Origin of the sequence: Chitinophaga sp. CC14 (genome assembly GCF_048957795.1) — a bacterium.
GTDB lineage: Bacteria > Bacteroidota > Bacteroidia > Chitinophagales > Chitinophagaceae > Chitinophaga > Chitinophaga ginsengisegetis.
The window spans coordinates 634,385-865,070 of sequence record NZ_JARBFY010000006.1; the positions used below are offsets into that span (position 1 = coordinate 634,385).

Below are 230,686 nucleotides of genomic sequence, written 5' to 3' on the forward strand. Positions count from 1 at the left end.
TCCTCCAGAGTTTCAAGGTTGTAAAAACAGCCTACATGCCCTGGAACCCCATGCCAGAGAAAAGTGATTTTCATCGAGTACTTCTCTCTAAGAGGGCATCACGAAGACGAGTTAACTATAATAATATGAATTATCCAATAATGCTTACCTTCGCCAGATTAATCTTTCACCTGTCTCCTACTTCAGAAGCAGAAGTATTGGCTGAAATCTGTCTGTTCAGTCTCCTGTTACCGGTACTGAGAATGTTAAAGCAAGGCGTTGAATTAAACATACAACCACTTAGCCATTTGCTAAGGCACGTCGGAGGCCGCTAAATCTGTGCCAAGGGCCAAAAATGCCGTATTGTCAGGAGACAGTTCTTCCTCTTATTCTTTTTTTGGCAGTATTTAATATATGCCTGTCAGTTAGTAATAAAAATAATTATCTCAGCTTGCACTTAGTATTAGAGCTGGAAATTAGAAGTGGCGCAAGAAGAATTCCTCTTGCGCCATTTCTTTTAAGCCGCAGACAACCACCTCCGACATTTTCAATGCGATAAAGCATATTTCAATAAAAAGTTCAACAAAATCTCACATAACATAACTAAGTCTACGCAATCACACAGCCTATAATCATCAACAATCCCAATATTCTTAATCATATCCTAGTGGATACCAAACACCACGATATATTTGGAGGCTTCATATTGGGGATCACGTGACCTTGATCTAATTGTAAAGATAGTTGACGTGGAAATCGAAAATAGCAATAGCTTTCAACAGCCTCAATTTCAAACTCTTCATATCAATCATTTTTTTTAAAACACTGCATTTAATAAATATACGTAAAATACGTATGAATGATCTAGTAAGGCAATCTATACTTCTCTAGTTAGATATATTTTAATTCGTTGTTATGTATGTATATAATTGCTAATTGAAATAAATATTCTATATTGTAATAGAAGCCCCAATGCACAAACCTATACTCGGTCCACACTTGTATAGCTTATTAATTTTACCCATATTTTAGTGATCAACCTCATTATTATTAAAAAAATATAATATGTCGTTGTTAGACTCACAAACATCCATGTACCTGCACTCTGAAATTAAAGTGCGCCTTCTTAAGCTATATTTGGAACGTTACCTAAATGTCTTAAATGGCTCTCAATTTGTAGGCGATATATATCTCTACGACTTGTTTTGTAGTGAAGGAATATACAGCAATGGCGGTAAGGGAAGTCCAATTATATTTTTGGAAACAGTAAGGGAAATACATTTTGGCAATGTAGCTAAGAATCGTAATAGTGGGCTTTTTCATTGTCATTTTAATGATTTGGATAGCCTGAAAGTCGATAAGCTAGAGAGTATTGTTGCAGAAAAGAAGTTGTATTATCCTCAAATGGGGAAACTGACCTTTTCCAAGAAGGATTATAGAAGTTTAATACCGGAAATAAGTCAGCAAATTCAAAAATTCCATAATCAAAAAGCATTTATTTTTATTGATCCTTATGGATACAAGGATATTAGAATCTCTGATATTAAAGTACTTTTACAATCAAAAAAATCAGAAGTATTACTTTTTCTCCCGACGCAGTTCATGTTTCGATTTGAATCCAAAGGTACTCCCGAGAGTTTAAAAGAGTTTATTTCCGAGTTGGTGCCAGAAAGCGAATGGCCTAAAAGTTCTACGGGAATTGATTTTATTGAGAATTTGAAAAGTAAATTTAGGGAGAAGGTTGGTGACGACTTTTTTGTTGATTCCTTCATTATTACGAGGGATAAAAATCAATTCTTCTGTCTTTTCTTTTTTACAAGCCATATTTATGGGTTTGACAGAATGTTAGATGCAAAATGGGAAATCGATGAAGAAGAAGGTCGGGGATGGAAGTTTCCAGTTGCGGGTGATTTGTTCAGTGAGGTGGAAAAATCGCCTAATACCCTACTATTGGAAAGGGCATTAACCACTTTCCTGCAGAATACCTTTAGAACCAATGGTGAAATTTATGAGTTTGTTTTGCATAATGGCTTTTTGCCACGTCATGCTACAAATATTTTGGAGAAGCTACAAAATGATGGGAAGTTAGAAGTTAAAACAAAGACTGGTGAGAAGCCAAGAAAGAATGCATATTACTTGAACTATAGGAAGTGGAAAGAAGAAAAAAGCAAGATTTTTCTAAAAATTAAGTGATGGCACAGTCAAATATTGAATGGACAGAAATGACATGGAATCCCGTAACCGGCTGTACAAAGGTTTCGGCTGGTTGTAAGTATTGCTATGCAGAAGTTATGGCAAAGCGACTCCAAGCTATGGGAGTAGAGAAGTATAAAGACGCTTTTAAAGTAAGGCTGCATAATGATGCTTTGCAAATCCCCTATACTTGGAAGAAGCAGAAAATTGTATTTGTTAATTCAATGAGTGATCTTTTTCATAAACAGGTTCCTGATCATTTTATAAAAGAGGTATTCAGAGTAATGAATGAAAACCCACAACATACCTTTCAGGTATTGACAAAGCGGGCTGATAGGTTACTGGAATTGCATACTCAATTAAGGTGGACGCATAATATATGGATGGGAGTATCAATCGAGGATGGAAGGGTCTTGGGCCGTCTTGATTTATTAAGACAAACAAATGCGCGTACTAAGTTTTTGTCTTGTGAACCATTGATAGGTCCACTTTCTAATATGGACTTGACCAACATAGATTGGGTAATTGTAGGGGGAGAAAGTGGCCCAAAAGCAAGGGCGATGGACTCATCTTGGGTGTTAGATATAATGGATCAATGTAAGCAAAAAGATGTTGCGTTCTTTTTTAAACAATGGGGTGGAGTGAATAAAAAGAGATCTGGCAGATTGTTAAATGGAAGAACATACGATGAAATGCCACACTTTAGACTTACAGAATTGTAAAATCTCGTTTGAATATTTGCGAATGAAACAAGACCTTATTGATGACATTTTAAATGAACCAACAAGCTATATTACATCCAAATGGATTATAGAAAGAATACCATTTGTATTTAATAATGATCTTTCTGCTTATATTGACTGGAAAGAACGTTTATCAACCCTCATTCAGGTAGACAGCAAAGCATTTGTTTTTACAGGTAGTTCATCTGTAGGCTTTAGCTTAAATCCATTTAAAGATCTGAGGCCCTTTGATGATCAATCCGATATTGATGTAGCAATTATTTCGGGGATTCATTTTGATATCGCATGGCATTTCTTGAGAAATATAGGACCCAAATACCACAGACTTAAGCCAAAGGAGAAAGGAGCTATCGATGATCATAAAGGTAGATTGATTTTTCACGGTACTATTGCGACAGATAAAATAGTTCAACTGCTGCCATTCGGTATTGATTGGGTTAATGCCATGAGTGTAATGTCTAAAATAGCCCCAACGATTGATAGAACAATAAATTTCAGAATTTATAAGGATTTTGAAGCATTAAAAGCCTATCAAAAAAATGGAGTAAATAAAATAAGAGATAAACTTTTAAATCCACAAGAATAGCAAATATGTCTAATGTAATTCAAACGAATAACCGTGATATTGCATGGTTTAAGCAAGCTGATCATCTTGGACAGCTTCAGATGAAACCGCCATTCCAAAGAAATTTAGTGTGGACGACTAAACAGAAGAGCTTTTTGATTGATACAATTTTACATGGCTATCCCGTTCCTGAGATCTATATGCAGGAACTAACAAATGAGGATGGTGGAAAGGAATACATTGTTGTAGATGGGCAACAGAGAATCACAGCTTGTTTGGAGTTTGTTAACAATGTATTCTCAATAGATGCTAATGATAGTCCAAGTTTTGCAGATTTGACTTTTGAAGATTTAAAGCCAGAGCAAAAAAAGAAAATTTACAGCTATTCATTTGTAATAAGGCTACTACCAGAAATGTCTGACCTGGAATTGAGAGAAATATTTACTAGATTAAATAGGAATAATGTCATTTTAAATGCTCAAGAATTAAGGCAAGCAACTTATTGGGGGCAATTTATTCAGACAATGAATGAAATATCTACTGATGATTCGTGGAGGGTTTTAGGCATATTTACAGCCAATGATGTAAAGCGTATGCTTGATGTGGAATTTATAAGCGAATTAACAATTGCTGCGATTCACGGTGTTCAGAATAAAAAACTGACCATCGATAAGTATTACGAGTTGTACGAAGATGAGTTTCCGGAACGGGATGAGACTAAGTCTACTTTTGGATTAGTTAATAGGGAGATACTAAGTATGATTCCAGATATTAGTAAAACTAGGTGGTCAAAAAAGACTGATTTTTATACGCTTTTTGTATTATTAGCTCGAAAAAAGCATTTACTCCCCCTAGGAGAAAATCAAAACAAACAGGCAAATGAAATTCTAATTGATTTTGCAAGTAAGGTTGATAGTTATGTTTCTACCGGTACTGATAACGCCGAAGATGTAATAGAACAAGATGTTAAAGATTATGCAACAAATTTAAGGGCATCATCAGATTTGGGGTCAAGAAAAAAGAGAGAGGAGGCACTTGAGAGAGTTTTGGCGCCTGTTCTGTCCCTATAGTTATGAGCGAGAATAATATAATATACTTATCATTCATTACGGAGACGAGTGACTCTTTGGCAGGACAAGCCTTTTTTAACGAAAGTGAGGAATGCATTGGGAACTTTGAGTTTTATTTAAAAGATGAATACTTAATAGCAGCGCTGAATATTTATCCTGAATATCAAGGGAAAGGATTTGGATACTATGTATTTTCCTACTGCTTTAAGAAATTGGATGAAGGATATAAAATTCGCTGTTTCTTGTCTTCATGGAGTACTGATCTCGAATATTCCCATCTACCTAGTGATCAATCAATCAATTTTAATGTCTTTTGGAGAAAAATGGAAGAAAGTGAAGATACAGACGTAGCTCTATGGTCGACACCTACAGGGAAATGGCTTAGAAGAATGAAGTTTAAAAGTGTTCAAGCCGTTAAGGTATCTTTAGACGAAGTAAAGGCAATCTATTACAGGTAGCGAAGTATTGGTTTTGAATTACTCTGAATAACATAACTGCATTAAATGTTAATAGGAATTACGAACGCAGAAGAGATAGCCAAGTGTATCTCCGATCTAAAGAGGATGATGGAACAACATGCTGATGTCCATATTCCAATTATGTATTCGTCTCGTGCTAATACTCGACCTAAACTAAATGCGAGTTATTCAAAGAAGCTTAATCTTTGGTGGAGCATAGCTTTAAGAGAAAATAGATATTGGAATGTATTTGGCAAAGGGAAGCCACAGGAGAATAAAATCAACAGGGGAAGGTGTCAGATTAATGTACCAATTGAAGGATTTAACGGAAGAATAAGTGGAGGATTTGCTAAGGACAGCAGTGGAAATATATATGTAATACATAATGGCGGTATTGGTGGCGGGATGACAGGAATCAGTAGGTCGAGTTTTACTAAGTGGTATATTGGCAATAGGGAAGAAGTAATTTATGATGAGCGAGTGGAGAAATATTTTGTAATTGGAGAATTTTCATCCACGAATTTTATTGAACAAGTGAATTTTTTTGTTAAGAAGGTTTATGAATTTAAAGAAGATGATCCAGTAAACCTGATAAATGAGTTAAGGATGTTAGAAAATGGAGAGTCTTTACTTCAGTCTCCTTATGTACTGCCAGAAAGGATTATCTATAGAGGCGTCAATCATGCCATCGTGGTTAATGAGCTACTTCACCTTATTAAAAGACATACAGCCCTCGCTTATCGAAATAGGTTTATGGATAGCTTTATTGTTGACAAAAAGGGAATTTGCACTCACATCTTTGAGGTGAAATGTCAACTCAGTACTCAATCCCTTTATACAGGGATTGGTCAATTACTAATTTATGGCCTTAATCATTCGAGAGCCAAACGATATTTAGTAATAGAGGAAAAACACGTTGAGCAAGTATGCGAAGATTTAAAAAGAATGAATATCCATTGTATTTCCTATACTTGGAAAAATAAGAGGCCAGTGATTCAATTTGGAAGTGTTTTGGACGACATTTCTTAAGAATTGAAAAACTTGCGACTTCATTGGTAGCTGTTTTGAATTTTCTGAGAGCTTAAAATCGTAACCTAGTAAACGAACGAACGTTAACCTGAGTAAAGTAATATAAACTGACCGATGAAAATTAAACTGAAATCGACTAACTAATCGACCATAAAAGAAGAACCCGCGACTGGCACGGGTTCCTTCGAACTTTCGCGGACCGGACGGGACTGCAACAATGCCCTATAGATTGCAGTTCTACAACAAATTTCTAGTTACTGTATCTGAATTTGTTACCTCTCGGTTTTGCACTTGCATTAAATGAGCGAAGGACTACTGTATTCACAATACAATTAAAACGTATGAAAATATGAATGATACATGGTTTGAGTTTGAAAAATACTATTCTGAAATGAATTTGGAAAAGTTGCAATCTTTTTTTTCGGAGCCCCAGAATGAGTCAGAACAACTTGAGTTTAAATCAGGAGACCTTCCTGTTGAAGGTCTTTATAAAGAAGTTTGTGCCTTCGCCAATACAGATGGCGGGGTAATAATCTACGGGGCTCCTAGAGAGAAAAAGCATGAAAAAAGTGATATTAAAGTTGCAGCCGGGGAACTAATACCGGCTAAGCAAGGAAAATCGGGAGATTCCTTGATTCAAAAATTTATGACAGGTATCACTCCAGCTCCAACCGGTATAAAGATAATTTCTATAAAAATGGAACCCGGTTACGTGTATGTCATTATAATACCAAAGAGTATAAAGCCACCTCACCAGACTGAAGGGCGTTATTACATGCGCGCAGGAACAATGTCCACACCAGCCCCACATGCCTTTATTGAAGCACTGTTTAATCAAAGAAGGCCTGTAGCACTTGATTTCAATGCCAAGCTAATTAACAACAACCAGAATGAAACTCTTTTTGACTTATGTGTAGAAGTTACTAATAAATCTAAATTTCCGGCACGAGAAGTGGATGGAATGGTAATAATTACGGGGAAAGTTAGAGATCGTAGTACAATTGAAGGGGAACCACAATTTGAAGCTACTCTCTTTGAGACTAACAATAGAGAACTTATTTCTACTCTAAGATTTCCCACTGCAATAGCCTCAGATCTTTGGATGTGGCGGAGGTTTAGCAACTTGAGACTCCTTTCTGACTACTTCTACATCAAGGTATATGTATGGGCTTTTGATACACCCGCTATCTGTAAAATTTTCAAAGCTACCAAACATGAAATTGTCCGTTTAGAAAATGTCGATGAAATTTTAGTAGCAGAAGAAGAAATAAGAGCGTGGAAGGAAATTTCTTAAGTAAATGATTGATTAAATCCTTAGAGCCATTACATTTTCTCGCAAAATATAATGCTATATTTGTTAAGACAAGTCAACCCAAATAAAACTAAACAGCAAATCCATACTTTGATAGACTGGGAGATAGCCCAAAATAACAAAGCCCACGCTACGCGCAGGCTTTGAAACTCTCCAGTGATCCCCTTGGGACTCGAACCCAAGACCCATACATTAAAAGTGTATTGCTCTACCAACTGAGCTAGGGAATCTTCCTTTTTTGTTTAACGGAGTGCAAAGATAGGAATTTCTAAATTACTTCCAAACTCATTTTGAATAATTTATCCACATCAATTGAAATGAAGCCCTTTCTACACAACGCAGAAAGGGCGCATAGCAAATCATTTCAAAGAAAAAGAAGCAGGATTAAACTTCGCATCCAGCATCTTCATAAAATACCCTCCTACTACACTCCTTGCCTGAAATCCCACCATCTTCCCATTGGTAGTTTCATGCCAGTCGCTCAGTGGTACCCGTGTAGTCGTGCCCGTTACATAAGTATATAAAGGTGCTACCAGCGCGTCAAAGTCGGAAGAGTTATCCGTAAGTACAGCCGTCCACATAATCCAGTCTGATTTGGTGTAGGTTTTACGGCTATCCAGCGGTAGTCCGAATTTATGTTGTTTGGTCAGGTAAAAGTCTGTTTCCTTCTTGTACACCGCCGCGGGGAATAAGTTAAAGTTGAGCACTTTGTCCCATACCATGTTGTACTTCTGGCTCCAGGTGTTTTTGCTTTCGAAAGCAAGACTGAAATGATCGCCATCATCAGCGAGCTTCACCCAGTTGGCGGCCATTTCTTTTGCGGCGTTTTCGTATTTGGTGGCTACATCGGTAAGACCTTGCAGCTTCGCCAGCATGGCGTATGAGCGGATACCGGCAATCGCTTTCAGGGAAAGATTGGTATTACGCGCGAGATGGCCTGCAAAGTCATCGGTACATAACTGGTTAGCGGGATCAAAGCCTTCTTTCAGCAGGTATTCCGCCCAGGTGGTGAGCGTTTTCCAGTGTTTTTTGGCGTAGTCGGCATTGCCTTCTGCGCGGGCAATAGCGCCCGCCAGCACCAGCATGTTACCGGATTCTTCTACCGGCATGCCTTCGCCGTACGCTTGTCCGTTGGCGAGTGGATAGGTGCCCAGATCGTGTGCGGCATAAGGCTCGGTGAATTTGCCGCTTTCAGAGAAATAGAAGATGCCGTTCATCATCCCTTTCAGCAGGTCCGGGTTGTAGAGCAGGAACAGCGGGGCAGATGGGTAGGTAACATCTACCGTATTAATACAGCCGTTGCTGAAGTTTTCTTTGGAAAGGAAAAGGATTTCTCCCTGCGGACTCTTAGCCAGTTTATGCGCGGAAATAGCCTGTCTGTAGGCCAGTTCGCAGAGTTTTGCGTACGTTTCGCCGCCGGCGCTTACGGCATCTTTATACAGCTGCGCATTGAATTTCGCGCATTTGCCGAGGATGGAAGCGTAATCGGTATAGGCAGCATTCAGTTGTTTATCGATGGTTTGGGTAGCATCATTCTTCCACCATGCTTTCAGGTTGGTATTGAAATACTGTAAAGCGTAGAGGTCATCATAGCCAAGCAGGAACAGCTGTTCTTTCGGCGTGGCGTTTACGGTGCCCAGGTCCACAGCGGTGCTAAGCACCAGTTGCTTATCCAGTTTAGTGCTGGCGGTGGTACCGTTGGCAAATGCGGCCATGGCATCACCGGCGTTGCTTACATATTGTACCGGGCGGGTGGCCGTTGGTGTGGCAATGTACATGTAACCCCAGTCTATCCGCAGGTCGTCGCCTTTCTTTTTCAGCATGGGCTGTTCTTTGGTGCCGGCTTTTAAAACCGAGAGCTGGCCGTTGGTATATTTAGAGGTGGTTACTGCCTGTGCGGGCACGTTTACGCTGATGTTGGTAGATGCGCCAAAGTACACCTGCACTTTGTGAGCGGCGTTGTCGTTGGAGCTTACTTTATAGGAAATATAAGAGATGGGCCTCGACAGCAGCATCAGGTCGTCCATCAGTAAGGGAGAGGTAAAGGTGAGGGTTACATCTGCTTTGCCGCAGGTGAACTGGTAGCTGGTTTGTGTAGCGTTAATGTTCACCGCTGTCTGTATCCCTTTCTCTATTCCTTTGTTGCCCGGAGGAGGCACCAAACGCGCAATGCCTGCATCCAGGAAGGCGCCGCCGGCGGTGTTCAGGATATGTACAGCCAGTACGTTGCCTTTCGCCTTTAACTTACTTTTTACGGCATCTGGTATCGGTTTGTAGATGTATTGATTCAGCCAGCCTTTATGCCCGTAAATTTCTTCTCCGTTAAGGTATACCGTAATATTATCATCGTGAGAGATTTTCAGGAATAACTCTGCGGCCGACAGGTCGCCGGCATCGAATGTTCTCCTGGTCCACAGCTCGCGGCTTTCCCAATGGGTACCGCCGGAGGCTACGTTATCGCCAAATGGCGCTTTCCCTGATTTCCAGGCTTTGTCGTCAAAGGAGTTTTGCATCCAGCCCTCTGCAGGGGCGGTTTCGGTGTACTTCACCTGGTAAGGCGCTTCATCGCTGGTAGCGGCTATGGCCTGGTAGCTCTGCTCGTTTTGCCCCAGCACCCGGTAGGTAACGCCGTCCACCTTTACAAACCCGGTCAGCGATTGAGCCGCGCCGGTCCAGTGTTTGGTGGTGCTGCCATTCAATTCATCGGTGGCCGACCAGATACTGAAGTAAGGATCATGCGTGATCAAAGGATAAGACGGAGCCTTTTGTTGTGCTACAGCGCCGCCGCCAATGCCCAGCAGGGCTAAAAATGCAAGTGTTCTCACCATAACGGGATTTGATAAATCGATTAAGCGTATTAAATACAATTATTAAATGTATTACATTTTCCGGGGGAATCATAACCGTTCATAAAAAAACGTCCCGGTCCCATAAACGTGATTAGTAGTAGCTGTCGAGTAAAATATCTCCGGAGGAAAGAAAATAAAAAAGCGCAAACCCTACTCCCGCCTTGGAGGCCCTGAGAAGCCTTGTCAGTACGTTTTCGGATCTGCGCGTATCTTAAATTAATTAAATGCCGTGCATGTAAGGAGCGCAAAAATACACTTTTGCATCAAATTCTTCACTAAATATTAGTGGAAGAACGCAAACCATTCCGGGCGGGAACGGATCAATGTGGCAATCCCCCATATCAGCACCGCCATACCCAGCGCACCCCACGCCTTCTTATTCTTCCAGCTCCAACCCAGCACCACCGGCAGTTCCCAGTACTTGATCAGCAAATACACCAGCAGTCCGCCCATGCCTGTCCAGGTAAGTAAAAGTATCCCCAGTTGCGATCCCATCACTACCACCGCAAAAAGAAAGCCCAGTGTAACCAGTTGCAACCAGATATAGTTTTTACCTCCGCTGTGGATCACGTCTGCTATGGAGATAAACAGCAACGCCCCTGTCAGGAAAACGGTCAGCATCAGCAATGCCTCTTTCAGCAATACCGGCGCCAATAACAACACCACCCACACCAGCAGGGAAATAAGCACATAAGAGGCGGCACGCTGATCTTTAGGCCGCAACCGCTCATAGGAAAAAGGAAACAGTAAACGGCTCAATGCCTTTTCCATGCTCCGTAAGGGCGGCAATGTAAATACGCCCACCATAGCAGGCACAATCACTTCATACGGGTACCACACATCCGCGCACACCTGCATCACCCACAACACCGCACCGGATGTAAGAAGCGCCGGCACAGATACATATAAAAAAGCCTGCAACGGCGTATTGTAATGATCAAAACTCTGCAGGATAATATGCGTGTACTGCTTCGCAAAATACCGGCGTGTAAGGATAGCCGTTAGTTGCGTCCACAACAGTACCAACCCCACGTGAATTACAACGGTACGGATAATCAGCTCCGGGATCAAAGGCCCCCAGTAAATACCCGCCAGCGCTACTATCAGCAACTCCCAGCTAAGCATCTGCGGCGAAAATAACCGCCGGAACAACGGGTAAAAATTCCTAACCAACCATTGCCAGGCGCCCGGTAAATACCGGCCAATCAGCTGCACTGCCGCAAAAGCAGCTACCAGCGCGGCCAGTCCCAGCAACAGCCGGGAAGCGGTAAACACGCCCCGGAGCGCCTGCAACCGCGAAGGCTTCTTAATAGTATAGGTAAGCTCTGTATTATTCAGCAACTCCGTTGCCAGCAGCTTACCCTGCTCAGGGGTAATAGCGCTCAACGCCGGCTGATGCACACGCCAGAAGCTGTCTGCCTCCGCAGCACTTGCCCAGGTGTTTAAGGTGCCATATTGATACAACAACGTTCTTTGCTCAGAACTAAGGGAGGCCAGGATCTTCGCCAGCGCAGCATCTGTTGCAAATGCCGGTTGACCGAGGATTAACAGGAACAGGAATATTTTTATAATACGCATAGATGGTATCAAAAATAACAAAAAAATCCACTTCCCAAAAAGTAAAGAAGCGGATAGCTTACCGCTACCCGCTTCCTTTATTTTTTAAACACCTCTTTTTTATAACCCTGCTCCCAGCCAGCTGTCCGGCACGGGTTGCAGCTTGCTGCCATTTACGCTGTATTCCAGCTTCAGCGTGTATCCGCCTCCGCCTTCTACAAACGCTGCTTTAATGGGATGCCAGCCTTTCTCCAGCGCTACCTGCCCGCTTTTCTGCAACGGCGCATGCCAGCCGTCGTTATTCACCACTTCCTGGTCGTCGATATATAATATGGCGCCATCATCTGCGGTGAGGTAAAAGCTGTAGATGCCGGTAGCCGGTACGTTGATATAACCATACACCCTTGCGCCAAACGGACCGCCGCCTTTACCCATGCCTTCCGGAATGATAACGTTGTTCACACGGATGGAGCTGTCGGCCTGCTCCTTGATTTTGGTAGCGCTTTTATAGGCGCCCTCAAAATAATCCAGCTTCAAACCCGGCCGCGCATCTTTCACCACGGTAGCTTTGCGGTAGGCTTCTTTGCGGTAACGAAGGGTGTAAATATCGCCCCGGTTGCCCGCCGGACTGAAAGCCGCCAGCTTTATGGTTTGCGGCTCACGGATAACATAGTTGTCCGGTAACACGGCTGCCTGCTCACCAGGAATAGTACCATCCGTTGTATAGCGGATAGCCATGTCCGTTAGTGGCTTCTTTACTTCCAGCGTCACCTGGTCCACAAATACATTATCTTCTGTAAAACCATCCAGGTCAGGTAAGCGATAGTGTACACCCAGCAAATCCAGGCGTTTGTATTGTTCGTTCAGGCGTTGCAGGTAGCTGTCGTAGTTGTTGCGGTTGGTCCACAACACTTCAGCCAGCGCGGTCATGCGCGGCATAAACATATAGTCGGCGCGCTTCTCCGAAGGAATGTATTCTGTCCAGATATTCGCCTGCGCACCCATAATGTGCTTCGCCTCATCGGGCGTTAAACCTTTGGGCACCGGCTGAAAATGATATACATTATAAATGGAGTTGCGATCGGGAACAGCATCAAAATACAGCGGATTGCCTGGCGTCATGATCACTGCGTTGCCGTGTCGCGCTGCTTTTACAGGAGCATCGGGCACCCAGGCGCGCCAGTACATCAGCACTGCCGTAGGACTGATACCTCCTTCCAATATCTCATCCCAGCCAATCAGCACCTTGCCTTTCGAGTGGAAAAATTTCTCCATCCGTTTTACAAAATAACTCTGCAGCTCTTCTACCGTTTTCAGGTTATTGGCCTTCATCACTTCGGCACACAGCGGAGAGGCAGCCCAGCTGGTTTTCTCTACTTCATCCGCACCGAGGTGAATATATTTGGAAGGAAACAATGCGGCAATTTCTGTAAACACATCTTCCGCAAAAGCAAAAGTAGATTCGTTACACGGACAAATCGGCGTGGAGAAAGTCTTGCCCCAGCCAATTTCACCGCTGCAGGCAAGAAAAGGATACGCCCTGATAGCTGCCATCATATGACCCGGCATGTCTATTTCAGGAATAATTTCCACCTGCCTGTCGGCCGCATAGCGGATAATACCCTTCATCTGTTCCTGCGTATAAAAGCCGCCATACAGCGTTTTACCATCTTTATGAATAATGTGCTGCGTATCAATGGCCATGTCAGGATTGTTAACAGCCATCTTCATACAAACAGAATCCTGGTTGTTAAACTCCCTCCAGGCGCCCTGTGAGGTGAGCAACGGGTACTTCTTTATTTCTATGCGCCAGCCCTGATCATCGGTCAGGTGCAGGTGCAGCTTATTCATTTTATATAGTGCCAGTAAGTCGATGAATTTTTTGAGATAATCAACCGAGAAGAAATGACGGGATACATCCAGGTGCATACCACGCCAGCCGTAGGCCGGATGATCTTTCAGGAGCATAGCCGGAATGGCGATACTTTTTAACGCAGGTGCTGTTTCTACAGCAGCCGGCATCAGCTGCCGTAATGTTTGAATAGCGCGGAAAAATCCTGCCAGTGTGCCGGCGGTGATCAGCAACTGCTGCGCGGTTACGTCCATCGTATAGTCTTCCGCTCCTGCCAGCGCCGTGTTCTGTTGCAGCACAATGGCGCCTTTCACGGCTTTCTTTGTCACGGGCAATGGTTTGCCCAATGCCTGGGTCAACAACGATTGCAGTTGCGCCGTTTCGGTAGTAAAGGCGGTCCGGTTAGCCGGCAACACCAGTTTGGTAGCAGGCGTAATTACAAATGAGCCGGTCCTGGCCTCCAGTTGCTGCGGATAAGGAATTAAGGGATAGCGCTCAGATTGCGCGAAGGTAGCCTGCATCAGTAAACACAAAGCCCCTGCAAGCAAGAAAATCTTCTTCATAAAAAATCTCGTTAAAGCATGATGTCCAAACGGCAAACCTAATAAGAAACGTTGCAGTAAACTAATGGGATCTTCGCTTATCATGCAGCTATATTAATCCGCTGCGGATGCTAATCGTTGTAATCTGTTATTTTCAACAGGTGAAAAAACTCTTCTTCGGGCAGTTCCCTTACTTCGCCGGGTTGCAGATCTCCCAGTAACAGGTTTTCGATAGACACGCGGATCAGCCGCTGGCAACGGTGACTCACCGCCCCCACCATTTTACGCACCTGGTGGAATTTCCCTTCAGTTAAGGTGATCAGCAGCCAGGTATGCGGCACTTTAAAAGGCAGCTCCCGCGGATGATCAAACAATCCATCCGGGCGCTCCACTATTTCCACCCGGCACGGCGTGGTAATATATTCCTCGCCTTCGCCCACGCAAATAGGCACGCCCTCTTTCAAACGCTGCAGGGTGGCTTCGCTCATCTCCCCTTTTACTTTTACGAGATACGTTCTCTCATGCGGCATCTTCCCCTGGAACAGCAACCGCGTCACCTTTTTATTGGTGGTTAATATCAGCAACCCTTCGGAATGATTGTCTAGCCGGCCAATAGCATGCGTCCCTTCCGGGAACTCAAACGGCAGTTCCCCCAGCAACCTCACATCGTGAGAGCTGACAAACTGCGACACCATATCAAAAGGCTTGTTAATAATGAAGTATCTATGCATAAAGAGGCTGCAAAGTAAGGAATAGCGCCGTTATATCAGCAGGATATCGATCCGGTGCGCCTGTACCAGCTGCTGGTGATTGGACCAGGAAAATATAGTAAAGTACCCATCCTGCGAAGCTACCAGCGCCTGCGAATCATGCTGGTCGTGTACAAACTGGGCGGCAGATAAATGCCGCGTTCCCCCGATGGCAGACGGATGGATCAGCGTAGGCACGCCGCCTTCTATCGGCTCGGCCAGCAATACTTTATCGATCGGCCACGCATCTTTGGCGCGGGTGATCTTCGCGCCAAAAGCCAGCAACTCCTGCTGATCGTTTACAATAGTAGCGCCATCTACAGCAGTAAGCCCGGTGATGTTCTCCACTTCGCGGCGGAGCGCATTCTGCCAGAAGATTTCGGTTACGCTTTTGCCATCATACCGCAACAGGTCCGCCACCCCGGAAAAGGCCGGGTTGATGGGATATTGAAGCGGGTGAATAATGGATTCGCGCCAGGCGTCGCTGTTGGAGGGCGTTACCAGTAAAATACCGCCCCGCTTGTGCGCCCGCATAGACACGGCTATTTGTATCAACACATTTACGCTGTTGTTCCACAAACAGGAAGGCGTTAACCCCAGTAAGGATTTCAGGATAGGCGGACTATCAGGCAATGTTCCACTGTCTTCATTCACCACCTTCACCTGGTCGCCGCGCAGCATGGCCACATTGGTAAATTTACCCAATCCGGCGGCGCGGCGGTGTTTTACCACCAGCAGCCCCGGCTCCGATACGTCCAGTACAAAGCAGAGGTTGGGTAGTTTTATAGTAGTGCCCCATACATACAGCTCGTCGCCCACAGGCCATACACCAATATGAATACCGGGGCGTTCCACGCCCGGCGCCAGTTTGGTGAGCAACTGCGGCGTAAGCAGCAGGGGTTTCTCAAAAAGCAGGGGCTTGCCCGCCTGTACAGGAGGCAAAAACGCCAGGGAAATCCGGATGGCATTCCCTTCTTCCTTGCGGAGGCTGGCCCAAAAGGCTACGTCAATAATCTTTTCCACCTGCCGGGCAGCCGGCACTGTGGCGAGATCATCCTCCCCGTTCTCTTTCGCGGCGCAGAGATGTTTCTTAAAATGTGCTTCTATTGTTCCGGCCACCTTGGCAGCGGCCTGGTATGTTGCTTCGTTTGCTATTTCCATAAATCCTGGTCACATTTAATCGTCCTTATATAATATTAAACCGCTAATTTAAATCATTTAGGAATAGCAGGCGGTGACCGGCGCCAACATCATCTTTCCGCGGGGAATCTTAAATCTTCTCTGCAAAATGAACCATATCGGCATTACCGGTGTTTCCAATTATATTATATCCCTCGTTCATTTTTCCTTCCTGGCATAAAACAGCAGTCTTCACCGGTTTCAATTTCAAACACCCAAAATAACCGTAGTATGAAGCGTACAATGTTAATGCTGTTATGTATGTTGCTGGCCGGCTGGCAGCAGTCCGCCACCGCACAAAAGAAACCAAACATTATTATCCTCATGTCCGACGATACCGGCTGGGGCGATCTTGGACCCTATGGCGGCGGTGAGGGTCGCGGAGCGCCTACGCCCGCATTCGACCAGATGGCCCGGGAAGGTATGCTGTTCTGGGACTTTTATGGTCAGCCCAGCTGTACTCCCGGCAGGGCGGCAGCTATCACAGGCCGTATTCCCAACAGGAGCGGCATGACTACCGTTGCCTTCCCCGGCGATGGCGGCGGGCTACCCAAAGAAGAATGGACGCTGGCGTCTGTACTGAAAACCGCCGGGTACGCCACTTTCTTTGCAGGCAAGTGGCATCTCGGGGAAGCAGATTATGCCATGCCTATTAATCACGGGTTTGATGTAATGAAAAATGTAACCCTCTATCACCTCAACGCCTATACTTATGCGGATCCCAAATGGAATGCGGACATGCCTCCTTCCTTACGGGAACGCTGGGCCAAAGGTACCAAAGGGGCAATGGAAGGCGAAGCCGGCAAAGGCTTCCGCGAAGTGAAGAAAATTGATGGCGCTGTAATTCCCTATCTCGATGAAACTACCGAAAATGAATCTATTAAATGGCTGGAACAGGCAGCCAAAGGCGACAAGCCATTTTTTATGGAGGTGTGCTTCGCTAAAAACCACCAGCCTAACCTGCCGCACCCGGACTTTGTAAATAAATCGACTGGGAAAAATAAATATGCCGACTGCGTGGTAGAACTGGACACCCGCGTAGGTCAGATCATGGATAAAATCCGCAGCCTGGGCATTGCTGAAAATACGCTCGTGATTTACACAGTAGATAACGGCACCTGGCAGGATGTGTACCCCGACTGCGGTTATACACCTTTCCGCGGCACCAAAGGTACAGTAAGGGAAGGCGGCAACCGCATCCCCACTATCATGTGGTGGCCCGGTACCATCAAGGCAGGCAGCCAGAATCACGACATCCTCGGCTCGCTCGATTTTATGGCCACCTTCGCTGCACTGGCTGGCGTTGAGCTTCCTCAAAACGACCGTGGCGGAAAACCTATCATCTTCGATAGCTACGATATGTCGATGGTATTAAAAGGTACCGGCAAATCAAAACGGCATACCTGGATGTACTTCACAGAAAACGAACTCTCTCCCGGCGCTGTACGCATCGATCAATTTAAAGCAGTGTTCAACTTAAGGGGAGATGGCGGCATGGCTACCGGCGGCCTCGCAGTAGATGCCAACCTCGGATGGAAAGGCGAAGAAAAATATGTGGCCACTGCCTCACAGATCTTTGACCTCTGGCAGGATCCGCAGGAAAGATATGATCTGTTCATGAACAACTTTACAGAAAAAACATGGTTCCTTCCAAACATTCAGGATGAAATCAGTGTGTTTATGAAAACTTATGTAAAATATCCGCCCCGTAAGCTGCAGAGTAATATTTATACTGGCCCGATCAATATTACGGATTACGAAAGATTGCAAAACATCAAAGAAAAACTCGAAAACTATAAAGTAGGCACCGGCGGAGGCATGTAACTTAATAAAATTTTTAGTAAATGCAGTGGACCAACTCCCCGCTGCATTTACTAAAAGCTAAAATACTATTAATCGCGGCGAATTTACCGTTAACAAGCTATCTGTAAATCAAGTAATTTGGGTGTACTTGTAACCACGTATGGAAATTAACACCTACAATGAAAGGGAGCTTTTGTTGAGCCTCGCTCAAGGCAACGATCATGCCTTTGCGGGGGTATTCCATCACTACCGTCACCGCATATACGCTATTGCTTTCCGCCTGCTCAACTCTGCCTCACAGGCCGAGGATATTGTACAGGATGTTTTTATGAAGATGTGGCTGAAGCGCTATGAACTCCATGAAATCAGTCACTTCAAAGCATACCTCTTTACTACTACCCGCAATCATATTTTCACCTCGCTGAAGCTGCTGGCCCGTGAACAACTCATGGAATCAGAACTGTCGGCCACTATGGTGCAGGAGGTAAGGGATGCCCACATCATCCACAAGGAATATGAACAGATCCTCCAGCATGCTATTGCCCAGCTGCCGCCCCAGCAGGAACTGATCTATAAACTCAGCAAGGAAGAAGGACTGAAAAGAAATGAAATCGCCGACCGCCTCCAGCTGAGCCCCGAAACCATTAAAGTACACCTGGCCAACGCCATGCGCTCTATCCGCGCCTTTTGCCTCACCCGCATGGACCTCAACACATTCCTGATCCTGTTATGGATGTGCAGTTAAAAAAAATTTCCCCGGGCACTAACCCATGTGCTTCTTTTTATAGTCTCCTTAATCAAATCGCTATTCATGACAGTATCCCGATTCAGATACCTGTTTGATCGTTACTACACCCGGCAATGCACCCCGGAAGAACAACAGGAGTTTATGCTCCTGATGGAACAGTCAACACATGACGAAGAACTGAAACACCTGCTCGACGAACTGCTGCTGCACGCAGATGACGACGCCGGCGCCATGCCGGACGACACCGCTGCCAACATGCTGCAACAGATCATGGAAACAAAAAACAGCGAACCACAGCCCGCGCCTATCCGCGTTATGCCGGTATGGAAACGCGCAGCCATAGCAGCCTGTGTACTCGGCGTACTCGCGCTGGCAGGCTATAAATTATATGTAAAAACCAGCGCCGTTAACAGGCCTGTGGCCAGCAACCACGCCCCCGCCCGTAAAGAAGAACACGCCCGCCTGGTACGCGGCGATGGCGCAGTGATCGACCTGGAACAACATAAAGATGCGGAAGTAGATGTACAAACCGGCGTATCCGTTGCCCGTAAAGGCAACACGCTTTCGTATAACAGCAACAATACCATCACCCCCACCATCAATACGCTTTATACCAATAAAGGTGGTACCTACCAGCTGGTATTACCCGATGGTACCAAAGCATGGCTCAATGCCGCTTCCTCCATCCGTTTCCCCACCGCATTCACCGACAGCACCCGCGAAGTAACCATCCAGGGAGAAGTATATTTTGAAATAGCGCAACAGGCCAGTCAGCCTTTTATTGTAAAAGCCAACACCATGAAAATAGCGGTACTCGGTACCCATTTTAATGTGATGGCATATGAAGAAGAACAAAATATCTGCACCTCCCTGCTGGAAGGAGCCGTAAACATCATCAGCGGAAACACGGTACGGCAAATGAAACCAGGCCAGCAGGCGCTTGTAAACCGCGAACATAATGGTATCAGCATCAGCAACGCCGATGTAGATGCAGCCATCGCCTGGAAAGAAGGCCGCTTTGAATTTAATGGCAATATCAAAAGTATTATGCGCGAACTGGCCCGCTGGTACGATGTACAGTTTGTTTATGAAGGCGAGCTGACAAATAAAGCTTTCGCCGGTACCTTTTCCCGGCACGACAGCCTGAAAGATATTTTGCAACAACTGGAATTAACAGGTAGTATTCATTTCAACATCAACGATAAAACAATAACAGTAAGTCCGTAAAAACCACGCGCATTTTTTTAGTTATGAAAAAAGAAATAAGTCAGCCAAAATCAGCAACAGCTTAACATTCAAAGCTTTTACCGACAGTGAATAAGCAGCAGCGGCCAGTACGCACCGGCGTAGCTATGCCCTTATGTTCCTGTTCCATCATCAACCTTAATAACATGCTAAATCGCAGTAAAAAATGATGCAAACTTCTCTGAAAGTCCGCCATAACCGGTGGCATGTTTCATCAAACCAAAAACTATTATGCTTTATGAAACTCACCTTTCTACTGCTGCTCGCCGCCGTTCTGCAGGCTCACGCCACCGGCTATGCGCAGCCCGTTACGCTCCACGTAAAAGCAGCCCCGCTCACGGAAGTGATTAAATCAATCAGGAAACAAACCGGGTATGTATTTGTGTTTGACCTCCAAATGGTGGAAAACGCCAGACCGGTTAACTGCTCGCTGGAAAACGTTCCGCTGGAACGCTTGCTGGACGATATCTTCCGGGACCAGCCACTTACCTGGACCATCGTTAAAAAAACAATTATCCTTAAAAAGAAAACGCTCATCGCCTCCACCGTTCCTACCGGCGTGGTGCGTATAAAAATAAAAGGACAGGTAACGGAAAGCAACGGCACCCCTATGGTAGGCGTGTCCGTTGTAAATAAAACATCCCGTACCAACGCCCTCACCGACGAACTCGGCATCTTCACCATAGAAGCCAATGTAGGCGACAGCCTCCTCTTCACCATGATCGGTATGCTGCCACAGGCCGTACAGGTGAAAAACGACAAACTTCTGAAGATAACGATGCAGCAAAAAGTATCGGATGTAGGAGAAGTGGTAGTGGTAGCCTATGGCACCCAGAAAAAAACCAGCATGGTGAGTGCGGTTACCAGCATCAATCCAAAAGAGCTGAAAGGCCCCACCAGCAACCTTACTACCATGCTCGCCGGCCGCCTGTCGGGTGTAATCTCCTACCAGCGCAGCGGGGAACCCGGCAGGGATAATGCCAGCTTCTTTATACGCGGTATCACCACTTTCGGAACCGGTAAAGTAGATCCACTCATCCTCATCGATGGTATGGAATCCAGCACCAACGACCTCGCCCGCCTGCAGCCGGATGATATCGCCGGTTTTTCTATCCTGAAAGATGCCACCGCATCATCCCTCTACGGCGCCAGGGGCGCCAACGGCGTGGTATTGGTAACAACCAAATCCGGCGTGGAAGCAAAAACATCTTTTAATGTACGCTTCGAAAACTCCATCTCCAGCAATACCCGCAACTTCAAATTTGCAGACAACATCACCTATATGAAGCTGGCCAATGAAGCCGTGCTTACCAGGTTCCCGCTGCAGGATGTACAATACTCCCAGTCGAAAATAGATCATACCGCCGCCGGCGATGATCCGCTGCTGTATCCGAATAATAACTGGATCGAACAACTGATCAAAGACTACACCGTAAACCAGCGCACCAACTTCAACCTGAAAGGCGGTGGAAAAGTAGCCCAGTTCTATATTGCAGGTACTTATAATGTAGACAACGGCGTACTGAACGTAGATCAGCGGAATAACTTCAACAGTAACATCAAACTAAAAAATTATTCGCTGCGCTCTAACGTAAACATCAACCTCACCCCCACTTCGCAGGCAATTGTACGTACCTACGGCCAGTTCGACGATTATAACGGACCAGTAGGCGGCGGCGCCGGCCTCTTTTCACAAACCGTGTGGGCCAATCCCGTGATGTTCCCCGCTGTTTATCCCGCCAGCTATGCACCGGAACTGAAACATCCATTGTTTGGTAACGCGGTGAAACCAGGCTTTAACAGCCTGCCCGGCAACGGAGGCAACCTCTATAACAACCCTTACGCCAACTCCGTTTCCGGCTATCAGCAATACAATACCTCTACCCTGCTGGTGCAGCTGGAACTGAAACAGGATTTCAAATTCCTGCTGCCCGGACTCACCGCCCGGCTCATGGGTTACACAGAACGCTACTCCTATTTCGATGTTACACGCAGGTACACGCCTTATTTTTATACCATGAAGTATGACCAGTTCACCAAAGAACCGGTACTCACTTCGCTCAATACCAATGGTACCGAATACCTGGGCTATGAACCCGGCAATAAAGTACTCAACACCACCGCATACATGGAAGCCGCGGTGAACTACAACCAGCAGTTCAATAAAGTACACAACGTGTCCGGTATGCTCATCGGCCTGGTACGCAACTACCTTACCGCAAACGCCGGCTCGCTGCAAACATCCCTGCCACACCGCAACCAGGGCGTATCCGGCAGGTTTACGTACGACTACGACAGCCGCTATCTCGCGGAATTTAATTTTGGATACAACGGCTCTGAAAGGTTTGCCAGCAACCACCGCTTCGGATTTTTCCCCTCCGCCGGTATCGCCTGGAACCTCCAGAACGAAGCCTTCTTTAAACCGTGCTCCAAAAAAATAGATAAACTGAAACTCCGCGCTACCTACGGACTGGTAGGTAACGACCAGATCGGAAATGAAAACGACCGCTTCTTCTACCTGTCGGAAGTAAATATGAACGACAATAGCAAAGGCGCCTTCTTCGGAGAAAGAAGAAGCTACTACCGCGATGGCGTATCCGTGAACCGTTACGAAAACCGCGACATCACCTGGGAAAAATCATACAAAACAAATCTCGGTATGGAACTCGGCCTCTTCAACGCCATGAACATCACGTTGGATGTGTACCAGGAACACCGGAAAAATATCCTCATGACACGCAGCACCATTCCCAGCACAATGGGGCTGAATGCCGCCACACAGGCCAACGTAGGCGAAGCCTCCGGTAAAGGCGTGGATCTCTCCGTCGACTATACGAAAAGCTTCAACAACAATTCCTTCGTACAGTTCCGCGGCAACTTCACCTACGCCACCAGTAAACTGCTGGTAAATGAAGAACCCATTTACCCCGAAGCATACCGCTCCCGCGTAGGACAACCACTTTCCCAAGCCTGGGGCTATATCGCAGAAAGATTATTTGTAGATGAACAGGAAGTAGCCAATTCCGCCTACCAGAACTGGGGACAGGCAGTAATGGGCGGAGATATCAAATACCATGATGTAAACGGCGACGGGCAAATCAACGCCTCCGATGCCGTACCCATCGGGTTACCCACCACACCGGAAATCACTTACGGCTTCGGGTTTTCTTTTGGCTACAAACAACTGGATCTTAGCTTTTTCTTCCAGGGCTCTGCGCGTTCTTCCTTCTTTATCAGCTCCTACGAAATTTCACCGTTCGTACTCAACGGAGGCGGGCAACATGGCCTGTTACAAGCCATTGCAGATGATCACTGGAGCGAAAGTAACCGCAACCTCTATGCGATGTGGCCACGCCTCAGCGATTACTTTGTGAACAACAACAATCAAACGTCCACCTGGTGGATGCGCAGCGGCGACTTCCTCCGGTTAAAGTCGCTCGAAATGGGATACACTTTTCCCAAAAGGCTGCTGGATCGTGTACGCATGACCAACGCACGCATCTACGCCAATGCCTCCAATCTTTTTGCGATCAGCAAATTTAAAACCTGGGATCCTGAAATGGGAGGCAACGGACTTGGCTACCCGGTACAAAGGGTTATCAATATGGGAATAACCCTGGGACTTTGATTCACCGTTTAACTGTGCAAATATGAAACATACCAATACGCTCAATATACGCCGCTACCTGCAATGGTGCGGGCTATGCATACTCCTGCTATCTGCCGCTTCCTGTAAAAAATTCCTCGATGTAGTGCCGGATAATGTGGCCACCATCGACAATGCTTTTACCATGCGCGCAGAAGCAGAAAAGTACCTGTTTACCTGTTACTCTTATCTTCCCAACAGCGCGGACCTTTCCACTAATCCCGCCCTCGTGGCCGGCGATGAGTTCTGGATGGTACGCCCGTACAGCACCAGCGAAACACCCTGGCAGGTAGCACAGGGTTTCCAGAGCGCCAACAACGTGTATATGTCTAACTGGGGCGGGTACTACAGGGCGCTGCGCGATTGTAACATCTTCCTGGAAAATATCCATAAAGTGGTAGACATGCGCCAGAGCGAAGTAAACCGCTGGAGTGCAGAAGTGATTTTTCTCAAAGCATATTATCACTGGCTGTTGCTTCGCCAGTACGGCCCCGTTCCCGTGATCCGGTACAACCTCCCCATTTCCAGCACCGCGGAAGAAACCAAAGTGCCACGCGAACATGTGGATACGGTATTCAGCTACATCTCTCACCTGCTGGACACTGCCGCAGCAGGATTACCGGAAATCATTGCAGACCGCTCTACAGAACTCGGACGCATCACCAAACCGATTGCACTCGCCATTAAAGCGCGTGTATTGGTAACCGCTGCCAGTCCGCTGTACAACGGCAACACCGATTACACCGCTTTCAAAAATCCGGACGGCGCTCCCCTTTTCAATACCGCCTACGATGCCAACAAATGGAAAGTTGCCGCTGATGCCTGCAAAGCAGCCATCGACGCATGCGAAAGCACCGACATGCTGCTCTACACCTTCAGCCAGCTTGGGGTAACGTTGTCGGATACACTCACCCGGCAGATGTCTATCCGCAACAGCACCTGCGAACAATGGAACCCGGAAATCATCTGGGCCAATCCCAGTGTAAGCACCTACGAAATACAACGGCAGGCCATGCCCCGCCTCGATCCTGCCCGCATAGGCAATGAATCGGTACTGGGCAGCCTGGCGCCTACAATGAAAATTGCAGAGCTGTTTTATACAGACAAAGGCGTGCCTATGAGCGAAGACAAAACCTTCGATTACGCCGGCCGCATGAAACTCAGAACTGCGGTGAAAGCAGAAGGAGAGCTCATACAGGAAGGATACACCACCGCAGCCATGCACTTCAACCGCGAGCCACGCTTCTACGCCGACCTCGCATTCGACGGCGCCATATGGATGATGCAGAAGAAAATGTTCCACATTGAATCCAAAGCAGGTCAGTGGCAAACCCGCAAAAATATCTACGATAATAACGTTACCGGCTACTTCGCAAAGAAACTGGTGAATTGGAAAAGTGAAATCCTCGAAGGACAAGGCCTCTTTGTAGAAACGCACCCCTGGCCGGAAATGCGGCTCGCCGACCTGTACCTGCTTTACGCAGAAGCATTGAATGAATCAGCAGGTCCGCAACCCGCCGCATTCACTTATATCGATAAAGTACGCGCCCGCGCAGGATTGCAAGGCGTACAAGCCGCATGGACCGCCTACTCCCGGCAGCCCGGAAAATACCAGACCAAAGAAGGATTTCGCCAGATCATTCAGCAGGAAAGATTAATAGAACTCGCAATGGAAGGCGCCCGCTTCTGGGATCTCCGCCGCTGGAAAAAAAGTATGGAAGAACTGAACAAACCTGTTACCGGTTGGGATGTGGACCAGTCGGACCCTATTTTCTACTACCGCGTCAGAACCCTCTACCGGCAAACATTCCAGACCCGCAACTACCTCTGGCCGCTGGAAAACTGGGACCTGCTCAACAATCCGAAACTGGTGCAGGGCTTTGGATGGTAACCTTTCATTTATTTAAAACGCACACAACATGAACCACTTTAAATATATCCTGCCGCTTGCCTGCTTACTGCTGACAGCCGCCTGCAAGAAAGAAACACATCAGCCGGTAAATACCTCCGGCGAAAAACCTGATGTAGTGACAAATCTCAGCGTTACAAATTTGCCGGGCGCCGCAAAAATTACCTACAGCCTGCCCGATAACAAGGATATCCTGTATGTAAAGGCCGTGTATGACATCAGGCCGGGAGAGAAAAGGGAAATAAGATCATCTTACTATAATAATTTCCTCGTGGTAGATGGCTTTGGCGATTCTGCCACACACGAAATTTCGCTGTACGTGGTAAGTCGTAATGAAACAGCTTCCGATGCCGTAAAGACCACCATCAAGCCGCTGTCGCCGCCCATGCTGATTGTACGCAAATCGCTGGAAGTAAAAGCAGACTTTGGCGGTATCAACCTCACCTTTAAAAACGATACCAAAGCAGATATTGCCATCGTTACCCTCACCACCGATTCCTTAGGTGCATTTACCTCGTCTGATGTTCATTATACCAAACTGGAAGGCGGCAACTATTCCATCAGGGGCTTTGCCGCAGAAAAAAGAAAGTTTGGATTTTTTGTAAGAGACAGGTGGGGTAATCAGTCAGATACCCTCATACAGGAACTGACGCCCATCTTTGAAAAACTGCTGGACAAAGCGAATTTCAGGGAAGTGAAATTACCGGGAGATGTGGACTACGGCTGGGGCCTGCCTATCCCCAACCTGTGGAACGGAACCTTGTGGCACTCCGCAGATAAACTCGATGGCATGCCCATGTCTATCACTTTCGACCTCGGCGTAACGGCGCAACTGAGCCGCATTACCCTGTGGCAACGTCCCAATGAATGGATCTACCTGCAGAACAATGTCCGCAAGTTTGAAATATGGGGCTCCACCAATCCCGCCTCCGATGGCAGCTGGGACAGCTGGACCCGCCTCGTGGAACATACTGTGATCAAGCCTTCCGGCCTTCCCGTAGGACAAAAAACACAGGACGACATAGATGCCAGCATCGCCGGCGAACAAATGACCGTACCACTGGACGCTCCACGTGTAAGGTATATCCGCGTAAAAATACTCCGCACCTGGACCGATGGCGGATACGCCGCCAATATCCAGGAAATGAAGTTCTGGGGTAACGACAAATGATGATCATCTTACCAAAAACAAAATTTATGCGCATCCTTCATTCTATCATATTATATAGTGTACTGCTGACAACCATCAGCGCCTGCACCAAACAAAGCGACTATAAAAAATACCTGGGCAACGGCGAAATATTATACACCGGTAAAGCAGATTCACTCCTGGTTCACGCCGGCCGTAACCGCGTACAGCTATCCTGGTTGCTGATCTCCGATCCAAAGATCAGTCGCGCCAAAATTTACTGGAACAACCACAAGGACTCCGCTATGCTCGATATTAAACGCACCAGCGGCGTGGATACCATCCGTTACTTTATCAGCAACCTCGAAGAGCGGGCCTATACTTTTGAAGTGTATAACTACGACCGCGATGGTAACACTTCCGTAAGATCAGAGGCAACCGGTTTTGTATATGGTAGTTTTTATGAAGAAGCCCTGCTGACCAGGGCTTTCAGCAACGCAGAAATGAAAGACGGTAATGCGGAAATAACCTGGACCAACATCGATACCACTGGTGGTATCATTGGTATGCAGCTGCAATACACCACCAGCGACAACGTGGCGCACGACACCATTATCGCCGCAGAAGCAGAAAGCCAGGTAACCGTGCTTAATAATTATCTTTCTATGAGCAGCTTCCGCTACCGTACCCTGTACATGCCGGATAAACTTGCAGTAGATACCTTTCATACCCCCTACGAAACAAAAGGCGTAAAGGAAGATATCACGCAAACGTATATACGTAACCCGGGAAGTCCTTTTGTGCTCGATGATACCAAACCTTTTAGTGGCCGCTTCGGACAGGTGAAAGACTGGCAATACAACACCGAAGCATCCAAAAACGGTACCTACGATAATATTGATGGCAACGGCCGGCTCACCATGTGGATCTGGGGCAACGGCCCTATCACCAACGGAAAGATCTACCAGACCTTTGCCCTGCCCGCAGGCGAATACCGCTTTGAAGCAGAAGCCTCCAATATTGATAACACCCTGGAAAATACCTGGCTGCTGGTGGCCGCAGGCAACGCCCTCCCCGATGTAGACCAGGTAAATACTGCATTGGGCGCCGCAAGGTTTGTAAACAATAATAATAAATACGCCTCCGCCGCATTTACGCTCGCAGCGCCGGCTACCGTTACCGTGGGATTCACCGGCACCTTTACCAATCCCTCGGAACAAACCATCCGTATAAGCAAAGTATTACTGATCAGAGATAAATAGCAATTGCATCATGAACAAACCACTTAGGAAATTAGGGATCATCCTGCTGTTATGCAGCCCGCTCATCGCGCTGCAGGCGCAGGAGAAAAAAATGATCGGACAGGAAACACCGGCCCAGAAAGAAAAACGCATGGCCTGGTGGACACACGACCGCTTCGGCATGTTCATCCACTGGGGCCTGTATGCACTGCCCGCACGCCACGAATGGGTGAAACATAACGAACGGCTCACCAATGAACAATACCAAACTTATTTCGACTTATTTAACCCCAACCAGTTTGATCCGAAGTCCTGGGCAAAACAGGCAAAGGCCGCGGGAATGAAGTACGCCGTACTCACAACCAAACATCATGAAGGCTTTTGCTTGTTTGACTCCAGGTACACCGATTACAAAGCCACCAACACCAAAGCCCACCGCGACCTGGTACGGGAATTTGTAAATGCCTTCCGCGCAGAAGGTATCAAAGTAGGGTTCTACTACTCGCTGATCGACTGGCACCATCCTGATTTCACCATCGATGGCGTACACCCGCAACGGGTAGAGAACGGCGCCGACAGCACCTACGCACGGCTCAACAAAGGCAGGGACATGAACAAATACCGGCAGTATCTCCGCAACCAGATCACGGAGCTGCTTACCCAATACGGTAAAATTGATATCCTCTGGCTCGACTTCTCCTACCCCGGCAAAAACGGAAAAGGTAAAGACGACTGGGATGCCGTGAACCTCCTGAAAATGATCCGCAAACTGCAGCCCGGCATCATCGTGGACAACCGCCTCAACCTCGAGGAATACGAAGATGGCGCCGACTTCCTCACCCCCGAACAGGTGAAAGTGGAAGAACTGGCGCAATACCGCGGCAAAACATGGGAAACCTGTCAGACCTTCTCCGGATCATGGGGCTACTACCGCGATGAAAACTCCTGGAAAAGCACGCACCAGCTGCTGGAACTTCTCATCGGCTCCGTAAGCAAAGGCGGTAACCTTATCCTGAACGTAGGCCCCACCGCCCGCGGCCTGTTCGACTACCGCGCACAAAGTGCCCTCGGCAATATCGGCGACTGGATGAAAGGCAACAGCGAATCCATTTACGGCTGCACCTATGCACCGGAGAGTTTCGAGGTACCTAAAAACACCATGCTCACCTACAATCCCACCACCAAAAGATTGTACGTACACCTGCTGGAATACAACAACCGCCTGCAACTGCCGCAATACAAAGGCAAAATAAAGTATGCCCAGCTGCTGCACGACAACTCAGAAGTGAAATTCACTACTGACGGCAACAACATCATATTAAACCTGCCGGAGAAACAACCTGATATGGAAATTCCCGTGGTGGAATTAGTGCTGAACTAAGCGGGTTTTGTCTTTTTCAGGATTAACCTGATTATACTGATTCAGGGATCTGATCACTTTTGATTTAAAATGATTTTGGGAGATATAAGCGGATATTGGCTTATATCTCCCAATTTTTTTAATCCTTATAAAATCAAAAAAGTAAAATCAAAGTAATCAGTATAATCAGGTTAATCCTGAAAAAGACAACATCCGCAGAATTTATTATATTTAGTTTATGAAGAAATATCTTTTCTCCGCCCTCACAGCCGCCGCTTTGCTGGGCGGCATTGCCAACGTACACGCACAAACGCGCAGCCTGTTTAACTTTAAGGATCTCAGCGGATGGCATATCGACGTTCCCGCGATGGACAAAGATCCCAACGTGAAAAGCCCTTTCATTGTAAGGAACGGCGTTTTTGTAAGCCTGGCCAATCCACAGGGCCACATCATTACCGACGCCAGTTACGAGAACTTCCGCCTGGAAGTACAATACCGTTTCCCGGCCAAACCAGGCAACTGCGGCGTACTGGTATTCGCTTCTACCCCACGGGTATTATATGATATGTTCCCTAAGTCCATTGAAGTGCAATTGCAACATAACGATGCGGGGGATTTCTGGTGCATAGGGGAAGATATCACTGTTCCGGATATGGAAAAACGCAGGGGACCGAAAAATGAATGGGGCGCCGTAGATGGCAAAAAACGCCGCATCATCAATCTCACTGATGGTTCCGAAAAACCGCTGAAAAAATGGAATACGATGATCGTGGAATGCGTAGGCAACGCCATAAAGGTATGGGTAAACGGCGACCTTGTTAATTACGGCACCAACGCCACAGCCAGCAAAGGGCAAATTGCGCTCCAGGCAGAAGGTTCGGAAGTGGAGTTCCGCAAGGTGGACCTCACGCCTATTACAGCATTCTCCGAAAAAGGACATTAGCAGAAACGCTTTGATATAAAACTGTTACTTCTGCGCCTGACGCTCCGCTTTTTCCTTTTCTTTTTGTGCTTTCCTTTCCCGCTTCGCCTGTTTCCGGAAGTAGCCGCGGAACAGGAAATTATTCCGCAACGCCAGCATATTAGTATCCAGTTTCTGGGTACCGCTTTCGAGGTTATAGATCGTTTCTTTAAATGCATCCGCCAGCAGGGTATCCTTTAAAAGCATGCCCACCGGCGCTTCCGGATCATCCAGGTTGGCCCGCAACCCTGCACTGGCCTGCCGCAACTCCTGCACGGTTTGGTTGGCGTTGAGCGCAGCGCTGTTCATTTCGGTAACGGCTGTACGAAGTTTTGCAAATACCAGCGTATCCGTTACCAGGTCGTTGGACAATACGCCTTTGGTTTGCAATTTGGCAGCATACAATGATAAAGCACCCGTGAGCCGGCGGGTATTCACCACCGCATCATTCAGGCCGGCCATCGTGGTATTGAGATCTTTGTAGATTGTATCCTCGGTAAGCAATCTTCCTAAAGTACCTTTTCCATCTACAATCCCTTTGGTGATCACTTTCAGGTTGTCGGTGATCTCCACCAGGCTTTTATTGTTTACCTGGAGAGTGCTCATAATTTCTTCGGTGCTTAACCCGCTGACTACATGCAGCTGATCGCCGTTTTCTATTACCGGCATATTGGGCGTACCGCCGGACAGCATCACTATTTTATTCCCCATCAAACCTTCGGAGCTGATACGGGCCTCTACATCTTTATGGATAAACTCCTGCGAGCTTTCATCAATATTCATTAATACCAGGATCTGGTTGGTTCTCACAAAACTGATCTTCTTCACCGTACCGATCTTTACACCGGAGTACAGGATATTGCGGCCTACGGATAAACCGTTTACATCTTTAAAATAAGCCTTCACCTGGATGGACTTACTGAATAGTTTCTGCTGCTTGCCCAGCATCATGATGGCCGTAACAAAGATGACCAGGCCCACGAATACAAAGATGCCTACGATGACTGCGCGTTTTTTTCCTCCTTCCATAACTTACTGTATAAAATTATAGTCGTAAAAACTTTTAATAAGTCCTTCCTTCTCGTTAAATACTTCTTCAAAACTTCCCTGTCGTATAAATTTTCCTTCATCCATTACTGCTACCCGGTCGCCCACTTCCTTGGCGCAGGTAAGATCATGGGTGATGATAATAGAACTCGTATTGAACCTTTCCTGTACTGCGATGATCAGTTTATTCAGTTCCATACTGGTGATAGGATCCAAACCGGCAGTGGGCTCATCATACAGCATAATTTCCGGCCGCAGGATGAGGGTACGGCCAATGCCTATTCTTTTCTTCTGGCCACCCGATAGCTCCGACGGCATCTGGTTGATGGTTTCCGGTAACCCGATGGCTTCCAGTACAATGTCGATCGTTTTCCGGATCTGGTCTTTGGTCATGTCCCGCTGGTTACGTTTCAATGGGAAGGCCAGGTTTTCCCCTACTGTCATACTATCGTACAGGGCGCTGCTTTGAAAAGAGAACCCTACCTTCAGCCGCAATGCGCGCAGGGCGGCATCTTTGAGCTGATCCACCTCTTCTCCCAATACATTTACCGTACCGGCATCCGGCTTCAACAGTCCGATGATAATTTTTATCAGCACCGATTTACCGGTACCGGACCGACCCAGCACTACCACATTTTCGCCTTTATGAAGATCGAGGTCTATTCCCTGTAATACATGCTTCTGCCCAAACGACTTATAAAGGTTCCGGATACTGATCACGGTTTCATTCATATCTATCTGGTGACCATTTGTTTTCATGACTAGCGGATGGAATTAAACACGTGAACAATAATTACTTCTTCTATAAATATCAGGAACATGGATACAATCACCGACACATTCGCCGCTTTACCCACGCCCGTAGTGCCCTGGCTTGCATTAAAGCCCTGGTAGCAACTCACAATGCCAATGGTAAACCCGTACAGGATAGCTTTGGTAAGCGCCGTGGTATAATCGAGGAACGTGATCTGTGCAAAGGCATTATCAAAAAATGACACCAGGCTGGTTTGTTCATGGGCATGTACATCAAAATAAGAACCCAGGCAACCAATGAGGGCATTATAAAACATGAGCAATGGCAAACAAACCGTCATGGCAATTACACGGGTCACCACCAGGTAACGGAAAGGGTTAATCGCGGATACCTCCATCGCATCAATCTGTTCTGTTACTTTCATGGAACCCAGCTCCGCACCGATGCTGGAGCCCACCTTACCCGCACAGATCAGCGCTGCGATCAGTGGCGCCAGCGCTCTCACCACCGCAATAGCCACCAGCGACGGCAGCCACGCCGTAACCCCAAATTCCGATAAAGTAGGACGGGATTGCTCCGTAAACACCACGCCGGTGATAAACCCCGTTACCGTAACAAGGGCCAGCGACTTATACCCCACCTGGTAACATTGCCGCACAAACTCGCCCCATTCAATAGGAGGCCGGAATGCCTCCCTGAAAAAGCGGGCTATAAAGACGGCGATATCATAAAACTGGAGAAAAAAGCCATCAATTTTTGCGGTTATGACCGGCTTATCCGATTTTCCGTTAGTAGAATTCATCTTCTTGTAAATGCTTACTCACTTATTACAATTCTATGCCGCTTTTGTTAAATACGCAGTTGTTAATGTCAGGCCCCGCTGTGACAGGAATTTTAACCCCGTGGCGCCGGAAGTCGCTGCATGTGCGCAATACCCCGTGAGGATGTCCCTTCACACTACGGTCATTATCTTCCCCAACTGCACAAAAAAAATGCAGCGGAATATTGTTCCGCTGCATGATCTGTGGTGGTGAATAGCTGATTATTATAACTGCATGCTGATGCCACCGAAATAATTTCTTCCCGGCGCAGGGTTGTAATACCGGCCTCCGAAAGCGTTAAGATCGTTACCCAGGCTGTAATTTACATTCAGCAGGTTATCGGCGCCGGCACGTACACTGATGCTGCAACGGGAACGCAGTGGTAATTTCCAGCTCACATTGGCCTGCAGCAGGTGGTAGCCGCCGGCAAAAACGCCGTTGGCATCGTTCAGTGGTATGCTGCTGGTAAAAGTATGCTGCGCATATAACGACACCGCCGCCGGGAACTGCCACAACAAACTGCTCACCAATACATGCTGTGGCACACCGGTGAGTGCATTCCGTGAATAATCTTTCCCATCGGCGCTTACATAGTGATTAAACTGGAAGTCGCTCAGCGTGTAGCCTTCCTGCCACCGGATGCCGCGCAATACGCCGCCGGTGCGTGGTTTCATCAGCCACCACATGCCCTGTACTTCTATCCCTTTCTGCTGAACGCCGCCGGCATTGGTAAAAAACTCCTCGCCGCTGTCGTGCTGCCGGAGCACAATAGCGTTTTGCATTTTGTAATAAAAGAAGGCCGCGTCGATAGTGGCCGTATGATGGCGGGAAGCCGCGCGTACGCCGGCTTCATAGTTCCAGCCGGTTTCCGGTTGCAGCGCCGTATTGATCACGTTGTCGGATGCACGAACTTCTGCCGTAGCCGGTGGGGAGTAGCCCCTGCTTACCGTAACGCGCCCCGTTAGCTGCGGGGTAAAGAGGTACGACAGCGAGAAACGCGGCATCAGCTGCGGCGTGAATTTGATTTTCGTGTGCCCGTTGCTGTTGTAGCTGTAGCCATAATAATTTAAACTGGCGGCCGCTTCAAAGGTAAACGCCTGCACATTGGCCTGGAAGCGGGTAAAGAAAAAGTATTGACTCGCTTTTAGTTTATCGGCAGCCATCACCGTATCGCGCTTTCCCTGCTTGTTACCATAATTGATGACGTCGGTGGTGGTTTGCTGCCACTCTGCGCCATTCAGCCATTTCCACTGGAACAGGGACGTGCGCCGCGGATCATTGGTCCATTGCAGGTAGGTGCGGAAGCCGGCGGTATTTTCATCGCGGGCTTCATAGTTGGTGATAAAAGGGTTTTCGAAATGGGTGTTGGCGCCGAACACCGACAGCACATGCTGCAACCGGGGCGTGAACTGCGCTTCGTGGACCAGTCCGCCCTGGAAAGTGCGGTTATAAATCCCCGCCTTTTGCGCCACCGCGCCCGGTGTGGCCGGCGTGCCCGGACGCGCCGCACGCGGGTTGGCCTCACTTTGTGCGAGGGTGAGCCCTCCCGGTGTGCGGTACGACAAATCAGAATAAAACGCCAGCAACTTCAGGGCGTAGCCGGGTTTGTATTCCCAGCGTTGAGCCGTTTGGGTATAAGACCGTTTCATGGCAGTATTCTGGCGGTAGCCATCTGCCCGCTGGTATCCCTGGAACACCTGCACCTGGTAGTTTTTCCATTGCTGCTGCCAGGCCGCGCTGCCATGAAACAGGCCATAGCTACCTCCCTGCAGGTTTACCTGCAAATGATGGGTGTCTGCCGGCGGCGGGAAAAGATCCAGTCGTACCACCCCGCCGGAGTTGGCGCCAAACAGGCTGCCATCCGGTCCTTTCAGTATTTCGGCGCGACTTACCGCGTCAGCGTCTATAAGATTGAGATAAGTGTTGCCTCCCGCATCGGTCAGCGGGATATCATCTGCATAAATTTTAATATTCCGGATACCAAAGGGCGAACGGAGTAAACTACCCCTGATGGATAAACGATAACTGCCCGGCGACCTTTCCTCCATTCGTATACCCGGCACCGTGTTCATGGCAGGCAACAGGGAAACGCCCTGCTGAAGCTGCATATCGGCCGGCGACAGGATACTCACGGCAGTGGGTACACGCTGCAGGGAAGCTTTTGAATAATAGGATTGTACTACTACCTCCGGCAGTTGCTGCAGGGTATCCTGCTGGGCCTTCAGCCCGGAAGAAAAGGATAGCATGGCTAATAAAATGCCCACAGGCAAAACGCTCATTCGCATGTCAGTAGTTCTTTATCCGCCGCGGAGGCGGTCATCTTTCGGCTTAAGATATAAATATTTCTGCGAATGCAACCGCTATTTGTGTGGAACAGTTATACGCCTGTTTTGGTGGTAATGCGCACCTGGTGGGTATTGAACACCTGCGAATACGGCGGAACGCTCTTCGTGATAAAAACGCTGCCGCCAATAATGCTGCCCTGCCCGATCACGGTATTGCCGCCCAGGATGGTGCTGCGCGCATAAATGATCACGTTGTCCTCCACCGTAGGATGTCTTTTTACGTCCGACAGGTCCTTTGTAACATGCAGCGCGCCCAGCGTTACGCCCTGGTATATCACCACGTTGGAACCAATGATGCTGGTGGCGCCAATCACGATACCGGTGCCATGGTCTATAATAAAAGGTACATTGATAGTGGCGTTGGGATGAATATCGATCCCCGTTTTGCCATGCGCAAACTCACTGATGATCCGCGGCAATACCGGTATATCCAGTCGCGTTAGCCGGTTGGCAATGCGGTATACCGTGATGGCATAAAACCCCGGATAGGACACAATTACCTCGTTCACACTGGTAGCCGCCGGGTCGTATTCATGTATTTTAGCGGCATCCTGGCGAAGGTGTTGATATATGGTTCCCAATGAGTTATAAAAGTCATTTACAATTTCTTCTATAGGTACCTCGCGCGGGTCCAGGTAACTGAGCAGGATGTTTTCCAGGTCTATCTGGTTCTTTTTTAAGATGCCCTCATAGGAGGTTTGTTTGGGGAGATGATTTCCGGGGAATAAAAAACCAACCAGGTCGTTCAGCCAGGTAATGGCATCCTGGGCAGACGGCGTGGCCTCCCACTCCGCATGATGCGTTTTCCGGAGTAAGCTGATTAATGTTTGTGTATGCCTGTTATCCATACGGGTGTGGGATTTACCGGTAAGATATGAATAATCTACTAATTTAGTAGGGTAATGTTTAAAAAGAAGAAAATAAGCTGCAGCCCGGTGATTAATATGTAGTTTTGCTGCTCATCCTGTTTTTTTATGAGATTAGTTTTTGCTTTTATCTGCGCCCTGCTGATATCAGGCGCCACATCTGCCCAGGACACCAGCAGGTTCCGGATTACCACCGCCCACCTCACTGGTAACCTTTACGTATATACGTCTTACGGTGAATTCAAAAATGTGGTGTACCCTACCAACGGCGTGTATGTGGTAACAAAGAATGGCGTAGTGGTAATGGACACTCCCTGGAGCGTGGATCAAACCCAACAACTGGTAAACACTATCATGAAGAAACACCACCGCAAAATCATTTACTGCATTGTTACTCATTTTCATGAAGACAGAACCGCCGGCCTCGACCTCTTCAAAAAGCTGGGCGTAAAAACCTATAGCAGCACTGCCACCCTGGAAATGTGCAAAGCCAAAGGAGAAAAACAGGCGCAGTACGTATTTACCAAAGACACCACTTTTAATATAGGCGGCGTAAAAATTCAAACTTACTATCCCGGTGAAGGACATACGAAAGATAACATCGTGGCCTGGTTCCCCGCAACCAAAGTCTTGTACGGCGGTTGCTTTATAAAAAGCAGCGAAGCAAAAAGTATTGGCTACACCGCAGATGGCAATGTAAAAGAATGGCCCGCCAGCGTAGAAAGAGTAAAACAACAATTTCCTAACCCGGCTTATGTAATTCCCGGTCATGATGCCTGGCGTGGCAGCGGAGCCGCCATGTTCTCCCGCACATTGGAGCTGCTATCTCAATAAGGTTACTGTGTATATTTTCCCTGTAAAAGTACCTGTTTATAACGTAAACAATACCCGGATATCTACTTAAAGTAAAACTTTAAGTCAACAGCTCAAAAAGGGCATAATTAATTATAATCTACATTAATTATCCTCTCTAAATAATATGAAAACCAGCGCAATATGAAATATACCTGGCTTAAAGTTTTAACGCCTCACCTGGGCGCTTTGCTCCTCTTTGTAGCCCTGGCATTTGTGTTTTGCAGCCCTGTACTGGAAGGCAAACAATTATTGCAATCGGACATGGTGCATTACAAAGGCATGCAAAAAGAAGCGGGCGATTACTACGAAGCTACCGGCGATATTCCCCTCTGGACCAACAGCATGTTTGGCGGTATGCCCACCTATGTTATTTACACTGGTCCCTCTACCAATAAAGTCGGCATCCTGAACCGCGTATTTGCTTTGTACCTCCCCAACCCGGTAGATATGTTCTTTGTGCTGATGATGGGCATGTATGTATTACTATGTGTGCTCGACTTTAAATACTGGATAAGAATAACCGGCGCCATCGCTTACGGTTTTGCTACATTCACCATTACCAGCATCGATGCCGGGCATATCACCAAAGTAATGAGCATGGCTTATATAGCGCCGGTACTGGGTGGTATCATCCTCGCTTATCGAAAGCAATACCTCGCTGGCGGAAGTCTCACTGCCCTGGCGGCAGCGGTGATGATCTACAACAACCACCCGCAAATCACCTACTACACCGGCATCATCGCTCTATGCCTTGCAATAGCTGCGGGCATACACGCTTTCCGGGAAAAGCAGTTACCCGCCTTTTTCAAAGCATCGGCGATATTAGTGGCTGCCGGTATCCTGGCGATCCTCCCTTCAATGGATAACCTGCTCATCATGAAAGAGTATACCAGTTATACTATCCGGGGCAGCCAGTCGGAGTTAACAACAGACCAGCCCGACAAAGCCCCGAAGAAATCCGGCGGCCTCGATATCGGCTACGCATTTCAATGGAGCTATGGCAAGGGGGAAACTTTTACCATGCTGCTGCCCCATCTCGTAGGCGGGTCTACTTCTGAAAAGCTGTCTACCGGTTCTCATGTTTACCAAACCCTCACTGATATTGGCGTACCACCTGCAAAGGCGGCGGAAGCCGTAGAACGGCCCTCATGGCAGTTATACTGGGGCGGCCAGCCCTTCACCGGTGGTCCTGTTTATATTGGCGCTATCATCTGCTTCCTGTTTGTACTCGGCCTGTTCATTGTTCACAGCTGGCATAAATGGTGGCTGATAGCCGCCACGCTTATCGGCATAGTGCTCAGCTGGGGCTACAACTTCCCGGAACTGAATAACTTTCTCTTTTATCATCTTCCCTTATATAGTAAATTCCGCGCACCCACAATGGCGCTGGTAATTCCGCAGGTTACGATGGTGATCCTCGCATGCTGGGCTTTACAGGAGTTATTATATGGTAAGCAGACAAAAGCCTGGCTGGAACAACACCTCAAAATGACGCTGTATGTAACCGGCGGGCTGGTATTACTGCTGGCCATTGGCGGCAGTATGGTATATGCATTCAATGGCCCCAATGATAGTAACATCCTTGCCCGGTATACACAAATGCTGGGTGGCGAAATACCCGCCGCCAGGTTATTGAATGCCCTCAAACAGGACCGCAGCGCCATGCTGCGGGCCGATGGCATCCGCGCACTGGTGTTTATACTCATCGCTTTTGCAGCACTCTGGTTCTCCCTGAAAGAAAAATTAAAACCGGTATACGCCGCAGGGATTATTGCCTTTGCAGTGCTGTTTGATCTTTTCCAGGTAGATAAAAGTTATCTCAATGAGGATAGCTTCATGGAAGCATCCAACCTGGAAAACTATATCGCCCCGTCGCCTGCGGATGAAATGATCCTGCGCGACAAGGACCCTTATTACCGCGTGCTCAACGCCACTACCAATCCTTTTCTCGATGCCAATACGAGCTACTTTCATAAATCCATCGGCGGGCAAAGCCCGGCGAAGCTATGGATCTACGAAGACCTCATCCAACACCAGCTCACCAAAAACAATATGGCGGTGTTCAACATGCTGAACACCCGCTACTTTATAGTACCCGACCGGCAGAGCGGTCAGCCGGTTGCGCAACGCAATCCCGGCGCACTCGGCAACGCCTGGTTTGTAAAAGCCATTCAGTGGGCCCCCAATGCCAATGCGGAAATGAAAGCACTCGATCATTTTAACCCGGCAGATACCGTGATCATCGACCAGCGCTTTCAGCAAACTACCGGCGTCTTCACTCCAGCCGCCGATAGCAACGCACGCATTGTACTCGATAAATATGGCCTCAACGAACTGAAATATACTGCCGTGAATAGCGGCGCAGGATTGGGGGTGTTCTCCGATATTTATTACCCCGCCGGCTGGAAAGCCTTTATCGACGGGAAAGAAACGCCTATTCTCCGGGTAAACTATGCCCTGCGCGGCCTCGTCGTGCCGGCAGGTAAACACGAAATCGTGTTCCGCTTTGAACCGGCCACTTTCTTCCTCGGAAGAAAGATCTCCACCATATCGTCTATATTATTATTGGTGGTGGTAGCTGCAGGATTTATCCTGACATGGAGGAAACAGGAACCGGCATAACGCAAAGCTGTTTTCATCACAGCAAATGCAACTTCTGTCACATTATAAATAAATGTTCCGTGCCCGCAGTTAATTTCAGGTAGTATAGAAGAACCCATTCTTCTCCCAAAACTATCCGCTATGTTAAAAAACTACTGCAGGCACGGCTGGAGAAATCTCCTTAAAAACAAACTTTCCACCCTTATCAATATTGGTGGCCTCTCCATTGGTTTGGCGACGGGCATCATTATCCTGTTATGGATCAACGGGGAGGTTAGTTATGATGCCTTCCATCAGCACAAAGCAAGTATTTACCAGCTGATGAGTAATTCGTACCACGATGGCAGATGGTTTACCGGTGACGCTACCCCGGCGCCACTGGCAGAGAAAATGAAACTTGGGTTCCCCGAAATAAAATATACCACACGTCAGGCATATGGCGGGCAGCAGCTGCTCAGCACCGGTAAGAAAAGTATTTACCAGCAAAGTATGTATGCCGACCCTGATTACTTTAACATCTTTACCTTCCCGGCTATTTCCGGGAATCCCGTTACCGCCCTTCAGGACCCGGGCGCCATCATACTTACGGAAAGTACCGCCCATAGGTTGTTTGGCGATAAAGACCCAATTGGCAGTATTATCAAACATAATAATCAGCATCACCTCCGGGTGGCAGCGGTGATCCGCGATGCTCCGGAAAACAGTTCCATTCAATTTGATGTAGTGCTCCCCTTCCGCCTTTATGAACTGGAGAACGCCGACTGGATCAACCGCTGGGATAATTACCGTGTTGGGAACATCGCCCTGTTACAGCCGGGAAGCAGCGTGGAGGGCTTTAACAAAAAGCTGAAGGACTCAAGGATAGCAAATGCTACAGATAGTATCAACTACCTGTTTGCCTATCCGTTCACCGCGCTGCACCTCCACAGCGGGTTCAAAAATGGTAAGCCCAGCGGCGGGCGTATAGAGATCATGCTGCTGCTGGGCACCATCGGCCTTTTTATTTTACTGATTGCGTGTATTAATTTCATGAACCTCTCTACTGCACGTGCGGAGCGCCGCGCAAGAGAGGTAGGCGTAAGAAAAGTGCTGGGCGCATCGCGGATTACTATCGTCCTTCAATTTCTCATAGAAGCGCTGATCATCACCTTTGGCGCATTGCTCCTGGGAATACTGCTGGCGAAACTGGCACTGCCGGGACTTAACAGGATATCCGGTAAAAGTATCAGCCTTGATTTTATGAACTGGCAGATATGGACCGGGTTATTGTTACTGCTCCTCTTCACCGGCCTGGTAGCCGGCAGCTATCCGGCGTTTTTCCTCAGCGGCTTCCGTCCCGTAAAGGTATTAAAGGGCGTCATATCCACCAATCGTGGTGGCGGACTATTCCGGAAAAGCCTTGTGACGTTCCAGTTTATCATCTCCATTTTTCTTATTATCACCACCATCGTTATATACAAACAGTTGCAGTATGGCGAAAACCGGCCTGTGGGTTACAACCAGGACAACCTGCTGGAAATACCCGCCCGCGGCGAAATGGCGAACAAGTACCTCCTGCTGCAGGAAGACCTGCTGCGTATTCCTGAAATAGAAAGCGTGTCAGCCGGCACGGACGACCTGTTACGATTTGGCGGCGCTACCGATGGCATTGCCTGGCCCGGGAAAACTGCGGATCAGAACTTCTCCATTAATATTACCTGGGTGAAATACGACTGGGTAAAAACCGCCGGGCTGCAACTCGCCGCAGGCCGCGATTTCAGCCCGGAGTATGGCCGCGATTCCGCCGCATGCCTGGTAAATGAAGCTGCCGTAAAGAAAATGGGATTGAAAGAACCGGTGATCGGTACCATGCTTGGTAACAATCCGATCATTGGGGTAGTGAAAGATTTTGTGGTCAATAACCCTTACCGGTCGTCGCCACCGCTGGTCATCTATTTTGGCTCCGGCCCCATGAGCCATATTTTTGTACGGCTTCGTAAAACGGAGCACCCGGAAACAGCCCTTGCAAAAATAGAAGTAGCTATCAAAAAAAGTAATCCTGAGTTCCCGTTTGAATTCAGCTTCACTAAAGAAGCTTACCGGAAAATGTTTACAGGCTTGCGTTCGTCCGGGTTCATGCTTAACTGGACCAGCAGCCTGGCTATCCTGATCTCCTGCCTGGGGTTATTTGGTTTATCTACCTACCTCGCGGAGCGGCGTAGCAAAGAAATCGGTATCCGTAAAATTATGGGCGCCAGCGTGGGCAGGATCTGGTACATGCTTGCCAAAGAATTCCTGAAACCGGTATTCATCGCCTTTGTGATTACGGTACCGCTGGCGGTGCTGGCCATGCAGGAAGCCCTGCGCAATGTCGATTACCGGGTATCGCTGCAATGGTGGATGTTTGCAGCAGCAGGCATCCTTACGGCGCTCATTGCATTACTCACCATCAGCTTCCAGGGTACGAAAGCTGCGATGGCCAATCCTGTGAAGGCATTGCAATCGGAATAAAATAAATCAGGAATGAGTGAGCAGATGTTCCGGCGCTTCCAGTAACGACTGGGTTTGCAGTAACATTTCCTTCATCTTCATCTTAAAGCGGGTGGCAGCAGACGCTTCGTCCGGCATCACATTTTCCTGCAGTTCGCTCTGGAAGAGTACTTTAAGATTCCCTTTGAGCTTATACAGGTCGCTCTGCTTGGCCAAGCCTGCGGCAAATCCGGCTTCCCGGATGGCCTGCTGCTGATCGGGTTCAAAGGAAGCTGCATACCAGATAACCGGTACCTGTTTCAGACGTTTGATCTTTCTCAGCTCGCGCAGAAACTGGGGCGTTTCATCTGAAGGTAACAGGCTGTCTAAAAAAATGTAGTCCGGGACAAGGTCGGGGTGCTTCTTAAAATAGTCCAGCGCTTTACTGGTGTTATCCTGCGAAATGCAGGCTTTACTTACATTCAGGAGGTCCAGCGCAAGATAGAACTGGTTACGCCGGTCACGGTCCGGATCAATTAGTAAACTGATTAATTTCTCTCTCATTGCAGGGCAGTTTAATGGCAGGATAAATTGGTAACAATTCGAACTATGAAAACAAACGAGGAAAAAGAAAAGTTGTAACTGTTGCAAAAGTACAGCAGGAAATGTTCCTGAAAAAATCGGCGGCCCGCGATAATCCACCTTTCTTCAAAAAACAAACACAATTAACAAAAACACAACAGATTTGGTATGTCCCTTACACTGGCAGGATCACTTTAAAAACAGCGCCCTTATCCGGTACGCCGGTCGCATAAATTCCTCCTTTATGGTTTAGTACGATTTTATTACACAGGGCCAGTCCTATTCCTGTTCCTTCATAAACAGTACGGTCGTTTAGCCGTTGAAAGATCTGGAAGATTTTATCGGCATATATCTGGTCAAACCCGATACCGTTATCTGCTACCGTGATGGTGCAGTATTCCCTGCCTTTATCCAGATCCGGCAATGCGGCTGCGTCAGCAACACTGAACGGCTCTGCGTGAATATTGATCTGTGGCTTTCTTCCGGGCGACAAAAACTTAATAGCATTACCAATGAGGTTATGAAACAGCTGGTTCATCTGCAGGGGGCTTACGGTAAGACGGGGCAGTTCTTTTGCAGAGATGGTTACATCATGCTGACCGATTATCACTTCAAAATCTGTCATTACATTTTTGAGGATTTCGTTGAGATCCGTTTCCACAAACGGATCTTTTACGTGTACCAGCCGGGAGTAATCCAGCAGTTCACTGATCAGGAGCGACATCCGTTTGGCGCTTTGCATTACTTTCTCAATGTACATCCGGGAGGTGTCGGAAAGAATGTCTTTGTTTACATTAAACAACATGCCGGCAAACGTATGGATCTTCCGCAGGGGTTCCTGTAAATCGTGGCTGGTTACATAGGCAAACTGTTCCAGTTCGCGGTTTGATTTTTCGAGATAGAAATTGGCTTCCACCAGTTCTTTGGTTCGCTGTTCTACTATTGCCTCCAGTTTGACAGCCAGCTGCATATACTTGGATTCGCTTTCCTGGAGCGCCTGGAATAATCTCTTTTGTTGCGTAATGTCCCGGGCTATTTTGGAAGCACCTATTATATTTCCATGGAGATCTTTTACCGGGGAGATGGTCAGGGAGATGTCCAGCAGCTGCCCGTCTTTGGTGACACGCTTTGTTTCAAAATGATCTACCCTGTTGCCGGCCCTGAGTTGCTCAATGATCCGGGATTCCTCATCCAGCCTGTCGGCCGGAATGATTCGGGTGATGGCTTCCCCTTTCATTTCTTCCGCAGTATACCCAAACAACCTTTCTGCGCCCGGGTTCCAGCTGGTAATTATACCATCCAGCGTTTTACTGACAATGGCGTCATCTGAAAATTCCACGATAGCCGCCAGTTTGGATACGTATTCTTCCGCGCTTTTCTGGTCGGTAATATCTACCAGCATATTCACCGCACCCTGGAGATTACCGGCACTATCGAATATCGGATCAGGGTATGGCTGGATGATACGCCTGGAGCCATCGGGTCTTTCTATCATGATAACTTTTCCTCTCACCGGTGTGCCACCTTTAATGGCCTCCGCCATCGGGCAGCTGTCCAGGTCAATGGGCGTAATGCCATCGGGTTCATATATTTTCCAGGAACCACACCACATATCTACCCCTGCCACGGGTGTTCTGCCCCATAAAGAAACGGCTGCTGTATTGTAAAGGAGTACATGGCCTTCCTTGTCGCAGGTGTATACGGCGGCCGGCAGCGCTTCCAGCAGTTGCTGATAATGTGACCCTGTATGTTGCTGCAGGAGTTTCCCGTGGCACATCCGGATAGCTGAAGTCATTTGCGGCAGATAACCATGATAAGCCTTATGTACCGGGACAGCATGGTGAACCACTTCCGCAGCAGGCAGATGTGCATGACCAACCGGAATGGATATGGTAAAGGTGCTTCCCTCGCCGGGAATGCTGCTGATCTGCAGCGCTCCGCCATGCAGGAGGATACCTTCATTTACTACAGTGAGGCCACCACGGCTCCGGGGCGGCCCCTGCAATGCTGCATTGATTTCAGACAACAGCCCTGGAGGAATGCCGATACCGGTATCCGCTATTGAAAGTACTACCTGGTTGTCTTCCTGGCCAAGCCTTACCGCTACGCCCCCCTGCAACGTATAGCTAAGGGCGTTAGTAAGCAATGATAACAGGATCTGTTCCCAGATGTCCCTGTCTATATACACATCTTCCGAAACAATCCCCAGGTTAATAACGAGGGTGAGACCCGCTTCCCGGATCACCGGGTCCAGCTGCTCCAGCAATGTCCTGGTGAAATTACTAAGGTCTGTTTTAACAAACGTAGGCGCTTTCCCGTTATGCAGGGATACGCCGATAAACAAGGCGCCGGTGTCGCCGGTATCATCCTTTACAGGCATGCCGTCAAACTGGTAGCAACTGCCATCCGGCTGCATCAGCCGCAGCTGTGGAGTTATTACAGCCGCTTCCGGGGTTGACCATAAGGCAGGCCATACCGTTGCTGCCGGTTGTCCCATCGACAAAGGGTGCTGATTGCCAAGTAATTCCCGGCAGGCATCATTATATATTAAGATATTTTCATTGCCCCAGCACAAGAGCATAGGTTGCGCAGAGGAGAGTAAAATCTGTATACAGGTCTTTAAACTTTGCGACCACTGGTCCGCTCTCCCTAAGGGAGTAGCGCTCCAGTTAAAAGAACGGATCAGTTCACCTGTTTCACCTCCACCGGGGGGAAACCTATCAGACGCCGTAGCCGGTTCACTTAAAGTTGCCTTTGTCGGGGCATTTATCATTGTACAAAATATATAATCCTAAAATATATACTGGTTGATCCTTGCTATGGGGATGCCATTAATTCCACAATCAACTATAAAACCGTGTAATAAAATGCACAATCACCATTTATTCCATGCTGTCCTTTTATCACGTGGTTGATCTTACTGCTTTTCAAAGAGATCCGGGCCAGGCTCCTGTTAATAGCTACCACTACAGCGGCGGCGGCTACAGTACCTCCAAACGGGGAGGCGCCCACCATCACCCAAACCGGCACCGTTGGGATGATAATTACAATAATCGTGTCGAAAGCAGATTTTCACCAAAAATGCACATGCCACCCGGTATGACGAGGGCTGGGGATAACAAAATATACCGGCACGCGCTGCAGATATCTGCAGCGCAGCTGACGGAGCGCCTTGACCCAAAAGTGTAGGCGCGACATTTATTTTTCAGGAAATTTTATCTGCTCATAAGCAGGAGCTGCTTCTATATATCCCAGTGGAGTAAACTGTTTTCCTTCCTGCTCATTATAGGTAATAAAGAAATGTTCTATTTCACGGATGGTTTGTGCCGACACGGCATCCACTCCTTTATATAACTTTGATAACACCGGCACTGCGATGTAGCGGTCGTTCCGGATTACTGTACCATCCCTTTCCTTTTGTTCTGCTTTGATGGCGCCCAGCAAACGGCATTTAATCAGGCAGCCTGGAAAGCTTTTAAATTCGGAGATCACCATCACATCCAGCGGATCTCCATCGGCTCCTTTGGTTCCAAGGATAAAACCAAAATCATAAGGGAACACCATTCCGGCGGGTAATATCTTATTGAGTACAAAAAACCGGGATGCAGGGTCGAAATCGTATTTTTCACCACTCCCTCTCGGAGTTTCAATAACAACAGGTAACTCTTTAATGATCATACGCACATTTTGTTGGTCTTGTTAAATAGGATAAAGAGGACTCAGCTGCGAAGAAACAAAAAAAGGACCAACCAGCCCACATAAGGCATAATGATTGTACCATAAAAGATAAACTTTGTAGCCATGAATACCTTCAGCATACAACTCGACAACCACGAAACAGGGGTTACGCGCCGCGACGAAGATGTGTTCATCGTCCGTCTTCCTGAGAAAACTATTTACCTGGAAAAAAAGCAGGACAACGAAGGAGCTAACCATTGGTTTGAGCAGGGCAAGGATAATGAAACCACCCTCACTGCTAATATTGGAGCCGCCATTGAGAACTGGCTGGCGAAGAATAATTCCTGACCCGCAGGAACATTTTTTTTCACAGTATACTGCCTGCTTATCTTGCAGGCAGTATTTTTATAAAGATCCCTTGTTATAAAAGATAAACAATCCATCCTTGCCGGCAACAATCACATCTTTTCTGCCAGACCCGGTGAGATCATGGGTCACAAAATATAACCCTGCTCCTTTTGATCCATAGCTGATCACCTGTTTGGTGAATGAAGCGCCGTTCCATTTAAAATAATAGATGCCGCAGGGATCACTGGAACCCGGATCATGGTCGTTGTGCGCGCGGTAACGCTTTCCGGTGATCAGCTCCGGCTCATTATCTCCATCTATATCTTCCCACAACATGGTATGGTATTGCGAATTAAAAGGGTCAATAGCATGTTTGATCCACAACCGCTTGTTTGTTTTGGTATCTTTCTTTTGCTCGTACCAGTCGAGCCCATAATCATGCCCCTGGCCTGCAATGAGGTCAGGCAAACCGTCTTTATTTACATCGGCCACTATTACAGGCACGCTGGCGGTGCCGAGATTAAACTCCGGGTGAAAAGTCCAGGCGGCGCTGTAGGGCGATGCCGGCGCTTCTACCCATCCTTCCGGCACTACGAGATCCGTACGGCCGTCGCCGTTAATATCCCCGCTGCCCAGGCCATGCCCCGATTTACGGTCCAGTACTGTATGCGCCGTAAACGCGCCTTTGGTATGATGATATACCACCAGCGGATCATTGGGCGTGTTGGGAATAATTTCCGGTATGCCGTCGCCATCAAGGTCCCACGAACGGGTGGTTTCAATATTGCCGGGAGTGGCAATTACGTGTTCCGCCCATTCCTTGTCGTTCCCCGGGTTCTCCTTCCATACCAGCGTTTTTCCAAACCAGCCGCCGGTCACATAATCCATGCGGCCATCACCGTTTACATCAAACGGAATCGTGGAGAAGTCGTCCCAGTACTCGCCAAACTGTTTTACCGGGCCAATATAATGACGCTTAAAATACGCCGGTCCTTCATACCAGAAAGCGCCGGATACCAGGTCGGGGACCTTATCATTGTTTACATCCATCACTGCCACGGATTCATAACTTTCTGCAGCGATCTGACGCTTTTCAAATTTCAGTGGCGCCGGGCCTTTGGCAGTTTGAGCGGAAGCTGTTGCAGTAAGTAAAAATAATCCCGCAACAGGAACAAGGAATTTTTTCATATTGAACAATTAAACGTGGAGCAGAACAAGATAATGAATACCTGTAATAAACTATCCTGTAGTGTCCTGATGTGTCAGGAAATATCCCAGATGCCCGCGGCCCTTTCCAGCTCTACCAGCGCGGCCGCGTAGCGGAACAACGCCTCCTGGTAATTCTGCTGCACCTCATTCCAGGTACGTTGTGCGTTCAATACTTCCAGCAGCGAGGTTTCCCCGCGTTGATAGCTGTACATCTTTCCCTGTAGTACCTGCTGCGCACTGGTGAGCAGCGTATGTTCAAATTGCTGCACCTGTTGCTGTGCTGCATGATAATTGTACCATGCCTGGGTTACTTCCACCTGGATTTGCAGCTGCACCTGGTTGTACGCCACGCCGGCCTGTTTGATGGCATACTGCGCACTATGCAGATCCCCCTTGTAATGATTGGACCATTTCAACGGCACAGAGATGCCCGCGCTGCTGGCAATGTAACGCGGTGTGGGAGCAATATCGCTGGTAGCTGCGGCATTGTAGCCAACGCCGGCATTGATGCCGAGGTCTATTTTCCGGTTAGCCTTTACCAGGGCGAGACTTTTCTCCGCTACGGTTTTTGTGGCGTTAGCCGCCAGGATATCCGCGCGACTTTCCTGCGCATCCGCAATCAGTATGGCTAAGTTGAAATCCCTTTCCAGGTGATCAAAGCCACCGGCGGGCAGCAGCAACGTATCACCGTGTGACCGGCCGGTATTGATGTTTAACTGCACCAGTGCTGTTTTGAAGTCTGCCTCCTGCTGGTATATGCTGTTGAGCAACTGGTTCGCTTCCAGTTCCGATTGTCGTGCATCCGTTGCCGTTATCACGCCTTTCTGAAACCGGATAGCGTCGGCAGCAGCCAGCTGCCGCATAATATCGCCGGCCTGTTGCTGCACCCGCAAAAGCCCTTGCTGCAGCAAGGCATTATACCAGGCAATGGTGGCGTCGGCACGCAGCTGGCGGAAATAGTCCTGCAATTGCGCCTGGCTCAGTTCAAGCCCGCTCTGCGCCAATGCTACCCTGGCTTTTCGTTTGCCGCCCAACTCCAGCGTGGTACTGATGCCGGCGTTATATCCATACGATAACTTCAGCAGCCGGTGCTGGTTGTCGAAGCCATCCAGCGAAAGCTGGGGATCAGGAAATACTTTGGCGCTTTCTATTCCTGCCGCGGCAATGCTCACATTATACTGCTGCGCGGCATAGCCCAGGTGTTGCGTGGCCACCAGGCGAAGGTAGCCGGCCAGTGGAACAGGCGTCTGCTGAAAGTTACTATCTGCCTGCGCGAGTACTGCGCTATGAATGGCCATCCATAAAAACATCTGCCCAAAAAATCTATATAAAAACTGCATAATTTATTTATTCTGCGGGTGAAGCACTCCATTTTCTTTCCATGAGATAATACAGGGCCGGCAATACAAATAAGGTAATCACGGTAGCTAACAGTAACCCATATACGATTACGGTAGCCAGCGGCCGCTGCACATCAGACCCTATGCCCGTGGCAAAAGAAGCCGGCAGTAACCCCAGCGCTGCAACGGAGGCCGTCATCAATACCGGCCGGAAACGGTTACGGGCGCCATCGATCACGGCATTCATCAACCCGTATCCCTGCTTACGCAGGTCGTTGATCTGCGATACCAGGATCACTCCATTCTGCACTGCTACCCCAAACAACGCGATGAAACCCACAGCAGAGGATACATTAAGCGTCATCCCGCGGACATTTAGCGCCAGCATGCCCCCAAACAATGCCAATGGCACTACGCCCAGGATCAGCCCCGCCTGCCGGAATTTTCCGAAAGCGCTGTAAAGCAGTAAAAACATGATGGCTAACGCCAACGGCACTACGACGAGCAGCTTACTATACGCGCGGCGCTGATTCTCAAACTGGCCCCCCCATTTAACAGTGTATTTCGCGTGGTCATATTGTACCTGTTTTTCTATCTGCTGCCGTGCGTCGGCGAGAAATGCGGTGAGGTCGTTTCCCCGTAGGTTCAGCTTCACGGTCAGGTGCCGCTTATTCCATTCGCGGGTGATGGTACTTTCGCCGGCAGCGGTTTTTACGGTGGCTACCTGCGCCAGTGGTATCTTAGCACCGGTGGCGGAAGTGAGCATCAGGCCGGCGATCTTCTCCGGTGTGTCCCGGCTGGTTTCCGCATACCGGCAGGTTACATCAAATACTTTGTTGCCTGCAAACACCTGCGACACCGCCTTGCCGCCAATAGCCACTTCTATCAGTTCTCCCACATCACTTACATTGAGGCCATACCTTGCAAGGGCGTCCCTGTCTACAGTGATCTGCAACTGCGGCAAAGGCGGCTCCTGGTCGATAGCTACGTCGGCAGCGCCTTTTACCTGTTTTAAAGTAGCAGCTATTTCATCTGCAATACGGCGTGTTTCTTTAAAATCATCGCCGTATACTTTTACGACCAGCTCACTGTGCGCACCGGAAATTTTATCCATCACCCCATCGATCATAGGCTGACTGAACCCAACGCTGTAGCCCGGCATGGTAGCGTATTCCAGCGCCAGATCGTTGATAAGGTCTGCTTTTGTTCTTCCCCGCTTCCACTCACGGTAAGGCTTCAGCCCAATGCTGCATTCAAAGTGAGAGGCCGTCCACGGGTCGGTGCCATCATCGTTACGGCCAGCCTGCACCATCACATACGTTACCTCTTCATATTTCATGGTATGTTGCCGCAGGCTGTCGCTCATTTCTTTTGAACGTTGCAGTGAAATACCCGGCGGCAGCTGTACCTGCAGCCAGATGGTGCCTTCATCCAGTGGCGGCAGAAAATCCTTGCCAACGGTAACAGACAACACGATGGCGCCTGTGAGCACCAGCGCCAGCGGAATGAATACCCGCTTTGGTCTGCTCATGAGCTGTTCCAGGCGATGCTTGTAAGTATTGGCCAACCGGTCCAGCCACCTGTTATGATACAGCTTACGGGGCTTGCGGTATACGGCAAATGCCAGTCCGGGTATGAGCAGCAACGCCACGGCCAGCGCGCCCAGCAGCGCATATCCAACAGTAAATGCCATCGGTGTAAACAGCTTGCGTTCTACTCTTTCAAAAGAAAACAATGGCAGGTAAGCCGTAATAATAATGATGGTGGAAAACAGTACCGGTCTTGCTACCAGCGTAGCCTTCTGTGCAATGGTTAACTCGGCCAGCTCCGCTTCCGGATCATCTTCGCGTTTTTTCAGGATGGCTTCCATCATTACAATGGCGCCGTCTACGATGATCCCAAAGTCAATAGCGCCCAATGATAACAGGTTAGCGGGAATATGCGTAAAGTACATCCCAATAAAAGCAATGAGCAATGCCAGCGGAATAGTAATGGCTACAATCAGCGCCCCGCGCCAGTTTCCCAGGAATATAATCAACACTGCTATCACCAGCCCGATGCCTTCCAATAGTGTATGCGACACCGTATGAAGCGTGTTGTCGATGAGTTGTGTACGGTCGAGATACGGACGGATGCTCACGCCTTCCGGCAGGATATGCCGGTTCAGGTCATCCACCGCGGCGTGAATACCTTCCAGCACCACGGAAGGGTTTTGTCCTTTCAGCAGCAATACAATTCCTTCGTCGCCTTCGGAGTAGTTCACGCGCCGGTCGGTATAGCCCAGGATGCCTTTGCGTTCCAGGTTGCCCAGTTTCAGTTGGCCCAGGTCCTTCAGGAATACGGGTACACCGTTCACCGATTTTACTACTACATCACCAAGACTTTCCAGTGTTTTCACCAGCCCGATACCGCGCACCACATAGCCGAGATCTCCCATGGTGAGCACACTGCCGCCGTTGTTGGCATTGTTGTTACTGATAGCGGTTTGCACGTCTGCGAGGGAAACATGGTACTGTTCCATCTTCTGCGGATCAATTTCCACCTGGTATTGCGCGGTGATCCCGCCAAAGTTAGTTACATCTGCTACACCCGCTACCTGTTTGATGCGTGGAATGATGGTATAATTTTGCAGGTCCGTGATCGTTTTCAGATCATGATTATTGCTTTCAATAATATACCGGTATATTTCCCCGATGGGTGAAGTAAGCGGGTCCAGTCCGGGTTTGGCGTTATACGGCAGTTCTACATCTCCCAGCCGTTCTGTGATCCGTTGCCGCGCCCAGTAGTCTTCCATCCCGTCTTCAAAAACAATGGTGATCACTGATAAGCCAAAGGTGCTTTTGCTTCTCATCACATGCATGCCGGGCATACCGTTGAGCGCACGTTCTACGGGCACCGTAATTTGTTGTTCTACCTCTTCGGCAGCGAGCCCCGGCACCTGTGTTACCACCTGCGAGGTAACGTCGGCAATATCCGGGTAAGCCTCGAGTGCCAGCTGTTTCCAGGAATAATAACCGAACAGCGCCAGCAGCACGAACAATGCAACAAACAGCCAGCGCTTCTGAATAGCGGCTGATATTAATTTCTTCATAAAATCCTGTTGAAATAAAAGCGTAGTTATTTGGTACCGGAGAGATAGAAGGCGCCTTCAGAAATAATCCGCTCGCCTTCGTGTAAGCCTGCCGTAACAATCACCTGCGGACCGTTGGCGCCATTAGTAGTAATGCTGCGTTTTATAAACTGTCCGTTGGCAGCGGCCACCCATACCGCGGGCATATCACCGTTTTGCAGCAGGGCTGTAAGCGGGATCTGTAAAGCGGTTTCCGGCTGCCCGGAGAAACTAACGGTTACGTACATACCGGGTTTCAGCACGCGGTTGTTATTTTGTACACTGATCAGCACTTCTATACTGCGGGTGTCTTCATCTACCAGTGCACTAATATGATACACTTTCCCGGTAAGGGTTACGCCGGGTAAAGCGGCTACCTCAATATGGCATTCATCGCCGGTATGAAGAAAGCGGATATCTTTCTCTTTTACCTGGCCGGCGATCCACAGGGCAGATACATCTGCGATGGTGGCTACACTGCCGGCGTCCTCCTTTATGTATTGCCCCAGTATTACTTTGTTGGCAATTACCTCGCCGGCTACCGGCGCTCTTACTACCAGGGGCTGTCCGAGTACCAGTGTACCGGGATTGGCTTTAAAGAGACGGATGCCCATCTGTGCATTATCATATTCCTTTTGCGCTACCGCCAGGGCGGTTTGTGCTTCTTCCAGGTCTTTCTGTGTACCTACGCCGTTATCCACCAGGTCCTGCTGGCGTTTGCAGGTTTTGCGGGCCTGCTCCAGCTGCGCCTTTTCCTGGAAAAATGTTTTCTGGGCTTCCATAAAACCGGGAGAACTGATTTCAAACAACGGCATATCCGGCGTGGTTTTCATGCCCAGCTGCAGAAAGGATTTTGTGACTCTTCCTTCAAAGGGCGGCGTTATTTCTGCATACTTTGTAGGAATCACTTTTATGGTGCCGGCGGTAGTAATCTGTTTTTGATAAGCCGTACTTCCCACCGTGGAAATTTTCACCTTGCCGGCCAGCGCCGGTGGCAGGGTGATGGTATCGGCGCTGGTGATTGCAGCGGCGGCGGCTGGCTCCCGGTTTACAGTATGACAGGCAGTTGCACCCAGTAAGCCCATGGCAAGGAATCTTTTTAATAAGTATAACACAGCGCTATAGTTTACCTGCTGACAACACAGCAGCGCTATGACATCAGGCAGGAGATGAAGAAATAAAGTAACGTTCCGGACCAGCGTCCATCATCATTGTTGTTTTAATGCGCTGCAAAGGTAGGCCGGCCTTATAGAAAGGCTCGTTAGAAAGGGAACAGAATTTTATTAGAAATTTATTAGAGCGCTACAGGTGCGGTATTTCCACCGTAAAGGTACTGCCTTCATCCATACGGGAAGTAACGCTGATAGTGCCCTGGTGCATGGCGAGGATCTTTTGGGTTAAAGAAAGACCGATACCATTTCCCGGGGTAAAATCCTGGTTGGCGCCGCGGTAAAATGCAGAGAAGATATTGGGAAGATCGGTGGCGGATATGCCGATGCCATTGTCGGTAAACCGGAGTATAACAACGCGTCCGTGGTAATTAATAGTCACTATACACTGGTGATTGGCAGAGAACTTACACGCATTTTCCATCAGGTTCACAAACGCTACTTTCAACAGGTATTCATTCCCGTTCACTGAAATAAAATCATCATCTTCAATTTCCTGTTCAAATTGTATATCTACCTGGTACCCTTCGTTTGACCGGATCACGGTATCACGGGCATCCATCAGTAATTCGTCTGTGCGTAATGCTTTGCGGCCTATTTCCGTTTGGTCGTAACTGGCCTTTGCCAGATCCAGCAGGCCGTTGGAGAGCTTTACCAGGCGTTGGGCATCAGTAAGCGCCAGCCGGATCACTTCTTTATATTCCGGTGCGGACCTGTCCTTGATCAATGCAATCTGCAATTCTCCCACAATAGTGGATAAAGGGGTACGTAGTTCATGAGAGATATTGCTGACAAAATACTTCTGGGCATCAAAGGAGTTTTCCAGCCGGTCCAGCATTTTATTAAACGTGGTAGCCAGTTCCCCTATTTCGTCTTTTTCATTTTGTACGGGTACCCGTAAATCGAGATTGGTAGCGGTGATCTCTTCTACTTTGTCCACCATTTTCTCTACCGGTTTCAATGCCCTCCCTACAAAAAAGTACCCGGCAATGATGGTTAAACCGATGATACCGATATAAGAAAAGATGAGGCTGTATTTCAATCCCTGCAGGCGTTGCAGCCCATACTTATCCGTAGCTGCAGCAGTAATTACATAGTGGCGTCCCTGGTGTGCATAGAGGAAACCAACCACCTGTAATGTACCCTGTTCAAACCTGATTTCCTGTTGTTGGATAATGCGGTTGATCATCTCCGGTGTTTCTTTTACTTTATCTATATCCACCGCATCATGATATTGCAGGTGGAAAGCAGTATCATAAATGGCTACTTCTTCTTCAAACAAATCGTTGTTGGCATTTTTATAGATAAGCTGTAAAACAGCCGGTGGTACCCGTGCGTCCAGGAGCATATTGGCTTTGGTGATCGCTTCCCTTTTCAGGTGATCATAGTATTCATCTTTCTGATTACCGGCAGAAAAAATATAAATAAACACCGCAAATGCGAGCAGCAATACCCCGAAGAGTACCATGAACAACAATATGAGCCGGGTTCTTATTTTCACTCTGCCTTAAATATAAAGCCCATTCCGGAGCGGGTGTGAATAAGCTTTGTGGGAAAATTTTTGTCTATCTTTTTCCTAAGATAATTAATATATACATCAATAAAATTGGTGCCGGAATCAAAGGTGTCCCATACTTTTTCTGCGATCTCTGTCCTGGATAATACGCGTTCCGGGTTTTTCATCATGTATTCCAGCAGCCGGAATTCCTTTGGGGTCAGGTCTATCACTACATCTTCCCTTTTCACAATTTTTGTTTGCAGGTTCATTTCCATATCCGCGAAGCGCAGCAGGAATCCCTGGTTGAAAGTATTACCGGCCCGGTTCCGCTTTATCAGTGCGCGGATACGGGCGTGCAGTTCCCTGAAGTCGAACGGCTTCACCAGGTAATCGTTGGCGCCGGCATCAAAGCCTTCCACTTTATCGTCTGTAGTGCCGAGGGCGGTGAGCATAATAATGGGGCAATCCGGCAACACGCTCCTGATCTGTTTGCACAGATCCAGTCCGTTGATCTTTGGCAGGATGATATCCATAATGATGAGATCGAAGGAGCTGTTCAGGGCCAGCTTCTTTCCCATCTCACCATCATAGGCCAGCGTGATCCGGAAGCCCTGTTCTTCCAATCCTTTTCTGATCATCTCCGCCACCCGTTGCTCATCTTCAATCACCAGGATATGCATAATGCCTTGTTTAGAAGGCAAATATAAAACAAAATCCAGCTCAGGCAGGATCGCGCATCACTTTGATCAGCGCCGCCACTTCTTCATCTTCATAACCCGCAGCTGCCGCTTTCTTAAACAGCGCCGAAGCAAAGGCCGGAAAAGCCGCATTGATACCGGCTTCACGGGCGGTTGCTTCCAGCCGCGCGGTAGCTTCAATAGAAATACGCATAGGGCTTTCCGTTACCTGGAAGCTGTTGGTATGGATCATATTGCCCTCATGTTGGAGGAAGTCGCCAAACGTGGGCGTAATACCTGCTACAATAGCGGCATACTGATCTACTCCCAGTCCCTCCGACTCACTGATCCTTACCCCATGCAGGAAGCCGATCACCGATCCGTAGATATACGACAGCGTGGCCAGGTCCATTGTAGGGGCTGCGCCGATAGCCGCGCCCAGGTAAGAGATGCCGCCGCCAAATACCTGTAGCACGGGCGTGAGCAGCGTGTAGGTGGCTTCTTCTCCTGAAACCAGGATCGGCGTATCCGGACGGCCCATTTGTGACGGAGCTGCCTGGATGGCGCCATTCATATAGGCGGCACCGTTATCCTTTGCCCAGGCGGCGGTAAAGCGGGCTTCCGCCGGACTGATAGTAGTAAGCTGTAATAAGGTACGGCCGGAGATCACGCTTCTTACTGCGGGCGTATCAAGTATTGCCAATGTAGCGGTGTGGTTGTATACGCAGATAACGGTAACCGGGCTTGCAGCAATGGCCGATGCTGCATCCGGCGCCAGCACTGCTCCTTCAGCAACAAGCGCTGCTGCTTTTTCCGGGCTGCGGTTCCATACGGTTACTTTGTATCCTGCTGCCAGTAAAAGCTGCGCCAGTGTAATACCCATAGCGCCTAAGCCGATAACGGTGACCGCGCTTCCTTTGTTAATCTTTTGTGTCATACATTCAAATTTTATGACACAAACTTCCACAGAATGGCGCAGAGAAAAAATAAGGGAAAAATTATTCCCTGCGGGAATCTTTATTCCCTGTCCGCCAATAATTCTTTAAAATTGTAGGATAATTACCTGTATATGTACGAGAGAAAAATACCTGAAGACCTGGAATGCGGTATTAATGTGAGCATGAAGGTACTAAGCGGCAAATGGAAAGCCTGTATACTGGACAGCATCAGCAAAGGTGTTCGCAGGCCCAGCGAGCTGCACACCGCTATCAGCAGCGCCGCGCCGAGAGTGATCAATATGCAGCTGCGCGAACTGGAAGAATACGGAATGGTATGTAAAAAGATTTTTCCCGGTACGCCGCTGAAAGTGGAATATTACCTCACGGCCACCGGGGAAAGTATACTGCCGCTAGTAGCCGCCATTGATCAATGGGGACTTACTAACCGGGAGCATATCATACGCATGCAGGAAGCCCTGCAATAATAGCTAATTGAAAGCGGCCTCGTCTTCCGGGGAAAAATCGCCTTTTACAAAAAGCAGGGTAAAGCTGGTGCCGCTTTCCCGCAAACTTGTTACTTTAATCACACCGCCATTCTGTTCCGCAAATTCCCTGCAAAGCAATAGCCCGAGTCCTGTGCCACGCTCACCATCTGTACCATATCCCGGATGCTGGTGGGAAGTGAACAGCGTACTGAGTTGCTGCGGCGACATGCCCATACCGTGATCCGTAATCGTAATCACCACTTCATCTGTTATCTGCGCTTTTACTTCAATCTGCCCGCCGGTATAACTAAACTTCAGCGCATTGCTGAAAAGGTTGCGAAGAATTACCGACACCTGGTCGCGGTCCGCATACAAAGCCGTGGATACGGGTATCTGCAATTCTACGGTGATCTGTTTTTGCTGTATGATCAGTTCAAAAAAATGAAGCACTTCCGTTACTACCGGCGCCAGTAAAAAATGCCGGGGCCGGGTTTGAATGCCTTTCATGCTACGGGTGCTCCAGCGCAATACATTATCGAGCGTAACGCCCAGCTGCGCCACTTTTTTGTGCAGTACATCCGCCGCCTCTTCCATATCATCACGGGGATATTGTCCTTTCCGGAACATGTCCAGCAGGCTTTCCAGCGTAGCCAGCGGGCTGCGGATATCATGCGCCACAATAGAGAAAAGTTTTTCTTTATCCTTGTTCATCGACACCAGCGTTTGTCGCTGCTGCTCAATTTCCCGCTGGTAATCCGACTGGATATACTTAAAAAAACTAAGTGCCACCACTACAAACGCCAACGCGACGGCCACATTAAACCACACCCTTTCCACCGGCACCGGCGGCGCCAGGTACCACGACCGCGGCATAAATACGATCAGCATAAAAGCCGCGATCACCAATACACTCAGGCTGCCCACTATCCACTTATTGTCGTAGATCAGGATCACGATAAAAAGAATGTTCAGTAAGAAGTATTCCGCTCCGTTATGAAAATAAACACCGGTAAAAGTATAGATCAGGATGCTGATGCAAATAAGTACGATCCTTGCGCTGAGGTACATCCGTTTTTTATGGAATATCAGTACCAGTACGGAAGTAGTGGTAGTAATAGCATTCAATGCCGCTAATATGTACCTGCCCTGGATGGTATTTAAAATACAGTAAAAAAACATAAAGGGAATACAGGGCAATGAGAGTAAATTCAATAACTTTGTGCGCCTGGATTCTATATAAGGCATAGCAGGATGCACACCAACATTCACAATGTTGTTCCAGTGATATTCGGCTGAACGGTATAGAAATTGCTTGACTCCCTGCAGCATAGATGCCGTAAAGATACTTTATAACGTTTGTCAGCGGAATATTTTTTTACGCCTTCCCACTCCCCTCTATCCAATTATTTATTTTTTTAATTTATTAAGATGAACAAAAAAGTAAGAGATCACTTTTTTATTGTCACGGGTGGGCCCGGCATGGGCAAAACCGCTATCATAGCGGCGCTGCGTGAAATGGGACATATCACCGTTCCGGAAACGGGCCGGGAAATTATCCGGCAGCAGGTAGCTGCCGGCGGACAGGCACTGCCCTGGGCCAACCGGCAGGCATTTGCCCGGCTGATGTTTGAGCAGTCGCTGCAGGATTACCTGGAGCAGCCGGCCACCAGCCGCCCCGTATTTTTCGACCGGGGTATTGCCGATACCATCGGTTATCTTGAGCTATGCAGGCTGCGCGTTCCGGAAGAGATGGAGCGCGCCGCCACCTTATACCGGTTTAACCCAACCGTGTTCCTCACCCCGCCGTGGATGGCCATTTATGAACACGATAAGGAACGTAAACAATCTTTTAAAGAAGCCGTGCAAACCTATGAAAGCATGATAAAAGTATACAGCCGGCTGGGATACAGGCTGGTAAAGCTACCTGAAGCCACCGTGGCGGAACGGGTGGCGTTTATACTGGATAAAGCCCTGTCTCTCCTTTTATAAACAAACAACAAAATATATTATCTTCCTGTATGCTCGCTAACTACATTAAAATAGCCGTTCGCCACCACCGGAAAAACAAGCTGTATGCAGGGATCAATATCATTGGCCTGGCCATTGGTATCAGCTGTGTTTTGCTGGCATTTTTATACCTGAAAGATGAAAACAGTTTCGACAGGTTTCATCAACAGAACCCGCATCTGTACCGCGTTACCACCGCAATCACCCAACCAGGTGGCAGTGCGCAGCGGACCGGCAGTACCGGGCAGTTACACGGCCCCGCTTTCAAAGCCCAGGTACCGGAAATAACGGCCTACAGCCGGGTGATGGGCGGAGATATTTACGGGGACATGATCGCCGGCAACAAAGTATTAAAACAACAGCTCCTGTTTGTGGATGCCGACTTCTTCCGGATCTTCTCTTTTCCACTCATCAAAGGCGACTCTGCTACAGCGCTCAGCGACATAGGATCGGCCGTGATTACGGAAAGTACCGCCCTGAAATATTTTAACCGCACCGATGTGGTGGGTGAACTGCTCCGGATGGATGCAGACCCTTCTGCCCGGCGCCTGGGAAAACCGCTGGTGATCAGCGGTGTAGTGAAAGACCCTCCCCTGCATTCTTCCATCCGGTTTGATGTATTACTCCCCTTCCGGTTTATGCAGCTGTCGTTTAACGACACCGACTGGAACAATGTATATCTCAGCACATTTGTGGTTACCCGGCCGGATGCCGCCACGAATACGGTTATACAACAACTAAACCGGGTAGCGGCAGCACATACAAATTCCACCCTCACGTTTGGCCTGCAACCGGTTACCGACATTCACCTTCATCCGCTGTATTCACCCGATGGCAACCGTGAAGGCGGTGTGATCAACGGCAGCAACCCGGTGTTTGCCTGGATCTTTATGGGCATCGCCCTATTTATCCTGGTGATGGCCGGTATTAACTTTATCAATATTACGCTCGCCGGCTCCCTGAAAAGAAGCAAAGAAGTTGGTGTGCGCAAAATTAATGGCAGCAGCAGCACACAAATTATCAGCCAATTCCTCACCGAGTCCGCGCTGCTTTGCGCCACAGCCCTTCTGCTGGCCTTCCTGCTGACGGCCTCCGCACTGCCGGTATTCAACGAACTGGCAGGAAAAGCCATTTCCATCGAGGCAATACCCCATCCGGTAATAGGATTGGCAGCAGCAGGATTGCTGCTGTTCATCATTGCATTAACCGGTGCATACCCGGCCTACGTGCTGGCCAGGTTCAGCGCCATAAAAGCCTTTTCCGGCTCTCAGCAACTAACTGGCAGGAATATCCCCGGACGGATATTGATCGTTACGCAATTTTCACTGGCAGTGTTCTTCCTCCTTGTCACCGCCCTGTTCTACCGGCAAATGGATTACGTGCAATCCAAAGACCTGGGCTATCACCCCGAACAGGTGGTGGTAACGCATATCAGCGGGGATCGCGACCTGAAGCAGGTACAGGACATCCTCAAAAATGAACTGGTTAATGAACCCGGTATCGCCGGCCTTTCCTTTGGTGGCGGCCGTGGCGGCGCCACGGCAGTACATCTCCATGATAAAGAGATCCCGGCCATTCACCGCGTGATCGACAAAAACTATTTACCTACGTTGGGTATCACGCTCCTGGAAGGACAAAACTTCACGGACAACTGGTCCAATGGCGTAATCGTAAACGAAGCATTTGTAAAAGCGGCAGGGCTCCAAAACCCCATTGGAACGCCCATCCGCACGGATGAATATTTCGATAAGGAAATGAGGACCATCACCGGCGTGGTAAAAGATTTTCATGCCGGCTCCCTGCGGGAACGCATCGCACCGATGGTGATGATCATGAGCCGCTGGTACGGCGGCGACGTGTGGATGAAAGTGGACCCGCGCAGGCAACAGGCTTCATTGGCCGCATTGTCCGCTGCATACAAAAAGGCATTGCCGGAAACTGCCTTCACCTACAGCTTCCTCAACGACCTGAACGCACGCGAATATGCACAGGAACAACGCTGGAAAGTGATCATCCGCTGGGCGGCATTGTTATCGGTGCTCATTTGTTGCTCCGGTTTATCCGGACTCGCACATATTGCTACTCATCAACGCATGAAGGAAATCGGAATCCGGAAAATACTGGGCGCCGGCATGACCAGCATCATCGCCCTCTTTTCAAAAGAGTTCCTGCAACTGGTGGCCATTGCTTTTATAACAGCCGCTCCCCTCGCCTGGATAGTGATCCACCGGTGGTTACAGGGCTTTGCCTATCATACCGGTATCAGCGCGTGGATCTTTATTGCTATGGGTAGTTTTACATTACTTATTGCGCTGGCTACTGTTGGTTTCCAGGTGATCCGCGCCGTTGGCGCTAACCCGTTGAAAAATTTGAATGCCGGTTGATGCGGCTGATCAAAAAAACCTGAAGCTCTTTCAATATCCTAATTAAAAGGGGCACTTCAAGTGATGGTCAGCCCCTTTTAATTAGATCCAGCTCCGGAATTATTTTAAGGAGACAACGTTTTTCTGCTGTTGTTCTATGGCGTCTACTCTTTTCAGCAACGCTTCCAGTTTATTAGTGAGGTCTTTGTTTTCTGCCTTTATGGCTTCATTTTCGTTTTTCAGCAACTGATACTGTTCGTTCATCTCCTGCAATGCCTTCATGGTAATGGCCAGCGAGCTGTTGGTATCAAATTTGTCATGGTGCCGTGTTGAAAAATGCCAGTCAGTGCTGTCGGCAATAATTCCTACCCTTATATTTTCCTGTTGATCATCTTTATAAGTAAACTGCTTTATCTGCACCTTCATGAGCAACGACAGGGCATCTTCATTGAAATCCCGGATGTCTTTTTTCAAGGCCGCCCGGGAGTTTTGCAGGAACCCGGTAGCATTGATGTTACCACTGGCATCCCGCTGAACAACAGTATTGGCAACTGTGGGAACGGATACTGTGAGACTTTTTACGAGATAGCCGTTGGCATCGGTACTAAGGATGGAAGCGTTAGGGAGATTAGTAAATTTGTACCCGGTACCATCTATCTCAAAATATAAAGGCGTATTCAATGTATTCCCTCCCATAAGCCTCAGCTTAATATAGGTATTGGCTGTTCTGTCGAATCCTATCATAGTTGCGGCGCTATTTGCATATCCTATCTCCGCAGCAGGCCCGGTTGATGGATCATTATTTCCTGCAAGCCAGCCTTTAAATCGCCCCTGACCATTCCATTCCTGGTGTCCAAGTGCGGTGAGTCTACTCACCATAGTAGTCCCTCCATAATATTTCCAGCTATAATTTAAGACAGATTGCGGTACAGAAAACCAGGTTGCACCGGAATCCACTCCAATCGCAAAATTGGTGCTGGTAGTGGTAGCACGGTTATTTAGAAGTAACTTAGTACCAATGCTTGAAACGTTCATTGCCGGAGCTGAAATACCCGCAGTATCAAAATTCACCACATTATAATTTGTATTCACCAGGCTGATGACACCGGATGTCAAACGCAGAAAAGTAGGCGCCAGCAAAAACTGTCCTCCTCCCACTGCGCCCAGCGAAATATTTCCTTTATCACTTAACAGGCTTACATCTCCATTTACGGAAGATACCTTGCCAACATAACCGGATCTTGTTGAACCATCTTTTTCTACAAACGAGAGATAGGAAGTATTGGCATTACCAGCGCCAATACCCCGGATCCGGGAAGAGCTGGCCGCGATAAAACCACCAACCGACATATCTACCACACCTGAATTCCTGGTAACCTTGAGGGGCGTATCAATCACGTTTCCAAGAGCATCATGCCGGTTCAGGAAAAAATCACTTCCTGATAAACCAGCGTCTTCAGTACCTTTCAGCGAAAAAGACCAGCGCCTGTTTTTAATATCACGGATATCACGGGTGCCGCCATACAGTTCATACTGACTTTCCCCCGGCACATTAAATGTTTTCAGTTTGGTAACCGATCCGGTACCCGCCACAAAAAAGTTGGCAGTTTGCGCAGAATCCTGCTGCGTCTGGATATACCACGCAGACCCTTTCAGCGGCGCAGCTGCAATGTCTGCAGGAGTAAGCGTACGGGTAGTCGCGGCAGTTACATGCCCGGATGCGTTGGTGGTTAACCCTGACAATACACTGGCGCCTGTGAGCACAGGTGTTAGCGCCACTCCGGGAACATGGTTGCCGGCGTGCCACACTGCATTACCATTGTAAAGAAACCTTAAACGCCCTATAGACAATACCTCCGGTAAAATGGTAGAAGGGTTTGTTCCCCCTCCTACATTTCTGAATATCCATCCTTCCGTATTATTATCTGCTGCCTGGAAAATCAGGTTTCCCGAAGGGTCGTCCTGCTGCGATTCCACAAAGATCTTCCAGGTATCTGAATTGTATCCCCACATCAGCCCATTGGATGGAAACGCATTGGCTTTATTGAAATGAATATCATTCGTAGTTACAAAACCACGGTCGGTAACGCTTTGCAACGTTTCTGCCGGCAAAGGTGCAGGAATGTTATATACCTGGCTATTCTTAACATAGGTGATATTGTTACCATTGCGGTACATGGTATCGATACCAACGCCAGACAATGTGCTTACATCCAGCGTATCCTGCCCGATGATAGCAATACGGCTCGGCCCCACCTGCTTTAAGCTGATCTTTTTAAACTCTGTACGGCCCTTTCCCTTATTGAACAGGTAGCCCATTGTGTTTTGTGTACGGTTCTCCAGGATCAGTTCCGCCGTATCACAAACATTGTAAATCCGCACACTGTCCGCGCGGATCTGGTAAATATTTTGCGCAAAGGAAACAACACTGAGGCATGTCAGCAAAAACAGGATAGATAAATATTTCATCAGGTATAGAATAACAGTAATGATTAATTAAGAATATACCATGCAAGGCCATTGCTCTGCACGTGTACACATTTATTCCAGGTAGTGATGGCCGTACTTGTACCGCTATCCAGCAAATCGCCGGACTGTGTTTGTATAGTCACTGCCAGCGTATTATTGGAAACTTTCTTGACGTAATACATCCGGCCTTTATTGGCTGCTGCTGCAGGTAATGTTACCGTAACTGCTGCCGTGTTATTGATGATCACCGTGCAATCATTTTCTCCCAACGTTACATTGGTGGTAACAGTATTTACCGGCATTACACCCGGTGTTAGTTTTTTCATCCGGAGATTACCGTTGGTGTCTGTCATCAATACGCTGTCAAGCAAAGCATTATTTTTCAGGCTGCCCATTCTTACCGTACCTGCCACATCCAGCATAGCGGCCGGGGTGCTGGTACCGATGCCTACAAATCCTGCGGTGGAAATCCGCATACGTTCTGCATAAGCATTGAGTGCTGTTCTTTGCCCGAAAACAAGATTGGCCGTATATCCGCTGCCGTCGGATGCAGCTACTGAACCTAAAAATACGGCCTGATATAAACCCGTTGGCCCGAGGTTCTGAAAACCTATCCCGGCATAACTGTTAAACATTCCCGTCATATTAAAAAAGGTGCCCAGCATTCCAACCGGACCGGGCAAGGTAGTAGAAAGCGGTGTATAGGGAACACTGCTCGTATCTGTTACAGTAAATTTCCAGGAAGAAGCAAAAGGTGTATTGATGGCCAGGTTATTTGTTTTTATGCCGGATGGCGCAGTAACAATACCGGAAGCCCTTTCAACCGCAAGGGCTGATCCCAGGAAAGCACCGGTATCGGAATAACGGAACAGGCGGTATTCTGAGCCTGCCTCCGCTCCTGATTCTGTACCGATCATTCCCTGCGACCATCTCAGGTTTTTTGGGATGCCTTCCCCGTTATACATAAAAAAATGAGATACGCCGGTTAAGCTGGTACCGGCGGTAGTTTTGAAGACACCTGCCTGTACAGCGCCCGACCTGATAGTTCCGTTGAGATAGATGTTTCCGGGCTGGGCAACGGCAATCTGATTCTGGACATAGCTTTTATCGCCGTAATCTTTAAACAACACTTCCCGCCAATTACTCCATTTTGACTGGGTGTCGTCCTTAATGCGGAAGAACACGCCATTGGGTCCAAACAACTCGCCATTCCAGTTTACCGTCATCTCAAAAGCCGATCTTGCATCGCGCACAACAATTCCCTTATAGAAATTCGGATAACTCGGTAAAAAAAAGGATTGGTTAGATAGTACAGGTCTGTCGGCCGTTGATCCAACATATTGCTCATATCCCACTACTTTATTAAGCGGCCACTGGCTAAATACCGGGAAAACCGTATCTGTTAAGGTCCAGAAATTGGTGCTCTTCAAATCATAACGTCCATCTCCCCAGATACTCATATCGATGGTATCCTGACCGGGAATCGCCAGGGAATTAGTTCCTACTGTTTTAAGATGCAGCCGCCTGAACTCTGTGCGTCCATTCCCTTTATTGAATAAAAACCCGGAGGTATCCTTTGTACGGTTCTCCAGGATCAGTTCCGCCGTATCACAAACATTGTAAATCCGCACACTGTCCGCACGGATCTGGTAAATATTTTGCGCAATAGAAACAACACTGAGGCATGTCAGCAAAAGGAAAACGGATAAAAACTTCACTGGAAATGATATAGGATAAGATAATCTGAAAACGGCTACAGATGCGCTGCAGGTGGGCTGAACCATAAATTATATTTCATAGGATAAACTAACAGTAACGCCTGATGATCAGCTGTAACCGTTATTAATAACGCATCGAAATTATATAATATTTTTTAATACCGCACAATTTATAGAACATGATCAGTTCTGTTACCCCATACTTTTAGCAGGAAAAAACTATATTTATCCGCATCTTTGCCGGTACCCCTCCGCTATCAGGGGCTAAAAAGTGAACAATTATCCTGATGACAAAAACGAATTTCATTCAAAAAATCAGTACCGGATTGTTATGCGGTCTACTCTCGCTAACAGTATCTGCGCAGCAAAAACCCAACATCGTTATTATTTATGCAGATGATCTCGGATATGGAGACCTGAGCTGTTACGGCATGAAGAAGATCCGGACACCGCATATCGACCGGCTGGCGCAACAGGGCGTCCGGTTCAGCAATGCATATGCTACTTCTGCCACGTGTACTCCTTCCCGTTTTGGGATCTTAACGGGCAAATATCCGTGGCGGCAACAAAATACCGGCATCGCCCCCGGCGATGCTTCGCTGATCCTTCCTACGGATCGCCGCACCCTTCCGGGCATGTTGAAAGATGCCGGTTACCAGACCGCCGTTATCGGCAAGTGGCACCTGGGTCTTGGCGACGGCACCGGGATCGATTGGAACAAATCCATCAGCCCCGGTCCGCTGGAAGCAGGATTTACCTATTCCTTTATTATGCCCGCCACACTCGACCGTGTGCCCTGTGTGTTTGTGGAAGATCACCACGTGGTGAATGCAGATCCCAATGATCCTATCGAAGTAAATTACAAACATAAAATAGGTAACGATCCTACCGGGCTGGAAAACCCCGAAAAGCTGCGCATGCAGCCCGATCCCCACCAGGGACATAACCAAACCATCGTGGACAGCATCAGCAGGATCGGCTGGATGAGCGGCGGCAACAGCGCCCGCTGGAAAGATGAGAACATTGCAGGCATCATCACCCGCAAAGCCATTGACTTCTTCAGCAAAAATAAACAGCAACCATTCTTTCTCTATTTCGCCAGCGGCGATATCCATGTACCCCGCTACCCCAATAGCCAGTTCCGGGGCAAAAGCGGCATGGGCCTGAGAGGAGACGCTATATTACAGCTCGACTGGACCGTAGGTGAAATTGTAAAAGCACTGGACAGCCTTGGACTGACCAAAAACACCCTCATCATTTTTTCCAGCGACAATGGTCCCGTGCTAAACGACGGATACCTGGACCAGGCAGCAGCGCTGGCAGGTAACCATCATCCCGCAGGACCTTTGAGAGGCGGCAAATACAGCGCCTTTGAAGCCGGCGCCAGGGTGCCTTTCATCGTTAAGTGGCCTGCCGGAATCAAAGCAAAACAAAAGTCCAGCACACTTATCAGTCAACTGGACCTTTTTGCTTCCTTTGCCCGGTTAACGGGTCAGTCTATACAGCCGGATGAAGCGCCGGACAGCTTTGACATGCTGCAACAGCTGCTGGGCAAATCCCGTCAAAACCGCCCCTACCTGGTTACACACGCCGGCACCCTCGCCATTATTTCAGGCGACTGGAAATATATATCGCCCTCAAAAGGCGCAAAAATCGACCGGGATGTAAATATTGAACTGGGCAACGATACAGCGCCACAACTCTACCACCTGACCAACGATGCCAACGAACAGCATAATGTGGCCACGCAATATCCTGACAAGGTAAAAGCGCTGGCAGCAGAGCTGGAAGCGATAAGGGCTAAGCCCCAAAGCAGGTAAGGGGCCACCAGGGATTTTGTCTTTCTCAGGATTAAACTGATTATACTGATTTGTTGATTTTTCTTTTAGGATTTTATAAATGATTTTGGGAGATATAAGCGGAATTTTCGCTCATATCTCCCAAAATCATTTATAATCAAAAGTGATCAGATCCCGAAAATCAATATAATCAGTTTAATCCTGAGAAAGACAACATCCGCTGCATTATTTCGTATGCGCCGCCCGGTAATGTTCCAGCAGCATATCTCCGCCAAAATCGTTTTTCAGGTCCCGTACAATGGTATGGATATGGTTGGCGTTATTTTGTGTGTTATCGTATTCAATGATGAGGCCCGGTCCCTGAATACGGTAGTAGCAAGGGTTTCCCAGCGCATGTACCGTACTTCCCGCCCATGTAAACCACAAATTATCCAAACCATCTTGCTGAATATCCTTTAACATTTTATCGGCAAACAGTTTGGTAAAACGGTGTACATACACATTAATAAGTTGCAGTAACAGCTGCTGATGCGCGGCGCTCAACTCCTTAAAACGGATGCCTTCCGGGTGTGCAATCATGGCGTTGCGGCTGTTGCCCGTAATGATTTCCGCCGGCGCTTTGGTGGTTACCAGCGCCTTCTGTAACTCCGCCGGGGATAAGGCATGCAGGAGGTCAAAGGCCAGCGTGGTTTCTTCTCTCAATACCTCTTTATCTTTTTGCGGTCCTTCCAGCACAATAGCAGGATTAGCCCCCAGGAAAGCCGGCGTGCCGGCTACCAGTTCTTTTTTATCTGCCGAAAAATTAAATGCCACATGATGCCCTTCAAACCGCCAGCCCCAGATAGTATTAGCGGCAGGCACGCCAAAAATGGTAAGGAAGTATTTACCCGGATCGCGGTAATGATCGTTTTCTTCCCGGTGCTCCAGCTGTTTCAGTACCAGGTCCAGTTGCATAATATCATTCACCTTTTTTACCGTGGCTTCGCTTAACGCGGTGTTCAACAAAGCCATGAGCGCTTTACGCTGCGCAGGGTTCAGCTCATTTACAGAAATCCCCTTCCGGTCGTCGCGGGGCACATAAGCAAAATGATAGCGCTCCCCGGTGTCAAAAGGAAACAGTGTTTGCGCCTGTTGCGCTTTACTCAGCAACCGGGTAAACCGGTTGGCCCTTTCATACATTTCCTGTGCCCGTAGAGGCCCCATGAATGTGCAACAACCAATAATGAATAACAGGAACGACCGGTACATATGCAGCAATTTGAATAACGTGGAAAATAATAACAGCTAAATATAATCGATCAGTAACGATTCTGCAACCTTCTCCCGGGATGAAAAAAATCAAAAAAATGATTAATTTAGAAGGATACCCCTTATACATAACATTATGCCGGCGAAAAACCCTGTTAAATTAACCGTATCCGACTTTATTCACAACCGCGTAGTGATAGAGGAGCTGGAGAGTTTAAAGAAAACCTTTGATCCTGCCGCCAGTGGTGGCAAACCGCTGATTGTATCTGACGTGCTGGATGCCGAAGGGCATCAATATGTAAACCTGGTACAGAAAGGTGGTGGCGTATTTGGTATTGCCCTCGTGGGATATACTTATATCCTGGAAGAAATGGGTATCCGGTTCCTCCGGCTGGCCGGCACCAGCGCGGGCGCCATTAATACCGCCCTGATGACGGTGATTAAAAATAAATCCGATAAAAAATCAGCGGAAGTATTACAGGCCATCTGCGACCTGGATTTTTTTTCGCTGGTAGATGGACATCCTGCAGCACGCACGCTGATCAAAAATTTTATTACCCGGAAAAACTATATTGATAAAGCCAAAAATAAGCTACTGGTAGTACTGGCAGCATTTGCATTGCTGATAGCCGGAGATGTGGTGCTGGTGGGACTCAGCAGCAAATACCCGGCGCTGTATGTATGGACCGGCATCTGTTTTATCCTCAGCGGATTTTTATCGCTGGTACTTGGCATCGGCATTTCCTACGTGATCGATCTCTTTAAACGGCTGAAGAATTCAGGATATGGAATAAATCCGGGAGATGTTTTTTATGACTGGATCAAACGGCTGCTGCTGGAAAACCAGGTGGCCACAGTGAGCGATCTGAATAGAAAAGCTGCCATCTGCCCGGCGCTGCAATTGCGTGTGCCCAATCAAAGCGGACTGGAAGAACTGAAGGGAGATGTAACCTTTATTGCCTCCGAACTGGTTACCCAGAATAAGATCCAGTTCCCGGCCATGTGTTCCCTGTTCCGCACGGATGTTGATACCCTCTCTCCCGCAGGATTCATCCGCGCGTCGATGTCTATCCCCCTCTTCTTTGAATCTTATATGATCAATGATATTCCGGCAGACGATATCCGGATCAAAGACGCATGGAAGAAATTTTTCGGCATCACACAACCACCTTCCACCGCCCGTTTCGTTGATGGCGGCATCCTGTCCAATTTCCCAATCAGTATTTTTTTCAATGCTAACGTAACCGTGCCGAGGCTGCCATCATTTGGGATCGACCTGGACGACAGCAAGCCGGCGGACAAACAGGAGAATGCCTTCAGCTGGTCGCTCACAGGGTATTTCGGACGCATGTTTAATACCATCCGTAACTATTACGATAAAGATTTCCTGCTTAAAAATGAAGTGTATCAGCGCGGAGTGGGAAAAGTGGATTTGTCGTCCGATCAGTATAACTGGCTGAACTTCTTCCTGTCTGATAAAGATAAAATAGACATGTTCGTACTCGGCGCCAAAGCTGCCTGTGAATTTTTAAGGACATTCGACTGGGATACCTATAAAAACGACCGCACAGATCTTCAAATCCAACTCAAAAAATAAATATGGAACCTGTTATTGCAAATGCCTGGTGTTGGTTATGTTTTTCTGCAGCCCTGTTGCTGCTCACCGCTTTTATTATGCTCCGGCAGGCACGGCACTTTTATCTCCTGGATGTAGTGGTGCGCAAATTCAGCATCATCGATCTGCAGTTTCCTGCTTCTTCCAAAGAAATTCCGGAACTGATCAAAGGCATCTACGCGTTGCCGGCGCCGCAACGATCACGCACGCTTTCAGCCCTCCGCGGACAGCTGTGGGTCGATTTCCTTTTCATGCCCGCCCTCTATGGAAGTATCTTCCTGTTGTGCATACAGGTAGCCGATAAGATGACGCCCGCCGGCGAAATATTCTTTGAATGCCTCGCATGGCTCCAGCTCATCGCCTGGTTATTTGATGCAATGGAAAACGGCTACCTGCTGAATAAAATAAAACCGGATGTAACGCCCTCCACGCCTGAAGTACACAAGGCATATCAACAAATGGTGTTTGCCAAATGGATCCTTTTATTAACCGGTATCGTATGCGCCCTCTCCGCATTGTTGTTTTTCTGGGTGTCGGGGAAATATGAAACGCGGTCGCTGCATTACCTGTTGATCCTTGTGGGAGAAGTAGTTGTATTTGGTGTTGTACTGGTGGTAACCGGGAATAGCAAAAAGGAAGAAACAGTAGTATGATCAACCGTTTACTGCAATAATTGTTTTCCGAAATCGGCCATTTCTTTCCATACTTCCGAGAAGTCTGCCAGCTGCTTTTTGTTGGCCTGACCGGTAGATTCAATTTCTGAATTACTGATCAGGATCAGTCCAAGTTGCATCTCCGGTTTAAAAAACATAAATGCACTCACGCCTCCGTCGGAGCCGGTATGACCAATTATCCCATTTACCCGGTGTATCCACATAACACCAATATTGGGTTCTTTTGGTTCCATGTTACGAGGCGTTGTACCTGGGGTAAACATCGGTTTATACAACAACTCATAGGAAGCCTTCTGTAATATTCCATCTTTCCCCTTATATCCTTTAATCATTTCCTGCAAATAAATTGTCAGCTCCCGGCAGGAAGTTACCAGTCCACCGTCGGGATAAGATGCTGACCTGTAGCGTGGATACGCCATCATATTGGTGTTATATAAATGAGCCATACCGGCCGATGAATCACAATTACTTAACCAGGAAGTATGATCCATTTGAAGAGGCGTAAAAATATATTTACTGGTAAAAGCGGGGAAGCTTATGCCCGACTTCACCTCAATCAACCATGCTGCCAGTGCAGTGGCAATATTGCTGTATTCATATACTTCTCCCGGTTTTGCTTTCAAAAAATTCCTGCTATTGTATAATTTTCCGGTAGGTTGAAAATAATCAGTGAGATAAGATGACAGTGTTGCCTGCTCATCTCCGTTACCATAACCGGCTTTCAGCAAGGCAGCAGCTAAACCGGTTTCATCCCCACGTTTACTACAAAAAATATATCCACTTTTAACAGCTGCCGGCCGGTCTGTAATTCCCGACGTATGACTTACCAGGTGCTTTACCCTGATAATTTCCCCCGGGTAGTTTGGATTGATCACGTTAAATGGAAGGATATCATTTACAGGGGTTTCCAGCGTAAACAAACCCAGTTCTATTGCCTTTGTGATAGCTACCCCCACTACTGTTTTACTAACAGAAGCAATAGGTTGCAACGTGTTAATCGTGTAAGGCTGATGTGCCGCGATATCTGCAAAACCAAATGCACGCTGATAAAGAATACTATCCGGCGTTACTATTGCTACTGCAAACCCGGCAAGGGCACCTCTCCTGCTGATATTTTCCAGCTTTCCGGTAAATGTTGCGGTTGTATTTTCCTGGGCAGCGGTCCGGGGCAACAATGCAAATAACAAACAGGTAAAAAAACAAATATGCTTCATAGAGAAATATATCGGGATACAGATTACAAAGTAATTATTTTAGATTTATCCTGTAAGAAGAATTTTTATTTTGATGGAACTCCTTACCGGAAACATATTATATTTATCCTGTAAGATGAAAATCTGTTTAAATCCATTCCACGTTTCACTTTAATTCCCATGAACACGATGCAATCCAGGAGACATTTTATTAAAAACACGGGGCTGGGTATCGGGCTTCTTCCGGTGCTGGGCCCTATCAGTCAACTATGGCGTCCTTCCGTACTGCTGCCTCATGCCCTTCCCGAATCGCAGGGAGTATCATCCGGCGGAATCCTTTCTTTTATTGAAGCCGCCAATGCCTCCGGCATCAGCTGGCATAGCTTTGTTTTATTGCGGCACGGTCATATTGTGGCTGAGGGCTGGTGGAATCCTTATGCGGCGGAATTTACACACTCGCTGTATTCTCTCTCCAAAAGCTTTACCAGCACAGCAATCGGCATGCTGGTAAAAGAAGGCAAACTAGATATCCAAAGCCCCATCGTTTCTTTTTTCCCTAAAGACGTACCTGCTAACCCGTCACCTAATCTTCAGAAAATGACGGTAAAGCACCTGCTTACCATGAACACCGGCAACGGCGCAGACACCATGCCGCCAATGCTTAAATCAAATAAAACCTGGGTACAAACGTTCCTGGAACAGCCCGTAGACTTTGAACCCGGCACCCATTTCCTGTATAATACCGGCGCTACGTATATGCTCGGAGCCATCCTCCATGCCGTTACAGGGCAAACGCTGGAACAATACCTCGCTCCCCGGCTGTTTGAGCCGCTGGATATTACCGGGTACGACTGGGAAACCTCTCCGCAAGGATTAAATACCGCCGGATATGGCCTCCGCGTTAAAACAACAGACATCGCAAAACTGGGGCAGCTATATCTGCAAAAAGGAAAATGGAATGGCAAAACATTACTCACCGAAAGCTGGGTAAAAGATGCCACCGGTTACCAAACATCCTCACAGCAAGGCAACGGCGACTGGGCCCAGGGATATGGCTACCAGTTCTGGCAGTGCAGGCATGGCGCCTACCGCGGCGACGGCGCCTTTGGTCAGTATTGCATTGTAATGCCCGATAAAGATGCAGTGCTGGCAGTGACCAGTCAAACCGCCGACATGCAGCAATCTCTTAACATCATCTGGGAACACCTGCTGCCCGCTCTTCACGACGGTGTGCTGCCGGATAATCCTTCAGAACAGGCCACGCTAAAAACAGCACTGGGACGTTTAGCCCTGCCCGTAGTAACAGGCAACACTGCCAACGACATGGCTTCCCGGTACAACCACAAAACATGGACACTCGATAAAAACGATTTTAATGCCACCTCCATGCAGTTCGACTTCTCACCAGCCGGTTGCACCTGGACCACGCAAACAACCGAAGGCGTTGCCAATATCCGCCTCGGCTGGGAAAAATGGACACTGAATAAGGAACGGCAGCTTTATAAATTCCCTGAAGTGGGATTGAACCATCAGCCCACCAAAGTAGCAGGCACCGCTACCTGGATCAACAACAACACGCTGCAACTGAACCTTCGCTTCGTGGAAACGCTGCATGGCGACAGGATTCAATGTGTATTTGAAGGAGATAAATTAACCGTTACGTTCCTCGATAGCCTGACTGCCATGTCCGCAGGCAAGGTTGATAACCGGAAACCATTGAGTGGCGTTATGAAGGGTTGAGCCGGAGATGTAGTCGCGCCGCATATTTCAGCAACCGTTGCTCGTAAGCTGTAAAAGATGGGTCCCGCTTTGTGAGCGGGACTTTTTTCTTATTGATCCATTTGATCATATTACCTTTCCGGAAATAGACCCGGTCTTCTTCCACACTGATATTTGCATTGCTAAAGGTGTTGTCGTACATAGGAACGCTGTAATGATAATCCCGCCTGTAAATAAATACCGGCGTCCCATGATCGTAGTAAATTTCGGTCCGCTTTTTTCCCATCTCCCCGTAAACGTCCTCTGTGATCAGCATAATACTGTCTCCCGAAAAATAACCTGTCACCTCTCCGCCCTCTGTACTTCGTTCTTCTGTATCAACTACTACCTGCCGGTACGTTCCGATACGGGCATTGATTTCCTGGTACCGCTCCGTGATATGCCGGGTATCGGTACCAGATTGATACAAAACAAAGAAAAGGCAACAGATCTTCAGATATGACATTATGCGATATTTGACCAGCAACAAATTAAGCATTGATTCCCCAATCTCACAATTGTCGCAAATCGCCCCTAAGAATGTCGTTTTAACCAACCCTCACATTGCGGCAACGGCGCTACCTTTATCTTACAAAATCATATTCATATGGCAACTGTAAAAGAAACACCCGCAAAAGGCAAGCTGAACAAGCAGTTTAGCGCAACACTGCAAAAAAGCCCCAACGCCGGCGGCTGGACCTACGTGATATGGCCCGATTCCGTGGCATTTTTTGGCACCCGTGGCCTGGTAAAGGTAAAAGGCACCATCGACAACCACCCTTTTCAGAGCTCGTTTATGGCCCTGGGAGATGGCACCCACAAGCTCCCTGTAAAAGTGGAACTAAGAAAGCTACTGGGGAAAGAAGCTGGAGATGCCGTAACGGTGAAGCTCACGGAAAGGCTCTGACGTACCCTCAGCCCGGAATTTTTAGCGACCTCATGTGGACATAGTGCATGGATAGTGCATCAATAGTGCATGAGGAGTGCATGCGAACAGTATAGATAGTGCATGGATGGTCCATGAGATACCCATGTCCTAAGTATTGGAGAGGCATCCGGGAAGTAACCATTACATCTGTCTTTCAAAGGGAATCGAATTTTCAAGTAGTAGCCGCTGCCGCAGCTTATCCGCGTATTGATGCGCAAATTTCTCTTTCTCATCTTTAGGCAGATGCAGATACAGCTCTTCCCGCTTTTCCTGGTCGTCCTGAAATGGTTTTACCACCTGCAAATAATGCACATAATGACCGAATTCATGAGGCAATGTTCTGTATAATTGGGTGCTTCTTACATTGTCAGCTTCCAGCAATGCAGTATAATTCCTTTTGCTTTCTGTAAAGAAATGTCCGTCGCGGCGAAGCCTGGCTAATTCCTGCTGACCATCAGGATCAAGCTTACGTGACCATTTCAGTTTGCTCTTATAGTCAGCCGCTTCCAGTATAACTGCAGGATAATAGTCATCCTCAAACTCATAGGAGTAAATAAGCCGTCCCCAAACCCCTGAGAGAATTGCCTCTTTTCTTTTGGGCTGACGTAATACAATGAGTTTCAAATTACCATAGTCAGCAGGAGGAATATAACTGATCATCCTTTCGATATCTTTTACAGTACAGGCATGCTTGAAAGAAGTCGTATTTTTTTCGATAACAAAAAGAAATGTATGTCCATTTATAACCCGTTCTTGCTTTTCGTATGTTCCCAGGCGCTCATAAAACATCCGGTAGTCCGCGGACTTTGGTATAGTGAGCGTATTTTGCTGGCCATGTCCTTGTTTGGAAGTGCCGATATTCCTGTTTCTCCGGGTGGGATTACGCACAAATTGATTTTTTCCGAAGATATATAAAATAGCGGCATCATCTTTCAATGATGCTACTCAGCAACATCTCTACTTCAACACCTCCCAAATCACCTCCCCGATATTCCCACTCGGCACCTGTATATTCAGCAGCGCCGCCACTGTAGGCGCAATATCCGTCATACCGGTGGTACGGTAGGTTTTGCCGGGCTTAATCCCCCAGCCCATCCAAACAAGCGGGATATGCGCATCATAGGGATACCACAGGCCATGTGTGGCACCGCTGCGGCCACCATCTTTCCAGCCGGCCTGCATCAGCAGGATCACATCGCCGCCGCGCTGCTTATTGTAGCCATTTATCAGCATGGTGCGTAATGGCTCATGCAAAGCGGCCGTACCGAGGTCGTGTAAACTAACGGCGTCGGCTATACCGGGAGTTGCTTTCAACTTCTCTGTTACCAGTGTTATTACCTGTTGCAATGGAATGTTCCGGGCGGCAAAGGCGGGCCGGTTGAGATATAGCTGGTAAGCCGACAAAGCCGCTATGCCATTTGCCACACCAAATTGCTCCGCAATAGCGGTGTTAATGTCTTTCAATAACGCGTCTGCATCCAGCAAACCGGTTGGCAGTCGGTGTGTTTCAAGGAAGCCGGGCGACTGCGACACGCCATGATCCGCGGTAATAAAATAGAGATAGTTTCCTTTGCCGAATCTTTTATCGAGATAGGTGAAGAATGCTTCCAGGTCTTTATCAAGCCGCAGATAGAGATCTTCTTCTTCAATAGAGTTAGGACCAAACTGGTGGCCAACAGCATCAGGAGAAGAAAAGCTGACGGCCAGAAAATCTGTTTCTGTACCGGCGCCGAGAGCGTACCCCTCTATGGCTGCTTTGGCAAAGGCAAAAGTAAGCGTGTTGCCATAAGGAGTGGTACGTATGGAGTTCTTTTCCCTGCCGGTGAAAGTGTGCGGAAATACCGGCGCCTTTTCATGACCAAATGATTTCTCATAGTCTTTATTATCCGCAGCGCTTTGTGTGTAGCTGTTGATGGGATATAATGTTTCCCAGCCTTTGTCCAGGTATTTCACCGGGAGCTGTTGTTCGTTGAAGCGTTGCGCCCATTCGGGGAGCGCCTTCATATAATAGCTGCTGGAAATAAAGTTACCCGACTTGCCATCATACCAGAAAGCCGCATTGGCCGTATGCCCTGCAGGAAGAATAGAGGCCCTGTCTTTCAGCGCTACGCCTACTACTTTGCTTTTGAAATTGGTGGCCAGCCGCAGCTCATCTGTTACGGTAGAAACAAGCAGATTGCGGGGCGACATATTCCCCGCTTTTCCTTCTGCGCCTACCGTGGTTTCGGTACTGTCTTCCGTGCAGTACATGGATCGCTGTAACTCCCGGCTGTACCAGTCGTTGTCCACGATGCCATGCACTGCCGGGCTGCTGCCGGTGTATACGGAAGTATGTCCGCAGGCGGTTACTGTAGGCGCGTAATTGATATACGTTTGTTCACATTTAAAACCTTCGCGCAACAGGCGTTTAAAGCCGCCATTTCCATATCTTGCGGCGTAGCGGTACAGGTAATCCCAACGCATCTGGTCTACCATCATGCCTACTACAATTTTGGGTTTGGGTGAAGGCGACTGTACCGCCGCATTCATCGCCAGCATCAACAGGATGCCTGCCGTATAAAGTTGTTTCATACTTTTAAATTATTCTAATACTTTCAGGTAACGCGCCATCCAGTAGGGCAACAAAAATTCATCTCCTGCCAGCTCGGATTCGCCGTTGCTGCCACCATCCAGGGTAAAGGCGTTGGCGTTATGACGGTGTACGGGCTGTTCATCCAGTGGCAGCAGCACTTCGGTGTACTGGTGCCGGAAATTTGGCGGAAGGAGGGTAATATCTTTACGGTTAGAATTGGTAATCTTCCAGCTGATCAGGTCCATCGGGAAAGTTTGCAGCCACCAGGTAGTGGCAGATGCGTCGAAGTCTCCTGTGGTGGCCAGTGTAATCAGGTTCCATACGGCGTTCTTCTCCGGTTGCTCCACTTCCCAGTGGTTACGGATAGCGCCTTTGTATTGTGCCTTCAGCTCATCGGTGAATGCGTATTTATACAACACCCAATAAGTAAGAAAAGCCATTTCATCGTCAGAATGATTCCAGTCGCCCATCCCCATATCAATTCCCTGGTGCAGGTATCCTGGTGTGGGTTTGATGGTGCGGTAGTCGATCTGTATATTTTTCAGATAGCCGTACTTGTTAAGCAATTTATACGCTTCTGTTTTATATTTTTCTTTGCCTGTTAATTTATACGCCAGCTGTAAACCCGCAATGATAGTAGTGCTGCCCAGTCGCCGGTCGCCGATGGTAGTCGGGTACCAGTTGATGTACTCCGGGTTCCAGCGGGCCCAGAGCGTGGGCTTGTTGTCAATGTCCACCATTGTATACTTATGATCTACAATGTGCGTCATGATCTTATCAATAAAAGCAGTGACCCGCTTCTTTTCTTCCGGTGTTTCTGCCACCATTTCGTTTAATACCGCGGTAATCCAGATATAGGCTACATATTCATCGCTGCTGGTATGGCCCTTCCACTCCCATTCGGGATCGGGTGAATCGCGCCATCTTTCAGGGTCAGAATTTTTATAGCCTTTCCTTTCAAATGTCCGGGAAGGAAATCCTGTTAACTGGTTGATGGATAAAATTCTTTCAAATGCCTCAAACGCTTCCCAGGCATATCTTTTAGCCGTTGGATCATGTGTAACCGCATAACGGAAAGCCTGGCTGCCGAGGTAAAAGCTGCTCCATAATCCGTCATTATCGGTATCCGCCATTTCAGCTGATCCTACGTCGCCGGGAGGATTCAGGTGGAGGTTGGCGATGAAGCCATAGCGGATGTGCCGCTCACGGATCTTGCGTTCAAAGAAAGCGGTTTTCTGCGCAAGTGTTTGTTGTATAAAAGCAATTTTATTAAGACCGGTACCGGTTAATACATACACATCACCATGACTATCGGCGGCCATACTTTTCACCACATCCTGATCCAGCCAGCGTTTGGAAGCAAAGTAACGGTAGGTGCCGGAATCGGTGCGCATAAAAGTACCAGCACCGGTGCCTGCCCATATATGCCCGTTGGTCACCAGCAGTTCACTGATAACTGGAACGGGTACACGCGTTTGCAGCGACATACTTGTATCACCACTGTTGCGGTTAATACCATAGTAACCATTAGCAGTACCGAGCAGGATATCGTTTCCTTTGAAAGCCATTGCGGTAGCGTCTTTCACCGTGTGTACCGGCACAAAGCGATGATCCTTCAGCACATACACGGCTTTATTGGTTAAGATAAAGAAAGTGCCTCCATTAGCTTCCATCCGTTGCACGCCTTCTGGAATAAGCGGCAGCTCTTCCAGTTTTCCGTTGTTGCCAATGGCCAGTGCGTTGCTGCCAGACAACAGCATACGACCGGCAGCATCTACCGCCACCCGGTTAAATTTCCCCTGCGGGAGATTGATATACGGGATGCCTGCATAGCCATTGGTCAGGCATTTATCTGCATAGAGATAATATAAATGACCACTTCCTTCCTGCGTAGTAACATCCACGGGGATCTTCTGCGCCAGCGGGCGGAAACGCAGATCGCGCACCAGGTCATTTCCGCTGAGGCGATAAAAGCCCTGCTTCGTAAGCACCTGTACGTTATCGTTGTAATCGGTGATCACTTTGATCAGCTCCAATCCCTGCGGAACGTTGTACTTAACAGAAACCGCCTGTGTAAAAGGCAGGTCGGACGTGGCACGGGCAGAACACGACAGCAGCAGGGCTGCCGCCAGGTAAGTTATTTTCATCATCCCAATAATTTTATAATTTAATGAGCCACACTTCTGTGACCCTTGAATGTTGTCGCCAGTTAAGATGTTCTTCGTCGATGTTATCCCATGTCAGCAGTAGCGTACCGCTTTTACTGATAGCTGCGGGTACCGGAAATTCTTTTATCTCTCCTATTCCTTTGTTATAGAGAGATGGCTTGAGCAATACGCCATTCGCGCGCAGCAGGCTTTCGCCATAACCTGTTATTCTTACCACGTAGTGCGCGGTAGTATCGAGGTGATCATAACGCATGGCGGAAGGCCAGCGAAGGCTCACCATCCACGACAACCGTTTACGGCTGTAGCCACTCTCCCACCAGTCGAACCCCGGCGTATCACTGCGGCGCATCAGCGGATCGGTGTGCAGGTCCTCTGGCCGGACTACATGCGGTGATTTTGATACATTGCCAATATCATCGTAGAAACTGCCTGGCCCCGGATTCTCCCATCTCCCTAAAGTATCCAGCGCCTTACGCTGCTCCGCCAACGGAAGCGTTTTGATATAACGGAACTTATCTTCCAGCCACCAGCGGTTATTCAACGGCCGGTCCAGGAAATCCAGCACCGCTCCCCGTTCCGGCCCGGCAGCTTTATACTTTGCCACACTGGTTTGCAGGGCTACTGATTTGTATAGCTCATCGCACAACGCTACAATACGATCGCGCCATTGCGGCATTACTTTTTTATCTGCCTGTTGCAGGATCTTTTCGGCATTGGCGATCTCATTGCCCTTATGCTCCAGCAAGGTGCGGTTCACCTCCGCTTCCAGCGCGGCTTCCCGGATGGCACGCTCACGGGTATACGCATCGTAATAGGCTCTTAACAAACACATCTGCCAGCGCCAGTTGCCGGACAATTCTCCGTGTAGCCGTTCCTGTTGCTGCCACAGTGTAAGCGTGGCCGTTATACCTCCATTATCTGCCACCGGTCCTTCCCAGTTCTTTTCCAGTGCGAGGATACCATCTGCTACCAGCTCCGGCGAAGCGGAAGGGAAAAAGTAATTGGCGTACTGGGTCATCATCTCCCGCACATCGGCCTGGCTGTTCCAGCCCAGCATGCTCCAGAGCATTTTATTGATATCATCGTGCGCGCCATCGGAGTAGCTGATAAAGCCATCCATATCGGGCGCAATAAAACGGTAGACGTTTGCATAATATACCGGCTGCGGATTCACGGGCTCACGGCCAAGGCTAAACGCAAATGCCGGGTCCCACCACACCACGGGATAGTCGCAGCGAACGGTATGGGTAATATCCGGGTAATGACGGATCTTGTATTGCGGTGGCAAAGCTGCACGGGTATCTTCCAGCGTAGGACTGGAAGGCCCCACTACTATACCTCCCAGCCACAACGGTTTGTATTGATGGATATAGGAATAAACGAATGCGCACTCCGTGGAATCGTAGCCTTGCAGCGATAACCAGATAGCAGCTTCCGGGTGATACTGTTTTAAGGGAACGGCTAAGTCCTCCAGCAATGGCAGCACCAGCTGCGGCGCATTGTTGCCGGGATCGCCACCGGGGAAGAACACCGCATCCAGCCGCACCGATTCGCGGAACAGTGTATCAAACTGCATCAGGAAATCATGTCTTTTAGCAGTATCCTTCAGGTCAAAAGTAGCGGGTGTCCATACTGAAAAATCCAGGTCGTATTTTTTACAGTACCCGCTGATCCGGCGGGTCATTTCGTTGGAAGAAACGGTGAAATGCGGTGATGCCGGCATAAACGGAATGGCTTCTATACTGTTAGCCCCAAAGATGGCCAGGTCGCGGATATATTGTTCATATTGTTCCGGCGTCCACCCGTCGTAGGAGTTAGCCAGGTTGCGGTAACCGATCTGGTGACCACGGATACCCTTTTCAGGTGTGGCATCTGCATTGATCACCTCCGGTAACACGGCCTCCTTTTGCCAGTACTGCATGATGCGCAGCAGGTAGCCCGCGCCATATAACAAACCGCGGGAACCATCTCCTTCTATGAGAATGGTACGCCCTGTGGTGCGGATATGATAAGACTCCTTATCACATTTCTTTGTTTGAAAGATGATCACCCTCCCTTTTTCCGGCGTCTGCGCTGTAATGGGCCATACGATACCAGTACGGCGTTTCACTTCTTCCTGTAATACCTGTGCGGCGATCTGCTTATCTTTCGATACAATCGTTACCTGTGCTGTACAAAGTTGCGGAATGAAAAACAATATGATAAGGAATCCTCTCATTATTTCATAAACTGATTAATATAAAAAAAAGGAATAGCAGGACGGTTACTTCATTTTATTCTTCAGGAGATTTTCTCCGTTGGCTTGTTTCTCCAGGTCAAAGGCATCATACAATTCACCGGTAGTCGTATAGGCGCGGAACGATATCATCTTTGGTTTCACATCCACTACCTGGAATAGCTGTGTATAGGAGCCGGTGCGGGTCATCCACGGCTGCGGATCGATCTCCGACATTTTGGGTCCGCTTACAGACACCACGTATACCGGTCCCTTGTTGCCATCGCGGCCACGTGCGTAGGTGTGGTCATGCCCCTGCAATACGAGGTCTACTTTATACCTGTCGAATAGCGGCTTAAAGTTTTCACGCAGCCGCTCATTGTTGCGGCTCTTCTTGGTGGATAATACCGGGTGATGGAACGTGATGGCCGTCCACCGGTTGGGATTGTTTTTCAGCAACAGTTCCAGCCATACCTTCTGACGGGCCAGTAATGTATCGGATATTTCCACCTCCTGTGAGTTGAGTGAAATAAAACGCATGCCCTGTACATCTGTATAGTAGCAGGTTTCCTCCAATCCCACCGGACCGTTTTCCGGCAAGGTAAACTGTGGCCGCCAGAAAGCAGAAGGAACATCCTGTCCTGCAGCGTTTTCGTAATACTCGTGGTTACCTGTGGTCATCATACCGGGAACGGTGCTATGAATAAAGCCACCTGCTTCAAACCATTGCTGCCATTCGTTGTTATTATTGCCCCTGTTCACGAGGTCGCCCGCGTGAATGATGAGGCGTGCATCCGGCGCCACCGACCAGGCTTTGCGGATAGTTCTTGACCACATGGAAAAGATGTTTACCTGCGCATCTCCCAGGTAAATAAATGAAAAGGGTTCGCCCGGCAATCCTGCAGTGCGGAATGAAAACCATTCACTCCAGTTGTCCCCCTGCCCTACGCGGTATACGTAGTTGGTATTGGGTTGGAGGCTGTTGAACGTAAAATGATGATACCGTACCGGTAAGGAATCTGCGAAAGGCGGTGTTGTAACCGCAGTATATCTTACAGCCGTTGCCGTGAAACGCGGATCGGCAGTAGCAGGCGCCAGTTCGGCATAACTGACAGCTGCATCCTCACTGGTTCTCCAGGTAACTGCCGCTGAGCGGGAAGGGTCTTCCGTTACATTCAATACAATCCTGTCGGGCCGCAAACGCTGGGCATATGCTTGTTGTAAAAAGCAGGTGGCCAGCAGCCACCCGCTTATCAATATTTTCTTCATAGCTTTTACTTCAGGTACCACATCAGCGTGGTTTGTTTATCTGCTCCAAATACGGTGAGTGCTTTCTGGTATTGTTCTTCATTGGTATCTCTTTCGCCGGTAGGATAAATATATCGTTTAGGCAGCACCGTAGTAGACGACATAGGACCCAGTACAAATTTAGGCAGGCCGGTGCGGCGGTTATCAAACCACGCTTCCGCGCCTTTCAGGAAACCGGCAATCCACTTCTGACCGATGAGTTGTTCCAGGGTACCATTGTATTTTACAGACGCCTGGTTGAAATAACCGGCATCAATAGCTGCCTGATCTACGCCATAAAATTTCATGTTGGCATGGATGCCATCATAGTAGAGGCTTTCCGCTGTTTTACCCGGCACGGTTACTTTGCCCGCCTGCACACACTCTGCTAGGATGAAACAAACTTCTGCATAGGTAAGCATGCTGGCTTTTAACATATCCGCCTTGCTGCTGCTAAACAGAGAAGAAAGACGGGAGATATTATTCTTACCCCCATTATAATCGTAGGGCGCAGGAATCGCGTTAGGTACACCCACATAAGGATTGGGATCTGTTTTCCATCCTGTCAGCGAATCCACGCGGGCTATCCATACTTTCAGGCGGGGGTCATTGCGTTGTAATAATGCATCTACAATTTCCTTGCTGGGCTTGCGCTTATCGAATTCATCATATGAACTCGCCTGCAAACTACCGGGCCAGCTGTTGGCGGCTACAGCACCCTGGTAAACAATTTCTGCATTGTCTGCATTGCTTTCAAAGATGGGATATTTACTTTTATTGTTCAGGATCTCCTGCATTTCTGTGAATGCAGTGGGATAGTTTTTAGAGATCCGTAGCAACATCCGCAAACGGAGTGAGTTGGCAAACTTCCGCCAGTTCAGCGGCTCTCCTTTGTACATCACATCTGCTTTAGTATCTACCTTATCGGTCATGGTGGACAGCTCGTCATTGGCTTCTTTCAGTGTTTGCAGTAAAGCCGGGTATACCGCCTGTTGCGGATCATACTTCGGATGCGCCAGCGTTTGACTCTTCAGCAACAACGCTTCACTGTAAGGAATATCGCCAAACAGGTCAGTGATATATGCAAAGTTAAAAGCTTCCAGCACCTTGCCTACAGATACGTACTGCGGTACATTCAGCTTCTTTGCCAGGTCCATCATTTCCCGGTTGGATGATAACTTTGAATAGTAGCCATCCCAGCTTTGAGGGCCCCAGTCGAACTTATCGTTTCCCTCGTTCCGCACCATCGTGATATAACGACCGGCAGAAGCAGGCTTATCAAAGTAAGCTTCTTTCTGGTAATCATACGCGGTATTGATCAGCACGGAGGACAATAAGAATTCAGGATTGATCACTTCCGACTCGTTCGGATTCACATTGATATCTTCCAGCCCCTTTTCGCAGGATGCAAAGAGAACGCCGAAAATCAGTATCAGGTATTTAAAAGGCATGCGTTGCATAACCATATAATTATTGGTTTAGAAATTGAAACCTACCTTAGCGCCATAAGAACGGGTGTAAGGCAATCCCCAGCTGGCTACGCCCGGAGAGAAACTACCGTTGGAGATCGTCATTGCCGTTTCCGGATCGTACCCTTGTTCTGCAGCAGTCCAGGTAAACAGGTTGCGTGCAATCAGTGATACTGTCAGATTTCCCAGTGGCAGCTTACCCAGTGTTTTCTTTGAAAAGGTATAGGTGAGAGATGCTTCCCGGAGCTTTACATAACTGGCGTCGAAAGTAGACCGGCCATTGAAACTCCAGTAGTATTCACCATAATAGTTTTCCGGATCGGTAACCTTATCATTGAGTTTGTATTTACCGTTTCCGTCATCTACATAACCGAAAAGGATCATGCCATCTGTGCGGTTGTTGCCATCTGCATCTTTCCAGGCCAGGCCACCGGTTTTCGGATCACGACCCGGAACAGTGGTTTGTGTACGGCCATCACTCAACAGGTTCTTTGCCACATAAGAGAAGAAGTTACCGCCCTGGCGCCAGTCGATCAGCACATTCAGCGTAAACCCTTTGTAAGTAAAGGTATTATTGATACCGAGCATAAAGTCGGGGTTATAGTTACCTATCTTTACATAATCATTTAACTGCTGGTAACCACCTTCATCACTCAATAAAGGCTGACCTTTAAATTCCCCATCCGGTACGGTAGCCCAGGTTTGCGCATACATGTCGCCCATTTCAGCGCCTTCTTTTACAAGGAAGCGGATACCTTCTGCACTGCCCAACTGGTAACTGCTCACGCCATCAATCAGCTTCAGCACTTTATTACGGTTACGGGTATAGTTTAATTGCAGATCCCAGCGGAATGGCCCTGCTACCGGTGTTGCATTCAACCCGATTTCAATGCCTTTGTTCCTGATCTTACCGGCGTTGGTTACCATGTTGGAATAACCCGTAGCCATTGTTACCGGTATCCTGATGATCTGGTTACGGTTTACGGTGTTATAATAAGTAAAGTCGATACCGAGTCTTCCTTTCAGGAAACGAACATCAGCACCAAATTCATGCGAGGTAGCAATCAGTGGTTTCAGCCGGTTATTTTTCAGCACATTGCTGATGTTTGCCAGCTTCACATCGTTCCAGTCCTGGCCAAAGCTGAAGGTGTTGTACAAATTATAGGGATCGGTATCACCACCCACCTGTGCCCAGTTGGCACGGATCTTTGCAAAAGACAATGCATCCGATTTAATACCCAGCATATCTGATACAATGAGGCTCAGTGAAGCCGAAGGATAGAAATAGGAATTGTTGCCGGCGGGCAGGGTACTGGACCAGTCGTTACGCGCTGTCAGATCCAGGAATGCATAGTTGCGGAAGCTCACCTGTCCCATGCCGTACACGCTGTTGATCCGTTTGGTATACCTGCTGGAATTATTTACTACCGTACCTGCTTTGGCATTGGAAATATTGTATAGTCCTGGAATCACCAGTGCTTCTGATTTCTGGCTGGAGCCCTTGCCGGTTTGGTTCATGCGGTTGGCGCCTGCGGAAACAGATACAAAGAAATCGGAGTTGATATTCTTTTTATAACTCAACAGGAAGTCGGTATTCTGTTCCCTGAAAAATTCTGTTTCAAAAGCATATGCGCCGGTTGGGTTCTTTACTGCGCTGAAAGGACGTTTACTTTCGCGTGTTTCAGAGTAGAGATCCATACCGGTACGACCCATCAGCGATAAGTCTTTCGTGATCTGGATATTTAGTTCCACGTTACCGGTCATACGGTCACGGTCAAACCCGTTGATGAATTCATATGCCACCAGGTAAGGGTTATCGGTAGATCCGGGTACATGTGAAAACTGCTTCAGACCTTCTTTACCGGGCAACCAGTAGTTGCGCAGCTGCCTGATATCTACGTTGGGCGTAGTGGTATATACGATGTTACTCACGCTTCCCCGGTTAAAAGTAGGCCGGTTGCCACTGCTGTTTTTCGTATAGCCGATATTGGTACTCACCCTGATGCTGGAATTCAGATTATATCCTGCCGCGAGGTTGAGCGTATTTCTTTTCAGATCGGTATTTGGAATGATGCCTTCATTTTTCAGGTTGGTAAACGACAGGCGGAAGTTACCATCCTTGTTATTACCGGTGATGGCAATGTTATTGGTGAAGGTAGATCCGGTACGGAAGAAATCCTTATGCCGGTCGGGGTAAGATACCCAGTCGGTTGGAATAGGCTGTCCGTTTGCATCCAAAGGGCTGTTCCATTGTACATGTTTGGTACCTACGTCCAGCCGTGGTCCCCAGGAAGCATCAGAAATAGTTTCATCCGAACCTTCACGGTCGCCGGAACCAAATTCATTCTGGAATTTCGGAAACAGCCAGGGCTGATCAAACATGGCGCTGGAGTTAACGGAAACGCCTAAACCTTTAGTGGCGCCTGAGCCGGATTTAGTAGTAATGAGGATCACGCCGTTGATAGCGCGGGAGCCATACAAAGCGGAGGCACTGGCGCCTTTCAGTACAGAGATGCTGGCGATATCATCCGGGTTAATATCCGAGATGGTGCTGCCATAATCCACTACTACCTGTCCTACGGGTTGTTTCGGGTTACGTACCGCCGGTGCAATGGGAATACCATCCACTACATACAAAGGCTGGTTATAGCCTTCCATGCTGCTTTGGCCGCGAATGGTTACCAGCGAAGTACCACCCGGATCAGAGCTGGTGCTTCTTACGTTTACACCGGTTACTTTACCGGCTAAAGCGTTGGCAATGTTCACTTCTTTTACGGTGCTTACCTGGTCGCCTTTCAGCGTGGCAATAGAGTAGCCGAGCGCTTTCTCCTGGCGCTTAATACCGAGGGCGGTAACTACCACGTCGTCCAAACTGCGTACGGTAGCCACTAACTGCACCTGCAGGTTACCGTTGCCGGCCACTGCTTCTTTTGATTGGTAGCCAACGGAGCGGAATACGAGCACCGCATTGCTGCCGGCTACCTTAATAGTAAACTGCCCGTCTACGTTGGTAGCCGTACCATTCGAGGTTCCTTTTTCATGTACGCTTACACCGGGAAGGGCTACGCCGCTTTCATCGGTGACGATGCCTTTTACGGTAACTTCCTGTGCTTTGGTGGTGTTGGCTTCTCCGCCTGAAGGACGGATCGCATAATCGTGATCGCTTAATTTTACTGCCTGCAAACCCAGTGGTGTAAGCATTTTCGTTAGCTGGACTTCCAGGTTGCTGTCGGTAACACGGAGTTGTTTTCCTGCTACAAATTTATCCGCCACCTGTGTCGGCGAATAATTAAAGCTGATGTTAAACCTTGTTTCGAGGTTGGTCAGCATCTGCCGGAGTGGGATGGTTCCTGCTTCCCCGGGAGTATTTCCGCTTCTTACCATTAATTGCTGTGCGCTGGTTTCGGTGGTCAGCAGCAGCAACAACAGCAGCATTGCTCTCCAGGGAGAATAAAGCTTCGTAAAGCTCTTTTGCATAACTGTAAATTTTAAAAACCTTATTCAAAAATGATAACTGAATTGCTTTGTTTCATTTTCAGCTGATGTACGGTGGCCATAGCTTTCAACACCATCGAAGGATCATCAGCAGGACCGGCGCCCGTAAATAACAGGCCTTCCATTTTCTTATTCCTGAACTGAATCTTATAACCGTAAATATCTTCCAGTTGCTGTGCAACGCTTATCAACGGCGTGTCCCTGAACAGGAGCCGGTGTTGCTTCCACGCGGTAAGCTGCACAGGATCTGCCTGCAGCCGGTGATGTGCTCCCGGCGTAAAAGACATCATGTCGCCAGGTTTCATATCCAGGCTATCGTTCACTACAATCTTTCCTTCTTCCAGCAATACCTTCACCTGGTCGTGACGGTGGTATACATTAAAGGCAGTTCCTTTTACTTCAATGGTGACCTGCGGCATCAGCACCCGGAATTTGGGATGCAATCCGGCGGGCGATTTGGATACATTAAAATAGGCTTCGCCGTTCAGCGTTACTGCTCTTACATTTTCTTTTGTCCATTTGCGGGGATAAGAAACAGATGAATTGGCATTCAGCTGTACAATAGAACCGTCGGGCAGTTGCAGCGTTTTGGTTTCCCCGAAACCGGTTTGAACAAAAATGTTTTCAATGGGTGGTTCGCTTCCCTGTGCATACCATATACCGGCAAACAGCAACACGGCGGCAGCGGCAGCCAGGGCATAGTACCAGGGCCTGCGGGCAGTTCCGTTATTTTTTTTAATAACGGGTTCGTCCAGCAACAGATCTATCTGATCTTTCACCGCATCCATTTCTTCCATGCTTATTTCGTTGGTACGGAACCGTAGTGCCAGCACCAATGCGCGGGCATCCTGCAGTGCCGCTTCCTTTTCGGGATGCGCTGTTATCCAGCCTTCCCAGAAAGCAGCACCTGTTTCTTCCAGCACCCACGCACGGAATAAGTCATCCGCAGCAAAATCTGCTGCGTCGAATTCACTATAGTTCATAAAAAAGTACCTTGTACAATAAGAAGAGTCACGGATCGAAAAAATACCCTCAGGGAAACGGATATTTTTTTTCGCGGATGTTGTCTTTCTCAGGATTAAACTGATTATACTGATTACTTTGATTTTACTTTTTGGATTTTATAAATTGATTTTAAATGATTTTGGGAGATATAAGCGGATATCGCTAATATCTCCCAAAATCATTTAAAATCAAAAGTGATCAAATCCCTAAATCAGTATAATCAGTTTAATCCTGAGAAAGACAAAATTCGCTTAACGGAACATCAGGGCTGATTCATCCTGTGCCAGCAGCTCTTTTAATTCTGCTATGGCCCGGTATATTAACGTCCGGGCATACTTTACTTCTTTCAATACCATAATATCGGCAATCTCCTCGTAGGAAAGACCTTCATAGAAACGCAGGTATACGGCTTCTTTCTGGCGGAGGGTAAGGGCATTCAGTTTTTGTTGCAGCAACCGCGTGGCGTTTTCGGTATGCTGCCGGTTGATGAGGATACTTTCCGGGGAAAGCTCCAGGGCGAAAGTGGAGGCAGTGCCTTCGTCGAGGCTGGCAGGGCCGTGCGCCGACTTATCAAGATACCTGAACAGCTTTCTCCTGGCGGCTACCATCAGGTAGCTTTTGAGGCTGACAGGAAGTGAAAGGCCGGCCCTTTGCACAAATAGCTGCGAGAAGAAGTCCTGTAACATATCCTTCACCAATGCACGGTCTGTTGTAAACCGGATGCAGTAGCGGAACAGCAACGGAAAGTAGCGCCGGTATATTTCCCCAAAGGCGTCCCGGTCTCCGTTACGGAGCCGGACCCACAGGAACTGTTCATCTTGCTGAGGATTGTATGGACTGCTTGACATCTATTGTGTGAATTAGCATAAGGATCTTTCTCTAAACTACACATTGGCCGGTTGCCGTCATAACTTCCTGTCAGAAATAACATCGATTTAATGTGAAGGCAAAGGCGCCGACACCACTTCCCGGATCTGTAAACGCTCGCACCAGCCTTTAAAATCACGGTAAATCTGCTGCAAGGTTTCTTTCTGTTCCGGCGTCAGCTCCAGCGCATGGGCGCGGCTGATGGTACGTACAGGAATGCCTCTTAACTGCAGAAAATATTTTGCGCTCAGCGGATAGGCTACATGGATCAAAGGGTCTACTCTTTGCAGCTCCGATTGTATCCAGCGCACATCTTCCTGCCGGCTTTCATCATTTACATGATTACACAGCCACACCAGTATTTCAGGATAAAAATTTCCGGAGATAGATGACATGCCGGCGGCTCCCATTTGCATAGATGCTACCGCATTAGGCGTATGCGCATCGTAGAACTCCAGCCGGCTGCCCGCTGTTACGGCCAGTTTGGCGCGCACGTTTTCTACTTTGCAGGAAGTGTCCTTGTGATAAATGAGGCGGTTGGTAGCCAGTAAGGTTTGCAGGATTTCCGGTGTAATCACTCTTTTATAAGGCGCAGGGCATTCGTATAAGCCTAACGGAATATCACCGGTGAGCGAAAACAATTCCTCAAATCTTTGCAGCAGTACTGCATCCGGTTCATCTATATTGGCAAAGTGACCGGTGATCATGATCACAGAATCCACACCGGTATCATAGATCTTTTGTGTAAACAGCGCTTTGTCTTTGATGGTAAGACCAAACGACCCGGTGGCTACTACCGGCACGCGGCCATTCACATAGCGCACTACGTGGCGTGTCAGCTCCAGTCGCTCATCCTCGCTGATACTGTACATTTCGGACGACAGGCAGTTGGCGAAAAAACCTTTTACGCCGGCATCCAGATAAAAATCTACCAGGTGCTCCACCATGTCATGGTCAATCTGCGCTTTCAGATTAAAGGGGGTGATCATCACCGGTACAAATTTCTTTTGCATAACAAACGGGTTTTAATAAATCAGGAAGTTTTGAGACGTTGCAGCCGCGATAGCAGCATTCCCGCCAGAAATATTGATAAAGTTCCCACCACGATGATCATATGCGCATGCAACGGGCTGCGCAGATTTACCCATCCGGCGGGCAGGTACTTTGATAACGACATCCACAGAATCACTATAATACCAATGATGGTAGCGGTAACCGCTGTGGCATTTTTTGTTTTGGAGATAATACCCAGCAAAAACAATCCCAGCATGCCTCCCGCAAAAATGCCGGACAGCTCCCACCACATGTCAAGAATACTCTTCACGCCTATCATGGAAATACCAAAACCAATAGCCAGCAAACCCGATAAGGTAGTGGCGATATACAATACCCGCATTTCCTTTGCAGGCGTGATTTTCGGATCAACATACCGCTGATAGATATCTTTCAGAAAAACAGTAGCGGTACTGTTCATGCCACTGCTGACGGTACTCATCGCAGCTGAAAGAATGGCTGCTACGATTAAGCCCATGAGTCCTTTAGGCACTTTGGTGACCATAAACCAGGGCAATACTTTATCGCCATAATCCGCTGGTTGCAGTGATGCAACCGGTACCTGTCTTTCCGCAGCCACCTGTTGTTTCAGCGGCAGCAGCAGTTCCGGATGCTGTTGCGTATACGCATACAAGGCAGTGCCGATAAAAAAGAATACCATGCTCACCGGCACATACCAATACACGCAAAGCCATATACTGCGCGACGCTTCTTTTTCCGAACGGGCCGTATGATAGCGCTGTACATAGTTCTGGTCCATCCCGAAATTATTCAGGTTAATAAAAAAGCCATACAGGAACACCACCCAGAAAGTAGACGTACTGAAATCCCGCAGGGAAAAACTGCCCAGGGAAAATTTTCCATCTGCCATTCCTATCTTCCAGATATCCTTCACGCCATCGTTCATTCCTGTAATCACCAGCCAGAGGATCACGATGGCGCCGGCGGTTTTTACAATCCCCTGCAATACCTCTGTCCAGATCACCGCTTCCATACCACCCAACACCGTATATATAATGATGCATACGCCTGTAACGGTCATGATAGTACGCATTTCCAACCCCGTAAGCGCCTGCAGCGCCAGCGCCACACCAAAAAAGATGGAGCCCATCCGTGCCAGCTGCATCAGGATAAAACACACCATCGCATATGTTCTGGCCCACGGGCCAAAGCGGTGTTCCAGGTGTGTGTAGGCGCTCACTTCACCGCTGCGCCGGTAAAACGGCACAAAATATTTTGCCGCAATAAAAGCTGCCAGCGGCATAGATAAACTGAATACAAAAGCATTCCAGTTACTGCCAAATGATTTTCCCGGCACGCCGAGAAAAGTATTACTACTTAAAAACGTGGCATACAAAGAAAGCCCCAAAGCCCAGCCCGGTATAGTTCCGGACGCCGTGGTAAATTGTGCTGCGTTCCTGTTTTTCCGTGAAAACCATACCCCCACTCCAATCATACATAGCAGGTAAATGGCGATTACAGCCAGATCAATTATTGGCAGTTGGTGCATAACGATTCTCCGATTGGTTGATAAAACCAGTTCAATACGTGGATGAATAAATATTACAGTCGTTACACGAAGATTGCTAATTTTTATGGATCAAACAATGTTGAATGTTATGAAAAGAATAGCTTAAATTACTATTGCGATGAACAACCTGGCCGCCAACACACCGACCACCTGGAACTTACCGGACCACCTGAAACGCAAGCTGGAAAAGCATCCGCTTGGCAGGAACCTTTTTATTACCACCATTGGCCTCTATCCTGAAAATGCTGCCCGCGAAATCAGCGAACCAAAGGGCGCTCCGGTATACACCTTATTATATGTAACACATGGAAAAGGATGGCTGGAAACCGGGAAAAAGAAAGTAGCCATCAAATCCAATCAATACCTGCTTTTTCCAAAAGGCGCCGCCTTCCGCTCCGGCCCTTCGGCCGAAGAACCGTGGCGCATCTACGCCGTACAGTTTTCCGGCAAGCTCGCTGACGACATCTACAGCTACCTCGGCACCGGCCTGAAACCACATACCATTCCGCCGCTTGTAGGGCGCAATGCGCAATTCGATGATATCCTCCATCACCTCGACCTCATGAATAATATAGAAAACCTGCTGTATGCCAATTTCCGGTTCTATAGTTTCCTGGGTACCTTCCGGCTCACGGTTTTCAATTATATGAAAAAGGGCGCCGACAATATTATTGAGCAATGTATCCAGCTCATGAAACGAAAGCTGGACCAGCACCTCACCCTGGCCGACCTTTCCAGGGAAACCTGTATTTCCGCCTCATACCTGTCGGCCCTCTTCAAAGAAAAAACACGCTACTCTCCCATCCAGCTGTTTACCTCCCTGCGGATGCAGAAGGCCAGCCAGCTGCTGAAAGATACCCATCTTACCGTAAAAGAAATTGCGCAGGAAATGGGATACCCCGATCAATACACGTTTTCCAGGTCATTTAAACTGATCATGGGGGTGTCGCCCAAAAAATTCAGGGATAAAGGCTAGTTTATATTAACCAATTGTTAAGCGGTGAGGGATATACCGTTTCAAAACGAATATATAGAAGGAACGAAACTCCTTCCATCATTTAATACCAAAACACATGCACTTTTTTATCCCCCGTTATCTATTTATTGTACTGCCTGTATTTTGTATACTTACAGGCGCCTGTAAAAAAGATAAGCCTGCAACGCCCCAAAAATCGCCTAAGTATGAACTGGTGACGGGTACCTGGAAACAACAGGACATCGTGCTGGCTGTAGCCGTTAAATTGAATAAACAGAACATTCCCGCAGGCACCAGCATCATTGCCCTGGCTCCCCTGCTCGGACCGGGCGGCGCCCTGTTTACCTGCACCGTTAACAACACCTACCGGTTTAATGCCGATGGTTCCTTTGCCATCGAGGGTTGCACCACGCTGATCCTGCCTGTTGCGGGCAACAGCGGTACGTGGGACCTGGATGTACATGATTCGGTGTTGAAACTTATTTCTGCCAAAGGAGAAAACGACCCGCACTGGATCGAAAATATCAGCAGCACCAACCTGGATCTTTCCCTCACGGTAACGATCCCCGGTGTAGCTACGGTACCCTTAATATTAAAATTGAAGAAATAAACGAACCGCGGAGATATCGCATGCTATTGTTGAAAATAACAATAATATAATCGGTAATTCCTTGTATCTTGTTTAGGCTGATCAGATATTTGCTGGCAATTATGGAAAGTATTGTACAGGATATTATCAATGGGAATATCGAAAGTTTTAAGATGGTATACCAACAGTACCACACAAAACTTTACTTCTACGTGCTGAAATGTACACACTCCGTTTACATAGCGGAGGAAACTGTGCAACTTACTTTCATACTCCTCTGGGAAAAACGGGAGAAGCTTTCAACAAACTTCAATATCTCCACACAAATTTTTCGTATAGGCAAAAGCGTGATGACCGACCTGCTCCGTAAACAGCAGGTGCGTAACCGTCATACGCAAACACTGGTAAAGGATACCACTACCTGGCATGTGGAAACAGACATCTCTGTAAAGGAAGAACTGAAACGGGTGTATAACAGTATAGAACAACTATCTCCCATCCGGAAAAATGTTTTTAAACTCAGTCGCTTTGAAGGACTTCCGCACAAAGAAATTGCCAGGCAGTTATCCATCTCCCCTAAAACAGTTGAAAACCATATTGTACGGGCTATCCGGCAATTAAAAAATTCCCTGCTGCTACTGCTGCTCCTCGTGATCTATTAACTAAATGTTATGCAGTGAGGGATTTACTGTTTTCAAACGAATACTTACTATGAAGCATTCAGCAACACTTATTGAAAAGTTTCTCCGGGATGAATGCAATGAAGCAGAGAAGCAATGGGTAAAAGAATACATTGCGCAACATCCGGAGGCTTTACAACCTTACTTAACGGAAGAAAGCTGGCATGCTTTCCAGCCCGGCCAGCAATTACCGGAAGCCATTTCCGGTAAAATGATGACGGTGATTGAAGGTCGTACTTTTCAGAAGAAACAAATAAACAGGCGTTGGTATGCAGCGGCAGCAGCTGTTGTATTGATTATTTCCGGCGGACTGCTATGGACCTTATTACGTCCGTTGCCCGTGAATAAAACAATGGCCGTAAAACCTGTACAAACAAATGTTGCCCCGGCAGCAGCGTTACGTACGGTGATGAACCACACCCGCAAAACAATGCCGCTGCAACTGAGCGATGGCAGCATTGTTGAACTGTCGCCGCAAAGTGAAGTGAAATACCAGGAGCCCTTTACCGGCAGCCGCAGGGATGTTTATTTAAAAGGACAAGCCCTCTTCCGCGTAACCGGTAATAAAGAGCAGCCATTCACCGTATATGCAGGACAGCTTGGCACCACCGCATTAGGCACCGTGTTTAAAATAACTGCGTGGAACGGGAAAGCGATTACACAGGTACAGCTGATCAGCGGCAAGGTGGTAGTAAAACAGGAGCATGCACAGGCACCCGATGTTTACCTGCTTCCCGGCCAGGCACTGCGCTACGACCGGCAAAAAATGCTGGTAACTGTGAATGCGGTCATCAGCAATAAAAAAGATAAAGCACCTGTACGCATAAACGAAATTATCACGTTCAACAATGAACCGCTGGCGGGCGTTTTCAAACAGATGTCTGAGAAATACCACGTCAGCATACAATATACAGAAAGCAGCCTCACAGGCATGAATTTCACCGGAACATTCGACAGTAGCAAAGAAACATTAAAAGAATTCCTGACGACTATTGGTACGTTAAATAATCTTACTATTAATCAGAAAGATGATGTTATCTACATAGTACAATAATCCCGGAAAACAATTCCCATACTTACAACACAGGCAGCCTCCATGAGGTTGCACGGACTTCCTTTTGCCTAAAAAACGAACATATTATGTATGTAAAAATCAAACAATCACGCCCCACCACCATTATCTGGCTACTGCTGTTGCTCTGGCAACTGATGGCCGGAAACGCAGTGGCGCAGAATGCACGTCCTGCCGCTATTGGTATGATAAAAAATGAAAGCAATGAAAGCCTGCCCGGTGTAATGGTGAAAATGGAAGACGCAGATAATAAGGTATTAGCGAGCACCGTCACCAACGAAAAAGGCATCTTTACCTTTGCCAAACTCCCTGCGGGTGGTCCGTATCATTTCGTACTATCACAAATGGGTTACACCACCGATACGTTGCGCGGGTATATGATCAACGACTCCAGCAAATTATCGCTATCGGTTGTGCTGAAAAAAAAAGTAGAAGAGTTAAGCCAGGTACTGGTTACAGCACTGGGCATTAAAAGAGAAAAGAAAGCGCTGGGCTATTCTGTGGAAGAACTGGGCGGCAAGGAATTTAGCCGGGTAGCACAGGAAAACGTGCTCAACTCCATGTCCGGAAAAGTGGCAGGCGTTACTATTAACTCCACCGGCACCACCGGATCGTCTGTAAGTATGATCATACGTGGCGCTACTTCCCTCAGCAGCGATAACCAGCCGCTGTTCGTAGTAGATGGCGTACCTGTAGCCAACACCGTGAACAACATCAGCCAGATCGGCAAAGATAATATGGTGGACTATGGCAATGCCATTTCCGATATCAACCCCGATAATATTGAAAGCGTGACTATCCTGAAAGGCCCCAGCGCCGCAGCATTATACGGTTCGCGCGCTGCCAACGGCGTAGTACTCATCACCACCAAAACAGGCAGAAAAGTAAATAAGGTAACTGTTGATGCGTATGTAAACTCCGTATTCGACATTCCCTACAAATACCTGAACTGGCAAACGAAGTTTGGCTCAGGTCAACTTGCAGGCATTCCATTTTCACGCAGCGGCAACCTGCTCACCAATCCTTTCGGCACTATCATACAGGAAAATGTAGACGGCACCTTTGGCGCCGAACTGGATATGGGTTATGAAGAAGTGCAGTGGAACAGCCCCCTCGATGCAAACGGCAAAAAGATCCCCATGCCGCTGGTATCGCATAAAGATAATGTGAAGAATTTCGTCAACACCGGCATCACTACTATTGCCGGCGCTTCTGTAGCCAACAACAATGATAAGATCTCCTATCGTGTTTCCTATGCGAATATGTCCAACAAAGGAATCATCCCGAACACCGATCTCTATAAAAATACATTGAGCCTGAACTCGGGTCTGCAGGTGAACTCAAAGCTCAGCTTAAGCACCAACATCGATTTCAGCCGCAATAACTCCAACAACCGCGCTGCCGGCGATCGTGGCGCTAACCCGCTGCAGGCTGTATACAGCATCTCCCCGCATATTGATGTGCGCGACCTGGCAGATTACTGGATGCCAGGCCAGGAAGGGCTACAGCAACGCACCCAGTATAACGGCGTATTCAATAATCCTTACTTCCTCGCGTATGAAGTAAAGAACGGGTTTGTGAGGGACCGGCTGTTTGGTAATATCCGGGCCGACTGGAAAATACTGCCATCCCTTACTTTCATGGCGCGGTATGCACTGGATACTTATGGCGAAAAAAGAGAAACCAAAATCTCCAACAGCTACCTGAATAATCCCGGTGGCGCTTATGGTATCATCAACATCGATAACTACGAGCGCAACATGGACGTGTTGCTTACCTATAAAAAAGCCATTCATCATTTCGACATGTCCGTTTCTGCCGGTGGCAATATGCGCTACCAGACAGGCAGCAACGTTACCACGTCCACTAAAGACGGTACTGGTCTTAATACGCCCGGTGTGTATACGATTCAGAATATTTCTCCCGCAAACCTCAACTTCTACAGCAGCACCTTTGAAAAAGGCGTGAACAGTATTTATGGTATGCTCAACGTGGGATATAAAGGGATGGCCTATCTCGATGTGACGGGCCGTACCGACTGGTCCAGCACCCTCCCCGACGCGGCTTCTTACTTTTATCCGTCGGCCTCACTGAGTGTACTCCTGAATGAAATGGCGCACATCACCTCTTCCAACATCAATATGATCAAGTTAAGAGGCGGCGCTGCACAGGTAGGTAACGATGCTTCGCCATACCAGCTGGTAGCTACCTTAGGCAGCGTGGGCGCCTGGGGAAATATACCGCGGCTCACCACTTTCGGCACCTTGCTGAATCCTTTCCTGAAGCCGGAAATCGCCACTTCGTATGAAGGCGGTGTTGATATCAACCTGTTTCAGAACCGCCTGCATTTTTCAGGCACTTACTATATTGTTGAAAACAAGAACCAGATCTTCAGTCCTAAAACACCTCCTTCTTCGGGCTATTCTTCCCGCAGCATCAACGCAGGTTTACTCAGGAGCAGGGGCATTGAATTAACGCTTGGCGGCACACCCGTGCAAACAAGAAACTGGAGATGGGATGTGAACTTTAACTTCACCCGCAACAGAACCCGTATCATTTCCCTGCCGGATGATATGCCTTATTATACCCTTTGGGAAGAAGGAAAAGGCGGCGCCTGGACTTATGTGGGAGAAGATATCGGCGACATCTACGATGCACAGCTGGTAACCGTTACAGACAAATCCTCTCCTTACTATGGCTACCCCATATTGGATAACACCGGTAAATGGCAAAGTATAGATGCTATCAATACAAAAAATAAGATTGGCAATTTTAACCCTGATTTCATCATGGGTTTCCAGACATCCATCTCTTATAAAAACTTTACACTGAACATGACCTTCGACTGGAGGAATGGCGGTGATTTTGTATCACAAACTTATCGTTATGGAGAAGAACACGGCAACTCGCAGCTGTTCCTCGATAAACTCACGGACCCCGGTACTATGAAAGGCCAGGAACTGCGCGACTATCTCGTAAGCCACCAGGATCAGCTGGTAATCCCTACCGGCAACAACTTCCCGCTGGTAGGTGGTCCTACGCCTGAATACAACAGCTTTCCTTTTACTTATGGCCCTTATGTGCTGCCTTATGGCGGCGTATTTATTCCGGGTGTAAGGGCAAAAGGATATGATAGCAACGGTAACCCTACCGGCTATCTCGAAAATCTTGGTAACGATGGCACCCTCACGCTTCCTTATGCAGGTAGTACCGCCTGGTCGTTTACCAGGGCGTTCTTATTCCCTGCGTCGTACCTGAAGCTGAGAGAAGTGTCGCTTACTTATGAGCTGCCGCAGCGACTGATCAGCACCGCCAGGTTGCAACGCGCCAGCTTCTCCGTATACAGCAGGAATATTATCCTGTGGACAGCCGCCAAGATTGGCATAGATCCGGAAAATGCCTATCAGCCTTCTACCGCTGTACAGGGCTCTGGTATGCAGTTTAAGCAGGGTATTGAAAGATACAATGTTACTCCCTGGGCTATCCCGGTGGGCGCAAAACTGAACGTCACCTTTTAAGTGTTCCTTTAACTCTGATATATGAAAACAGTGCGTAAATCTATTATACTCAGTATCGGGCTCCTTTGTTTATCTGTTGCGTCCTGTAAAAAGGACCTGATCAACATGAACGAAAATCCCAACGGCGGCAATCCTGCTACCGTCAATCCCAACCTGGTGTTATCTACTGTGCTCACCACCACAGGGTACCAGCTGGTATTCCTGGGTTACCAGGATATGGCCGGGGTGATGCAGCACACGCAAAAAGATGGCTGGACCACCACTCACAACGAATACGACTGGTCTGGTTCCAACAGCTGGACCGGCTATTACGATGTACTGAGAAACAACCAGCTGGTATATAAACGTGGAGTAGACCTGAACAGTGAACTGCACCAGGGCGTTGCGCTGGTGATGAAGTCGCTGCTCTTTGGCCTGATCACGGATCTCTGGGGCGATGCGCCTTACACCTATGCCCTGCAGGGTGAAAATGGTACGCCCGAAACCACGCTGCCGGTATTTGATCCGCAGCAAACTATTTACGCCGGCATCCTCGCTGATCTTGAAAAAGCAAACACCCTGCTTTCAAAGCCTAAAAGCGCTTATGCTAACCCGATTGACGCCGTGGATGTGTATTACCAGGGCGACCCCGTGAAATGGCGTAAAATGGCTAATTCCCTCGCATTACGGTATTATATGCGCCTGTCTGAGAAGCTGCCGGCCATCGCAAAAGCCGGTATTGAAAAAATAGTAGCCGATCCTGCACAATATCCGCTTATCCTCAATATCGATGGCTCGGAAGATGCCACCATGTCGTTCCCCGGCAACAGCAATGCGGATTCCTGGCCCATGAATGTGGCCTACGATACCGACAGCAGCAACTACCGCCGGTTAAAAATGTGCAGCACATTTGTAAATGCGCTGCAATCAAGACATGATCCCAGGCTGGGCGTATGGGCCAGTAAAGTACAGTGTTTTTTATTGGTAGATGATACCAAACCAGCCGGCACCGGCAACGTGTATAAAGCCACAGACACCGTGATAGCAGGAGAACCGCGGAAGGTAAGATACATCTCGCCCGATGTGCTGGCCTCCAAAGGACTTACCATCAATGATATTAACCAGGATGAAAATTACGTGGGACTTCCCCCGGCTATTTCCGGTCCGGCGGTATATAACCTCAGTCCCGATGCCAGCCAGGCATCAAGGAACCCGCATGTTTCGTGGCTCAACGATATCTATAAACAACCAAAAGGACCGTTGTTGAAGTCGAGGATCATTTCCGCATCGGAAGTACATTTTATTCTTTCGGAAGCGGCAGCGGTAAAAGGATGGGCCGCCGGTGATGCGGAAGCGCATTACAACGCAGGCGTGCAGGCATCGCTGAATGTATGGGGAGTGGCCGGCAGCAGCGCTGCTTATCTTGCACAGCCTGCCGTGAAATTCAATCATACACAGGAACAGATCATCCTGCAAAAATGGATCGCCAGCTGGACTGCCGCTACCGAAGCATGGGCCGATTATAAAAGAACAGGCTACCCGGTATTGCAGGCCGGTCCCTATGCGAAAGCGCCCGTAGTACCGGTGCGTTTGTACTATATGCTGGAAGAACGTAACCTGAACAAAGCCAATATGGAAGCGGCTGCAGGCCGACTGGAAGTAACCACCTACTCGTCTTTTGGCGCCAATGGCAGCAAAAACAGTCCGTGGTCGAAACCCTGGATTATTCAGGGCACCGGAAAACCCTGGTAATTTCTTATATTTCATCAACCCTTAAAACAATGCTACCTGGATATGAAGCAACTCTTTTTACATGCTGCCACCGCGTTTGTTCTCCTGTTAAGCCAGGCGAATACCTTTGCACAGCAAACCGTAACACCTGCCAATGCGCTGAAAACCTACCTGAACAACGGAGATACTTCGTTCAAATGGGAACTGAAAGATTCTTTCAACGTTACTAACGGCAAAGGCTATAACGTACTCCTTACTTCGCAACAGTGGCGCGAATACACCTGGAAACACCAGCTCACCATTTTTGTGCCCGACGAAATTAAATACGACGGCGCATTGCTGTTTATTACCGGCGGTTCCCTGAAAGAAGGATTGCCTAACTGGAACGGACCTACGGATGAACTGTACCAGCAAATGGGAAAAATAGCCGCAGTAAATCATGCTGTAACAGCCGTATTACGCCAAACACCCAACCAGCCGCTCTTTGGTAAGCTAACGGAAGATGCGCTGATCTCCTATACCCTTCACCAGTTTAAGAAAGATGGTGATTACAACTGGCCACTGCTGTTTCCAATGGTAAAGAGTGCCGTACGGGCAATGGATGTGATCCAGGAATTTGCGAACAAACAACTGAACCGCAAAGTGAATGGCTTTGTGGTATCCGGCGCTTCCAAACGCGGCTGGACTACCTGGCTCACCGGCGCCAACGATAGCCGTGTGGTGGCCATTGCACCAATGGTGATCGATGTGCTCAATATGCCTGTAAGCCTGGATTACCAGATCAAAACCTGGAAAGAATATAGTGTGCAGATAGAAGATTACGTGAAACTGGGCATCCCACAAACGGCTCATACCACCGAGGGCATGGCTATCAACACCATGATTGATCCTTACTCCTACAGAAGCAGCCTGTCTATACCCAAAATGATATTCATGGGCACCAACGATGAATACTGGGTAGTGGATAATATCAAGAATTACATCGACAGCATTCCCGGTAAAAACCTGATCAACTACGTACCCAATGCCGGTCATAACCTCGGCGATAAAGTACAGGCTTTCCAGGGACTCAGCGCTTTCTTCGGGATGACACTGAGCAAGCAGTCGTACCCCGATTGCAGCTGGACTACCCGCACGCACAGCGGAAAAGTACGGCTTACTGCCAAAGCCACCTCCGACCGTTTACTGGATGTAGTCCTGTGGTCGGCCAACTCTTCGGACCTGGATTTCCGCAATGATAAATGGGAATCCAAAAGCCTGGGACTGGCGCATCAGTCGAAAGTAAAAGTGACCACCACCCTGCCGCCTAACGGCTACCGCGCCTTTTACGTTGACCTGAAATACCAGAACGCCACCGGCGGTACCTACACCGTTAGTACACGTGTATTCGTTACCGATACTAAAGCCATCCTTTGATGAAGTCAACGCTATTACTGGCGGCTACCTGCTGCCTCGCCATTACTACTTTCGCCCAAACGCTGCCGGCTACACGAAATAAATTTGTAGTGGTAGCGCATCGTGGCAACCACGTAAGCGTACCTGAAAACACTGTGGCGGCTATAGAAGAAACCATCCGCTGCGGCGCCGACTACGCCGAGCTGGACCTCCGCACCACTAAAGACGGGCAGCTGATCCTCATGCACAATGCCACCGTAGATAAAATGACGAATGGTACCGGCAATGTAACAGACCTCACGCTGGCGGACATCAAAAAACTACAGGTACGCAGTACCGATGGAAAAGTATACCGCGTGCCCACCTTCGCAGAAGCATTGCAGGCATGCAAAGGTAAACTGAACATCTACCTCGATTTCAAAGCCGCCGATGTACCGGAAACCTGGAAACAACTACAGGCCGCCGGCATGGAAAAACAGGTAGTAGTATATCTCAATGAAAAAGACCAATACAAAGCCTGGAAGAAAACAGCCCCGGAAGCGCCGCTGATGACCAGTCTGCCAGACGAAGTAAAAACGCCGGAGCAGCTGGAATTCTTCCTGAAAAATATTCGTATAGCCGTACTCGATAATATTACCGACCCGGCAATGCTGGCCATTGCGCGTAAATATAACACCGCGGTGTGGCTGGATGTACAGTCGCCCGATGAGGGGCCGGACAGCTGGAAGGCCGCGATGAGCAAAGGCATCCAGGGCGTACAAACGGACCATCCGGAAGCGCTGATCAGTTATCTCAACACACAACATCTCCGGGATGGCATAGCGGCTGGCAACACCATCACCGAAGCGACGCCTACCTACCGCACCTTACGCAACGTGTCCTATGGCGACGCCGGGGAGGATAACACGCTGGACGCCTACATGCCGGACAACCACAAAGCCGGCACTAAAATCATTGTATACCTGCATGGCGGCGGCTGGACCGGCGGCGACAAAAAAGAACTGCCCAAAGAACTCATCGACGAACTGGTTGGACGATTGCATTATGGCGTAGTATCCATGAACTACCGCCTTATCCGCGATGGTAAAGACCGCTACCCTGCCCAACTTGAAGATGTACGTAAGGCATTGGAGTTTATATCTTCCAAGGCTAAAAAACTACAATTCGATGGCAGCCAGTTTGCCCTCATGGGTGGCAGCGCCGGCGGCTACCTCGCTTTGCAATACGCTTATGCAATGGATAGTTTGCGCCAGGTAAAAACCGTGGTGGACCTCTGGGGCCCTACCGATTTCACCGACAAAAAAGTAAGGCAGGAAAATAAAGACGCCGATGAAAAGGTAGTCCGCTTACTGGGTGAACCCGACCCCGCTGCTAAAATTGCTGCTGATGCCAGCCCTTATTACCGGCTTACAAAAGAAAGCGGCGTACCTACTATTTTATTTCATGGCGGTGAAGATCCGCTGGTACATGTAAGTCAGGCGGTGAAGCTGCACGACAAACTCATTGCACTGGGCATCCCTACACAACTGGAACTATACCCGCAGGAGAAACATGGTGTTGGCGGCACTGCTGCGATAGATGTATTCTCCAAGCTGGTCACCTGGCTGAAGCAGTATTATCCTGCAGAATAAAAAAATCAGTGGTAATCTTTTCCCATAAAAGACTACCACTGATTTTTTTTGAAAGAACGCTACCTTTGATTTCTTATTCTACAGAAATCATGGCTGCACCTTTCCTCAACATATCACTACCTATTCACCTGCAACTACCACTGGAAGAAAACCCGGCGGGCATCACCACTTTAACAAACGGCGGATATCTCCTCAATTTCAGTGCGCGCCCGGAAGTGATGCTGCTGGATGCCTCGCTGCGCGAAGTATGGCGTAAAGACCTCCAGGCGCAAACCACGCATTATGTTACCTGCGAAACAGCAGTTTCCCTGGATGGTAGGCTAATAGCGCTTTCCGGTGAAACGGCTGTAAGGATAACAGATAATAACGGTCAGTTGCTGTGGCAATACGAACATGCACCCTGGTATCATTTCCTGGGGTCCGGTTGCTTCTTTTCTGCGGATACACGATATATGTGGTTTGTATCACCCGGCGATCAGGATACTTTGCAAATGCTCCGCCTCTCTGATTTTACGATCATAAATAGCCTCCCGCTGGAAGCCAGCCAGGAACGCAGCTATGTTTTTCATGCTACACCGGATAAAGATAAGTTCCTCATCGAAACGCCTGCCGGTCAGGACGACATCACCTTGTATCTTGTTCAATTCAGCGATGATAAAATGATGATGGAAGAATTGACGCAGTGCAACGACAGCGTGGCCGGCAATTTTTCGCCCGATGGAAAAGCCTTTGTTACAGGACCACATTACGAGGAAGCCATACAATTGTTTTCCTTTCCCGGCATGGAAAAAACGGCGGAGCTATCGCAGGAAGCGCTGTTCAATATCAACGACCGCTACAAAGCTGCGGAAGATCCCGACAATGTAAATTACACGGTGCTGTTTATTAACAACGATACTTTAGTGGCCTTTACCCGCTTTGGAAGATTGCTGCTGATCGACCGGCACACCTTCACCTGTTTTGGCGAGCTGTTGCCGGAAGGCTGCGATATCAGGGCGTATGATGCGGACGGAAGGCCCACCACCAACCCGGCAGCTATTGTTGATTACGGCGGGGATATTGTAACCCTGCTGTTAAATAAACGGGGGCAGCTGGTCGTTACGCATAGCGCCGGCGAGATCAGGGTATATGAACTACCGGAAATAAAAGCAGCGGACACTGCTCTTTAAAAGAAAATATCTACATAGTCCACTACATTATTTCCTTCGCAGTTATCCATTTCCTGCAGGCGCCAGTATTTACGCGCACCTTTGGCCAGGAAATGATAAGTACCTGTTTTGTCGCATACCTTTCCGCCGTTCAGTGATTTATCCATCGTTTGGATGGTGCCTTCAAAAGTCAGTTCGCGGGGAGACACTACTTTTAATACGCCGTCGATGGTAACGAAGCCGCCATTCTGTGTGTCGCGTTGTTCCCCTTTCACGGTGTAGTTACCGTCCTTGTTTTTCTTTATCTGTACTTTACCGGGATTATCCCAGCCTATCCACTGGAGCGTAAAGTTATGGGTACCTTCCCGCAGTTGGTTTGTGGGGGGTGTTTGTTGCGCATAAGCGCCATATCCTGTGAGGAGCATGCTGCACAATAACAAACGGATTTTCTTCATGATGATATCATTTAATTAATGCCGGGGAAGTTCTTCAGATTCCTGGCGAATACCTTTGAATTTTCTTTACTGTCTGATACGGCCCATACAGCCATTGCATATAAAACAGGTTTTAAGTTAGCGCCTGTTTTTGTTAAGCTGTAGGTAACATGTGGCGGCACTACGGGTTTGGCTATACGTACTACCAGGTTATCTGCCTCCAGCTGTTTCAGGTGCTGGATCAGCATTTTTTCGGTGATAGCGGGAATGGCTTTTCTCAGGTCGCTGTAGCGTTTACTGCCCGACAGCAACTGGAACAGGATAATGGGTTTCCAGTATCCGCCAATCTTCTCCATCACATAAGTAACGGGGCATTCATTAAATGCCGCCTGTTTGTTTGCCTGTATTACAGAGGTTTCTTTTACTTTGGTCATGATACATACTATAGGGTAAGTACTTGTACAAAAGTAAGTACAAATTTACTTTTGTGCAAGCATTACATAAACAAACAAATCATGAACATTACACTTACAGGATCATTAGGAAATATCAGTCTGCCGCTGGCGCAGCAGTTAATCAGTAAAGGGCATACCGTTACAGTGGTGAGTCACAGCCCCGAGCGGGCAAGCGCCATAACAGCCATACAAGCTATTCCGGCAATCGGATCTGTAGACGATCCCGGCTTTCTGCGCGAAGCCTTTAAAGGCGCCGATGCCGTATATACCATGATACCGCCTGGTTTCCAGGCTACTGATATCAGGCAGTATATGCGGTCGGTGGGCGACGGCTATGCCAACGCTATCGCTGACAACGGCGTAAAGTATGTGGTAAATCTCAGCAGTGTGGGCGCGCATTTGCCCGATGGTCCCGGGCCTGCCGGCGCTAATCACTATGTAGAGGCGAGGTTGAACGAACTAACGGATACGCATGTACTCCATCTTCGTCCCGGTATGTTTTACACCAATTTCTTTGGCAGCATCCCCATGATAAAACAGCAGCATATCATCGGCAATAATTTTGATGCCGGTGTAAACATGGTGCTTACGCATCCCCGCGATATTGCGGCTATTGCCGCAGAAGCGCTGGATACCTTATCATTCACGGGCAAGCATATACGTTATATAGGCCATGAAATAACCGGCGGCGAAGTAGCCGCTGTACTGGGCAAAGCGATTGGCCAGCCGGACCTTGCCTGGATTGGTTTCTCTGACAACGACCTGCTATATGGTATGATGCAGAACGGACTAACAGAGCAAATGGCCCAAGTATACGTAATAGAAATAGGAGTGGCATTAAGAGAAGGCAACCTGCTCGATAGTTACCGGGAACACAGGAGCAGTGCCGCTGGCAGCATTCATTCCTTCCATCATTTTGCGGAAGAGTTTGCGGCTGTTTACCTGCAAGGTGTTGAATAAAAAAACAGGGGCGCATTTATTGCGCCCCGTAATTATTTTAGTACTCCGCTTCCGCGAGTGCCGGTTCTCCTATTACTTTCATAAACAACTCTTCATCCAGCAAATCCTTTACTGATTTGATAATAAAATCAGGCGAATAGCCAAAATGTGCGAGGTCGCTTTCATGTGTTACACCTGATAAGGTGAGCACTGTGGTAAAGCCCATAGAGCCTGCACCGAGGATATCCGTTCCCATTGTATCGCCTATCATCACGGTTTCGTCAGTTGTGAGTTGCAGTGCTTTGCGTGCCATGCGCATCATTACCGGGCTGGGTTTCCCTACGCTAAAGGCTTTGATGCCGCTGGCAAATTCCAGCATGGCTACCAGCGCGCCGCAACCTGCCCTGTATTTACCATCGCCCATCGGGCAGTTAGGATCAAGATTAGTGGCTATCAATTTCGCGCCTTTCATGATCATGTTGATCGCTTTATCAACGGATTCCAGCATGATAGTTCTTCCTTCTCCTATAATCACATAATCCGGCTGGTCATCTACAATAGAATAGCCGGCATTGTAAAGCTCTGTCAGCAAACCGCCTTCTCCGATTACATAGGCGGTACCATTTTCTTTTTTGGACGCCAGGTATCTTGCGGTAGCCATTGCACAGGTAAAAATATCTGTATCGTTTACCTTAAAGCCCATCTTATTCAGCTTATAACATACATCCCTGCTGGTTCTTTGGCTATTGTTGGTGAGGAACAGGAAAGGAAGGCCTTTGTCTCTCAGACCATTAATAAATTCTACAGCACCGGGAATAGGTTCGCTGCCTTTGTAGATTACGCCATCCATGTCGATTAAAAATCCCTTTTTTTTCATAGCAATCAGATGTTTGTTAATGAACTGGTTTGTGATTCAATAAAATTCATGGAATGAATAAAGGCAGGAAGCGGTATAGTCGCAGTGAAGCATCCGTAGAATTGGATATTCTTCCCCCTAAAGATAATAAAATAAATTAAAAACTTTTTTCTTTTTGTGAGAAGAACAACGGATCTATTTAATTCCCTGTAAAAATAATTCCAGGTGGTGATTAAAAATCTCCGGCTGTTCCATATTGGGCATATGCGAAGCGTCCTTTATTACAACGAGTTGTGCATGTTTGATGTGTTCCTGCATTCCTTTTGCTACGGCCACGGGGGTAAAGCCGTCTTCTTCTCCCACAACAACCAATACCGGGCAATGAATATCAGGCAACATCAAAGTATGATCCCTTCGCTCTGCCCTGCCCCGTTGTACCAAAGAAGCGCCCAACGGGTTGGTGGCCACCATCATATGCCGCAAATCAGCTACTACGGCCGGTTTCTCTGCCATCGTAGTTTTGCCGAGAAACTGATACAGGTGTTGATCAGTATAAAAGGACATCCCCTTCTCCACTAAATCCTTTGATAACTGCAACCGCGCCTGGTAACTTTGTGCACTCTCCCCTTTTGCATCGGTATCTGCCAGCACCAGGGCGTTGCACAAATGCGGCGCTAACCGGTACAATTCAAAAACCACCTGCCCGCCCATCGACAGCCCCACAAATGTGGCCTTCGTTATTTTCAGGGCCTCCAGCAAATGAATAATATCCAGCGCCAGTTCATCCAGTAATGTAATCCCGGCAGGAATTTCACTTTCGCCATATCCCCTCAAATCGGGCACTATCAACCGGTAGCCGCTTTTAAAGGCTGCCACCTGCGGGTCCCACATACTGCGGTTAAATGGCTGCCCGTGGATAAATACAATCGTTTCCCCTCTACCATAATCATCGTATACTACATTGATTCCCCTTATCTTCATATGCTGTTTCATAATTAATGAGACTTTAGTCTCACGAAAGTAATACCTTTATATCTAAAATCAAACTTTAAAAACCGCATGGCGAAATTATCATTGGACGGGGGCAGGATTGCGCAGAAATTAAAAACACGGGAAACGCTGATAGCAGTGGCCAACACACTCCTGTTACAGGGAAAGGACATCAGCGTGGAACTGGTAGCCAAAGAAGCCGGTATCTCCAAAGCCACGGCCTACCGCTATTTTACAGGCACAGAAGTATTAAGAAGAGAAGCTTCCCTGCAGCTCAAAGCCAAAACAAGCGACGACTTATTTGCCGACATCCCCGAAAAAGACCTGAAAGCGCGGGTCAATAAACTGATCGATTATCATTTTGAACTCTTTACAAAAAATGAAACGGAATTCAGGCTGTTCCTCAGTTCTGTAATCTCGGAATCCATTCATCCTAAAAGTGGTTACTCTAGGGCCGGCCGGCGTATTGTGCTGATAGAAGAAGCGCTGAAGCCATTGCGGAAAACAACAGATCCCGCAACCTTTAAGCACATGGTAAATGCGTTGAGTATTTTTTTCGGGATAGAATCTATTACGGTGTTGAAGGATTTGTGTAAGCTGGATAATGAAGCGATATTGGAAACCTGGCGCTGGTCGGTGCACCGGATTGTATTTGGGTGAGATTAAATATGCCGCTTCTCCGCGGCAATCACCAGCAAAGCTACAATAAGTATAAAACTATACTCACACCCGCCGGTACCATGCTCCCCTACAAACCATCCCAGGGAGGCGTGAATCAATACAATGCCCACCAGCAACAAAATTATAAACCCCGCTGCGAGCAATCGCGTATACATTCCCAGCAGCAGCAACAGGCCGCCCGCAATTTCATAGGCAGTGATGGCCCATACCCATGCCATGCCAAAAGGCAGTCCTTTGCTTTCCATAAACGCCGCAAACTGGGGAATGGTACCATTACAGATCCTCACTACTGCATGCGCGAGGAATATAACGGCCACAGCTATACGTAATATCAGTAAAGATTGCTTCAGGGTCAGGAAAGGGAATTTTTGCATCAGGAGTAGTTATTATACAAATATAGAAAAGCCGCGTCCGGAAACAATACCTGTAAACCGGTATTTCTATTGCCCTGCGGGAGGCGCTGCAGCCGGCCGTTTACGGATAAAAAGAAAACCCATCAGGCCGCCCATAAAGCCTAATCCTGCGGACAACCGCATAATATTTCCATAAGCCGCAATAAACCCATCTTTATATACTTTGCGGATGGCATCCTGATGCGCGCTGTCGATACCCGCAGGCACAGAGGCATTGCCCAGGTTCACGGTTTGCGCGATCACCGCTTCCTGCTGCGAGCTATTCAGCGGCAGCTTACTAACTTCCCGCTGCACTGCTCCCGAAAAAAACAATACTGCCAGCGCACCAAAAATAGCATTGGCAAAAACACCGGCAATACGTGTAATGGCATTGTTTACACCGGAGGCTGTGCCGGATAAATGATCACTCACCGAACCCATTACGGCAGCAGTTAACGGCGCCACGGTGATAGACATGCCCAATCCCAAAGCTACCAGGCCGGGGAAAAAGGTAGTCCAGTAATCAGCTGCGCCCTGCGTTTGTTTTACAAAAGATAGCAACAGTAAACCACCACCGGCAACACACGGACCCACCACCAGGAATAAACGGGGACCGTATTTATCAGCAAGACTCCCGGCAAAACGCGCAATAGTGATCATTAATACCGTAAAGGGTAAAAAGGTAAGTCCGGACTGAAGCTGGGTGTAGCCCTGTACCTGCACCATGTCCAGCGAAAGGAACAACATTCCTGCACCAAGACCTGCATATAGAAAGAACGTCAGCAGGTTGGTACCGGTGAAGGTTAAATTCTTAAACAGGTGCACCGGCAACATGGGGTGGCGACTTTTATTTTCCACCACTATAAAAACAATCAGCAATATTACACCGCCGGCAATGGTACCGTATACTTCCGGATTACGGAAGCCCAGCAACGGCATCCGCAGAAACCCAAAAGTGAGCAGGGCCAGTCCTGCGGCAGTAAGCACCGCGCCTGGATAATCCAGCCGCTGATCCCCTTCCGTTTCCCTGCTCTCCCTTACTTTCAACGCCAGGAATACCAGGGCGGCCACACCAATCGGCACGTTGATGAAAAAGATATATCGCCACAGCCCGGCATCGGCAAGTGCGCCGCCGAGTATGGGGCCACCCATTGTCACCAGCGTGGTGATGGCCGACCAGGTGCCGATAGCCTTCCCTCTTTCATTTTCATTGATGGAAGAGGTTATTAAAGAAAGACTTCCGGGAATCATCAGCGCGCCGCCGATACCCTGTATCATGCGGAAAATGATGAGCAATGTGGCAGTGCCGGCAAACCCACAGGCGGCAGAACCCAGGATGAATACGAAAATACCGGCCATAAAAATTTTCTTCCGGCCCAGCCTGTCGCCCAATGTACCGCCTATCAATATGAGCGAAGCCAGCATGAGCAGATAGGCGTTTAATACCCAGAACAGGTCTGCCGCAGAGGCGTTCAGGTTATGTTGCAGTGCAGGCAACACCACGTTCAATGCGGTACCATCTATAAAAGCCATAGCAGAGGCGAGAATGGTGGTTACCATTACCCATCTGCCTTCGGAACTGCGGAGTGCTACGGTTGTCATGATAATCATTAACGTTCAACTGCTTAAAATGTTCCCTTCATTACCTGTTCATTTCCGGACACACCGGTTGCACAAGCGGACATTTAACATGATAATAAGAAATCATAACGTTATCAATATCAGTGCTTCTTATTATTGGCATATTTTTCATTCTTTAGCTGTCAATCCCACACTTCCTGTTATGCTCAAAAGTTATATAAAAATAGCCTGGAGAAATTTGCTCCGCAACAAAGTGTATGCTGCCATCAATGTGATTGGCCTCGCGCTTGGCATCAGTGCCTGCCTCGTGATTTTTCTCAGTGTTCATTTTGAACTGAGTTATGATAATTTTCATCCCGGCAGAGAAAACATTTACCGGGTTGTATCGCAGCTCAATTCTCCGGACCGCGGCATCAGTAAAATGTCCCGTGTACCGGATTCGGCCCCGGAGGCTTTATCCAACAAATTTGCAGGGGTTCAGACGCTGGCGGCTATCCATCCTATCCGTCCCAAAGTAGCTGTTTCCGGCAGCAACGGCGTGGTGAAGAAATTTGAAAGCGGCAGTAAACCTGATGTGGTGATTGCTTCCCCCGAATACTTCAGCATATTTCAGTATACCTGGCTGGCCGGTAAGCCCGGCACTGCTTTACAGGAGCCCTTCAAAGTAGTACTAACTGCCAGCAAAGCGGTTAAATACTTCGGCGATCTGCCCGCAGAAAAGTACCTCGGGAAAATCGTTTACTATAACGACTCTATCCCGTTAACAGTAGCTGGTATTGTGAAAGACCTTCCACAAAACAGTGATTTCCTCTTCAACGATTTTATCTCCTTTGCCTCGGTAAAAAACAGTCCGTTCGAAAATGATTTCGGGTTCGGCCAATGGGGTATGTTCGGCGGCACACAGGCATATGTAAAACTAAACCCGGGTGCTGATACAGTATTGCTGAACAGGCAGCTGGCCGCCTTCGCCAACGAACGGGTATTAGGGCAAGCCGGTGTAAGCAAAGCCTTCCGCCTGCAACCATTGGCAGATATCCATTTTAACGGCGACTATACGGATGAATTCGGACATAAAGCACATCTCCCTACCATGTACGGCCTCATGGCCATTGCGTTATTTATACTGATCATTGCGGCCATCAACTTTATAAATCTCTCCACGGCCCAATCAGTGGAGCGCTCCAAAGAAATAGGGATCAGGAAAGTACTGGGCAGCAACAAACGGAGCCTGGTGGTATATTTCCTTACGGAAACATTCCTTCTTACAACATCAGCGGTGTTGTTGTCGCTTTTAGCGGTAAAGCCTTTACTGGAGCTTTTCAGTTCGTTTATGCCCGACGGTGTGTCGCTGCATTTATTCAGCTGGCCTACCCTCCTTTTCCTGTTGCTCCTCACGCTGTTTACCACGTTGCTGTCCGGCTTATACCCGGCAAAAATATTGTCTTCATTTAAACCGGTACAAAGTCTCAAAGGCAGCACCGGTGTGAAAGGGAACCAACGGGGATATCTTCGTATAGGCCTGGTCGTTTTCCAGTTTACCATCTCCCTGGTATTTATTATAGGCTCGCTGGTGATCAATAACCAGATCAGGTATATGCTGAACAAAGATCTTGGATTTACGAAAGATGCGATCATCACCTTTGATACCAACCGCGCATACGCCAAAACTCTTCCCGCTGTGTTGGCGGAGAAGATCCGGTTGCTGCCGCAGGTGGAGATGGTGAGCCTAAGCCAGGGGCCACCGTCCGACAATGGCCACTGGGGCACAGATCTTAAATACACAGACAAAACCGAACTGCGCGCAAACTGCCACCTCGAATTCGGCGATGAAAATTATCTGCCTTTGTACCAGCTGAAACTGGTAGCCGGCAGGAACCTGCGCACTTCCGATACCATCAGCGAAGTGCTGATCAATGAAACCTGCGCCAAAGCGTTAGGATTTAAAAACCCGGCAGATGCGGTCGGTAAATTTGTAGAGTCGGGCATGAGCGACCGGCCGTCGCGGAAAATCATACCCGTTGTTGGTGTGCTGGCCGATTTTCATACCGTTGCGCTCCGCGATCAGATCAAGCCTGTTTTCATCGCTTCTTCCCAGGATATCTGCCGGTTTGTAAATGTAAAGCTGTCGCTGGCCGGTTTTACCGGCGAACAACTGCAACGTACCATTGCCGGCATCCAGAAAGCATATGCGTCGGTATACCCCGGCGAAAAATTCGACTACCACTTTTATGACGATACCATCCGCAAATTTTACGAACGGGAACGACAAATGGAACAGCTGATGAACACCGGCATGACCATCGCCATCGTTATTTCCTGTCTTGGTTTATTTGGCCTCGCCGCCTTTACTGCCCGCCAGCGTACCAAAGAAATCGGTATCCGCAAAGTGCTGGGCGCCAGCGTGGGTAATATTGCAGCCCTGCTGAGCAAAGACTTTCTCCGGTACGTTTTCATTGCGGCCGTGCTGGCCTCTCCCATTGCCTGGTATGCCATGCACAAGTGGCTGCAGGGCTTTGCCTACAGCGCGCCTATTTCCTGGTGGATCTTTGTACTGGCCGGCATCATTGCCATGTTCATTGCACTGGTAACGGTCAGCTTCCAGTCGGTAAAAGCAGCTCTCGCTAATCCTGTGAAAAGTTTAAAAGCAGAATAGTCATATTATCTTTACATGATCATTTCAGATAAAAAAGCCGGTTGACAGATAACCGGCTTTTTTACCAATTATTCCGATAGATCGACCATCTTTATTTATCTTCATTGTCCGATCTTTGCAAAGATGTCAAGCGCCAGATGAAAAAGACGATCTTATCAGTATTAATTTACTGCGGCATAATAGGCACACCCTGGAATGATCTGAGAGCACAGGCTTCCACTGAAAATACGCGGTTGTTCCGCTTTTACGAAGACAACGACTTCATTAACCTGAATGGTAATGGAACGGACCAGGCATATACCAATGGTACCCGGTTCGATTTGTTTTATACCAGGCAGCACCCTCCGCATTCCTTTCCGGACCGCTGGATGCCAAAAGCAGGTAAAGAAAGCATCAATACCTATGGCTGGGGATTTATGCAGGTAATGTTTACCCCCCAGGACCTCCGGAAAGTGGTGCCTGTAGCGGGCGACTTTGCCTATGCCGGCGGATTGTTTATCACCCATACCCTTCACTCTTCCAACCCCGTTCGTAAATACAACCTCCAAACGGAATGGTTTGCAGGTGTAATGGGGCCGTGGGCGCTGGCAAAAGAAACACAAACCCTTGCCCACCGCATTCTCGGCTATACAAGACCCCGGGGATGGCGTAACCAGATCGGGAACAAATTACTCCTCAATCTCAATCTCACTGCAGAAAAACAGGTAGCAGCGTATAAAAAAATAGCAGAAGTAACAGCAGGCGGTCAGTTATACGCCGGCACCATGCTGAATGGTTTCGCCGTGTATTCCCTGATCAGGATTGGTAAAATGCTTCCTTACTATAACGGCTATATTTCCCAATACGCCACCACAAAGCGCTGGCAGCTTTACGCCACCATCCGGCCCAGCGCGGAGCTGATGTTCACCAACGCACTCGTGAAAGGCGTAGCTCCCCCCGAAGATCCGCAACAACCGCCCAAGCCAGGCAACCACCCAACATTTGCCAACAATAAACTGTTAACTGGTATAGACTGCGGACTGGTGGCCGTATACGGAAAGGTTGGTTTTTCTCTCACCCAGAGAACCATGTCGCCGGTGATCAACGGATTATCACACCACGAAGTCGGCAATATTTCTTTCTATCTTGCATGGTAAACGGGCAACCGACTTTTTGACCAATATTGCCGACTTATTAACCTTTGAAGGCAACTCAGATCAATGAAACTTTGCAATATGAAACAGGGACGGGGCGAGATATACAAACACGCGGAATTTATGCGTGAAAACGGGCTGCCGGAAATACCGTACAACTTTGGTATCTCTATCTTTAATGATATGAGCCTGGCTGATTTTGACAATATCAGAACAAACTTCAGGTCCGATTTCACTACCATACTACTGGTAAAAAAAGGAAAAATCATCGGTTCCTTAAACCGCGAGGAGTATACCATGGGTGCCAACAGCCTGTTGCTGGCGTCGCCCAGCAGCACAAAAAAAATGATCTCCGTGGATAAAACAGCCGTGGTTTCTGTGGTGAGTTTCACACTGGATTTCCTGGTGGCCATTGGAATGCCTCCTGCTAAAATGGAGCTGTATGATTATTTCACTACCCGGTACTCCCCGCACTGGCAGCTTAATAAAGAAGATGCGAATACGATAGCGGAACACCTGAACCAACTGGCTATCCGCTCCGATAACCTGATGCAGAAATTACCTTTTGCAAAAGAGTTGCTGCATCATACTTTCTTCCTGCTGCTCTATGAACTGGCATCGCTGAGTACAAAATACCAGCAACAAAAAACATCCAATATTTCAAGAAAGGAAAGCCTGGTGATCAGCTTCACCAACCTGGTACAGCTGCAGTTCAGGCACCAGCGTAACCTGCAGCAATATGCAGAACAGTTATTTGTAACGCCTAAATACCTGACAGAAACCGTTAAAGAAATGACAGGCAAAAATGCAGGAGAAGTGATCGACGATTTCGTGATGCTGGAAGCCAAACTCCTGCTCGACGATCCTAAACTCAGCATTTCACAGGTAGCAGAGCTGCTGCATTTCAGCGACCAGTCTTTCTTTGGTAAATTCTTCAAACGACATACAGGCTACTCTCCTAAAGAGTTCCGCGCTGTTCATCAATAAAGATTATTGTTACGACTAACAGTGTAACAGTTGTAGGTTTAAGGTACAGGCCGGGATACTCTTACCCGGCCTCTTTTTTTTCGTATGCCCGTTACCGTATACAGGTAAAAAACAAACCGACTTTCAGACCAGCTTACCCGATTTATCAACCTTTTCCCACGCAATCATCTCCCCTAATTTTGTGCGCACAATACTTGTATTTCATCATAGTAATAAAATCTGTTTATGTCAACGACGTTTAAACCAGTTTCCTTTTTTATCATGGCGGCAGCACTTACCGCCTGTGGCAGCAATGAAATAAAACAACCGCAGCAATCTCCGGTGAAAGTGAACGTGTTTAAGGTTCAGAAAAGTGATATCGCCCGGGAGCTGGTTTACTCCGGCACCATAGAACCTGATAATACCGCGGAGATAGGATTTGCAGTACCCGGCGTGGTAAATAATATTGCTGTGGAAGAAGGACAGCTGGTGAAACAGGGACAGTTGCTGGCATCGCTCGACGCCACCGAATACAGCAATTCACTTGCCATTGCCAACGCATCACTCGACCAGGCAGAAGACCTGTATGGCCGTTTGAATGCACTCTATGAAAAAGGTAGCTTGCCCGCGAAAGATTATATCGACATAAAAACAAAACTGGCGCAAGCCAAAGCCAATAAACTGATCAGCGCCAAACATATCGCCGACAGCCGCCTTTATGCGCCCATCACCGGCATCATTACCGCCCGGAAAATTGAAAGAGGCAGTGCAGCCGCTCCCGGCGTTCCGGCGTTTACCATCATCAAAACAGATATGGTGTACGCAAAAGTAACCGTGCCTGAAAGTGAAGTAGGCGCATTAAAACAAGGCGCCGGTGCAATGGTATTTATTCCCACGCTGAACGACAGCACCGCCGGGAAGATCACTATCATCAACCCCCAGGCAGATGCCACCTCACGTACTTACAGCGTCAAAATAAAACTGAATAATCAACACGGACAGCTCCTTCCCGGCATGCTGGCCACCATTAAAATGAATACCGGCAGCACCGTGAACGCACTTACCATCCCGGCCACCGCAGTAGTAAGGGATGCAGACGATATCACCTACGTGTTTATCACCAACGCGCAAAATAAAGCCGTACGTAAACGTATCACTGTAGGCGTACTCACCGGCAAAAATGAAGTAGTGGTAACTACCGGATTAAATGGCGGCGAACAGGTAGTTACCGCAGGACATTCCAACCTGAAAGACGGTACCGCCATCAGCCTGTAGCATTAAACAATTTTTACTTAGTCCGACAATCCTGGAAGAATGAAAAAAAGAAAGATCAGCTTCATTGAAGCTGCCATGCGATATAAACAGGTGACCATCGTGGTAACGGCATTGCTGCTCCTGCTGGGCACCTACTCACTGCTCAATATGCCGCGGTCCGAGAACCCGAAGATAGATATGCCCGTAGCAATGGTATACGCATTTTACCCCGGCGCAGATGAAGTACAAATGGAAAAACAGGTAACCAATAAAATAGAACAATACCTGTTTTCCTTTGAAGAAGTAAATAAAGCGAAAACCAAATCGCAAACAAAAGACGGCCAGGTTTTCATCACCGTGGAATTACACACCAGTATCAAAGACCGGAAAAAATTCTGGAGCACCCTGCAACACGGTCTCAATACCGTAGCCAGGCAATCGCTTCCCTCCGGTGTAATTGGTCCTGTAGTGAACAGTAATTTTGGAGATGTAACCGCACAAATCATTACGGTATCCTCTAATCAACGCAGTTATGCCGAGATAGAAAAGTACCTGGATAAAATAGAAGACGGGCTCAAAATCATTCCGGAAGTGTCCAAAATAAACAGGTCCGGCGGCCAGAAGCAACAACTATATGTTACCATCGATGATCAGAAGATGCAGCAGTATGGTTTTGACCTGTCAACTATTATCCGCACCCTGCAAATGCAGAACGTAACCGGCTATTCAGGAGAAATGACCATCAGCTCCAATACCTTCCCGGTGTTCACCAACAGCCAGTATAAAACCGAAGCAGACATTGCATCGCAGATTATTTATACCACGCCGCAGGGTACAGTAGTGCGATTGAAAGACGTAGCGAAAATTGAACGCCGCTTTGAAGAGCCATCTTCGTTTATCCGTATAGGTGACGACAAGGTAATGATGCTCGCCATTGAAATGCAGCCCGGCAACAACATCGTACAGTTCGGGCATATTGTACAGGATAAGCTGAAAGAGATCCAACAGGATTTTCCGGAAGATGTAAAAATAACCACCATCGTAAACCAGCCGGAAGTAGTGGATGAAAGCATCCGTCACTTTATGAAGGAGTTTGGTTTAGCCATCGCTTCCGTAATCATTGTGGTGATGCTGCTGTTACCTGTGCGCGTGGCAGCTGTATCCTCCCTCGCCGCACCGATCTCTATTCTCATCACGTTTGGCCTGATCAATATCATGGGCATAGAACTGCACCAGGTAACCCTCGCCGCGCTGATTATTGTATTGGGAATGGTGGTGGATAATGCGATTGTAGTGGTAGACAATTATATTGAAAAGCTGGATGAAGACATCACGCCGTGGACCGCTGCCTGGCAGGCGGCCAAACAGTTGTCGCTCCCCATTTTCACCGCAACGCTGGCAATCATCTTTGCCTTCGCGCCACTGGCCTTGTTCATGAACGGCATCTCCAAAGATTTCATCGCCGCTCTCCCGGTAACCATAGCAGTAGCATTGATCACCTCAATGGCGGTGGCTTTGCTGTTAACACCATACACCTGTTATGTATTTATCAAGAAAGGGCTGAAGCATAAAGTAAGTACCACCAAACAAAGAAAAAGCCTGCTGGATCGTTTACAGAACACCTTTAACAAAGGCATTGAGCTGGCTTTCCGTTTCCCGAAAACAACTGTGGGCATTGCCGCAGGCGCCGTCGTACTGGCACTGGTACTGGCAGGAAAAGTGAAACAGGAGTTCTTCCCGCTGAGCGAAAGCAAACAGTTTAACGCCGAAATATGGATGGCCAACGGCACTTCCCTCGAAGAAACAGAACGGGTGGTGAAGCTCGTGGAACAGGAACTGCAAAAGGACAAGCGCGTAACCAGCATCGCCAGCTTTGTTGGCACCAGCTCTCCCCGGTTCAACGTTACCTATGCACCGGAGATGCCCCGCCGGAACTTCGCACAGGTATTTATTACCACTTCCGGCAACGATGCTACCAACGACCTCGTAAAGGAATACCTGCCAAAGTTTGAAGGCTTTGTACCCAACGGCTATATCCGCCTGCGGCAACTGAGCATGCAGGAAGGTTCTCCGCTGGCCATACGCATCATCGGCGAAGATCTCCATGATCAGAAGCGCGTTGCTGCACAGGTAACAGAGATCCTCCGGCATACGCACGGCGCCAACTGGGTACGCTCCGATTATGAAGACGATTACCTCGGCGTAAGCCTCAAAATAAAAGAAGATGCGGCCGCCAGGCTGGGTGTTTCCAACCAGCTGATCACACAAACCATCGGCGCCGGCCTGAAAGGCTTTGCCGTGTCCCAGATCTGGGAGGGCGACAAACCCATAGACATCTTCCTCCGGCTGGATGCCAATAACAGGAAAGAGTTCAGTGACCTCAGCAATCTTCATCTCATCAGCATGTATGGCAGCAAGGTGCCGTTGAAAGAAGTAGCGGAACTCACGCCTTCGTGGCATACGGGTGTAATAGCCCACAGGAACGGTATCCGTACCCTCACGGTATTGTCTGAAGCACAAATGGGCGTAATGGCCTCCGAAATACTGAAGAAAGCGCAACCTGAAATTGAGAAGCTGCAGCTGCCACCGGGCATCAGTATACAATACGGCGGTGATGCGGAATCGTCCGGCGAAAATGCGCCGGGCATGGGTTTAGCATTGGGCACCAGCCTGATCCTGATCCTGCTTACGTTGCTGTTCCAGTTTAAAACCTTCGGGAAAACGCTCATCATCCTGGCCACTTTCCCGCTCAGCTTACTGGGCGCCTTCCTCGGCCTGTATGTAACCGGTAATCCCATGGGCATGACCGCCTTCATGGGTATCATCAGCCTGATAGGCATCGTGGTGCGTAATGGTATCATCCTCGTAGACTATGCCGATGAACTGATACGGGACCACGGCTATACGATAAAAGCCGCTGCACTTGGTGCCGCCAAACGGCGTATGCGTCCCATCTTCCTCACATCGGCGGCAGCGGCCATTGGCGTGTTGCCCATGATCATCGGGAAATCACCGTTGTGGGCGCCGCTGGGCAGCGTACTGGCGTCGGGGTTAATTGTATCGATGATACTCACCCTGTTTGTGATTCCCGTGCTTTACTACCTTTTTGTAAGACCCGCACCGGAAGCTGCGGAAGCGCCTGATGCGACCGTGGAAATCATGTATAAACCGGCGCATTAATTTATCCATACTGCCGGTGGCAGGAATATTTATAAAACAACAGCAATGAAATTAAGATCCATATTTATTATAATGGCGGTGCTGGCAGGGAATGTGACAATGGCACAAACGCCGGTACTATCCATCGCCGATTGCCAGCGGATGGCACTGGAACAGAATAAAAAAATAAAGGCCGCACAATTTGAAATCAATGCGGCCCAGGCTGCGCTCAAATCGGCGGAAGCCAATGCCTACCCTTCTATCGACGGATCGGTATTGGGCGCATACCTCGGCAAACCCATTGGCGGCGCATTAAACGGCGCCATCCCGGAATACTTTGCCACTGCTTCTGTTACGGCTACACAACCCATTTATGCAGGCGGAAAAATCCGCGCGGGCAAAGCCGCCGCTGCAAAAGGTATCAGCATCCGGGAAAATCAGAAAGCCCTTACTTCCGCAGAAGTGCTGCTGAATGTAAATAAAGCATACTGGCAGATTGTACAGGCCAACGAAAAAATAATCCTCGCCCGCAGGTACCAGGAGATGCTGACGTCTTTACAAAAAGAATTAAAGAATTCCTTCGACGCAGGACTCATCTACAAAAATGACCTGCTCCGCGTGGAGGTAAATCTGAATGAAGCCGCGGTGAATCTTTCGCAGGCAGAAGATGGCTTTGTGCTCGCAAAACTTTACCTGGCGCAGATCACAGGCATGCCCGGCAATACGGCTTTTGCAGTAGCGGATTCGGTTACAGGCGACTTCAACGAGCTTACGCTCAAAGAATGGCAAAACGCCGCAGACAACCGCCCGGAAATAAAACTCCTGAAAAACTCGCTGGAAGCAGAAGAGCTACAGAAGAAAATACTGAAAGGCGATCTGCTCCCCACCATCGGTGTAAGCGCCGCGGCCCTCGCCACCGCCGGAAAAGGCGTGAATATCAGCAACGGCAATGATTTCATGGGATCATATTACGGTCTTGCCAGTATCAGCATCCCCATCTTCGACTGGGGCAAAAAGGCCAGTAAAATAAAAGAACAATCTTTTAAGATCTCAGCACAACAGCAACAGCTGGAGGAAACAAAAGAACTGATCAGCATTGAAGTACAACAGGCCTATCTCGCCCTTAATCAATCTGTCAGAAAAATAAATAAATCACTCCTGTCGCTGACACAGGCGGAGGAAAACCTCAAGCTGGCCAACGACCGGCTCAAAGCCGGCACCATCACCGGTAAAGATGTGCAGGAAGCGCAGGCCATCTGGCAACAGGCATACAGCAGCATTATCGACAGTAAAGTGGAATATAAGATCAACGAAGCGGCTTATAAAAAAGCAACCGGCACCCTGCAATAATCAATTCCTGTAACAGCAAAAACTGCATTGTATGAAAAAAGAAAAAGAGAAGGTAGTGGCCACCGCATCGGCATTGTTCTGCCACAGCGGTATCAGGAGCATTACAGTGGAAGATATCATGAAAAACTGCAGCATGTCTAAAAGAACCTTCTATGAATACTTCAACAGTAAAGATCAACTGGTGGATTTCATCATAGAGCAATGGACCGCGAAGTCCGCCAGGTACCTGTCGCTGAACCGGTATGTATCGGTGAATGCCATCTCAGAAATGAGTAACTTTTTCCGCATCACCGAAAATATTCTCCGGCGCATTAAGCCCATCTTTTTTCATGAACTCAGGAAGTACTATGCAGGCAACTGGAAAAAACTTGACCAGTTCAGGGATGACGCCCTTATTCCTTTCCTGGTGCAAAATATTGACCGCGGACATAAGGAAGAAATTTACCGCAGCAACATCGACCGGGACCTCATCGGGGAAATACACTTTACCTGTTTGCAGATTATCCTGGAAGACATCTGGATGCCGGGCGTTAACCCGGAAAGGGTTTATCGTGAAATGAATATGATATTTCTACACGGACTGGTAAATATAAAAGGCATGAAACTAATGGACGAAAGACGGGATGATGATTAAACAGCTCCGGTACTGAACAGGCGGGTGCGTCTGTTCAGTACCGGATATATCAAACTTACTTCCCGCTGAAAAGCATTGCTGCCGGAAGGGGGAAATCATCCTGCCCTTCTGTTTTAAGATAAACGGGCTGCAAATCATTTCCATTCTTTTTATGAAAATAGTTGATCCGAAACGGGTAAAATCCTTTCTCCAGCGGCACCATAAAGCTCTCCCCTTCATCTGTTTTGAAATGCACACCAAGAATTAACCGGTTATTCAAATACACCTTTGTATGCTCATTGCCGGTTCCCATCTCAAAAATATAATATCCAGGTTCACTGATCTTAATATATCCCTCCTGCACCAGTGCATAATTATTTTTCTTTGAAGTTTTATTAAGATTAAAATCTGTCGTGGCAATACCTGTTTCACCCGGCTTTAATTTCCTGAAATCCGGTATGGTATCCCAATTGCCTTCATAATATTTATACCGCAGTCCTCCCGGCTTCGATCCTGCCGGCATTGCCGCAGCCGGAAACACTTCTCCCACCTGGAAAAAAGCACTGGCTGATTTATTGTATTCTTTTCGTTTACCCATAGAGGTAACGGTTATTTTTGCATCCTTATCAATCGTAATGGGCGTTTCTTCGCCCGTTATCCGGGGAGAATAAATACCGGGTGCTGTACCATCAGTTGTATAATGGAGATATGCATCTGCCCCCAGGTTATAGCATATTAATTTAAAAGGCTTGTTGCGCAATACGATGCCGTTATCCGGCTTGATAGCAATTTTCCGGGACGTAGGATACCCTCCTGTAGACGCATAGAACCCGCCATAGGAAAATTTCAGTCCTTCCCAGAAGCCTTTAAAGTTTGTTGAATAATGGGTTTCATTGCTATACTGCGTACATTTCCAGTCGAGGCCGGCGGGAGCTTTTGCTTTGAGAATGGAATCCATTCCCGCCACGCCCATGAATTGATAAGCCGCACCTTCGCGGCCGGCAATAAAAAGCGTGTTGTTCAAGGTATCACTGTGAGCAAATTTTTCAGCGGCCAGTTTATGCAGGTAAAAATTATCCCACCATAAACTCGGATCAATAGCTACATAGGAAGTAAACAAATCGGGCGCCGTTAAAAATGTATACATTACAAACAGTCCACCCATTGAACCGCCATACAACGTATGCCCGCCCGATTTTGCGTGATACTGCCTGTTGATATAGGGCATCAGTTCATTCCGGAAAAACAACAGGAAGCGGTTGGCCTCCCCTGTATTGGCCGATGTTTTTGTTGGCGCCAGATCTCTTTCCCGCATATTCACGCCATCCCGTACAAAGTCCGGAATACCCACCAGGATAGTGTTTTTGGGAATAAAGCCTTCCCATTGCAAAAGGCTCCATTCCACATTCAAAAAGTCCGGGATGTCGCCCAGGCAATATATTACTTCGTATTGGATGGCGGGATCGTAATTCTTCGGGAGCACCACATTCACGGGCCTGGTTTCCTTTAGTATGGCGGAAAAAAGGGAATCTTTCACCAGGGAAATATCCTGCGATCTGGCGGTAATGCTGAACAGTAGCAGGATGAGCAGCTGAACTTTAGCGATGGTAAATGCTTTCATTGATAAGGTATCTTATAAAAATAAGGGTTTTCGGCTAGTGATGGTAATCCTTCGCAGCCCGTCAATAAAATTTGTCTTTTTGTAAAGTATACTTTACTTTTATGATAGAAAATATCTTCCCTATGTTTACAGCCACAAAATATTTTGGCATCGCACTGGTGCTTGCAGGCATCCCGCTTTTCTGGATGAACCATGCGCAAACCGGGTCCGAACTGCCACTGATTACCGGGTTATTCCTGGTACTTTTTACCCGTGAAAAAACAGAAGACGAAAGGGCGCAGAGCCTGCGGGCCAATGCGCTGATGATCAGCTTTGCGTTGGGATATATCATTGAAGTGGGAACTACCTATCTTCATAGCAAAGGCGTACTGGCCTTTCAGCTGTCTACTCCCCGCTACTTTATCATGCTGGTGCTCACCCTGGGTATCCTGATATTTTACACCAGGTTGCTCTTCACCGGCAGCTACAGCAAGTAAGGCGATATGAAAAACACGATTAAAGTGGAAAGGGCCAAACAAAATATCACGCAGGGGGAACTGGCGGAGAAAGCGAATGTATCCAGACAAACCATTAACGCCATAGAACTGGGTAAGTTTATTCCCTCTACATTACTGGCGTTAAAAATAGCGCGCATCTTTGGGACTACCGTGGAACAGCTGTTTACACTGGAACCGCATGATGAATAAAACAGCTGCTGGCAATTTTTATTAACCTTCCTTAACATTAATGCAAGGCTTGTTAACCTGCTTTTGCTGCACGCGGACCTACTTTCGGTAACAAAGTAAACGTCCGCTATGCAAAAATGTTACCTGTGGCTTCTTATCTGTTGTTTATCACTTGCTGCCAACGCACAAAAGAATGGCGTAATCAAAGGTGTCGTGTCCGATACCAGCGCCGGGCGACCAGTGGCATCAGCCACCATCACCCTGCTGAAGAAAAAAGACTCCTCGCTGGTATCCTTTATCATGACCAACGAGAAAGGATCTTTTGAAATCACCGGTATTCCAGCCGGCGAGTACCGCCTGCTCATCACGCATGTAAAATATCATTCCCTACAGCGTGCAGTGACTATCAGCGCTACCGCGCCGGTAGTAAACCTATCTGCGTTGATCCTCCACGATCTAAGTGTTCAGCTTAATGAAGTGGAGATAACCGGCGAGGCGCCACCAGTAACGCTCATCGGCGATACCATCCAATATAACGCTGGCTCTTTTAAAACACCGCCCAACTCCAGCGTGGAACAACTGTTGAAAAAACTACCGGGCGTGCAGGTGGCTAAAGACGGCTCCGTAAAAGCGCAGGGCCAGAAAGTGAACCGCGTACTGGTAGACGGCAAAGAGTTTTTTGGCAACGATCCCAAAATGGCTACCAAAAATCTTCCTGCCGACGCGGTTGACAAAGTGCAGGTATACGACCGTCTCAGCGACGCCGCGCAACTCACCGGATTTGATGATGGTAACAGCGAAAAAACCATCAACCTGAAACTAAAACAGGATAAAAAGAAAGGCATGTTTGGAAAGGCAATGGCCGGCGCAGGCACCAACGACCGCTACGAAGGACGATTCAACATCAACTCCTTTAAAGGCGCCCGCCAGTTTTCCGCTATCGGCATGGCTAACAACACCAATGCGGAAGGCTTTTCCTTTATGGATATGATGAGCTTCAGCGGGGAACTGAACCGCATGCGGCAAAGCGGCAGCGGCAATGCCAGCTTCACCATGAGTTCCGATAATCCGGCTGCTGCACTCATGGGCGGCAACAGTGGCAATGGCATCACAACTGTATGGGGTGGCGGGATCAATTATAATAACATCATCGGGAAGAAAACAGACTTTACCAGCAGCTACTTCTATAACCGCTACAACCCTTACCAGGAAAGCGAAATACAGCGCCAGTATTTTCTGCCCGACTCTTCTTATTTCTATAACCAGCGTGCTACCAGTGACAACCTCAATAATAGCCACCGCCTCAATCTCGGCGCCGATATCCAGATCGATTCCTTACACTCGGTTAAAATATCCTCATCTTTCGGCTACCAGGAAAACCGCAGCAAAAGCTACAGCAAATATGAAACCCTATCGGAAGATCAGCAGCTGGCCAATGAAGGCTTCAGCAACAACTATTCAACCGGTCATGGTTCCAATTTCCGTAATGATGTATTGTTCCGTAAAAAATTCCAGCGCAAAGGGAGAACATTTTCACTCAGCCTGCAAAATAGTTCCAACAACAGCGAAAGCAATGGCAGCCTGCTTTCCGTCAACCATTTTTACAACCGCCCTGCATCGCAACCCAATTACGATTCCATTCATCAGCGCAATACCATATCCGGCAATATGAACAGCTACAACGCACGCGCCGTATATACGGAACCGTTATTCAAACATTCGCTCATAGAGTTTAGTATCGGTAACAGCTATACGAAAACCACTTCCGATAAAATCACTTATGATTACAACGGCGATAACGGAAAGTTCGACCAGCCTAATCCCGCGCTGACAAACAATTTCGAAAATGCCTACAGCTATACCAATGCAGGCATCCGTCTGCGTACAAAACAAAAAAAATACAGTCTCGCTGCGGGCCTCAACTGGCAGGACGCTTCCCTGAAAGGCACTATTATCGCCGGCACCAAAGACTCAGTGATCCGTCAAACGTTTTATAACCTGTTGCCATCGCTGCGTTTTCAATACGACTTTACCCGTTACCGCAACCTCAGCATCAACTATGCGGCCATCACTAACCAGCCCAATATGTCGCAGCTGCAGCCGGTTCCGGACATCAGCGATCCGCTCAATATCCGCGAAGGAAACCCCGACCTGAAGCCGGAGTTAACACATGCGGTACAGTTAAATTTCATCTCGGTAAATCCTTTCAGAAATAAAAACCTGTTTGCTTTTTTCAACATCCAGAAAACGCAGAACAAGATCGTGGATGCTGATGTAGTGGATAGTCTTGGTATCAAATACAGCCGGCCGGTGAATGTAAACGGCGTGTTTAACATGACCGGCAGCATCAACCTGGGGCTGCCCCTGCGTGCATTGAAAGGTACGGTTAACTTCAGCAGCAACGTGGGTTACAGCAAAACCAAACAGTTTATCAATAACGTGTCTAACGGTATCAGTACGGTTACGCTGGGGCCTTCTGTACGCTTTGACCTGAACCCTGCGGATAAGCTGGACCTCTCGTTCAGCGCGGGTTTCAATTACTACAAAACGGCTTACTCCCTGCAGCCAGCCCTTAACACGGGCTATTTTCTGCAGCAATATGAAGGAGAAGTAAACTGGCAGCTGCCGGCAAATTTTTATGTCAGCACCAGTTTTAACTATGCCATTAACAGTCGCCGTACCGATGGATTTAATGCGAAGGTGCCGTTATGGAATGCGTCTGTCAGCCGCCAGTTCCTCCGTTTTAACCGTGGGGAACTGAAGCTGAGCGCGTTTGATATCCTGAATGAAAATGTGGGCATCAACCGCAGTACTAACCAGAATTATATTGAAGACAGCCGCACCAAAAACCTGCAACGCTTTTTCCTGCTGAGCTTTACTTATAGTCTTAGTAAGAATGGCCTTGTCACCGCCGCTGCGCCGGGTATCAGGATGATCCGGCGTTAAAGAGTGAGGTATATATAAAAGGGGCCGGAATATCATCCAGGCCCCTTTTCTTATTGTCCTATTCTGATAGTCCGGGTAGCTCCGCCGCCATTGCGTTGCATGTCTTTCATCAGCTTTTCGCGTGTTTTATTAAACTCTTCTTCCGTTACTTTTTTCCCTTTGGAGGGTTCGCGGATGGCGGCAAGATCTGTTTGTGCCGATACTTCCAGCGCCTGGTACACCATTTCGCCGTTGTTGATATCAACAGCCAGGATAAGACCAGGGAGCTGCCCCTGGTAATCCGGCCCGGCTGGTACGGGGATAGCCAGTGTAAACCAGGCCGTGATATTGGCAGTATCGGCCACCTCGCTGGTTTTCATCTGCCCGTTTTCCATGGAGGTTATGGCGCGCTTACCAATGCGCTGTGTTACGGCCTGCTGGCAGGGATAATTGAGGATGGTGCGGGTTTCTCCGGTAATCTTCCAGTTGAGTTTATGGATACTGTCTGTAATAATATAACTCTTTGCGGCAAACTCACGTTGTTCTACTACGCGGTCGTTTGAAAAACTGGTATAGGTGATGTCGTTGTCGCCCGCTACCATCATGCGGATGTGCATGCCGCCTTCAGCGGCAAATTCTTCGGGCGCATCTTCTTCCACGGCGCGGCGGAGCGACTGCCCGTTGCCAAACAATACTTCGATCTTATCTTTCCTGGAATGCGGCAGCAGGTTATCGGGTTCTGCGCCGTCGTCTGCACCGGCAGTCATTCCCATCATACGCATCTTCATCTGTATAGCGCGTTCGTAAAGTACGCGGCCCTGCTGCTGCTGGCCACTGGCGGTTAACAGGCTCCCGCTGATGGCCAGCGTAAAAATTATCTTCTTCATGTTAAATACATTTAAGAAAATAAAGCTATTTCCTTCCCGCCGGAACAGAGGTTAATGTCACTTGATTTAATGTTAATTTAGGTTAATGTTTCCGCGTTGGGAAGCAGGAAATGATACATTTGCGGTAGTATTGTTATTTCTGACCATTCAATCAACATAGTGCGATATAAACTTTCCACACCGGCTACTGTTTTCCTGATTGCGTTGACCATCCTGCTGATCACCGCTTTCCAGGCATACTGGCTGAGTAATAACTACCGGGAAGAAAAAAGGCTGTTTACCGTCCGCACCAATATTCTTTTCCGGGAAACGATTTTTCGCCTGCAGGCCGTAAAGCTCAACCTCGATTCCAATATCAGCCTGCGGGTACACGACCGCGCAGGGATGACGGGCATCACCAATGTGCTGCAGGAAAGAATGAGAGATTCCACCATGGCGGCTCCTGCTATGCCTATGCGTGGCGTAAAACGGACGATGTTCGTGTCTGTAGACGCCGCATCGATGCCTGAAGACGACTCCGTGAATGTCCGGTACGGCGTTGCCAAAGCAGTTCCCGCCACAACGGTATTCCAGTTCCTCGCCGGTGTGGATTCCCTCCGGGATTCCATTACTGTAAAGGAAGTCACCGACCGTTACCAACGGGCACTGGAACGGGAAAACATTGACGTTTCCTTTATGATCAATACCATCCCCGTAGATACCAGCAACGATATGTTCAATACCTTCCCGGACGACCTGGAAGGCAATACGGTGACCATCGGTTTTACCAAACCCATGAGCTACCAGGTTTTATTTGAAAATAATACCTGGTACCTGCTGAAACGTATCAGTCAGCCTATACTGGTATCATTCTTTCTCCTGGCTGTCACCATCTTCTCTTTCCTCCTGCTTTACCGGAACCTGAAACAACAACAACGGCTGGCACAACTGAAAAATGATTTTATCAGCAACATGACGCATGAGCTGAAAACGCCTATCGCCACCGTTAGCGTAGCTATTGAAGCATTGAGAAATTTTGATGCGCTGGAAGATCTGCAAACAACACTCGAATACCTCGATATATCGGCCAACGAAATGAACCGGCTTGCATTACTGGTAGATAAAGTACTGAAACTATCGATGTTTGAAAACAGGGAAATTCCTTTAAACAAAGAACCCTTCGATCTTACAGACCTTACCCGGAGCGTAATGATTTCCATGAAGCTCCAGTTTGAAAAACAACGGGCTGTTACCACGCTGAAAAGAACCGGGCATAACTTTATCATCACCGCCGATAAACTGCATATGACCAGCGTACTATACAACCTGCTGGATAATGCGTTAAAGTACAGTACCGAGGATCCTGATATCCTGATCCATATCATTGATCACAAACAATACCTGGAACTACGTGTAACCGACAACGGTATAGGTATTGCACGCGAATACAAAAGCCGGATCTTTGAGAAATTTTTCCGGGTGCCCAGCGGCAACCGGCATAATATCAAAGGATATGGCCTGGGATTAAGCTATGTATCTCACATTGTACAATCACATATGGGCTTTATTGAAGTGGAAAGTGAACTGCATAAAGGCAGCACCTTTTCCATCAAGCTGCCTTTTGCGGAAGCGCCGGTAATTCGATACGACAAAGGCCGCCGGGTTATAAAGCTTAAAATAGGATGAAATGAGTATTAAAATTTTATATATTGAAGATGAACTGTCGCTGGGCAAAATAGTGAAAGAAAGTTTGCAGCGGCGGGGATACGAAGTAATACTGGAAAGCGATGGCGCCAACGTAATGCAATTGTTCAAACAGGTAAATCCTGCTGTATGCGTGCTGGATATTATGCTGCCTAACAAAGACGGGTTTGAGATTGCCGCCGAAATACGCGCCATCAACCAGGAAGTACCCATCCTGTTTCTCACCGCCAAAACACAAACCAACGATCTCGTAAAAGGCTTTACGCTGGGAGGCAACGACTATATCCGGAAACCTTTCAGTATGGAAGAACTGATTGTACGCATAGAAAACGTATTGCGTAAATCGGATAAAACACCCGCCCCATCCACCAACCACATCAAAATCGGCAAGTTCCGGTTTTATACCAACCGCCAGGTACTGGCTAACGACATAGAAGAAAAAAAACTGTCGTACAAAGAAAGCGAACTACTCAAACTACTATACGAAAACCGCGATGGCATCATCGACCGGAAAAATATCCTCGACCTGCTCTGGGGACATGATTCCTTTTTCAACAGCCGCAACCTGGATGTGTATATCACACGGCTGCGTGTACACCTGAAAGAGGATGACAACCTGCAGATCCTTACTATAAAGGGTGTTGGGTACCGGTTTGTGCTGGGTTGATTTTTTTATTGGTCATTTTATATTGTTACATAGTGAACTCAACAACTACGCACGAAACAATTAAGAGGATCAGTAATATCGCCGCACCGTACAGGTAAAAGGGCGTTCTGCTGGTCTTCTCGTAGTGCTTCTGCACTGATTCAATCCATTTAGGCTCTCCGCAATTATTACAACGTATTTTTACTTCTTTATACCCAATAGGGAAGAATGGAAGAAAGAAAACATGAAAATACTCCCGGTATACCCGGATATCCAGGTCGAAATCTTTACAATTCTTACAGGCATACTGATGATAGGTATCCCGCTTAATCCGCGCAGTTTTTTTTCCATGAATGAAGAACATAGGTGATAGGCTGAAATTAGAAATTCTTACTTCAAATATAGAAAAACTATTCAGCGTTATTCATCTTCTTCAACTAAAAAGCCTGCCGGCATTACGCCGGCAGACCTCAAACCCATTAATTAATTGATCTTATGAATGCTCAGGTTATCATAATAAATATAACCTACGGTAGATGATTCCCAGTAAGACTGGCTGCCACCGCGGAACGTATGAAACGTAACGCCCCTGATCAGCCGCTTGCTGTCGTTGGTCGTCCACCGGATATCCCGGTCGAGCAGCACGGTGCCGTTGATCACGATCTGTACGTGGCCATCGGTATTACTGCCGGTATTGCTTTTAATGTACAGGTGTACGTGATAGGTGGTGCCTTTCTGGATGCTGCCGCTGGCGGGATAAGTGAGCCCGAAGTCGTCGCCATACTGGCCCGGCTGGTCCCTGTAGTACAGGTAAGGCTGAAAGTACACCCTGTTGGCATCATTGCGGTACCACATGAGCCGGAGGGTGCCGCCATTCCCATCCCAGGCGGGGTCGCCGCCGGTGTTTCCATCACCGATGGAAAAGCCGAAACCTACTTTACCGCCGCGGCTCCAGTCGAACTGGCTGTGAAAACGGATATCATAATCCATTTCATAAGCGGCGCCGTCAGATACATCGATGTTGGCCACTACCCCGCCGGCAGCGGAAAGCGCGTTCGGATCCAGCTGGATGCGGAGGTTGCCGTTGGAGATGTACCCGCGGTTGTTGTTCCAGCCGGTTACATTCCCAAAATCATTGGCCGCATTCGTGGAAGTGTAGGTGGTGCCATTGGCGTAATTGTCCCAGTTAACAGACCAGGTGCTGTTAATGGCATTAATCCCTATGGCTGCATCAGCAGCAGCCAGGGATGGGTTATCCGGCAGATTGGATTTGGCCAGCTCCTTCTTACAGGAAATAAAACTGATGCCTAATAACAGCAGTCCCGCTGCTGCAACAGTACGTGAGAAAACAGTGGAATTCATGAATGTGTAATTGTGGGTGAGAAAATAGGTTTATCATCAGGAGGGTTTACTGGATAATGATTTTCTTCACGAGCCGTTTATTGTCGTGCATCACTTCCAGGATATAAGTGCCACCGGCTATGCTGCCGGTATTTACGGTGAAGGTTTTTGCATTGGGTTGTTGCACGGCAACAGGCTGCATTCCTGCACTGATGAGCGTGGCCCTTACCGGCGCCTTCGGGTTATAGCGCTGCAGGGTAACGGTAAATGCGCTGCCCGAGCGGATGGGATTGGGATATACATTGATAGCAGTGGCGGCAGTCTCTTCCGGAATGGCGCCATGCGTTTCTGCTACCGCTGCGGTGGTGCTGCTGATGGCTGCCAGTGCGCTCACCACTCCATAGTTGAACGATTCCCAGGTACCGATAGTAGTTCTCCAGGAGCTCATTGCCTGGGTCCCATTTTCGGAACAGATGTAACCACCATTGTTGCATAGCAATGAAATGGTGCCATTGCTGTTGCTGATCCAGGTAAACTTCTCCCAGTCCTGGATACTGGTACGGTTACAGGTGATGGCCTGTGTCCCGTTTTCGGAAGATACATACTTGCCCTGGCTACGCAAAGCAATTTTGCCGCCACCGGCATCTACCACGGTAAACTGCTCCCATCCCTGCGCGCTGGTGCGGTTACAATTCATCGCCTGGGTGCCGTTTTCACCGCTAACATACAGGTTGTTGTTGCCACGCAGCCAGATAGTTTGCCCGACAGGTGCGTTGCCACCGGGGTTGCCGGTCCGTGCCAGCACCACTTCATGAATGGCCGATAGCAGTGAATTGGCCCCGGTGGCGTCCTGCGACAGCTCCCAGATCATTACGCCACTTCCCTGGTCAAAAGCAAGATTGGTTTTTTGCCTGATGGTGGTAATCCCGTTGTAGCCTACATTATCAAATACATCAGCATAAGGATTGGCGCCCCGTGCCACCAGCTGGGCAAATGACTCCCAGGTAGGGCGTCCGTAAAAAGGTACGCCCAGCACTGTTTTGGAAGCCGGCAGTCCGCGGCCGCGCCAGTAGTTCACCGACTGGGTAGCATAACTGTAAGTGGAGTGGTCGAAGTTATTGTAGTCGTAGGCCATGAGGTTATAAAAATCTACCAGCGCAAAGGCGCTGTTTAAGATACTGGCGCCGCCGGTACCTACAATGGCGCCGGTAAGGAGTTTGCCCCTGTTATGCATTTCGGTGCTGAGCTGCGTCATCAACGTGATATAGTTGTTGGCTGATGCACCGGGGTCGGGATACTCCCAGTCGATATCTACTCCATCAAGACCATACTGGTTCACGAAATTGATCATATTGGTCACGAAATTATTACGGTAGGTGCTGTTGGCGGCCAGCGATTCAAAGCCGCTGTCGTTGCCATCGTTCCAGCCGCCAACAGATATCAGCACCTTTACATTATTGGCATGCGCAGTGCTCACCAGGCTTTGTAACTTCGTGGGATTGTCGATCGCCTGCAGGCCACCGGTACTGGTAGGCAGCAGGAATGCGTAATTGATATGAGTAAGCTTACTATACTGCACCTGGTTTACATTGCCGGCCCAGGAAGGCATATATCCAATAACGCGGAAAGGGGTTTGGGCAATAGTGTTAAACGCACAAACAAGGAGGATAGCTAACAGCTTTAGAAATGGTTTCATACGGGTAGTTTTTTGGTTGAAAAGAAATGTGGATTAATCCTTTCAAAAGTAGGGGTTCGCATAAAAGAACCGGCATCCGGCACTACGGCATTACTACGTCACGCGGAATATTTTTTTGTATTTCGCTGGGATTCAGCAAACGGAAGAAGAACTTCCTTATCTTTTCATCTAAATAACACCCGTGATAAACGATCCAAAGAAAGCGCTGCTGTTTCCCCTGTTCATCCTGCTCACCTTCATCTGCCAGGCACAGGACAACCGCATCCCTGCCCTGCCTCCTGCGCTTGAAATAAAAGTTCTTCAGGATCCCAAACCGGTAGTAACCAGTGGTCATCCTGCACTCTTCTACGAAATTCATCTTACTAACTTTTCTCCCGGACCTTTGCTCCTCACTAAAGTGGAAGCACAGGATGCGGCGAATACCAATACCCTGACAGTAATAAAAGAGAACGATCTGTTACAACGGATTGCTGCTCCCGGCGGCGCCACCATACCACCGGGCAATGTAGCGGTGCTGTTTGTGGAATACACATCTGCGGCTGGTCAATTCCCTGCTGAAATTATTCACCAGGTATCTTTCAAAAATACCCTTCGTGATACCACAACGGTATACACCATCACCGGCGCCAAAACAAAACCTGTAACCGGGCCTGCCATTGTACTTGGTGCGCCGCTGAAAGGAGGTCCGTGGACGGCCATCTACAACCCTGCCTGGGCACGGGGACATCGCCGCGTGATCTTTGTAAAAGATGGCGTAGCACGCATCCCCGGAAGATTTGCCATTGATTTTATAAAACTCGACAGTACCGGCAAAGTCGCCGCCGGCGATGACGACAGGATCACTAACTGGTACGGCTATGGCGCAGGTATACTGGCCGTAGCAGACGGCGTTGTCAGTTCCACAAGAAACGATTTCCCGGAAAGCAACACATTATCCGGTCACCCGGATTATGCCGCCCATCTGGCCACCGGCAATTATATCTCTTTAAAAATAGCGGAAAACACCTACGTGTTTTATGAGCACCTGCAACCGGCAAGCATCGTTGTAAAAGCAGGTCAGCGGGTAAAGAAAGGAGATGTGATTGCCCGGCTGGGATTTACGGGACAGTCGACCGGGCCGCACCTTCACCTGCACGTGGCCAACGCCGATACGCCACTGGGTGCAGAAGGACTTCCTTTTGTATTTGAAAGATTTACTTTATCAGGCACTATTCCCGACTTTAACCAATTCGGCAACATTCCCTATATCAAACTTACGCACCCCGTACATCATGAGCTTCCTGCTACCAATAGTGTTATCACTTTTCCATGAAGCTATTTACGGTATTCCCTGGGCGTAATGCCTTCTGCCCTCTTAAACAATTTAATAAAGTAATTCAGGTTATTAAAACCCGACTGGTAGCACACATCCGTGATGCTCAACGCCGGATCGGCCATGATCTGTTTTGCCTGCCGGATCCGCTCCCGCAGGATATATTCCAGCGGTGAAATACCATATTGCTCTTTAAACGCCTGGAAAAAAACAGAGCGGCTCATACAGGATACTTTTGCCAACGCATCAATCGTGATCTTTTGGGTAAGATGTTCCTTGATATATTGCAACGCGGGTGTAAACCGGTGATCGCTCACTCCCACATCATTAATGGCTACCAGGTTTTGTGTTTGTATAATACGTAACAATAAAAATTTCAGGGAGAGATCTGCCAGCGCATCCTTTGCAGGATCACTCTCCATGCTGATCCCGATCAGTTTATTCATACTGGCGGCCAGCTCTTTGTTATTTAAAAAGTGATACCGGCTGAAATTAAGCTGCCACTCAAATGGCGCTTCCCTGTTGGGATACTGCTCATTCAGAAAAGCCAGGTTCTTATTCACCATATCCCAGTCGAGCGCCAGGGTGGCGCACTGCACGGGATGCCGCTCATCCGCTTCCGGGAAATCCACTTTCATTGATACCCCTTCCGGCAGGATCACACTTTCTCCCGGCAAAAAAAAGAACTCTTCAGATCCGGATAACGACATGATCTTTTTACCTCGCATCATACTGGACACTACCAGCCCGTTATACGACAATGCCACATTACTGCAGCGGTGAAAGGTTTCAAAGATGTTCAGCTCGCAGTGCTGTAAATTAAACACCCTGCGATGCTCTACCATCGTATCCAGCGAGGTGGCATCACTCAGGTTAATGGGAGAAAGATGGCATATCTGGTTCATGGTGGAATTTTTTATCATCACGTGCGCTTCCGCCTTATAAATTTATCGATAAATTCCCGTTGGTTGAATGGTCAATGAAATAAAAAATAGCATCGTTCTATCAATCAGGATAATCGTTCAATTCCCCCACCACCAATATGCTTAATATTGGTAATTCCTTCACCCAAAAATCCTGTTATGAATATTACGCTAAAACAGGCGGAAGCTGTTATTGCTGCCGCTAAAGCAAAAGCCACAGAAATTAAAACACTGATGAACATTGCGGTAGTGGATGCAGGTACCAACCTCATCGCCTTTGCTCATATGGATGATGCCTGGCTGGGCTCAATAGACATCGCGCAGAAAAAAGCCCGCACTGCACGTTACTTCAATATGCCTACCGGCGAAATCGGTAAGCTGTCACAACCGGGCGGCTCCCTGTATAATATAGAACACTCCAACGGAGGACTCATCACCTTTCCCGGCGGCGTACTAATCCGTAATGCAAAAAATGAAATCATTGGCGCCGTAGGCGTATCCGGCGATTCGGTAGAAAACGATCATTTAGTGGCGCAGGCTGGTGCAGATGCAATTAAATAACTTCTAAAAAGATACAGTATGTGTAAAAATCATGGCGTTGCTTATATAGAACCCGGTGTGGTGGAAGTACGGGAAATTGAATACCCCAAACTGGCTTTGGGCGACCGTAAATGCGAACATGGCGTGATCCTGAAAATAGTATCCACCAATATCTGCGGAAGCGATCAGCACATGGTGCGGGGACGCACCACCGCTCCTGCCGGATTGGTACTCGGACATGAAATTACCGGCCTCGTCATTGAAGCCGGCAGGGACGTGGAATTTATTAAGGTAGGCGACCTCGTTTCGGTGCCTTTCAATATTGCCTGCGGCCGATGCCGCAACTGCAAAGCAGGGCAAACAGGCATCTGCCTGAATGTAAACCCTGCCCGCCCCGGCGCTGCTTATGGCTACGTGGACATGGGCGGATGGGTAGGTGGCCAGGCAGAATACGTAATGGTGCCGTACGCCGATTTTAACCTGCTTAAATTCCCCGACAGCGACCAGGCAATGGAAAAGATCAGGGACCTCACCCTGCTCACGGATATTTTCCCGACCGGTTTTCATGGCGCCGTTACCGCAGGCGTTGGCCCCGGCAGTATTGTGTATATCGCCGGCGCCGGTCCGGTAGGACTGGCATGCGCCGCCTCCTGTCACCTGCTGGGAGCGGCGGTAGTGATTGTGGGAGATATGATCGATGAACGGCTGGCACAGGCCAGGAGCTTTGGCTGCGAAACCATCGACCTGAAAAAAGAAGCTTCCCTCGCCGACCAGATTGCCGCTATCACCGGCACACCGGAAGTGGATTCCGCCGTGGATTGCGTGGGCTTTGAAGCCAAAGGACATGGACATAACAGCAATGTGGAACAACCTGCCACGGTGCTGAATTCAATTATGGAAATTACCCGCGCAGGCGGACAACTGGGCGTACCCGGACTATACGTTACCGGCGATCCCGGCGCAGTAGATGAAGCCGCCAAAAAAGGCAGCCTGAGCATCCGCATCGGGCTGGGCTGGGCAAAATCGCACTCCATTCATACCGGTCAGTGCCCTGTGATGAAATACCACCGCCAGCTCATGAATGCCATCCTGTATGATAAGGTAAAAATAGCAGCGGCGGTGAATGTGGAAGTGATCACCCTCAACGACTCCGTAAGAGGCTACCACGATTTTGATAAAGGCGCAGCGAAAAAGTTTGTGATTGATCCGCACGGCATGATTAGGGCGTAGTAAACGGGAACATGCAACAATGGCCGCCTGTAAGAGGCGGCCATTGCTGTTTTATAAAGATGCTTTAAAATAGTATATCCCTTCCCGTTAGTGCATGGGCGTACTGCTAAGGTCTTTGCTGCCAATCACCTCTGCTAACTCCGGATGCTCCTTCTTTTCGCGGCTCAGCACCTTATGGATAATAACGATACTGAGTAAAATACATACGGCGCCTATCAGGAAATGTACGCCAGGCAAATGGAACGGCGCCCGGGCAGATGTAAAATATGCAAACGTGCTATTCATGATCAGTGGACCGATAATAGTGGTAAGGCTCATCAAACTGGTCAGCGCGCCTTGCAGTTCCCCCTGCTGGTTAGCCGGTACATGACCCGATATCACCGACTGTAAAGAAGGTCCGCAAATCCCACCCAAACAATATGGAATCAGGAAAACAAACATCATCCAACCCTGCGTGGCAAAACCAAACAATACCAATCCAACGGCATAAAGCGCCAGCCCGAGATAAATACTTTTTTCATTACCGATCCTCGGGTTAATCACTCTTGTTAATCCTGCCTGTACCGCTCCTACCAGTACCCCCACTACTGCGAGGGAAATACCCACCATTTTCTCACTCCAGTTAAAATTATAAATGGTAAAGAAATTCCAGTTACTCTGTACTGCCTGTGCGCCCAGGTAAATAAGAAAAAAGCCAAATGCCAGTCCGCCTATTTCCGGATGCCTGGTTAAAAATTTCAGCGAACCAAAGGGATTAGCCCTTTTCCATTCAAACGGGCGGCGGTTTTCTTTACTTAAAGATTCCGGCAGGAAAAAGTATCCCCATATACAGTTCACCAAACATAATACTGCGGCGGCATAAAAAGGAGCCCGGATACCCCAGTTCGCCAGCAATGCGCCCAGCGCCGGACCCAATACAAAGCCCAACCCGAAGGCAGCGCCTATCAGTCCAAAGTTCTTTGCCCTGGAAGTTTCATCGGTACTCACATCGGCAATGTAAGCTGTAGCGGTGGTGAAGCTGGCGCCTGTAATACCGGCAATAATACGTCCTGCAAACAACCATCCATACGCAGGGGCTAATGCGAGAATAATGTAATCGATCCCAAAACCCAGCAGGGAAAGTAACAATACAGGCCGGCGACCGTATTTATCACTCAGGTTACCGATCACCGGGGAAAATAAAAACTGCGTGATCGCAAAAACGGATAACAACAACGCGCCATAAGTACTGGCCTCGTTAACGGGGATGTGTTTTAACTGTGCAATGAGGTCGGCCATTACGGGAATAATCAATCCCCATCCCATTACATCAATTAATAGCGTAACAAAAATAAAGCTGATAGCGGCCTTTCTGGATGTGTGCATATTGGTGATTTTGTATAATAACCGATAGATCTCTGGCGGATGTTTTTTCTTTCTCACAACGGGTATCCTCATCTGGGTTCAAATATAGACACCCCTGTTTTTTAATAGAAAAACTTTCCGGTCAGGATCATCATTCTACCGGTAAAACACTTGATTTTACCGGTAGAAATGTATAGGCACAAAGATATTTAGTTCATTGTCAAATGAAAGGGCGAAATAAGACAATAAAGGGGGAGTTTGCGACAGAAATAAATGTTACCACGTTAGTTGGAGCAACGATACTCCTTGTCCGGGTAAATCATTTGGCACTACTATTTCACCATTTTCCGGTTGCAGCCATGCGGGTGATGACAGCAACTGTAGCTGTCCTGCGCTTTCCAGCTGTGCGATCTGTGAAGCATCCGGGTGCTGAGGCGATCCCATTTTCTTCCAGGCTTCGTATGCGTTGCTATGTGCGGCATCAATCCGGTAATGCTTTAGTAATACACGGGTGGCGGGCAGTCCTTTTATTTTTATTTTTACGGGAGATGATTGTGCCGGAATAATGTTGTCGTCATGATAGTTCCACACCATTACGCTAACACTATGCTCATCACCGGCGGCCAACGCATTAATATCCCGCTTTGCCCCCCGTACGCTGCTGTCGAGGATTTGCCGGTAATCATAATTGGTAGCCCCGCTCACCTCCAGCCTGTTGCCCTGCATCAGGCCAAACATCCTGAATACATTTAAAACGGGTTTATCCACGCCGTTGGTAGCCAGGTCGCGGAAACCCGCAAACCAGGGCTGGTCTTCAAATTCAAAGGCCCAGGTAACAGCGCCTGCCAGGTTTACGCCACGGGCAGCCGCCAGGTCGTACTTACGCGCAAAAGAAGCGGCGGTATAACTTGAATACATAGTACCATTACGATACGCATTGGCAGGGTGAAATGCTTCTGAACACGCGGCGCATCCTTCCGGATCGGATTCACCGATAATGATAGGCAGCTTCTTCAGCGATGGATAAGAGGCCACTATTTCAAACCCTTTATCGATATCACGCAGTTGTGCAGCCATGTTCATCTGTACCATTCCATTCACCACTTTGGGCGCACCTTTCGCGTGAAAGGTGATTACGTCCAGCGGCGCGCCGGTTTTGCCGGTAGCATAGTTCTTACCGCTCACCACGTGATCCAGGAACGTTTTAAAAAACTTTGCAGATACATCCCAGTTAGGCCCTGTTACCTCCGGACCGCCAATCCTGGCAGTGGGCAATGCCCGCTTCACGGCATCTGCCGTGTAATCATACAGCTTAATATATTCTTCGGTAGTGCCTTTCCAGTAACCGATATTAGGTTCATTCCACAACTCCCAGTACCAGCTTTCCACCTCTGCTTTTCCATAACGCGCTACGGAATGCTTTACCCACTCATATACCAGTGTTGCAAATTTCTGATAGTCTTTCGGAGGATAGGCCCAGCCGGTAAATATATCGCCATACTTGTTATCCGGCTGCCAATGGTGCCGGTACGGCGACGGCTTCACGGATAGTGCCTCCGGCATAAACCCGATCTGTGCAATAGGCTTCATGCCGCGTTCTATAAACGTGTCAAATATCTTATCAATGATCGTCCAGCTGTACACGGGGTTCCCGCTGGCGTCTTCGGTATAGGCATTGGTGGAGCCCCATTTCAGCGCAGCCGTACCATCGCCGGTTACCAGCAGGCTATGTACCCGTACGTATACCGGTACTTTACTCAATGCGGCAATTTCTGTCAGTAATTTTTTACCGTCTTTCATATAGGTATAGTTGGGCTCATCGTAGCCAAACCAGGCCCATATGGGTTTCAGGGGCCCTTTATTTTTGCGGGCATCTACTCCTATCACCAGGGTATCCTGCTGCGCATTAGCCGGCAATGCCGGTAAAAGCAACAAGAGCATAAACAGGCGTAACAGGTATTTCTGCATGATCAGTTATTTTCTTGTTATATAAAAACTACGGTAAACGGGAACCGCGGTATTAATACTATCCTTTATCCCATACTGCCACGCGCCAATGGTTACCTTAACGGGAAACCTGCTGCGGTACGGTATCGCGGTTGTATAAACACGGCTATCCCGGATATGGGCGGGCCCTTCCAACACAAAATAATGTACCGGTAAACCGGCATCAGACGTCGCCTTTAGCTGAACATCCTTTTTGCTGTATGGAATGTCCGGCATGGAGTCAAAACTGATCCGCTGTGGCCGTCCACCGGCAAGCATCGCCGGTACTACCATCCGGGCTTGTTGCACCGATGGTTTAAACGCAGCATCTCCCGGGTGAACCGCTGCCAGCCAGATATCGTAATGGCCCGTTGTATCCGGCAACATGCCGGGGCGGAATTGCAGCCGGAACTGGTTGGCCCCGGTAGCCACTGCAGGGCCGCATATCACGCGCACTTTTATATCAGCAGCGGCCGCGTGTTTTAACGGGGCCCCCACGGGCAGCTCTGTCCAGGCGGTCAGCCGCGGACTTCCACCCGGCACGGTATCCATAAAAACCGTTCCCACGGAAAAATGAATGCCGTCCTTTTCGGGGATAAACCGTAAGTCTACCTGCTGATGCGTATTGTGCTGCGGCGCCACTACGCCCAACTGCACAAAGCCCGCCAATTGAGGCTGCTTACCACGGAAACGCGCACCATAGGCTACAGTGGCCCTGGCTGTTTCCTCATCAAAAAACCAGAATGCTTCCGCAGCATTGCCGGTATAGCCGGCTACCGCAGCGGCTGGCCACCGCGAACCGGCATGCTTCGCCCACCTGTCTGCCAGCCAGCCGGTATGGGTGGGATCCACTTGTTTTAATTGCGGATAGCCTTTACCGTTATAGTCCTGCGGCAAACGGTACTGCACCGCTTTGCCAATATAAAAAGCAATATACGCGGCTTTTTCAGCCGTTGATGCAAAATGCCCTTCCGCCGGGCAGGCCAGCATACTCAATGGCAGATAAGGATGCGCAGCTCTTTCCTTTAATCCTTCTATACTCCACGTATCGGCCGCTTCGTACTCTCCCATCGTTTCCAGGCAAGGCACAAAATCAATGTTACGATTGCCCCATATATCAGGCGCAAAGGTAGCATCGCGGAAATAAGGCCATTGCCCGCTTACAGAAACGGCGGCTAAAGTCCGCTCCGGCTTCCATGCCGCAAAATAGTATGGCCAGCTGGCAGCCGCCGAATGACCCATTGGCACTACCGGCGCATAAATCAGCTCCTCATATCCTGACACTGCTGCAAGATGCAGTAACATGGAATCAAACACTTCACCGGCGCCTTCATTAAAACGAAAAAGATGATCAAACGGCGGCGACACCCATATCTCCGCAAAATTCAATGCAGCCATCTTCTCCCTGAAAACTACATCTTCCAGGATAGATACTTCTTCCATATTGTGCTGTGCCACTACCACTCCCTTTACCTGTTTACAACCGGGAGGAATCCATAACCAGGCACGCGGGTTATTTTTTCGTATGCCCGTTACCGGTACACTCCACTGCCATTCCTGCGCTTTTAACCCCGTAAATAAAAAAACAAGGCATATAATCATCAACCCACTTCTTTTCATGATCCCTGCTTTATGGTTCCTTCAGTAAAAATGTAAGCTGCGGATGCGCATAGCTTATAGCAGTTTTCTTTCCATTCAGGGAAAAAGCAGCAGGCCGGCGCGCACTGTATATACCCACCCGTGCATACGGCTGCCCGCTGAAACGCGCATCTATATTATCTTTCCCATAACTAACAATACCGGATAGTTTCGACAGCGATTCATAAATAACTTTTTGTTCCTTTCTTACATAACTACCATATCCTACAAAAAGATCCTGCAGTTCTTCCGGGTTGCTGGTATCTTTATTTTCCGGCCAGGTAAAAGCAAGCAGGTAAGCATCCGTATCCCACCCATTGATGGTATTACAGCTGTTCAAATGCATTTTTCTCCCATCGGCCAACAGGTTCAGGTACACGTCTGTTACTTTTCCATGCTGACGGATACGCACACCAAGATAGTCTTTAGCCTCCATACGTTCTATCTGCGGAATATTGTTATCATTTACAGAATCCTTCAGGATAATAGCGGTTATGAATTTTGTTTGCTTTACTTCTTCAGGATATTGTATAGAGAAATAAGTTTCTGTTTTAGTAAGATCTTTTGCCTGTGGACCGGTTTTCTCCACCAGTTTCATCTTCTCTGGAAAATCATGATTATAACCTGTTTGTATGAGCGTTTCCGGGAACAGCGGCCGCACCAGCACAGCGGAGTTATGCTGTTGTATACTGATATCCATACCTGTTTTACGCGCCGTTCCGCCAGGATGCAGGAGCCATTCAAACTTACCGGTATCATAGGTTTTCACATCATCAATGATCAGGATCACTTTATCCAGCCATAAATAATGTCTGAAATTACGGGTGAAATTACGCGACGTTGGCCCGGTGGCATCCGACAAAATATATTTGATATGACCTCCATCCAGTAAATTACTAAGATGTCCTTTCTCCGGAGAACCATAGTACTGCTGCTCGGCGGGCTGCGCCTGACCATTAAACAGGATCACATTGTGCGCCTGGCTTTGAAAGAAATAATCCGCATATTCGTTTGATCCATACCCGCTGTTACCCGGATCCTTGATGATGGCTTCTCCCTTGTGAAATAAAATAAAGGAGTTCGCATCCGCATGAGAATGGTTCCAGGTAAAGCCGGATTTAACACCCAGCATAGTCGCGTTCTTTTTCCATGAATCACGCAGGGTAGCCCAGCCAATGGTGCTGAATATTTCAGAAGTGGGCAAATCAGGCAGCGCAGGCGCTTTCCGCATATCCGGCTGATAGGTAATGCCGATAGGCGTATTTACAAACAAGCCTTCGCGGTGCTGGAATTTTTCTATCAGCGATAAATACCAGAGATTATTGGCACGATGATCTCCCATCGCATATAATAACTTCACAGGCCGTTCACCAGCGGCACTCAAACCGCCATCACCAAAATTCAACGAATACAACATGCCATCACGGGGATACGCCACATGCATAAAATAACCCGGCACGTTATCCAGCACAGGTATAACAGGCGCCTGTTTACCCGGATAGGTATTTTCCCAGGCCAAACGGAAAAACAGGTATTCAGATACGCCAAAAGCAGCATAGTTCACACTCTCATACATGGCCCCTTTTTCATCCCAACTTTTGGGTTTAAACTGCAGCTCATCTCCATTAAAGGAAAACCATGCTATCATGGACTGGTTTACCGTTTCCACCCAGCCGGCAGCACGCGGTTCCTCATCAAGAATAGCCAGTGCCGCTACACCCGCCATTCCCACGCAGGCCGACCACCAGTTGTGACCCATAGAGTTAAGCGAATGAATCCTCTTCTCCGGGAAAATCCAGTCGTTCAACGCAGGCAGAATGCCCATGCGAACAACACCACCGGTGATGACTTTCCTTTCCTCCTTTGTAAGCTCACTCCGTATAGCATCATACCCGATGGCAGTTACCCAGCAATTATCTGCCGTTCCCAGATCGGAGGTCCAGGGCGGGTTCCGCTGCATCATCGAGGCATCCGTCCACGATGGCCGGGAGCATAACTGCAACAGGTATTCTTTTATCTTTCCCGCATATTCCTTTTTCCCGGTTACCAGGTAACTCAATGCCAGGTAATCAATTTTTCCTTTGGCATTGCCGCCCTGCAACACGGCATCCGCCTGTTGCAAAATCTCCTGCCAGTTGGCCGCAATAAAAGTATCGGTTTGGATACGTTGTTTCAGCAACGCCACTTTCTCTTCCGTAAAAAACAAATGCGGATGTTGTTTGCCCGGCTGCGCAAACGCAGGGACACAGGAAACAATAATACCAATAATCAGCAGGTTCGTTCTTAGTTTATTCATGCGCAGTTATTATTTTTTGAATGTCAGTCCTTCTACAAAACCACCTACCTTGATACGCCCGGAATCAGCATCCATTACCAGTTTGCCATTGATCCGCAGGTTTTCAAAAGTTACGCCTTTTATGCGGTGATCTTTATCCAGCCCGTGTATCACTGACAGACTGCTGTTGCTACCATTGTAACTGATATTTTTAAAAAGAATATTTTCAATTCCCCGGCCCGGACCGGTATTATACTTTTTATTAAATACCACACGCAAATTGAGCAGCTGTCCTTCTTCAAAATCTTCTACCCGGATATCTTCAAACCTGATATTTCTTACCAGGTTCAAATCACCATTGCTGATAGCCATACAACCCTCGTAATCCGGATCATCCTCATCCTGTTCCAGGATGTCGATATTCTTAAACAGGATATGCTCAATAGTATCTCCTGCCGCATTAGTATTGCCATGCAAACCAATATTTATGGGGTGCGCGATATCCGCCCACAACGTTGAATTAGTAATAGCGCAGTTACGCACGTTCCCGTAATAATCCCAACGGTGGCCATAAATGGCGATACAGTCGTCCGAGTTACGCATAAACACATCATCGATCACTACGTCTTCACAGCAAAACAAATCAATACCATCGCCCCAACCCCTGCTGCTGAACGACTTTAAGTTACGGATGGTCAGGTGTTTCGACTCGCCACCCGTAACGGAGTAATGTTTGGGATTAACAACAATGATTCCGTCCAATTCCACGTAATCGGAATATTTTATCAGCACGCCCTCCGGGGCCTGATCAATAATACCTCTGCCAATAATTTTTACCTGCTTCACTTTATCACACAGGAATGCCCCTCTCACAATAGCGCCACCGGCAATGTACACCGTTTTACCACTGGCAATTTTATACGTTTTGGTAACACTGTCTGCAGTATGTACACCCGGACCAAAATATACCACATTCGGATCTGCACTGTCAGGCTTGTTGGTTTCAATAGGATTGGCAAATACATGCAGGTTGCTGCGGGTATCGCCGTTAAACTCTACCGAAATTTTGCGTGGCTGTGATATCGAAAAAGTGATGGTATTACCATTTACAACCGGCTTAATACCATAAGACAGCGGCCGCACTTTCACCGATTGTACGTTCATATTATTTTTACGTACAGATACTTCCACGGTTCCGGAGCAGTCGAAATACACCATAGAAGCGTCTTTCACATTATCCAGGTCTACTTTTACATTATACTCAAACAAGTCCTGCCACTCCCCGCCTGGCTTACGTACCCGCACGGTATAGTCGTCGTTGTGCATAGAATATATAACCGCTTTTGGAGCCGGGTAAGTAACCAGTTCCTGGGCATCTGCATAAAAACAACAGGCAACAGCAAACAGGAAAAGTATCTTTCCTTTGATCGTATTCATCTTTTACAAACTTTTAGTTTTAAGTACTTCCCTCACCATCATTGGCAATACATAGCTGGCATAGAAAGAAGAAAAATGATGTTTCGCCGCCGTAACAGGATTTACATGCGCAATAAAAAAGCCGCAGACGTTGTTCCGGCAGTCTATCCACGGATAGGCGCCTGCCCAGGAAGGACTTGTAATCAGCGTTGCGGCGCCGCTGCTATCCACTTCTTCGCGCCATAATCCCAGGCCATAAACACCGGGATATGGAACGCCACGGGCAAGCCGCAGAAAATTATCCGCGGGCACAAAAGCATGGCCTGTCTGGCTGGCCGTCATTTCCTGAACAGATTGTTCCGACAGTACCCGTTTACCTTTGTACATGCCCCTGTTAGCAAACATTTCAAGGAAGCGGATATAATCACCCAGCGTGGTGCGGGCGCCACCACCCAGCATGGGACTATGCCCCGGCGTGGTATCCACCGGTGTAAAAAAAGTATGCGTCATGCCCAGCGGGCCGGCTATCTTCTCCTGGAATATAGTTTCCCAATCCTTACCGGTAGCCACTTCCGCCATACGGCCCGCCACCTGCATTCCCAAACCACCATAATGGAAAACCCTTCCCGGCATAGTATCAGCCGGCAAGGGTTGTATAAAAGATACGGATACACGTAGTGATGAGTAGTTGTCCGGTGGCCGGTTAGCCGGCTGATAATCCGGGAAGCCGGAGGTGTGGGAAAACAGTTGCCGCAGTGTAGCCGTACCTTTTATATCCGTAAATGCCGGCAGCCATTTATTTACCGGGTCGTCCCAGGAAAGACGGCCGTCTTCCGTTACGGCAGCCAGTGCTGCTGCCGCGAGCCATTTCCCCGCAGAGGCAATGTACACCTCTGTTTCCGGGGTATACTGCCCATAGCATTTTTCAAAAATAACCCGCCCGTCTTTTACAATCATCAGCGCTGCACCCGGGTAGTACACCGAATCCAGCCAGCCATTTATTTTATTATTCACAGGCGAGAAGTCATACTTCACTTGTGCGTAACCGTTAGGAGGCAACGCGCAAAGCATAGTAATAATACCAATGATAACAACACGATTCATATAAATCATTTATGCAGGACGGATCCATATGGCCTGTCCGCCGGAAGCCAATAAACGTATATCCAGCACCGTAGCCGCCGTTACCTTCATCGTTTTCACGCTTACTTTTGTTTTTGTTCCAACAGCAGGGTCATCCGCGTATATAGTAGCCAGGTATTTTTTTCCGGTTGTTAAAAAAGATAAGGGTACCTTCTGCGTACGTGCGTTATTGTTAGTAACAGCCCCTATAAACCAATCGGTTCCCTTTCTCCGGGCCGTGGTAATAAATTGCCCCGGCTCGCCGTTCAGTATTTTTGTTTCATCCCAGCTGGTGGGTACCTGTTCAAAGAAAGCGATCTCCGGTTCATTTTCATACAATGCCGGTTTATCGTACCAGAACAGGGTTTGCAAAGGGCTATACATTACCACACTCAGCGCCAGCTGATGCGCATGAGTGGTCTTTAACCTCTTATCATAGTAACAAATGGTATAATCGCCCGGTCCGGCAATCATGCGGGTAAAGGGCAACACGGTGTTATGCGTGGCGTCCGGAAATTCCTCGTTGCCCCGGATACCTTCCGCAGTAAGGAAATTAGGCCAGGTGCGCTGTTCACCGGTAGGGCGGTATTCATCATGAATATTCACCATGATGTTATTCTCCGCTGCCTTCTGCAACTCCTTCTGGATCCAGGTGGTCCAGCGATGCGACCCTACCTGTACAAACCCAAACTTAACGCCTGCTACGCCCCAGTTATGATACACTTTATACAGGGAATCCGACTGCGCCAGCAATGCCTGCTGATTTACATACAACCATACCCCTACATTTTTCTCCTTGCCATAAGCAATAATACGGGGCATATCCAGCGGCGCCACTACTTTGGTAGCATCCGATTCAAAGGTGAATGCAGGGCCGTACCATTTCCAGTCGAACAGGATATACTGCAAATGATGGGCAGCGGCAAAGTCGATGTACGCCAGTGCATCTGCCGTCGTTTGGGTCATCACGCGGATAATCTTTCCCGGCCTGATCCAGCTGGCATCCTTTACCTGGGAAGGCTTATTAAGATTTAAAACGATGAAATTATTTTCGATGATATCACCGGCCTTCTCTCCAGCCATGATCACGCGCCAGGGTGTACCCACCGGCGATACCAGGTCGGCAGGATCATGCAGGCTGGTTACAATGGTATTCGGTTTGCTTTTATCCAGTGTAAACTTTGTGCGGGAGTAATCTGTCATCTGCGCTTCCGCGAGACATACAAATTTCCCATCGGGCAACTGCAGGGTTAAGGGGCGCTCGCTGTTGCCGGGCCAGTTGCGCAGCGGTAGCAGGCGATAAGGCGCCTGTGCCCAGCTGGCGTGCCATGCCTGCGTGCCTTCCGGCAAAGTAAAGTTGGTGTTCTCCCCGGTAACCCGGTAATAAGTTCCTTTTTCATTTTCCGGGAAGAAGTAACGTAAGGCAATACCTTCATTGTACGCTCTTATCTCCACATCCATATTATACATGGCGTTATCCTCCTTTACCAGGTGAACCACCGTTTCATTGAAATGATCCCTGATCAGTTCCTGTTCGCCATACACCGGCTTCCAGGTGGTGTCCCGCGCGCTCCGGCTGATCCCCTTTACTACCAGGTTCTCACACCAGTTAGCATGCTGGTCTACTTTCAGCGCCATTGCCTGCTCACTGAGATGGTTATCCAGCTGGATATCCAGCAACGACTCCAGGATTACCGGCGTGTGCTTGTAGCTCACGGTATAATACATCTGCCGCCGTTGCTGCACATCCTGGCGCTGATAAAACTGCAGTTCGTAGTTTTTATCGGGCGACTGTAACACCACGCGGCTTTGTTCGATAATAGCATCCTGCGCAATGGCTACTGCTGTGGAAAGCAGGCACAGTCCCAGGCTAATGATTTTCTTATACATCTTTCGTTAAGGATTTATTACAATTCTCGTAGCCGGCTGTTTATTCAGCTGCACCATATATACGCCGGCAGCCACCTGTTTGTCCAGTTGTACGGTTACCACGCCGGAGGTATTCTTCCGGAACAGCTGATCATGCACGCTTTTCCCGTTCATATCATATACGACTATACGCAGATCCCGCTGCAACAGTTGTTTATCTACCCGTACATAAAATTCACGGCCGGTAAGCGGGTTAGGATACAGCAAGGTTGTGTTCAGCTCCTCCGCCGGCGCATACGCAACCATGTTCTTCAAACTCGCCGCCGGAAAGGGTTCTGTTCCATATATCAGCTGATCTTTATAGTAAACAGTTACCCGTTCATTCTCTCCGAAAGCACCCGCCGGTTTATAGGAATAATCATTTAACTCATTGAATTTACTCCAGTCGGATTTGGAGATCCGGTATTGAATATTACCGGTATTGGCTAAAGGATAAAGGATGCCTGCTGCGCTGTCTGTTTGCAGGTCAAAATAAGTATCGGCACTGTCGGCGGCAGGGTTCACGGCAACAAACCTGCGTGTCACATTGCCGGTACCAATAGCAGCGTATTCAATCGAGCTGTTCAAAGCGGCATTGCCATCTTTGGTAAACCAATAGCGAAAGGAAAGGTCTTTATACGCCAGTGGCACATTACCCGTATTATTTACCCGGATGTAATGGCTGATGGTATTGGTGTTAGCCACCGTGTTCCGGTTCTGAAAATACACTTTTACCTGCAGGGAATCCGGTATTATTTCCGGCTCGGCGCCTTGTACCAGGATGCCATTCCTGTACAGCGTGAAATGATCGTTCACCGCATAAGCCGCCTGCGCCTGGTAGGAATAATCGTCCGACTCATTCAATACAGGCCAGCCGGCAACGCCAAACCGGGATTTTATTTCACCGGAAGTATGGTTGGGCAACAGGTTTCCGGCGGTGCTGTCAAAACTGTATTCAATATAGCCATAAGCGCCGTGGTGCGGATTGGGCAAAGCGGCATATTTCATTTTCACCTTACCGCTACCCAACTGCGTATAGTCGACCAGGTTATTAACCGCTCCATTGTAATTTTCAGCCGTAAGCCAGTAACGGGCAGTTAGCTCCCCGTATGGAAAACCAACAGAATCAGCATTAATGATTTTGAAAAAAGGTTTGATCATATTGTTGGTGAGATGCTGGTCATCTCCATCTTTATACTGCACCTGTAACTGCAGTGGCTTGCTTTCCAGCAGCTGCGATACGGTATCGGCAGCGGCATACAGGCTATCACCCGGTTGCGTGGCAACAATCGTACAACTGCCTGCTCCTTTCACCTGTATTTTACCGGCGATGATGGTGGCAATAGTGGTATCTGTACTACTGTAACTAACGGGCAGGCCTGCACTGCTCACGGCGCCGGCATCAAAGGCAGTATCGCCGGGCCTTTTGGCCGGCAGTGCATTAAAGCTGATCGATTGCCCTAACACTACAGACACGTTATCGAAAGTAGAAGTATTGAGAGCAGTGGCGCTGCCGGAGCTTACTGCTACGCCTATGTAGTAGCTGTTACTCATACTGGTAGTAGCTGTGCCTACCATCAGCCAGTTCACGCCATCGGTAGATTCATAGGCGGTAAAAGTATTGCCATTACGCGTGAGCCGGAACCATGCGGGCAGCCAGGTGTAATCATTGCCGCCGGTCCAGGTCATGCTGCCGGCAGTAGCCGTGCGTGCGCCGAAAGCGGCCTGCCGCCAGCCGGCGTCTCCAAGTTTCATAAAGAATGTTTTCGCATCAGGCGCCAGCGACTCCCGGATCATAATACCCGCTTTACGCAGCGATCCGCTGATAGCAGAAAGCCTGGTGGTGATGGTGGCGTTGCCGGTTACATTTTTACAGGTAAATGCAAAAGCATCGGCAGTGCCGCTGATATCTGTTCCGGCGCCGGTAACCACAAAGCTGTTCCCTGCTACCGCTGCAAAGCTGCTGGTACCCGCGGTAGTTACGCTGCCAATGTCCTGCCGGCTCCAGCCCGTGGGCAGTGTGTCCGAAGCCGCCTGTGGCCGGGCATTTACCGCTGCCGTTTCACTGCTGCTGCCCGACTGGTTCACCGCCGACACCACGTAGTAATAGGTATTGCCGTTGGTAACGGTACCATCCACATAGCTGGAAGTGGTATTATCTGTCCACGACGCAATCGTCGTATAGGGGCCACCGTTAGCATCCGCTCTTTTTACTATATAGCCCTGCGTTGTATTACCCGGAGGCGCTGTCCATTTCAGCCATACCCGCGAAATACCCGCGGTGGCTGTTAAGCCGGCAGGAGCCGCCGGCGTGGGCAATGGCGGATAAGGGGATGCAGCGGCATCCAGCGTAAAGGCCAGGGTACCATAACCAAAATGATCGGCACTGCCATGCTCCGGCCGCATCAGCTGCGCCATCGCCTGTGTATTGGGCGCACTCAATCCTTTCCTCACTACATAATGATTATAGATCATCTCCCATATAGGACGGTCATCGAGCCGGCCGCGCCCATTGATAGATACCCATCGCTGGTTGGCATTCTTACAGTTATTATAAGCCGTATAGGGTACCTCATTCCAGAGATTTGTTTTGGCTACGTATTCCGCACCTGCGAGCAGGCGGTTATTATCATAACTATAAAGATCCAGTCCCTGGTTCCATGCCACCTCGCAAACGCTGGCCAGCAGCCCTACTCCCAGTTGCGCATGCTCCTGGTCACGACCGCTTTCCTGCCACTGTCCCAGGCCGCCGGGATGCAGCACGTATACCGCATTGGCAATGCTTCCAGCGCCGGGCCCGGTTTTGTAGTAGGTGATTGCTTCATTATATTTTGCGGTATCATCGCATAATACGCCTATCGTAAGGATAGCGCCTATGTTACACGCATCCCAGTTGGCCCAGTAGTTAGTGATACAGGCGCCGTTATGATTGGTTAGAAAGTTATGGCACACAGGGTACCAGTAAGTGATCATCATATCTTTAAACCGCGTAAAATCAGCAGGCGCCCAGCGCGGGCTGATACGCAGCAACTCTGCCGCCAGTGCAAATTCAAATATGGGAATACCACTCAGCCCCGGGATATCGGTACCGGTAGGCACCTGGTTCACGGCTGCCGACCATGCATTACAGATCCTGATGGCACAATCAGCATAACTGGTGTCGCCGGAAATATACCAGCGAAGCGCATTCAGGTAAGCAGCATGCGCATCGGCGGAAGCGCGTTGCCTGCTCCCGCCCATATTGGCGCGGGGTGCAGGCGTATAAGTATTCCGTGCCTGGGGATCTGCAATCAGCCGGTTCCAGTCGTCAATCCAGGGATGAGCCCCGGCGGCTACTTTAGCTTTCATCCGGTCGAGGTCTGCCTGTGTATGCAAACCCCCCGGATGAACAAACGACTGGGCTTTCACCTGGGTGTATGTGCTGGTTAACAGCAACAATGAACAAAGAATATACTTGTGCATAACTGTGGAATTAAAGGGTTATTCCCATCCCGGGTTTTGTTTAAGTTGAGGGTTTAGCTGGATCTGGTTCGTAGGTATGGGGATCAGGTAATTCTTTTCTGTAAACTTTCTTTCGCTCACAGGATCGGCGAGTACGTCTCCATCAGCGGTAAGCGGCGGCGCCTTCGTATACTTAGTGGCAAACTCGGTGCCTGCCCAGCGTACGCCCAGCAATGGTTTCGTCAGTTCAATATGCGCAATATGCCAGCGTTTCAGGTCGTCCATCCGCTGACCTTCTCCCTGTAATTCCACGGCTCTTTCTCTTCTTATTTCCTCCCGCATATCCAGGCCATGAAGCGCTGCAAAACTATTGCTCAGTTTGGGCATGGCATTGCTGGTATTGATACGCAGCCGCACCAGGTTTAAAGAGCGGTCCAGGTCTGCATCTGTGATCAGGCCATTGCGTTCGTATACAGCTTCGGCATAGTTAAGATATACTTCTGCCAGCCGCAATACCGGGTAATCATATCCCTCCTGGCTGTTGGGCACCTTTCTTTCAGCAGCCCATTGCTGGTTGTTATACGCGGTAATATCATTGGCCCAGGGATCAAACAGCGGGCGGGCATTGGCGATATCGGCGGGGCTCCAGTCCCAGTTGATATGCCAGTTGGTGGCATTCTGCCAGTATAAATACCCGGGTACCATCATGAAGTAACGCATGCGGTTATCGCGTTGCTGGTATTCGGAATTCATTTTAGCGCGACTGAAAGCCGTTGCCGTTTTGCTGATCGGCAGGCCATCGCTGCACAGGTACATATCGGCCATTTTACGGCTCATATCTGCACCCAGCGCTCCAAAGGAAATCTGGTTGGGAATTGTTTTCAGCAGGTTATTCGATTCATAGCGTACAGCCAGGATATATTCATTGTTTAACGCTTTGGTAACGCCTGCCGGGTTGGATTTCTGGTTCTCCAGGATAAACAGGTACTTCAGCGCAGAATCACCGAGTACCGCAGGTTTAAACAAAGAGAACTGCGCACTGGAAATCACTGCGTCTGAATTGGCGATCGACTTACTCAGCAAAGCATTATACCGGCTGGCATCTCCATTCCGGTACTTCTGCCAGGTGCCTTCGTATAAACAAACCCTTCCCAGGAAAGCCTGTGCGGCCTGTTTACTGATGCGGCCTTTATCGGCATCGCCTATAGCGCCCTCCAGTGGCAGGTCCGGAATAGCCGCCTCCAGGTCTGCAATAATGAAATCGATGGTTTCATCACGGGTATTGCGTGCAGCGGTCAATTCAGGAGATGTAGTGGTTAACACATCTTTCACCAGGATTACGCCGCCATAGGAAGTGAGCAGTTTATCAAAGTACACATAAGCGCGGAAAAATTTTGCTTCCGCTACATATTGTTTCAGCTCCGCCGGGTTTGCATACCCACTTGCTTTCGCCAGCAGGTAATTGATATTGCGGATCCATTTATAGGCATCGTTATAGTTGTTATCATTAGACACAATGGTGTTGGTGCCGCGGGCAATAGCGCCACGATCGGCCGCCAGGTCGGACCCGGTATGACCATCGCCGTTACCATTGCTGAAAGAACGCAGGTAATTATAAAAAGTATTGGCCGCCAGTTTAAAATCATTGGGCTTCCTGTAAAAATTGGTGTCCTGCACTGCATCCTTTGGTTTCAGGTCCAGTGCGCTTTTACAACCATAAGGTGTTATTGCAAACAGGTAAGCTGCCAATATCAGCGGAGTATATTTCAAAATCTTTTTCATGTGAATGCTTTTTTGTTGGAACTAGAAGGTAACGTTTACGCCAAAGGTGATCAGGCGGAAGAAAGGATAGCGTTGCGCTCCGCCGCTTACGTCGGAAGTTTGTTCCGGATCCCATTTGTCTTCCACTTTGGTGAACTCCCAGATGTCGTTGGCAGATACGTATACCCGTAACCGTTGCATCTTTATCCGTTTGGATAATTCAGGCGAAAGCGTATAGCCGAGCACGATATTCTTCAAACGGATATAAGCGCCGTTTTGCATAGACCAGTCGGAGATCTGGTAGTTATAGGCCGCATAGTTGCCAAACCCTTTATTGGTAGCGGTAGTCAAAATAGGCAACTCCGCATTGGGATTATCGGGTGTCCATGTTTTACCTACCCACCAGTCGCCATGTCCCTGCCAAATGGTACCAAACGGCGTACTCCAGTCGGAGCGACGATAAATCTGTTGTTTGGCAACGCCCTGGAATACGGCGCTGAAATCAAACCCATTCCATTCACCGCCAAAGTTTACAGCATATACATACCGTGGATCGCTTCTGCCCAGGTACACTACATCGCCATCAGGGATAGGATTGCCATTAGCATCTTTCTTTCCAAGTAAATACTGGTTGGCGCCCGCATTGGTGAGCCTTCCATCTCCGTTAATATCTTTATAACGGTTAATTCCTTTGATCATCTGCGTAGCGCCGGGCATATTGGGAATACTGCTTCCGGGCACCAGGCTGGCATAATCTGCCGCTTCTTTATCTGTCTGAATACGGCCATCATACTTAAATCCAAAATAAGAATTCAGTGCATACCCTTCTAAGTTCTGTTTACCCGCAGCAACAATATTGGCGCCACCAAAATTCACCAGCTTATTGCTATTGTCGGTGAGCGTTCCGTTAATATAGTAAGATACCTTGCCTATCTGATCTCTCCAGCCTATGGACATTTCCCATCCCCATACCTTCAGTGCGCCAATGTTGGCTGATGGCGCCACAGCGCCTAATACAGCGGAGTATACCTGCGGCAGGAGCATGTTATTATTCTGCTTCCAGAAGTAATCGAATGTACCGTACAAATGACTGTTCAGTACCGTAAAGTCCACCCCGATGTTCTGGTTATGCACTTTCTCCCAGGTTCTGTTCAGGCTTACCAGCGTATCTCTCGGACCAGCCATCACGGAGCGGGAACTGTAATTGCCGAGTACCGCGCCCTGGCCGAAATTTATCCGGGAAATATAATCGTATAGTCCTATACCCGACTGGTTACCTACCGTACCTGCGGAGCCGCGCAGTTTTAATTCGTTTACAAATTTTATGTTGCGCATAAAGTTCTCCTGCGAAATACGCCAGCCTGCAGAAAGACCGGAATAAAATTTCCAGCGGTGATCTGCATCAAACCGGGAACTGCCATCGTAACGACCGTTGGCTTCAAAAAGATATTTATCCTTATAAGCGTAGTTAAAACGACCAAATGCAGACCCGATGGCCCATTCGGAGATATTTTCCGCATTGGAGCGGGTGGTGTTATCACCCAACCCAAGACCTAAAGCCGGCACATCATTGCTGGCCAGGTTGGTAGTAGTGGTGGAGAAAAAGTTGTTCTGATCACGTTCATAGTTAATACCTGCCACCACCGAAAAATTATGTACGGTTTTTATATTCTTTTTATACTCGAGATAAGCATTGGTATTAAAATAAACATCCCTTAACTCTCCCCTGGTGTAGGAAGACTGATCCTGTGAAGGATTATCGAGGTATTGGTAACTTTCTGAATAATTGTAGATGCCGGATATTGATTTATACTGGTTCTTCGTACCTATAGACGTCCAGTTATAACCTACTGATCCTATCAGCTTCAGATCTTTAGCGAGGGTGAAGTCGAGCCGTGTATTGGCAAACACGCGGCTGTTGTATGTTTTCGACTCTCCGCCCAGCTCCAGCAACCAGTTGCGTGCAGGTTGCGTACCCCAGGCATAAGGCTTGCCGTGGATAGTAGCCACGGGAAAACCAGGTTGCGAACCATAATTGATTTCACCCTGCCGGGTAGGTACTACCACATCATTTTTCTCCATTGAGATATTGGTATACATTTTAAACCAGGGCGCAAAAGTATAATCGTGCGTAAAGCGTACGTTATAGCGTTTGTTGGAGTTCTGGCCCCATTTGAGCATACTGCCGTCGTCCATATAACCGAGCGATAAACGGTACCCCATTTTGTCTGTGGCCGCAGATATACTCAGGTCGTGCTGTGTAGAGGTAGCCCTTCCGTTGCCCCACAGGATATCTATCGGGTTGGTATCAAAAAAAGTATAGTCCTTTACATCTGTAAAACCAATGGTTTCGCCTCCTGCCTGGTAAGCCGGTGTGTTTTTATCGATATACAAACTATCGGGGCGGTTGATCCATGCCCGTGCATATTTGGTCCAGATCCAGTTTTCATCGGGTACGCCACCGGTAGAAGCGTTGGAGATCGCCTGGAGCATATATTGCCCGTACTGATCACTGCCCAGGAAGGATGGTTTTAAACCCATTCTTTTTTGTGACACCGAGCCGTTGTACTGGATAGAAGGCAGTCCGGCTTTTGCCCTTTTAGTGGTGATCAGCACCACGCCCCCTGCTGCACGTGCACCGTAAATGGCTGCTGCCGCATCTTTCAGGAACGACATATTATCTATATCCGATGGATTGATAGAATTGAGTACGCCCACGCCCTGCATCGGAATGCCGTCTATTACCACCAGCGGTTCTGTACCATTGGTAGAAGTGGCGCCTCTCATCTGGAAGTTCCAGCCCTCTTGCCCGGGGGCTGCGGCCCTGCGGGTAACGATCACACCGGGTACCTGGCCCTGCAGTGATGCCAGTGGATTGGATACCACGCCGCGGTCCTGGAATACCTTTGAGTCTACTGTGGCAATAGCGCCGGTGAGGGTGGCTTTCTTCTGCTGACCGTACCCCACTACCACTACTTCATTCATGTCCGCATTATTAATTTCCAGTTTAATGGTGATGGCGGTTCTGTTGCCCACAGGCAGTTCCAGCGCTTTAAACCCGATGCTGCTGATCACCAGTATATCGGTGGGTGCTGCTTTAACACTAAAGCGACCGTTGGCATCTGTGGCGGCGCCGGTATTAGCGCCTTTTACGCGAACGGTGGCGCCTATCACGGGCTCATTCTTCGTGGCGTCCGATACCGTGCCTGTTACCGTTTTTAAGTCTTGTGAATAAACAGCTGACGGCATGCTCAGGAGAAAAATGCAGGGCAGCACGCAGCGATAAACGACATGGTTGTACAATCGTTTCATAACGGGATAATTTTATGTTTTAATAAATGAATGGTTGTTGTGCGGGCAGCAGTTGCGCCTGGCTTAATTGAAAAGGAAACCATTCCATACATCGTGGATTAAATCCTGGTTGCATTGTTTTAATTTTTATCAGTAACGTGAATAATTCCGGGATGCCGGTTAATCGATTAAGTTATATTCTCAAGCAAACGTTTGCATGTAATTATGAAGATGAATACTTTTTGCTGTTTGTCCGCAAAGACGACTCCCGGATGATCAGCCGGGTGGGCAATACAACGGTTGAAGCGCGGGAAATATCTGCTGTATCCGCCATGCAGGCAATGAGCTTTTTCATCACCTGTTCTGATATTTCCTGCATCGGTTGTGCAACAGCGGTGATAGCAGGAGAAAACAGGGAGAAATGTGTGTTATCATCAAAGCCCACAATAGCCATATCGGCAGGAACCTTTTTGTGCAGGTTGTTAATAGCATCCAGTCCGCTGATGGCGAGGTAGTTGGTGGCAAATAGTACACCGTTCATGTCCTTATTCTTTTTGATAAACAGTTTGACTTTCTCCGCAATCTTGTCCGGGTGAAGCCGGTAAGGGATCTTCAATACCCGGAGCTGTATGCCTGCTTCCTGCAGGGCTGCTGTATAACCGGCCAGGCGGTCGCTCATCTGGACCTGCGTTGAATCCAGTGTAACAAAGCCGATGTGCCGCGAGCCCTGTTCCAGCATATGCCGCGTAGCCTGGTAGGCGCCATTGAAATTGTCCACTACCACGTTCACGGTGGGCAGCCCGGGGAAATACCGGTCGAAAAGGATCACCGGCAGGTGATCATCTATCAAAGCCTTTACCTCCTGCTCAATACCCGGCGCCGGTGCAATAATATAACCATCTACCTGTGCGTCGCGGAACACTTTGATCAGTGCCTGCGTAATACGCGTATCGTTTTCTGTACTGGAATAAAAGATCTTATAGTCAAGCCGGCTGGCTATTTTTTCTACCTCCCTGGCAATACTTGAAAAGAAAGGATCGGCGATATCTTCCACCAGCATGCCAATGGTTTTGCTTTTACCGGTACGCAGGCTTTTAGCCACCATGTTAGGCCGGTAGCCCGCCTGCCGCGCAAAAGCCAGTATCCTCTTTTCCTGTACGGCGCTGATGCGTTTCTCCTGTGCCTTTCCGTTCAGCACATAGGAAACCGTGGCAGAGGACACATTTAATTGCCGGGCAATGTCATGAATAGATATCTTCTTATACACGTGGATTGAGCTTAATCGATTATGCCGTAGATCTGAAAAAAATAAAATTCTCCCCCGGCAGACTGTAAAAAGTAGCCCGCAAACATTGAATTTCTAATTAATTGTCAAATTAACACTTATATTTGAACTACTGCCATCAGCCGGACTATTTATTAGGGCAAACGTTTGCATAAATATGGGCTTCTATCTTTTAAATATTTTTTAATAGCCATGTTATGATAAAGCAACCAATCACAATTAAAGACATTGCCAGATCACTGGGCCTCTCCTTTTCCACGGTATCCAGGGCATTGAAAGGAAGTTACAAGATCAGCGACGCCACACAACAGCTGGTAAAGGAATATGCTGCCAAACATAACTACCGCCCCAACCTCATGGCCCAGAGCCTGAAGAACAAAAAAAGCCGCTGCCTGGGCATCGCCCTCAGCAGTATCCCCAATAATTTTTATGCGGAAGTAATCAGCGGCATAGAATCGGCCGCTTATAATAAGGACTACCTGGTGATGATCACCCAAAACGATGAATCTTATGAAAGAGAGGTAAAAAACCTGGAAAATCTTTCCTGGCGGGCCATCGACGGACTACTCCTTTCCTTATCCGCCGGCACTACCGATGTAGGGCATATACAGCAACTACATGAACAGGGACTGCCCATCGTATTATTCGACCGTGTTACGGATGCCATCAACACCCACCAGGTGATTGCCGATAATAAAGGCGGCGCCTTTAATGCCACCACACACCTGCTGGAATGCGGCTACCGGCATATTGCACACATCACCGGCGCCGCTGGTCTTTCTATTACAAAAGAACGCCTGCAGGGTTACCAGGAGGCATTGCTGGCCCATCACCTGCCTGTGCGCGACAGCTACATCAAATACTGCGATGCCTGCGGCAACAATATTCCCGAAGCCGAAAACGCTATCCGCGAACTGCTGTCGCTGGAAACGCCGCCGGATGCATTGCTGGTAGGATCAGACCGGCTTACCATGCGCTGCTTTTCCCTCCTGCACGAACAAGGTATACGCATCCCCCAACAAATGGCCCTCGCCGGGTTCAGCAATTTCAGCTCCCCGGAACTCCTGTCGCCCTCCCTCACCACCATCCGGCAATCTGCCTTTGAAATGGGAAAAATCGCCGCGGAACTACTGATAGACCTGATAGAAAGGAAACGGCCGCTCACCACTTTTGAAACAAGGGTCCTGCCTACTCATCTCTGCATCCGGAACTCCACTATTGGCCATCCCCTATCGCCTTCCGCTTCCGGTACAACAGGAACACGCGGTACATCACCAATGCACTCGCAAGGATCAGGAGTACATAGCTAAACGACAAATGCCTGCCATCTTCGGCAGGCAACACATATATCAATCCATAACTCAGCATGGAAACAATTACATAACACAACCCACCCGTGAGCCCGCCGGCTATCCCCGCATTTTTGGGAAATATCTGCAAACAAAAAGTAAAGTAATTATTGTAGGTAAACCCTGCGCCCACATGCACAAGGAAAGCAAACACCAGTATGGTCCACAACCCACCATACAGGGAAAACATCACCAGCAAGAGCAACGCCGCTGCCAATTGCAACACCACGTTGATGCTCATCTTCTTCACAAAAGGTTTGTTGATCATCCCCTTCCCTAAAAATCCGCCCACCATCCAGGCAAAACCCAGGAACAGCGAACAGTAACCAGTGATCACAGGCGACAGGTTAAAATGATGCTCAATAATAAAAGGACCGGACATGTTATATACCATCACCATCGAATAGGCGAGCCCCAGCATCACGATACCCAGTGTAAAACTGCCCGTACGGATCATCCCGTAATAAATAGACAGGATCTTTGCCGGGTGAAACGGCGTAGTATGCTGGATGGTTTCCCCGCTGAAGATCACCTCCATCAATAATAATACAGCGGCAAAACCACCCAGGAAATAAAAGTTGGATTCCCAGCCAAAGTTCACTTCAAGATATCCCCCGATAAAAGGCGCTACAATAGGGCCGGTAGACCAGATAATAGTAAAAAGACTCAGGTAATGTTTCAACTGCTCACCCTTGTAGAGGTCTACAATAAAGGCACGCTTACTCACCACCATCGCCGCTATGGTAATACCATGCAGCACCCTCATGGCGTAAATCACATAAATATTGTGCGTGTTGGCAATGGTAACACAGGAGGCACAAAAGATCAGCATCGCCACCAATGCAATCCGGTACCGGCCAAAACTATCCAGCAGGCCACCTATAAAAAGCTGCGATAAACCGTAGCTGATCAGGAAAAGACTCAGCGTAAGCTGGGCCTGGCTGTTGGAAATACCGAGGGCATGCGTCATGCCCGGCAGCGACGGGATGTATATGTCCGTGGCAAACCCCGACATGGGAATCATGGCAAAAGCCAACAAGGTGGCTATTCCTATATTCTTATCTTTTATTCTTTGTTGCTTAACGGTGCTGGTGGTCATATTACAGTTGCTGGTGATTCATTCACCGCAAAATTACTGCATCTGGTCAACTTTACCGCCGGCTTTGATCAACTCAAGCGTATACGCGATCTCAGGGTCCTTACCCGACTGGATATACGTAGTAAATTTCGTCAGCGGAATTTCCCTGTCAGGGATAATACCACGGCCATTGTCGGCGCTGGCATTAAAGAAATACAACTCCGACAACGGCACGGTTAACACACAATTGGTTTTTGGCAACAGGTATTTCAGAAACCACGCGGCCGTAGTAGCGGCCACGCCACTGCCTGTTTCCTTCCCGATGATCTCGCCCCGTTTGTTTTTCTGCACAAGCGAAGCAAAGTAAGTAGCCGCAGAAACAGTGCCACCGCCCGTCAGCACATATACGTTCCCATGAAACGCATCTTTATCGGGCGGAAAATTTTCCAGTAACCCTTCTTTCAAACGGGCATTACCCACATAAAAACCGGAAGAGTCTTTATCAAACCGCTGGTAAAGAAAGTTTTTATGCCCCTGGATATCTTCGTCAGATAACCGCCTGCCGTTATCCGCCACCGCATATTCCGGGTAGGCCAGGTCTATGGTACGGGTGCGGTAATTATAAACATTCCGGAAAGGCGCATCTACCAGGAAAGAATAAAGTAATGCAGAGATAGCGGGATTACCACCGCCGTTACTACGGATATCTATAATCACCTGCTTGTATTTCCGTTTGTTTACTTCCCGGAAAAATTCACTGAACTCCTTATAAGCGTCCGCTTCATTTAACGCAAAGGTATTTACGGTGAGCAGCCCCGTTTGTGTATCATCAAAATAATTATTGTAGATATAATACGCCCGTTGCAAAAGGTTCACCGGGAACACCGACTGCCGCCCTGCATGATACGCCTGTGTGGGATCTGCAGCGGGAAGCGTAATCCGTTTCACCTCCCTGCTCCCCGGCGCCAGAAAAGCTACCTGGTAACTTTTAAGCCGCGGGTTACGCAAACTGAAAATTACCTGGAAATTAGGGTACAGCCTGTCCATCCCGGTAGTAATGTAACCATCGCTGTAAGCCGGCGCCGATAAGGCGCCGAGAATATCTTTCACCGGCACGTTGTTAATACTCACCAGCTCCGCCCCGAAAGGAATACTGCCGCCTTTGAGGTTTACGAATATCTTCTCCCGTTCTATCATCACGGGAAACGGAAAGAAATTGATCATGCTGTACAACTCCTTCCCGTTGTCATTTGAAAACGCCAGATTGGTATGTACATCCTTTACCAGGTAAATAGGCGAATACTGCACGCCCGACAATACATCCGGCTGCTGCGCTACCTTATTCAGTAATGAATCCACTTTATGCGCAAAGGCTACCGAGTCTATAAACTTATACGGATTGGGATGTTGTTTTTTTAAGATCTCCACCGCCAGTTTAAAATCTGAAATAAGATCTTCCTTTGTCAGGTTCGATAATTTTTTTTCCTGTGCGGCTGTGTTCAGGCAATAGAAAGCCTGTATGGCGGTTACGCCAAATATCAACAGTTGCTTCATATGATGTTATTATTTTTCTGTGTTAAGAACCGATCAGTTCCAGGATGCCTTCATTCCGGATGATCATCATCCCCTGACGGTCTTCCGTGATGCCTTCCTGCAACCGGTAAGTATAACGCGGCCGGTTGCCATCCATAATAGTTGGTAAATAAACGAATTGTACATTGCTGCTGCCTCTTAATGCCTCCCCCACTTCAATGATATGCGTTGACACAATAAAGAGGCAGTCGTGGTACTCCGCAAAAGCGGCCGTCACCGCCAGCGTACCATCGTACGCATCTTTTACATTGGTGCCTTTGAACAGCTCATCGAACATCAGCAGTAAGCGCTGCCCGCTGGCGGCGGCTTCTGCTGCGTGTTTCACACGTACCACTTCTGCGTAAAAATGGCTGTAACCAAGACTGATATTATCCGCCACATTGATAGAAGAGTATATTCCCTCCCGTACAGAAAACTGCATATGCGCCGCCGCCACCGGGAATCCCATATGCGCCAGGTACATCCCGATGCCTACAGATTTCATCAGGGTGGATTTACCGGCCATATTGGCGCCGGTTAAAAACAACACATTACTGTGCTCCTGCATCTGCACAATGTTTCCTACGGCGCCGTCGATACAGGGGTGGGCCAGCTCTTCAGCGGACAACATATTTTCCGTGTGCGGCAACGCATCCGCATAGGTAAATCCCCTGGCGCGCGCCACATCACTCACCGCGATGTTTACATCCAGCTCATAAATAAACAACAGCACTTCTTCCATCTCTTTCCGGAACCTGCTCTTCAGCAGGTGATCATAAAAGGCCAGGGTTTTCACCGGCAACGCCTGGTAGATATCCATATTCAGCAGGCGTTCCAGCAGCTTATCGGAGAGGATGGTTTTTACTGCCTTTAAACGGGAGGTATAAGCCCCCATATCGGGCGGTGTCATTTCGAGAAAAGAATAACATCTCTTCAACGTAACAATAGTTGCCTGTAATCCCTGCACTTTTTTCTTGTAGCGTTCGTCGCGGGTAAGACCGGAAAGCCATTTTTTGAGGAGGGTATCCGCCAATGTCAGTAACCCGTTACCCTGCATACCCGCATCCAGGTACTCGCGCATTAAATTAAGCTGCGATACATCAAAAGGAAAATTCAGTTTCGCCCGCTGAAAACCCCGGAAAACACTGCTGCGGTCATTGATAGCATCAGCCTCCTCCAGCGGGTGACGAAACATATCGTCGAGCAACTGTTCCCCTCCTCTTGTTTTTACGTGGTTGAACAAATGATATACGGAACCCTGCCGGTACTTGCCCAGCAGGTTCAGTTCATCCATCGTTTGCCTGTCTGTATTAAAACCCATGATGATTATTTTTTTATTTCACAAGATGTGCAACGCTACGCTTCTTCCCGTTCTTCAATGTTTCCAGGATCCCTTCGTTCCTGATAATGATCATACCATGCCGGTCGTCGGTGATACCCCGTTCCAGCGTATAGGTATACTCCGGCGTATGGCCGTTCATACGCGTAGGCAGGTACAGGAACCCGATATTGCCCCGTTGCTTTAACTCCTCCCCGGCTTCCACAATGTGCGAGGAAATAATGAACATACTTTTTTTCTTCCCGGCAAAGGCATTGGTAATAGCTACGGTAGCTTCATGCGCATCTTTTACGTTGGTACCGCGGAACAGCTCATCAAATATTACCAGCAACGATTTCCCCGCGCTTAGTTCTGTCGCTATTTTTTTTACGCGCAGCACTTCCGCGTAAAAGTGACTGGCGCCAATACCCAGGTTATCCGGCAGGTTGATGGTGGTGTAAATGCCATCCATCACCGAAAACTCCATGAACCCCGCAGCTACGGGAAAGCCCATATGCGCCACATAAACAGCAGTGCTTAAAGAGCGCAGAAATGTAGACTTGCCCGCCATATTGGCCCCCGTTAAAAAGATGAGGTTCTGACTGGCATTCATTGCCAGGTTGTTGCCAATAGGCTGTTTCAGTCCGGGATGATATACCCCTTCCAGTTTCAGTTCAGTGGTGCCTTTATCAAGTGCTTTGGGAAAAACAAATTGCCTGTCCACCGCCACTTTGGCCACGGAGAGATACACATCCAGGTAATAGATATACCCCATCAGCTTTTCTATCTTATACCGCTCGCGGGTCCGGAACAGGAGATCATAGGCGGTTACGGCCGCATAGGATAACTTCCCTTTCCCGCTTTCTTTCAGCGCCGGTTCAAAAGCGGCATCCGTGAGTAATACCGCAATGCGTTCCCGTTCCCGTGCATAGGCAATGATGCCGGTTACTGCTTCTTCTTCTATAAATTTTTTTATAAGATGAATAAGTGATATCACGGCGCTTACCCCGTTGGCAATATCTTTTTCGCTCAGCACGGTTTGTTTTTCGCTGGCGCCGGTATTCATCAGGTACTTCTCGGCCATATCAAACAAGGCCGCATCAAAGGGGAACACCAGTTTCAGGCGGGCAAAATGCGCAATCACGCTGCTTCTCCTGTTGATCTCCTCGCGGTCCGACAGCGGGTTACGGAACATCTCTTCCAGTACCGTTTCGCCGCCACGGGTGTGGGTATGGTTGTACAGGTCGTAGATGCCGCCCACATCACGTTTACCGAATATTCTAAGATCGTCTATCGTTTGATCATCTGTTTGTAAAAACATAGTTTCCGTTTTATTTTCTCTTACGCCGGATCAATAATACAATGGCTAACAGCAATACCGCACCCGGCAATACCCATACGTATACTATTTTCAACATGGCTGCCCCGGCGGACGAAATGGTGAACAGGCTATCCAGTGGTTTAGGACGTGGTGTATAAATAGGATAATGGTTGTCGTCCAGCCAGCTGTAAAACCCTTTGCCGAGGAAGCTGCCGCCCTGCCGCAGGTTGCTCATCATATCAGCGTCTGCGCCTAAAACAATACGTTGATCCTTGTTGTTTACCTTTCTTTCCAGGGAGATGTAGTTGGCATATGCTTTCGCCTGGGTATCTCCTTCCCCGGGGTTAAATTCGGGAGGCGTTGAATCTGTTACCAGTGTGCCGGCTTTCAGCCATGCCCTGTTTTCCAGTGTTTGCAGTAAAGGCTTTATCACAAAAGCGCCGGTATCCGCATAAGCAAAAGCAGTAGTTCCGGGAGTTGTCATGAACAAGCTGTCGCCATGTTCTTTGTACGCTTCCCTCAGTATGAGGAGAAAAGGTTCGTCGGCCAGGTTAGCAGCGGTAGGCGTGATAAATGGCAACACCATATGAGGCATTTCATCTTTGGAGAGCTGCACCAGTGTGCCATCCATTAACCGCACACCTAATTGCGCCAGCAAGGGGTTCAGCATTTGCTGCTTGCCGGGTTCCCCTACTATGAACATGTTGCCGCCTTTGTCAATATACTGCTTCAACTTGCTCATGGTAGTAGCGCTCAATTCCGTTTTGGGATCAGCCAGTACCAGCGTGGTGATGTTGGCAGGGATATCCGCATGATCCAGTGAAAGCGTATCCGACTCAAAACCCAGGTTGATCAGGGAATTACGGTTAGTTTTTTCAATGGTATGGAACCGGAATTCCCGTTCTCCTCTTTTAATAATGCTACGCTCCAGGTTTCCTGTCAGGTAAAGGTTCTTTGGTAAATCCGCCTTTAAAAGCCGTTTAAAAGCCGGCGCCACCTGTTGTTCTTCAGGCCAGAATATATTATCATCAAAAGTCCGGAGGAAAGTAGTTTCGCCTTTGTACTTCAGCTGCATCACCAACCGGTAGCCTTCGGGCTCCAGGTTAATTTTTTTACGGATCTCTTCCCGCGACATAAACAGGGAGGCATTTAAATCATACCCATCCGCTACCTGTGCAGCAATTTCCTTCAAACTTTTACCTGGCCAGTTCTTGTAAATAGAACTATCGTTATCATCCACATCATAGTAGTATACATACTTAAAAGTAATATCCGGTTTGAAACGCTGGTAACGCTCCCAGAGGGTCGTTAAATAAGCGTTCCGGTTTTCCGGGAAGCCGGGGCCGGCGCCGCCGCCCAACAGGTTGGTATAAAGGGTAACCTCCAGGGGTTCCTTGCCCAGTTCTTTGATGATCTTCTGTGTATTCGGATGCAGGGTGTTGATGTCTCCAACGGTGGTATCCCAATACCCCGTTAATGCCGGGCGGGAGGATACATAGCCGATCGCCAGCACCACTACCACTACTACTACATATCTCGTGGCCTTCACAAACCAGGGTTTCGATTCCCGGCCTCCTTTCAGTTTGATCATCGTAAACGACACAAACATATAAACGATCAGCACAAAATAAATGACATCCTTTGTGGTAATAAGCCCCTGCAACATTTTTGAGGTACGGCCTGAGATAGAAAGGAAATAGGTCAGGTCTCTCACAAAATCATACTTCTGCCATAAGCCACCGATACGGCTCAGGATAAAAACAGCCATGAAGCTGCTAATAGCAGATACAATCTGGTAGGTAGTAAGACTGGACATAAACAGCCCGATGGCTGTATAACAGCACATCAGCAGGTAAAAGCCCAGCATAGCGGATAACAACATGCCGTAATCTGCCGACCGGATAGTGAATAAACCCGTTACAATAAAGATCCCTACAATGCCCACCAACAGCAGGTTATATAACATAATAGCCAGGTACTTTCCAAAAACAATTTCACGCAACTTCACCGGGGAGGAATAGAGTAACTTGATGGTGCCATTGTTAATTTCCCGGCTGATCAATCCCATCGTAAGCAATGGAACAAACAGATACAGGTTTTGCAGCACGTTGACAAAAATACCATTGGGATCTAAATACATCCCCGCCGTCAACGACACATTAAAGTCTTTGAACTTCGGGTTATTTTTTGCAAAAATCTCCTGCCATTTTGCAAGCGGATACAATGCGTAAGTATAAAAGACCGCGCATTGCACCATAAATGCGATCGTCAGAAACCAGGCTACCGGCGAATAAAAGAGATTCCGAAGCTCTGTTTTCGCAACTTTAAATATCATCTTCATGTCGTAAGTTTAATGGTGGGATTGAATAGTTAATTGCTTGAAAATATCGTCGAGCAGGCCTTTATCAAGACTGATCTCCTGAAGGCGCCATTCGTGTTGTACGGCAGCAGCGATAATCCTTTCCGTGATATCTTTCTCTCCATCGAAGTAAATACGCGCCTGTTTTTCGGTCAGCAACTCTACTTTGGAAACCCCTCTGATCCTCATCAGTTCGGGAGCCGGAGGCATGTTTTCCATTCCTACCAGCACGGTATGCGGCTGTACATAGTTGTTGAAGGCGTCCATGCTGTCGGAGAAAATGATTCTTCCGCCTTCAATCATGATCACTTCTTTACAGAGCAGGTGTATTTCAGATAAAATGTGAGAAGACAACAACACTGTGTGATCCAGGGCAATTTCCCTGATCAGCTTACGGGCTTCAATCAGCTGGTTAGGATCGAGCCCATTGGTGGGCTCGTCCATTACTACCAGTTTGGGTTTATGGATAATGGCCTGCGCAATGCCCACCCGTTGACGGTATCCGCCGGACAGGTTGCGGATCAGTCTTGTGCTGAAGTGGGCAATACCGCAGCGTTCTTTGGCTTCGTTCACCGCTGCTTTGATCCGGTGTTTTTCCATCAACCGCAGCTCTGCGCAGTAGGTAAGGAATTCATCTACCGTAAGGTCTGTATACAAAGGAGGATTTTGCGGTAAGAAGCCGATCTCTTTTTTAGCCAGTTCCGGTTGCTCCCTGATATCAATTCCGTTGATATAAACACGGCCTTCCGTTTGGTTCAGCACACCGCACATAATATTCATGGTGGTGGACTTCCCGGCCCCATTGGACCCCAGCAGCCCTACTACCCCGGTTTGCTCTATTTCCAGGTTAATATCCCGTATAGCCCAGGAAGTGCTGTAACGGTGTGAGAGCCCCTCAATTTTCAGTATAGTGCTCATAGTGCGTTTTTAGTAAATAAATATTGATGAATTAATTCAGTACTTGATCAGCATTACTGCAGGTGCGCTGGTACCGGCGCCTCCTGGCAGCCCTACCAGGGCCAGGGTAAAATTCTTATACATCCAGGGATGCGCCCAAACGGTGGTTTGATGATAGATACCCACTGTGATATAGCTTCCCAGCAATGCACCGCTGGCAGCATCGCGGAACTCAAACTCGTAGTCGGGTACTTCAAATCCGGCACTATAGTCCTTAAAAATGGTGCTGCCTTTATAAGGCAGGCGTGCTACTTCCGGCGCCCCTGTTTGTCCTTTGATGTTGATGCTGATATCATTGCTGCCGGGAGAAAGATTTACAAACCTGATACCCATTGAACTGTCGGTGGTGAGTTGATAAGGCAGGTCATCTTTCACAAACAGTGTATCCGGCGCCGTAACAGTACCCGTTAAAAACAACGTATGAATAGAGCCAAGGGGCAGGTCCAGCACCAGGTTAAAAAGAGGAACACTTTTCTCCGTGGTGTCGGGATACTGGTACAGGGCCAGCGGTTGACTGCCGCTAAACTGCGTATAACAGTTGTTATTTTCATTGAATGCTTTGTAGTAAATCCGGTTGGCGAGATAGTAATCAAACGGATTGCTTCCATTGAAATTAGTCACCAGCGAGCTGTTACCCACTACCGCATTGATCATGGTAAGTGATGCGCTACCGGGCGCTGTTGTTTGTTTGGCACAGGCCGACAGTATCAGCATGAGCAGCGGGGCGGCTATAAGCCTGCTGCGAAGCGGCTGCCATGCGGTTGCGTATCTGGAAAATATCTGCTGCATATCAATAACCGGGATTTTGGGTGAGGAAATGATTGGCAATAATTTCCGAAACAGGAATAGGATAAAGCAACTGGTAATCGCCTAACCAGGGTTGCTTCAGCTGCATGGCTGATAGCACATCGTGCGCCATACCGGTTCGCTTCAGATCAAACCAGCGGTGTCCCCATTCTGCGAAAAGCTCTGTTTGCCGCTCCTTTGCTACGGCAGCCTTTACCTGTACAGCTGTGAGGTTAGCCGGCAGATCTCCCAACCCTGCCCGGTGGCGGATTACATTCAGGTCGGCAATAGCCGTGGCGGTGCCTCCGGGCCCTCCATTGGCGGCTGCCTCTGCACGTACCAGGTACATCTCTGCCAAACGGAACACTACATAATATTCTTTTGCGTCTGCACCGAAAGCGCCGTTGCCCGATCCGATCTTGTACTTACTGGGATAGTGGGTAATGCCGGGAAATGTGCCTGTTGCGTTGGAGTTATTGGTACTGTCAGTCCACGCAACATAACGCTGATCCCCTTCTTCAAAAACTTTCAACAATTGATCGGATAAAACGAAATTTGAACTACCAGTAATAAAAACGAGCGGCAGGAACTGGTATCCTTCCGGTGTGGCATTCTTTAGTGAAGCATCTGTGGTAGTTTGTTTTAACTGCCAGATGGCCTCCCGGCTCTCTTTCAAGAAAACATGTGTCAGATCGGTTTCCAGGCCATACGCCGCCGTGTTGTCGATCAGCGTTGTAGCAGCGGCAACAGCGTTCACATATTCACCCAGGTAGAGGTATACCCTTGCCAGCAATGCGGTGGCAGTGGCTTTGTTGGGGCGTACCCTTTCGCCGTTGCTGGTAGGATAACTCTCCGGCATATTGGCTTCCGCATCCTTCAGGTCCGCTACTATTTGCTGGTACACCTGTTGCTGCGGTGTTCTGGGCATGTTGCGTGTCTGGTTAAAATCTACCGTGAGCGCAAGGGGTACATCGCCAAATAAATTGGTAAGGTAGAAGTAGCTAAAAGCGCGGACAAACTTTGCTTCCCCGGTGAGTGCTTTACGTGTGCTGTCCCTGAGCGCTAAAGCAGTAGATGCTGCAATGCCTTCTATCACCGAGTTGGCTGCATAAATTGTTTTATAGGCCGTTTCCCAGGCCATGTTAGCCTTCTCCGCCTGGTAAATGCCGAGTTTGTTGGTACTGAGCACATATAGCGCCTGTTCATCGCTGCCTGCATAGTTATACATCTCACCGGACGATAACCCGCCCATAATGGTTACCAGCCCGGCACTAAAAAAGCTTTGTCCCACCAACAAGGTATTAAACATTTTATCTCCATTGATCATGACACTGTATACGCCGGCCATAGCAGCATTGGCCTTTGTTTCTGTGCTGAATACCTGTGTGGTGGTAATCGTATTCACAGGTGCAGGAATAGCGATCAGCTTTCTGCAGGATGAATGTAGCATACTCCAGAAAAGGCTGCTGATAACGATGAGTATTGTTCTTTGATAAATCCGCATCACTGATATTTTAAAGCGTAAATGATAAGGCGCCGGAAAAGTTCCGGCCGGCCGGAACAGCTGAATAATCCTGCACTTCAGGATCTATACCCGTATAGTTGGAGATAGTGAAAATATTCTGCAACCGGAACGACAGGACACATCCTTTTAATCCTGCCTTCTTTGACAATTTATCGGAGAAAGAATAGCTAATGGCCACAGACCTCAAACGAAAGTAGGAGGCGTTTGTCATCCCGGCATCAGAAGTAAATATATCACCCACGTAACCATTGGAAAGGCGGGCATACCGGGCGTTATCACCAGGCTTTTGCCAGCGGTCATTGAGTGCGCTTACAGGAAAGTTACTCATCTGGCCTCGTACCTTACTAACAAACGGATCTCGTCCCAGCTGCTTTTTGAAGTCAAACAAAAGATTAGCGGAAAGTCCCTTATAGTTAACGGTCGTGCCTATACCGCCAAAATACTTCGGTGTTCTGTCTATGGCGATATACCGGTCGTCGTCCAGAGTACCGGCAGGAACGTTAAGATTAGCCTTTGCGAAGCCGTTTTTATTATAATCCACAAAACTGTATCCACCCGTTTGCGGATCTACCCCCAGGTAATGCAATAAATATTCTGTATTCAGCGACTGTCCCACTTTATACTGGGTGTAGTAAGGAGATAATTCAATACCCGGATAGGACACCAGCAGGTTGCGGTTAGTGGCCATGTTAAAATTGACCGACCATATTAAATCCTTTTTCTTAATCAAAGTGGCAGTGACCGATCCTTCCCATCCGCTGTTCTCTATCAGCGCCTGCCAGTTGCCCAGCACAGTTCTGAAACCTGTATAAACAGGTGTGGGCAGGCCGGTAATCTGATCCCCGGAACGGTTCTGATACCGGGATACATCTATACTAATGCGATCTTCCAGGAAGCTGGCGCTAAAGCCTGCCTCAAATTTTTTATTTGTTTCCCAGTGATAATCCTGGTTAACGGCATGTATCGGCACAAAAGGCTGCACGCCGTTATAGGCGTAAAGCGGTGCATTTTCACCGGCTGGCACTACTGCCCATTGCGACAGGTACTGGTAATCCGATGGAGCATTCCCTCCTACAAGTCCATAGCTGGCCCTTAGCTTCATAAAGCTCACCCACGACGGCAGGAAACGTTTTAACCATTTTTCTTCTGAGAAGTTCCACGCAGCAGCTGCCGATCCGAAATTACCAAACTGCCTGCCGGGTGCAAAACGTGAAGACCCATCCCTCCTGGCTGTCATATTTAAAATATATTTGTGCTCCCAGTCATAATTGATCCGCGCCAGAAAACCAACATACTTATACCTGCTATATCCTTCACTGGTTTGTGAAAAAGTGGCGCTGCTAATACTGCGGAGCAGGTCATCATCACCGTAGCCACTTGCGTAGGTGGTGGTGCCGTTTGTCATTGTGGATTGATAGGTACCTCCTACCAGCACACCCAGATCGCCCCGGCCTATAAAACGGTTGTACGTGAGCTGCGGCTCAACGGTCAGGTTGGCATTTTTCGATGTGCCAAAAGCAGCTGACCCCGTCGGATTACTAATCGGGTTCTGCGACGCTATGGGTATCAAATAGCTATTTGAGCCCGTCATATAAGAGTAGCCTCCGGTAGTAACAAACTTTAGCCCCCGTGCCAGCTCATAGCTCATCCTGATACTGCTGCTGAACTGATTGGTTTGTGTATTATTCTTATTGAGGAGATAAGAAAAAGGGAATCGAGTGCCTATACCTGCAGCATTCCAGTCGGCGTAGTTCAGGTCACCCTTGCTGTCATATATCGGTGGTGCGTTGGGAGCCAACGTCATTATCTCGGGATTAGCAAAAAGCGCATCCACGTTTGTATAGCTGTAACCAAGCACCAGACCAAGTGAAAATTTCTGGTTAACACTGCGCACATCGATGGCGGATGTCACAGACGCCTGCTGATTCAAACCGCTGTTCTTCACCAGGTCTTCCTGTTGCGCGTAATTCGCGCTGATGCGGTACATCGCCAGGTTATCACCGCCTGTTAAACTGGTAACCACTGCACGCTGCTTACCGGTTCCCAGCAACACTTTTTGCCAGTCGGTATACCGGGTGCTATCCCACAATACCACGTCCGGTGCAGTAGTGAATGATGGAAACACACCATCGTTCCTAAACGCCTCTTTCCGCACCTGTAAATACTGTGAGGTGTTCAGCATCTGATAACGCTTGGGCACATCAATAATTCCCTGGTTAACTTCCATGTTGAAAGTGGTTTTTCCCGGCTTGCCCTTTTTAGTGGTAATCAATATCACCCCATTTGCTGCGCGGGAGCCATAAATAGCAGTGGCATCTGCATCTTTCAATATCTCTATACTGGCAATATCCCTCGGGTTCATACTGAACAACGGACTTTGTCCGCCGGTAGCTGAAAACCCTCCCTGAACATATCCCGGCGATAATCCGCGATACGTGTAAGCGCCGGGTACATCCAATACTGTCAGCGGAACCCCATCTATTACGTATAAAGGATCTGATAACATATTCGGGTCCAACGAATTTCTTCCCCTTATCTCTACTTTCACAGGCGCCGAAGCATAGCCACTGGTTTGTGTGATTAACAAACCCGGTACTCTCCCCTGCAATGCCAGTAAGGGATTCATCACCGGTTGCCTTTCTATTTCCTCCGCCGTTACCCTGCTGATATTCCCGGTAGCCAAACGCCTGCTGGTAATACCATATGCCTGCACTACCGCCTGATCTAACACGCTGGTTGCCGTTTTCATGTTCACATACAAAAGCGACTGCCCTATTGGAACGGTCAAATTCGCTTTTTCAAAACCGATGCAGGTAACCGTAAGCTGCTCATTGTCTTTTAACTTTCTTAAAGTAAAAGAACCCTTTTCATCGGTTTGTGTTCCTTTGGAGGAACCGCTTACAATAATACTGGCGCCTATTACCGGTGCACCTGTCTTCTCATCATACACAAACCCGGTAATATCATGTACAACCGGCTCCACGACGAATTTCGCCGAATCCGGACCAAAATCAATTTTGGGGAAAACAACAATGGTGGTACCTACAATAGTGTAGCTTAATGGCTGTTTAGCCAATATCGATTTCATAAATACTTCCAACGGCTGCTTTTTTGCATTCACTGAAATAGCCACATTTACATTGATCAGTTCGGGATTAAATATCACGGCATAATTAGCCTGCTTCTTTATTTCAGCAAAAGCCTGCTGTAGCGTCACCTGCTTGCCGCTGAAGGTGATGGTCTGGGATAATACGTCGACTGGCAAACCCAGCGCAGCAGTGAAAAGGAAAAATACAATCAGCCTGCTGAACACCCGGTTCCTCCAGGCAAACCGCTTGTAAAGTCTGGATTTTAGCATAACAATTTTTTGGTTGATTTAAATAACTACTTCTTTCCTACAGAGCATACCGCTCCCGGGGGAGTCACTTTTACTGTGATCACTCCCCGTTTCAAATGCATGTAATCTTCAGTTTGGACAAAGCTCCGCCTGTAGCGTTACCGCTTTTCTTTTAAACATACCGGACGGCTATCGTTCCGGACTGGCATACCCATTAAATTGATTTGATTGATACTACGACCTAAGCTATGGCATTATGATAATTTTCTTCCCCTCAATCCTGTAATGAACACCCATCTTTTCCAGCACAACAAGTGCCTGTGATAAATTCAGATCTCTTTTTATTTCCCCGCTAAATATAATATCCGGTACCCCGTTTTCATAAACGACACCTACATCATACCACCGCGACATTTGCCGCAACACTTCGTCGAGATGCGCATGGTCGAACCGGAACAACCCATTCTTCCAGGCTACTACCATCTCCACATCCGCGTTGTTAATGATATTCATCTTCAGCTCATTGTTGATCTGCGCCTGCTGCCCCGGCCGAAGCATAGCAGTTTGCTGATCATGGATCATCATAATACTTCCTTCCAGTAAGGTAGTCCGGATATTTTGTTCATCTGTATAGGCATTCACGTTAAAACTGGTTCCTAAAACCGCTACGGTGGCTTTGTTATTGATATCTACCATAAATGGCTGATCCTTATTTTTTGCCACCTCAAAATAAACCTCTCCTGTTACCTTTACCTTCCGGTAATTATCTGTAAAAACAGTTGGATAAGTGATGCTGGATGCTGCATTAAGCCATACAGCCGTGCCATCCGGCAACTGCAGCTGGTACTGGCCGCCGCGGGGCGTAGTAAGCGTGTGATACTCCACCTTAACTGCCTTCCCTTTGTAATCCAGTTTGCCGCTATCATTGTTCACATTAAAATTTCCATTATGTACAATGCTGCCCTGCGTGCTGTCCAGCAATATTTCTTCTCCATCACCCAGTTTCAGCACCGCACGACTGGAACCCGAAACAATTTCTCCGGAAGGAGATACATTTCCCGCCAGCGAAGGCACTCCTTTCTTATGGTTGTTGATGAACCATACCGCTGTAGTAGCCACCGCAACAATCAATACCGCCGCTGCCGCGTAACGCCACCAGGAAGGGATGCGGCGAACCGGCGTTTCCTTATTATTATCTTCCACTGCTGCCAGCAACCGGTGCAGGATCCGCTGACTGGCATCGCCGGAAAGCGCAGGCGCCTCGGTAAATGACTGGTCATAAACCCGCTGTAATAACGTTTCCAATGCTTCATTGTCTTCCATGTCATTCTCCTTCAGCAGTGCAAACAACGCCGTGCTTTCAGGCTCCGTGATGGTGCCGTCCAGGTACTTTTGAAGCAAGTCAGTTTCGGAAAATTTATTCGGCTCCATATTAATAAGACTAATGAATAAAACAAATGGGTGGATGCGGAGGGAAAAAAATTATTTCAGCGATACCAAAAGTATCAGCAATGAAATATCGCCATGTTCCAGCAGGTATTCTTTAATTGACTTCACTGCCAGCGACAGGTGCTGTTTAAACGTATTTCGGGAGATGTCCATCAGTGCAGCGGCTTCTTCATATGTTTTGCCCTGCTGCCGGCAAAGGATAAATGCCTCGCGTCGCTGCGGAGGCAGGTTGGCTACCGCTTTCTGCAGCAGTTCTTCATATTGCTTCGCCTCCACGGCGTTCATTAAGGTTTGATCGTTAATGCCCAGGGAAACCCGGTGCAATACCTCATCCCGGATAATATCGTACAGGGAGATGCGGTTTAACTGCGTTAATGCAGTATTCCTCGCCAGCCGGTACAGGTAAGCCTGGAACGACGATTTAATATCCAGCTGCCCCCTTACCTCCCATATCTTCAGAAAAACATCATGTACCAGGTCTTCAGTAAGTATGGGATTCTTGGTAAATTTCAGCAGGTAATTATATATACCGCCGTGGTATTGTAAATAGATAGCTGTAAACGCCTCCTGGTTGCCAAGAGCAAGTTGGTTTAGTAATTCCTGTTCATTCATTATGCTGTGATAATATCGTTCAATCAGAAGACCGTTCACATGACGCCAGGTAAATTAAACATTAATTATCAGATTTAATAGCAGGACAGGCGATCTATTGTTTTACCCGTTTTGAACTTAACCAGATACCCGCCAGCACCAGCAGGCCGCCGGCCATCTGCCAGGGCGTAAAGGTATCTTTCAGGAAAATCATGGCAATCAACGCGCCGATCACCGGGTTTAAGTTCAGGAAGTTACCTACCTGGGCGGCCGGCAAACTTTCCAATGCCCTGTTGTAAAGAAAATAGGCCAGCGCAGAGGCAAACACCCCCAGGTAAATAATCCCGGCCCAGGCCCTCCCGGATATTTCAGGCATGCCATGCTGATACAATTCTACAGCAGCTATAGGTATTAAAAAAGCCGAGCCAATAAAAGTACTGACGGAAGTGGCTAATATGGTATCTGTATCTTTTAAACTTCTCGACAACAACGTGTATGCACTCCAGCAACAAACCGCCAGCAGCATCAATATACTTCCCCGCAAGGTATGCGCCCCCTCCGGGCTTCCCACAAAACCCACCAGCACTACGCCCGTTACGCATAATATAATACCGGCAATACTTCTGCCACCAATATGCTCTTTCAGCAGCAATGCCGCAGGAATGGCTATGGCTACCGGTATCAAACCTTCCACCAGCGCTCCGGTGGACGCCGGGATATAAAGCATGGCAAAATTGAAAAGGCCATAGTATACCGTAATTCCCAGGATGCCCATTAACGCCAGCCTTTTATAAGGTAGCCGTTGTTTTACTTTTTTACGCTGACGAAGATAAAACGGCAACAGCACCGCGCAGGCAACGATGTGGCGCAGCGTGGCAAACAGGTAGGGAGATACTTCCTGCACCACCGTTTTGGTAACAGTAAAGGAACTGCCCCATATGAGCATAACAAACACAATACTGATAAATCCTTTTGCACGGTCAGTGATAACAATTTTTCCCACGCGTCAGTTTTTCATTTTTATCATCATTTGCCTGGAAGCCCACAGCCAGGCAACTACTACAGATATGGTAATCAATAAAGCCGGGCATACTAATATTACCGGGTAAAATGATCCTTTAAATCCATTGTGTACCAGGTAAACCACCAGCAAATAAATGATCATTATTGCGGAGATAAGTAATGCGTACTTAATCCCTGTTGCCAGATACCGGCGGGGATTATTAAAAATCATCGCCCCGGCCTTTCCTCCTGAAAAATAAGTGGTCCCAAAAAGAAGAATAAAAAACAACAGCACATCCAGGTTCATCTGCTGATCTATAAAGAAGATCAGTCCATTCGCCAGGTCCTGTCCGGCTTCTTCAAAAAACCATAACAACTCCAGGATAATTATCGTCACCAGTTGAGCGGCAACCGCGTACTTTCTACCAATTTGTTTGGCTGTATCTAAGGTCATCTTATGTGAAAATAAAAATCACGGTTTACCTGCCACGTTATCCTGATCCAACTCCTCTTTGGGTTCCCAAAGCTCAATAATATTTCCTTCCGGATCAAGTACATGAACAAATTTACCATAGTCATACTCCGCGATCTCATCAACAATGGTTACGTTTTCCTTTTTTAGTTCCTCTACCAGCGCAACGATATTTTCCACCCGGTAATTAATCATAAATGGTTTGGCAGACGGATTAAAATATTGGGTATCCTGCGGAAACGTACACCAGGCGGTAGTTCCTTTTTTCAACGGATCATCGGCCTGTCGCCACTCAAACGTTGCGCCGTATTCACTGGTAGCCAATCCGAGGTTTTTGGCGTACCATTCATTCATACCTTGCGGATTTTCGCATTTAAAGAATACGCCACCGAGGCCCGTTACTTTTTTCATATTTAAATGTGTTGTATAATTAAAAAAGTGATATAAATCTATGTATTATACAATAAATAATGGTATGCTTGTTCCTCTTTTATATTCAATGGTGCGGACTTTTATACATTTCCTTATAGTTGGCCATTTCCGCTATTTTCCTGTTCACTTCTTCGGGGGTATGGCCTGCAGCTTTAAACTGCCGCAGCACATTTGCGGTAATTGACTTAATAGGTTGATTATCATTTAATGCCACAGTATTGATCCAGGAAACCGGGTGTACTAAATTAACGAAAAAAAAGCTTTTACGCGGTATACCTCCGGCAGGCGCCATTATAGGATAAGCCGTAGATAAGCCGTATTCAAGCCGTACATAAGCTGTAGATAACCCGTACCTATAAAATACAGGTTATATACAGGTAAACACTATTTTCTTTCCGGGTATAATACGAATATACCTGGAAGGGTCATATAATAACCAATGAATGAGTTATGGCTTATTTTACTAATGGCATCGCCTTTATAGGCGCAATAGGCAATATGACGGCCTATAAAATGAAAGGAACTGATAAGATTATTGTCCGCAGCAAAGGAGGCGCCTCCAAAGCACAGATCAAACATTCACCGGGGTTTGAACGTACCCGGGAAAACAATACGGAGTTTGGTGGCTGCAGCTATGCGTCCAAAGCGATCAGGCAGGTATTATTCCCGGTAAAGCACCTGGCCGATTACAATTTCACCTCTACCCTGACTAAACTGGCGAAACATATCCAGCTACAGGATAAAGTGGGTGACAGGGGGCAAAGGAGTATCCTGCTATCGCGGCATGGTTATTTGCTGCATGGATTTCAATTGAATAAAAAGAATACATTCGATTATGTAGTCCGCCATCCTGCCGGGTGTTTTATTGAAAGAGAAACGGGCAGTGCTGAGATACAACTTCCGGCACTTAACCCCGGATTCAATTTGGTGGCGCCCTGGCAATATCCTTTTTTCCGGTTTATTATTACGTTCGGGATGGTGGCAGATGTGGTATGCAAAGAAAGCAATTACCAAAGCCAGGAAAAGCTACTGCTGCCAACAACGGCACATACGGAGTGGCAACCGGTAAAGCAGGATTTTGAGGCGCAAAGAATTGTATTGCAAATCAGGGACCTGGCAGAATTGGACGATACCAAAACATTGTTGGTTGGCATCGGTATTGAAATGGGGATGCCCATCACCAACGAGGTGATTGATGTGGTTAAATATGCAGGTTGTGCAAAGATCCTGGCAACGGGGTGATCTCTCTAATTTTGCGTCCTGAACTCATGGGGCGTATAGCCAACACGTTTCTTAAAGAGACGCGTGAAGTGCTGCGGGTACCTGAACCCCGGCCCGCAGGCAATCACCTTCTTACAGTGTTTATCATTCAGCTATTCCCTGATATACATTTCATAAGTGTAGGTGAATGATTTTTTTGCGCCGGCATCTACGGCCAGTTCAAAATCCAGTTGTCGCCCCTGGTTGATATCGTTTTTGTATTCAAGATTTAATGACTGGCTATATTTGGTGCTGGCCGAAGTAATGGCACCGCTGATCGTTTTCTGCACCTGTATATCCGCCAATCTGCTTTTGCTGTTAATAACAGTAATGGTACCTTTTACAGTAGCTAAGGTGTATTTGTACCCATTATATGTTTTGGCTTCTTTTTTCACCGAAACAAGCGCTTCTTTTTCCCGTACCAGGATATCCGGTGCAGTGGTAATAAATATGGGCGTAGAGGAGCCTTTGGCTGTAAACTTAAGCACATCCTGTGCAATGGGCTTTTGTGTATTTTTTTGTAAGATTAAAACAGCGCCTGATGTAAATGGGTTGTCGGTGTTATTGTAGATTTCAACAAAGTGGTTCACTTTGTTGGGCGTGGCGCCGCGCCCTGCATTATTCGCGGCTTCCATTTCTTCTGATGCCGTCCCCTCTTCGCCGTTTACCTGATAGGTACTCATCGCAGATGCGGGCAATACTGTTTTATAAAAATGGTGGATTTTTACGGGTTTATTAAAAACAGGATATTGCGCCCTTTCCCCTTTGCTGAGGCTGATGTTTTTTAGTGTATAAAAATAAAGGTCTTCATTTTCTACGGCGGTATTATCAGGCGATGACGCCTGTGCCGGCATTACAATAGATTCTGCAGCTCTGTCCCTGGCATAATCCGCCCGCATTTGTATGGCATTGCTGTATATATTGGCGTTTTCTATATTCCCGGTACTGCTAAAATTGAGCAGGGTAGCCAGCGTGATAGCTTGCGAAAAATTGGGTACCCCCATCACAAAATCAACATCCGTATTTTTAATATCTTCTACATTGTTATTTACTTCTGCCTGCAGGTTAAGCGTGGCTTCTGTTTCAGACACCAGTTGCAATTGGTAAACAGGTGTCCAGCTCAACCCGTTTTGCAGGTACATCATGGTAAAAGATTGCTGCCCGCTTTTAGCAAAATATACCGTAACTATAGGTTTTTGAACGGCAATACGCGCTGTGGTAGTGCGGCTGGGCTTATCTTCAAATGTAATTGTTTTGATGGTGGCTGGTTCTATGCCTATCCATTTACCATTCATCTTTAGTAAAAGAACGGGGTTGGCAGGGGCATATAGCCGGTCGAACTGGTATTGCCCACGATATACATTAGTCAATTGCATTTGCTGCAACTGCAGCCTGCTGTTAATTTCTTCGGGCAGGTCAAAGTCTTCCACACTGCCTTTGTAAGTATTATTATCGGTGGTAACAATCGTAATATTTTTGCCTTTGTTGGCATGCAGCAGTTCTAAAAAGCTGTTGGCTTTTCTTTCCTGTATTTCATTTACCTGCTCTACCCGGCTACTCACGCGGCTTACAGGGTTGGTGGTACCGGCAAACCAATAAGTGCCAAATAATGCCACCGGAAGATTGTTGAGCCTAAAGCCACTGTCGGCCACCTGGGCTTTTATTTCTTTTACTACAAAGGACTGCCCGTTTTTAAATACCGATAATGATTTGGTTACTGCATTTTCCTGTGCTACAAGCGTTGTACCTGTAGCAAGTAACAAAGCCAATAAAATAAATTTCATGTACATAGTTGCTGTTTACTTCCTGTAAAGCTAAGGTTCTATAACGATACACAATGATAAGCACAATTGCTTCATAATAACATCCCTGGAAACAGGTATAATAACTTGTGCATATTCTCTTTAATTTCGGGGTTTAGTACAGGGCGTAAGCATCAAACAAGAAAAGAATATGATTATTAACTCCAACTGTCAGGCGCTTAGTCCGGAAGATGAAAAACTGGTACGTTGGTGGCGTAAAAAGTATAGCAGGCAAGTCAGGCTATGGGCCAGCCTTCTCGTACTCCCTCTCCTGCTGTCAGCCTTGTTTTTTATTTTTTTCAACCAGGAAGAAAAGCTGCCGGCCTATATATTTATGCTTTCCTTTATGCCATTTGCCTCATTCTTTGTTTATAAGCTGGTGAGCGTTTTTGGAAAAATGAAGCAAACCCGTACTGTTCTGCGCAGGGGACTGAAACAGGTGACCACGGGCACACTGTTGGAGGTGAGAGCAGATAAACATCTGCTCACTTATACCGTAGACAATAACACCATAAAGGTAGTTGCGCCGGGACCTTTAGAGCACGTTAGCGACAGCCTTTTTTTGCCGCGGGCATTAATAGTTTTGGAATGGCTTCCTATAACCGTACAACATAATATACTACTGGGCATACAATATAAAGATGTGCCCGGGGCGACCAGCGTCGCCGAACCCACAAGCGCAGCAGAAAAAGCGCCCTTGATGATGCGCTGGAACCGCCGCGCCATCAAAATACTATTCTTCACATTCGCAGGTCCGTGGGCAATCTGCCTGATGTTTTCTGAAAGGGCGCGCGAACCTGAAATAATGTTCGGCATGCTGCTTTTCTTTGCAGCGATTGTTATTTTTCTGGCAGGGTTCGCCCTGATTTTCAATCGCCGTGTACAAAACGCTGAACAAAAAATAGCCCTTACCGGTGTCATTACAGAAGTTTTTGTTTCCCGTTATGATAACGAAGGCAGTGGATATACCAGGGTATATTGGTACCGTATTGGTAAGCAAATTGTATCGGGATACCTGGATGATGACCGCTTCCTGCCCGGTGATAAAGTTTGCTGTATTTATCTGGCCGATAAAAAAGGTACGCAGCATGGGCTGTTCAGCATGGCGTTGCTATAGAGCGGCTATTTCGTTTTCAGATCGATGGTGATAAACTCCGAATCCGGCAAAATGATGTTTAGCTGCTCATACTCCTTTTTGTATGTCACCTTCGCACCTTTGGGCAACTGGTGGCCCCATGCCACATGATCTTTGGCCAGTGTTCCCGAAACAAACGTACTATCAGCAGCAATGACCGCCTTGCCTGTACAGGGCCAGCCAAACACCAGCTGATCATGCGTAAGTGTAACGTTCCATGTATCGGGGTCATTGATAACAACCCCGATATAGTCTTTCACCTGCAGATTGAAAAAATAGGTGGGCTTTGTCAAATGAACCGAGTCAACATCCATCAATTGCGCCTGGTTCCTGTAGTTCATATCAAAATCAGTTTGGTAATAAACCGTATCGTTTGTTGAAAGGGCAATACCTGCTATGGTTTCGGGCTGTTTTAAGATAAAGGTATGGAGCGCCTTTTTCTGCCTGAATTCCCGGCGGCTTTTTCCGTCTTCAATCGATCCGCTCACCAGTACCCACATCATTACTACCACGGGAAACAGTAATACGGCGGCGCCGATGCCGGAAATCCATCTTAGCACGCGGGGGTTTTTCCTGCGAAGGCAAACCCACAGGAACAAACAAGCTAAAGGCATGGTAACATACCAAAAGTAAACCGTGTATATTAGATATTCTCCGAAAGGGCCGAAATGAAAGTCCATCAGTTTGTTTTAACCAGTATTACCATTCACCGGATTACTTTTCTATCCGCTACAAAGATAGCCCTCACATGATGATTGCATATACCAGGAAACAGGGAGTTATTTTATCGGGGGTAACAATGATCACTCACCGGTTGGGTTACTCTATAATATAACGTAATCCCTCCTCAAAGCCCTGTTCATTTTATTCATTTTAATCACTTCGTATCCATTTCATCCTTTATCCACGCTAACCTTGTAACTATCAGTATTATAATTAAATTACTATTGTGGAAATGATCGTAGATACCGTCAATTGATCATATTGCTATCGAAATACCCTAATGACTTCTAACCAAAATCCTCCTCAGCATTTTTACGCCCTTGACGCTATCAGAGGTATTGCAGCTATGATAGTGGTTTTATACCACTGGCAATTCTTTTATTATGCAAACGACGTCTATGTACAGAACGGGTACGAGAAAACAGCGCTCCCGTGGTACAAGTACCTCTCTATTTTCTACACCGATGGGATGGTAGCCGTGGATCTGTTCTTCCTGTTATCGGGGTTTATATTCTTCTGGCTGTATGCAGAGCGGATTGCCACCCGGCAAATCAGCTTCCGCAAGTTCATCGTTTACAGGGTGAGCAGGCTCTACCCCATCCATTTTGTCACATTAGTGCTGGTAGCGGTGCTGCAATGGCTGATGCTGAGAAATGTAGGGCATTACTTTATCATACAATATAATGATAGCTATCATTTCCTGCTTAACCTTCTCTTTATTCAAAACTGGGGATTTGAGAAAGGCCCTTCCTTTAACGGCCCCTCCTGGTCTGTTTCCGTAGAAGTATTCCTGTATTTCCTGTTCTTTATCATTTGTTACCTGAAACTGGAAAAGAAAAAACTGCTGCTCTTTTTACTGATTCCCGTGGGCGCATTTTTACAATATTATTATAGCCTCATCGGAAAAGGTATGTTTACCTTTTTCCTCGGTGGCCTGGTTTACTACCTGTATGTGTGGATGATGAAAGAAAACAGGGCCAGAAAATATTTACCGGCCCTCACCATTGTCACCCTGGTACTATGGGCAGCCATGCTTGCCGAATACCAATTCTCTTTCTTACAGGGAATATGGATAAAACTATTTCACCAGGCGATGCCGGACAAAAGCACCGAAACCGCATTGAGCCTCTTTGGCCAGCTCAGAAACTTTTTCTTCCGCATCGCCGTTTCTCCCTTCACCATTCTCACCCTGGCACTGTGGGAAACAACCAAAGGCATGCTCAACAGGAAGTGGGCGCTGCTCGGAAATGGCAGCTATGCGATGTACCTGATCCATTATCCGTTACAAATAATATTCGTTCTCGTAGTTGACTGGTTTCACATGAGCCGTCTTGTATTAAGATCACCAGGTACATTATTGCTGTTTTTCCTGTTACTGATCCCGTTAAGCATGGCCACTTATTATTATTTCGAACTTCCCGCTCAGGACAAACTCAGAGCCCGGTTTTCCAAAGCAAACAAGACCCGTGTAAAGATAGCTGATGTTAATATAACGACTTAAAAGTTCCGTAGTGAAGGAGGTCCGTCACCTCCCTGTTAAAAAGAAAAACCTTTGTGTAGTAAATAATTACCGGATAAACTCCTGTATTCACGCGTCATTTATTACACAATACCAGCATTGAAAAATTAATCACTAAATATGGGATTGAAATTTAGCTTACCCCTGATCCTGGCGTTAGTTATAGTTTCCGGATGCGCGAGCACCCAAAAACTGACCTATTTTAATGACATTGCAGCAGCGGCGGGCGCCGATTCCCTTAGCCGCATGCAGCAACTCAAAATACAACCCGGCGATATCCTGCAAATCACCATTACCACCCTCGATAAGGAAGTATCGCAGATCTTTAATCCCAACATTGCCGTTTCCGGCCCGGCAGCAGGCAATGGCATGGAACAGGGATACCTGGTAGACAGTACCGGTAATATTTCCCTGCCGGTGATCGGGAAAATAAATGTAAAAGACAAAACGACCGCCGCCATCAACGACCTCGTATCACAGGAACTGGAAAAAACAGTGCGTAACGCTTATGTATCTACCCGCCTGGTTAATTTCAGGATCTCGGTGCTGGGCGACGTGGCACGTCCCGGCTCCTTCAGGATAGGCGCCGAAAGGGCCTCCCTGCTGGATGCACTAAGTATGGCCGGCGACCTCAACGTAACGGCTAAACGTGATGATATCATGATCATCCGGGAAGTAAATGGCATCAAAACATATGCTTCCATTAACCTGAACGACAGCAAAACCCTTTCCTCACCTTACTATTATCTCAGCAATAACGATGTTATATACGTAAAGCCCGGACCCGACCGCAAGTTTGCCACGTCCAAAACAATACAGTTGCTACCAGCCATCATCGGCGTTATATCACTCATTACCACGATTGTCATTTTAAGTAAATGATCCGCGATATGAATCAACCAAAACCTACAAACAACAGGAACTCCGTTATAGATCTCAATGATCTTTTCCAGAAAATAGTGTTTCACTGGCCATTATACCTGTTAGTACTGATGGCGATGGTGACCGGCGCCATGCTGTACCTGAAGTACAAAAAACCAATCTATATGTCGAGCGCCAAACTATACCTGAAAGATGAAAAAAAAGGTGGTGGAGAAGAAATGGATGCACTCAAATCACTGGCGCTTTTTAACAACGGTAAAAATATTGAAAATGAGATGGAGGTGCTGAAATCCCCTATCCTGGTGGAAAAAGTAATCGCCGGCAATGGTTTCAACATCCGTTACTATATAAAAGGAACGGTAAAGAATGAAGAGATCTATAACCATCCGCCACTCCACCTCCGCGTGCTGGGCGACAGCTCAAAAGTAGGCAACTATACTTTCGATGTAACACGCGAAAATGACCTGCTGAAAATAAAACAGGTGAACTATACCACCGATACCAGTCTGCAGCTTACCGCACAGGCCGGCGAACCGTTCACCATAGGGAAAGATAAATTCGTGATCACCTTCCCGCCACTAACCACAGGTACGCCCACCAATACGTTCCGCATCCGGGTAGATTCCGTACAGGAATACGCCTACGAAAAAATAGAGGAAATAGGCACCGCCCTTGTTAACCGCGACGCCACCGTGATACTGGTAAGCTACAAAGACCCCGTTCCTGAAAGAACGGCCGACTTCCTCAACTCCCTGCTGGAAGCCTATAATGACTATACCCTCGATGATAAAAACAAAGTAGCATTCAAAACCATTCACTTCCTGGCAGTAAGGATCGATTCATTAAAAGAAGAACTGGGACTGCTGGAAAAACAGGAAGAGAATTTTAAAATACAAAGAGGCATCACAGATATTGACGCCAGCTCCAAACTGGCACTGGAACAGGTAAAGGAAGCGGATATCCGGCTCAGTGAAGCCAACCTGCAGCTTTCTGTATTTGACCAGGTAGACGGCTATATCAGCAACCCTTCCAGCGATTACCCTTTTGCGCCCGTATTGGGCAACATCGATCAAACGCTCACCTCCATGATCAACCGGTATGAAGAAGCGCTCAGGGAAAAGAAACGGCTCTCCCTTTCGCTGAAACCTACCAGCGATATCCTGCAAAACGTGGAGTCGCAAATCACCGACACGCGAAAAACCATCAAGGATTATATTGCCGGCTACCGGCGCAATGCAGATGTGGTGCAAAGAAAAACACAGGCCAAAGTAAACCAGATACAAGGCAAAATAGCGAACATTCCTACCTACGCAAAAGAATACATCAACATCAAAAGACAACAAGGCGTTAAGGAAAACCTGTATCTCTATCTGCTGAAAAAGAAAGAAGAAGCATCGGTGGCCTACGCCAGCAACGTGGTAGATAATAAGGTGATTGCTCCCGCGTTTGTACCCGACAAACCCATCACTCCTAAAAAATCACTGGTGTTCATCGGCTTTATTGCAGCAGGACTGGTACTTACCAGCGCCTATATCTATCTTAAATATTTCCTGAACCCAAGTGTACTCAGCAAAAAAGAAATAGAACAGGTATTTGACCTGCCGGTGATCGCAGAAATTTACCAGCAGGAAGAAGGCGCGCGCGATATGTCGCTCCAGAACAGGTCCGTACTGGTGGAACAGGTTTTTAATATGCGTACCAACCTGAAGTTCCTCCTCACCGGCATAACCAGCACGCCCACCATCCTGCTTACATCCAGTATATCGGGCGAAGGGAAAACGTTCTTGTCGGCGCACCTGGGTAACTCCTTAACCGTAAGCAATAAAAAAGTAGTGCTGCTTGAACTGGATCTCCGGAAACCGAAGCTCTCCCAATTCCTCGGACTGGACCACAACGTGGGGGTTACCAACTACATCATCGGTAATAAAACCATTGAAGAGATCATCAAAAAAGTACCCGGCACCGATGGCCTCTACCTGGTTTCCTCCGGCCCCATTCCACCCAATCCTATAGAACTGATCGAGGGAGAACGCATGGCCGATTTGCTGGCGCAGCTGAAAGACCTGTTCGATTACGTGGTGATTGATATGTCGCCCATCGGTATCGTATCTGACGCAAAAAGTATTTCGCACCAGGTGGATTGCGCCCTGTTTGTGGTGCGGTACAACTTCACGCTCAAATCCAAACTGATACCGGTATCAGAAAACATCCGGAAAGGGTTCTTCAAAAAAACCGGGATCATCTTTAACGGTATAGAACAGGATACTTTCTACCCGTATTACTACTACGATCATTATTCATACACAGAAAATAAACAACATAATCATACCTGGTTATCATTGATGAAAAAAATAAAACAACGCATTGCATAAACTATTTGAAAATAGCGGTTGGCTCCTGGTTGATAAGCTCAGTAAACTTTTCCCGGGCATTATCATTATGGCGCTTATTGCCAGGCACCTGGGTCCGGAAGAATTCGGGATCTGGAACTATGCGCTGGCGCTTACCACTATTATTGGCAGTGTGGCCATATTGGGAATGGATAAACTTGCCGTGAAAGAGCTGATCAATAACGAGCAAAAACAGGGCACTATTGTGGCTACCGTTATCCTGATGAGGATCGTTGCCGGCGCTCTGTGTATGGCGGTAAGCACCGGCATTGTACTGCTTACGGAAAAACACCGGCAGCTTTATCTTTACTGCACCATTTTTTCCGCACTCATTGTCCTATTGCAGTCTTTTGATGTACTGGATTATTTCTACCAGGTAAAGAACAATGTTAAAAGAGTGATTATTCCTAAAGTAGCGGTATTCCTTGCTTTCTGCGGGATAAAGCTGCTCATCATCTACTTCGATGGTACCCTGATCACATTCCTGTGGGCTTCTGTTATAGAATTAGTGGTTACCTATTGTATCATCATCGTAGTATATATATCCGGTAATACCCACGTTTTTACCTGGCGTATTGATACCGCGTTAGCGCAAACGCTGCTGGTGCAAAGCTGGCCGCTGATGCTTTCCAACCTGGTAGTGGTGCTGTTTATGAAGATCGACCTGGTACTGCTGGAGACGCTCGCCAACCCGGCGGAACTCGGGAAATATGTGGGCGCGGCCCGGATTTCCGAGCTATGGTATGCCATCCCCACCGTGATCTCTGTAGCGATATTGCCGGGGCTCATACAAAAGAAAAAGATCAGCCGGCAGGCATACCTCCTGATGCTGGAAAAATGGCTGCGGTTGTCCTTCTGGCTGAGTATTGCCATTGCCTTGGTGGTTACTTCAACGGCGCATATCATTATTCCATTCCTCTATGGTCCGGGTTACGTGGCAGCGTCGTGGATGCTGATGATCCATATATGGGCGGGTATTCCCGTATTCCTGAGCATTGTTATGGTGCAGTACCTGTTTGTAGAAGGGGAATACAAAATTTACCTGTATGGCAATCTTTCCGGCCTGGTGGTGAATGCGGGCATCAATTTTTTCCTGATCCCTCTTTATGGTGGAACCGGCGCCGCCATTGCCACGGTAGCAGCGTATACCACCGTTTATGGCATGTTGCTGCTGCTCGACAAAAGCGGCCAGGGATACCTCCTTACCCAAAAAATGTTCCATCCCTTACTGGTATTTTCTGATATAAAACAAGTATACAACAGCCTGAGGATTTTCACCACCAATCTGGTTACCCTAAATCAAAAACACTATACCAAATGAACAGCATGAAAAATATCGCGGTAAAGTTAGTTACCACCTTATTTCCCCGGCTCAGTTACGGTGTGCGTGCTTACAGTTCAGAAGGAGAAGACCTCATTCTGAAAAGGATCTTCGACAAGAAAAAGAAAGGGGTGTATATAGATGTAGGCGCGCATCATCCGTTCAGGGTATCCAATACCTACCTGCTTTACAAAAGAAACTGGACCGGCATCAACATAGATCCGCTGCCCGGCTCAAAGGCATTATTCAATAAACACCGGCCCAAAGATATTAACCTCGAAATAGGTGTGTCTGTAGTAAAACAACAACTTACTTATTTCATCTTTAACGAACCTGCTTTAAGCACTTTTTCTCCTGAAAAAGTAAAAGAATATACACAAATACCGAAGTACCGGGTGATCAGGGAAAAGAAGGTAGATACCTGGCCACTGGCAGATATTCTCGATACTTATCTGCCAAAAGATGTTACCATAGATTTTATCACTATCGACGCCGAAGGGCTTGATATGGAAGTACTGCGCTCCAATAACTGGGATAAATACAGACCCGCATATGTACTGGCAGAATCATCACCATTTGAGGTACTTCAAACAGACCGCAGTGAGTTATGCCAGTTTATGCAACAGGTAGGATATAGCATGTTCGCCAAAACCTATTACACTTACTTCTTTAAAAACATGAACACGTAAAATGTCCGGAAGCAGGTTATATGTACAATATGGTTGCGGCCCTTTTTCGGCGCCCGCCGGCTGGAAAAACTACGACTCCTCGCCCACGCTCAGGATTCAGCAAATTCCCGTGATAGGGAAACTGCTGAAACCTGTGATGCACGTGTCCTTTCATAAAGATGTATTACCCGGCGATATACTGAAAGGTTTGCCCGGCATAAAGGAAAGCTCCTGTGATGGCATCTATTGTTCGCATGTGCTGGAGCATCTTTCTTATAACGACTGCCTCCTGGCGATCCGGAATACCTTTCACATTCTGAAGCCCGGCGGATACTTCCGGTGTGTGCTGCCCGACCTGGAAGGCGCTGCCAGGAGATATATTGATCAGCTGAGGAGTAACGATCCGAAGGCAAACACCGGGTTTATGGAAGAAACGCTGCTGGGTAAAGAAAACAGGGTTCGTGGCATGAAACAGCTGGTACAGCTGGCCCTGGGTAACCGGGAACATTTATACATGTGGGATCACCTGTCGCTGTCACACCAGCTGGCCGCAGCAGGATTTAAAAACATACGGCACTGTGGTTTTAACGATAGCAGTGACAGCATGTTTAAACTGGTGGAAGAAGAAATCAGATTTAATAACGCCGTTGCATTGGAGGCAACAAAATGATGTTACACACGCCGGTCTTATTACTGGTATTTAACCGCCCTGAACAGGCATTGCTTGTATTCAGGCAAATCAGGCTGCAGCAGCCGGAGCAACTGTTTATTGCCGCCGATGGCCCGCGGCCGGACAGGCCTGAAGACGCTGCGCTGTGCGAGGATACAAGAATGGCTGTTTTAAAAAGTATCGACTGGCCCTGTAAAGTAGAAACCCTGTTCCGCCCGCACAACCTGGGTTGTGGCAAGGCGGTTAGTTCGGCGATCGACTGGTTCTTCAGCCATGTTGAGGAAGGTATTATACTGGAAGATGATTGTGTGCCTGATCCCTCCTTCTTCCCATTCTGCACCACGCTGCTGGAGAAATACCGGTTCAATGACACCATTATGCATATTCACGGCGGCAATTACCAGGCGGGCATCCTGCGGGGAAACGCCTCCTACTACTACTCCCGCTATGCGCATATATGGGGATGGGCTACCTGGCGACGCGCATGGCAATATTACGATTTTACCCTTCAGCGGTACCGGCATGTATCCCGGGAAGGGCTCAACACTTTCCTGCAATCAGAACTGCAATCTATATACGACAAGCGGGTTGATACCTGGGATATCCAATGGTTTATGACTGTATGGTTTAATAAAGGATGGGTAATTACGCCCAATATAAGTCTTGTTAAAAATATTGGTTATGGCAAAGATGCCACCCACACCCGTGTTATTCCACGGTGGTTTAAAAGGATACAATACGGCACCATAGCGGATATCATTCATCCCGGCAGCAGTAACATCAACGAGGAAGCAGACAGGTATACTATCAACACCCTGTACAGTCCAGGCAGGTTATTCGTCAAACTAAAAAAAATAGTAAAAAACAATACACTGTTGTACAACCTGTACAAACGTATTTCCTGATCAGTAAATTTATATGGAAACCGGATACAGTAATCTTCAAAGCAGCAATTTTTTCGTGGAATGTTTCAGGGAAAGCATGCCCCTGATCATTGCCGCAATTTTATTATACCTGTATTACAACAAGCGGATCTCTATTATAGACGCGCTGCTCTATGCTTTTGCATCAGAAGCTTATACGATGCTGGCTATCGGGCCTACATTTACCGCTACTTTTTTTGTAGGCATGTTTATCTTCCTTGAACAGGCGCATCAGCTCTTTACAGGAAAGCAATTCATCCGGAGGGAATATCTTTTCCTGCTGCTGTTACCATTGATATCAAATATCACGGTATTCCTGATCACACAACTTTATAAAGATCCTTTCAATTATCCCGATGGTAAACTCTTTGTTTTCTATACAAAGCCTCTTTACTTCTACCTGAAAACCTATCTTCCCTGGTTTGCTATTGGCGCCAGGATAGTACAGGACCGGCAGCAGCTTTCATTCGGGCAGTTTGCTGCCACCATCAGGAAAATTGCTGGTATATCCTGTATCATTGCCCTTATCCAGATTTCCGTACAGCTTATTTTCCGGAATGTGGCATTAAGTGAGCTGCTTGGGCTGCAAAGCCGTTACCTGATGCAGGAAATCAATGGCCCGCTGGGATTGCGGGTACAGGCATTATTCGGGGAACCTAAAATATTCAGCGCCTTCCTTTCTTTAGCAATCCCTTTGTTTATAAAAGACCGGAATTACAAGGCCACAGCGATAATGATGGTAGCAGGCATACTCACTTCTTCCCAAACGTTCTGGGTCAATATCCTCGGTGGCGGGCTCCTGTATTTATGTTTGCCAAAACTGATGTCGGTAAGATGGAAAGTACTCAGCACCCTGGGTATGATCGTTGTCCTTTTTCTTGGGGTAGCCGCCTCTAAGGAATACTTCCTGAAACACTATATGGCTAACCGTAATCAGCCGGTATACCAGATGCTCTTTGAAAGATCCGCTTACCGTTATGATACCGAAATATGGGGTAAGAATAATATCATTCTCGGCATTCCGCTGCAAAGGGATATGGAACTGCCGGTGGTGGATTTCCTCCGGGATGAGCCTTATTTGCTGATATCTGGTTACGGCGCAGGCAACAGCACCTTTATTCCTTCGAGTTATTTCTTCGGGCAGCTCAGCTACCAGAGCCGCATAGAGGGAGTTGGCGGGCGCAATCTCAATATGCGCTGGTTCTTTATCCTGGCAGAATTCGGGGCCGTTTCCCTGTTCTTCTTTTTCCTGATACTTACCAGAACAGGACCGGATGTGCCGCCTTTTCAGCGCAACTACCTGGCGTATGTGGTGGTGTGTTTCTTTTTCAGCCAGATAGATCTTTTCCTGATAATAGTAGCATTACTCTGCGCATATAATAATGAATCCGTAAACGAAAAATGATGCAGGTATTTTTGGACAATATCGTATTCTCTATTCAGAAAGCAGGTGGCGTATCTGCTTACTGGTACGAGCTGTTGTCCGGCATGTGCAACAGCGGGCTGTCCATCGGTTTCTTAAACGCACGCCCGGGGTCCGATAATATCTTTGAACGGAAAATAGAATACCACCGGTTCAACTGTATCCGTGAAAGCTGGATTCCCAGCAAGTATCTCCGCTATCTGCCGGTGCGCTACCAGCTTCCGGCGGCAGCGGTTTTTCACGGAGGTTACCTGCGCGTTTCCCCCCAGAAAAATATCCTCAACATCCTGACGGTACATGACTTTGCGCACGAACGGAAACTGGCCTCGAAGTTTCCCCGCGGCCTCGCCAATACCCTGCAAAAAGCATACGGCATCAGGCGGGCCGATGGGATCATCTGCATTTCAGACAGCACCCGGAAAGAACTGCTCCACTTTTACCCCGACATAGATCCCGCAAAAGTAAAAGTGATTCATCATGGCATTGCCGGCGACTTCTACCCCATCAACAAACAGCTGCCGGTGAGCTGTTCGCTGGAAATAGATCTTCATAAAAAATTCATTCTCTATGTAGGTGCGCGCAGAAATTATAAAAACTTTTTCATGGCGGTAAAAACAATGGAGTTACTGCCTTCATCCTATCACCTGGTAGTAATTGGCGGAGAATCGTGGAATAAAAACGAGATCAGCATGATGAAAGAAAAACTGGCCGGCCGCTATCATATTTTCCCCACTGTAAGCCAGGCCGACCTCAATATACTATACAATCATGCTTTCTGCCTGCTCTATACCTCCGCTTATGAAGGTTTCGGATTTCCGCCGGGAGAAGCCATGAAAGCCGGTTGCCCCGTAGTAACCACCAGCATGACCTCCATGCCCGAAGTAGTAGGAACCGCCGGGCTGATGGCCGACAGGGCCGATCCCCTGCTGTTTGCAGAAAAAATAAGATCACTTGAAAATGACACCTTCAAACAACAACTGATTACACAAGGACTCCAACAGGTACAACAATTCACATGGGATAAAAGCGTACAGGAAACAATTGGTTTTTACAAAGATTGCTGGAACTACAAATTCTCGACATGAGTATTATTTTCAAAATTGCAGACACCGTAAAAGTATTCCTGACCTCCCGCAGGGGCCTTACCTCGTTGCTGGAAAAAGGCGCCTCCGTAGCCTCCACGCAGATCTTACACAACTGCCGGCACTATATCCCGTCGCTGGGCGTAATTATAGATGTAGGCGCCAACCAGGGCCAGTTTGCTGTAGCTGCCAGTCACTTTTACCCCCAGGCGCGGATCCATTCCTTTGAACCCCTGCCGGAAGTGTTTCGCCTGCTGCAACGTAATACCCGCAGGCTCACCAGCATCAACACCTACAACATGGCGCTGGGCAACTCCACCGGAACGCTGGAATTTTACAGCAACGCGTATTCACACGCCAGCTCGGCGCTGCACGTGTCTGATCTGCAAAAAAATATGCTCCCAAAAACAGCTACTTCTAACCGGATACAGGTGCCCGTACAGCGCCTGGACGACCTCCGTCATAAACTTCCTTTTATCCCTCCCGTACTACTGAAAATGGATGTTCAGGGTTTTGAAAAAGAAGTACTAAAAGGAGCGTTGCACAGTTTGCGGCAAATTGATTACCTCCTGTTTGAAACCTCTTTTGTTCAGATGTATGACGGCGAGCCATTGTTTGATGAGATGCACCATTTTGTGAAAGAACTGGGATTTGAATTCATAGCTCCTGTAGGATTCCTGCAATCGGAAAAATTACAGATCCTGCAAATGGATCTTTTATATAAAAGAAAGAAAGGATGAAAATTGTAGTTAACGACCATTCCGGCCACGCCTTTACCTTACAGCTAAGCCGGCAATTCGCTGAAAGCGGGCATGAAGTATTGCATGCTTACTCTGTTTCTTTCCAGTCGCCCAAAGGAAACTTTGAAGACCTGCCCATGCAGGGACTTACCATACTACCCATTATGATCAAGGGTGAATTCGACAAATACTCGTTGTTAAAAAGAAGAAAACAGGAAATTGAATACGCCCGGCAACTGACCGACAAACTGGATCTTTTTCAACCCAACGTGGTGCTGAGCGGCACAACACCGTTGTTTGTTCAGCAACATGTGCAGCAATACTGCATCCGGAAAGGAATCAAATTTGTATACTGGTGCCAGGATATTTACACCATTGCCATCCGGCAAATTGCCCGCCGCAGGCTGGGATTCGCCAGTTTCCCCATCTGGTATTATTTTAAAAAACTGGAAATAAAACTGCTGAAGAAAAGCGCGCATGTAATCAGTATTACCGAAGACTTCAGCGATCTTTTCGACAAATGGAAGGTGCATCCAAAACAGGTAACGTGTATCCCCAACTGGGCACCGCTCCGGGAAATAACGCTCACCGCTAAAAATAACGACTGGGCCCACCGGCACCAGGTAGCAGATAAAACCTGCATTATTTATTCGGGCACACTTGGATTAAAACACAATCCATCTATGCTGTCCGCCGCGGCGGCTTATTTCCGCAGGCATACAAACGTGGTGTTTATTGTTATCTCCGAAGGATTGGGCGCCGCATTCCTGCAAAAAGAAAAAGAGAAACTGCAGCTGGACAACCTGCTGCTCCTGCCCTTCCAGGATTTCAGGGATATGAGCCAGGTGCTGGGCGCCGCGGATATCCTGTTGGCCATACTGGAAAATGATGCGGGTACCTATTCCGTGCCATCGAAAGTACTCACTTACCTGTGCGCGAAAAAGCCAATTGTACTGGCCATGCCGCCAGATAACCTGAGCGCCGCTATTGTATTGGATAACAAGGCCGGCTATTGCATTTCGCCGGATAATGAACAGGGCTTCTGTCAGCATATTGAAACGCTGCTGGCAGATGCGGCACTAAGACAGGAAATGGGTCATAACGGACGGGCATATGCTGAAAGGAATTTCGACATCAAACATATTGAAAACAAATTTTTACAGGTATTTAATACGATCCTGAACTGATAATGATTGTCATTCATAACCTGTTGCCATCCATACTATCCATCATCTTTTAATTGAGAACGTTATGAAACCCGGCAACCACATTAATTTCCTGCTACGACTCCTGATCGATTATGTAGTGCTTATACTGGCTTTCCTGGCTACCCGTGAATATATTTCGGGTTTGGGAGATGTATTCTTTTCCGGCTTTAACCTGCTATTGCTCTGCATCAGCATCATCGCATGGACCGTCATTGGCATGTCGCTGCATTTATACGACGAATTCAGAACGAGGTCGTTCTCCTACGAATTTGTGGCCATTCTTAAAACAGTATTGCTTCACGCCTGTTTCTTCACGTTCCTGTTCTTCTACTGCTTTAAATACTATCCTTATCCCAGGACGTTCACGTTGCTTTATGCGTTCCTTACTTTTGTAAGCATTACGGTTGTTAAGTTTATTGTAAAGCAATCTTTGCTCCGGTTGCGGTCCAACGGTTATAATATAAAAAACATCCTCATAGTAGGTACCGGCGATACCGGTATGACGTTCTACAAAACAATTTTATCCAACGACCATTTTGGTTACCGGTGCGTTGGTTTTGTGGATGAGCAAACCAATCCCTATCTGAACGGCCAGTACCTGGGCAAAATATCCGATCTCACCAGGATCCTGGAAAGCCATGAAATAGACGATGTAATTGTTGCCCTGCCTGAAACCTTAAACACGGAAATGGAAAATATTATTATTACCAGTGAGAAGGAAGCCAAACGGGTAAGGATCATCGCAGATTGTCACCGCTTCTGCACCTCTACAGCCAGTATGAACTTCTTTGGCAAATTCCCGCTGTTAACGATCCGTACTTCTCCGCTGGATGACCTGGCGAAGCAACGGTTCAAACGCCTTTTTGAGCTCTGCTTCACCACGGTGCTTTTTATTACCGTATTCAGCTGGCTGTTTCCGCTTATCGGGATACTGATTAAACTATCTTCACCGGGACCGGTGCTGTTCAAACAGGAGCGTTGGGGACTGAAGAATAAAAAGATCACCTGTTATAAGTTCCGGTCCATGACCAGGAACAGCAACGTGGTAGACGCCAGCGGCCGATATCTCCAGGCCACCCGGAACGACTCCCGCATTACTTCAGTTGGACGTTTCCTGCGCAAAACAAATCTCGATGAGCTGCCACAGTTTTTTAATGTGCTGATGGGAGATATGTCGTTGGTAGGTCCGCGCCCTCATCCCATTCCTTTACACCAGGAATCTAAAAACACCATACAAAATTATATGCTGCGGCATGTAGTAAAGCCGGGTATTACAGGCTGGGCGCAGGTGAATGGTTGCAGGGGGGAAACGAGGATCTCCGGCCAGATGCAGAAACGTGTAGACTTTGACCTGTGGTATATTGAAAACTATAGCTTCTGGCTCGACTGCCAGATCATTTTCCAGACATTGATGAATATGATCAAAGGCGATAAGAATGCTTATTAATGCCAGGACTTTTTCAGGGCTACAATATTCTGGAAGGAAAAGATTTCATAGCTGGTACTGTTGTATTCTCCCAGGGCTTTGAGCCCGTCGGGTAGCAACCGGTAGAAGTCGTAGCCCGGTAATATGTCTACAATATCTTTGAAGAAGGTTCTGGAGATGATATTCATTTCATTGAACTCTACCTGTATTACATCCGCCAGTCCGCTGGCAATGGTTTGCCGGGCTCCTTTCAGCACACTGAGTTCATGTCCTTCTGTATCTATCTTCAGCAATGCTATCCGGGAGATCTCCTGTTGTGCTACAAATTCGTCGATGGTAGTAAGTGCAATGGCCACTTCCTCGGCTTTTCCCTTATGAAGATGTTCTATCACGCCTTTATACATGCTGGCATGTTCCGAGCCGCCATCTCCCTGGTAATCGTAAATAGTGGCGGTGCTGCTCACTTCTCCTGCTCCCTGTGGTATGGCGGTGAAATTGTATGCTCCCGCTACGGCGCTTAGCTTGCGGAATGCTGCGGGGTGTGGCTCAAAAGCAAAGATGGGAAGGGTAATGCCGTTCTTTCTCAGCATAACCGAATAGTTGCCCATGTTGGCGCCAATATCCATGATCACCCCGGCGTCGAGCTTCCGGCGGGCTTTCAGGAATTTTATAAACGCCTTTTCCCCGGATACGGTATCATTCTCATGATTCCTGATACCCAGGCCAAACATACTTAGCTTATATAGAAAGAGGTTCACAGGATAAAAGACCTTCCGGGCAAATAAGAGTACATACACTCTTTTAACAGATTTTCCGAGGGCATTCATAGTTTGATTATTGGTTGTCGTCAGGAGAATACTGCACTTTACTAAAATTACAGCTATTTATCCAGCCAGGCTTATTCACTTTATTCATTCCTGTTTAATGCCCGGAAGGCGCCCTGTTTCCTTATCTGTACAATTTGGTATCTTGCACCCTTACCCAATTTGTTCGCCTGCATGAAACGTAGTTCAGTATCGCTTACTTTTAATATCTTCCTGGGGATTGGTTTGCTGATGGTTGCCGGCGCCTCGGTGATATACTACAATATCCGCCAATTCAATGCCTCCGCGGTAAAAACCAGCGGAACAGTGGTTGACCTGATAGCCAAAGGCAAGCGGTCTTACGCCCCGGTGGTTACCTATTACGATGAAGCAGGTGTGAAGCATCGCTATATTTCCAGCGTTTCCTCCAATCCTGCCGGCTATGAAATCGGGGAACGCGTTGGCATGTATTATGATCCCAAAAATCCGGATGATGCGACAATAGCCGGCTGGAGGGAGTATTTTGGCGTTATCATCGTTGGTGGCCTCGGGTTAGTATTCAGCCTGATCGGACTGGGTTATTATATTGTGAGAAAGGTGAGCCACTCGCGCAGTGACCAGCTGAAACAATCGGGGCTGCTGGTGCAGGCCGATTTTGACCTGGTGGACACTAACCGGTTTGTTCACGTTAACAATCGTCATCCTTTTTTTATCCGGTGCCACTGGAAAGATCCGCTCACCGGGGAAAGCCGCCATTTCAAGAGTGGCTTTATCTGGTCTGACCCTACCCCGGCGATTGGCCCTGATAAAAAAATAGACGTATACATAGATAGAAATAATCCACGCAGGTACTACGTGGATATTTCTTCTTTTGAACAGCAGTAAAAACTACGGGCTGTATCATTGCACACGCTGCTGTTGCTTCAGCAACTTAGCCCTGTCCAGGTCTTTTTTCGCTTCTTTGATATTGATCTCATTAGCCAGCTGCGTTTTCAGCCTGCCCCTGTTCTCAAAAAATTCGGCGTGTTTATTATTAATCATTATTGCCTTGTTGAAATCTTCCAATGCAGAAATCTCCTGGTTCAGCTTCAGCTTTATTTGTCCCCTGTTATTAAACATCATGGGGAGCTGGTTGCTGCTAACCCTATCAAATAACTTGTCGATCTGATCCAGCGCCTGCTGGAATTTCTGCTGCTGATACAACTGGTTAGTGCGGTTAAGCAGTTGTTCTATCCCTTCGGCCCTCACCAGGCTGTCGATGTTTAAAAAGCTGCTCAGGGAGGCGCCGGGCTGATTTACGAAATCATAGCCCTTCGCTATTGCCAGCAGCCGTTTGGCTTTGGTAGGGTGACTGCAACCTGCTTCGAGTTCCGGGGGAGGATGTTTATCAACCGCCATAATGCCCGACTCCGCGTTCTTTAATGTTCCATCCAGCTTCTTGATAATATACCCGGAGAAAAAATCTGCCGTTAATTCCCTTTGCCGGGAAAGGGCATAGGTCAACGCCTGGCTCCGGACAGAGTGGCCCAGGAAATGGTGGCCCACTTCATGCGCGAAGATTGCAAAGGCTACCCAGTCTGTATTCTGGGCTACTAATTTATTGAGGTAACCACGATTGTATAAAATATACCGGGTACTGTCGCCCCGGGTCATTACCGCTTTAAACACCGGTCCGGGGAAACTGCATTCGTACAGGATGAAATTTGCGGCCACCTGGTTATCGCTATCCACCCCTAATAATTGCTGGATTTTAAGAATGACCTTTGCAGGAGTAAAACCATCCGCACTTAATGACGGCTGCATATCCGGAATGCATTCATCTTCCAGCTCACTACTCACAAAACCGCATGAAAAAAGAAAATTACTATCCGCCGGTATGGTATCATTAAGCGGTTGTATAGCCGGGGCAACCTGGCTGTACGCCTTGTATTGCGCCAGCAGCAGCATGATGGCTGCGCCTAACAGTATATACTTTGCCATTACCTGGTGAGATTATAGGTGATTGCCAGAAAATTTCCCCATTTGTAAAAAGACTCCGTTTCCACTGTTGTTCCCATAGTTGCTTTTGGTACGATCTGTCCTTCCTGGTATTTTGACGAAAGCAATGTTGCCTGCGTGAGCGTCCATCCAAAACTGGCAATAAACCGTTGTTCACGGCCTATAGCGGCAGAAACGCCCAGGTGATAATTAAACTTTGTGGTAGATCCGGTAGACAGGCTTACGCCTACGGCCAATGCAGGCTGAAAGTCCCACCCTGTTCTGTAATAAACGTGCATCAATGCGCCGAGGGCGGGTACTACTTTATTGCGGTTATCATTTTTTTCTATTTTCACATTATCCGGATCGCCGCTGATGCTGTCCAGCCGGTAAGACTGATCAAAAAAATTGTTATTCCCGAAGTTCAGAAAGAAGCCGGTACTGAAATCGAGTTTAAACCCACCATACGTTCTGACAATAACGTGGGTTTGTATACCCGGATCGGCGCAAATGGTGTTGTCTTTGGGTTCTATCTTAATATCAAATTTCAGTTCATCTTTATCTGCAATGGCTGCCTGTCTTATTGTATAATTTACCGGGTTAATGACTTTATAACTATTCACTATTAAATTCTTCTGATCGAGTAGTTTATAGCTATCAATAATTTCGATGCCTTTTTTAACCGCCTCCTCATTGGATTGCATGGTTTCCACTCTTTCATTGGTCACCCTGATTGCCTTATCGAGGATAAGGTTATCATTGGTAAAATCATCTGCTTTCGCAGTTTTCTTTACCGTTAACAGCTTTGCCATCAGCTTATCTGCATCTTCTTTAAAAGGCTTTGCGGCTTCATTAATTTCCTTCACCAGTTGCTCCAGGGTTGCCTTTTCAGTAGTGGCTACCTGCGTATAATGGTCCAGGATATTCGTCACCTGGGCAAGCAACAGTTCTTTTGATGCAGCGGCTGTTTCTTCCCCGATTTTATTATTGTTGACAAAAGTGGTGGTGGCAGCGAGCAGGTTTTTCTCTGCCTGGGGATAAGTACCATCGCAGGCATCCTTTATTGCGATCAGTTCATTTTTATAGTATAAACTATGTTGCAGTACCTCTACTGCTTTCTTAAATTTCTTCAGGCTCTCCCAGTAATTGTCCAGCTTATCATTCAACTTTTTATAGCTTGCTTTAAAAGGAGTTAGCTCCGCCTGCCACAGGGCTTTCAGTTTCAAAGCGCCATCATTAAATGAAAATGCGGGCCCGGCGGGCGGTTTAGGATCCTCCGAGGTATTAAGTTCCAGGGATGATCCATCCAGTTTTGAAAGAATTTCAGGTTGTTGCAGGAAGAAATTAGTGCTGGTATTATTTACCTGGATATTGTAGCGGCTTTTATTAATGTTGATGATCTCCAGTACAACCATATTCCCATGACTTACACGGCGTTTTATTTTTGATTTGGGTAAGTCCTGGTAATTAATCAGGATGGTATCAGGTGATTGCGCGTACAGATCTGCTACAGGCAATAGCAATAATAATGAAAGGAGTCTTTTCATGTGTGTAAGTATTAGGGATAAGGAATAACTAACCGGGGCTACGAAGTATTAATTTGTTCCAAAGTAAGAAATATTAATATATCTGCAAAGTCTCCTTTAGTTTTATTTCACCCCTGTGAAGGCCGGTCAGGGCTATAACCAAAAAAGCCATCCCCTGACAGGGATGGCCATCATCACTCTTTGATTTTTGATTTTATAAAAACGATTGCATCCAGTTTTTTATCGCAGCCCAGGCTTCCGGGGCAATATCACCTTTCAGCCGGGGCAGCTCCTCATTGGTGCAGCTTTCGCAATGCAGGAAAAGATGATTTAAACCCGGCAATACTTTCACGGTTACCTGTGGGTTGCCGCTTCCCGCGATGGCAGCCAGGTTTTCCTTATAAGGCACCATGATGTCCTTATCGCCGTTCAGCGCCAGAAAGGGTACTTTAATCTGCTGCAGGAATGGCGCAGGGTTGTGCCGCAGGTGATACTGGTACCAGGGGCCGGTGGCCTGCCGGATATAAGATTCCAGGAAGAAGCGCATGTGATCTTCTTCCCCGGCTTTATCTTTTGCGTAGGCGCTGTCGTCCGCATGTTTCCATGCCGCATAGGTAGCGCGGAGCCGTGGCTCCAGCTCCGGCGTATAGGCGTAGCGGTAGGCGGTATCAAACATCAGTGTGGTGATGGTATGATGCCGGTTTTTATCGTACGCTGAAATGGGCGCAGCATCAATGATAGCGCTGTTTTGCAGCTTCAGTGCCTCGATGCCGCTGGTAGCCAGTCCGGCGAGTGTGATCACAAAAGCCACATTTTTACTTGCTGCAGCCGCGATGATAGCGGCAGCGCCACCTTCGCTGTGCCCGATCAATCCTGTTCTGGTGACGCCAGGCTGCAGCCGCAGATAGTTGATGGCAGCGAGTGCATCGTCTGCAAAGTCTTTGGTAGTGGCAGTTTCATACACTCCATTTGTTTCGCCGGTGCCGCGGTCGTCTGTACGGAGTACCGCAACGCCCATTGCGGCAAGCGAATCTGCCAATGCCTTAAACATTTTATGGCCGGCCATTGTACCATCACGGTCCTGCTTACCGGTGCCGGATAACAATACCACGGCGGGAAAGCTTTTGCGGTTAGCCGGAATGGTAAGGGTACCACCGAAACGGATACTTTTATCTTTGTTGCTGAAATAAACATTCCTGCTTTGGGGCGCGTCTGCCTGGCTATATACCCGCGGCAGGCACACCATCATGCAGATAACGATTACAACTAAAAACCTCCCTGCGTTACTCATCCTTCTTTCTTTAATAACTCAATGATATAAGATATCTCGTCTGCCAGGGCGCTCGGACTTCCTTTGTAACCAATTCCCAGCCAACGGATTATTCCATGCTGATCAATGATCGCCTTTGCCGGGATGCCGGAGAAAGACAATGTTTGGGCGTATTTGTTATAGGTATCATCGAGGTGACCGGAGGTACTGCTTTTAGCATCGAGTAATACGTTCAGGTGCAAATTCTTCGACTGAAGGAATTTTTTTATCTGGTCGCGGTAGTCCGGTTTGGTTTCCTGGGTGGCAATAAAGAAGAAGTTTACGTTCTTGTCTTTGCTGTATTTATCTGCCGCCATCTGCATGCCCGGCATGGCTTCTTTGCAGGGTCCGCACCAGGTAGCCCAGAAATCCAACACTACAATTTTGCCTTTCATTTTGGCTAGATCGGCTACGCCGCCGGTGAGTTGTTCCAGTTTAAAGCCCGGCGCTTGTTTGCGGATCAGTTGTGCGCGCAATGCTTCCTGCTCTGCAGATAATACATCGGCGCTTTTCATGCCTTCGAAGTAAGCATTAAACCCTGTTTCTTTTTTGTGTTTGCGTACATATTCCTGTTTCAGCAGCGCAATTATTTCCGGCGTTGCCTTATTGGCCCTGGTGGCGTTTTCAGCAATCTGCATGGCATCTGCATGCCGGCCGGTATTTTCCAGTAAGGTAGCATACAAGCTGAGAAAATCAGCCCTTTCAGCGCCCGGTTGCTCTTTTACTTTCTCCATCCATTGCAGGGCGGCCTTATCATCGCCTTGTTTATGCAGCAGGGAGGCGTGTCCCATAAAGGCGGGTAACGCAAATTTCAGGACCTGTTCTTTCCATTGCAGCGGCGAATAAAACCGGCTGGCGGCGTCGCTCCTGTTAGTGGCATATGCTTCGATGCGCTCCACCAGTTTTTTGGAGTATGGAAATGCATCTGCCAGTTTAATTTCATCGTGTGCCAGCGCGTTCATGATCAGGAGGCGATGAAATTCTGTGAGGGCTTCGAAAGGCGCCACGTCCATTATTTCATCCAGGTATTGCAGGTTTTTACCGGCCATTACCTTTTCATAAACAACGCTGCGAAAAGCCTTGTTATAATACATCTGCTGTATTTCCGTATTCACTCCTTCAAACTGCTGCGGCGGAAACTTTTTCACAAACTCCTGCCATATCGGATAGCGGCCACCGGCTGGCCCCTTGAACATTTTGAACACCATAGCGTCTCTCGCTGCCACTCCTGAAGGAAAACGGGCGATGATCACATTATTCATGGAGTCGGCGCGGTTCCTGTCTCCCAACAAATTTCTATACGCTTTACTTACATCCATTAATTCCGCTTCGGTAACATCTTTCAAACTACTTATATAATTAATTTCACGGCGGATGACGGTATCAGCGCGTTTCTCGCCGGTGCTTTTCAGGATCTTCATGGCGTTATAAAAAATAAGACGCCTGCTTTCCGGGTGATACCGGAGTTCGTTGTTCATCCAGAACATCGCTACTTCGTTGGTGATCTTCACCGTATCATCTACCGCGGGCGGTACTTCACCTATAAAGGAAGGTGTGCGTAGAAAAGCCCATGCAGCGTATGCAGTAGCCATTTGCCGGCCATCACGAGTGGACAACATGGTGGCATAAGTTGGCGTGCCGCCTTTATCCGTAATGCCGTTGGCGGAGAAATTACATACCAGCAACGCGGTTTTCTCCGGTAAATAATACCGGGTTACCCAGCCTGAATCGGTCATCTTCATTTGCAGGTCGTGCGCTTCCCATTGATTGTTGTTATAGAGATAGATCACGCCACTAACAGGCGCCTGTCCTTTCAGCCTGGTGTTTTCCGGGTTATAGCTGATGGTGACTGAATCCCCTGCTATAGCCCTTTCCGGCGATAGTTTCATTGCCTGTTGTGAAAAGGCCATTCCGGAGAACAACACACACGGCATCACAAAGGCCATTTTTACTTTATTCATCTGAAGATTGCTTTTAGTGTTTATCTCTGGTTTTGTTCCAGCGATGGATTCAGCTGGATATTATACTGCGGAATGGGAAACAGGTACCGGTTGCTGCCAGGCGTAAGCGTATATGTTTCGCCGGTGGCAAAATTGGTACGGGTAATATTTTCCGCAAAACGGCTGTCGGTAAAAAGACGTTTCTGATCAAACCAGCGGATGCAGGTGAAGCATAATTCCCGTCTTCTTTCCTGTAATACTTTTACCAACGCATCGGCTGCACTGGTGGCGGTCATCGGCGTAAAATCGAGTGCCGCAAAGCGTTTGGCCCGGAGTGTATTGATAGCGCTCATAGCGCCGCCTGCATCTCCTGCCCTGGCCCGGCACTCTGCTTTGATAAGCAGCATCTCCGGTACAGAGGGACCAATATTGCGGTTACCGCCAATCACCGCTTCTTTGGAATAAACGCGGTAAGTATTTCCGGATAAAGTGTAATTACTTGTAAAATAGCTGTAGCGGTAATCTTTGGTGTCGTACAACGACAGCAACTGGCTGCTCATTACCTGCATAGCGGAATACTGGTGGCTCATTCCTGCTGTTTTGGAAAGAATGATTTCCGGGTTATCTGTGCGTTGCGGGTAACTGCTCAGGGTGGGCAGGTCCAGTAACCCTGATTGGATCATCAACGCGTTATCTGCATTTTTTTCTGCCTCCGCATACTGTCCCATTTGCAGGTAGGCTCTTGCCAGCAACGCATAGGCCGCAGCTTTGGAGGGATAAATATTGTAGGTATTTTTCTCCGGCAAATCAGGAACAGCAGCCTGCAGATCGGTCAATATCTGATCGTAGGCCTGTTGTACCGTAGCACGGGTAGCTACAATGGCCACATCGGGTTCCAGCAGTAAAGGCACTCCCAGGTCGGTAGCTTTGCTGCTCTCATTGTATTGTTTACCATACATGTTTACCAGCGTGAAATAGCTGTATGCGCGGTGTACCCTGGCTTCTGCCAATACCTGCTTTTTCAGCTGTGTAGTACCGCCGTTACTGTTCATTACATCCCTGATCACCAGATTGCAGGGATAGATATTAGCGTAGAGTATTTTCCAGTCGGGGTCTGCAGCTACCACGTCATAGTATTGCGCCGCCCACATATAGGCATTGCGTGACTCGGCCGATAAACCCTGTTGTATAGCGGCATCATTGTATACAATATCATCTGCGGTCATATCCGGCATATCTACCGAACGTTCCAGATCCTGGCGGTTATTCATCAGGTACCGGTAGTTCACATAGTCGGAAGGTGTAAGCGCGCCTTCGGTTTTTATATCGGTGTATTTGCTGCAAGCCTGGATAAGTGTGCCGGCAACAATAAAAAGGAGAAATATTTTATATCGTTTCATTTGACTGCGGTTTGAAGTAAAATCAGAAGCTGACGTTCAGTGAAAAATTATACGATGCAGATGGCGGCAATTTTACATTCCGGGCGCTCGGCGGAAAATCCGGATCTATGCCATCTTCGTTTTTTGTCCACAGTAACGCCAGGTTCCTGGCTGCACCGGTAAGGGAAATACCCTTAACAGGCAGGCGGTGGAACAATGCTGCCGGCACGTTATAAGTGAGCGACACTTCGCGTAACCGGATATGATCGCCGGGCAGTACATTGATATCTGCATTCGCGTACCTGATTTGCCCGGTGCTGTTACCACTGAGGCCGGGCACATTGGTGAAGGCTTCATCACCGGGTTTACGCCAGCGCTGATCCACGAGTTTGTTATAGTCGTAGTTCTGAAACCCGTAACGGCCAGGGTAATCACCGGGTACCGGCCGCTGGAATACATAGCCCAGTTTATAGGTAACCAGTACAAACAAAGAGAACCCTTTGTAGCGGACCGTTTGCCGGAGACTACCAAAATACGGAGCCGATAAACGGCCGGCGTTTTTCAGATCGCTGATATCTTTGGGCGATTGATAGATAGTCAATGTATCTCCCTTACCTCCTATCACGCGGGGGCTGCCGTTGCGATCCAGGCCGGCGTAACGGAAAACCATCAGGTAATCTGTGGGGAATCCTTTTATAGGACCGCCAACACCCCCGGATTGCAGCAGGGAGTTGGTAACATTATATCTCGCATCTGTTACCTTATTGGTGTTATAGGCGAATACCAGGTTGGCAGACCATTCAAATTCTTTGTTGCGGATAATGCTGCCACCGAGCGACAAATCAATTCCTTTGCCCGTCAGGGAAGAAGTATTGCGGGTGATATTATCAAAGCCCACGGTATTGTCGATCGGGAACGAAGCAAAGAGGTCGGTGCCTTTTTTATAATAGAATTCTACGGCTCCGTTCAGGCGGTTATCAAACAACGCATAGTCCAGTCCTACGTTATACACGCCGGTTTGTTCCCATCGCAGCGATGGATTGGCCGGTGATCCCACCGTTGAATAAGGATCAAAGGGGTATTGATAGTCGTTCAGCAGGTATAGCTGATCGTATGGCAATGCGGTGGTGCTGATGTTACCGTTAATACCATAGGTAGCGCGCAGTGTAAGTCCGCTTACCCAGCTAACGTTTTGCATAAAGTCCTCTTTGGACAATGCCCAGGCTGCGCCGGCCGACCAGAAAGGTTTTGCGCGGTACTTTTTATCGAGACCAAAGTTATTGTAGTCGTCGTATCGTGCGCTCCCCGACAGGGTATACTTACCTGCATAGGTATACGAAAAATTGCCATAGTAAGAAAGATAACGCCTGCGCTTGGAGGAATAGTTTACGCCATATGGCACTACCGACTGGTAGCCGTCTACCGTTACATACGGGGTTACATAATCTACCGGCTTGCTATACTGCGTTTGTGTATTAAAGCCAAACATGCGGTTGCTGCCGGAGCCATCAATGGTTTGCCGGGCTTCCATACCCAGCAGGGCATTCACCTGGTGATTACCTGAAAAGTTCCGGTCCAGGTTAAGCTGTCCGCGGATGCTGTAATTATTTTTTGAATAATCCGTTGTTTCCATGATACCGCCCAGGGGAATACCATATACCAGTTTACCATTTGCATCAATGGAGGTAGCGGTATTCAGCATATTGCGGGTATAGTAGGAGCTGTCGCTGTTAAAGTTTTTTGCGCCGGAAGAAGCCCGTTCTGCCATATACTGGGCATTAAAGCTCAAACCTTTATACAGCGGGATATTTAAGGCAAAGGTAGCAGCGTAGTTACTTTCATTGGTGGTATTATCTGACAGGGCCAGTTCATTGATATAGTTGTAGCGCCAGGGCATATAACCCTTTGCCTCCAGGCTGCTGAGCCGGCCGGAGTAATAGGCGCGTGCATAATTTACGCTGTTGCCGTTATCGTCTACCAGCTGATCGTAAGGCATCAGCGGGTTGGGGGAACGGCCGTATACACTGATCCCTTGTCCGCCGGTGCGGTAGCGAAACCAGCTTCCACGCAGGTTGGCAGACAGGGTCACATTTTTAAAGAAGGTAAATTCCTGGTTGGCCGTCAGGGTCATTCTTTCCCCGAACGTATTTTTGGTGCTGGTGTTTTCTTTATCGTAGGCGCCGGAAACGAAGTAAGTATGTTTCCCGGTGCCGCCGCTCACATTGAGATCGTAGTGGCTGGTAGAAGCGGGCGTAAGCAGGTATTGTTCCACCTGTTTCCTGGAATCGCGTCCTTTCAGTACTGCAAATGCAGCATCTACCTGTGCCTGGGTTACCTCGCCTCTTTTAAGCCGGAACATCCAATCTACTGCCTCGCTGATGGGCCGTTGACTGGCAGCGGGCAAACTGGTGGGATCGGTGATAAATCTTTTGTTTACCAGCTCCTGCTCATAGTCGATCATTTGTGTGGCATTCATCAGCGGCAGCGAGGATAACCTCGGCTTGCCGTTTATGCCTAATCCTGCAGAGAAAGAGATGCGTGGAGCGCCATCATTTATTTTTCCTTTTTTGGTGGTGATCACAATTACACCGGCAGATGCGCGGGCGCCCCAGATAGAGGCCGCTGCCGCATCTTTCAGGAAGGTGATCTGTTCCACATCAGCGGGATTAATAGTGCGTATATCCATCTCCGTAGGAAATCCGTCTATTACCACCAGCGGTTTTTTATTTACATCATTGTTCAGTGTGCTGGCGCCCCGGATGGTAATATCATAACTGCCGTTTCCCTGCACGGCGCCATTCAGGTTGGTATATACAAAACTGTTATCAGATTCTGTAAGGTTCAGCTGCACGCCGGCCACCTGGCCTTCCAGCCGGTGAAGCACATTGGGCACCGGGATCTTTTCCAGGTCTTTTGCAGTGACTACTCCAAAGGAGCCGGTAGCGCGTTCTTTGGGCAGGTTTACATAACCGGTGGAAACTACTTCCACCTGTTTCAGGTTGCCTACCCGTTCCTGCAGGGTTACATTATACGTTTTTGCGGCTTCCATCATCACGTTCCGGTTTTGAAATCCCACGCTGGAAAAAGACAGCATCGTTTCATCTTCCGGTATCTGGATAAAATATTCCCCGTTGTCGTTAGTGAAGGCCGTTTTCTTTGACAGCAGGCCCAGGATACTTACGCCTGGTATACCCTGTTGTTCACTGTTGATTACCCTTCCCGATATCGTTCTGTTTCCCGCACGGGTGGTGGCAATGTCCACCTGCCGGGCGCCGGCGGGTGTTTCCGGGCTTTTTTTGATCAGCACATTATTGCCTTTTACCGCAAAGGTTAAACCGGTGTTACGCAACAGCTGTTTCAGGGCATCCTCCAGCGGCTCATTGTTACAATCGAACTGCAGACGGGGAAGCCCTTCCAGGTCTTTCGACTGGTAACCAAAATACTTCCCTGTTTGCGTTTGCATTTGACGAAACACTTCTTTCAGTGTGGCATTGGTCAGGTGCAGGGTAACCCTGTCTTCTTTTTGCTGTGCATAAGAAAGGGAATAGTTAAGGCATAGCAATGCCAGCAGCACTGCAACAATCTTTTTTGTCATCTCGTACTTTAATTGGTTGATTTAAATGTGTAGTCAGTAAACTACGTAACCGTCCTGATTCCTGGCGTACTTCGCATTGGCCAGTTCACATATTATATCAAGGGCACTGTCAACAGATGTGTTCTTCTTAAATCCTGTTGTGATCAGCAGGTTGGCCAAAGCTGGATTGCTGATCTTTATATTTACGCCGTAAAAGATCTGAAGATCTTTCATTATATCTTCCAATGGTTCATCACTGAAACTGATGTCTCCTGTTTGCCATCCTGCTGTATTAATACTGATGGTATTGCGTTGCATCACTTCACCGGTAAGCATGGTGAGATGCAACTCCTGCCCTTTTATAAGGGTGGATATATCTTTTTTATCTTTTGAGATCTTTACTTTTCCTGTAACAACAGACACAATCGCCTGGCTACGGCCGGGATAGGCTTTAATATTAAAGGAGGTACCGAGTACGGTGGTAGTCATGCCACCGGCGGAGTGTATCACAAAAGGCCATGCAGCCGCGTTAGACACTTCAAAGAATGCCTCGCCTTCCAGGAATATTTCCCTTTTCTGCGGATCAAACTGATCGGGGTACCTGATTTCCGTACCACTGTTCAATACAATGCGGGTACTGTCTGACAGAACAATCACTTTACGTTCCTGGTTGCCGGTGCGGATGGTGGTAGTTGCCGCAATCAGCTCCAGCTTTTCTCCCTTCTGCCCGCCGGCAGCCAGCGGAGCCGGGTTCCGCTTTGTGGAAAGCATCCAGGCGCCAGTGCCCAGTAGTAACAACAGGGAAGCGGCAGCCGCCACACGAATGGTACTGCGGCGTTTATAAAAAGGCACCACCTTTACAGGAGCCGCAGGATGAACAGCCAGGTCAATTTCACCGCGGTTATTGACATAGGTAGCCGACGGTGTTTCCAGTCTTACTTCACTATAAAGCTGATCCAGCAGGGAAATCATGGTATTGTCCTCCTTGTTGGCTTCCAGGAGGTCAAAGAATTCATTCCTTTCTTCCGGCGAGCATTTGCCGGAAATGTATAACCTGAAAAGATGTGTAAAATGTGCCTGATCCAATCTCCGATAGTATTAATGTGACGTGTCCTGATACAGGACTATATATTACTGACGTTTGAAAAAAGGGGATGTCCTATCGGGCGGGGAAAAAAATTAAAATAATTTAATCTGGCCGGCTACAATTTTGCGGAGATAGCTGAGGGCGGCAGTTAGCTGGTTTTTTACGGTAGATGGGGAAATGCGGAGTTCTGCTGCAATTTCATTCCGGGTGCGGCCTTCCACCTGGCTCAGCTGGTAAATGATCCGGCGCTGGGGAGGCAGCTGGTTGATGGCTTCTGCCAGGGCAAATTCATATTCTTTGGCTACAATATTCTCGTAGGTACGGCTTTCCTCCCACTGGTGATCATTGAAGTAGGCGGCACGCAACCTGCGGTCGTTGGCGAGCTGGCGTAGTACGTCCAGTACCTTATTACGCACCATCTTATAAAGATAATCCTCTATGTTCCTGATATCGCTGAACTGATCGCGGACCGACCATAACTTAATAAATACTTCCTGGATAATGTCGCGGGCGAGTAATTCGGATTGGATGGATTTAAGCGCAAAACAATAAAGGGGATATTCATACAGGCGGAAGTAAGCAGTAAATTGCTCCTGCTGCAGTTGTTCCTCCCGGCTTGTCAGATCTTTCCCCTTCATCCCTGTTTGCTAAATTTATCACAAAGTACAAATGTATTAAAAGTTTGGAAAAATTTATTTATTGGAGAGAAAGGGTGCTATTTTCAATGACGTAAATTAAATACCCTGATACATAAAGGGATAAGCCCGATTGAAACCAGGATAAATATGGCTACCCGGATGTAGTTGAGTGTTTGCCACAGTGATGTTTTACTCACTAAGTTTTGCGCCATTGATTGCGTTTCGGCTATTTTCTGAAAGTTGATAATGTTGGGTGCAAAGAAAGCCAGCGTCCAAACCCTTACTGCGAAGTGAATGGCAAATAAAATCAGTAACCAGTTCCTGGCGAAGTCAATTTTCCAGCAGAAGACAATGGCAAGGATAAAGGTAACTTCATGTAATGAATGAAAGACGATCCAGAAGTTTTTCAAACTTGCTCCCCGCCCATCCAGCAAGAGTTTGAAATTAGCAGGTGGGGCATCTGTCCATTTTGGTACGAATACAAGGGTTTCAAATATCTGCGCCCCGTTCATCAGAAAATAGATCAGTGTTGTGATATACAACCACAATTCAGCTCTGGTAAGGTAACCTGTTGTTATGTTATTCATTTGAAATCATTTTAGATCATTTCCGTTTTATTCATAGCAATAAAACATCTATTCCGATGTAAAAATAGTTATAAAATCGATTATAGCAAATTTTCAAACCATTTTTTGCTACATTTACATCGAATCCGATATAAACTATGAGTGAACTTGTAACGCTGATTACCGCCTGGGAAGAATATGCTCAAAAGAATACAACTGTTTCTGCAACGGAATTCTGTATGTATTTTTTGGCAAAAGAGAGCAACAATCAATTATTCAGCGGGCTTACCCCGCCTGACCTGGATACTGTATTTGCAAAGCTGATAGGAAGGCTTGCGGGCATGCAAACGGTTTATTCAAAAATGGCGCTACAGGAAATACCCGGGTTTGAGCTGGAATGGTTCTATTTTCTGAACTCTATCTACCAGCTAAAAGAAGTAAAGAAAACACAGGTCATACAATACAACTTCACAGAACAAACCACTGGTATTGACATTCTCAATAAGTTGAAAAATCTGGGATATATAACAGAGAGAACTGACCCGGATGACAAAAGGGCGAAACTTGTCAGCATCACAAAAACAGGCGAAAAAAAACTATTCAAAATATACCAGCTGCTGTACAAACCTACCCTGTTAATGTATAATGACATTGATTATAAAGACAAACAGCTGGTTATAAATATTCTTACAAACACGGAGCATAAGCACCAGGAACTGTTATCAAATTCCAGGAATAAGTCGATAGATGATCTGCTCACAGAAACATTGGGAAAAGAAAAGCTGGCCCAAATGGAACTGGAGCAGAAAAAGCGGATTGCCGGATTTCCCGATGCAAAGCGCAACAAGGAAAGCCTTTAAACTTTCAGGAACACCTTCTGTTTGTACATGAAATACAGGAACAACCATTTTAGAAATACCAGGGAGATGCTGAGGGCTACCGCTCCAAACGGCTCTCCCACCAACTGCCCAAGCCATTTAAAAAATACATTGTTGCTGTAACCCCAGTCGATAAAGTGACCGGAAATATAAATAAGAATAGAGTTCATTCCTATAACGCGGAAGAAGAACGCCCATTTCCGGTAGCCCGCAATATCAATCACGTAATAGAAAAATGCGAGCAACAACAGGCTGATACCTCCTACCTGCAGCACAAATGAGCTGGTCCACAGATTTTTATTGATGGGAAAATCAAGATTCCATAATTGCGCCAGCACCAGGAAAACCACGCCTGTAAGCGCCATCATGCCTACCTTCTTCACCGGAGACATAGGGTTGTTACGCAATAAATTTCCTGTTAGAATTCCTAACATCGCAGTGCTGATGGCCGGGAAGGTAGACGTAAATCCTTCCGGATCATGGATACCCAGGTACAACTTACCCGGAACGATGCAGCGATCGAGGTACGATGCAAAATTCCCTTCCATCGTAAGATCACCGGGCGCAAATCCGGGCGCCGCTGTAAACTTCAGCAGCAGCCAATACGCCACCAGGATAGCGGCGAACCAGATCATTTGCGCCCGTTCCTTTGTATACAAATAAATGATATTAGCAAACATATAGGCCAGCCCGATGCGCCCTAATACGCTGCAAAACCGTATCTGCGATACCGGCTGCAGCTGCAACCCATTATTATAAATGATGCCCAGCAACACCAGTACCAGTCCCCTCTTTATTACACGCAATAACAACTGGCTCCGGCTCTTACCTTTCTCCAGCTCCCGGCCTACCGAATACGGCGTGGATACACCAGCCATAAACAGGAAAAGCGGGAATATAAGATCATAGAAATGGAACCCGTTCCATGCGGGATGTTCCAGTTGTACATCTATTGCCGCCCAGAAAGGCGATCCCGTTGCTTTGGCTATTTCATGAAAGATAGCGCCGCCGCCCATAATCCAGAACATATCAAATCCCCGGAGGGCATCTAATGAGTAAAGACGGGCTTTTTTTTCATTGTCACGGTTTATTGCCATAGGGGCTTCTCCGGATGTCACTGGCAATGCTGATAATGTGCTCATTGTTGAAGAGATCAAACGATTAGTGTATAATTTCAAACGATTTTGGCAGCATACAAGCTAATAAAAATGACGCTAACTTTCTCTAAAATAAATCCGTAAAGGTACCGGCAGGCTGTTCTATCCGCTAAATATATTGATTATCAATACATAACATCGCAACAGGAAGCGAAAGCTCCCGGAGCTAAAGGGGGGCCTTTCAGTCGCAATTTTGTCCTGCCAATGCCTGATCCCTGGCAAAACACTTATGACTTCGCCCACTGACAGCTTATGCACCGGCTGACCTTCCAAATGCAATTACATTTTTACAAAACAATTTAGTGGTCCCCTGTATGCAGCTCAAGGGTACTGTCGATCCAGTTTGCAATCAATTCCTTTTGGCCGGTAGTTAGCCTGGCATCAGCATGTATAAGGCTATATGAACTTAACGGCATTTTACCGGCTGTTACCTGTTCTTTCATTCTCTTCATTTTATTACGCTGTCTTTTGGATGAATAGGTCCCATACTCATCAAAATTCAACTCCTTTTTCCCTTCCCTGATATGAGCAGCCATTAACCAGCCCACAGGCTGAATACCCGCATACCAGGGGTAGCGGGTATTATTACTATGACAATCATAACACGCCTGCTTCAATATCGTTTGTACATTCGCCGGAATGGTATACAGACCGGTGATTTCATCCGGAGATTTCCTGCCACCGTTTTCATTTTTCTCCGGTTGAAAAAATTGTATCGCAACAATAATGATCAGCAATAAAAATAAAATGATCCTGGTCATACGCTATTGAATCATCTCTTTAACGGAACCGCAGGCAGGCATTTTACCACCCATATAAGGATTCTGTATGTCCTTTGTTTCGCTCAGCCACAGCGCTCCTTTGTTATCATTGTACATAGGGCAATAATCATGATACAAAGTTTGCTTCCCGCCAAATGCCTTTACCAGTGCATATACATCCTCACTCATCTGGGCAAAGTGTTCACGCTGATGTGCTATATTTCCTTCATTCCTGCCAATATGCTCCGCATGTTCTTTCAGATCATCTTCATTTTCATGATACACTTTCTGTTGTTCAGGCGTCATAGCGGCCTTATCTACTTTTTCCAATGCGATTTCCATTGCTTTACCACTGCTGGCAGCTTCAGTTGAATTATCGGCAGCAAGACTATTTTTAAGATGCAGATAATGTCCGAAAACAGGTGTCAGGGAGGCCATCACGTTGGCATCCACATTTGTAAACTGAGCCTTTACCTGCGCTATTGAATGATCAGCGGGCGAACTTCCCTGTTTCATAGCCATTGCAGCAGTATCATGCTGATGCGCTTCATGAGCGTTATTGTTGCTGTTATTACAGGCAGTAAAGGTAACGGTGGCTGCCACTAAAGCGCCGGTGATGATTGTTTTCATTTTATTTTTTTTAGATATTATTGAATCGTTTCTTTCACTTCGCCGCAGGTCAGCATCTGATCGCCGAAATAGGGATTCTGAATGGCTTTATCGCTGCTCAGCCAGTAAGCACCTTTATCATTCATCGCCATCGGGCAGAAGTCGACATACAGCTGACCCCTACTCAACCCGGATTTCTTTGCGAGGGAAATAAAATCATTGCTTAAAGCCGAAAACGCTATCCGTTGTGTTGCGATGTCTGCGGTAGCGGTGATTTTTGCAGCGCCGGCGCCTATAGCTTCACCACCTGTTATCTCGCTGGCGCCGGTTTCAATAGCGTTACCGGCAAGGCGCGCTGCTTTCACATCTCCCTTAACCAGGGCAGCAGACAGCAGCACATAATGCTGATACACGGCATGCAGCTTATCATCTTTCAATTGTACAATCGCAGGGGAAGGTGCTATTGTTTCATGTTGACTGGTGGAGTCCTGTTCCTTAGTTACAGGATTGTTGTTGCCGCATGCGGCCAGGAAAATCAGCGCCGCCAGCGGAGCTACCGTAAATTTTACAAATTGTTTCATGGCTGTTTGTTTTTTATACAGATATTTTTAATGTCCCATACCAGGCATTCCCGCCATCGGGTCGGCGCCTTTTTTAAGGATATATTCGGAGTACAATAAATAAGCGCCGGTAATCACCACTGTATCTCCTGCTACCAGGCCATGCGTAATTTCCACGTCGTCGAAATTTTCCATACCGGTGCTTACCACGCGCGGTTCAAATTTTCCGCGGGTTTTCTGAATCCATACATGCGCGCCTTTACCATCGCGGATTACCGCATCTGCCGGCAGGCTTAACACGTTGCCTTTGCTGGTAACCGGTAATAAGATGTTTGCCTGTAAACCTGGCTGCCAGCGGTTATCCGGGTTGGGAACGGTACCCCGCACCTGCATCAGCTGACTGCCGCTTTGCAACGACGGATTGATAAACTGCACCGTCATGGTTTGTGGCTCATTTTCCCAGCCGGCAATGATCACCTTTACCGGTTGTCCTACCTGTACAGCAGCTGCTTCTGCAGGATACAGATCGGCTTCCACCCAAAGCTGGCTATATCCTTCCAGGCGCATCACTTCGCCGCCTTCGTTTACATACTGCCCTTCTGTGGCGGTAAGCCCGGATACCACCCCGCTAACTGTTGCCGGGTAAGTAACATAAGGGTTTACCTTCCCTGATTGTACCAGCCGGCTGATGTCACCAGCTGACTGATCATATAACACCAGCTTTTGCCGTGCGGCCTTTTCTATCTGCTGAAAACGCGCATCATCCGGGAACTGTGTTACCTGTGCTACGGCCAGCAGGTATTCCTGTTGAAGGCTCGCCAGCTGCTCTGAATATATTTTATACAAGGGCTGGCCCTTGCTTACCTTTACGCCCGTTTCCCTTACATACAATGCCTCAATACGGCCTGCTACCCTGCTGGAAATAACGGCCGACTTTTCAGGATCTGTTACCAGTCTGCCGTTCAGCTGCCTGAAGTTGGATAAAGCACCGGCGCCCACCACCATTGTCGTGATGTTGGCCAGCGCCATCTGGTTTTCACCCAGCATAAGCGATGCTTCTTTATTATTTTTATCAAATGGCACCAGGTCCATACCACAAACAGGACAGGTACCCGGCTTGTTCTGCACTATTTGCGGATGCATAGGGCAGGTATAGGTTTGCACCTTTTCCTCTCCTGCCTGTTTCTTACCTGCATCCTTACAGGCGGCCAGCAATACTACCGGTGCAAGTGAAACAAACGCCACTGCCTTTAAAAAACTTTTCCTTTCCATATTGCTTTAATGATCAGTTTTAATAAAACTCTCGCTGTCTACCAGGTAAGCTGCATTAGCGGCTACTTTCCAGTTACCGATGTCAGTGATTACCTGGATCATGTCTTTCGTTACCACACCCGTTTTCACGGTAACGGGAACATATACTTCCTTCTCCTTCCTGAAAACAACAGATTGATTACCCAAACGCCACACCGCTTGTTTTGGCAGCCACCATCCTTCGGTATAAACAACAGGAACATTTGCATACAGTAATTGTCCTACCCGGAAATCATTATTCTCCAGGTATACCCTTGCCAGCGTAAAGTTCACGCCATCGCGGAACACGGGCTCTATCAAACCAATACTTCCCGATTGCATGGCCGTATCATTATTGGCGGGGAAAAATAACAACCGCTGGCCGCGTTTGATCCTGGCTGCCAGTGGCATCGGAAAAGCAAATTCGGCAACGAGGGCTTTGGCCTGGTAAATGGTAAAAAGCGACTGACCCGCATTTACATACTGTCCTTCGCGTAACAGCACAGGAGCAGCCACCGGAGCCGCCGGAGCAGGCGCCGCTGTTGCCGTTGCTTCGCCACCCATACCGCCCATACCATCCGGGGAAGCAGCAGGCGAAGACGGCGCAGCCACCGGACCCGCAGCCGTTTTTTCCAGTATATAACCATCGCTGTTACTGTAAACAGGAATACGATAAAAGATATTACCGGTTGTAAGCACCTCGTTAATTTGTGCCGGTTGCATACCCAGCAGTTGTAACCGCTGCTTTGCTCCCGCCAGCATCTCCCGGCTGTTATGTGCTACATAGAGTAACTCTCTTTGCGCCGCCGCCAGATCAGGAGAATATACCTCCATGATCAGCTGGCCTTTCCGCACCGGCTGATAGTTATATTTTATCAGCAAGCGCTCTATCCGTCCGCCAACCCTGCTGGCAATACTGGTTTGGTTGCGGGTATCATACGTAATGACACCATTTACTTCCGACGCATAAATGCGGGTGCCTCCCTCCGGTTGAATAGCGGGGATAGCCGCAATTACCTGTGCATTCACCGGCTTTGTAAGCCTGGCAATGCTACTATCTACGGCCTGCTCATCATGCACAGCCTGCCTATTGTGAGCTGCTTTATCCGCTTTGCCTTTGCAGGCGGACAATCCGGCCGCCACTGCAAACGCAGGGAAGAATATTTTAACGATATAACTGTTTCTCATAATCCACTATCATTTCATAGAGTTTTAATTTCTCATCCAGTACGTTCAACTGCATCATGGTGAGCGCTTCCCAGGAGTCGATCACGTTGGACAACGCCAGCTTGTTTTCCTGGTAATTCAGAAAGTTGGCATCCAGCGTTTGACGCAGCGCAGGAATAATCTTTTCTTCCATTGCCTCCACGCGTTGCTGCATCGACTGTATTTCAAACTGCATACCATACAGCATTCCCTGTGTTTCCTGGAGCATCGCCGCCCGCTCCTTTTCCATCGCCTCCACATTATACTGCATGGATTTTACACCTGATTTGTACATCCTGGACGACCACGGCGCTATCGGGATACTGATCATTCCCATCGCGCTGAAAGCCCTGGGCATCATGGCATCCAAAGGACGCATATGATCAAAGCGCACTTTGAAATCGGGTTTCTTCTCCCGCTTCATACTATTAATGTTCAGCTGCATGGAACGGATACTTTCGTCCATCTTTACCACATCCTTCCTCGCGGAAGCAAGAGACGCCGTGTCGTAGGAGGCAGCCACTTCAAACACCGGCCGGTAAGTAGTGTCAATATCAAATGCCTGGTTGCCGGGCGCATTCATCAGGCTGTTGAGCCACGACCTTGCCTTTGCAATGGCGCCTTCCTGCATGCGGATCATGTTGTGATTATCCTCGATCTTTGCAGTGGCTTTAAACACCGCGCCGAGCTGCGACTGGTTATACGGATAGCGCACTTCCTCAATCTTTTTCATGGTCACCATGATCTTCTCATTTTCCCGCAATACCCCAATACGCTGTTTGGCAACGATCCAGTTAAAATAAAGACGTTTAGCCTGTGCCTTCAGATCATTCAGCGTAATATCCCTGGTGGCCAGTTCAATATTTCCCTGGGAGGCGATGTATTTTTTTTTTTGCATTCAGTTTGGCGGGATTAGGAATATCCTGTTCCAGCTGCAGCATCAGGCTGCCTTTGTCCCTGTCGTCCATCACCTGCTGGCCCGGATAAGGCGTCATAAACGTTCCGACGCCTACCATCGGCGCCATCCAGGCCGTGGCTGCATCAGCGCTGTACTTGTAACTTTCTGCTTTCAGACCGTATGACTGTAACAGGATATTGTGCTGATCCACCCTTTGCAGGATGGTATCCAGCCGCAATACAGGCGCCTGCTGTGCGGCCAGTGTTATGGGTGCGCAAAGCGCTGTTATCAGTATATATTTAATGATGTACTTCATGAATTTCTATTTTTCCGTACTTGCGTAATTCATATTCCTTCGACAATAAAAAGATCAGCGGTGTTACCAGCAGGATGTGTGTGGAAGAAGTAAGCACACCGCCAATCATCGGCAGCACTATTGGCTTCATCACATCTGTGCCTACACCGGAAGCCCAAAGAACGGGCACCAGTCCGAACAGCGATACGCATACCGTCATCAGCTTGGGCCGTAAACGTTTGGCGGCGCCGTGAATCACGGCCAGCCGCAGGTCTTCCGGGGTAATTGTTTCCGAAGAATTGCCTTTCTCTTTCACCAGTTGCTGCATGGCGTCATTTAAATAAATAACCATTACAATCCCGGTTTCTACGGCAATACCAAACAAGGCAATGAAACCTACCGCCACTGCCACCGATAAATTCACGCCCCAGAAATAGATCATGTAGGCGCCGCCAATCAGGGCAAACGGTACGGTAATAAGACTAAGGAATGCTTCCCGGATAGAATTAAATGCGAAATACAGGGAAAAGAAAATGATCACTAATACAATGGGGGCAATCCACATCAATGTTTGCTGGCCACGGATCAGGTTTTCATACTGTCCGCTCCACTCCAGGTAATATCCTTGCGGCAGTATGCCTTTGGCCTTACTCATCTTATCTATTGCCTCACTCACGGTACCTCCGAGATCACGGCCACGCACATTAAATAAAACAGCCCCGCGAAGCATGGCGTTTTCTGAAGAGATCATTGGCGGCCCATCCGCAAATTTCACATCTGCTACAGCGGATAAAGGCACTTCGCCAAAAGATGCGGACATGAGCGGGATGCGTTTAATCCGTTCAACGCTGTTGCGATAGTCCTGCGCCAGCCGCACGCTGATGGAAAACCGCTGCCGGCCTTCCACCGTATTACCTACGGGAGCGCCGCCCAGCGCAAATTCCACCGTTTGGTTCACCTCATCTACATTCAGCCCATAACGCGCCAGGTCCTGCCGGCGCACATCAATATCCAGGTACTTACCGCCGGTAACTGGTTCTACATACAGATCCATGATACCAGGCGTACCTTCCAGGGCCATCTTCACGCGTTCAGATACCACCGCAATACTATCCAGGTGCTGCCCATATACCTTCACGCCTACGTCTGTACGGATACCGGTAGCCAGCATGTTTATGCGGTTAATAATCGGTTGCGTCCAGCCATTCACCACACCGGGGATCTGTAACTTTGTATCCAGCTCATTGATGATGTCCTGCTTCGTTTTGCCTTCCCGCCATTTCGCTTTTGGTTTCAGCATGATGATGGTTTCAATCATGCTCATAGGAGAATTGTCGGTAGCCGTGCTGGCGCGTCCGGCCTTTCCTAAAACCTTGTCCACTTCCGGAACAGATTTAATGATCTTATCCTGCACCTGTAAAATGCGTTTCACTTCTCCGTTGGAAATATCCGGCAGTGTTACGGGCATAAACAAAATGCTTTGCTCATCCAGCGGTGGCATAAATTCGCTACCAAGACTTTTAAGCAGCGGGATAGTAATCACCAGCGCGATGATATTGATAGCGATGGTCGTTTTCCGCCACTTCAGCACTCCTTTTATGATGGGCTCATAAATTCTTTCCAACACCCGGTTTACCGGGTTATCATGATCCGGCCTGAATTTTCCTTTCATAAAGAAGGAGATCAGCACGGGCGCCAGTGTAATTACCAGCAGCGCATCCACGATCATGATAAAAGTTTTGGTATAAGCCAGCGGGTGAAACAGCTTACCCTCCTGCCCTGTCAGCATAAATACCGGCAGGAACGAAGTAATAATAATGATGGTCGCAAAAAATACCCCACGGGATACCTGCTTACTCGACTTCTCTATTATCTTTAACCGCTCTTCTTCAGATATCCATTGCGGTGATTTTTTAAATATATTCTTCAGCCAGTTCATAGTTACTTGGTTTTTTGTTCGCCCTGCCACTGCGCATACCTTTCTGCCAGGTGTTTATAGGCATTTTCACTCATGATAATTCCATTGTCTACAATAACCCCGATAGCCAGCGCAATACCTGTGAGCGACATGATGTTGGAAGAAATGCCAAAAGCATTCAGCAGGATAAAACTTGCGGCCAGGGTAACGGGGATCTGTATAATGATGCTAAGGGCGCTGCGCCAGTGAAAAAGGAAGATGATCACCACAACAGATACCACCGCCATTTCTTCAATAAGGGTATGTTTAATGGAATCCACGGATTCTTTGATGAGTGCTCCCCTGTCGTACACGATGTCAAACTTCACTCCATCGGGAAAGCCTTTGGCCACTTCCTGCATTTTTATCTTCACCTTATCAATCACCTCTGCAGCGTTTTCACCATAACGCATTACTACGATACCGCCCACACGCTCTCCTTGTCCGTCCTGGTCGAAGACGCCCAGCCTGGTTTCCCCGGTCATCTGAACAGCGGCAACATCTGATATCTTTACAGGAATACTGTTCTGCGTTTTAACGGGTATATTCTCTATTTCAGCCACTGACTTTAAGTAGCCGGATGTTTTAATGATATAACCAATATCACTTAGCTCAAATTTGCGGCCGCCGGATTCATTGTTATTCGTACGAATGGCATTCATTACTTCTGCCACGGAGAGCTTATAATAAAGGAGCTTATTGGGATCTACGGTAACCTGGTACTGCTTCTGAAAACCACCGAAAGAGGCAATTTCACTGACACCTGCTACATTTTGCAGGGCGAATTTCACGTACCAGTCCTGCAATGCGCGTTGCTCACCCAGGTCCATACCCGGCGCATCCAATGTGTACCAGAGTATATGTCCCACGCCGGTACCATCGGGGCCCAGTTGCGGCGTTACGCCTGTTGGCAATGTCCTGGAAACGGTACTTAATCTTTCCAGTACTCTTTCCCTGGCCCAGTAAATATCTACGTTATCATTAAAAATGATGTAGATAAAACTCATTCCAAACATAGACGTACCGCGTACATACTTAATTTTGGGAAGACCCTGCAGGTTAGTCACCAGCGGATAAGTGACCTGGTCTTCGATCAGCTGTGGTCCCCGGCCCATCCATTCCGTAAATACAATCACCTGGTTTTCGGATAAATCCGGGATGGCGTCAATGGGGTTCTTTTTCACGGCAACAATGCCCCAGGCAAACATAGCCGCCGCCATTACCAGCACAATAAAGCGGTTGCGCAATGACCATTCTATAATACGATGTACCATATCTCTTTCTATAAATCTTTATGCAGTTACTTTCCCGGCAGGTATAAAACAGGCCGCTGCAATCGTATGGCAATGGCGCAATTCATAAACCGGTAAGTTTATTTCTCAATAAATTATGTGGTAAGATAAAGGCGTGTGAATGCTGTATGGTAATAGCATACGCCGGAGGAAGCGGGGTATCAGATCAGGAAGCTACAGTTAAATATATGCGTGGGTATTTTATTACTTCGCGGTGGCGCATGGGTAGCCGGATATTCTTCCGCTATGGACAGCACATGCACCGGGTGATGCTCAAAAAAAGACAGGGGAGCCACCAGCATAGCTACCTGGTTAAAATGAAAGGCATGTTCGGCGGCTTTCTGGTCCTTTTCCAGCTTTACCGTTTTGTGTTCATCCCTGCAACATTTTTTGGCACATGACTTACTATGACCAGTACTACACTGGTTGCAGGGCTTCACTTCTCCATGCCATAATGCCACCTCTACCAGCTTTCCCATGCAGTAGTGCATGTGGAAAGTAGCGCCGGTAGATGAGCCGGCATACAGGAAAGCTAATATGAGTGCAAGCGCCTTTTTCATGCTGTAACAAAAGTAGCGGTAACCGCCCGGTTGATTGTTATATAATTTTGTGTTTGTTTTATATTTTAACCGGAAAGAAGTTTGCTTCGGGGAGCGGCAACCTTTTTTTTGCAGTCCGTGATGATCTTAAGCAACGGGATTCTAAGGCCCAGCGGGCTATTTACAATAATTTACAAAGTTTACATTTTAATTTACAATCCTAATCCTTCAAGCGGAAAGGATTAAAGTAGTTTCGCTGTATCAAACTTTTATATGAAAAATAAAAGAGATGCCCTAAGCGGATATGATTTATCAGGAGATAGATCTATGTTAATTAAAACTACAAAAAATATGAAAAAAGCTATTTATGCACTGATCTTACCGCTGGTTGTGGTAGGCGGATTAGTATTTGCCAATCGCGAAATCAAAAATGAAAATTCTAAAAAACCAACCCCCAGGCCACCCTCTGCTGCAGAAATGAAAGCGGAATTGAGAAAATGGGAGGCTACCCCTGCTGGTATAATGTTCAAAAAATGGCAAACGTCTCCCGACGGTAAAAAAGTGCTTGCCGGCGCTGCTAAAATAGGGAAGCCTGTAAATGCTTTTACCAATATGGAGGCTGTTATAACCTCCCTTTCTCTTCCGCCAGGCTCACGATTAGGTTTCGGAGTGATGGTCAGGATTGATGGGGTCGATTATATTCTTAGTTTTGGGCCGAAACAGCCTGATGAATTTCAGCAATTGCATAGCCTGAAAGTTAACGACAAAATAATTATAAGAAGCCATAATGTATCGTACGCCCCCAAGTATTCATATCCAATAGTATCGGGCGACTATATAGAACGGGATAGTAAAATAATTTATGAACGTCCTCCCAACAAAGGTGGTTGCTGAGTACTTCATCGGGCCTGAAGGTCTTCGCGGCCTTCAGGCTTTTTTTATTGGCAGGCTGAATACAGCGGAAGCAGCAGCAGGCTATTGTTTCCACGGTGTGAGGGGGTTTCCGCATTATCCTATCTCCACCGTCACATCACCTGTAAGAGGAAAGCTCTGGCAAAGAAGCACCATTCCCTCGTCCACCTCCTGTTGCCTGAGCGCATAATTACCAAGCATTTTCACCTTTCCGGCAGTAACCTTTGCGGCGCAAATGCCGCAGGTACCTCCCTTGCAGGAATATGGCAGGGGAATCCTGTCTTCCAGCGCTGCTTCAAGGATCGTTTTACCGGCAGCCACCTCCAGCAGGTTACACTGTTCATAAAAATGCAGCAGTACTTCCTGTGCCGGTACTACTTCTTCCTCTTTAACGGGTTCCGGGGAAAACCACTCCATAAAAATATGCTCCGCCGGTACCTGCAACGCTTCCAGCATTTCATGCTGCATTTTCATTAAGCCTGTGGGCCCGCAGATAAAATAGTGAACCGCATCCAGAGGGTCGCCTACCGCCTGTTGAATAAGCTTCCGCGTTACCAGTTTACTCAGCCTGCCCCTAATAAAATCCGGGGAGGCCGCTTCTTCATAAACTGATATCACATGATGAACGTTGATCCGTTCCCGGTAGTGCTCCTGCCATAATGCAATGTCATTTCTGAATATAATTTCATCCGGCGTGCGGCTGGCGTAAATAAGGGTAACACGGGTATCGGGATACTGGCCGATCACGGATCTGGCAATGGCATACAAGGGCGTGATACCACTTCCACCCGCCAGCAGCACAAGATGCTTCGCCTGATGGGTATTGTGTGCAGGCGTAAATGAGCCATAGGGGCCGGACACAGACCAGTGCGTGATGGCTGATGCCTTGTCGGCAATATAATTGCTCATAACACCTCCCGCTACTCTTTTTACCGTGATGGCAGGTTGTTTGTCCCTGCCATATACGGAACTTAGAGAATAAGACCTTGTAACAGCGGCGCCATTGATTGTTAAAGTAATATTGATAAACTGTCCTGGTTTATATATAAACGGCTGGCCGCCGGTATCAAATTGTATGGTTACTGTTGATGCAGTTTCCCGGATAATACCGGCGGTGCGCCAGATCTGTACATTATTCATGTTTCCTGATGATTTATTTTAAAGACGCGCCGCTTTCAAACGCAAACTGTTACTCACTACACTTACAGAACTGAGGGCCATAGCCGCGCCTGCAATCATCGGGTCTAACAAAAATCCGTTGACCGGGAACAAAACACCGGCAGCAACCGGGATACCGATGATATTATAGATGAAGGCCCAGAAGAGGTTCTGTTTAATAGTGCTCACGGTTTTGCGCGACAGCTTCAGTGCTTTGGGAATACTGTTCAGATCAGAAGTGATCAGCGTCATTTTGGCCACATCCATCGCAATGTCCGAGCCTTTGCCCATTGCAATACTTACATCTGCCTGGGCCAGCGCCTGTGAGTCGTTGATACCATCGCCCACCATCGCTACTACTTTTCCGGATTGCTGCAGTTCTTTTACAAAGTCAGCTTTGTAGGAAGGAAGCACTTCTGCTTTATAATGTTTCAGTCCTACTTTCCTGGCTACAGCTGCGGCTGTGTGGGTGTTGTCGCCGGTAAGCATATATACTTCAATACCGTCTTTTTGTAAGGAGGCAATGGCTTCCCTGGAGGTTTCCTTTATTTTATCGGCGATAGCGATTATCGCCAGCAGCTGCTTGCCTGCCGCAAAATAGATCACCGTTTTGGCATCTTCCTGCAATGCGGCGGCCTGTGTTGCCAGCTGCGGCTCAACAGCAATATGGTTTTCATCCATCAGCTTGCGGTTACCTACCAGGTAAACGGTTTGTTCAAAAGTTCCCTGCACCCCTTTACCGGTGAGGCTTTCAAAGCCTGACAACTGAACGGGCGTTGCGCCGCCGTCTTTCAGATATGCTACCACGGCTTCTGCCAGCGGGTGTTCGGATTGCTGTTCAAGGGAATACAATACTGATCCGGATGTGCTATTGGCGGTTGTATGCCAGATGAGATCGGTTACCACCGGTTTACCTTCTGTGATGGTACCGGTTTTGTCGAGGATGATGGCGTTTACTTTATGCGCCAGCTCCAGGCTTTCCGCATCCTTGATAAGGATATTATTTTCCGCGCCTTTACCTACGCCTACCATGATAGCGGTGGGCGTTGCGAGTCCTAATGCACATGGGCAGGCGATCACCAATACTGTTACCGAAGTAAGCAGCGCATGAGTGAAAGCATTATCACCGCCCAACACCATCCAGGAAACGAAGGTGAGGATAGCAATACCTATTACCACCGGTACAAAGATACCGGCGATCTTGTCTACCAGCTTCTGAACCGGCGCCTTGCTGCCCTGTGCTTCCTGCACCATTTTGATAATCTGCGCCAGGAGTGTGTCTGCGCCTACTTTCTCGGCCCGGAAGCGGAAGCTTCCTTTCTGGTTAATAGTACCTGCAAATACTGCGTCGCCGGTATGTTTAGCCACTGGTACCGGCTCACCGGTGATCATGCTTTCATCCACATAAGAGGCGCCATCTGCTAACTTTCCATCCACCGGGATTTTTTCGCCCGGCTTTACCAGCAGCAGGTCCTGCACTTTTACCTCAGAAACAGGAATTTCACGGGTGTTGCCGGCTTCGTCTACCAGCAGCACTGTTTTGGGTTGCAGGCCGATGAGTTTTTTTATGGCAGATGAGGTATTGGATTTAGCTTTTTCTTCCAGCAGTTTACCCAGCGAGATAAATGCTATCACCACAGCAGCTGCTTCAAAATATACATGCGCATGCAATCCGCGCTGATGCCAGAACTCAGGGTATATGGTGTTAAAAGCACTGAACAACCAGGCGATACCGGTACTCAACGCTACCAGTGTATCCATGTTGGCTTTGCGGTGCCTGGCCTGTTTCCAGGCATTGATAAAGAAGTTCCGGCCCAGGAAAAATACCACTGGTGTGGCAAGCGCCATCATGATCCAGTTACCATACGGCATATTCATAAAGAACATCCCGATAATAACGATGGGAAGCGATAACACCGATGCCCAGATGGTGCGCTGCTTCACCTCCCGGTAGTGCCGCTGCTGCGCTTCTTCCTTTACCTCATCCTGGTTTTCCTTGTCAATCACCAGGTCGTATCCCACTGACCGGACGCTGCTTTGCAGCATGGCAGGGGTAACAGTGGCATGATCATATTGTACCCAGGCGGTTTGATTGGCGAAGTTAACGCCGGCATCCTGTACGCCGGGCACCGATTTCAGCATGGATTCCACGCTAACAGCGCATGCGGCACAGGTCATTTCCAATACGGGAAAGGTTTCTTTTGTAGTGCCGGCTTTGTGTTTCCTGGTGGCTGTTGATTCCTGTTGTAGTGATATAGCTGATGACATATACTGCTGATTTTTTACAAAGCTACGCTGCGGTGTGGGCACGGGCGTTACACTATTCAAGGGGAATTGTATATAATTTTAAGACTGGTGACCGGGGTGATGGGTCAGGGCTTGCTTTGATTTCCTGATTTCTTTAAAATGAGAGGTATTGAGGCCGGTTTGATCTTTAAACTGCCTGGAAAGATGGGCGCCGCTGCTATAACCCAGTTTAAAGGCAATGTCTGACAGGGTTTCATCAGAATAAACCAGTAATTCCTTTACCTTCTCCACACGGTATTCTTTAATATATTTCTCCAGGGTAATTCCTTCTGCTTCTGAAAAAATATTGCTGATGACTGCATAATCCTTATTCAGCGTACGGGATACTATATCTGAAAACTTAAAATTATCCGGGAAATCATAAGATCCGCCATATACTTTATCTACCAGGGATCTAACGTCTCTTACCAGTTTGGTCTTTTTATCTTCCAGCAGGGTGAAACCCAGCGGGGCCAGTTTCTCCCGGATGGCGTCCATATCCGGTTCAGATAATGCAGACACCGTGGTAATTTGTCCCAGCGTAATACCGGTTACCGGTATCTGCAGCTCATGCAGCGCCTCTCTCACGGCGAGAATACACCTGTCGCAAACCATTCCTTTGATAAATATTTTATAGGCACTTAGCATATATCCGGTATTTGAGCTATGCGAAGTTCAGCTATTCCATCAGCAGCGGTATTATACAATTCAGGGGAATGTTTATATAATTATAATTTACTGTTTATAGATGTATTCCAGTGCTTCATCTTTATTATCAATAAAATTTAAAGAACTATAGGTAATTCCTTTATCAGGCATTAAGGCGCCTTTTTTTCCTTTCCAGTTTTCCCAATACCTTGTTGAATAACCGATCACGATTTTTGTATTTGGCAGCCTGAATCCGCGCACTTCTCCATAGTGGTTGATGTTGCCGCTGGTCATTTGCCCAACCAGGATGGCATTGGTATATCTTTTAAATTCAATGGCATTCATTAAAGCGGAAGAAAAAGTTTGCTTCCCGATGAGCACATAAAAATGGTTCTTCTTATTTAAATAGCTATGTTTAATGCTGTCGATGAAAGGCTCCAGCACACCGGAATTACCGCCACTGTTAAACCGGAGGTCAATAATAATTTTATCGGGATGCCGGCTGTTTATTTTTGAAAACAGTTCTTCATTAAACTGTGTGAATGGATGCTGCTCATCATCTATGCAATGAACAAAGTTGAAATAGACCGTTTTCTTTGTTGAGTCATACGCATACCAATAGTCTTTTTCGGGTTCCCTGTAGGGCAACATGGCGCCGTATTGGGGGGACAGTGTCAGATTCAGGCTGTCTTTATTAACGGCGTAAAGTGTTACCTGGCGGGTTTCTCCGTTGCGGCTTTGCAATGTAAATTCCGCGCTTTTATCTGAGTTTAGGACGCCCAGTCCTTTGAGAAAAGAAGGGTTATTCAGAAACTGTTGCTCATAGATCTCAAAATAGGATTGATTGTCGGCCTTAATTACTTCTTTAAACTTCCGGTTAATTTCATCGATGGGGTGCCCGTTAATGGCAGTTAGTTTAGATAAGAGAGCAGATGATTGCTGAGGATCAATACCGGTAACAAATATGCCGTCGTCGAATGAGGTGAATTTTATGGGCAAAGCCAGCGTAAACTGAGGCTCAATCCGCGTATGCTCGTCGCCGATGGACACGTTTAACCTGAAAAGCTCCACCATGAAGGTTTCCTCATTCAGGGTGTCAATTTTTCCGGCTATCCGGGCAACTTTATTTTCAAATTCTGTTTTGGTGATTTTGTTATACAGATTTTTGTGCTTTACCGGGAGGGTATCCCTGTAGTACATTAAGTCTTCCAGCAGTTGTTTTTTTGACAGATTTTGTGAGAAGGCGTCATTGGAAATTAAAATCAACAGGCCGGATATGAAGGCAAG

The 230,686-nt window shown here is 47.8% G+C and carries 175 protein-coding genes and 1 tRNA gene (1 of these 176 only partly in view); 72 read left to right on the forward strand and 104 right to left on the reverse strand.

Going from position 1 to position 230,686, the window contains the following annotated elements; translation table 11 throughout:
• The first annotated feature begins 1,044 nt into the window (after positions 1-1,044).
• The 7 genes from tcmP to PV783_RS33055 all read left to right on the forward strand — a co-directional run bounded on the left by tcmP (position 1,045) and on the right by PV783_RS33055 (position 7,331).
• Complete coding sequence (gene tcmP / locus PV783_RS33025; protein ID WP_420990999.1) at positions 1,045-2,172, forward strand: three-Cys-motif partner protein TcmP; 1,128 nt, start codon at positions 1,045-1,047, stop codon at positions 2,170-2,172.
• Positions 2,172-2,894 carry a DUF5131 family protein gene (locus PV783_RS33030; RefSeq protein ID WP_420991000.1) on the forward strand — a complete coding sequence of 241 codons (723 nt, stop codon included), beginning with the start codon at positions 2,172-2,174 and terminating at the stop codon, positions 2,892-2,894. Before tcmP ends, PV783_RS33030 begins: the two co-directional genes overlap by 1 nt.
• Positions 2,895-2,916: 22 nt before the next feature.
• On the forward strand, positions 2,917-3,501 hold the full coding sequence (locus PV783_RS33035) for a hypothetical protein (protein WP_420991001.1): 585 nt from the start codon (positions 2,917-2,919) through the stop codon (positions 3,499-3,501).
• A gap of 5 nt (positions 3,502-3,506) precedes the next feature.
• Positions 3,507-4,550 carry a DUF262 domain-containing protein gene (locus PV783_RS33040; protein ID WP_420991002.1) on the forward strand — a complete coding sequence of 348 codons (1,044 nt, stop codon included), beginning with the start codon at positions 3,507-3,509 and terminating at the stop codon, positions 4,548-4,550.
• Between the two features lie 2 nt (positions 4,551-4,552).
• Positions 4,553-5,008, forward strand: a complete 456-nt coding sequence (locus PV783_RS33045; protein ID WP_420991003.1) for a hypothetical protein — start codon at positions 4,553-4,555, stop codon at positions 5,006-5,008.
• A 45-nt stretch (positions 5,009-5,053) separates the two neighbouring features.
• Entirely contained in the window at positions 5,054-6,037 is a 984-nt protein-coding gene (locus tag PV783_RS33050) for a hypothetical protein (RefSeq protein WP_420991004.1), read from the forward strand.
• 349 nt (positions 6,038-6,386) lie between these two features.
• Positions 6,387-7,331, forward strand: coding sequence for a helix-turn-helix domain-containing protein (locus PV783_RS33055; RefSeq protein WP_420991005.1), 945 nt, complete (start codon positions 6,387-6,389; stop codon positions 7,329-7,331).
• Between the two features lie 175 nt (positions 7,332-7,506).
• Here the strand turns inward: PV783_RS33055 and PV783_RS33060 are convergent.
• The 6 genes from PV783_RS33060 to PV783_RS33085 all read right to left on the reverse strand — a co-directional run bounded on the left by PV783_RS33060 (position 7,507) and on the right by PV783_RS33085 (position 16,059).
• Positions 7,507-7,579: transfer RNA gene (locus PV783_RS33060), tRNA-Lys, on the reverse strand.
• Positions 7,580-7,708: 129 nt separating this feature from the next.
• Entirely contained in the window at positions 7,709-10,177 is a 2,469-nt protein-coding gene (locus PV783_RS33065) for a glutaminase domain-containing protein (protein WP_420991006.1), read from the reverse strand.
• A 303-nt stretch (positions 10,178-10,480) separates the two neighbouring features.
• The gene (locus tag PV783_RS33070) at positions 10,481-11,776 is read right to left on the reverse strand and encodes a hypothetical protein (RefSeq protein WP_420991007.1); all 1,296 of its coding nucleotides are present in this window, start codon (positions 11,774-11,776) and stop codon (positions 10,481-10,483) included.
• Positions 11,777-11,875: 99 nt separating this feature from the next.
• Entirely contained in the window at positions 11,876-14,170 is a 2,295-nt protein-coding gene (locus tag PV783_RS33075; protein WP_420991008.1) for a family 20 glycosylhydrolase, read from the reverse strand.
• Positions 14,171-14,280: 110 nt separating this feature from the next.
• Complete coding sequence (locus tag PV783_RS33080; RefSeq protein ID WP_111580356.1) at positions 14,281-14,880, reverse strand: pseudouridine synthase; 600 nt, start codon at positions 14,878-14,880, stop codon at positions 14,281-14,283.
• Positions 14,881-14,910: 30 nt separating this feature from the next.
• On the reverse strand, positions 14,911-16,059 hold the full coding sequence (locus tag PV783_RS33085) for a putative sensor domain DACNV-containing protein (RefSeq protein WP_111580355.1): 1,149 nt from the start codon (positions 16,057-16,059) through the stop codon (positions 14,911-14,913).
• A gap of 249 nt (positions 16,060-16,308) precedes the next feature.
• Between PV783_RS33085 and PV783_RS33090 the strand changes: the two genes are divergently transcribed.
• The 9 genes from PV783_RS33090 to PV783_RS33130 all read left to right on the forward strand — a co-directional run bounded on the left by PV783_RS33090 (position 16,309) and on the right by PV783_RS33130 (position 30,101).
• The gene (locus tag PV783_RS33090) at positions 16,309-17,901 is read left to right on the forward strand and encodes an arylsulfatase (RefSeq protein WP_420991009.1); all 1,593 of its coding nucleotides are present in this window, start codon (positions 16,309-16,311) and stop codon (positions 17,899-17,901) included.
• Positions 17,902-18,040: 139 nt separating this feature from the next.
• Positions 18,041-18,625, forward strand: coding sequence for an RNA polymerase sigma factor (locus tag PV783_RS33095; RefSeq protein ID WP_079472317.1), 585 nt, complete (start codon positions 18,041-18,043; stop codon positions 18,623-18,625).
• 66 nt (positions 18,626-18,691) lie between these two features.
• Complete coding sequence (locus PV783_RS33100) at positions 18,692-19,855, forward strand: FecR family protein (protein ID WP_111580354.1); 1,164 nt, start codon at positions 18,692-18,694, stop codon at positions 19,853-19,855.
• 256 nt (positions 19,856-20,111) lie between these two features.
• The gene (locus PV783_RS33105; RefSeq protein WP_420991010.1) at positions 20,112-23,501 is read left to right on the forward strand and encodes a SusC/RagA family TonB-linked outer membrane protein; all 3,390 of its coding nucleotides are present in this window, start codon (positions 20,112-20,114) and stop codon (positions 23,499-23,501) included.
• Positions 23,502-23,523: 22 nt separating this feature from the next.
• Complete coding sequence (locus PV783_RS33110) at positions 23,524-25,410, forward strand: RagB/SusD family nutrient uptake outer membrane protein (RefSeq protein WP_420991011.1); 1,887 nt, start codon at positions 23,524-23,526, stop codon at positions 25,408-25,410.
• A gap of 28 nt (positions 25,411-25,438) precedes the next feature.
• Positions 25,439-26,599 (forward strand): DUF5000 domain-containing lipoprotein, encoded by a 1,161-nt coding sequence (locus PV783_RS33115; RefSeq protein ID WP_420991012.1) that lies wholly within the window; start codon positions 25,439-25,441, stop codon positions 26,597-26,599.
• Positions 26,600-26,625: 26 nt separating this feature from the next.
• Positions 26,626-27,819, forward strand: a complete 1,194-nt coding sequence (locus PV783_RS33120; protein WP_420991013.1) for a DUF4998 domain-containing protein — start codon at positions 26,626-26,628, stop codon at positions 27,817-27,819.
• Between the two features lie 10 nt (positions 27,820-27,829).
• Complete coding sequence (locus tag PV783_RS33125) at positions 27,830-29,179, forward strand: alpha-L-fucosidase (RefSeq protein WP_420991014.1); 1,350 nt, start codon at positions 27,830-27,832, stop codon at positions 29,177-29,179.
• 217 nt (positions 29,180-29,396) lie between these two features.
• Positions 29,397-30,101 carry a 3-keto-disaccharide hydrolase gene (locus PV783_RS33130; protein ID WP_079472325.1) on the forward strand — a complete coding sequence of 235 codons (705 nt, stop codon included), beginning with the start codon at positions 29,397-29,399 and terminating at the stop codon, positions 30,099-30,101.
• 24 nt (positions 30,102-30,125) lie between these two features.
• Here PV783_RS33130 and PV783_RS33135 read toward each other — a convergent pair whose 3' ends face one another.
• The 5 genes from PV783_RS33135 to PV783_RS33155 form a co-directional block, all read right to left on the reverse strand.
• Entirely contained in the window at positions 30,126-31,148 is a 1,023-nt protein-coding gene (locus PV783_RS33135; protein ID WP_420991015.1) for an MlaD family protein, read from the reverse strand.
• A 3-nt stretch (positions 31,149-31,151) separates the two neighbouring features.
• A complete protein-coding gene (locus PV783_RS33140) occupies positions 31,152-31,925 on the reverse strand; it encodes an ABC transporter ATP-binding protein (protein WP_079472327.1) in 774 nt (257 codons plus the stop codon).
• A gap of 2 nt (positions 31,926-31,927) precedes the next feature.
• Positions 31,928-32,722: an MlaE family ABC transporter permease gene (locus PV783_RS33145; protein WP_079472328.1), complete on the reverse strand. Its 795-nt coding sequence runs from the start codon at positions 32,720-32,722 to the stop codon at positions 31,928-31,930.
• 243 nt (positions 32,723-32,965) lie between these two features.
• On the reverse strand, positions 32,966-35,026 hold the full coding sequence (locus PV783_RS33150; RefSeq protein WP_420991016.1) for a TonB-dependent receptor: 2,061 nt from the start codon (positions 35,024-35,026) through the stop codon (positions 32,966-32,968).
• A gap of 92 nt (positions 35,027-35,118) precedes the next feature.
• Positions 35,119-35,934, reverse strand: a complete 816-nt coding sequence (locus PV783_RS33155) for a serine O-acetyltransferase (protein WP_336389535.1) — start codon at positions 35,932-35,934, stop codon at positions 35,119-35,121.
• A 126-nt stretch (positions 35,935-36,060) separates the two neighbouring features.
• Here PV783_RS33155 and bla point away from each other — a divergent pair, with 126 nt between their 5' ends.
• From bla to PV783_RS33170, 3 genes are all read left to right on the forward strand, one after another.
• Positions 36,061-36,786, forward strand: a complete 726-nt coding sequence (bla, locus tag PV783_RS33160; RefSeq protein ID WP_420991017.1) for a BlaB/IND/MUS family subclass B1 metallo-beta-lactamase — start codon at positions 36,061-36,063, stop codon at positions 36,784-36,786.
• Between the two features lie 162 nt (positions 36,787-36,948).
• Positions 36,949-39,429: a YfhO family protein gene (locus PV783_RS33165; RefSeq protein WP_420991018.1), complete on the forward strand. Its 2,481-nt coding sequence runs from the start codon at positions 36,949-36,951 to the stop codon at positions 39,427-39,429.
• A 120-nt stretch (positions 39,430-39,549) separates the two neighbouring features.
• Positions 39,550-41,898 carry an ABC transporter permease gene (locus PV783_RS33170; RefSeq protein ID WP_420991019.1) on the forward strand — a complete coding sequence of 783 codons (2,349 nt, stop codon included), beginning with the start codon at positions 39,550-39,552 and terminating at the stop codon, positions 41,896-41,898.
• Positions 41,899-41,904: 6 nt separating this feature from the next.
• Here PV783_RS33170 and PV783_RS33175 read toward each other — a convergent pair whose 3' ends face one another.
• The 4 genes from PV783_RS33175 to PV783_RS33190 form a co-directional block, all read right to left on the reverse strand.
• Positions 41,905-42,420 carry a hypothetical protein gene (locus tag PV783_RS33175; RefSeq protein ID WP_420991020.1) on the reverse strand — a complete coding sequence of 172 codons (516 nt, stop codon included), beginning with the start codon at positions 42,418-42,420 and terminating at the stop codon, positions 41,905-41,907.
• A 193-nt stretch (positions 42,421-42,613) separates the two neighbouring features.
• On the reverse strand, positions 42,614-45,211 hold the full coding sequence (locus PV783_RS33180) for a PAS domain S-box protein (protein ID WP_420991021.1): 2,598 nt from the start codon (positions 45,209-45,211) through the stop codon (positions 42,614-42,616).
• Between the two features lie 74 nt (positions 45,212-45,285).
• Entirely contained in the window at positions 45,286-45,468 is a 183-nt protein-coding gene (locus PV783_RS33185) for a hypothetical protein (protein ID WP_420991022.1), read from the reverse strand.
• Between the two features lie 168 nt (positions 45,469-45,636).
• A complete protein-coding gene (locus tag PV783_RS33190) occupies positions 45,637-46,116 on the reverse strand; it encodes an inorganic diphosphatase (protein ID WP_420991023.1) in 480 nt (159 codons plus the stop codon).
• Positions 46,117-46,239: 123 nt separating this feature from the next.
• Here PV783_RS33190 and PV783_RS33195 point away from each other — a divergent pair, with 123 nt between their 5' ends.
• Entirely contained in the window at positions 46,240-46,464 is a 225-nt protein-coding gene (locus tag PV783_RS33195) for a hypothetical protein (protein ID WP_079472339.1), read from the forward strand.
• A 57-nt stretch (positions 46,465-46,521) separates the two neighbouring features.
• Here the strand turns inward: PV783_RS33195 and PV783_RS33200 are convergent, their stop codons facing one another.
• The 7 genes from PV783_RS33200 to PV783_RS33230 all read right to left on the reverse strand — a co-directional run bounded on the left by PV783_RS33200 (position 46,522) and on the right by PV783_RS33230 (position 56,403).
• Entirely contained in the window at positions 46,522-47,652 is a 1,131-nt protein-coding gene (locus PV783_RS33200; protein ID WP_420991024.1) for an FG-GAP-like repeat-containing protein, read from the reverse strand.
• A gap of 74 nt (positions 47,653-47,726) precedes the next feature.
• Complete coding sequence (locus PV783_RS33205) at positions 47,727-48,983, reverse strand: TolC family protein (RefSeq protein WP_420991025.1); 1,257 nt, start codon at positions 48,981-48,983, stop codon at positions 47,727-47,729.
• A 37-nt stretch (positions 48,984-49,020) separates the two neighbouring features.
• Positions 49,021-52,104 carry an efflux RND transporter permease subunit gene (locus PV783_RS33210; RefSeq protein WP_420991026.1) on the reverse strand — a complete coding sequence of 1,028 codons (3,084 nt, stop codon included), beginning with the start codon at positions 52,102-52,104 and terminating at the stop codon, positions 49,021-49,023.
• Positions 52,105-52,130: 26 nt separating this feature from the next.
• Positions 52,131-53,237: an efflux RND transporter periplasmic adaptor subunit gene (locus PV783_RS33215; RefSeq protein WP_420991027.1), complete on the reverse strand. Its 1,107-nt coding sequence runs from the start codon at positions 53,235-53,237 to the stop codon at positions 52,131-52,133.
• A 187-nt stretch (positions 53,238-53,424) separates the two neighbouring features.
• On the reverse strand, positions 53,425-54,792 hold the full coding sequence (locus PV783_RS33220; RefSeq protein ID WP_420991028.1) for an ATP-binding protein: 1,368 nt from the start codon (positions 54,790-54,792) through the stop codon (positions 53,425-53,427).
• Positions 54,789-55,469, reverse strand: a complete 681-nt coding sequence (locus PV783_RS33225; RefSeq protein WP_420991029.1) for a response regulator transcription factor — start codon at positions 55,467-55,469, stop codon at positions 54,789-54,791. Before PV783_RS33225 ends, PV783_RS33220 begins: the two co-directional genes overlap by 4 nt.
• Positions 55,470-55,509: 40 nt before the next feature.
• Entirely contained in the window at positions 55,510-56,403 is an 894-nt protein-coding gene (locus PV783_RS33230) for an NAD(P)-dependent oxidoreductase (RefSeq protein WP_420991030.1), read from the reverse strand.
• A 132-nt stretch (positions 56,404-56,535) separates the two neighbouring features.
• On the opposite strand from PV783_RS33230, the gene PV783_RS33235 reads away from it, so the two are divergent.
• Complete coding sequence (locus PV783_RS33235) at positions 56,536-56,889, forward strand: winged helix-turn-helix transcriptional regulator (RefSeq protein WP_420991031.1); 354 nt, start codon at positions 56,536-56,538, stop codon at positions 56,887-56,889.
• 3 nt (positions 56,890-56,892) lie between these two features.
• Here the strand turns inward: PV783_RS33235 and PV783_RS33240 are convergent, their stop codons facing one another.
• Entirely contained in the window at positions 56,893-58,218 is a 1,326-nt protein-coding gene (locus PV783_RS33240) for a sensor histidine kinase (RefSeq protein WP_420991032.1), read from the reverse strand.
• Between the two features lie 99 nt (positions 58,219-58,317).
• On the opposite strand from PV783_RS33240, the gene PV783_RS33245 reads away from it, so the two are divergent.
• Together PV783_RS33245 and PV783_RS33250 are read left to right on the forward strand one after the other, a co-directional pair.
• On the forward strand, positions 58,318-58,878 hold the full coding sequence (locus PV783_RS33245) for an AAA family ATPase (RefSeq protein ID WP_420991033.1): 561 nt from the start codon (positions 58,318-58,320) through the stop codon (positions 58,876-58,878).
• A gap of 29 nt (positions 58,879-58,907) precedes the next feature.
• Positions 58,908-61,280 (forward strand): ABC transporter permease, encoded by a 2,373-nt coding sequence (locus PV783_RS33250; protein WP_420991034.1) that lies wholly within the window; start codon positions 58,908-58,910, stop codon positions 61,278-61,280.
• A gap of 99 nt (positions 61,281-61,379) precedes the next feature.
• On the opposite strand, the gene PV783_RS33255 is transcribed toward PV783_RS33250, so the two are convergent.
• Positions 61,380-63,728, reverse strand: coding sequence for a tail fiber domain-containing protein (locus tag PV783_RS33255; RefSeq protein WP_420991035.1), 2,349 nt, complete (start codon positions 63,726-63,728; stop codon positions 61,380-61,382).
• Between the two features lie 23 nt (positions 63,729-63,751).
• On the reverse strand, positions 63,752-65,446 hold the full coding sequence (locus tag PV783_RS33260) for a hypothetical protein (RefSeq protein WP_420991036.1): 1,695 nt from the start codon (positions 65,444-65,446) through the stop codon (positions 63,752-63,754).
• Between the two features lie 287 nt (positions 65,447-65,733).
• Between PV783_RS33260 and PV783_RS33265 the strand changes: the two genes are divergently transcribed.
• Positions 65,734-67,266, forward strand: a complete 1,533-nt coding sequence (locus PV783_RS33265) for a sulfatase family protein (protein WP_420991037.1) — start codon at positions 65,734-65,736, stop codon at positions 67,264-67,266.
• A 204-nt stretch (positions 67,267-67,470) separates the two neighbouring features.
• On the opposite strand, the gene PV783_RS33270 is transcribed toward PV783_RS33265, so the two are convergent.
• On the reverse strand, positions 67,471-68,493 hold the full coding sequence (locus PV783_RS33270; RefSeq protein ID WP_420991038.1) for a DUF3500 domain-containing protein: 1,023 nt from the start codon (positions 68,491-68,493) through the stop codon (positions 67,471-67,473).
• A gap of 136 nt (positions 68,494-68,629) precedes the next feature.
• Here PV783_RS33270 and PV783_RS33275 point away from each other — a divergent pair, with 136 nt between their 5' ends.
• Positions 68,630-70,090, forward strand: coding sequence for a patatin-like phospholipase family protein (locus PV783_RS33275; protein ID WP_079472352.1), 1,461 nt, complete (start codon positions 68,630-68,632; stop codon positions 70,088-70,090).
• A 2-nt stretch (positions 70,091-70,092) separates the two neighbouring features.
• A complete protein-coding gene (locus tag PV783_RS33280; protein ID WP_420991039.1) occupies positions 70,093-70,761 on the forward strand; it encodes a hypothetical protein in 669 nt (222 codons plus the stop codon).
• Positions 70,762-70,769: 8 nt separating this feature from the next.
• Here PV783_RS33280 and PV783_RS33285 read toward each other — a convergent pair whose 3' ends face one another.
• Positions 70,770-71,996, reverse strand: coding sequence for a serine hydrolase domain-containing protein (locus PV783_RS33285; protein ID WP_420991040.1), 1,227 nt, complete (start codon positions 71,994-71,996; stop codon positions 70,770-70,772).
• Between the two features lie 159 nt (positions 71,997-72,155).
• Between PV783_RS33285 and PV783_RS33290 the strand changes: the two genes are divergently transcribed.
• Positions 72,156-73,715: a serine hydrolase domain-containing protein gene (locus PV783_RS33290; RefSeq protein WP_420991041.1), complete on the forward strand. Its 1,560-nt coding sequence runs from the start codon at positions 72,156-72,158 to the stop codon at positions 73,713-73,715.
• On the opposite strand, the gene PV783_RS33295 is transcribed toward PV783_RS33290, so the two are convergent.
• Positions 73,702-74,199, reverse strand: coding sequence for a hypothetical protein (locus PV783_RS33295; RefSeq protein ID WP_420991042.1), 498 nt, complete (start codon positions 74,197-74,199; stop codon positions 73,702-73,704). The genes PV783_RS33290 and PV783_RS33295 overlap by 14 nt on opposite strands.
• Positions 74,200-74,340: 141 nt before the next feature.
• Here PV783_RS33295 and PV783_RS33300 point away from each other — a divergent pair, with 141 nt between their 5' ends.
• Entirely contained in the window at positions 74,341-74,640 is a 300-nt protein-coding gene (locus tag PV783_RS33300; RefSeq protein WP_420991043.1) for a DUF1905 domain-containing protein, read from the forward strand.
• A gap of 162 nt (positions 74,641-74,802) precedes the next feature.
• Here the strand turns inward: PV783_RS33300 and PV783_RS33305 are convergent, their stop codons facing one another.
• The 11 genes from PV783_RS33305 to PV783_RS33355 all read right to left on the reverse strand — a co-directional run bounded on the left by PV783_RS33305 (position 74,803) and on the right by PV783_RS33355 (position 92,302).
• Positions 74,803-75,549: a hypothetical protein gene (locus PV783_RS33305; protein WP_420991044.1), complete on the reverse strand. Its 747-nt coding sequence runs from the start codon at positions 75,547-75,549 to the stop codon at positions 74,803-74,805.
• 69 nt (positions 75,550-75,618) lie between these two features.
• Entirely contained in the window at positions 75,619-77,232 is a 1,614-nt protein-coding gene (gene pafA / locus PV783_RS33310) for an alkaline phosphatase PafA (RefSeq protein ID WP_420991045.1), read from the reverse strand.
• 9 nt (positions 77,233-77,241) lie between these two features.
• On the reverse strand, positions 77,242-79,383 hold the full coding sequence (locus PV783_RS33315; protein WP_420991046.1) for a hypothetical protein: 2,142 nt from the start codon (positions 79,381-79,383) through the stop codon (positions 77,242-77,244).
• A 10-nt stretch (positions 79,384-79,393) separates the two neighbouring features.
• On the reverse strand, positions 79,394-81,619 hold the full coding sequence (locus PV783_RS33320; protein ID WP_420991047.1) for a glycoside hydrolase family 20 zincin-like fold domain-containing protein: 2,226 nt from the start codon (positions 81,617-81,619) through the stop codon (positions 79,394-79,396).
• A gap of 45 nt (positions 81,620-81,664) precedes the next feature.
• Entirely contained in the window at positions 81,665-82,885 is a 1,221-nt protein-coding gene (locus PV783_RS33325) for a fibronectin type III domain-containing protein (RefSeq protein WP_420991048.1), read from the reverse strand.
• Positions 82,886-82,890: 5 nt separating this feature from the next.
• Positions 82,891-84,369, reverse strand: coding sequence for a SusD/RagB family nutrient-binding outer membrane lipoprotein (locus tag PV783_RS33330; RefSeq protein WP_420991049.1), 1,479 nt, complete (start codon positions 84,367-84,369; stop codon positions 82,891-82,893).
• Between the two features lie 12 nt (positions 84,370-84,381).
• Positions 84,382-87,849: a SusC/RagA family TonB-linked outer membrane protein gene (locus PV783_RS33335; RefSeq protein ID WP_420991050.1), complete on the reverse strand. Its 3,468-nt coding sequence runs from the start codon at positions 87,847-87,849 to the stop codon at positions 84,382-84,384.
• Between the two features lie 20 nt (positions 87,850-87,869).
• The gene (locus tag PV783_RS33340; RefSeq protein ID WP_420991051.1) at positions 87,870-88,850 is read right to left on the reverse strand and encodes a FecR family protein; all 981 of its coding nucleotides are present in this window, start codon (positions 88,848-88,850) and stop codon (positions 87,870-87,872) included.
• Between the two features lie 273 nt (positions 88,851-89,123).
• Positions 89,124-89,720 (reverse strand): RNA polymerase sigma factor, encoded by a 597-nt coding sequence (locus PV783_RS33345; protein WP_079472362.1) that lies wholly within the window; start codon positions 89,718-89,720, stop codon positions 89,124-89,126.
• An 87-nt stretch (positions 89,721-89,807) separates the two neighbouring features.
• Positions 89,808-90,752 (reverse strand): dihydrodipicolinate synthase family protein, encoded by a 945-nt coding sequence (locus tag PV783_RS33350; RefSeq protein WP_111580318.1) that lies wholly within the window; start codon positions 90,750-90,752, stop codon positions 89,808-89,810.
• Positions 90,753-90,772: 20 nt separating this feature from the next.
• Positions 90,773-92,302, reverse strand: coding sequence for a sodium:solute symporter (locus PV783_RS33355; protein WP_420991052.1), 1,530 nt, complete (start codon positions 92,300-92,302; stop codon positions 90,773-90,775).
• Between the two features lie 139 nt (positions 92,303-92,441).
• Between PV783_RS33355 and PV783_RS33360 the strand changes: the two genes are divergently transcribed.
• The 9 genes from PV783_RS33360 (at position 92,442) to PV783_RS33400 (ending at position 105,063) form a co-directional block, all read left to right on the forward strand.
• Complete coding sequence (locus PV783_RS33360) at positions 92,442-93,299, forward strand: AraC family transcriptional regulator (RefSeq protein WP_336389406.1); 858 nt, start codon at positions 92,442-92,444, stop codon at positions 93,297-93,299.
• 97 nt (positions 93,300-93,396) lie between these two features.
• Entirely contained in the window at positions 93,397-93,909 is a 513-nt protein-coding gene (locus PV783_RS33365) for a hypothetical protein (protein WP_111580315.1), read from the forward strand.
• A gap of 101 nt (positions 93,910-94,010) precedes the next feature.
• Positions 94,011-94,550: an RNA polymerase sigma factor gene (locus PV783_RS33370; RefSeq protein ID WP_133256293.1), complete on the forward strand. Its 540-nt coding sequence runs from the start codon at positions 94,011-94,013 to the stop codon at positions 94,548-94,550.
• A 49-nt stretch (positions 94,551-94,599) separates the two neighbouring features.
• Complete coding sequence (locus PV783_RS33375) at positions 94,600-95,622, forward strand: FecR family protein (protein ID WP_420991053.1); 1,023 nt, start codon at positions 94,600-94,602, stop codon at positions 95,620-95,622.
• 86 nt (positions 95,623-95,708) lie between these two features.
• Complete coding sequence (locus tag PV783_RS33380) at positions 95,709-99,158, forward strand: SusC/RagA family TonB-linked outer membrane protein (protein WP_420991054.1); 3,450 nt, start codon at positions 95,709-95,711, stop codon at positions 99,156-99,158.
• Positions 99,159-99,179: 21 nt separating this feature from the next.
• Entirely contained in the window at positions 99,180-100,889 is a 1,710-nt protein-coding gene (locus PV783_RS33385; RefSeq protein ID WP_079472369.1) for a SusD/RagB family nutrient-binding outer membrane lipoprotein, read from the forward strand.
• A 42-nt stretch (positions 100,890-100,931) separates the two neighbouring features.
• Complete coding sequence (locus PV783_RS33390; RefSeq protein WP_420991055.1) at positions 100,932-102,284, forward strand: PhoPQ-activated pathogenicity-related family protein; 1,353 nt, start codon at positions 100,932-100,934, stop codon at positions 102,282-102,284.
• Entirely contained in the window at positions 102,284-103,894 is a 1,611-nt protein-coding gene (locus PV783_RS33395; RefSeq protein WP_420991056.1) for a glycerophosphodiester phosphodiesterase family protein, read from the forward strand. Before PV783_RS33390 ends, PV783_RS33395 begins: the two co-directional genes overlap by 1 nt.
• 89 nt (positions 103,895-103,983) lie before the next feature.
• Positions 103,984-105,063, forward strand: coding sequence for a hypothetical protein (locus PV783_RS33400; protein WP_420991057.1), 1,080 nt, complete (start codon positions 103,984-103,986; stop codon positions 105,061-105,063).
• Here PV783_RS33400 and PV783_RS33405 read toward each other — a convergent pair.
• Positions 105,060-105,497 (reverse strand): hypothetical protein, encoded by a 438-nt coding sequence (locus PV783_RS33405; protein ID WP_336389414.1) that lies wholly within the window; start codon positions 105,495-105,497, stop codon positions 105,060-105,062. The two genes, PV783_RS33400 and PV783_RS33405, sit on opposite strands and share 4 nt — an antisense overlap.
• A gap of 11 nt (positions 105,498-105,508) precedes the next feature.
• Positions 105,509-105,910, reverse strand: a complete 402-nt coding sequence (locus PV783_RS33410; RefSeq protein WP_079472373.1) for a winged helix-turn-helix transcriptional regulator — start codon at positions 105,908-105,910, stop codon at positions 105,509-105,511.
• Positions 105,911-105,991: 81 nt separating this feature from the next.
• Between PV783_RS33410 and PV783_RS33415 the strand changes: the two genes are divergently transcribed.
• A complete protein-coding gene (locus tag PV783_RS33415) occupies positions 105,992-106,891 on the forward strand; it encodes an NAD(P)H-binding protein (protein WP_420991058.1) in 900 nt (299 codons plus the stop codon).
• Between the two features lie 37 nt (positions 106,892-106,928).
• Here the strand turns inward: PV783_RS33415 and PV783_RS33420 are convergent, their stop codons facing one another.
• On the reverse strand, positions 106,929-107,747 hold the full coding sequence (locus PV783_RS33420; protein ID WP_079472375.1) for an HAD-IIA family hydrolase: 819 nt from the start codon (positions 107,745-107,747) through the stop codon (positions 106,929-106,931).
• 174 nt (positions 107,748-107,921) lie between these two features.
• On the reverse strand, positions 107,922-108,719 hold the full coding sequence (locus PV783_RS33425) for an alpha/beta fold hydrolase (RefSeq protein ID WP_420991059.1): 798 nt from the start codon (positions 108,717-108,719) through the stop codon (positions 107,922-107,924).
• A gap of 66 nt (positions 108,720-108,785) precedes the next feature.
• Between PV783_RS33425 and PV783_RS33430 the strand changes: the two genes are divergently transcribed.
• On the forward strand, positions 108,786-109,376 hold the full coding sequence (locus tag PV783_RS33430; protein WP_420991060.1) for a TetR/AcrR family transcriptional regulator: 591 nt from the start codon (positions 108,786-108,788) through the stop codon (positions 109,374-109,376).
• Between the two features lie 2 nt (positions 109,377-109,378).
• Here the strand turns inward: PV783_RS33430 and PV783_RS33435 are convergent, their stop codons facing one another.
• Together PV783_RS33435 and PV783_RS33440 are read right to left on the reverse strand one after the other, a co-directional pair.
• Positions 109,379-109,771: a DoxX family protein gene (locus PV783_RS33435; RefSeq protein ID WP_420991061.1), complete on the reverse strand. Its 393-nt coding sequence runs from the start codon at positions 109,769-109,771 to the stop codon at positions 109,379-109,381.
• Between the two features lie 66 nt (positions 109,772-109,837).
• Entirely contained in the window at positions 109,838-111,391 is a 1,554-nt protein-coding gene (locus PV783_RS33440) for an MFS transporter (protein ID WP_420991062.1), read from the reverse strand.
• A gap of 181 nt (positions 111,392-111,572) precedes the next feature.
• Between PV783_RS33440 and PV783_RS33445 the strand changes: the two genes are divergently transcribed.
• The 7 genes from PV783_RS33445 (at position 111,573) to PV783_RS33475 (ending at position 122,519) form a co-directional block, all read left to right on the forward strand.
• Positions 111,573-114,023, forward strand: a complete 2,451-nt coding sequence (locus PV783_RS33445; protein WP_420991063.1) for an ABC transporter permease — start codon at positions 111,573-111,575, stop codon at positions 114,021-114,023.
• Positions 114,024-114,160: 137 nt separating this feature from the next.
• Positions 114,161-115,159 (forward strand): lipid A-modifier LpxR family protein, encoded by a 999-nt coding sequence (locus PV783_RS33450; RefSeq protein ID WP_420991064.1) that lies wholly within the window; start codon positions 114,161-114,163, stop codon positions 115,157-115,159.
• A gap of 78 nt (positions 115,160-115,237) precedes the next feature.
• The gene (locus PV783_RS33455; RefSeq protein ID WP_420991065.1) at positions 115,238-116,143 is read left to right on the forward strand and encodes a helix-turn-helix domain-containing protein; all 906 of its coding nucleotides are present in this window, start codon (positions 115,238-115,240) and stop codon (positions 116,141-116,143) included.
• 225 nt (positions 116,144-116,368) lie between these two features.
• The gene (locus tag PV783_RS33460; protein ID WP_420991066.1) at positions 116,369-117,397 is read left to right on the forward strand and encodes an efflux RND transporter periplasmic adaptor subunit; all 1,029 of its coding nucleotides are present in this window, start codon (positions 116,369-116,371) and stop codon (positions 117,395-117,397) included.
• A 39-nt stretch (positions 117,398-117,436) separates the two neighbouring features.
• A complete protein-coding gene (locus PV783_RS33465) occupies positions 117,437-120,556 on the forward strand; it encodes an efflux RND transporter permease subunit (protein ID WP_420991067.1) in 3,120 nt (1,039 codons plus the stop codon).
• A gap of 45 nt (positions 120,557-120,601) precedes the next feature.
• Positions 120,602-121,885, forward strand: a complete 1,284-nt coding sequence (locus tag PV783_RS33470) for a TolC family protein (RefSeq protein WP_420991068.1) — start codon at positions 120,602-120,604, stop codon at positions 121,883-121,885.
• Positions 121,886-121,916: 31 nt separating this feature from the next.
• Positions 121,917-122,519, forward strand: a complete 603-nt coding sequence (locus tag PV783_RS33475) for a TetR/AcrR family transcriptional regulator (protein WP_420991069.1) — start codon at positions 121,917-121,919, stop codon at positions 122,517-122,519.
• A 55-nt stretch (positions 122,520-122,574) separates the two neighbouring features.
• Here PV783_RS33475 and PV783_RS33480 read toward each other — a convergent pair whose 3' ends face one another.
• Positions 122,575-124,119 (reverse strand): alpha/beta hydrolase-fold protein, encoded by a 1,545-nt coding sequence (locus PV783_RS33480; protein ID WP_420991070.1) that lies wholly within the window; start codon positions 124,117-124,119, stop codon positions 122,575-122,577.
• Between the two features lie 122 nt (positions 124,120-124,241).
• Between PV783_RS33480 and PV783_RS33485 the strand changes: the two genes are divergently transcribed.
• The 3 genes from PV783_RS33485 to PV783_RS33495 all read left to right on the forward strand — a co-directional run bounded on the left by PV783_RS33485 (position 124,242) and on the right by PV783_RS33495 (position 127,730).
• The gene (locus PV783_RS33485; RefSeq protein WP_143313694.1) at positions 124,242-124,595 is read left to right on the forward strand and encodes a hypothetical protein; all 354 of its coding nucleotides are present in this window, start codon (positions 124,242-124,244) and stop codon (positions 124,593-124,595) included.
• Positions 124,596-124,601: 6 nt separating this feature from the next.
• Positions 124,602-124,805, forward strand: a complete 204-nt coding sequence (locus PV783_RS33490) for a helix-turn-helix transcriptional regulator (RefSeq protein ID WP_079472387.1) — start codon at positions 124,602-124,604, stop codon at positions 124,803-124,805.
• Positions 124,806-124,913: 108 nt separating this feature from the next.
• Positions 124,914-127,730, forward strand: a complete 2,817-nt coding sequence (locus PV783_RS33495) for an outer membrane beta-barrel protein (protein ID WP_420991071.1) — start codon at positions 124,914-124,916, stop codon at positions 127,728-127,730.
• Between the two features lie 50 nt (positions 127,731-127,780).
• On the opposite strand, the gene PV783_RS33500 is transcribed toward PV783_RS33495, so the two are convergent.
• A complete protein-coding gene (locus PV783_RS33500; protein ID WP_420991072.1) occupies positions 127,781-128,596 on the reverse strand; it encodes a GLPGLI family protein in 816 nt (271 codons plus the stop codon).
• 159 nt (positions 128,597-128,755) lie between these two features.
• On the opposite strand from PV783_RS33500, the gene PV783_RS33505 reads away from it, so the two are divergent.
• Together PV783_RS33505 and PV783_RS33510 are read left to right on the forward strand one after the other, a co-directional pair.
• Positions 128,756-130,261: a sensor histidine kinase gene (locus PV783_RS33505; protein ID WP_133256290.1), complete on the forward strand. Its 1,506-nt coding sequence runs from the start codon at positions 128,756-128,758 to the stop codon at positions 130,259-130,261.
• A 1-nt stretch (position 130,262) separates the two neighbouring features.
• Positions 130,263-130,946, forward strand: a complete 684-nt coding sequence (locus PV783_RS33510) for a response regulator transcription factor (RefSeq protein ID WP_111580290.1) — start codon at positions 130,263-130,265, stop codon at positions 130,944-130,946.
• A gap of 25 nt (positions 130,947-130,971) precedes the next feature.
• Here the strand turns inward: PV783_RS33510 and PV783_RS33515 are convergent, their stop codons facing one another.
• The 3 genes from PV783_RS33515 to PV783_RS33525 all read right to left on the reverse strand — a co-directional run bounded on the left by PV783_RS33515 (position 130,972) and on the right by PV783_RS33525 (position 133,962).
• On the reverse strand, positions 130,972-131,289 hold the full coding sequence (locus PV783_RS33515; protein WP_079472392.1) for a zinc-ribbon domain-containing protein: 318 nt from the start codon (positions 131,287-131,289) through the stop codon (positions 130,972-130,974).
• Positions 131,290-131,408: 119 nt separating this feature from the next.
• Entirely contained in the window at positions 131,409-132,287 is an 879-nt protein-coding gene (locus tag PV783_RS33520) for a polysaccharide lyase (protein WP_420991073.1), read from the reverse strand.
• Between the two features lie 46 nt (positions 132,288-132,333).
• Entirely contained in the window at positions 132,334-133,962 is a 1,629-nt protein-coding gene (locus PV783_RS33525) for a glycosyl hydrolase family 18 protein (protein ID WP_420991074.1), read from the reverse strand.
• Positions 133,963-134,143: 181 nt separating this feature from the next.
• Between PV783_RS33525 and PV783_RS33530 the strand changes: the two genes are divergently transcribed.
• The gene (locus PV783_RS33530; RefSeq protein WP_420991075.1) at positions 134,144-135,274 is read left to right on the forward strand and encodes a M23 family metallopeptidase; all 1,131 of its coding nucleotides are present in this window, start codon (positions 134,144-134,146) and stop codon (positions 135,272-135,274) included.
• Positions 135,275-135,276: 2 nt separating this feature from the next.
• On the opposite strand, the gene PV783_RS33535 is transcribed toward PV783_RS33530, so the two are convergent.
• A complete protein-coding gene (locus PV783_RS33535) occupies positions 135,277-136,179 on the reverse strand; it encodes an AraC family transcriptional regulator (protein WP_079472396.1) in 903 nt (300 codons plus the stop codon).
• 177 nt (positions 136,180-136,356) lie between these two features.
• Between PV783_RS33535 and PV783_RS33540 the strand changes: the two genes are divergently transcribed.
• Complete coding sequence (locus tag PV783_RS33540; protein ID WP_079472397.1) at positions 136,357-136,758, forward strand: GlcG/HbpS family heme-binding protein; 402 nt, start codon at positions 136,357-136,359, stop codon at positions 136,756-136,758.
• A gap of 18 nt (positions 136,759-136,776) precedes the next feature.
• A complete protein-coding gene (gene fdhA, locus PV783_RS33545) occupies positions 136,777-137,967 on the forward strand; it encodes a formaldehyde dehydrogenase, glutathione-independent (protein WP_079472398.1) in 1,191 nt (396 codons plus the stop codon).
• Positions 137,968-138,054: 87 nt separating this feature from the next.
• Here fdhA and PV783_RS33550 read toward each other — a convergent pair whose 3' ends face one another.
• The 11 genes from PV783_RS33550 to PV783_RS33600 form a co-directional block, all read right to left on the reverse strand.
• On the reverse strand, positions 138,055-139,332 hold the full coding sequence (locus tag PV783_RS33550) for a TCR/Tet family MFS transporter (RefSeq protein ID WP_420991076.1): 1,278 nt from the start codon (positions 139,330-139,332) through the stop codon (positions 138,055-138,057).
• Positions 139,333-139,587: 255 nt separating this feature from the next.
• On the reverse strand, positions 139,588-141,279 hold the full coding sequence (locus tag PV783_RS33555; RefSeq protein ID WP_420991077.1) for a GH39 family glycosyl hydrolase: 1,692 nt from the start codon (positions 141,277-141,279) through the stop codon (positions 139,588-139,590).
• A gap of 6 nt (positions 141,280-141,285) precedes the next feature.
• Positions 141,286-142,917, reverse strand: coding sequence for a hypothetical protein (locus tag PV783_RS33560; protein ID WP_420991078.1), 1,632 nt, complete (start codon positions 142,915-142,917; stop codon positions 141,286-141,288).
• A gap of 10 nt (positions 142,918-142,927) precedes the next feature.
• Entirely contained in the window at positions 142,928-145,231 is a 2,304-nt protein-coding gene (locus PV783_RS33565; protein WP_420991079.1) for a heparinase II/III domain-containing protein, read from the reverse strand.
• Between the two features lie 9 nt (positions 145,232-145,240).
• On the reverse strand, positions 145,241-146,647 hold the full coding sequence (locus tag PV783_RS33570) for a glycosyl hydrolase family 28 protein (protein WP_420991080.1): 1,407 nt from the start codon (positions 146,645-146,647) through the stop codon (positions 145,241-145,243).
• A 3-nt stretch (positions 146,648-146,650) separates the two neighbouring features.
• Positions 146,651-147,730 (reverse strand): serine hydrolase domain-containing protein, encoded by a 1,080-nt coding sequence (locus tag PV783_RS33575; RefSeq protein WP_420991081.1) that lies wholly within the window; start codon positions 147,728-147,730, stop codon positions 146,651-146,653.
• Between the two features lie 9 nt (positions 147,731-147,739).
• Positions 147,740-149,638, reverse strand: a complete 1,899-nt coding sequence (locus PV783_RS33580; RefSeq protein WP_420991082.1) for a glycoside hydrolase family 97 catalytic domain-containing protein — start codon at positions 149,636-149,638, stop codon at positions 147,740-147,742.
• A 6-nt stretch (positions 149,639-149,644) separates the two neighbouring features.
• The gene (locus PV783_RS33585; RefSeq protein WP_420991083.1) at positions 149,645-153,118 is read right to left on the reverse strand and encodes a cellulose binding domain-containing protein; all 3,474 of its coding nucleotides are present in this window, start codon (positions 153,116-153,118) and stop codon (positions 149,645-149,647) included.
• Positions 153,119-153,136: 18 nt separating this feature from the next.
• A complete protein-coding gene (locus PV783_RS33590) occupies positions 153,137-154,879 on the reverse strand; it encodes a RagB/SusD family nutrient uptake outer membrane protein (protein ID WP_420991084.1) in 1,743 nt (580 codons plus the stop codon).
• Positions 154,880-154,900: 21 nt separating this feature from the next.
• Positions 154,901-158,170, reverse strand: a complete 3,270-nt coding sequence (locus PV783_RS33595) for a SusC/RagA family TonB-linked outer membrane protein (RefSeq protein ID WP_420991085.1) — start codon at positions 158,168-158,170, stop codon at positions 154,901-154,903.
• A 202-nt stretch (positions 158,171-158,372) separates the two neighbouring features.
• Positions 158,373-159,416, reverse strand: coding sequence for a LacI family DNA-binding transcriptional regulator (locus PV783_RS33600; RefSeq protein ID WP_420991086.1), 1,044 nt, complete (start codon positions 159,414-159,416; stop codon positions 158,373-158,375).
• Positions 159,417-159,631: 215 nt separating this feature from the next.
• Here PV783_RS33600 and PV783_RS33605 point away from each other — a divergent pair, with 215 nt between their 5' ends.
• Positions 159,632-160,744, forward strand: coding sequence for a LacI family DNA-binding transcriptional regulator (locus PV783_RS33605; protein ID WP_420991087.1), 1,113 nt, complete (start codon positions 159,632-159,634; stop codon positions 160,742-160,744).
• On the opposite strand, the gene PV783_RS33610 is transcribed toward PV783_RS33605, so the two are convergent.
• The 14 genes from PV783_RS33610 to PV783_RS33675 form a co-directional block, all read right to left on the reverse strand.
• Positions 160,650-161,882 (reverse strand): MFS transporter, encoded by a 1,233-nt coding sequence (locus tag PV783_RS33610; RefSeq protein ID WP_420991088.1) that lies wholly within the window; start codon positions 161,880-161,882, stop codon positions 160,650-160,652. The two genes, PV783_RS33605 and PV783_RS33610, sit on opposite strands and share 95 nt — an antisense overlap.
• 33 nt (positions 161,883-161,915) lie before the next feature.
• Positions 161,916-163,415, reverse strand: a complete 1,500-nt coding sequence (locus PV783_RS33615) for a S41 family peptidase (RefSeq protein ID WP_420991089.1) — start codon at positions 163,413-163,415, stop codon at positions 161,916-161,918.
• 22 nt (positions 163,416-163,437) lie between these two features.
• Positions 163,438-164,754 (reverse strand): MutS-related protein, encoded by a 1,317-nt coding sequence (locus PV783_RS33620; RefSeq protein WP_420991090.1) that lies wholly within the window; start codon positions 164,752-164,754, stop codon positions 163,438-163,440.
• A 13-nt stretch (positions 164,755-164,767) separates the two neighbouring features.
• A complete protein-coding gene (locus tag PV783_RS33625; protein ID WP_420991091.1) occupies positions 164,768-166,072 on the reverse strand; it encodes a MutS-related protein in 1,305 nt (434 codons plus the stop codon).
• Between the two features lie 10 nt (positions 166,073-166,082).
• Positions 166,083-168,413, reverse strand: coding sequence for a Gldg family protein (locus PV783_RS33630; RefSeq protein ID WP_420991092.1), 2,331 nt, complete (start codon positions 168,411-168,413; stop codon positions 166,083-166,085).
• Between the two features lie 9 nt (positions 168,414-168,422).
• Complete coding sequence (locus tag PV783_RS33635; protein WP_420991093.1) at positions 168,423-169,349, reverse strand: ABC transporter ATP-binding protein; 927 nt, start codon at positions 169,347-169,349, stop codon at positions 168,423-168,425.
• A gap of 36 nt (positions 169,350-169,385) precedes the next feature.
• Positions 169,386-170,177, reverse strand: coding sequence for a hypothetical protein (locus PV783_RS33640; RefSeq protein ID WP_420991094.1), 792 nt, complete (start codon positions 170,175-170,177; stop codon positions 169,386-169,388).
• 1 nt (position 170,178) lies between these two features.
• Complete coding sequence (locus PV783_RS33645; protein ID WP_420991095.1) at positions 170,179-171,678, reverse strand: RagB/SusD family nutrient uptake outer membrane protein; 1,500 nt, start codon at positions 171,676-171,678, stop codon at positions 170,179-170,181.
• Positions 171,679-171,688: 10 nt separating this feature from the next.
• Positions 171,689-175,057 carry a SusC/RagA family TonB-linked outer membrane protein gene (locus tag PV783_RS33650; RefSeq protein WP_420991096.1) on the reverse strand — a complete coding sequence of 1,123 codons (3,369 nt, stop codon included), beginning with the start codon at positions 175,055-175,057 and terminating at the stop codon, positions 171,689-171,691.
• A 225-nt stretch (positions 175,058-175,282) separates the two neighbouring features.
• Positions 175,283-176,467 carry a FecR family protein gene (locus PV783_RS33655; RefSeq protein ID WP_420991097.1) on the reverse strand — a complete coding sequence of 395 codons (1,185 nt, stop codon included), beginning with the start codon at positions 176,465-176,467 and terminating at the stop codon, positions 175,283-175,285.
• 51 nt (positions 176,468-176,518) lie between these two features.
• On the reverse strand, positions 176,519-177,097 hold the full coding sequence (locus PV783_RS33660; protein ID WP_420991098.1) for an RNA polymerase sigma factor: 579 nt from the start codon (positions 177,095-177,097) through the stop codon (positions 176,519-176,521).
• A gap of 94 nt (positions 177,098-177,191) precedes the next feature.
• Positions 177,192-178,079 (reverse strand): DMT family transporter, encoded by an 888-nt coding sequence (locus tag PV783_RS33665; RefSeq protein WP_420991099.1) that lies wholly within the window; start codon positions 178,077-178,079, stop codon positions 177,192-177,194.
• A gap of 3 nt (positions 178,080-178,082) precedes the next feature.
• On the reverse strand, positions 178,083-178,532 hold the full coding sequence (locus tag PV783_RS33670) for a hypothetical protein (protein WP_420991100.1): 450 nt from the start codon (positions 178,530-178,532) through the stop codon (positions 178,083-178,085).
• A gap of 18 nt (positions 178,533-178,550) precedes the next feature.
• Positions 178,551-178,961, reverse strand: coding sequence for a VOC family protein (locus tag PV783_RS33675; RefSeq protein ID WP_420991101.1), 411 nt, complete (start codon positions 178,959-178,961; stop codon positions 178,551-178,553).
• Between the two features lie 471 nt (positions 178,962-179,432).
• On the opposite strand from PV783_RS33675, the gene PV783_RS33680 reads away from it, so the two are divergent.
• Positions 179,433-180,224, forward strand: a complete 792-nt coding sequence (locus PV783_RS33680) for a hypothetical protein (protein ID WP_420991102.1) — start codon at positions 179,433-179,435, stop codon at positions 180,222-180,224.
• A gap of 5 nt (positions 180,225-180,229) precedes the next feature.
• Here the strand turns inward: PV783_RS33680 and PV783_RS33685 are convergent, their stop codons facing one another.
• Together PV783_RS33685 and PV783_RS33690 are read right to left on the reverse strand one after the other, a co-directional pair.
• On the reverse strand, positions 180,230-180,331 hold the full coding sequence (locus PV783_RS33685) for an AraC family transcriptional regulator (RefSeq protein WP_420991103.1): 102 nt from the start codon (positions 180,329-180,331) through the stop codon (positions 180,230-180,232).
• 24 nt (positions 180,332-180,355) lie between these two features.
• Positions 180,356-182,026, reverse strand: a complete 1,671-nt coding sequence (locus PV783_RS33690) for a hypothetical protein (protein WP_420991104.1) — start codon at positions 182,024-182,026, stop codon at positions 180,356-180,358.
• 169 nt (positions 182,027-182,195) lie between these two features.
• Between PV783_RS33690 and PV783_RS33695 the strand changes: the two genes are divergently transcribed.
• Complete coding sequence (locus PV783_RS33695) at positions 182,196-183,161, forward strand: hypothetical protein (protein WP_420991105.1); 966 nt, start codon at positions 182,196-182,198, stop codon at positions 183,159-183,161.
• A gap of 5 nt (positions 183,162-183,166) precedes the next feature.
• Here PV783_RS33695 and PV783_RS33700 read toward each other — a convergent pair whose 3' ends face one another.
• On the reverse strand, positions 183,167-183,739 hold the full coding sequence (locus tag PV783_RS33700) for a hypothetical protein (RefSeq protein WP_420991106.1): 573 nt from the start codon (positions 183,737-183,739) through the stop codon (positions 183,167-183,169).
• Positions 183,740-184,182: 443 nt separating this feature from the next.
• Between PV783_RS33700 and PV783_RS33705 the strand changes: the two genes are divergently transcribed.
• The 12 genes from PV783_RS33705 (at position 184,183) to PV783_RS33760 (ending at position 198,175) form a co-directional block, all read left to right on the forward strand.
• Positions 184,183-185,403 (forward strand): acyltransferase family protein, encoded by a 1,221-nt coding sequence (locus PV783_RS33705; RefSeq protein WP_420991107.1) that lies wholly within the window; start codon positions 184,183-184,185, stop codon positions 185,401-185,403.
• A 138-nt stretch (positions 185,404-185,541) separates the two neighbouring features.
• Positions 185,542-186,303: a polysaccharide biosynthesis/export family protein gene (locus PV783_RS33710; protein WP_079472419.1), complete on the forward strand. Its 762-nt coding sequence runs from the start codon at positions 185,542-185,544 to the stop codon at positions 186,301-186,303.
• Between the two features lie 8 nt (positions 186,304-186,311).
• Positions 186,312-188,675 carry a GumC family protein gene (locus PV783_RS33715; protein WP_420991108.1) on the forward strand — a complete coding sequence of 788 codons (2,364 nt, stop codon included), beginning with the start codon at positions 186,312-186,314 and terminating at the stop codon, positions 188,673-188,675.
• A complete protein-coding gene (locus tag PV783_RS33720; protein WP_420991109.1) occupies positions 188,668-190,014 on the forward strand; it encodes a flippase in 1,347 nt (448 codons plus the stop codon). The genes PV783_RS33715 and PV783_RS33720 overlap by 8 nt, the downstream gene beginning before the upstream one ends.
• Positions 190,011-190,703: an FkbM family methyltransferase gene (locus PV783_RS33725; RefSeq protein WP_079472422.1), complete on the forward strand. Its 693-nt coding sequence runs from the start codon at positions 190,011-190,013 to the stop codon at positions 190,701-190,703. Before PV783_RS33720 ends, PV783_RS33725 begins: the two co-directional genes overlap by 4 nt.
• Position 190,704: 1 nt before the next feature.
• A complete protein-coding gene (locus PV783_RS33730; RefSeq protein ID WP_420991110.1) occupies positions 190,705-191,352 on the forward strand; it encodes a class I SAM-dependent methyltransferase in 648 nt (215 codons plus the stop codon).
• Positions 191,352-192,257 carry a hypothetical protein gene (locus PV783_RS33735; protein ID WP_336389481.1) on the forward strand — a complete coding sequence of 302 codons (906 nt, stop codon included), beginning with the start codon at positions 191,352-191,354 and terminating at the stop codon, positions 192,255-192,257. The genes PV783_RS33730 and PV783_RS33735 overlap by 1 nt, the downstream gene beginning before the upstream one ends.
• A 13-nt stretch (positions 192,258-192,270) precedes the next feature.
• Complete coding sequence (locus tag PV783_RS33740) at positions 192,271-193,680, forward strand: hypothetical protein (protein ID WP_420991111.1); 1,410 nt, start codon at positions 192,271-192,273, stop codon at positions 193,678-193,680.
• Positions 193,680-194,783: a glycosyltransferase family 4 protein gene (locus tag PV783_RS33745; RefSeq protein ID WP_420991112.1), complete on the forward strand. Its 1,104-nt coding sequence runs from the start codon at positions 193,680-193,682 to the stop codon at positions 194,781-194,783. The genes PV783_RS33740 and PV783_RS33745 overlap by 1 nt, the downstream gene beginning before the upstream one ends.
• On the forward strand, positions 194,780-195,520 hold the full coding sequence (locus PV783_RS33750) for an FkbM family methyltransferase (protein WP_079472427.1): 741 nt from the start codon (positions 194,780-194,782) through the stop codon (positions 195,518-195,520). Before PV783_RS33745 ends, PV783_RS33750 begins: the two co-directional genes overlap by 4 nt.
• Positions 195,517-196,707 carry a glycosyltransferase family 4 protein gene (locus PV783_RS33755; protein WP_420991113.1) on the forward strand — a complete coding sequence of 397 codons (1,191 nt, stop codon included), beginning with the start codon at positions 195,517-195,519 and terminating at the stop codon, positions 196,705-196,707. The genes PV783_RS33750 and PV783_RS33755 overlap by 4 nt, the downstream gene beginning before the upstream one ends.
• Before the next feature lie 64 nt (positions 196,708-196,771).
• Positions 196,772-198,175 carry an undecaprenyl-phosphate glucose phosphotransferase gene (locus tag PV783_RS33760; RefSeq protein ID WP_420991114.1) on the forward strand — a complete coding sequence of 468 codons (1,404 nt, stop codon included), beginning with the start codon at positions 196,772-196,774 and terminating at the stop codon, positions 198,173-198,175.
• Here PV783_RS33760 and PV783_RS33765 read toward each other — a convergent pair.
• Complete coding sequence (locus PV783_RS33765; protein WP_420991115.1) at positions 198,172-198,981, reverse strand: FkbM family methyltransferase; 810 nt, start codon at positions 198,979-198,981, stop codon at positions 198,172-198,174. The genes PV783_RS33760 and PV783_RS33765 overlap by 4 nt on opposite strands.
• A 171-nt stretch (positions 198,982-199,152) precedes the next feature.
• On the opposite strand from PV783_RS33765, the gene PV783_RS33770 reads away from it, so the two are divergent.
• Positions 199,153-199,842 carry a DUF3592 domain-containing protein gene (locus PV783_RS33770; RefSeq protein WP_420991116.1) on the forward strand — a complete coding sequence of 230 codons (690 nt, stop codon included), beginning with the start codon at positions 199,153-199,155 and terminating at the stop codon, positions 199,840-199,842.
• Positions 199,843-199,857: 15 nt separating this feature from the next.
• On the opposite strand, the gene PV783_RS33775 is transcribed toward PV783_RS33770, so the two are convergent.
• The 9 genes from PV783_RS33775 to PV783_RS33815 all read right to left on the reverse strand — a co-directional run bounded on the left by PV783_RS33775 (position 199,858) and on the right by PV783_RS33815 (position 212,974).
• Positions 199,858-200,937 carry a hypothetical protein gene (locus tag PV783_RS33775; protein WP_420991117.1) on the reverse strand — a complete coding sequence of 360 codons (1,080 nt, stop codon included), beginning with the start codon at positions 200,935-200,937 and terminating at the stop codon, positions 199,858-199,860.
• Entirely contained in the window at positions 200,937-202,481 is a 1,545-nt protein-coding gene (locus PV783_RS33780; protein ID WP_420991118.1) for a hypothetical protein, read from the reverse strand. Before PV783_RS33780 ends, PV783_RS33775 begins: the two co-directional genes overlap by 1 nt.
• A gap of 193 nt (positions 202,482-202,674) precedes the next feature.
• Positions 202,675-203,751: an alpha/beta hydrolase family protein gene (locus tag PV783_RS33785; protein ID WP_420991119.1), complete on the reverse strand. Its 1,077-nt coding sequence runs from the start codon at positions 203,749-203,751 to the stop codon at positions 202,675-202,677.
• On the reverse strand, positions 203,748-205,730 hold the full coding sequence (locus PV783_RS33790; RefSeq protein ID WP_420991120.1) for a redoxin domain-containing protein: 1,983 nt from the start codon (positions 205,728-205,730) through the stop codon (positions 203,748-203,750). Before PV783_RS33790 ends, PV783_RS33785 begins: the two co-directional genes overlap by 4 nt.
• 20 nt (positions 205,731-205,750) lie before the next feature.
• Positions 205,751-207,109 carry a RagB/SusD family nutrient uptake outer membrane protein gene (locus tag PV783_RS33795; protein ID WP_420991121.1) on the reverse strand — a complete coding sequence of 453 codons (1,359 nt, stop codon included), beginning with the start codon at positions 207,107-207,109 and terminating at the stop codon, positions 205,751-205,753.
• 22 nt (positions 207,110-207,131) lie between these two features.
• The gene (locus PV783_RS33800; protein ID WP_420991122.1) at positions 207,132-210,683 is read right to left on the reverse strand and encodes a SusC/RagA family TonB-linked outer membrane protein; all 3,552 of its coding nucleotides are present in this window, start codon (positions 210,681-210,683) and stop codon (positions 207,132-207,134) included.
• A 33-nt stretch (positions 210,684-210,716) separates the two neighbouring features.
• Complete coding sequence (locus PV783_RS33805; RefSeq protein ID WP_420991123.1) at positions 210,717-211,748, reverse strand: FecR family protein; 1,032 nt, start codon at positions 211,746-211,748, stop codon at positions 210,717-210,719.
• A gap of 93 nt (positions 211,749-211,841) precedes the next feature.
• Positions 211,842-212,387 carry an RNA polymerase sigma factor gene (locus PV783_RS33810; protein ID WP_420991124.1) on the reverse strand — a complete coding sequence of 182 codons (546 nt, stop codon included), beginning with the start codon at positions 212,385-212,387 and terminating at the stop codon, positions 211,842-211,844.
• Between the two features lie 83 nt (positions 212,388-212,470).
• Positions 212,471-212,974 carry a transposase gene (locus PV783_RS33815; RefSeq protein ID WP_420991125.1) on the reverse strand — a complete coding sequence of 168 codons (504 nt, stop codon included), beginning with the start codon at positions 212,972-212,974 and terminating at the stop codon, positions 212,471-212,473.
• A 137-nt stretch (positions 212,975-213,111) separates the two neighbouring features.
• Here PV783_RS33815 and PV783_RS33820 point away from each other — a divergent pair, with 137 nt between their 5' ends.
• Positions 213,112-213,813, forward strand: coding sequence for a helix-turn-helix domain-containing protein (locus PV783_RS33820; protein ID WP_420991126.1), 702 nt, complete (start codon positions 213,112-213,114; stop codon positions 213,811-213,813).
• Here the strand turns inward: PV783_RS33820 and PV783_RS33825 are convergent.
• The 11 genes from PV783_RS33825 to PV783_RS33875 form a co-directional block, all read right to left on the reverse strand.
• A complete protein-coding gene (locus PV783_RS33825; RefSeq protein ID WP_420991127.1) occupies positions 213,810-214,973 on the reverse strand; it encodes an acyltransferase family protein in 1,164 nt (387 codons plus the stop codon). The two genes, PV783_RS33820 and PV783_RS33825, sit on opposite strands and share 4 nt — an antisense overlap.
• Positions 214,974-215,287: 314 nt before the next feature.
• Positions 215,288-215,749: a heme-binding domain-containing protein gene (locus tag PV783_RS33830; protein ID WP_420991128.1), complete on the reverse strand. Its 462-nt coding sequence runs from the start codon at positions 215,747-215,749 to the stop codon at positions 215,288-215,290.
• A gap of 3 nt (positions 215,750-215,752) precedes the next feature.
• The gene (locus PV783_RS33835) at positions 215,753-216,379 is read right to left on the reverse strand and encodes a DUF3347 domain-containing protein (protein ID WP_420991129.1); all 627 of its coding nucleotides are present in this window, start codon (positions 216,377-216,379) and stop codon (positions 215,753-215,755) included.
• A 17-nt stretch (positions 216,380-216,396) separates the two neighbouring features.
• Positions 216,397-216,939 carry a DUF3347 domain-containing protein gene (locus tag PV783_RS33840; protein WP_420991130.1) on the reverse strand — a complete coding sequence of 181 codons (543 nt, stop codon included), beginning with the start codon at positions 216,937-216,939 and terminating at the stop codon, positions 216,397-216,399.
• A 27-nt stretch (positions 216,940-216,966) separates the two neighbouring features.
• Positions 216,967-218,190: an efflux RND transporter periplasmic adaptor subunit gene (locus PV783_RS33845; RefSeq protein WP_420991131.1), complete on the reverse strand. Its 1,224-nt coding sequence runs from the start codon at positions 218,188-218,190 to the stop codon at positions 216,967-216,969.
• A 6-nt stretch (positions 218,191-218,196) separates the two neighbouring features.
• On the reverse strand, positions 218,197-219,396 hold the full coding sequence (locus tag PV783_RS33850) for an efflux RND transporter periplasmic adaptor subunit (protein ID WP_420991132.1): 1,200 nt from the start codon (positions 219,394-219,396) through the stop codon (positions 218,197-218,199).
• A complete protein-coding gene (locus PV783_RS33855; protein ID WP_420991133.1) occupies positions 219,374-220,312 on the reverse strand; it encodes a TolC family protein in 939 nt (312 codons plus the stop codon). The genes PV783_RS33850 and PV783_RS33855 overlap by 23 nt, the downstream gene beginning before the upstream one ends.
• Positions 220,272-220,628, reverse strand: coding sequence for a hypothetical protein (locus tag PV783_RS33860; protein WP_420991134.1), 357 nt, complete (start codon positions 220,626-220,628; stop codon positions 220,272-220,274). Before PV783_RS33860 ends, PV783_RS33855 begins: the two co-directional genes overlap by 41 nt.
• Positions 220,612-222,546: an efflux RND transporter permease subunit gene (locus PV783_RS33865; RefSeq protein ID WP_420991135.1), complete on the reverse strand. Its 1,935-nt coding sequence runs from the start codon at positions 222,544-222,546 to the stop codon at positions 220,612-220,614. Before PV783_RS33865 ends, PV783_RS33860 begins: the two co-directional genes overlap by 17 nt.
• A gap of 2 nt (positions 222,547-222,548) precedes the next feature.
• Positions 222,549-223,838 carry an efflux RND transporter permease subunit gene (locus PV783_RS33870; protein ID WP_420991136.1) on the reverse strand — a complete coding sequence of 430 codons (1,290 nt, stop codon included), beginning with the start codon at positions 223,836-223,838 and terminating at the stop codon, positions 222,549-222,551.
• Between the two features lie 179 nt (positions 223,839-224,017).
• The gene (locus PV783_RS33875; protein WP_420991137.1) at positions 224,018-224,416 is read right to left on the reverse strand and encodes an HYC_CC_PP family protein; all 399 of its coding nucleotides are present in this window, start codon (positions 224,414-224,416) and stop codon (positions 224,018-224,020) included.
• A 252-nt stretch (positions 224,417-224,668) separates the two neighbouring features.
• Between PV783_RS33875 and PV783_RS33880 the strand changes: the two genes are divergently transcribed.
• Positions 224,669-225,289, forward strand: coding sequence for a hypothetical protein (locus PV783_RS33880; RefSeq protein ID WP_420991138.1), 621 nt, complete (start codon positions 224,669-224,671; stop codon positions 225,287-225,289).
• Positions 225,290-225,403: 114 nt separating this feature from the next.
• Here the strand turns inward: PV783_RS33880 and PV783_RS33885 are convergent, their stop codons facing one another.
• The 4 genes from PV783_RS33885 to PV783_RS33900 all read right to left on the reverse strand — a co-directional run.
• On the reverse strand, positions 225,404-226,447 hold the full coding sequence (locus PV783_RS33885) for a 2Fe-2S iron-sulfur cluster-binding protein (protein WP_420991139.1): 1,044 nt from the start codon (positions 226,445-226,447) through the stop codon (positions 225,404-225,406).
• A gap of 18 nt (positions 226,448-226,465) precedes the next feature.
• Positions 226,466-228,733 (reverse strand): heavy metal translocating P-type ATPase, encoded by a 2,268-nt coding sequence (locus PV783_RS33890; RefSeq protein WP_420991140.1) that lies wholly within the window; start codon positions 228,731-228,733, stop codon positions 226,466-226,468.
• A gap of 78 nt (positions 228,734-228,811) precedes the next feature.
• Complete coding sequence (locus PV783_RS33895) at positions 228,812-229,399, reverse strand: helix-turn-helix domain-containing protein (protein WP_420991141.1); 588 nt, start codon at positions 229,397-229,399, stop codon at positions 228,812-228,814.
• 87 nt (positions 229,400-229,486) lie between these two features.
• Positions 229,487-230,686, reverse strand: partial view of a hypothetical protein gene (locus PV783_RS33900; protein ID WP_420991142.1) — the 3' portion only. Its footprint extends 12 nt past the window's final position; 1,200 of the gene's 1,212 nt are visible here — the last part of the coding sequence; its start codon lies beyond the right edge, outside the window — the gene reads right to left on this strand; the stop codon is at positions 229,487-229,489.

Coding starts and splice junctions, on each gene's coding strand:
- tcmP (WP_420990999.1), top strand. CDS start 1,045: ATGTCGTTGTTAGACTCACAAACATCCATGTACCTGCACTCTGAAATT.
- PV783_RS33030 (WP_420991000.1), top strand. CDS start 2,172: ATGGCACAGTCAAATATTGAATGGACAGAAATGACATGGAATCCCGTA.
- PV783_RS33035 (WP_420991001.1), top strand. CDS start 2,917: ATGAAACAAGACCTTATTGATGACATTTTAAATGAACCAACAAGCTAT.
- PV783_RS33040 (WP_420991002.1), top strand. CDS start 3,507: ATGTCTAATGTAATTCAAACGAATAACCGTGATATTGCATGGTTTAAG.
- PV783_RS33045 (WP_420991003.1), top strand. CDS start 4,553: ATGAGCGAGAATAATATAATATACTTATCATTCATTACGGAGACGAGT.
- PV783_RS33050 (WP_420991004.1), top strand. CDS start 5,054: ATGTTAATAGGAATTACGAACGCAGAAGAGATAGCCAAGTGTATCTCC.
- PV783_RS33055 (WP_420991005.1), top strand. CDS start 6,387: ATGAATGATACATGGTTTGAGTTTGAAAAATACTATTCTGAAATGAAT.
- PV783_RS33065 (WP_420991006.1), bottom strand. CDS start 10,177: ATGGTGAGAACACTTGCATTTTTAGCCCTGCTGGGCATTGGCGGCGGC.
- PV783_RS33070 (WP_420991007.1), bottom strand. CDS start 11,776: ATGCGTATTATAAAAATATTCCTGTTCCTGTTAATCCTCGGTCAACCG.
- PV783_RS33075 (WP_420991008.1), bottom strand. CDS start 14,170: ATGAAGAAGATTTTCTTGCTTGCAGGGGCTTTGTGTTTACTGATGCAG.
- PV783_RS33080 (WP_111580356.1), bottom strand. CDS start 14,880: ATGCATAGATACTTCATTATTAACAAGCCTTTTGATATGGTGTCGCAG.
- PV783_RS33085 (WP_111580355.1), bottom strand. CDS start 16,059: ATGGAAATAGCAAACGAAGCAACATACCAGGCCGCTGCCAAGGTGGCC.
- PV783_RS33090 (WP_420991009.1), top strand. CDS start 16,309: ATGAAGCGTACAATGTTAATGCTGTTATGTATGTTGCTGGCCGGCTGG.
- PV783_RS33095 (WP_079472317.1), top strand. CDS start 18,041: ATGGAAATTAACACCTACAATGAAAGGGAGCTTTTGTTGAGCCTCGCT.
- PV783_RS33100 (WP_111580354.1), top strand. CDS start 18,692: ATGACAGTATCCCGATTCAGATACCTGTTTGATCGTTACTACACCCGG.
- PV783_RS33105 (WP_420991010.1), top strand. CDS start 20,112: ATGAAACTCACCTTTCTACTGCTGCTCGCCGCCGTTCTGCAGGCTCAC.
- PV783_RS33110 (WP_420991011.1), top strand. CDS start 23,524: ATGAAACATACCAATACGCTCAATATACGCCGCTACCTGCAATGGTGC.
- PV783_RS33115 (WP_420991012.1), top strand. CDS start 25,439: ATGAACCACTTTAAATATATCCTGCCGCTTGCCTGCTTACTGCTGACA.
- PV783_RS33120 (WP_420991013.1), top strand. CDS start 26,626: ATGCGCATCCTTCATTCTATCATATTATATAGTGTACTGCTGACAACC.
- PV783_RS33125 (WP_420991014.1), top strand. CDS start 27,830: ATGAACAAACCACTTAGGAAATTAGGGATCATCCTGCTGTTATGCAGC.
- PV783_RS33130 (WP_079472325.1), top strand. CDS start 29,397: ATGAAGAAATATCTTTTCTCCGCCCTCACAGCCGCCGCTTTGCTGGGC.
- PV783_RS33135 (WP_420991015.1), bottom strand. CDS start 31,148: ATGGAAGGAGGAAAAAAACGCGCAGTCATCGTAGGCATCTTTGTATTC.
- PV783_RS33140 (WP_079472327.1), bottom strand. CDS start 31,925: ATGAAAACAAATGGTCACCAGATAGATATGAATGAAACCGTGATCAGT.
- PV783_RS33145 (WP_079472328.1), bottom strand. CDS start 32,722: ATGAATTCTACTAACGGAAAATCGGATAAGCCGGTCATAACCGCAAAA.
- PV783_RS33150 (WP_420991016.1), bottom strand. CDS start 35,026: ATGCGAATGAGCGTTTTGCCTGTGGGCATTTTATTAGCCATGCTATCC.
- PV783_RS33155 (WP_336389535.1), bottom strand. CDS start 35,934: ATGGATAACAGGCATACACAAACATTAATCAGCTTACTCCGGAAAACG.
- bla (WP_420991017.1), top strand. CDS start 36,061: ATGAGATTAGTTTTTGCTTTTATCTGCGCCCTGCTGATATCAGGCGCC.
- PV783_RS33165 (WP_420991018.1), top strand. CDS start 36,949: ATGAAATATACCTGGCTTAAAGTTTTAACGCCTCACCTGGGCGCTTTG.
- PV783_RS33170 (WP_420991019.1), top strand. CDS start 39,550: ATGTTAAAAAACTACTGCAGGCACGGCTGGAGAAATCTCCTTAAAAAC.
- PV783_RS33175 (WP_420991020.1), bottom strand. CDS start 42,420: ATGAGAGAGAAATTAATCAGTTTACTAATTGATCCGGACCGTGACCGG.
- PV783_RS33180 (WP_420991021.1), bottom strand. CDS start 45,211: ATGATAAATGCCCCGACAAAGGCAACTTTAAGTGAACCGGCTACGGCG.
- PV783_RS33190 (WP_420991023.1), bottom strand. CDS start 46,116: ATGATCATTAAAGAGTTACCTGTTGTTATTGAAACTCCGAGAGGGAGT.
- PV783_RS33195 (WP_079472339.1), top strand. CDS start 46,240: ATGAATACCTTCAGCATACAACTCGACAACCACGAAACAGGGGTTACG.
- PV783_RS33200 (WP_420991024.1), bottom strand. CDS start 47,652: ATGAAAAAATTCCTTGTTCCTGTTGCGGGATTATTTTTACTTACTGCA.
- PV783_RS33205 (WP_420991025.1), bottom strand. CDS start 48,983: ATGTTTTTATGGATGGCCATTCATAGCGCAGTACTCGCGCAGGCAGAT.
- PV783_RS33210 (WP_420991026.1), bottom strand. CDS start 52,104: ATGAAGAAATTAATATCAGCCGCTATTCAGAAGCGCTGGCTGTTTGTT.
- PV783_RS33225 (WP_420991029.1), bottom strand. CDS start 55,469: ATGCATATCCTGGTGATTGAAGATGAGCAACGGGTGGCGGAGATGATC.
- PV783_RS33230 (WP_420991030.1), bottom strand. CDS start 56,403: ATGACACAAAAGATTAACAAAGGAAGCGCGGTCACCGTTATCGGCTTA.
- PV783_RS33235 (WP_420991031.1), top strand. CDS start 56,536: ATGTACGAGAGAAAAATACCTGAAGACCTGGAATGCGGTATTAATGTG.
- PV783_RS33240 (WP_420991032.1), bottom strand. CDS start 58,218: ATGCTGCAGGGAGTCAAGCAATTTCTATACCGTTCAGCCGAATATCAC.
- PV783_RS33245 (WP_420991033.1), top strand. CDS start 58,318: ATGAACAAAAAAGTAAGAGATCACTTTTTTATTGTCACGGGTGGGCCC.
- PV783_RS33250 (WP_420991034.1), top strand. CDS start 58,908: ATGCTCGCTAACTACATTAAAATAGCCGTTCGCCACCACCGGAAAAAC.
- PV783_RS33255 (WP_420991035.1), bottom strand. CDS start 63,728: ATGAAATATTTATCTATCCTGTTTTTGCTGACATGCCTCAGTGTTGTT.
- PV783_RS33265 (WP_420991037.1), top strand. CDS start 65,734: ATGACAAAAACGAATTTCATTCAAAAAATCAGTACCGGATTGTTATGC.
- PV783_RS33270 (WP_420991038.1), bottom strand. CDS start 68,493: ATGTACCGGTCGTTCCTGTTATTCATTATTGGTTGTTGCACATTCATG.
- PV783_RS33275 (WP_079472352.1), top strand. CDS start 68,630: ATGCCGGCGAAAAACCCTGTTAAATTAACCGTATCCGACTTTATTCAC.
- PV783_RS33280 (WP_420991039.1), top strand. CDS start 70,093: ATGGAACCTGTTATTGCAAATGCCTGGTGTTGGTTATGTTTTTCTGCA.
- PV783_RS33285 (WP_420991040.1), bottom strand. CDS start 71,996: ATGAAGCATATTTGTTTTTTTACCTGTTTGTTATTTGCATTGTTGCCC.
- PV783_RS33290 (WP_420991041.1), top strand. CDS start 72,156: ATGAACACGATGCAATCCAGGAGACATTTTATTAAAAACACGGGGCTG.
- PV783_RS33295 (WP_420991042.1), bottom strand. CDS start 74,199: ATGTCATATCTGAAGATCTGTTGCCTTTTCTTTGTTTTGTATCAATCT.
- PV783_RS33300 (WP_420991043.1), top strand. CDS start 74,341: ATGGCAACTGTAAAAGAAACACCCGCAAAAGGCAAGCTGAACAAGCAG.
- pafA (WP_420991045.1), bottom strand. CDS start 77,232: ATGAAACAACTTTATACGGCAGGCATCCTGTTGATGCTGGCGATGAAT.
- PV783_RS33315 (WP_420991046.1), bottom strand. CDS start 79,383: ATGATGAAAATAACTTACCTGGCGGCAGCCCTGCTGCTGTCGTGTTCT.
- PV783_RS33320 (WP_420991047.1), bottom strand. CDS start 81,619: ATGAGAGGATTCCTTATCATATTGTTTTTCATTCCGCAACTTTGTACA.
- PV783_RS33325 (WP_420991048.1), bottom strand. CDS start 82,885: ATGAAGAAAATATTGATAAGCGGGTGGCTGCTGGCCACCTGCTTTTTA.
- PV783_RS33330 (WP_420991049.1), bottom strand. CDS start 84,369: ATGGTTATGCAACGCATGCCTTTTAAATACCTGATACTGATTTTCGGC.
- PV783_RS33335 (WP_420991050.1), bottom strand. CDS start 87,849: ATGCAAAAGAGCTTTACGAAGCTTTATTCTCCCTGGAGAGCAATGCTG.
- PV783_RS33340 (WP_420991051.1), bottom strand. CDS start 88,850: ATGAACTATAGTGAATTCGACGCAGCAGATTTTGCTGCGGATGACTTA.
- PV783_RS33345 (WP_079472362.1), bottom strand. CDS start 89,720: ATGTCAAGCAGTCCATACAATCCTCAGCAAGATGAACAGTTCCTGTGG.
- PV783_RS33350 (WP_111580318.1), bottom strand. CDS start 90,752: ATGCAAAAGAAATTTGTACCGGTGATGATCACCCCCTTTAATCTGAAA.
- PV783_RS33355 (WP_420991052.1), bottom strand. CDS start 92,302: ATGCACCAACTGCCAATAATTGATCTGGCTGTAATCGCCATTTACCTG.
- PV783_RS33360 (WP_336389406.1), top strand. CDS start 92,442: ATGAACAACCTGGCCGCCAACACACCGACCACCTGGAACTTACCGGAC.
- PV783_RS33365 (WP_111580315.1), top strand. CDS start 93,397: ATGCACTTTTTTATCCCCCGTTATCTATTTATTGTACTGCCTGTATTT.
- PV783_RS33370 (WP_133256293.1), top strand. CDS start 94,011: ATGGAAAGTATTGTACAGGATATTATCAATGGGAATATCGAAAGTTTT.
- PV783_RS33375 (WP_420991053.1), top strand. CDS start 94,600: ATGAAGCATTCAGCAACACTTATTGAAAAGTTTCTCCGGGATGAATGC.
- PV783_RS33380 (WP_420991054.1), top strand. CDS start 95,709: ATGTATGTAAAAATCAAACAATCACGCCCCACCACCATTATCTGGCTA.
- PV783_RS33385 (WP_079472369.1), top strand. CDS start 99,180: ATGAAAACAGTGCGTAAATCTATTATACTCAGTATCGGGCTCCTTTGT.
- PV783_RS33390 (WP_420991055.1), top strand. CDS start 100,932: ATGAAGCAACTCTTTTTACATGCTGCCACCGCGTTTGTTCTCCTGTTA.
- PV783_RS33395 (WP_420991056.1), top strand. CDS start 102,284: ATGAAGTCAACGCTATTACTGGCGGCTACCTGCTGCCTCGCCATTACT.
- PV783_RS33400 (WP_420991057.1), top strand. CDS start 103,984: ATGGCTGCACCTTTCCTCAACATATCACTACCTATTCACCTGCAACTA.
- PV783_RS33405 (WP_336389414.1), bottom strand. CDS start 105,497: ATGAAGAAAATCCGTTTGTTATTGTGCAGCATGCTCCTCACAGGATAT.
- PV783_RS33410 (WP_079472373.1), bottom strand. CDS start 105,910: ATGACCAAAGTAAAAGAAACCTCTGTAATACAGGCAAACAAACAGGCG.
- PV783_RS33415 (WP_420991058.1), top strand. CDS start 105,992: ATGAACATTACACTTACAGGATCATTAGGAAATATCAGTCTGCCGCTG.
- PV783_RS33420 (WP_079472375.1), bottom strand. CDS start 107,747: ATGAAAAAAAAGGGATTTTTAATCGACATGGATGGCGTAATCTACAAA.
- PV783_RS33425 (WP_420991059.1), bottom strand. CDS start 108,719: ATGAAACAGCATATGAAGATAAGGGGAATCAATGTAGTATACGATGAT.
- PV783_RS33430 (WP_420991060.1), top strand. CDS start 108,786: ATGGCGAAATTATCATTGGACGGGGGCAGGATTGCGCAGAAATTAAAA.
- PV783_RS33435 (WP_420991061.1), bottom strand. CDS start 109,771: ATGCAAAAATTCCCTTTCCTGACCCTGAAGCAATCTTTACTGATATTA.
- PV783_RS33440 (WP_420991062.1), bottom strand. CDS start 111,391: ATGACAACCGTAGCACTCCGCAGTTCCGAAGGCAGATGGGTAATGGTA.
- PV783_RS33445 (WP_420991063.1), top strand. CDS start 111,573: ATGCTCAAAAGTTATATAAAAATAGCCTGGAGAAATTTGCTCCGCAAC.
- PV783_RS33450 (WP_420991064.1), top strand. CDS start 114,161: ATGAAAAAGACGATCTTATCAGTATTAATTTACTGCGGCATAATAGGC.
- PV783_RS33455 (WP_420991065.1), top strand. CDS start 115,238: ATGAAACAGGGACGGGGCGAGATATACAAACACGCGGAATTTATGCGT.
- PV783_RS33460 (WP_420991066.1), top strand. CDS start 116,369: ATGTCAACGACGTTTAAACCAGTTTCCTTTTTTATCATGGCGGCAGCA.
- PV783_RS33465 (WP_420991067.1), top strand. CDS start 117,437: ATGAAAAAAAGAAAGATCAGCTTCATTGAAGCTGCCATGCGATATAAA.
- PV783_RS33470 (WP_420991068.1), top strand. CDS start 120,602: ATGAAATTAAGATCCATATTTATTATAATGGCGGTGCTGGCAGGGAAT.
- PV783_RS33475 (WP_420991069.1), top strand. CDS start 121,917: ATGAAAAAAGAAAAAGAGAAGGTAGTGGCCACCGCATCGGCATTGTTC.
- PV783_RS33480 (WP_420991070.1), bottom strand. CDS start 124,119: ATGAAAGCATTTACCATCGCTAAAGTTCAGCTGCTCATCCTGCTACTG.
- PV783_RS33485 (WP_143313694.1), top strand. CDS start 124,242: ATGTTTACAGCCACAAAATATTTTGGCATCGCACTGGTGCTTGCAGGC.
- PV783_RS33490 (WP_079472387.1), top strand. CDS start 124,602: ATGAAAAACACGATTAAAGTGGAAAGGGCCAAACAAAATATCACGCAG.
- PV783_RS33495 (WP_420991071.1), top strand. CDS start 124,914: ATGCAAAAATGTTACCTGTGGCTTCTTATCTGTTGTTTATCACTTGCT.
- PV783_RS33500 (WP_420991072.1), bottom strand. CDS start 128,596: ATGAAGAAGATAATTTTTACGCTGGCCATCAGCGGGAGCCTGTTAACC.
- PV783_RS33510 (WP_111580290.1), top strand. CDS start 130,263: ATGAGTATTAAAATTTTATATATTGAAGATGAACTGTCGCTGGGCAAA.
- PV783_RS33515 (WP_079472392.1), bottom strand. CDS start 131,289: ATGTTCTTCATTCATGGAAAAAAAACTGCGCGGATTAAGCGGGATACC.
- PV783_RS33520 (WP_420991073.1), bottom strand. CDS start 132,287: ATGAATTCCACTGTTTTCTCACGTACTGTTGCAGCAGCGGGACTGCTG.
- PV783_RS33525 (WP_420991074.1), bottom strand. CDS start 133,962: ATGAAACCATTTCTAAAGCTGTTAGCTATCCTCCTTGTTTGTGCGTTT.
- PV783_RS33535 (WP_079472396.1), bottom strand. CDS start 136,179: ATGAACCAGATATGCCATCTTTCTCCCATTAACCTGAGTGATGCCACC.
- PV783_RS33540 (WP_079472397.1), top strand. CDS start 136,357: ATGAATATTACGCTAAAACAGGCGGAAGCTGTTATTGCTGCCGCTAAA.
- fdhA (WP_079472398.1), top strand. CDS start 136,777: ATGTGTAAAAATCATGGCGTTGCTTATATAGAACCCGGTGTGGTGGAA.
- PV783_RS33550 (WP_420991076.1), bottom strand. CDS start 139,332: ATGCACACATCCAGAAAGGCCGCTATCAGCTTTATTTTTGTTACGCTA.
- PV783_RS33555 (WP_420991077.1), bottom strand. CDS start 141,279: ATGCAGAAATACCTGTTACGCCTGTTTATGCTCTTGTTGCTTTTACCG.
- PV783_RS33560 (WP_420991078.1), bottom strand. CDS start 142,917: ATGAAAAGAAGTGGGTTGATGATTATATGCCTTGTTTTTTTATTTACG.
- PV783_RS33565 (WP_420991079.1), bottom strand. CDS start 145,231: ATGAATAAACTAAGAACGAACCTGCTGATTATTGGTATTATTGTTTCC.
- PV783_RS33570 (WP_420991080.1), bottom strand. CDS start 146,647: ATGAATACGATCAAAGGAAAGATACTTTTCCTGTTTGCTGTTGCCTGT.
- PV783_RS33575 (WP_420991081.1), bottom strand. CDS start 147,730: ATGAATCGTGTTGTTATCATTGGTATTATTACTATGCTTTGCGCGTTG.
- PV783_RS33580 (WP_420991082.1), bottom strand. CDS start 149,638: ATGTATAAGAAAATCATTAGCCTGGGACTGTGCCTGCTTTCCACAGCA.
- PV783_RS33585 (WP_420991083.1), bottom strand. CDS start 153,118: ATGCACAAGTATATTCTTTGTTCATTGTTGCTGTTAACCAGCACATAC.
- PV783_RS33590 (WP_420991084.1), bottom strand. CDS start 154,879: ATGAAAAAGATTTTGAAATATACTCCGCTGATATTGGCAGCTTACCTG.
- PV783_RS33595 (WP_420991085.1), bottom strand. CDS start 158,170: ATGAAACGATTGTACAACCATGTCGTTTATCGCTGCGTGCTGCCCTGC.
- PV783_RS33605 (WP_420991087.1), top strand. CDS start 159,632: ATGATAAAGCAACCAATCACAATTAAAGACATTGCCAGATCACTGGGC.
- PV783_RS33610 (WP_420991088.1), bottom strand. CDS start 161,882: ATGACCACCAGCACCGTTAAGCAACAAAGAATAAAAGATAAGAATATA.
- PV783_RS33615 (WP_420991089.1), bottom strand. CDS start 163,415: ATGAAGCAACTGTTGATATTTGGCGTAACCGCCATACAGGCTTTCTAT.
- PV783_RS33620 (WP_420991090.1), bottom strand. CDS start 164,754: ATGGGTTTTAATACAGACAGGCAAACGATGGATGAACTGAACCTGCTG.
- PV783_RS33625 (WP_420991091.1), bottom strand. CDS start 166,072: ATGTTTTTACAAACAGATGATCAAACGATAGACGATCTTAGAATATTC.
- PV783_RS33630 (WP_420991092.1), bottom strand. CDS start 168,413: ATGAAGATGATATTTAAAGTTGCGAAAACAGAGCTTCGGAATCTCTTT.
- PV783_RS33635 (WP_420991093.1), bottom strand. CDS start 169,349: ATGAGCACTATACTGAAAATTGAGGGGCTCTCACACCGTTACAGCACT.
- PV783_RS33640 (WP_420991094.1), bottom strand. CDS start 170,177: ATGCAGCAGATATTTTCCAGATACGCAACCGCATGGCAGCCGCTTCGC.
- PV783_RS33645 (WP_420991095.1), bottom strand. CDS start 171,678: ATGCGGATTTATCAAAGAACAATACTCATCGTTATCAGCAGCCTTTTC.
- PV783_RS33650 (WP_420991096.1), bottom strand. CDS start 175,057: ATGCTAAAATCCAGACTTTACAAGCGGTTTGCCTGGAGGAACCGGGTG.
- PV783_RS33655 (WP_420991097.1), bottom strand. CDS start 176,467: ATGGAGCCGAATAAATTTTCCGAAACTGACTTGCTTCAAAAGTACCTG.
- PV783_RS33660 (WP_420991098.1), bottom strand. CDS start 177,097: ATGAATGAACAGGAATTACTAAACCAACTTGCTCTTGGCAACCAGGAG.
- PV783_RS33670 (WP_420991100.1), bottom strand. CDS start 178,532: ATGACCTTAGATACAGCCAAACAAATTGGTAGAAAGTACGCGGTTGCC.
- PV783_RS33675 (WP_420991101.1), bottom strand. CDS start 178,961: ATGAAAAAAGTAACGGGCCTCGGTGGCGTATTCTTTAAATGCGAAAAT.
- PV783_RS33680 (WP_420991102.1), top strand. CDS start 179,433: ATGGCTTATTTTACTAATGGCATCGCCTTTATAGGCGCAATAGGCAAT.
- PV783_RS33690 (WP_420991104.1), bottom strand. CDS start 182,026: ATGAAATTTATTTTATTGGCTTTGTTACTTGCTACAGGTACAACGCTT.
- PV783_RS33695 (WP_420991105.1), top strand. CDS start 182,196: ATGATTATTAACTCCAACTGTCAGGCGCTTAGTCCGGAAGATGAAAAA.
- PV783_RS33705 (WP_420991107.1), top strand. CDS start 184,183: ATGACTTCTAACCAAAATCCTCCTCAGCATTTTTACGCCCTTGACGCT.
- PV783_RS33710 (WP_079472419.1), top strand. CDS start 185,542: ATGGGATTGAAATTTAGCTTACCCCTGATCCTGGCGTTAGTTATAGTT.
- PV783_RS33715 (WP_420991108.1), top strand. CDS start 186,312: ATGAATCAACCAAAACCTACAAACAACAGGAACTCCGTTATAGATCTC.
- PV783_RS33725 (WP_079472422.1), top strand. CDS start 190,011: ATGAACAGCATGAAAAATATCGCGGTAAAGTTAGTTACCACCTTATTT.
- PV783_RS33730 (WP_420991110.1), top strand. CDS start 190,705: ATGTCCGGAAGCAGGTTATATGTACAATATGGTTGCGGCCCTTTTTCG.
- PV783_RS33735 (WP_336389481.1), top strand. CDS start 191,352: ATGTTACACACGCCGGTCTTATTACTGGTATTTAACCGCCCTGAACAG.
- PV783_RS33740 (WP_420991111.1), top strand. CDS start 192,271: ATGGAAACCGGATACAGTAATCTTCAAAGCAGCAATTTTTTCGTGGAA.
- PV783_RS33745 (WP_420991112.1), top strand. CDS start 193,680: ATGCAGGTATTTTTGGACAATATCGTATTCTCTATTCAGAAAGCAGGT.
- PV783_RS33750 (WP_079472427.1), top strand. CDS start 194,780: ATGAGTATTATTTTCAAAATTGCAGACACCGTAAAAGTATTCCTGACC.
- PV783_RS33755 (WP_420991113.1), top strand. CDS start 195,517: ATGAAAATTGTAGTTAACGACCATTCCGGCCACGCCTTTACCTTACAG.
- PV783_RS33760 (WP_420991114.1), top strand. CDS start 196,772: ATGAAACCCGGCAACCACATTAATTTCCTGCTACGACTCCTGATCGAT.
- PV783_RS33765 (WP_420991115.1), bottom strand. CDS start 198,981: ATGAATGCCCTCGGAAAATCTGTTAAAAGAGTGTATGTACTCTTATTT.
- PV783_RS33770 (WP_420991116.1), top strand. CDS start 199,153: ATGAAACGTAGTTCAGTATCGCTTACTTTTAATATCTTCCTGGGGATT.
- PV783_RS33775 (WP_420991117.1), bottom strand. CDS start 200,937: ATGGCAAAGTATATACTGTTAGGCGCAGCCATCATGCTGCTGCTGGCG.
- PV783_RS33780 (WP_420991118.1), bottom strand. CDS start 202,481: ATGAAAAGACTCCTTTCATTATTATTGCTATTGCCTGTAGCAGATCTG.
- PV783_RS33785 (WP_420991119.1), bottom strand. CDS start 203,751: ATGAGTAACGCAGGGAGGTTTTTAGTTGTAATCGTTATCTGCATGATG.
- PV783_RS33790 (WP_420991120.1), bottom strand. CDS start 205,730: ATGAATAAAGTAAAAATGGCCTTTGTGATGCCGTGTGTGTTGTTCTCC.
- PV783_RS33795 (WP_420991121.1), bottom strand. CDS start 207,109: ATGAAACGATATAAAATATTTCTCCTTTTTATTGTTGCCGGCACACTT.
- PV783_RS33800 (WP_420991122.1), bottom strand. CDS start 210,683: ATGACAAAAAAGATTGTTGCAGTGCTGCTGGCATTGCTATGCCTTAAC.
- PV783_RS33810 (WP_420991124.1), bottom strand. CDS start 212,387: ATGAAGGGGAAAGATCTGACAAGCCGGGAGGAACAACTGCAGCAGGAG.
- PV783_RS33815 (WP_420991125.1), bottom strand. CDS start 212,974: ATGAATAACATAACAACAGGTTACCTTACCAGAGCTGAATTGTGGTTG.
- PV783_RS33820 (WP_420991126.1), top strand. CDS start 213,112: ATGAGTGAACTTGTAACGCTGATTACCGCCTGGGAAGAATATGCTCAA.
- PV783_RS33825 (WP_420991127.1), bottom strand. CDS start 214,973: ATGAGCACATTATCAGCATTGCCAGTGACATCCGGAGAAGCCCCTATG.
- PV783_RS33830 (WP_420991128.1), bottom strand. CDS start 215,749: ATGACCAGGATCATTTTATTTTTATTGCTGATCATTATTGTTGCGATA.
- PV783_RS33835 (WP_420991129.1), bottom strand. CDS start 216,379: ATGAAAACAATCATCACCGGCGCTTTAGTGGCAGCCACCGTTACCTTT.
- PV783_RS33840 (WP_420991130.1), bottom strand. CDS start 216,939: ATGAAACAATTTGTAAAATTTACGGTAGCTCCGCTGGCGGCGCTGATT.
- PV783_RS33845 (WP_420991131.1), bottom strand. CDS start 218,190: ATGGAAAGGAAAAGTTTTTTAAAGGCAGTGGCGTTTGTTTCACTTGCA.
- PV783_RS33850 (WP_420991132.1), bottom strand. CDS start 219,396: ATGAGAAACAGTTATATCGTTAAAATATTCTTCCCTGCGTTTGCAGTG.
- PV783_RS33855 (WP_420991133.1), bottom strand. CDS start 220,312: ATGCAAAAAAAAAAATACATCGCCTCCCAGGGAAATATTGAACTGGCC.
- PV783_RS33860 (WP_420991134.1), bottom strand. CDS start 220,628: ATGAAGTACATCATTAAATATATACTGATAACAGCGCTTTGCGCACCC.
- PV783_RS33865 (WP_420991135.1), bottom strand. CDS start 222,546: ATGAACTGGCTGAAGAATATATTTAAAAAATCACCGCAATGGATATCT.
- PV783_RS33870 (WP_420991136.1), bottom strand. CDS start 223,838: ATGGTACATCGTATTATAGAATGGTCATTGCGCAACCGCTTTATTGTG.
- PV783_RS33875 (WP_420991137.1), bottom strand. CDS start 224,416: ATGAAAAAGGCGCTTGCACTCATATTAGCTTTCCTGTATGCCGGCTCA.
- PV783_RS33880 (WP_420991138.1), top strand. CDS start 224,669: ATGAAAAATAAAAGAGATGCCCTAAGCGGATATGATTTATCAGGAGAT.
- PV783_RS33885 (WP_420991139.1), bottom strand. CDS start 226,447: ATGAATAATGTACAGATCTGGCGCACCGCCGGTATTATCCGGGAAACT.
- PV783_RS33890 (WP_420991140.1), bottom strand. CDS start 228,733: ATGTCATCAGCTATATCACTACAACAGGAATCAACAGCCACCAGGAAA.
- PV783_RS33895 (WP_420991141.1), bottom strand. CDS start 229,399: ATGCTAAGTGCCTATAAAATATTTATCAAAGGAATGGTTTGCGACAGG.